This is a genomic window from Stenotrophomonas sp. YJH_SMC_6 (assembly GCF_059371335.1).
On the sequence record NZ_JCAFUM010000004.1, the window covers coordinates 113,539 to 328,378 of the forward strand.

General features: G+C 66.8%; 206 protein-coding genes, 2 tRNA genes, 1 pseudogene and 2 riboswitches (1 of these 211 cut by a window edge). Of the genes and pseudogenes, 93 read left to right on the plus strand and 116 right to left on the minus strand.

What is annotated here, in order from left to right; genetic code table 11:
* The 4 genes from AC5P9N_RS05525 to AC5P9N_RS05540 all read left to right on the plus strand — a co-directional run.
* On the plus strand, positions 1 to 1,720 hold the 3' portion of the coding sequence (locus AC5P9N_RS05525; RefSeq protein ID WP_005411198.1) for a DNA topoisomerase I. Its footprint begins 773 nt before the window's first position; 1,720 of the gene's 2,493 nt are visible here — the last part of the coding sequence; its start codon lies off the left edge, out of view; its stop codon occupies positions 1,718 to 1,720.
* A gap of 129 nt (positions 1,721 to 1,849) precedes the next feature.
* Entirely contained in the window at positions 1,850 to 2,440 is a 591-nt protein-coding gene (tsaC, locus tag AC5P9N_RS05530; RefSeq protein WP_005411199.1) for an L-threonylcarbamoyladenylate synthase type 1 TsaC, read from the plus strand.
* A 43-nt stretch (positions 2,441 to 2,483) separates the two neighbouring features.
* Positions 2,484 to 3,173, plus strand: a complete 690-nt coding sequence (locus AC5P9N_RS05535) for a DUF4124 domain-containing protein (RefSeq protein ID WP_049396406.1) — start codon at positions 2,484 to 2,486, stop codon at positions 3,171 to 3,173.
* Positions 3,174 to 3,195: 22 nt separating this feature from the next.
* A complete protein-coding gene (locus tag AC5P9N_RS05540; RefSeq protein WP_005411201.1) occupies positions 3,196 to 3,942 on the plus strand; it encodes a hypothetical protein in 747 nt (248 codons plus the stop codon).
* A gap of 94 nt (positions 3,943 to 4,036) precedes the next feature.
* On the opposite strand, the gene AC5P9N_RS05545 is transcribed toward AC5P9N_RS05540, so the two are convergent.
* Positions 4,037 to 4,813: an SDR family oxidoreductase gene (locus AC5P9N_RS05545; protein WP_005411202.1), complete on the minus strand. Its 777-nt coding sequence runs from the start codon at positions 4,811 to 4,813 to the stop codon at positions 4,037 to 4,039.
* A 111-nt stretch (positions 4,814 to 4,924) separates the two neighbouring features.
* Here AC5P9N_RS05545 and AC5P9N_RS05550 point away from each other — a divergent pair, with 111 nt between their 5' ends.
* A complete protein-coding gene (locus tag AC5P9N_RS05550; protein WP_208180466.1) occupies positions 4,925 to 5,137 on the plus strand; it encodes a hypothetical protein in 213 nt (70 codons plus the stop codon).
* Positions 5,138 to 5,235: 98 nt separating this feature from the next.
* Here AC5P9N_RS05550 and sppA read toward each other — a convergent pair whose 3' ends face one another.
* From sppA to AC5P9N_RS05570, 4 genes are all read right to left on the minus strand, one after another.
* Complete coding sequence (gene sppA / locus AC5P9N_RS05555; protein WP_099484469.1) at positions 5,236 to 7,158, minus strand: signal peptide peptidase SppA; 1,923 nt, start codon at positions 7,156 to 7,158, stop codon at positions 5,236 to 5,238.
* A gap of 115 nt (positions 7,159 to 7,273) precedes the next feature.
* Positions 7,274 to 8,638 (minus strand): MATE family efflux transporter, encoded by a 1,365-nt coding sequence (locus AC5P9N_RS05560; protein WP_005411205.1) that lies wholly within the window; start codon positions 8,636 to 8,638, stop codon positions 7,274 to 7,276.
* A gap of 236 nt (positions 8,639 to 8,874) precedes the next feature.
* Entirely contained in the window at positions 8,875 to 9,459 is a 585-nt protein-coding gene (locus AC5P9N_RS05565; protein ID WP_076739646.1) for a DUF3106 domain-containing protein, read from the minus strand.
* Positions 9,452 to 10,456 (minus strand): hypothetical protein, encoded by a 1,005-nt coding sequence (locus AC5P9N_RS05570; RefSeq protein ID WP_005411207.1) that lies wholly within the window; start codon positions 10,454 to 10,456, stop codon positions 9,452 to 9,454. The genes AC5P9N_RS05565 and AC5P9N_RS05570 overlap by 8 nt, the downstream gene beginning before the upstream one ends.
* A gap of 412 nt (positions 10,457 to 10,868) precedes the next feature.
* Between AC5P9N_RS05570 and AC5P9N_RS05575 the strand changes: the two genes are divergently transcribed.
* Entirely contained in the window at positions 10,869 to 13,046 is a 2,178-nt protein-coding gene (locus tag AC5P9N_RS05575; RefSeq protein ID WP_099484486.1) for a primosomal protein N', read from the plus strand.
* Positions 13,047 to 13,095: 49 nt separating this feature from the next.
* Here AC5P9N_RS05575 and AC5P9N_RS05580 read toward each other — a convergent pair whose 3' ends face one another.
* Both AC5P9N_RS05580 and AC5P9N_RS05585 read right to left on the minus strand, forming a co-directional pair.
* Positions 13,096 to 13,716, minus strand: a complete 621-nt coding sequence (locus tag AC5P9N_RS05580; RefSeq protein ID WP_005414615.1) for a glutathione S-transferase family protein — start codon at positions 13,714 to 13,716, stop codon at positions 13,096 to 13,098.
* Between the two features lie 143 nt (positions 13,717 to 13,859).
* Complete coding sequence (locus tag AC5P9N_RS05585) at positions 13,860 to 14,639, minus strand: NYN domain-containing protein (RefSeq protein WP_099484471.1); 780 nt, start codon at positions 14,637 to 14,639, stop codon at positions 13,860 to 13,862.
* Between the two features lie 123 nt (positions 14,640 to 14,762).
* On the opposite strand from AC5P9N_RS05585, the gene AC5P9N_RS05590 reads away from it, so the two are divergent.
* On the plus strand, positions 14,763 to 16,043 hold the full coding sequence (locus tag AC5P9N_RS05590; RefSeq protein WP_005411211.1) for an NAD(P)/FAD-dependent oxidoreductase: 1,281 nt from the start codon (positions 14,763 to 14,765) through the stop codon (positions 16,041 to 16,043).
* 91 nt (positions 16,044 to 16,134) lie between these two features.
* Here the strand turns inward: AC5P9N_RS05590 and AC5P9N_RS05595 are convergent, their stop codons facing one another.
* The 3 genes from AC5P9N_RS05595 to AC5P9N_RS05605 form a co-directional block, all read right to left on the minus strand.
* On the minus strand, positions 16,135 to 16,590 hold the full coding sequence (locus tag AC5P9N_RS05595; protein ID WP_032965972.1) for a hypothetical protein: 456 nt from the start codon (positions 16,588 to 16,590) through the stop codon (positions 16,135 to 16,137).
* A gap of 5 nt (positions 16,591 to 16,595) precedes the next feature.
* A complete protein-coding gene (locus AC5P9N_RS05600) occupies positions 16,596 to 17,027 on the minus strand; it encodes a nuclear transport factor 2 family protein (protein ID WP_059035568.1) in 432 nt (143 codons plus the stop codon).
* Positions 17,028 to 17,098: 71 nt separating this feature from the next.
* Positions 17,099 to 17,374, minus strand: a complete 276-nt coding sequence (locus tag AC5P9N_RS05605) for a GIY-YIG nuclease family protein (RefSeq protein ID WP_005411214.1) — start codon at positions 17,372 to 17,374, stop codon at positions 17,099 to 17,101.
* 40 nt (positions 17,375 to 17,414) lie between these two features.
* Positions 17,415 to 17,504: riboswitch (glycine riboswitch) on the plus strand.
* A 13-nt stretch (positions 17,505 to 17,517) separates the two neighbouring features.
* Positions 17,518 to 17,623: riboswitch (glycine riboswitch) on the plus strand.
* An 82-nt stretch (positions 17,624 to 17,705) separates the two neighbouring features.
* Between AC5P9N_RS05605 and AC5P9N_RS05610 the strand changes: the two genes are divergently transcribed.
* On the plus strand, positions 17,706 to 18,323 hold the full coding sequence (locus AC5P9N_RS05610; RefSeq protein ID WP_005411215.1) for a trimeric intracellular cation channel family protein: 618 nt from the start codon (positions 17,706 to 17,708) through the stop codon (positions 18,321 to 18,323).
* Between the two features lie 168 nt (positions 18,324 to 18,491).
* Here AC5P9N_RS05610 and AC5P9N_RS05615 read toward each other — a convergent pair whose 3' ends face one another.
* The 7 genes from AC5P9N_RS05615 to AC5P9N_RS05645 form a co-directional block, all read right to left on the minus strand.
* Positions 18,492 to 19,565: a 3-deoxy-7-phosphoheptulonate synthase gene (locus tag AC5P9N_RS05615; protein WP_005411216.1), complete on the minus strand. Its 1,074-nt coding sequence runs from the start codon at positions 19,563 to 19,565 to the stop codon at positions 18,492 to 18,494.
* A gap of 295 nt (positions 19,566 to 19,860) precedes the next feature.
* Positions 19,861 to 20,118 (minus strand): hypothetical protein, encoded by a 258-nt coding sequence (locus tag AC5P9N_RS05620; RefSeq protein WP_005411217.1) that lies wholly within the window; start codon positions 20,116 to 20,118, stop codon positions 19,861 to 19,863.
* A 112-nt stretch (positions 20,119 to 20,230) separates the two neighbouring features.
* A complete protein-coding gene (locus tag AC5P9N_RS05625; protein WP_005411218.1) occupies positions 20,231 to 20,569 on the minus strand; it encodes a DUF6616 family protein in 339 nt (112 codons plus the stop codon).
* 47 nt (positions 20,570 to 20,616) lie between these two features.
* Positions 20,617 to 21,357: a DNA alkylation repair protein gene (locus AC5P9N_RS05630; protein ID WP_099484473.1), complete on the minus strand. Its 741-nt coding sequence runs from the start codon at positions 21,355 to 21,357 to the stop codon at positions 20,617 to 20,619.
* The gene (locus tag AC5P9N_RS05635; RefSeq protein ID WP_049460248.1) at positions 21,354 to 21,854 is read right to left on the minus strand and encodes a MarR family winged helix-turn-helix transcriptional regulator; all 501 of its coding nucleotides are present in this window, start codon (positions 21,852 to 21,854) and stop codon (positions 21,354 to 21,356) included. Before AC5P9N_RS05635 ends, AC5P9N_RS05630 begins: the two co-directional genes overlap by 4 nt.
* A 72-nt stretch (positions 21,855 to 21,926) precedes the next feature.
* Positions 21,927 to 23,225, minus strand: coding sequence for a sensor histidine kinase (locus AC5P9N_RS05640; RefSeq protein WP_099484487.1), 1,299 nt, complete (start codon positions 23,223 to 23,225; stop codon positions 21,927 to 21,929).
* Positions 23,226 to 23,257: 32 nt separating this feature from the next.
* Positions 23,258 to 23,965: a response regulator transcription factor gene (locus AC5P9N_RS05645; protein ID WP_099484474.1), complete on the minus strand. Its 708-nt coding sequence runs from the start codon at positions 23,963 to 23,965 to the stop codon at positions 23,258 to 23,260.
* A 106-nt stretch (positions 23,966 to 24,071) separates the two neighbouring features.
* Between AC5P9N_RS05645 and AC5P9N_RS05650 the strand changes: the two genes are divergently transcribed.
* Positions 24,072 to 25,001, plus strand: coding sequence for an aspartyl protease family protein (locus AC5P9N_RS05650; RefSeq protein ID WP_099484475.1), 930 nt, complete (start codon positions 24,072 to 24,074; stop codon positions 24,999 to 25,001).
* Between the two features lie 67 nt (positions 25,002 to 25,068).
* On the plus strand, positions 25,069 to 26,232 hold the full coding sequence (locus AC5P9N_RS05655) for a serine hydrolase domain-containing protein (protein WP_049419067.1): 1,164 nt from the start codon (positions 25,069 to 25,071) through the stop codon (positions 26,230 to 26,232).
* Between the two features lie 28 nt (positions 26,233 to 26,260).
* Here the strand turns inward: AC5P9N_RS05655 and AC5P9N_RS05660 are convergent, their stop codons facing one another.
* From AC5P9N_RS05660 to AC5P9N_RS05670, 3 genes are all read right to left on the minus strand, one after another.
* A complete protein-coding gene (locus AC5P9N_RS05660; protein WP_005411225.1) occupies positions 26,261 to 26,872 on the minus strand; it encodes a DUF6445 family protein in 612 nt (203 codons plus the stop codon).
* Between the two features lie 134 nt (positions 26,873 to 27,006).
* A complete protein-coding gene (gene groL, locus AC5P9N_RS05665; protein ID WP_005411226.1) occupies positions 27,007 to 28,656 on the minus strand; it encodes a chaperonin GroEL in 1,650 nt (549 codons plus the stop codon).
* Between the two features lie 81 nt (positions 28,657 to 28,737).
* Positions 28,738 to 29,025: a co-chaperone GroES gene (locus tag AC5P9N_RS05670; protein WP_005411227.1), complete on the minus strand. Its 288-nt coding sequence runs from the start codon at positions 29,023 to 29,025 to the stop codon at positions 28,738 to 28,740.
* 312 nt (positions 29,026 to 29,337) lie between these two features.
* Between AC5P9N_RS05670 and AC5P9N_RS05675 the strand changes: the two genes are divergently transcribed.
* From AC5P9N_RS05675 to AC5P9N_RS05695, 5 genes are all read left to right on the plus strand, one after another.
* Positions 29,338 to 31,128 (plus strand): endonuclease, encoded by a 1,791-nt coding sequence (locus AC5P9N_RS05675; RefSeq protein ID WP_012481390.1) that lies wholly within the window; start codon positions 29,338 to 29,340, stop codon positions 31,126 to 31,128.
* A 68-nt stretch (positions 31,129 to 31,196) separates the two neighbouring features.
* Entirely contained in the window at positions 31,197 to 31,535 is a 339-nt protein-coding gene (cutA, locus tag AC5P9N_RS05680) for a divalent-cation tolerance protein CutA (protein ID WP_012481391.1), read from the plus strand.
* Positions 31,532 to 33,904 (plus strand): protein-disulfide reductase DsbD family protein, encoded by a 2,373-nt coding sequence (locus tag AC5P9N_RS05685; RefSeq protein ID WP_012481392.1) that lies wholly within the window; start codon positions 31,532 to 31,534, stop codon positions 33,902 to 33,904. The genes cutA and AC5P9N_RS05685 overlap by 4 nt, the downstream gene beginning before the upstream one ends.
* Positions 33,901 to 34,464, plus strand: coding sequence for a TlpA family protein disulfide reductase (locus tag AC5P9N_RS05690; RefSeq protein ID WP_005411231.1), 564 nt, complete (start codon positions 33,901 to 33,903; stop codon positions 34,462 to 34,464). The genes AC5P9N_RS05685 and AC5P9N_RS05690 overlap by 4 nt, the downstream gene beginning before the upstream one ends.
* A 706-nt stretch (positions 34,465 to 35,170) precedes the next feature.
* The gene (locus tag AC5P9N_RS05695) at positions 35,171 to 37,690 is read left to right on the plus strand and encodes a PepSY domain-containing protein (RefSeq protein WP_208180467.1); all 2,520 of its coding nucleotides are present in this window, start codon (positions 35,171 to 35,173) and stop codon (positions 37,688 to 37,690) included.
* Positions 37,691 to 37,766: 76 nt separating this feature from the next.
* Here AC5P9N_RS05695 and AC5P9N_RS05700 read toward each other — a convergent pair whose 3' ends face one another.
* The gene (locus AC5P9N_RS05700; RefSeq protein WP_044570947.1) at positions 37,767 to 40,304 is read right to left on the minus strand and encodes a methyl-accepting chemotaxis protein; all 2,538 of its coding nucleotides are present in this window, start codon (positions 40,302 to 40,304) and stop codon (positions 37,767 to 37,769) included.
* Positions 40,305 to 40,507: 203 nt separating this feature from the next.
* Between AC5P9N_RS05700 and AC5P9N_RS05705 the strand changes: the two genes are divergently transcribed.
* Positions 40,508 to 41,347, plus strand: a complete 840-nt coding sequence (locus AC5P9N_RS05705) for an arylamine N-acetyltransferase family protein (RefSeq protein WP_076739652.1) — start codon at positions 40,508 to 40,510, stop codon at positions 41,345 to 41,347.
* A 65-nt stretch (positions 41,348 to 41,412) separates the two neighbouring features.
* On the opposite strand, the gene AC5P9N_RS05710 is transcribed toward AC5P9N_RS05705, so the two are convergent.
* From AC5P9N_RS05710 to AC5P9N_RS05720, 3 genes are read right to left on the minus strand one after another with little or no spacing between them, the layout of a single operon-like run.
* The gene (locus AC5P9N_RS05710; protein ID WP_005411235.1) at positions 41,413 to 41,784 is read right to left on the minus strand and encodes a VOC family protein; all 372 of its coding nucleotides are present in this window, start codon (positions 41,782 to 41,784) and stop codon (positions 41,413 to 41,415) included.
* A gap of 22 nt (positions 41,785 to 41,806) precedes the next feature.
* Positions 41,807 to 42,445 (minus strand): response regulator transcription factor, encoded by a 639-nt coding sequence (locus AC5P9N_RS05715; protein WP_005411236.1) that lies wholly within the window; start codon positions 42,443 to 42,445, stop codon positions 41,807 to 41,809.
* A complete protein-coding gene (locus tag AC5P9N_RS05720) occupies positions 42,442 to 43,542 on the minus strand; it encodes a sensor histidine kinase (RefSeq protein ID WP_024958364.1) in 1,101 nt (366 codons plus the stop codon). The genes AC5P9N_RS05715 and AC5P9N_RS05720 overlap by 4 nt, the downstream gene beginning before the upstream one ends.
* A 156-nt stretch (positions 43,543 to 43,698) precedes the next feature.
* Here AC5P9N_RS05720 and AC5P9N_RS05725 point away from each other — a divergent pair, with 156 nt between their 5' ends.
* The 3 genes from AC5P9N_RS05725 to AC5P9N_RS05735 all read left to right on the plus strand — a co-directional run bounded on the left by AC5P9N_RS05725 (position 43,699) and on the right by AC5P9N_RS05735 (position 46,450).
* Positions 43,699 to 44,121 (plus strand): DUF2141 domain-containing protein, encoded by a 423-nt coding sequence (locus AC5P9N_RS05725; RefSeq protein WP_012481398.1) that lies wholly within the window; start codon positions 43,699 to 43,701, stop codon positions 44,119 to 44,121.
* A 26-nt stretch (positions 44,122 to 44,147) separates the two neighbouring features.
* Complete coding sequence (locus AC5P9N_RS05730) at positions 44,148 to 45,671, plus strand: carotenoid oxygenase family protein (protein ID WP_099485033.1); 1,524 nt, start codon at positions 44,148 to 44,150, stop codon at positions 45,669 to 45,671.
* A gap of 62 nt (positions 45,672 to 45,733) precedes the next feature.
* Positions 45,734 to 46,450: an ABC transporter substrate-binding protein gene (locus AC5P9N_RS05735; protein ID WP_005411240.1), complete on the plus strand. Its 717-nt coding sequence runs from the start codon at positions 45,734 to 45,736 to the stop codon at positions 46,448 to 46,450.
* A gap of 31 nt (positions 46,451 to 46,481) precedes the next feature.
* On the opposite strand, the gene AC5P9N_RS05740 is transcribed toward AC5P9N_RS05735, so the two are convergent.
* Positions 46,482 to 47,381, minus strand: a complete 900-nt coding sequence (locus AC5P9N_RS05740; RefSeq protein ID WP_005411241.1) for a LysR substrate-binding domain-containing protein — start codon at positions 47,379 to 47,381, stop codon at positions 46,482 to 46,484.
* Between the two features lie 98 nt (positions 47,382 to 47,479).
* Between AC5P9N_RS05740 and AC5P9N_RS05745 the strand changes: the two genes are divergently transcribed.
* Complete coding sequence (locus tag AC5P9N_RS05745; RefSeq protein ID WP_165931257.1) at positions 47,480 to 47,623, plus strand: hypothetical protein; 144 nt, start codon at positions 47,480 to 47,482, stop codon at positions 47,621 to 47,623.
* Between the two features lie 7 nt (positions 47,624 to 47,630).
* Here the strand turns inward: AC5P9N_RS05745 and AC5P9N_RS05750 are convergent, their stop codons facing one another.
* On the minus strand, positions 47,631 to 48,197 hold the full coding sequence (locus AC5P9N_RS05750) for a GIY-YIG nuclease family protein (protein WP_033834050.1): 567 nt from the start codon (positions 48,195 to 48,197) through the stop codon (positions 47,631 to 47,633).
* 42 nt (positions 48,198 to 48,239) lie between these two features.
* Positions 48,240 to 49,793, minus strand: coding sequence for an alkaline phosphatase (locus AC5P9N_RS05755; protein WP_049452103.1), 1,554 nt, complete (start codon positions 49,791 to 49,793; stop codon positions 48,240 to 48,242).
* A 121-nt stretch (positions 49,794 to 49,914) separates the two neighbouring features.
* Between AC5P9N_RS05755 and AC5P9N_RS05760 the strand changes: the two genes are divergently transcribed.
* Entirely contained in the window at positions 49,915 to 50,709 is a 795-nt protein-coding gene (locus tag AC5P9N_RS05760) for a D-alanyl-D-alanine carboxypeptidase family protein (RefSeq protein WP_076739655.1), read from the plus strand.
* 13 nt (positions 50,710 to 50,722) lie between these two features.
* Here AC5P9N_RS05760 and AC5P9N_RS05765 read toward each other — a convergent pair whose 3' ends face one another.
* Both AC5P9N_RS05765 and AC5P9N_RS05770 read right to left on the minus strand, forming a co-directional pair.
* Positions 50,723 to 51,316 (minus strand): TetR/AcrR family transcriptional regulator, encoded by a 594-nt coding sequence (locus tag AC5P9N_RS05765; protein ID WP_005411246.1) that lies wholly within the window; start codon positions 51,314 to 51,316, stop codon positions 50,723 to 50,725.
* A 16-nt stretch (positions 51,317 to 51,332) separates the two neighbouring features.
* A complete protein-coding gene (locus AC5P9N_RS05770) occupies positions 51,333 to 51,929 on the minus strand; it encodes an NAD(P)H-dependent oxidoreductase (RefSeq protein WP_005411247.1) in 597 nt (198 codons plus the stop codon).
* Between the two features lie 127 nt (positions 51,930 to 52,056).
* Between AC5P9N_RS05770 and AC5P9N_RS05775 the strand changes: the two genes are divergently transcribed.
* Positions 52,057 to 52,587, plus strand: a complete 531-nt coding sequence (locus AC5P9N_RS05775; protein ID WP_099485032.1) for a hypothetical protein — start codon at positions 52,057 to 52,059, stop codon at positions 52,585 to 52,587.
* A gap of 33 nt (positions 52,588 to 52,620) precedes the next feature.
* Here AC5P9N_RS05775 and AC5P9N_RS05780 read toward each other — a convergent pair whose 3' ends face one another.
* On the minus strand, positions 52,621 to 53,448 hold the full coding sequence (locus tag AC5P9N_RS05780) for an isocitrate lyase/PEP mutase family protein (protein ID WP_099485031.1): 828 nt from the start codon (positions 53,446 to 53,448) through the stop codon (positions 52,621 to 52,623).
* Between the two features lie 166 nt (positions 53,449 to 53,614).
* Between AC5P9N_RS05780 and AC5P9N_RS05785 the strand changes: the two genes are divergently transcribed.
* The 4 genes from AC5P9N_RS05785 to accC all read left to right on the plus strand — a co-directional run bounded on the left by AC5P9N_RS05785 (position 53,615) and on the right by accC (position 57,092).
* Positions 53,615 to 54,343 (plus strand): DOPA 4,5-dioxygenase family protein, encoded by a 729-nt coding sequence (locus tag AC5P9N_RS05785; protein ID WP_005411250.1) that lies wholly within the window; start codon positions 53,615 to 53,617, stop codon positions 54,341 to 54,343.
* A 388-nt stretch (positions 54,344 to 54,731) separates the two neighbouring features.
* Positions 54,732 to 55,175 carry a type II 3-dehydroquinate dehydratase gene (gene aroQ / locus AC5P9N_RS05790; protein ID WP_005411251.1) on the plus strand — a complete coding sequence of 148 codons (444 nt, stop codon included), beginning with the start codon at positions 54,732 to 54,734 and terminating at the stop codon, positions 55,173 to 55,175.
* Positions 55,176 to 55,234: 59 nt separating this feature from the next.
* Positions 55,235 to 55,714, plus strand: a complete 480-nt coding sequence (gene accB, locus AC5P9N_RS05795) for an acetyl-CoA carboxylase biotin carboxyl carrier protein (protein WP_005411252.1) — start codon at positions 55,235 to 55,237, stop codon at positions 55,712 to 55,714.
* A gap of 10 nt (positions 55,715 to 55,724) precedes the next feature.
* The gene (gene accC / locus AC5P9N_RS05800) at positions 55,725 to 57,092 is read left to right on the plus strand and encodes an acetyl-CoA carboxylase biotin carboxylase subunit (RefSeq protein ID WP_005411253.1); all 1,368 of its coding nucleotides are present in this window, start codon (positions 55,725 to 55,727) and stop codon (positions 57,090 to 57,092) included.
* 96 nt (positions 57,093 to 57,188) lie between these two features.
* Here accC and AC5P9N_RS05805 read toward each other — a convergent pair whose 3' ends face one another.
* Complete coding sequence (locus AC5P9N_RS05805; RefSeq protein WP_005411254.1) at positions 57,189 to 57,563, minus strand: hypothetical protein; 375 nt, start codon at positions 57,561 to 57,563, stop codon at positions 57,189 to 57,191.
* Positions 57,560 to 58,525, minus strand: coding sequence for a hypothetical protein (locus tag AC5P9N_RS05810; RefSeq protein ID WP_099485030.1), 966 nt, complete (start codon positions 58,523 to 58,525; stop codon positions 57,560 to 57,562). The genes AC5P9N_RS05805 and AC5P9N_RS05810 overlap by 4 nt, the downstream gene beginning before the upstream one ends.
* A 164-nt stretch (positions 58,526 to 58,689) precedes the next feature.
* On the opposite strand from AC5P9N_RS05810, the gene prmA reads away from it, so the two are divergent.
* The 3 genes from prmA (at position 58,690) to fis (ending at position 60,810) form a co-directional block, all read left to right on the plus strand.
* Complete coding sequence (gene prmA, locus AC5P9N_RS05815) at positions 58,690 to 59,610, plus strand: 50S ribosomal protein L11 methyltransferase (RefSeq protein WP_099485029.1); 921 nt, start codon at positions 58,690 to 58,692, stop codon at positions 59,608 to 59,610.
* Between the two features lie 42 nt (positions 59,611 to 59,652).
* Positions 59,653 to 60,420 carry a DUF3426 domain-containing protein gene (locus AC5P9N_RS05820; protein ID WP_033834058.1) on the plus strand — a complete coding sequence of 256 codons (768 nt, stop codon included), beginning with the start codon at positions 59,653 to 59,655 and terminating at the stop codon, positions 60,418 to 60,420.
* Positions 60,421 to 60,534: 114 nt separating this feature from the next.
* Complete coding sequence (fis, locus tag AC5P9N_RS05825; protein WP_005419706.1) at positions 60,535 to 60,810, plus strand: DNA-binding transcriptional regulator Fis; 276 nt, start codon at positions 60,535 to 60,537, stop codon at positions 60,808 to 60,810.
* 124 nt (positions 60,811 to 60,934) lie between these two features.
* On the opposite strand, the gene AC5P9N_RS05830 is transcribed toward fis, so the two are convergent.
* The 6 genes from AC5P9N_RS05830 to AC5P9N_RS05855 are packed head-to-tail and all read right to left on the minus strand — an operon-like array spanning position 60,935 to position 66,735.
* Positions 60,935 to 61,930: a phosphatidate cytidylyltransferase gene (locus AC5P9N_RS05830; protein WP_005414654.1), complete on the minus strand. Its 996-nt coding sequence runs from the start codon at positions 61,928 to 61,930 to the stop codon at positions 60,935 to 60,937.
* Entirely contained in the window at positions 61,927 to 62,556 is a 630-nt protein-coding gene (locus AC5P9N_RS05835) for a lysophospholipid acyltransferase family protein (protein ID WP_005411260.1), read from the minus strand. The genes AC5P9N_RS05830 and AC5P9N_RS05835 overlap by 4 nt, the downstream gene beginning before the upstream one ends.
* Before the next feature lie 13 nt (positions 62,557 to 62,569).
* Positions 62,570 to 63,007 (minus strand): hypothetical protein, encoded by a 438-nt coding sequence (locus AC5P9N_RS05840; protein ID WP_099485028.1) that lies wholly within the window; start codon positions 63,005 to 63,007, stop codon positions 62,570 to 62,572.
* Positions 63,004 to 64,332 (minus strand): phosphatase PAP2/dual specificity phosphatase family protein, encoded by a 1,329-nt coding sequence (locus AC5P9N_RS05845; RefSeq protein WP_099485027.1) that lies wholly within the window; start codon positions 64,330 to 64,332, stop codon positions 63,004 to 63,006. The genes AC5P9N_RS05840 and AC5P9N_RS05845 overlap by 4 nt, the downstream gene beginning before the upstream one ends.
* Positions 64,332 to 66,083 carry a bifunctional alpha/beta hydrolase/class I SAM-dependent methyltransferase gene (locus AC5P9N_RS05850; protein WP_099485026.1) on the minus strand — a complete coding sequence of 584 codons (1,752 nt, stop codon included), beginning with the start codon at positions 66,081 to 66,083 and terminating at the stop codon, positions 64,332 to 64,334. Before AC5P9N_RS05850 ends, AC5P9N_RS05845 begins: the two co-directional genes overlap by 1 nt.
* A gap of 34 nt (positions 66,084 to 66,117) precedes the next feature.
* A complete protein-coding gene (locus AC5P9N_RS05855; RefSeq protein ID WP_495223819.1) occupies positions 66,118 to 66,735 on the minus strand; it encodes a CDP-alcohol phosphatidyltransferase family protein in 618 nt (205 codons plus the stop codon).
* 223 nt (positions 66,736 to 66,958) lie between these two features.
* Here AC5P9N_RS05855 and purH point away from each other — a divergent pair, with 223 nt between their 5' ends.
* Genes purH through purD form a run of 3 tightly spaced genes read left to right on the plus strand, consistent with a single transcriptional unit; the run spans position 66,959 to position 70,779 of the window.
* On the plus strand, positions 66,959 to 68,542 hold the full coding sequence (gene purH, locus AC5P9N_RS05860; protein ID WP_164212686.1) for a bifunctional phosphoribosylaminoimidazolecarboxamide formyltransferase/IMP cyclohydrolase: 1,584 nt from the start codon (positions 66,959 to 66,961) through the stop codon (positions 68,540 to 68,542).
* A 16-nt stretch (positions 68,543 to 68,558) separates the two neighbouring features.
* Entirely contained in the window at positions 68,559 to 69,437 is an 879-nt protein-coding gene (locus AC5P9N_RS05865) for a hypothetical protein (RefSeq protein ID WP_099473488.1), read from the plus strand.
* A gap of 58 nt (positions 69,438 to 69,495) precedes the next feature.
* Positions 69,496 to 70,779: a phosphoribosylamine--glycine ligase gene (gene purD / locus AC5P9N_RS05870; RefSeq protein WP_099473490.1), complete on the plus strand. Its 1,284-nt coding sequence runs from the start codon at positions 69,496 to 69,498 to the stop codon at positions 70,777 to 70,779.
* 159 nt (positions 70,780 to 70,938) lie between these two features.
* Here purD and AC5P9N_RS05875 read toward each other — a convergent pair whose 3' ends face one another.
* The 8 genes from AC5P9N_RS05875 to rhlB all read right to left on the minus strand — a co-directional run bounded on the left by AC5P9N_RS05875 (position 70,939) and on the right by rhlB (position 78,045).
* Positions 70,939 to 71,271 (minus strand): helix-turn-helix domain-containing protein, encoded by a 333-nt coding sequence (locus tag AC5P9N_RS05875; RefSeq protein WP_099473492.1) that lies wholly within the window; start codon positions 71,269 to 71,271, stop codon positions 70,939 to 70,941.
* Positions 71,255 to 71,638, minus strand: coding sequence for a type II toxin-antitoxin system RelE/ParE family toxin (locus AC5P9N_RS05880; RefSeq protein WP_060381068.1), 384 nt, complete (start codon positions 71,636 to 71,638; stop codon positions 71,255 to 71,257). Before AC5P9N_RS05880 ends, AC5P9N_RS05875 begins: the two co-directional genes overlap by 17 nt.
* A gap of 176 nt (positions 71,639 to 71,814) precedes the next feature.
* Positions 71,815 to 72,690, minus strand: a complete 876-nt coding sequence (gene rpoH, locus AC5P9N_RS05885; protein WP_005411269.1) for an RNA polymerase sigma factor RpoH — start codon at positions 72,688 to 72,690, stop codon at positions 71,815 to 71,817.
* Positions 72,691 to 72,968: 278 nt separating this feature from the next.
* A complete protein-coding gene (ung, locus tag AC5P9N_RS05890) occupies positions 72,969 to 73,682 on the minus strand; it encodes a uracil-DNA glycosylase (RefSeq protein WP_005411270.1) in 714 nt (237 codons plus the stop codon).
* A gap of 9 nt (positions 73,683 to 73,691) precedes the next feature.
* Positions 73,692 to 74,534 carry a response regulator gene (locus tag AC5P9N_RS05895; protein WP_005411271.1) on the minus strand — a complete coding sequence of 281 codons (843 nt, stop codon included), beginning with the start codon at positions 74,532 to 74,534 and terminating at the stop codon, positions 73,692 to 73,694.
* Positions 74,535 to 74,541: 7 nt separating this feature from the next.
* Entirely contained in the window at positions 74,542 to 75,489 is a 948-nt protein-coding gene (gene ftsX / locus AC5P9N_RS05900; RefSeq protein ID WP_005414664.1) for a permease-like cell division protein FtsX, read from the minus strand.
* A 3-nt stretch (positions 75,490 to 75,492) separates the two neighbouring features.
* Positions 75,493 to 76,179 (minus strand): cell division ATP-binding protein FtsE, encoded by a 687-nt coding sequence (gene ftsE, locus AC5P9N_RS05905; protein WP_005411273.1) that lies wholly within the window; start codon positions 76,177 to 76,179, stop codon positions 75,493 to 75,495.
* 138 nt (positions 76,180 to 76,317) lie between these two features.
* Positions 76,318 to 78,045 carry an ATP-dependent RNA helicase RhlB gene (gene rhlB / locus AC5P9N_RS05910; protein WP_099485025.1) on the minus strand — a complete coding sequence of 576 codons (1,728 nt, stop codon included), beginning with the start codon at positions 78,043 to 78,045 and terminating at the stop codon, positions 76,318 to 76,320.
* 511 nt (positions 78,046 to 78,556) lie between these two features.
* On the opposite strand from rhlB, the gene trxA reads away from it, so the two are divergent.
* The 3 genes from trxA (at position 78,557) to AC5P9N_RS05925 (ending at position 82,647) form a co-directional block, all read left to right on the plus strand.
* A complete protein-coding gene (trxA, locus tag AC5P9N_RS05915) occupies positions 78,557 to 78,886 on the plus strand; it encodes a thioredoxin (protein WP_005411275.1) in 330 nt (109 codons plus the stop codon).
* A gap of 228 nt (positions 78,887 to 79,114) precedes the next feature.
* On the plus strand, positions 79,115 to 80,863 hold the full coding sequence (gene rho / locus AC5P9N_RS05920; RefSeq protein ID WP_049395351.1) for a transcription termination factor Rho: 1,749 nt from the start codon (positions 79,115 to 79,117) through the stop codon (positions 80,861 to 80,863).
* A gap of 209 nt (positions 80,864 to 81,072) precedes the next feature.
* Positions 81,073 to 82,647, plus strand: coding sequence for a sensor domain-containing diguanylate cyclase (locus AC5P9N_RS05925; RefSeq protein ID WP_099485024.1), 1,575 nt, complete (start codon positions 81,073 to 81,075; stop codon positions 82,645 to 82,647).
* A 34-nt stretch (positions 82,648 to 82,681) separates the two neighbouring features.
* Here AC5P9N_RS05925 and AC5P9N_RS05930 read toward each other — a convergent pair whose 3' ends face one another.
* From AC5P9N_RS05930 to AC5P9N_RS05980, 11 genes are all read right to left on the minus strand, one after another.
* Positions 82,682 to 83,569, minus strand: coding sequence for an energy transducer TonB (locus tag AC5P9N_RS05930; RefSeq protein WP_043034296.1), 888 nt, complete (start codon positions 83,567 to 83,569; stop codon positions 82,682 to 82,684).
* Positions 83,570 to 83,630: 61 nt separating this feature from the next.
* The gene (gene aceK / locus AC5P9N_RS05935; RefSeq protein ID WP_049395367.1) at positions 83,631 to 85,361 is read right to left on the minus strand and encodes a bifunctional isocitrate dehydrogenase kinase/phosphatase; all 1,731 of its coding nucleotides are present in this window, start codon (positions 85,359 to 85,361) and stop codon (positions 83,631 to 83,633) included.
* Positions 85,362 to 85,507: 146 nt separating this feature from the next.
* On the minus strand, positions 85,508 to 85,867 hold the full coding sequence (locus AC5P9N_RS05940; RefSeq protein WP_005411280.1) for a hypothetical protein: 360 nt from the start codon (positions 85,865 to 85,867) through the stop codon (positions 85,508 to 85,510).
* A 53-nt stretch (positions 85,868 to 85,920) separates the two neighbouring features.
* Entirely contained in the window at positions 85,921 to 86,337 is a 417-nt protein-coding gene (locus tag AC5P9N_RS05945; protein WP_099485023.1) for a roadblock/LC7 domain-containing protein, read from the minus strand.
* Entirely contained in the window at positions 86,330 to 86,878 is a 549-nt protein-coding gene (locus AC5P9N_RS05950) for a GTP-binding protein (RefSeq protein WP_049418054.1), read from the minus strand. Before AC5P9N_RS05950 ends, AC5P9N_RS05945 begins: the two co-directional genes overlap by 8 nt.
* Positions 86,871 to 87,833: a hypothetical protein gene (locus AC5P9N_RS05955; protein WP_005411283.1), complete on the minus strand. Its 963-nt coding sequence runs from the start codon at positions 87,831 to 87,833 to the stop codon at positions 86,871 to 86,873. Before AC5P9N_RS05955 ends, AC5P9N_RS05950 begins: the two co-directional genes overlap by 8 nt.
* A 314-nt stretch (positions 87,834 to 88,147) precedes the next feature.
* Positions 88,148 to 90,370 carry an NADP-dependent isocitrate dehydrogenase gene (locus tag AC5P9N_RS05960; RefSeq protein ID WP_099473504.1) on the minus strand — a complete coding sequence of 741 codons (2,223 nt, stop codon included), beginning with the start codon at positions 90,368 to 90,370 and terminating at the stop codon, positions 88,148 to 88,150.
* 342 nt (positions 90,371 to 90,712) lie between these two features.
* On the minus strand, positions 90,713 to 91,225 hold the full coding sequence (locus AC5P9N_RS05965; protein WP_005411286.1) for a hypothetical protein: 513 nt from the start codon (positions 91,223 to 91,225) through the stop codon (positions 90,713 to 90,715).
* Between the two features lie 45 nt (positions 91,226 to 91,270).
* Positions 91,271 to 91,564, minus strand: a complete 294-nt coding sequence (locus AC5P9N_RS05970; protein WP_005411287.1) for a LysM peptidoglycan-binding domain-containing protein — start codon at positions 91,562 to 91,564, stop codon at positions 91,271 to 91,273.
* A 285-nt stretch (positions 91,565 to 91,849) separates the two neighbouring features.
* Positions 91,850 to 92,668, minus strand: coding sequence for an NADPH-dependent 7-cyano-7-deazaguanine reductase QueF (gene queF, locus AC5P9N_RS05975; protein WP_033833570.1), 819 nt, complete (start codon positions 92,666 to 92,668; stop codon positions 91,850 to 91,852).
* Positions 92,669 to 93,189: 521 nt separating this feature from the next.
* The gene (locus AC5P9N_RS05980) at positions 93,190 to 94,509 is read right to left on the minus strand and encodes a M20 family metallopeptidase (protein WP_012481426.1); all 1,320 of its coding nucleotides are present in this window, start codon (positions 94,507 to 94,509) and stop codon (positions 93,190 to 93,192) included.
* A 188-nt stretch (positions 94,510 to 94,697) separates the two neighbouring features.
* Between AC5P9N_RS05980 and AC5P9N_RS05985 the strand changes: the two genes are divergently transcribed.
* The 9 genes from AC5P9N_RS05985 (at position 94,698) to AC5P9N_RS06025 (ending at position 108,941) form a co-directional block, all read left to right on the plus strand.
* Entirely contained in the window at positions 94,698 to 95,942 is a 1,245-nt protein-coding gene (locus AC5P9N_RS05985; RefSeq protein WP_043034293.1) for an efflux RND transporter periplasmic adaptor subunit, read from the plus strand.
* A 74-nt stretch (positions 95,943 to 96,016) separates the two neighbouring features.
* Positions 96,017 to 99,250 (plus strand): efflux RND transporter permease subunit, encoded by a 3,234-nt coding sequence (locus tag AC5P9N_RS05990; protein ID WP_062605518.1) that lies wholly within the window; start codon positions 96,017 to 96,019, stop codon positions 99,248 to 99,250.
* 31 nt (positions 99,251 to 99,281) lie between these two features.
* Positions 99,282 to 102,404 carry an efflux RND transporter permease subunit gene (locus AC5P9N_RS05995; protein WP_005414681.1) on the plus strand — a complete coding sequence of 1,041 codons (3,123 nt, stop codon included), beginning with the start codon at positions 99,282 to 99,284 and terminating at the stop codon, positions 102,402 to 102,404.
* Between the two features lie 168 nt (positions 102,405 to 102,572).
* Entirely contained in the window at positions 102,573 to 104,750 is a 2,178-nt protein-coding gene (gene yccS / locus AC5P9N_RS06000) for a YccS family putative transporter (RefSeq protein WP_099484736.1), read from the plus strand.
* A 156-nt stretch (positions 104,751 to 104,906) separates the two neighbouring features.
* Entirely contained in the window at positions 104,907 to 105,701 is a 795-nt protein-coding gene (locus tag AC5P9N_RS06005; RefSeq protein ID WP_012481431.1) for an SDR family NAD(P)-dependent oxidoreductase, read from the plus strand.
* A 98-nt stretch (positions 105,702 to 105,799) separates the two neighbouring features.
* Positions 105,800 to 107,689: an MFS transporter gene (locus tag AC5P9N_RS06010; protein WP_099484737.1), complete on the plus strand. Its 1,890-nt coding sequence runs from the start codon at positions 105,800 to 105,802 to the stop codon at positions 107,687 to 107,689.
* A 182-nt stretch (positions 107,690 to 107,871) separates the two neighbouring features.
* Entirely contained in the window at positions 107,872 to 108,159 is a 288-nt protein-coding gene (locus AC5P9N_RS06015; protein ID WP_005411297.1) for a CD225/dispanin family protein, read from the plus strand.
* Between the two features lie 34 nt (positions 108,160 to 108,193).
* Positions 108,194 to 108,472 carry a CD225/dispanin family protein gene (locus AC5P9N_RS06020; RefSeq protein WP_005411298.1) on the plus strand — a complete coding sequence of 93 codons (279 nt, stop codon included), beginning with the start codon at positions 108,194 to 108,196 and terminating at the stop codon, positions 108,470 to 108,472.
* A 43-nt stretch (positions 108,473 to 108,515) separates the two neighbouring features.
* Positions 108,516 to 108,941, plus strand: coding sequence for a DUF2752 domain-containing protein (locus tag AC5P9N_RS06025; RefSeq protein ID WP_099484738.1), 426 nt, complete (start codon positions 108,516 to 108,518; stop codon positions 108,939 to 108,941).
* Between the two features lie 559 nt (positions 108,942 to 109,500).
* Here the strand turns inward: AC5P9N_RS06025 and ampE are convergent.
* From ampE to AC5P9N_RS06050, 5 genes are all read right to left on the minus strand, one after another.
* Entirely contained in the window at positions 109,501 to 110,388 is an 888-nt protein-coding gene (gene ampE / locus AC5P9N_RS06030; protein WP_099484066.1) for a regulatory signaling modulator protein AmpE, read from the minus strand.
* Between the two features lie 134 nt (positions 110,389 to 110,522).
* Positions 110,523 to 111,428 carry an NAD(+) diphosphatase gene (gene nudC / locus AC5P9N_RS06035; protein WP_005414687.1) on the minus strand — a complete coding sequence of 302 codons (906 nt, stop codon included), beginning with the start codon at positions 111,426 to 111,428 and terminating at the stop codon, positions 110,523 to 110,525.
* 119 nt (positions 111,429 to 111,547) lie between these two features.
* Positions 111,548 to 111,940 (minus strand): iron-sulfur cluster insertion protein ErpA, encoded by a 393-nt coding sequence (gene erpA, locus AC5P9N_RS06040; protein ID WP_005411302.1) that lies wholly within the window; start codon positions 111,938 to 111,940, stop codon positions 111,548 to 111,550.
* A gap of 31 nt (positions 111,941 to 111,971) precedes the next feature.
* Positions 111,972 to 112,436, minus strand: coding sequence for a bactofilin family protein (locus AC5P9N_RS06045; protein WP_005411303.1), 465 nt, complete (start codon positions 112,434 to 112,436; stop codon positions 111,972 to 111,974).
* Positions 112,437 to 112,440: 4 nt separating this feature from the next.
* Entirely contained in the window at positions 112,441 to 113,184 is a 744-nt protein-coding gene (locus AC5P9N_RS06050) for a DUF6776 family protein (RefSeq protein WP_005411304.1), read from the minus strand.
* Between the two features lie 179 nt (positions 113,185 to 113,363).
* Between AC5P9N_RS06050 and AC5P9N_RS06055 the strand changes: the two genes are divergently transcribed.
* The 3 genes from AC5P9N_RS06055 to AC5P9N_RS06065 are packed head-to-tail and all read left to right on the plus strand — an operon-like array spanning position 113,364 to position 118,148.
* Positions 113,364 to 113,981, plus strand: a complete 618-nt coding sequence (locus tag AC5P9N_RS06055) for a DUF4126 domain-containing protein (protein ID WP_087802564.1) — start codon at positions 113,364 to 113,366, stop codon at positions 113,979 to 113,981.
* Between the two features lie 44 nt (positions 113,982 to 114,025).
* Positions 114,026 to 115,912, plus strand: a complete 1,887-nt coding sequence (locus tag AC5P9N_RS06060) for an EAL domain-containing protein (protein ID WP_005411306.1) — start codon at positions 114,026 to 114,028, stop codon at positions 115,910 to 115,912.
* 1 nt (position 115,913) lies between these two features.
* Positions 115,914 to 118,148 carry an ATP-binding protein gene (locus tag AC5P9N_RS06065; protein WP_062605515.1) on the plus strand — a complete coding sequence of 745 codons (2,235 nt, stop codon included), beginning with the start codon at positions 115,914 to 115,916 and terminating at the stop codon, positions 118,146 to 118,148.
* A gap of 1 nt (position 118,149) precedes the next feature.
* Here AC5P9N_RS06065 and bfr read toward each other — a convergent pair whose 3' ends face one another.
* From bfr to AC5P9N_RS06080, 3 genes are all read right to left on the minus strand, one after another.
* Positions 118,150 to 118,620, minus strand: a complete 471-nt coding sequence (gene bfr, locus AC5P9N_RS06070; RefSeq protein WP_099484065.1) for a bacterioferritin — start codon at positions 118,618 to 118,620, stop codon at positions 118,150 to 118,152.
* Between the two features lie 142 nt (positions 118,621 to 118,762).
* The gene (locus tag AC5P9N_RS06075) at positions 118,763 to 118,972 is read right to left on the minus strand and encodes a (2Fe-2S)-binding protein (RefSeq protein WP_005411309.1); all 210 of its coding nucleotides are present in this window, start codon (positions 118,970 to 118,972) and stop codon (positions 118,763 to 118,765) included.
* Between the two features lie 108 nt (positions 118,973 to 119,080).
* On the minus strand, positions 119,081 to 119,701 hold the full coding sequence (locus tag AC5P9N_RS06080; RefSeq protein ID WP_005411310.1) for an RNA pyrophosphohydrolase: 621 nt from the start codon (positions 119,699 to 119,701) through the stop codon (positions 119,081 to 119,083).
* A 120-nt stretch (positions 119,702 to 119,821) separates the two neighbouring features.
* Here AC5P9N_RS06080 and AC5P9N_RS06085 point away from each other — a divergent pair.
* Both AC5P9N_RS06085 and AC5P9N_RS06090 read left to right on the plus strand, forming a co-directional pair.
* Positions 119,822 to 119,898 (plus strand) — tRNA-Met (locus tag AC5P9N_RS06085).
* A gap of 55 nt (positions 119,899 to 119,953) precedes the next feature.
* A tRNA-Gln gene (locus AC5P9N_RS06090) sits at positions 119,954 to 120,028 on the plus strand.
* Between the two features lie 322 nt (positions 120,029 to 120,350).
* On the opposite strand, the gene rpsI is transcribed toward AC5P9N_RS06090, so the two are convergent.
* Entirely contained in the window at positions 120,351 to 120,743 is a 393-nt protein-coding gene (gene rpsI, locus AC5P9N_RS06095) for a 30S ribosomal protein S9 (RefSeq protein WP_005411311.1), read from the minus strand.
* Between the two features lie 2 nt (positions 120,744 to 120,745).
* Complete coding sequence (gene rplM / locus AC5P9N_RS06100) at positions 120,746 to 121,174, minus strand: 50S ribosomal protein L13 (protein WP_005414692.1); 429 nt, start codon at positions 121,172 to 121,174, stop codon at positions 120,746 to 120,748.
* A 198-nt stretch (positions 121,175 to 121,372) separates the two neighbouring features.
* Here rplM and coq7 point away from each other — a divergent pair, with 198 nt between their 5' ends.
* Positions 121,373 to 122,017 carry a 2-polyprenyl-3-methyl-6-methoxy-1,4-benzoquinone monooxygenase gene (coq7, locus tag AC5P9N_RS06105; protein WP_043034287.1) on the plus strand — a complete coding sequence of 215 codons (645 nt, stop codon included), beginning with the start codon at positions 121,373 to 121,375 and terminating at the stop codon, positions 122,015 to 122,017.
* A gap of 85 nt (positions 122,018 to 122,102) precedes the next feature.
* Here the strand turns inward: coq7 and AC5P9N_RS06110 are convergent, their stop codons facing one another.
* A complete protein-coding gene (locus AC5P9N_RS06110; RefSeq protein ID WP_005411314.1) occupies positions 122,103 to 122,423 on the minus strand; it encodes a DMT family transporter in 321 nt (106 codons plus the stop codon).
* 171 nt (positions 122,424 to 122,594) lie between these two features.
* Positions 122,595 to 123,389: an adenosylmethionine decarboxylase gene (gene speD / locus AC5P9N_RS06115; protein WP_005411315.1), complete on the minus strand. Its 795-nt coding sequence runs from the start codon at positions 123,387 to 123,389 to the stop codon at positions 122,595 to 122,597.
* A 149-nt stretch (positions 123,390 to 123,538) separates the two neighbouring features.
* Here speD and crp point away from each other — a divergent pair, with 149 nt between their 5' ends.
* Both crp and AC5P9N_RS06125 read left to right on the plus strand, forming a co-directional pair.
* Positions 123,539 to 124,228, plus strand: coding sequence for a cAMP-activated global transcriptional regulator CRP (crp, locus tag AC5P9N_RS06120; protein ID WP_012481435.1), 690 nt, complete (start codon positions 123,539 to 123,541; stop codon positions 124,226 to 124,228).
* A 62-nt stretch (positions 124,229 to 124,290) separates the two neighbouring features.
* Entirely contained in the window at positions 124,291 to 125,052 is a 762-nt protein-coding gene (locus AC5P9N_RS06125; RefSeq protein WP_005411317.1) for a sulfite exporter TauE/SafE family protein, read from the plus strand.
* Positions 125,053 to 125,168: 116 nt separating this feature from the next.
* Here AC5P9N_RS06125 and AC5P9N_RS06130 read toward each other — a convergent pair whose 3' ends face one another.
* The 10 genes from AC5P9N_RS06130 to AC5P9N_RS06175 all read right to left on the minus strand — a co-directional run bounded on the left by AC5P9N_RS06130 (position 125,169) and on the right by AC5P9N_RS06175 (position 133,822).
* Complete coding sequence (locus tag AC5P9N_RS06130) at positions 125,169 to 125,885, minus strand: haloacid dehalogenase-like hydrolase (protein WP_005411318.1); 717 nt, start codon at positions 125,883 to 125,885, stop codon at positions 125,169 to 125,171.
* Entirely contained in the window at positions 125,882 to 126,676 is a 795-nt protein-coding gene (gene trpC / locus AC5P9N_RS06135; protein ID WP_099484064.1) for an indole-3-glycerol phosphate synthase TrpC, read from the minus strand. Before trpC ends, AC5P9N_RS06130 begins: the two co-directional genes overlap by 4 nt.
* Before the next feature lie 76 nt (positions 126,677 to 126,752).
* Positions 126,753 to 127,784, minus strand: coding sequence for an anthranilate phosphoribosyltransferase (gene trpD / locus AC5P9N_RS06140; RefSeq protein ID WP_005411320.1), 1,032 nt, complete (start codon positions 127,782 to 127,784; stop codon positions 126,753 to 126,755).
* A 16-nt stretch (positions 127,785 to 127,800) separates the two neighbouring features.
* The gene (locus tag AC5P9N_RS06145) at positions 127,801 to 128,388 is read right to left on the minus strand and encodes an anthranilate synthase component II (protein ID WP_012481439.1); all 588 of its coding nucleotides are present in this window, start codon (positions 128,386 to 128,388) and stop codon (positions 127,801 to 127,803) included.
* A 2-nt stretch (positions 128,389 to 128,390) separates the two neighbouring features.
* Positions 128,391 to 129,170 (minus strand): SIMPL domain-containing protein, encoded by a 780-nt coding sequence (locus AC5P9N_RS06150; protein ID WP_099484063.1) that lies wholly within the window; start codon positions 129,168 to 129,170, stop codon positions 128,391 to 128,393.
* A 67-nt stretch (positions 129,171 to 129,237) separates the two neighbouring features.
* Complete coding sequence (gene trpE, locus AC5P9N_RS06155) at positions 129,238 to 130,713, minus strand: anthranilate synthase component I (protein ID WP_012481441.1); 1,476 nt, start codon at positions 130,711 to 130,713, stop codon at positions 129,238 to 129,240.
* 298 nt (positions 130,714 to 131,011) lie between these two features.
* On the minus strand, positions 131,012 to 131,941 hold the full coding sequence (yegS, locus tag AC5P9N_RS06160; RefSeq protein ID WP_099484062.1) for a lipid kinase YegS: 930 nt from the start codon (positions 131,939 to 131,941) through the stop codon (positions 131,012 to 131,014).
* A gap of 305 nt (positions 131,942 to 132,246) precedes the next feature.
* Positions 132,247 to 132,729 carry a GNAT family N-acetyltransferase gene (locus AC5P9N_RS06165; RefSeq protein WP_005411325.1) on the minus strand — a complete coding sequence of 161 codons (483 nt, stop codon included), beginning with the start codon at positions 132,727 to 132,729 and terminating at the stop codon, positions 132,247 to 132,249.
* Positions 132,730 to 132,788: 59 nt separating this feature from the next.
* Positions 132,789 to 133,463 (minus strand): ribulose-phosphate 3-epimerase, encoded by a 675-nt coding sequence (gene rpe, locus AC5P9N_RS06170; RefSeq protein ID WP_005411326.1) that lies wholly within the window; start codon positions 133,461 to 133,463, stop codon positions 132,789 to 132,791.
* 29 nt (positions 133,464 to 133,492) lie between these two features.
* On the minus strand, positions 133,493 to 133,822 hold the full coding sequence (locus tag AC5P9N_RS06175; protein WP_005411327.1) for a J domain-containing protein: 330 nt from the start codon (positions 133,820 to 133,822) through the stop codon (positions 133,493 to 133,495).
* A 144-nt stretch (positions 133,823 to 133,966) separates the two neighbouring features.
* On the opposite strand from AC5P9N_RS06175, the gene AC5P9N_RS06180 reads away from it, so the two are divergent.
* The 8 genes from AC5P9N_RS06180 (at position 133,967) to AC5P9N_RS06215 (ending at position 141,836) form a co-directional block, all read left to right on the plus strand.
* The gene (locus tag AC5P9N_RS06180; RefSeq protein WP_005414703.1) at positions 133,967 to 134,893 is read left to right on the plus strand and encodes a phosphoribosylaminoimidazolesuccinocarboxamide synthase; all 927 of its coding nucleotides are present in this window, start codon (positions 133,967 to 133,969) and stop codon (positions 134,891 to 134,893) included.
* A 201-nt stretch (positions 134,894 to 135,094) separates the two neighbouring features.
* On the plus strand, positions 135,095 to 135,580 hold the full coding sequence (locus AC5P9N_RS06185; protein WP_099484181.1) for an Mpo1 family 2-hydroxy fatty acid dioxygenase: 486 nt from the start codon (positions 135,095 to 135,097) through the stop codon (positions 135,578 to 135,580).
* Positions 135,581 to 135,913: 333 nt separating this feature from the next.
* Positions 135,914 to 138,742, plus strand: coding sequence for a monovalent cation/H+ antiporter subunit A (locus AC5P9N_RS06190; protein WP_099484180.1), 2,829 nt, complete (start codon positions 135,914 to 135,916; stop codon positions 138,740 to 138,742).
* Complete coding sequence (locus AC5P9N_RS06195) at positions 138,742 to 139,134, plus strand: Na+/H+ antiporter subunit C (protein ID WP_005414705.1); 393 nt, start codon at positions 138,742 to 138,744, stop codon at positions 139,132 to 139,134. The genes AC5P9N_RS06190 and AC5P9N_RS06195 overlap by 1 nt, the downstream gene beginning before the upstream one ends.
* Complete coding sequence (locus AC5P9N_RS06200) at positions 139,131 to 140,666, plus strand: monovalent cation/H+ antiporter subunit D (RefSeq protein ID WP_033833876.1); 1,536 nt, start codon at positions 139,131 to 139,133, stop codon at positions 140,664 to 140,666. The genes AC5P9N_RS06195 and AC5P9N_RS06200 overlap by 4 nt, the downstream gene beginning before the upstream one ends.
* Entirely contained in the window at positions 140,663 to 141,169 is a 507-nt protein-coding gene (locus AC5P9N_RS06205; protein WP_005411333.1) for a Na+/H+ antiporter subunit E, read from the plus strand. Before AC5P9N_RS06200 ends, AC5P9N_RS06205 begins: the two co-directional genes overlap by 4 nt.
* The gene (locus AC5P9N_RS06210; RefSeq protein WP_005411334.1) at positions 141,166 to 141,450 is read left to right on the plus strand and encodes a K+/H+ antiporter subunit F; all 285 of its coding nucleotides are present in this window, start codon (positions 141,166 to 141,168) and stop codon (positions 141,448 to 141,450) included. Before AC5P9N_RS06205 ends, AC5P9N_RS06210 begins: the two co-directional genes overlap by 4 nt.
* Complete coding sequence (locus AC5P9N_RS06215; protein ID WP_099484179.1) at positions 141,447 to 141,836, plus strand: Na+/H+ antiporter subunit G; 390 nt, start codon at positions 141,447 to 141,449, stop codon at positions 141,834 to 141,836. Before AC5P9N_RS06210 ends, AC5P9N_RS06215 begins: the two co-directional genes overlap by 4 nt.
* 74 nt (positions 141,837 to 141,910) lie before the next feature.
* Here AC5P9N_RS06215 and AC5P9N_RS06220 read toward each other — a convergent pair whose 3' ends face one another.
* Positions 141,911 to 142,870: a sodium:calcium antiporter gene (locus AC5P9N_RS06220; RefSeq protein ID WP_099484178.1), complete on the minus strand. Its 960-nt coding sequence runs from the start codon at positions 142,868 to 142,870 to the stop codon at positions 141,911 to 141,913.
* A 72-nt stretch (positions 142,871 to 142,942) separates the two neighbouring features.
* Positions 142,943 to 143,599, minus strand: a complete 657-nt coding sequence (locus AC5P9N_RS06225; protein WP_099484177.1) for a hypothetical protein — start codon at positions 143,597 to 143,599, stop codon at positions 142,943 to 142,945.
* 125 nt (positions 143,600 to 143,724) lie between these two features.
* Between AC5P9N_RS06225 and AC5P9N_RS06230 the strand changes: the two genes are divergently transcribed.
* Complete coding sequence (locus tag AC5P9N_RS06230; RefSeq protein ID WP_005411338.1) at positions 143,725 to 144,261, plus strand: hypothetical protein; 537 nt, start codon at positions 143,725 to 143,727, stop codon at positions 144,259 to 144,261.
* 84 nt (positions 144,262 to 144,345) lie between these two features.
* Here AC5P9N_RS06230 and hmgA read toward each other — a convergent pair whose 3' ends face one another.
* The gene (gene hmgA, locus AC5P9N_RS06235) at positions 144,346 to 145,644 is read right to left on the minus strand and encodes a homogentisate 1,2-dioxygenase (RefSeq protein WP_005411339.1); all 1,299 of its coding nucleotides are present in this window, start codon (positions 145,642 to 145,644) and stop codon (positions 144,346 to 144,348) included.
* Between the two features lie 85 nt (positions 145,645 to 145,729).
* Positions 145,730 to 146,842: a 4-hydroxyphenylpyruvate dioxygenase gene (gene hppD, locus AC5P9N_RS06240; RefSeq protein WP_005411340.1), complete on the minus strand. Its 1,113-nt coding sequence runs from the start codon at positions 146,840 to 146,842 to the stop codon at positions 145,730 to 145,732.
* Positions 146,843 to 146,971: 129 nt separating this feature from the next.
* Here hppD and AC5P9N_RS06245 point away from each other — a divergent pair, with 129 nt between their 5' ends.
* Both AC5P9N_RS06245 and AC5P9N_RS06250 read left to right on the plus strand, forming a co-directional pair.
* Complete coding sequence (locus AC5P9N_RS06245) at positions 146,972 to 147,466, plus strand: MarR family winged helix-turn-helix transcriptional regulator (protein ID WP_099484176.1); 495 nt, start codon at positions 146,972 to 146,974, stop codon at positions 147,464 to 147,466.
* Between the two features lie 372 nt (positions 147,467 to 147,838).
* On the plus strand, positions 147,839 to 148,894 hold the full coding sequence (locus AC5P9N_RS06250; protein ID WP_024957671.1) for a PDDEXK nuclease domain-containing protein: 1,056 nt from the start codon (positions 147,839 to 147,841) through the stop codon (positions 148,892 to 148,894).
* A 31-nt stretch (positions 148,895 to 148,925) separates the two neighbouring features.
* Here the strand turns inward: AC5P9N_RS06250 and AC5P9N_RS06255 are convergent, their stop codons facing one another.
* From AC5P9N_RS06255 to AC5P9N_RS06270, 4 genes are all read right to left on the minus strand, one after another.
* Positions 148,926 to 150,065, minus strand: a complete 1,140-nt coding sequence (locus AC5P9N_RS06255) for a hypothetical protein (protein WP_164212733.1) — start codon at positions 150,063 to 150,065, stop codon at positions 148,926 to 148,928.
* Between the two features lie 264 nt (positions 150,066 to 150,329).
* Positions 150,330 to 150,935 carry a thioredoxin family protein gene (locus AC5P9N_RS06260; protein ID WP_099484175.1) on the minus strand — a complete coding sequence of 202 codons (606 nt, stop codon included), beginning with the start codon at positions 150,933 to 150,935 and terminating at the stop codon, positions 150,330 to 150,332.
* Between the two features lie 19 nt (positions 150,936 to 150,954).
* On the minus strand, positions 150,955 to 152,454 hold the full coding sequence (locus tag AC5P9N_RS06265; protein ID WP_005411345.1) for a peptide MFS transporter: 1,500 nt from the start codon (positions 152,452 to 152,454) through the stop codon (positions 150,955 to 150,957).
* 181 nt (positions 152,455 to 152,635) lie between these two features.
* Entirely contained in the window at positions 152,636 to 153,511 is an 876-nt protein-coding gene (locus tag AC5P9N_RS06270) for a tryptophan 2,3-dioxygenase (RefSeq protein ID WP_005411346.1), read from the minus strand.
* A 335-nt stretch (positions 153,512 to 153,846) separates the two neighbouring features.
* Between AC5P9N_RS06270 and pdhA the strand changes: the two genes are divergently transcribed.
* The 4 genes from pdhA to AC5P9N_RS06290 are packed head-to-tail and all read left to right on the plus strand — an operon-like array spanning position 153,847 to position 157,738.
* Positions 153,847 to 154,929: a pyruvate dehydrogenase (acetyl-transferring) E1 component subunit alpha gene (pdhA, locus tag AC5P9N_RS06275; protein WP_049401686.1), complete on the plus strand. Its 1,083-nt coding sequence runs from the start codon at positions 153,847 to 153,849 to the stop codon at positions 154,927 to 154,929.
* The gene (locus AC5P9N_RS06280; RefSeq protein WP_005414714.1) at positions 154,922 to 155,989 is read left to right on the plus strand and encodes an alpha-ketoacid dehydrogenase subunit beta; all 1,068 of its coding nucleotides are present in this window, start codon (positions 154,922 to 154,924) and stop codon (positions 155,987 to 155,989) included. Before pdhA ends, AC5P9N_RS06280 begins: the two co-directional genes overlap by 8 nt.
* A gap of 1 nt (position 155,990) precedes the next feature.
* The gene (locus tag AC5P9N_RS06285) at positions 155,991 to 156,344 is read left to right on the plus strand and encodes an SH3 domain-containing protein (RefSeq protein ID WP_005411349.1); all 354 of its coding nucleotides are present in this window, start codon (positions 155,991 to 155,993) and stop codon (positions 156,342 to 156,344) included.
* Positions 156,341 to 157,738 carry a dihydrolipoamide acetyltransferase family protein gene (locus AC5P9N_RS06290; RefSeq protein ID WP_012481459.1) on the plus strand — a complete coding sequence of 466 codons (1,398 nt, stop codon included), beginning with the start codon at positions 156,341 to 156,343 and terminating at the stop codon, positions 157,736 to 157,738. Before AC5P9N_RS06285 ends, AC5P9N_RS06290 begins: the two co-directional genes overlap by 4 nt.
* A 138-nt stretch (positions 157,739 to 157,876) precedes the next feature.
* Here the strand turns inward: AC5P9N_RS06290 and AC5P9N_RS06295 are convergent, their stop codons facing one another.
* The 3 genes from AC5P9N_RS06295 to AC5P9N_RS06305 form a co-directional block, all read right to left on the minus strand.
* A complete protein-coding gene (locus AC5P9N_RS06295) occupies positions 157,877 to 158,263 on the minus strand; it encodes a VOC family protein (RefSeq protein ID WP_076739680.1) in 387 nt (128 codons plus the stop codon).
* A 242-nt stretch (positions 158,264 to 158,505) separates the two neighbouring features.
* Positions 158,506 to 159,213, minus strand: coding sequence for a helix-turn-helix transcriptional regulator (locus tag AC5P9N_RS06300; protein ID WP_099484174.1), 708 nt, complete (start codon positions 159,211 to 159,213; stop codon positions 158,506 to 158,508).
* Positions 159,213 to 159,848 carry a Rossmann-fold NAD(P)-binding domain-containing protein gene (locus AC5P9N_RS06305; RefSeq protein ID WP_032963976.1) on the minus strand — a complete coding sequence of 212 codons (636 nt, stop codon included), beginning with the start codon at positions 159,846 to 159,848 and terminating at the stop codon, positions 159,213 to 159,215. The genes AC5P9N_RS06300 and AC5P9N_RS06305 overlap by 1 nt, the downstream gene beginning before the upstream one ends.
* A 105-nt stretch (positions 159,849 to 159,953) precedes the next feature.
* Between AC5P9N_RS06305 and AC5P9N_RS06310 the strand changes: the two genes are divergently transcribed.
* Entirely contained in the window at positions 159,954 to 161,492 is a 1,539-nt protein-coding gene (locus tag AC5P9N_RS06310; RefSeq protein WP_099484173.1) for a GGDEF domain-containing protein, read from the plus strand.
* A 214-nt stretch (positions 161,493 to 161,706) separates the two neighbouring features.
* Here the strand turns inward: AC5P9N_RS06310 and AC5P9N_RS06315 are convergent, their stop codons facing one another.
* Positions 161,707 to 162,633 (minus strand): DUF808 domain-containing protein, encoded by a 927-nt coding sequence (locus AC5P9N_RS06315; RefSeq protein ID WP_005411357.1) that lies wholly within the window; start codon positions 162,631 to 162,633, stop codon positions 161,707 to 161,709.
* A 207-nt stretch (positions 162,634 to 162,840) separates the two neighbouring features.
* Between AC5P9N_RS06315 and AC5P9N_RS06320 the strand changes: the two are divergent.
* Positions 162,841 to 164,487 (plus strand): annotated as a pseudogene (locus AC5P9N_RS06320) (ABC1 kinase family protein); the annotation flags it as partial.
* A gap of 244 nt (positions 164,488 to 164,731) precedes the next feature.
* On the plus strand, positions 164,732 to 166,837 hold the full coding sequence (locus AC5P9N_RS06325) for a phosphoglycerol transferase I (protein WP_049395622.1): 2,106 nt from the start codon (positions 164,732 to 164,734) through the stop codon (positions 166,835 to 166,837).
* Between the two features lie 544 nt (positions 166,838 to 167,381).
* On the opposite strand, the gene AC5P9N_RS06330 is transcribed toward AC5P9N_RS06325, so the two are convergent.
* Positions 167,382 to 169,811 (minus strand): DUF3772 domain-containing protein, encoded by a 2,430-nt coding sequence (locus AC5P9N_RS06330; protein WP_099484171.1) that lies wholly within the window; start codon positions 169,809 to 169,811, stop codon positions 167,382 to 167,384.
* A gap of 348 nt (positions 169,812 to 170,159) precedes the next feature.
* Complete coding sequence (locus AC5P9N_RS06335; protein WP_005414723.1) at positions 170,160 to 170,408, minus strand: hypothetical protein; 249 nt, start codon at positions 170,406 to 170,408, stop codon at positions 170,160 to 170,162.
* Between the two features lie 181 nt (positions 170,409 to 170,589).
* Here AC5P9N_RS06335 and AC5P9N_RS06340 point away from each other — a divergent pair, with 181 nt between their 5' ends.
* The 3 genes from AC5P9N_RS06340 to AC5P9N_RS06350 all read left to right on the plus strand — a co-directional run bounded on the left by AC5P9N_RS06340 (position 170,590) and on the right by AC5P9N_RS06350 (position 172,915).
* The gene (locus tag AC5P9N_RS06340; RefSeq protein ID WP_049460278.1) at positions 170,590 to 171,084 is read left to right on the plus strand and encodes a lipocalin family protein; all 495 of its coding nucleotides are present in this window, start codon (positions 170,590 to 170,592) and stop codon (positions 171,082 to 171,084) included.
* Between the two features lie 13 nt (positions 171,085 to 171,097).
* A complete protein-coding gene (locus AC5P9N_RS06345; RefSeq protein ID WP_099484170.1) occupies positions 171,098 to 172,306 on the plus strand; it encodes an NAD(P)/FAD-dependent oxidoreductase in 1,209 nt (402 codons plus the stop codon).
* Positions 172,307 to 172,432: 126 nt separating this feature from the next.
* Positions 172,433 to 172,915 carry a hypothetical protein gene (locus AC5P9N_RS06350; protein WP_005411364.1) on the plus strand — a complete coding sequence of 161 codons (483 nt, stop codon included), beginning with the start codon at positions 172,433 to 172,435 and terminating at the stop codon, positions 172,913 to 172,915.
* Between the two features lie 129 nt (positions 172,916 to 173,044).
* Here AC5P9N_RS06350 and AC5P9N_RS06355 read toward each other — a convergent pair whose 3' ends face one another.
* Positions 173,045 to 173,479 (minus strand): PepSY domain-containing protein, encoded by a 435-nt coding sequence (locus AC5P9N_RS06355; protein ID WP_043034271.1) that lies wholly within the window; start codon positions 173,477 to 173,479, stop codon positions 173,045 to 173,047.
* 150 nt (positions 173,480 to 173,629) lie between these two features.
* On the opposite strand from AC5P9N_RS06355, the gene AC5P9N_RS06360 reads away from it, so the two are divergent.
* The 3 genes from AC5P9N_RS06360 to AC5P9N_RS06370 are packed head-to-tail and all read left to right on the plus strand — an operon-like array spanning position 173,630 to position 175,895.
* Complete coding sequence (locus tag AC5P9N_RS06360; protein ID WP_099484169.1) at positions 173,630 to 173,920, plus strand: PepSY domain-containing protein; 291 nt, start codon at positions 173,630 to 173,632, stop codon at positions 173,918 to 173,920.
* Positions 173,920 to 174,579, plus strand: coding sequence for a response regulator transcription factor (locus AC5P9N_RS06365; protein WP_099484168.1), 660 nt, complete (start codon positions 173,920 to 173,922; stop codon positions 174,577 to 174,579). The genes AC5P9N_RS06360 and AC5P9N_RS06365 overlap by 1 nt, the downstream gene beginning before the upstream one ends.
* Positions 174,576 to 175,895 (plus strand): sensor histidine kinase, encoded by a 1,320-nt coding sequence (locus AC5P9N_RS06370; protein WP_065183414.1) that lies wholly within the window; start codon positions 174,576 to 174,578, stop codon positions 175,893 to 175,895. The genes AC5P9N_RS06365 and AC5P9N_RS06370 overlap by 4 nt, the downstream gene beginning before the upstream one ends.
* 443 nt (positions 175,896 to 176,338) lie before the next feature.
* On the opposite strand, the gene AC5P9N_RS06375 is transcribed toward AC5P9N_RS06370, so the two are convergent.
* Together AC5P9N_RS06375 and speA are read right to left on the minus strand one after the other, a co-directional pair.
* Positions 176,339 to 176,659, minus strand: coding sequence for a DUF6122 family protein (locus tag AC5P9N_RS06375; RefSeq protein ID WP_005411369.1), 321 nt, complete (start codon positions 176,657 to 176,659; stop codon positions 176,339 to 176,341).
* 44 nt (positions 176,660 to 176,703) lie between these two features.
* Entirely contained in the window at positions 176,704 to 178,593 is a 1,890-nt protein-coding gene (gene speA / locus AC5P9N_RS06380) for an arginine decarboxylase (RefSeq protein WP_005411370.1), read from the minus strand.
* A 191-nt stretch (positions 178,594 to 178,784) separates the two neighbouring features.
* Between speA and speE the strand changes: the two genes are divergently transcribed.
* Entirely contained in the window at positions 178,785 to 179,636 is an 852-nt protein-coding gene (gene speE, locus AC5P9N_RS06385; RefSeq protein WP_032127130.1) for a polyamine aminopropyltransferase, read from the plus strand.
* A 119-nt stretch (positions 179,637 to 179,755) separates the two neighbouring features.
* Here the strand turns inward: speE and AC5P9N_RS06390 are convergent, their stop codons facing one another.
* Positions 179,756 to 180,661, minus strand: a complete 906-nt coding sequence (locus AC5P9N_RS06390) for an aspartyl/asparaginyl beta-hydroxylase domain-containing protein (RefSeq protein WP_024957655.1) — start codon at positions 180,659 to 180,661, stop codon at positions 179,756 to 179,758.
* Between the two features lie 434 nt (positions 180,662 to 181,095).
* Here AC5P9N_RS06390 and AC5P9N_RS06395 point away from each other — a divergent pair, with 434 nt between their 5' ends.
* The gene (locus tag AC5P9N_RS06395; protein ID WP_043034268.1) at positions 181,096 to 181,755 is read left to right on the plus strand and encodes an RIO1 family regulatory kinase/ATPase domain-containing protein; all 660 of its coding nucleotides are present in this window, start codon (positions 181,096 to 181,098) and stop codon (positions 181,753 to 181,755) included.
* Positions 181,756 to 182,034: 279 nt separating this feature from the next.
* On the opposite strand, the gene AC5P9N_RS06400 is transcribed toward AC5P9N_RS06395, so the two are convergent.
* A complete protein-coding gene (locus AC5P9N_RS06400; protein ID WP_005411374.1) occupies positions 182,035 to 182,373 on the minus strand; it encodes a P-II family nitrogen regulator in 339 nt (112 codons plus the stop codon).
* Between the two features lie 155 nt (positions 182,374 to 182,528).
* On the opposite strand from AC5P9N_RS06400, the gene ubiK reads away from it, so the two are divergent.
* Entirely contained in the window at positions 182,529 to 182,780 is a 252-nt protein-coding gene (gene ubiK / locus AC5P9N_RS06405; RefSeq protein WP_005419983.1) for a ubiquinone biosynthesis accessory factor UbiK, read from the plus strand.
* A gap of 126 nt (positions 182,781 to 182,906) precedes the next feature.
* Positions 182,907 to 183,341, plus strand: coding sequence for an NAD(+)--rifampin ADP-ribosyltransferase (arr, locus tag AC5P9N_RS06410; protein WP_043034266.1), 435 nt, complete (start codon positions 182,907 to 182,909; stop codon positions 183,339 to 183,341).
* On the opposite strand, the gene AC5P9N_RS06415 is transcribed toward arr, so the two are convergent.
* The 5 genes from AC5P9N_RS06415 to AC5P9N_RS06435 all read right to left on the minus strand — a co-directional run bounded on the left by AC5P9N_RS06415 (position 183,334) and on the right by AC5P9N_RS06435 (position 186,866).
* On the minus strand, positions 183,334 to 183,780 hold the full coding sequence (locus AC5P9N_RS06415) for a DUF4279 domain-containing protein (protein WP_012481476.1): 447 nt from the start codon (positions 183,778 to 183,780) through the stop codon (positions 183,334 to 183,336). The two genes, arr and AC5P9N_RS06415, sit on opposite strands and share 8 nt — an antisense overlap.
* Before the next feature lie 98 nt (positions 183,781 to 183,878).
* Positions 183,879 to 184,607, minus strand: coding sequence for a hypothetical protein (locus AC5P9N_RS06420; RefSeq protein WP_208180471.1), 729 nt, complete (start codon positions 184,605 to 184,607; stop codon positions 183,879 to 183,881).
* Between the two features lie 58 nt (positions 184,608 to 184,665).
* Positions 184,666 to 185,061, minus strand: coding sequence for a hypothetical protein (locus AC5P9N_RS06425; protein WP_143566062.1), 396 nt, complete (start codon positions 185,059 to 185,061; stop codon positions 184,666 to 184,668).
* Between the two features lie 634 nt (positions 185,062 to 185,695).
* Positions 185,696 to 186,025 (minus strand): hypothetical protein, encoded by a 330-nt coding sequence (locus tag AC5P9N_RS06430; protein WP_012481479.1) that lies wholly within the window; start codon positions 186,023 to 186,025, stop codon positions 185,696 to 185,698.
* 238 nt (positions 186,026 to 186,263) lie between these two features.
* A complete protein-coding gene (locus tag AC5P9N_RS06435) occupies positions 186,264 to 186,866 on the minus strand; it encodes a DUF998 domain-containing protein (protein ID WP_076739455.1) in 603 nt (200 codons plus the stop codon).
* Between the two features lie 630 nt (positions 186,867 to 187,496).
* Here AC5P9N_RS06435 and AC5P9N_RS06440 point away from each other — a divergent pair.
* The 4 genes from AC5P9N_RS06440 to AC5P9N_RS06455 all read left to right on the plus strand — a co-directional run bounded on the left by AC5P9N_RS06440 (position 187,497) and on the right by AC5P9N_RS06455 (position 191,997).
* The gene (locus AC5P9N_RS06440; RefSeq protein WP_024957929.1) at positions 187,497 to 187,853 is read left to right on the plus strand and encodes a hypothetical protein; all 357 of its coding nucleotides are present in this window, start codon (positions 187,497 to 187,499) and stop codon (positions 187,851 to 187,853) included.
* A 43-nt stretch (positions 187,854 to 187,896) separates the two neighbouring features.
* Complete coding sequence (locus AC5P9N_RS06445; RefSeq protein WP_024957930.1) at positions 187,897 to 188,493, plus strand: hypothetical protein; 597 nt, start codon at positions 187,897 to 187,899, stop codon at positions 188,491 to 188,493.
* A gap of 100 nt (positions 188,494 to 188,593) precedes the next feature.
* The gene (locus tag AC5P9N_RS06450; RefSeq protein WP_024957931.1) at positions 188,594 to 189,256 is read left to right on the plus strand and encodes an imm11 family protein; all 663 of its coding nucleotides are present in this window, start codon (positions 188,594 to 188,596) and stop codon (positions 189,254 to 189,256) included.
* A 41-nt stretch (positions 189,257 to 189,297) separates the two neighbouring features.
* Complete coding sequence (locus AC5P9N_RS06455; protein WP_099484214.1) at positions 189,298 to 191,997, plus strand: XVIPCD domain-containing protein; 2,700 nt, start codon at positions 189,298 to 189,300, stop codon at positions 191,995 to 191,997.
* Positions 191,998 to 192,096: 99 nt separating this feature from the next.
* Here the strand turns inward: AC5P9N_RS06455 and AC5P9N_RS06460 are convergent, their stop codons facing one another.
* Positions 192,097 to 192,855 (minus strand): carbon-nitrogen hydrolase family protein, encoded by a 759-nt coding sequence (locus AC5P9N_RS06460; protein WP_099484215.1) that lies wholly within the window; start codon positions 192,853 to 192,855, stop codon positions 192,097 to 192,099.
* Between the two features lie 262 nt (positions 192,856 to 193,117).
* On the opposite strand from AC5P9N_RS06460, the gene AC5P9N_RS06465 reads away from it, so the two are divergent.
* Positions 193,118 to 194,617 (plus strand): YifB family Mg chelatase-like AAA ATPase, encoded by a 1,500-nt coding sequence (locus tag AC5P9N_RS06465; RefSeq protein ID WP_099484216.1) that lies wholly within the window; start codon positions 193,118 to 193,120, stop codon positions 194,615 to 194,617.
* A 159-nt stretch (positions 194,618 to 194,776) separates the two neighbouring features.
* Here the strand turns inward: AC5P9N_RS06465 and AC5P9N_RS06470 are convergent, their stop codons facing one another.
* Together AC5P9N_RS06470 and AC5P9N_RS06475 are read right to left on the minus strand one after the other, a co-directional pair.
* A complete protein-coding gene (locus AC5P9N_RS06470) occupies positions 194,777 to 195,163 on the minus strand; it encodes a hypothetical protein (protein ID WP_099484217.1) in 387 nt (128 codons plus the stop codon).
* A 165-nt stretch (positions 195,164 to 195,328) separates the two neighbouring features.
* A complete protein-coding gene (locus AC5P9N_RS06475) occupies positions 195,329 to 197,647 on the minus strand; it encodes a TonB-dependent receptor (protein ID WP_099484218.1) in 2,319 nt (772 codons plus the stop codon).
* A gap of 302 nt (positions 197,648 to 197,949) precedes the next feature.
* On the opposite strand from AC5P9N_RS06475, the gene AC5P9N_RS06480 reads away from it, so the two are divergent.
* Positions 197,950 to 198,483: a hypothetical protein gene (locus AC5P9N_RS06480; protein WP_239498920.1), complete on the plus strand. Its 534-nt coding sequence runs from the start codon at positions 197,950 to 197,952 to the stop codon at positions 198,481 to 198,483.
* A gap of 15 nt (positions 198,484 to 198,498) precedes the next feature.
* Here AC5P9N_RS06480 and yidA read toward each other — a convergent pair whose 3' ends face one another.
* Positions 198,499 to 199,332, minus strand: a complete 834-nt coding sequence (yidA, locus tag AC5P9N_RS06485; protein WP_099484220.1) for a sugar-phosphatase — start codon at positions 199,330 to 199,332, stop codon at positions 198,499 to 198,501.
* Positions 199,333 to 199,481: 149 nt separating this feature from the next.
* Here yidA and AC5P9N_RS06490 point away from each other — a divergent pair, with 149 nt between their 5' ends.
* Positions 199,482 to 200,138, plus strand: a complete 657-nt coding sequence (locus AC5P9N_RS06490) for an exopolysaccharide biosynthesis protein (RefSeq protein WP_099484221.1) — start codon at positions 199,482 to 199,484, stop codon at positions 200,136 to 200,138.
* A 65-nt stretch (positions 200,139 to 200,203) separates the two neighbouring features.
* Here AC5P9N_RS06490 and AC5P9N_RS06495 read toward each other — a convergent pair whose 3' ends face one another.
* The 4 genes from AC5P9N_RS06495 to AC5P9N_RS06510 all read right to left on the minus strand — a co-directional run bounded on the left by AC5P9N_RS06495 (position 200,204) and on the right by AC5P9N_RS06510 (position 203,222).
* Entirely contained in the window at positions 200,204 to 200,884 is a 681-nt protein-coding gene (locus AC5P9N_RS06495) for a hypothetical protein (RefSeq protein ID WP_148239696.1), read from the minus strand.
* A gap of 75 nt (positions 200,885 to 200,959) precedes the next feature.
* Positions 200,960 to 202,270 (minus strand): PQQ-dependent sugar dehydrogenase, encoded by a 1,311-nt coding sequence (locus tag AC5P9N_RS06500; protein ID WP_099484224.1) that lies wholly within the window; start codon positions 202,268 to 202,270, stop codon positions 200,960 to 200,962.
* Positions 202,263 to 202,703, minus strand: a complete 441-nt coding sequence (locus tag AC5P9N_RS06505) for a DUF2231 domain-containing protein (protein ID WP_099484225.1) — start codon at positions 202,701 to 202,703, stop codon at positions 202,263 to 202,265. The genes AC5P9N_RS06500 and AC5P9N_RS06505 overlap by 8 nt, the downstream gene beginning before the upstream one ends.
* 108 nt (positions 202,704 to 202,811) lie before the next feature.
* Positions 202,812 to 203,222, minus strand: coding sequence for a hypothetical protein (locus AC5P9N_RS06510; protein WP_225792023.1), 411 nt, complete (start codon positions 203,220 to 203,222; stop codon positions 202,812 to 202,814).
* Between the two features lie 249 nt (positions 203,223 to 203,471).
* Between AC5P9N_RS06510 and AC5P9N_RS06515 the strand changes: the two genes are divergently transcribed.
* Both AC5P9N_RS06515 and AC5P9N_RS06520 read left to right on the plus strand, forming a co-directional pair.
* Entirely contained in the window at positions 203,472 to 205,238 is a 1,767-nt protein-coding gene (locus AC5P9N_RS06515; RefSeq protein WP_005411470.1) for a S8 family serine peptidase, read from the plus strand.
* The gene (locus AC5P9N_RS06520) at positions 205,238 to 205,816 is read left to right on the plus strand and encodes a DNA breaking-rejoining protein (RefSeq protein WP_099484226.1); all 579 of its coding nucleotides are present in this window, start codon (positions 205,238 to 205,240) and stop codon (positions 205,814 to 205,816) included. Before AC5P9N_RS06515 ends, AC5P9N_RS06520 begins: the two co-directional genes overlap by 1 nt.
* A gap of 107 nt (positions 205,817 to 205,923) precedes the next feature.
* Here the strand turns inward: AC5P9N_RS06520 and AC5P9N_RS06525 are convergent, their stop codons facing one another.
* From AC5P9N_RS06525 to cyoA, 5 genes are read right to left on the minus strand one after another with little or no spacing between them, the layout of a single operon-like run.
* On the minus strand, positions 205,924 to 206,604 hold the full coding sequence (locus AC5P9N_RS06525) for an SCO family protein (protein ID WP_099484227.1): 681 nt from the start codon (positions 206,602 to 206,604) through the stop codon (positions 205,924 to 205,926).
* Between the two features lie 11 nt (positions 206,605 to 206,615).
* On the minus strand, positions 206,616 to 206,948 hold the full coding sequence (gene cyoD, locus AC5P9N_RS06530) for a cytochrome o ubiquinol oxidase subunit IV (RefSeq protein ID WP_005411473.1): 333 nt from the start codon (positions 206,946 to 206,948) through the stop codon (positions 206,616 to 206,618).
* Between the two features lies 1 nt (position 206,949).
* Entirely contained in the window at positions 206,950 to 207,585 is a 636-nt protein-coding gene (gene cyoC / locus AC5P9N_RS06535) for a cytochrome o ubiquinol oxidase subunit III (protein WP_099484228.1), read from the minus strand.
* Positions 207,582 to 209,558 (minus strand): cytochrome o ubiquinol oxidase subunit I, encoded by a 1,977-nt coding sequence (gene cyoB / locus AC5P9N_RS06540; protein ID WP_006474876.1) that lies wholly within the window; start codon positions 209,556 to 209,558, stop codon positions 207,582 to 207,584. Before cyoB ends, cyoC begins: the two co-directional genes overlap by 4 nt.
* Positions 209,559 to 209,563: 5 nt before the next feature.
* Positions 209,564 to 210,466 carry a ubiquinol oxidase subunit II gene (gene cyoA, locus AC5P9N_RS06545; protein WP_099484229.1) on the minus strand — a complete coding sequence of 301 codons (903 nt, stop codon included), beginning with the start codon at positions 210,464 to 210,466 and terminating at the stop codon, positions 209,564 to 209,566.
* 183 nt (positions 210,467 to 210,649) lie between these two features.
* Between cyoA and AC5P9N_RS06550 the strand changes: the two genes are divergently transcribed.
* From AC5P9N_RS06550 to AC5P9N_RS06565, 4 genes are read left to right on the plus strand one after another with little or no spacing between them, the layout of a single operon-like run.
* A complete protein-coding gene (locus tag AC5P9N_RS06550) occupies positions 210,650 to 212,065 on the plus strand; it encodes an aminotransferase-like domain-containing protein (protein WP_099484230.1) in 1,416 nt (471 codons plus the stop codon).
* A 55-nt stretch (positions 212,066 to 212,120) separates the two neighbouring features.
* Positions 212,121 to 212,399 carry a hypothetical protein gene (locus tag AC5P9N_RS06555; RefSeq protein ID WP_005420041.1) on the plus strand — a complete coding sequence of 93 codons (279 nt, stop codon included), beginning with the start codon at positions 212,121 to 212,123 and terminating at the stop codon, positions 212,397 to 212,399.
* Positions 212,399 to 212,998, plus strand: a complete 600-nt coding sequence (locus AC5P9N_RS06560; RefSeq protein ID WP_049395335.1) for a DUF6436 domain-containing protein — start codon at positions 212,399 to 212,401, stop codon at positions 212,996 to 212,998. The genes AC5P9N_RS06555 and AC5P9N_RS06560 overlap by 1 nt, the downstream gene beginning before the upstream one ends.
* Before the next feature lie 9 nt (positions 212,999 to 213,007).
* A complete protein-coding gene (locus AC5P9N_RS06565) occupies positions 213,008 to 214,522 on the plus strand; it encodes an aminotransferase-like domain-containing protein (RefSeq protein ID WP_099484231.1) in 1,515 nt (504 codons plus the stop codon).
* The last annotated feature ends 318 nt before the right edge of the window (positions 214,523 to 214,840 follow it).

The following is a 214,840-nucleotide window of genomic DNA, read 5'->3' on the forward strand; positions in this document are numbered from 1 at the left end:
CCGCCCGGCGCCGCCGTTCACCACCTCCACCCTGCAGCAGGAAGCCTCGCGCAAGCTCGGCTTCACCACCCGCAAGACCATGCAGGTGGCGCAGAAGCTGTATGAAGGCGTGGCGATTGGTGACGAAGGCACCGTCGGCCTGATCTCGTACATGCGTACCGACTCGGTGAACCTGTCGCAGGATGCGCTGGCCGAGATCCGCGACGTGATCGCCCGTGATTACGGCATCGCCTCGCTGCCCGACCAGCCCAACACCTACCAGACCAAGTCGAAGAACGCCCAGGAAGCGCACGAAGCGGTACGCCCGACCTCGGCCCTGCGCACCCCGGCCCAGGTCGCACGCTTCCTCACCGACGACGAGCGCCGCCTGTACGAGCTGATCTGGAAGCGTGCAGTGGCCTGCCAGATGATTCCGGCCACGCTCAACACGGTCAGCGTCGACCTGTCGGCCGGCAGCGAACACGTGTTCCGCGCCAGCGGCACCACCGTGGTCGTGCCCGGCTTCCTGGCCGTGTACGAGGAAGGCAAGGACAACAAGAGTGCCGAGGACGAGGACGAAGGCCGCAAGCTGCCGGCGATGAAGCCCGGCGACCGCGTACCGCTGGAACGCATCCAGGCCGAACAGCATTTCACCCAGCCGCCACCGCGCTACACCGAAGCGGCGCTGGTGAAGGCGCTGGAAGAGTACGGCATCGGCCGTCCCTCGACCTACGCCTCGATCATCCAGACCCTGTTGTTCCGCAAGTACGTGGAAATGGAAGGCCGCAGCTTCCGCCCGTCCGATGTGGGCCGCGCGGTGTCCAAGTTCCTGTCCAGCCACTTCACCCAGTACGTGGATTACGACTTCACCGCCAAGCTTGAAGACGAGCTCGATGCCGTCTCGCGTGGCGAAGAAGACTGGATCCCGCTGATGTCGCGCTTCTGGGAACCGTTCAAGGAACTGGTCGAAGACAAGAAGGAATCGGTCGACCGCGCCGAGGCCAGTGGCGCGCGCGAGCTCGGCACCGACCCCAAGACCGGCAAGCCGGTCAGCGTGCGGTTGGGCCGTTTCGGGCCCTATGCCGCCATCGGCAGCACCGCCGAAGATGCCGAGGAGAAGCCGAAGTTCGCTTCGCTGCGCCCCGGCCAGTCGATGCACACCATTTCCCTGGAAGACGCGCTGGAACTGTTCCTGATGCCGCGCGCACTGGGCGAGGACAACGGCGAGCCGGTCAGCGTCGGCATCGGCCGCTTCGGCCCGTTCGCCAAGCGCGGCAGCACCTATGCCTCGCTGAAGAAGGAGGACGACCCGTACACCATCGACCTGGCGCGCGCCGTGTTCCTGATCGAAGAGAAGGAAGAGATCGCGCGCAACCGGATCATCAAGGAGTTCGAGGGCAGCGACATCCAGGTGTTGAACGGCCGCTTCGGCCCGTACATCAGCGACGGCAGGATGAACGGCAAGATCCCCAAGGATCGCGAACCTGCGTCGCTGACCCTGGCTGAAGTGCAGCAGTTGATGGAAGAAACCGGCAAGCCGGTGCGCAAGGGCTTCGGTGCCAAGAAGGCCGCTGCGAAGAAAGCCCCGGCCAAGAAGGCGGCAGTGAAGAAGGAAGCGGCGCCGAAGAAGGCCGCTGCAAAGAAAGCGCCTGCCAAGAAGGCCGCGGCCAAGAAAGCAGTAAAGAAGGCCGCCGCGAAGAAGGCCCCGGCGAAGAAGGCCGTCAAGAAGGCCGCGAAGTAACTCCACGCCATACGTGGATGAGGGGTAGTGCCGGCCGCTGGCCGGCAGCCCCAGAAGCATCAGATGCCGGCCAGCGGCCGGCACTACCGGGTGCCAGGGTCCACCCCTTCTGCACGCAGCAGGGGGATAATGAAGGCCCACGCCGGGCCGGTCGCCGCCATGAAAGAACTCACCCTGGACTCTGCTGTCGCCACGCTCCGTGCGGGCGGCGTGATCGCCTACCCGACCGAAGCGGTCTGGGGCCTGGGCTGTGACCCTTCGCACGAGGCGGCGGTGCACATGGTGCTGCGACTGAAACAACGCCCGATCGAAAAAGGCATGATTCTGGTCGCGGCCGATCTGGCGCAGCTGGAAGGCTGGGTGCGCCTGCAGGCCCTGCCGGACGCACGCCAGCGCGCGGTGCTGGCCAGCTGGCCCGGCGCCAACACCTGGATCCTGCCGGCCGGACCCCGTGCCCAGCCGTGGGTCACCGGGGAGCACAGCGGCATCGCCGTGCGCATCAGCGCCCACCCGCTGGTGGCCGAACTCTGCCGTGCCTGGGGAGGCCCGCTGGTCTCCACCAGCGCCAACCTGGCCGGCGAACCACCGGCGCGCCGCCGCGAAGAACTGGATCCACGCCTGCTGCGCCTGCTTGATGGCATCCTGGATGGCGAAACCGGCGGCCTGGCCCAGCCCACCCCGATCCGCGACGCGCTCAGCGGCAACGTGCTGCGCTCCTGAGCGGCCGATTGCGCTGCCCCGGACAATCGCGCACCCTGCCGTCATGAACCTGCTGCGCACCGCTTTGGGCCTGTGCCTGCTGCTGCCATCGACGGCACCGGCGGCCGAGGATGTGCGGGTCTACCGCTGCGTCGCCAGCAACGGCGCCGTGGCCCTGCAGGACAGGCCCTGCAGCAGCGGCCGCCAGGAAGTCCGCGACCTGCAGCGCCCGCGCGATCCAGCGCCGCGGGTGGTGCGCAGCGATGCGCCGCCCGCACCGCCGGACGAATCTCCGGTGATGCGTGACCGCGAGGTCCGCCACGTCTACATCCAGCCGCCCCAGCCGCTTTACGAATGCGTGCGCGACGATGGCCAGCGCTATACCAGCGACAGCAACGAGGGCAATCCGCGTTGGGTGCCGTTGTGGACCAGCGTCTGGCTGCCACACGGGCATCGGGGCCCATCGTACCCGGGTCCGCGCCCGGCCATCGGCACACCGATCGGTCCGCCCGTCGGCGAGGGTCCCGGTTATCGGCCGCCCGCCGTCGGCGTAGGCGTGCAGGTCCCGGCCGGCAGCGTGCTGGTGCGCGACAGCTGCCACGCGCTGCCGCCACAGCAGGTCTGTGCGCGCCTGCGCGACCGCCGCTGGGAACTGGACCGTCGCTACAACAGCGCATTGCAGAGCGAGCGCACCGCCATCAACAACGAACAGCGTGGCATCGACGCGCGCCTGTCACGCGACTGCCAGCGTTGAGCGCAGCCTGTACGCTGTGAGCATGAACAGACTGATCTGGTTGCTTCTGGCGCTGCTGCCCGGAAGCGCGTTGGCCGAAGAGGGCGTGATCTACCGCTGTACCTCCAGCAGTAGTGACGTCCCTACCCTGCAGCGCACGCCGTGCCCCACCGGCAGCAAGCAGCAGGTGCTGCGCGTGCCCGGCCCGGCCAACCCGCAGCCGGCTGCCGCTGCACCTGTGGCTGCGGAACCTGCACCCGCCCCCGTCGAAACACCCGCGCCGGTGCCGGCCGGACCGGCCGTTGCCCCTGCGGCCCCAGCGAAACCACGACGTGCGGACGAAGGACGCACCATCATGGAAGCGGGAATGGTTGAACGCGAAGGTGCCAACCAGATTCTCGACAGTGCGACCCTGCGCCGTGATGCCGATGCCCGTGCCGAAGCAGGCAACGGTCCACCGAAGCCGCCGCTTCCCCCGATCTTCCAGTGCACCGACGGACAGGGCGGTGGTTATCTGCACGAGTACGAGGCATCACCTGGTCGCTGCGAACCGATGACGGTGCAGGGCCTGGGCGGGGTCACGCCGATGAACGCGGCCGGCTGCGAAGTCGTGCGCGACCGCTGCGAGGAACTTCCCGAAGCACAGCGATGCGGCAGCTGGCAGCAGCGCTTCCGCGATGCCCGCGGCCGTGAACGCTTCGCCGCACCGGAAAACCGCGATACCGCGCGCGGTGAACGCGAGCGGCTGCAGGCGGTGTTGGAGGCCAGCAACTGCCCGGTACCGGGGTGACCGCCACCCGGTAGTGCCGGCCGCTGGCCGGCAACCACAGGATCTTCAGATGATTGCAGTTGCCGGCCAGCAGCCGGCACTACCCGCTGAAAGATCAGAACCCGTAGCGCAGGAAGCCGCCATCCACCGCGATGCACTCACCGGTGACATAGCTGGCTGCCGGCAGGCACAGGAAGCCCACCGCGGCGGCCACTTCCTCCGGCTCGCCGATACGACGCATCGGCGTGCGGTTGATCACTTCCTCGTAGTAATCCGGGTCCGACAACGGACCGGAGGTCCGCCGCGTGCGGATGTACCACGGCGCCACTGCATTGACCCGGATGCCATCCTCGGCCCACTCGACGGCCAGGTTGCGGGTCATCTGGTGCATCGCGGCCTTGCTCATGCCGTAGACCACGCCGCTGCGCACATGGGTCAGGCCGGACACGCTGCCGACGTTGACGATCGACGACGATGCGTGGCGAGCCAGCAGCGGATGCGCGTAGCGCGACAGCTCGAACGCCGAGAACAGGTTGGTCTCGAAGATCTTCCGCCATTCGTCCTCTGAATACTCCGTGGCCGCCTTGGTGACGTTGCCGCCAGCATTGTTGACCAGGATGTGCAGGCCATCACTGTGGTCTTCCACCCAGTCCAGGATCTGCCGGCGGTCCTCGTCGTCGGAGACATCGGCGGCCAGCGCGTGCACCTGCATCTGCGGATACACATCCAGCAGCTCGTCGCGCGCGGTCTCCAGCATGTCGATATCGCGCCCGACGATCATCAGGTCCGCGCCGAAGCCGGCCAGTTCGTGCGCGATGGCCAGGCCGATACCGGCGCTGGCACCGGTGATCAGGGCGGTCTGCCCGTCCAGGCGCCACCGTTGCTGGGTCATGTGTCCTCCGGGGCCGCGCCCGCTGCATTTCGATGCGGCAAGGATACGCGCTCACGGCGGCCCTCTGCCGAGAATGCGACACTGCGCGTACGCCCACTGCGGAGAGCCGCCATGCGCATCCTGACCCTGTTCTCGTCCCTGCTGGCCGGCGTGCTGCTGGTGGCCTGCCAGCGGCCGCCGACGCCGGACCCGGAGAAGCCACCGGTGCCCAAAGCGATGTCGCGTGCGATGCAGGAACCGCTGGACCGCGCCAAGGGCGCGCAGAAAGCGGTGGAAGAGGCCGACGCACGCGAACGCAAGGCCGAGGCCGACGCGACGCAGTGACCTGTGGGGTCAGAGCCCTTTGCGGGGCAAAGGGATCCGACCCCACCAACGAAAACGCCCGGCCAGGGCCGGGCGTTTTCATTTGTCACCGCTGCCGATCAGAACCCGCAGAAGCAGTAGGCCAGCGCCTTCACCGGCGTGCCGTTGCCCTTCTCGCGCGCCGCGTTCTCGACAAAGCGCAGCTGCGTATCCACTTCCGGCATCGTGCGCGCCAGCACCATCCGCGCCATGCCCGAGTCGGACAGCATCCAGGCGCCGGCACGGCTGCCGGCGAAACCGCTGACAAACTGCGCGAACGGCGTTGCCGCCTTCTCGATGTAGCGCACGCGATAGGCATCGGCCTTGCCCAGCTTGGCGCGGCTGGCGGCATCGGCCACGGCATCCTTCAGGCCACCGAAGGCATCGACCAGGCCACGTTCCTTGGCCTGCGCACCGCTCCACACGCGGCCACGCGCCACTTCGTCGACGGCCTCGACCGGCTTCTTGCGGGCGTCGGCGACGCGACCGGTGAAGTCGGCGTAACCCTTGTTGATCACCGACTGGATGACCTGGCCCACGGCCGGATCCATCGGGCGGGTGACATCGAACGCACCCGCGAAACGGGTGGTGCCGACACCATCGGTGTGCACGCCGATCTTGTCCAGCGCGCGGCTGAAGTTCGGCACCATGCCGAAGATGCCGATCGAACCGGTGATGGTCGACGGATCGGCATAGATGCGATCGGCATTCATGCTGATCCAGTAGCCACCGGAGGCGGCCAGGTCGCCCATCGACACCACCACCGGCTTGCCGGCGGCCTGCAGGGCCACCACTTCGCGGCGGATCTGCTCGGAGGCGAACACTTCACCGCCCGGCGAATCCACGCGCAGCACCACCGCCTTCACGTTCTCGTCGTCACGCGCGGCACGCAGCAGCGCCGAGGTCGATTCGCCACCGATGCGGCCGGCCGGGAGATCGCCGCCGCTGATTTCGCCGGCGGCCACAACCACCGCTACCTGCGGACGGCTGTCCACCGGGTTGCGGCGCGCATCGAGCTGGCCCAGGTAGGTGCCGAAGTCGACGTTGCGGAAACCACCGTCGGCATCGTCGTCGGCCACGCCGCGCTCGATCATCAGATCCTCGAACTCCTCGCGGGTCTTCAGCGCGGTCACCAGCTTCTGCTGCAGGGCGAACTTGGCCAGGTCGCCACCGGCGGCGGCGATGCCTTCCGGCAGCGTGTCGATGCCGGCGGCCAGCTGTGCCGGGTCCAGGCGACGCGCCTTGGCGATGTCCGCCAGATAGCGCTGCCACACGTCGTTCATCCAGAACAGGTCGGCTTCCTTGGAGGCCGGCGAGGCCGCATCGAGCACGTACGGCTCGGCCGCGGACTTGTACTCGCCCACCTTGAACAGGTGCACGTCCACGCCCAGCTTGTCCTGCAGGCCGGTGCGGAAGTACTGGCGGTAGCGGCCCAGGCCCTCGAGCACCACCGACCCCATCGGATCCAGGTAGACCTCGTCGGCCTGTGCGGCCAGCAGGTACTGCGACTGGCCCATGCTCTCGCTGTAGGCCACCAGCTGCTTGCCGGAGGCACGCAGGTCCTGCAGCGCGGTGGCCACTTCACGCAGCGAAGCGAAGCCGGACGGCTGCAGCTTGTCCAGCTCCAGCACCACGCGCTCGATCTTCTTGTCTTCCTTGGCCGACTCGATCACCCGCAGCAGGTCGCGCAGCTGGATCTCTTCGGCGCCGTTGTCGCCCACCGCCTTGGCCAGTGCGCGGCTGACCGGGTCGGCGCTGAACTGCTCGACCAGGCGGCCTTCCGGGGCGATCACCAGGGTGGTGCGGTCCTGCAGCGACTTGCTGGCACCGGCGCCCATGCCCGCCGCGATGACGAACATCACCAGCAGCAGGAACAGCAGGCCGAAGAACAGCAGGTTGAGGATCAACCGGCGGGTGAAGTTCATGACGTCCCACAGCCCGATGAAGAAACTGGCGACGGGGTTGCGACGCGCCGGGGGCAGCGGGGGCACGGGTTGATTCATGGAACGCTCCGGATGGCTTCTTGCCGTGGTACCAGCATAGCCGGTGCCGCGTGATGCGGCATCGGACACAAGTCAGGGGATCGCCCGCCATGGGTCGGCATGACGGGCGCAAAGGTCAGGACAACATCGACTGGCCGATGCGCAGGCTGCTGCGGCGCAGGCGCCAGCCCATCAGGATGGCAGCGGCGGTCAGGCCAACGATCAGGCCGATCCACATGCCCTGCGGGCCCATGCCCAGGCCCAGGCCGAGCCCGGCGCCGAGCGGCATGCCCAGGCCCCAGTACGCGAACATGGCGATGAACATCGGCACGCGGGTGTCTTTCAGGCCGCGCAGCGCGCCGGCCGACAGTACCTGGATGCCATCCGGGAACTGGAAGGTGGCCGCGTACAGCAGCAGCGTCGAGGCCAGGCCGGCCACCGCCAGGTCGTTGGTGTAGACACCGACGATGGCATCGTGGCCGAACAGCAGCACCGCCGCCGACAGCGTCTGCGTGCCCATGATGATCGCGTAGCCGGCCCAGGCCGCACGCCGTACGCCGAAGCCATCGCCACGGCCAACCGCATGGCCGACGCGCACGGTGGTGGCCTCGGCCACGCCCATCGGGATCATGAAGCACAGCTGCGCCACGTTGATCGCGATCTGGTGCGCGGCCGCTTCATTCGCACCCAGGCGGCCGATCAGCAGCGCGGTGACGATGAACAGGCCGCCTTCCATCAGCACGGTAATGCCGATCGGCAGGCCGGTGCGCAGCAGGTCCCAGATCGCCTTCCAGCGCGGTCCTTCGAAGTGCGAGAACAGCTGCAGGTGGGCGAAGCGCTTGGTGCGCCACAGGTAGAGGGCAAACGCCGTGGCCTGCAGCCACATCATCACCGCCGAAGCGATGCCCAGGCCTTCCGCACCCAGTTCCGGGAAACCGAGCTTGCCGTTGGCCAGCACGTAGCCCATCGGCGCCAGCACCAGCAGGCCGCCGAAGCCGAGCAGCATGGTCGGCAACGTCCAGTGCATGCCTTCGCTCAGGTAACGCATGCAGAAGTACAGGGTCAGTGCGGGCCCGCCCCAGCGCACCGCGTGCAGGAACGCGGTCGCCCCCGGCACGATGTCCGGCGCGATCCCGAACGCTGGCAGCAGCGGCGGCACCACCGTGAGGAAGGTGAACATGATCAGGCCCAGGCCCAGCGCCAGCCACAACGCCTGGCGGAACAGCGGGCCGATTTCGCGCTCGCGGCCGGCGCCGTGCAGCTGCGATACCGAGGCGGTGAGCGAGATCAGGGTGCCGATCGGGATCAGCATCGGCAGCCACAACAGCGCCGTGCCGATGGTCACCGCGGCCAGGGTCGCGGTGGCGTGGTGGCCGGCAATGACGTTGTCGACGAAGGAGATCAGACCGGTGGACACATGCCCGAGCACAAGCGGCAGGGCGAGCAGACCGGTGGCGCCGACTTCCTTGCTGAAGCGCGGCGTGGAGGTTGCAGTAGACATAAGGTGCTTGACGCGAACTACGGTTGCGCGCGAAGGGCACAGGCACCGGGTTGCGGCCGGTCATCTTACGCGCGCAGCGCGCGCATTCCCATGACATGGCGTGAATGCTGGGTTCCGGCAGGCCCCGGCATCACGCGTTGCGATCGCGTTACGAACAGAAAAAGGGGACGGAGGGGATTAAGTCGTTTCAAGCCCGACTGTGCCGAACACGACTTAATCCCCTCCGTCCCCTTTGTTTACTGGCCGGCCTGGCGCTTGAGCCAGGCGTCGCGCTCGGCGGCCGGCACGGCGAGGAACGCGCCTCGCACCGTGTCACGCTCCTGCGGTGGCGTGCGCTGCGCGACCAGGCTCAGTTGGGCCAGCTGCGCCGGGCTGAGCTGACGCAGCACGGCCAGCGCGGCCTCGCGCTGTTCCGGTGGCACGAAGCCGAACAGGCCGTGCAGCTTGGGGAACTCCAGTCCCAGCTGCGGGCCCAGCCGCCAGCCCTCGCGGAAGGCCTGGTCCTGCGCCTGGAACTGCTCGCGCAGGCGCTGCTGCTGGTCCGCCGGCAGCGCATTGAACCGCGCCGCAGCCTGCCGGATGCGCTCCCGCTCGCTCTCCGGCAGGGCGCGCCAGGCCGCGTAGTCGGCACGGCGCTGACGCTGCTGCTGGGCGTCGAGCTGGGTGAACGCAGCGGGCGTCGTGTTTGTGGTGGCCGGAGCGGGAGCCGCCGGTGAACTGCCCGGCACTGGCGGCGGCAGCGGCACGCTCAAGGTCTGCGGCGCGGCGGACAGCGACAACGGCAGGGCCAGCAGCAGGCTGGCGAACAGGGTCTTATTCATCGGCGGCAGCGGTTTCCAGCGTGGCGCTGGCCGGCTCGGGCCGGCTCGGCCTGGATTGCGATTCGTCCACCGGCAACGGGCCGCCGGCGGCGGTCCAGGCATACAGATCGGCATCGGCCACCAGCGGATAGTCGCGGTCGGCCAGCATCATGGCGTCGTCGGAAGCTTGGGCCGGGGTCGCATCCGGCGTGGCATTGACCTTGCTCGGCGGAAGCGCTTCCACCGTGACCGGGCCAGCTTCGCCCACTACCCCTTCCGGCAGTGGAGCGTCGCTACCGGATGAATGTCCTTGCCAGTAGCGCCAGCCCAGTGCCGCGGCCAACAGCACCGCCACCGTCACCAGCAGGATCACCGGGCCGCGCCAGCGCGGCCTGGCATTGGGACGCCGCCGCTTGCCCTGGGCGGCCGCACGATCATCGCGCTGCGGTGCGCGCCAGCTGGTCGCGGGAGCTTCATTGCTGGCGGCCGGCGCAGCCGGCTGCTGCAGCTGCTGCAGGCGCTTGGCCGGCAGGTCGCGGATGCGCAGCTGCACCTGTTCGGCCAGCTGGCGCCATGCCGACGCATCGGGCTGGCCGTGCGCATCACGGGGGCAGGCATCGGCCAGCAGGTGCTGGTAGCCCGCTTCGTCCTGGTCGAGCACGCGCATGGCGATACCCTCGTCCAGACTGCCGCCCACCCGCAGCAGGAGCGCCAAGCGCGGCAGCGGCCCCATTTCGCCCAGCGCGGCCAATGGCGGCAGCCACTGGCCGCCCACCGGCTCGCGCAGCGCCTGGCGCTGGCCCAGCAGGGTCCAGAAGCGGATCGGCCACTGCGCCATCGGCAGGTCGCTGGCGACCGCGGCGAAGGCGCGCATCACCGCCACCAGCGTCTGCTCGGCTCGCGCGGCATCGCCGCACTGCAGCTCAGCCACCACCAGGGCGCGGCGCTCGACGCCGCGCAGGAACGCCGACAGCGCGCCGGCCGCGGTCGAGGAAACAGGGGCGGGCACAGCCGTCATCGGTCACTCCAAAGGTCTGCCGGCATGATAGCGGCAGCCCATCGGCACCCGTAGGACTTGCGCGCGCAGGCACTTCGTGCTGCAGGTTGTGCACAGCACCACGCCCGCCTCGGGGAAAACTGCGGCATCCAGCTGAATTCACTCTGTTTCAGCAATGTTTCACACCCAAGTTGTTGATTTTGAATGACTTTGAAGTGTGGCGATTTTTTGACCAACCCAAGCGTGAGCTCGTCGCCATCGGCCTCCTGCGTTCCCGTCGACCGGTAACGCACAACGTTATCCACAGAACATGTGGATAAGACTGAATCTCCAATGGACACCGATATTTAGGTGACATTATGATTCGACGAGGGCTCCCCGGTTGTCTCTGGCCCCTGCCATCCGCGCGCGCATGGCCCGTTACACTGGCCCGATGCTTTCACCCATTCCGACCCTGCAGGTCGCCCTGCCCGTCCCGCTGCCGCGCCTGTTCGACTACCTGTCACCAGAGGGCGATGGCCCCACGGTCGCGGTCGGCTGCCGCCTGAAGGTGCCGTTCGGCAACCGCGAGCTGGTCGGCGTGGTGGTGGGGCACGGCCAGACCGATGACGGCCAGGGACTGCGCCAGGCCTTGGCCTGGTGCGACCCGCAACCGCTGCTCCAGGGCGAGCTGTGGCACAGCCTGCAGTGGCTGGCGCGCTACACCCATGCGCCACTGGGCGAGGTGCTGAGCACCGCCCTGCCGGGCCCGCTGCGCCATGGCGACGCCCTGCCCGACACCCATCACTGGGGCTGGCAGCTGACCGCCGAAGGCCGCGCCCAGCGCGAAAGACTGCGCGCCGGCAGCCGCCCCCGGCAGCTGGCCGAGCTGCTGGCCGACGCCATCGTCGATGAGGACGTGCTGGGCGAACGCATGGACGACTGGCGCACCGCCGCGCGCAGCCTGGCCAAGCGCGAGCTGGCCGAACGCGTGGCGCTGCGCGTCGCTCCGCAGCACGCGCAGCCACTGCCTGGCCCCACCCTCAACACGGAGCAGGCAGAGGCCGTGGCGGCGATCAACGCAGTCGAGGGCTTCCAACCGTTCCTGCTGGATGGCGTAACCGGCAGCGGCAAGACCGAGGTCTACCTGCAGGCCATCATCCACTGCCTTGCCCAAGGCAAGCAGGCGCTGGTGCTGGTGCCGGAAATCGGCCTCACCCCGCAGACCCTGGCACGCTTCCGCGGCCGCCTCGGCATCGCCGTGCATGCACTGCATTCGGGGTTGAACGACAACGAGCGCGCCCGGGTCTGGGCGGCGGCTTCGCGCGGCGAGGCACGGGTAATCGTCGGCACCCGCTCGGCGGTGTTCACGCCGCTGCCGCAGGCCGGCCTGCTGATCGTCGACGAGGAGCATGACGGCAGCTACAAGCAGCAGGATGGCATCCGCTACCACGCACGCGATTTCGCCCTGGTCCGGGGCAAGGCGCTGGGCGTTCCGGTGCTGCTGGGCAGCGCTACGCCTTCACTGGAGACGCTGCACAACGCCTATGCCGGGCGCTACACCCACCTGCGCCTGAAGCAGCGTGCCGGTGATGCGCGGCCACCGCGCGTGCGCATCCTTGATGTGCGCAAGCGACCATTGCATGACGGCCTCTCGGCCGACGTGCTGGCCGGCATTGGCGAGCACCTGCAGCGCGGCCAGCAGGTGCTGGTGTTCAAGAACCGCCGTGGCTATGCGCCGGTACTGCTGTGCCACGACTGCGGCTGGACCGCGCCATGCAACCGCTGCGATGCACCGATGACCGTGCATGGCGGCGGTCGTCGCCTGCAGTGCCATCACTGCGGTGCGCGGCAACCGGCGCCGCTGGCATGCCCCGCGTGCGGGAGTCTGGCGCTGCAACCGCAGGGCATCGGCACCGAGCGCCTGGAAGAACATCTCACCGCCGCCTTCGCCGACTTCCCGGTGGTGCGCATCGACCGCAGCACCACCTCGCGACGCGATGCACTGGAACAACAGCTGGCGAAACTGGGCGACCAGCCCGGCATCCTGGTCGGCACGCAGATCCTGGCCAAGGGCCACGACCTGCCCAAGCTGACCCTGGTGGTGGTGGTCGGCATCGACGAGGGCCTGTTCTCCGCCGACTTCCGCGCCAGCGAGAAACTGGCGCAGCAGCTGATCCAGGTCGCCGGTCGCGCCGGACGCGCGCGCGACCCGGGCGAAGTCTGGCTGCAGACGCATCACCCGGGGCACCCACTGCTGGAGACCCTGGTCAGCGGTGGCTACCACCCGTTCGCGCAGGCCGAGTTGAACCAGCGCCAGGCCGCAGGATTCCCGCCGTTCGCGCATCTGGCGCTGATGCGCGCCGAAGCGCAGCAGGTGGAGCATGCCAATGCATTCCTGCTGGCAGCGCGACAGCTGCTGGGCGAGCAGGACGTGGTGGAAGCCTATGGACCCATGCCGGCGCCGATGCCACGGCGCGCCGGTTACCAGCGCGCCCAGCTGCTGCTGTCTGCCGCGCAGCGGCCACCGCTGCACGGGGTGCTTTCGCAACTGGTACCGCAGCTGTATGCGCTGCCGGAAGCACGCAAGGTGCGCTGGTCGCTGGATGTGGATCCGACGGATCTTTATTGAGGGGTCAGAGCCTACCCGTCGGGTGGGATCCGACCCCGGACGCTTTCGCTTACGTCAGCGGCGACATCACGCCGCGCTGGTAGGCGGGGCGCTCGCGAAGACGGGCGTACCAGTCGGCCAGGTGCGGCAGTTCCGGACGCTGGATCGGCAGTTCGAACCAGGCATAGATCAGCGAGCCCAGCGGGATGTCACCCATCGCGAATGTCTCGCCGGACAGCCACGGCTGCTTGGCCAGGGTGGCATCGGCCATCGCCAGGTAGTCGCCGGCGCGCACGATGGCGGCATTGATCCGCGCTTCGTCGCGGTCGGCCGGGGCGGTGCGCATGATGCCCCAGATCAGGTCGGTATACAGCGGCGCCATGCGCGAGGTGCTCCAGTCCATCCACTTCTCGGCCTGGGCGCGTTCCATCGGGTCTTCGGCGTACAGCGTGCCCAGCGCGTAGCGCGCACTCAGGTAGCGCACGATGGCGTTCGATTCCCACAGCGGCAGGCCGTGGTCTTCGATCACCGGTACCAGGCCATTGGGATTCATCGCCTGGTATTCCGGCGTCTGCGTGCCGCCGTGGCTGCCACCGACCTCGATGGACTCGTACGGCAGGCCGATTTCCTCGGCACACCACAGCACCTTGCGGACGTTGCTGGAATTGCGACGGCCCCAGATCTTCAACATGCGGGTATTCCTTGCTGGCAATGCGAGCGGCAACGATACCCCTGATCGGGCGGGGTGTGTGCATGCCGGATGCGGGATCTGGCATCCGGGGATTGCCGGCCAGCGGCCGGCACTACCGGTTCCTTGCTGGCCAGCGGCCGGCATTACCGGTTCTTTTTCGGCAGCGCGCGCACGTAGGACGACTTGCCATCCTTCTTCAGTTCGAACAGGCCGATCGCTGCCAGCAGATCGCTGAGCTTGCCGTAGCCATAGTTGCGCGGGTCGAACGACGCTTGGTTGCCGATCTGGCTGCCGACCGGGCCGAGGTGCGACCAGCCATCCTCGCCCTCGGCCGCGGACACCGCGCGGCGCAGCATCTTCACCAGCCGCGTGTCGCTGCGCATTTCCGCACCGCTCTTGCGCGGGCGCGCATCGTCGTTGGCCAGCGGCTCGTTCGAGGCCTGTTCGCTGGATGCCTGTTCGGTATCCGGCACGCTGGCGTGGGTCTGGCCCAGTGCTTCCAGGTAGGTGAATTTCGAGCACGCGTTGACGAACGGCTCGGGTGTTTTCTTCTCGCCGAAACCGTACACCTTCACGCCATCGGTCAACAGGCGCATCACCATCGGGGTGAAGTCCGCATCGCTGGAGACAATGGCAAAGCCATCCAGGTTGCGCGCGTACAGCAGGTCCATGGCATCGATCACCATCGCCATGTCCGAGGCATTCTTGCCCTTGCTGTAGGCGAACTGCTGGATGGGACGGATCGCATACTCATGCAGCACCGCTTCCCACCCCTTCAGTCGCGGGCTCTTCCAGTTGCCATAGGCGCGGCGCACGTTGGCCACCCCATAGCGGGCCACTTCGGCCAACACCTCGTCGATCTTCGAGGCCGGCGCATTGTCGGCGTCGATCAACAGGGCGATGCGCTTTTCCGGTTCGCTCATGGACTCCTCGCGGGCGGTTGCCTGAACCCGAGTATCGCCGATCCACGCGGGCGCTGACGTGACAGGCAGTCGCCGTGCGAAGATGCCAGGCGCTTCCCCCAATGCCCCCACTGGAGTGAGTCGATGAGTCGCGAGCGCGTTCCCCACCTGGTTGTTGTCGGCGGCGGTTTTGCCGGTCTCTGGGCCACCCGTGCCCTGGCCCGCGAGCGCATACGCATCACCCTGGTCGACCGCCGCAACCATCATCTGTTCCAGCCGCTGCTGTACCAGGTGGCCACCGCCGGCCTGTCCGCGCCGGATATCGCTGCACCACTGCGCCATATCCTCGGCCACCAGCGCAACGTGGAAGTCCGCCTCGGCGAAGTGGTCGCCATCGACAAGCAGTCCCGGCAGATCCGCATGGCCGATGGCAGCACGCTGGACTACGACAGCCTGCTGCTGGCCACCGGCGCCACCCACGCCTACTTCGGCAACGACCAGTGGGCCGATGATGCGCCCGGCCTGAAGACGCTGGACGATGCGATCGCGCTGCGCCGCAAGCTGCTGCTGGCGTTCGAGCGTGCCGAAGCAGAACCGGACCCGGCGAAGAAGGCCGCATGGCTGAGCTTCGCGGTGGTCGGTGGCGGTCCCACCGGTGTTGAACTGGCCGGCACCCTGGCCGAGATCGCGCGGCATACGTTGCGCAACGAATTCCGCCACATCGACCCGGCCAGCGCCAAGGTGCGGCTGGTCGAGGCCGGCCCGCGCGTGCTGTCCTCGTTCCCGGAAGTACTTTCGCTGAAAGCACGCCGCCAGCTGGAAAAGCTGGGCGTGGAAGTGCTGACCGGTACCCCGGTGAGCGACATCGACAGCCAGGGCTTCACGCTCGGTGACCAGTTCGTACCGGCCCGCACCGTGGTCTGGGCCGCCGGCGTGGCCGCTTCACCGCTGGCGCGCACGCTGGACGTGCCGCTGGACCGCGCCGGCCGCGTGCCGGTGCAACCGGACCTGACCCTGCCCGATCACCCGGAGCTGTTCGTGGCCGGTGACCTGGCCGCACTGAGCCAGGCCGACGGCAAGCCGGTACCCGGCGTGGCACCCGCTGCCAAGCAGATGGGCAAATACGTGGCCGAGGTGATCCGCGCACGCCTGCACGGCAAGCCCGAGCCCGGCCCGTTCAAGTACGCCGACTACGGCAACCTGGCCACCATCGGTCGCATGGCCGCGATCGTGCACTTGGGCCGGCTGCAGCTGTCGGGCGTGCTGGCCTGGTGGTTCTGGCTGGCCGCGCACGTGTTCTTCCTGATCGGCTTCCGCAACCGCATCGTAGTGCTGCTGAACTGGGCCGTGGCGTACTGGAGCTACCAGCGCAGCGCGCGCATCATCTTCGGTGATGACCAGGAAGACCGGCGACCCCGACGGTAGTGCCGGCCGCTGGCCGGCTGCCGCGCGGTCCGTCCCCTCTCCGCAGGAAAGGGCTCTGACTCCGTCAACATCATCAATGCATGGCGTGGATCTACCGCTTCATCGGGCCGCCGGGCGCCCGCCGTTTCGACCATGCGCGGCAGAAGTCCTCCTTCCTTGCGGTGTCGGCAATCTGCGCGGCACTCCAGTTGCGGGTAATCCAGATCGTCAGTGCCGTGCTGCTCAGATGCCAGCGCAGCATGTCGTGCCGTGGCTGCCGCCAAAGATGGCGGCGGGCAATCCAGAACGCCTCCCGTTCCAACTCTGGCACCTTCTTCTTCATCGCGTCGTCGTCGAAGAACTGCGCGGCGAAACTCCAGGGATTCATCGGCTGAAATCCTGTTCGCGGTTCACTGCTGCACGCAGCCACACCACTGGGCGCACGGTCTGCTGGCTTCGGCCAACCGCCCACCAGGGCAAGCCCGAGCAGGTACAGCAGGCCAGGCAGCAGTGCGATGCCGGCGGCCAGTACGACGACGGAGACCCATGCCTTACCGGCGGCACGCATCGTGCTCACTTCGCCTTCGGTTTCGGGTACCACAACGCGTTGACGATGACCCAGCGCTGGTCGAAGCGCCCCATGTGGAAGTAATCGACGAACCACGGCGTTTCCAATCGCACCGAGGCGGCATTGCCGGTCACGTCCAGCACCGTGCAGCGGCGGTCCCATTGATCCTTCGGGGTTTTCAGCGCGCCCTGCTTCGTCAGCGCGACCAGTTCTTCCTTCGACATGCGGCGCAGGCCCAGCCGCTCGTCGGGCGTATCGCCGAGGACCGCGCGCTTGGCCAGGTCCGGGTGCAGGGAGCGGGCGACGCGCTGCGGGTCGGCCTCCAGCTGGCCGTCGACGTAGTCATGGCAGGTGGCTTCGATGGCCGCGAGGGTGGCCGGGTCGACAGCCGGACTGGTTGACGCGGAGAGAGCGAACAACAGGGCGACGGTGGACATCCGGGTCTCCAGCGCTGAGGGCTGGGCGATCATCGCATGGCGGCACAGAGGCATCCATGTATGCCATGGATCTACAGGGACCCAGCATCCACCGCCTGCAGCCAGGCCAGCTTGCGTTCCCGCGGCTGCTGCTTGAGCTGCCATTCGGCCCGCGAGGCGGCGGCCCGGTCCGGGTATTCGCGCACGGCCAGCACGCGCAGCGGTGGCCGGGCCCGGGTGTAGCGCGCGCCCTTGCCGGCCTGGTGGGCGGCGAAGCGCGCGTCCACGTCGGTGCTGATGCCGGCGTAATAGCTGCCATCGCGACATTCGAGCAGGTACAGGAACCACGGGCGGAGGGACGGGGCCATGCCCGGATTATGCCGTGCTGCACTGCAGCGGATATACTGGCGCCCGAATGCAGGAGAGAGGCGCCGCGCTGGCGCCCGCCGAAGGCGCAGGCTCCCATGATCGCTCAGGCCGGTGGGCTGGAATCCCACCAACCATGCATTCGACTCGCCGAGCTGGAGAGAGGTCACCGGGCATGCCCGGGACGATCCGCCGAAGGGGCACGCGGCCCATGCCGCTGAACTCTCAGGCAAAAGGACAGCGGGAGCGGCACCGGTCATCGTCATTCCGTCATTGCGCAGGCAATGGCGGCGTCCGCGCATGGCCGGCCCCACCGCGCCCGGAGCCTGCCCCATGTTGCTGTCCATCATCTACCTGATCGCCATTTCCGCCGAAGCCATGACCGGCGCGCTGTCCGCCGGCCGCCGCCGCATGGACCTGTTCGGCGTGGTCATGATCGCCTGCGTCACCGCACTCGGCGGTGGTTCACTGCGCGACATCCTGCTCGGCCACTACCCGCTGGGCTGGGTGAAGCATCCCGAGTACCTGGGCTTCACCGTGTGCGCGGCGCTGATCGCCACCTGGGTCGCACGCTGGATGCACCACTTCCGCCGCACCTTCCTGGTGCTCGATGGCCTGGGCCTGATCGCCTTCACCCTGATCGGCTGCTCGATTGCGCGCGAAGCCGGCCATGCGATGCCGATCGTGCTGATCGCCGGCATGCTGACCGGCGCGTTCGGCGGCGTGCTGCGCGACATCCTCTGCAACGAGGTGCCGCTGATCTTCCAGAAGGAGCTGTACGCGATCATCGCGCTGCTGACCGGCGCGGCCTACCTGTTGCTGCTGCACTGGGGCGTGGCCGACGCCACCGCGATCCTGTGCTGCCTCGGCGGCGGCTTCGCGCTGCGCCTGCTGGCGATCCACTACCGCTGGGAAATGCCGAAGTTCGTGTACCACGACGAAGTGCATTGAGGTTCGCGCGGCGGAATCCGCACCACCCCGGCGATGTACCTGGCGCTGTCGCTCATGCGCAGCGCCAGGCGCATCGCCGGTGCAGATGGGCCGGACTCCAACTCCGACCGGCCCTGATCGCGGCCGCACCCCCGCAGGCGCTGGCCGCCATCCACACACGTGCCGCACTCAAGCGGCTTCGGACACCTTCACGTCGCGACGGGCGCGCACGGCCGCGGCCAGTCGCTCCAGCACCGTCACGGTGGTGTCCCAGTCGATGCAGCCATCGGTGATGCTCTGCCCGTAGACCAGCGGTTGGCCTTCCACCAGTTCCTGGCGACCACCGACTAGATGGCTCTCGATCATCACACCGACGATGCGCTGTTCACCGTCTTCCAACTGAACGGCGATGTCCTCGATCACCTTCGGCTGGTTGTCCGGGTTCTTCAGGCTGTTGGCATGGCTGGCGTCGATCATCAGGCGCGTCGGCAGCTTGGCCTTGGCCAGCGCCTGGCAGGCCTCGGCGACACTGCCTGCATCGTAGTTCGGCTGCTTGCCGCCGCGCAGGATCACATGGCAATCCGGGTTGCCAGTGGTCGACACGATGGCGGTGCCGCCCTGCTTGGTGACCGACAGGAAGTGATGCGGATTGGAGGCCGCACCCACCGCGTCGGCGGCGATCTTCACGTTGCCATCGGTGCCGTTCTTGAAGCCGACCGGGCACGACAGCCCCGAGGCCAGTTCGCGGTGCACCTGGCTTTCGGTGGTGCGCGCACCAATGGCGCCCCAGGCCACCAGATCGGCGATGTATTGCGGCGAGATCACGTCAAGGAACTCGACGCCGGCCGGCAGGCCGAGCTTGTTGATGTCGCGCAGCAGGCCACGGGCAATGCGCAGGCCCTTGTCGATCCTGAAGCTGCCATCCAGGTCCGGGTCGTTGATCAGGCCCTTCCAGCCCACCGTGGTGCGCGGCTTCTCGAAGTACACGCGCATCACGATTTCAAGTTCCCCGGCCAGCGCGTCACGCAGCGGCTTCAGGCGCTGGGCGTACTCGATGGCGGCCTTCGGGTCGTGGATCGAGCATGGGCCAACCACCACTGCCAGGCGGTCGTCACGGCCATGCAGGATCTGGTGCAGGGCCGCGCGCGAGGCGCTGACGGTGTCGGAGGCTTCATCGTCACACGGCAGCATCGCCAGCAGCTGGGCAGGCGGTGTCAGCGGTTCGATGGTGCGGATACGCAGGTCGTCGGTGTGCGGGGGCATTGGGGGAGGTCTCCGGAACGTTGGGGGTCCCCAGCGTGGCGGCATGAAAAAAGCCGCCAGGTTCGCTGGCGGCTTTCGGGAATGCGTCTGAAGCTTTCTTCAGGGTGAGCGCAGTCCTTCCTCCGCCAATGGCTTCGGAAAGTAATACCAGTAAAAGCGGGTGGCGGCTGCGTTCATGGGTTGTATTGATAGCACAGCTTTTGCGCAGTGCAAAATGTTTCATCCGCAACTGGGGACGCGGTTCAGCGAGATGCGCGCCGGCCCTGCCCACGCGGCGGCAACCACGCAACGTCGCTCATTTGCCATGCACTTCCACATCCAGCAGCAGGCCCTCATGGATGTCGGCCCAGCGTTCCAGCACGCGATCCAGTTCCTGCCGGGCCTCGTCCAGCTGCTCGGGGTTGAGCAGGGAACGCGCGGTGTAGAGATCGGAAACCAAGCGCCGCAGGGCCGATTCCTGGATGGCCACCGACGGCCCCTCCAGCCCCGGCAACTGCAACGCCGGGCTGTCGCCAAGAGGGCCGAACAGCGTGACCTGGAGCGTGCTCTGCATGATCGACCTTCCTGCGGATGGACATGGGCAATGTCCTGTTTACCGCGTCTGGGTGACAGGCGCATGTGCCACCCATGCCCAGCACCGGGATCTGCCGGCGTCTGCCGCGCCGCTACAAGGCGGCCAGGTCGGCAAGGTGCTGGGCCATGCTGTCCATCGCGCCTACCGCCTGGGTGGTGGTGAAGTACTCATGCCAGCCGGTAGCGGCAATGCCGGCCATCAACGCATCGACCTCCTCGCGGCTTGCACAGCGCCAGACCGCATAGAACTGCTCATCGCTGCCGTGCGGTACGCCCGAGGCAATGCGGCCCATCGCCAGCGGCGTGATGCGGACCGGATCGAACTGCTGCATGCCGGCGCCGATACGGGCGAAGAAGGCGTTCCGCTGCTCGGGCGGAAGTGTGGTCCAGGCAGGGGTGGCGGTGTAGAGCTCGATGAAGGTGTGCGACATGGTGGTTCTTCCTTGAGGGTTCGGGGGGTGCCGGCCAGCGGCCGGCACTACCGGAGCGAGCGCAGCGCGCGTTTGCGGATGTAGGCGTTGGCGTCGCTGTGGCGCTCATGCTGCCAACGCGTACACAGCTGGCGCAGCCACTGCGGCTGGGTCTTGCCGGCATCGTTGAGCCAGTTTCCGACCGAATCCTGCACATAGCGTTCCGGATCGTCGGCCAGTGCTTCCAGCAGCGCGGATACATGTTCCGGGTGCTGCTTGAACAGTGCGATATGCGTGGCCCAGACACCGCGCGGACGCAGTGCTTCGCAGGCAAAGCGGCGCAGGTACGGCGATGTTTCCTGTGACCACGGTTGCAGGTGCTCCAGCGCCTGCAGTGGTGCGGCAACGATGTCCGTGCGTAGTGCCAGCCACGCCCATTCGCGCACACCGAAATGGGGGTCATCGGCCAGTGTGCGCATCTGCTGCAGTTTCCCTGCCAGCGTTGCGCGGGCATCGCTGCCGATCAGGTAGCAGGCCCAGCCACGCACGGTATCGGAGCTGTGATGCTGCCAAAGCGCAGGCGCCCCCTGCCCCGCCTCACGCAGCAGTTGCGCAGCCAGGGCCATGCGCAGCGTGATGCCCTTGCCTGAGGCGTCCCGCATGCGTTGCTGCGCCTCCGGTGCAAGCGCAGGCGCCACCACCTGCAGCAGCGCGGCAAAATCCACTGCCAGGCATTCTGCCAGATGGGTGGCGGGGACGCGGCCGGTGTTGAGTGCTTGCCGGCGTTCCGCAGGAATGGCCGTGCTCATGCTGCGGATTCCCGCCCGGCGTCCGTGTGCTGCCAGACCTTGTGCAGCAGCTGTGACAGCTGCTGCTGTTCATCAGCATCCAGGCCGTTGAACAGCCCACCGATCCATTGCGTGTGCTGCTCGAACAGCGATTCGGCCAAACGCTTTCCCGGTGTGGTCAACACGATCTGCAGGCGGCGGCCATCCCCGTCGTCGTTGCGACGCTGCAGCAGGCCTTCGCGCTGCAGGCCATCGAGCAGGCCGCTGATGGTGGCGCGGGTCACGCCGGCGCGCTCGGCCAGCACATGCGGCGGCAGTGCGCCACCGGCCCCGTGCAACAGGAACAGCACGATGAAGCGACCCTCGCTGAGCCCATGCGGTGCCAGCCGCGCGGCGCAGTCGCGATCGATCGACGAGGACAGCGAGAGCAGCTGGAAACACAGGCGCAGCGGCGCGATGTTGGCGTGACCGCGTCGCTGCGCTTCCTCGATCAGGGCATGGTGCTTGGCTTCGATCATCTCAAGTACGTGATATGGTTAGGCGCCTAATCATACAGCCGAACAGCCGCTGCCTGTAAACCACAGCCGATATCAGGTGAACTTTCCCAGCAGCAGGCACGCAATCAGCCCGCCGCCCTCCCGGTGCAGCAGCTGCAGTTCGCCCGCGTGCCGCCTCGCCACATTGGCGGCCACTGCCAGCCCAAGTCCCGCTCCACCGGTGGTGCGACTACGAGAACGCTCGCTGCGCTGGAACGGTTGCAGCAGGCGTACTCGGTCGCCCTCGGCGATACCTGGGCCCCGATCCATCACCTCCAGCTGGACCCCTCGCTCAACCACGGCAAGCCGCAGTTCCATCGCCCCGGCATAGCGATCGGCATTGTCGATAAGGTTGTCGAACGCGCGCCGAAGCAGCAGCGCGTCGCCGTGCCAGGGCAGACTGTCCGGCCCCTGGATGGAGATCTCGACACCGCGCAGCAACGCTGCCTGCACGCACTCCTCCAGCAGCGCGGCCAGATCCAGCGGGCGCATCTGCAACGGCTGCAATTCGCCGCGTGCGTAATCGAGCACCTGCTCGATCATCGTGTCCATGCGCTCGATGTCCGCCACCATCCGGGCCGCCTGTGGTGTGGGCGCGAACTCGGCGCGCAGTCGCAGGCCGGTCAATGGTGTGCGCAGGTCGTGCGCCACTGCAGCCAGCATATGGGTCATGTCCTGGGCCTGCGCACGCAGGCGCTCTCGACCGGTGCCGATCGCGGCGGCCAGCATCTGTACCTCGCGCGGGCCATCATCCGGCAGGGGCGTGTCGGCTTGCAGGTCCACACGTGCACTGGCATCGGCCAAGCGTCGTAGTGGACGCCCCAGCCGGATCGATGCCCACGCCGCCAGCGGCGCCAGCAACACGGCACCGCCCAGCAGCGCCAGTATCACCTGTCGCCGCCAAGCTGCCAGATCACTGTGATCGCTGCCGACCACCCGCCAGCGGCCATCGGCCTGGCGCACGCCCAGTTCAAACGGCGGCCATTGCATCGCGGTCAGCAGCGCGGCCTGCGCCTTCAGTACACCGACCCGCGCCGTGCCGTCGAGCACCTCGCCGCCTTCGATGACCTGCACATCAGGCGCCTTGCCCTGTCCGCTCCAGACCAGGCGCACCTCCTTCGCCGGCAAACCCATCTGCAGCGCCGCCAACTGGGTGAGCCAGTCACTGGCACTGCCCTGTGGTGGCGCATCCTGCGTCGCCAGATGCAGGCCCAGTGGTGCCGCGGCCTGCTCCCCCCGCAGCACCTGCACGGCCTGGTCCAACCGCATCGGTGGCGGCGCGGGCCGAGGCATCCAGCCAACCACGGCCACGCTGACCAGTGTCGCCAGCAGCAGGCTGGCCAGGGCCAGCATCGTGATCCAACGCGCGGTCGGCCACCGGCTGTTCACAGCACCTGTACCTCGGCGTGGAAGCGATAGCCTTCGCCACGCGATGTCTGCACCAGGGCTTCCGCACCGGGTGAGGCCTGCCCGAGCTTGCGGCGCAGGCGGCTGATCGCCAGGTCGACCGCGCGGTCGACGCTGTCACTCGGTTCGCCACGGCTCAGCTGCAGCAGCTGCTCGCGCCCCAGCACCCGCCCGGGGCGTTCGGCCAGCGCCAGCAACAGGCTGAATTCACCACGGCTGAGCACCAGCTCGTTCCCATCCGGCGCCAGCAGGCGACGTTGTTCCGGCAGCAACCGCCAACCAGAAAAGCGCAGTTCACTGGCTACCCGCGCGCGCAGCTTGTCCTGCCGGCGCAGCAGCGCGCGTACCCGCGCCAGCAGCTCGCGCGGGTCGAACGGCTTGGCCAGGTAGTCGTCCGCGCCCATCTCCAGGCCGATCACCCTGTCCGGTGCGCTGCCCATCGCCGACAGCATCAGGATCGGAATGGCCCGTGCCTGCAGCCGGCGGCAGACCGACAGGCCATCCTCACCGGGCATCATCCAGTCGAGGATGATCACGTCCGGGCGATCGACCTGCAGCAGCACGTCCAGCGCCGTCGCGTCCGCTGCCACCCGTACCCGGTAGCCATGCAGCAACAGGCAATCGGCGATGGCATCACGGATGCTGGCGTCGTCATCGACAACGATGACACGGGCGGGAGTTGTCATGCAGGCAGTATCAGGCAGGTCTGTATCAGGACGGTATCAACGCCGATATTCCCGCGATACGGCGCTGCGCGCCAATGGTCACCCATGATCACTGCGGAGACCTGCCTTGCGCCTCATTCCATTCGTCCTGCTTGCTGCCCCGCTGGCTGCGCTGGCGTCCGATTCCCCCGAACACATCCTGCCGATGTGGATGCAGGGCGGTCATCCGGCCGTGGCCGTGTCGCTGGACGGGCGTGCCGAACCGCTGCGCTTCGTGGTCGACAGCGCTGCAGGCGCCACGCTGGTCGATGACCGCGTCGTGCGGCGCTACGGTCTGGGAGATGCGGATGCGGAGGTATCACAGGCCCAAGGGGCAAGTGCAGCCTCCGCGCGGCTGCAGCGCATACGCAGAACGTCCTGGCAGCTGGGCAGTTGGCAGCTGCAGGCCCAAGCCATGAAGGTCGATCTGTCGTCGTTGCCGAAGGACGATGATCCAGCCATTGACGGCTTGATCGGCAACGATCTGACCGGACGCTGGGACACCCGTTGGGACTTCGGCCGCAATCAACTGGCGCTGTGGACACCCGGCGGATTGAACCTGGAAGGACCGGGTTGCCAGCCCAATGCGCTGCCCGGACGCACTGACGACCTGCGCCAGTTCGGCTTCATCATGCTTGCACTGGGCGCGCCCACGGTGGACGCCATCGCCGTGGTCGACACCGGTGCCGCGCAGACCGTCCTCAACGCCGAAGCAGCCCGCGCACTGGGGCTGCGCACCGACGGCAGCGACGCACGGGTGCGGGTGCGTGAAAAGGGCACCGAAGGCCTGGGCGGCGGAAAGCAGGCAACCTGGCTGTACACCCTGCCCGGCATGGCCGGCAACGGCTGGCAGCACCCCTCGATGGAGGTCCGCATCAGCGAACTGCCAGTGTTCAAGGCGATCGGCCTGGAGGGCCGGCCGGCGCTGATCCTTGGTGCGGATGCAATGCGCGGCGGCCAGGTGGACATTGGTGCCGGCGCGTCCCGGATCTGCCTGCGCCGGCCGCAGGCCAGCTGACATCCGGCAATGACGCCAGCGGCAGCCTGGCGTAGCATCGCCGTGCGCCCCACCAGGAGTTCCACGCATGTGCCGTGCTGCCCTGATGTTGCTGACGCTGTTCCCGCTGGCCGTGCTGGCTGCACCTCCCCCGGTACCCTCGCCGGCCCGCATCGACGCCGAAGCGCAGCGGTTGATGCAGGCCGCACAGGCGCGCGGCATGGCACTGGCGGTGATCGACGGCGGCAAGGTGGTGCACGTCGCCGCCTACGGCGAGCGCAATACCGCAGGCGAACCACTGCGCACCGATACGGTGATGTACGCCGCCTCGCTGACCAAGATGGCATTCGGCCATCTGGTCGCGCAGCTGGCGCAGGACCGCAGGATCGATCTGGATGCCAGCATCGCCACAGCGCTGGACAAGCCGTTGCCGGATTATCCGCCCGAAACGAAGAAGTACGCCGACTACCGCGTGCTGGCCGATGATGCGCGCTGGCGCCAGCTCACCCCTCGCCTGCTGCTCAACCATGCCAGTGGCTTTGCCAACTTCGGGTTTCTTGAACCGGACGGCCGGCTGAAGTTCCACTTCGATCCAGGCAGCCGCTACGGCTATTCCGGCGAAGGGCTGATCCTGCTGCAGTTCGTGATCGAACGCGGACGGCTGGGCGAGGATGTGGGTGCGTTGATGCAGCAGCGGGTATTCGACCGCTTCGGCATGACCCGCACCAGCATGATGTGGCGCGGGGACTTCGCCACCAACCTGGCCGACGGCTGGACCATGGAGGGCACCGCCGAGCCGCACGATGAGCGCAGCCGCGTGCGCGCGGCCGGTTCGATGGATACCACCATCGCCGACATGGCCCGTTTCGCCGCCGGCTACGTGCGCGGCGATGGGCTGTCAGCGACGATGCGCAAGGAGCTGGTGCGGCCGCAGCTGCCGATCACCACCGCCAGCCAGTTCCCCACCCTGCAGCCGGAGCTGCCGAAGGCGCTGCAGCGCAAGGACCTGGCGGCCGGCCTGGGAGTGGTGACGTTCCGTGGCCCGCAAGGCGCGGGCTTCTACAAGGGCGGCCACGATGATGCGGTCGGTAATACGCTGGTGTGCGTCGAGCAGCAGCAGCGCTGCGTGGTGATCCTGGGCAACGATGTGCGCGCCGAGGCGACCTTCCCGGCGCTGGTGGCCTTCGTGCTCGGCGACATCGGCGTACCGTGGCAGTGGGAGTACGGCGCAGCGAAGGCATTCGTGAAGTAGATCCACGCCATGCGTGGATGACCTCCCTTCAACGCGCCTGCTCGAAGAACATCAGGTAGACCAGCCGCCCATTCTCCGGCCGGTCGCCGAAGGCCGGGCCGGCGGTATGCCAGAACCACGGGCGCAGCAGCACCAGACGGTTGAAGCGCATCGGGATGCGCATGGTCATTTCCCACTGGCTGTCGTCGACGCTGTCGCGCTCGATGATGTCCCGATGCATGTCGCCGCCGTTGGCGTAGCCCAGCGCAGCCAGCTCGTGGGCGTTCAGCGCCATGCGCTCGGTGTTGGTGCGGCGATGGCGGAAGAACTCGGTACCCCCTTCGCAGTGCTCCGGGGCGCTGAGGTAGAGGATGCCGGACCAGTGCGAATGGTCGGTGTGCACCTTGGCGCGACCCACATCGCTGGCCAGGGTCAGCCGGAACTTGCCGTGCGACTGCAACGGATTGACCGGCCGCAGCGGCTCGTTGACCAACCGCGACGCGGCCTCGGACAGGCCGTCCAGCTCCAGCCGTTCGAGCGAATTACGCCCGGGGAATGCCCCCTCCTGCGCCGGGTAGGTCAGGCCCAGGCCGGCCTGGCGCAGGCCGTGTGCATCGGCTGGAGAAAGGAAGTCGTCGACGACGATGAACGAGGTAGGCATGGTCTGCGAGCGTAGCGACGCGGCGCCATGGCGGCAACCGGGCAACAAAAAAACCCCGCCTCGCGGCGGGGTTTTTCCTTGCATCGGGGAGACGCGCCGGCCAGGGCCGGCAACGTCCGACGCGGGCGTGGACCTTAGAAGTCCATGCCGCCCATGCCACCCATGCCGCCCATGCCACCGGCGCCGCCCATGGCCGGCTCGTCCTTCTTCGGAGCTTCGGCAACCATGGCTTCGGTGGTGATCATCAGGCCAGCGATCGAGGCCGCGTTCTGCAGCGCCGAACGGGTCACCTTGGTCGGGTCCAGGATGCCGAACTGCAGCATGTCGCCGAACTCGCCGGTGGCGGCGTTGTAGCCGAAGCTGCCGGTGCCTTCCTTGACCTTGTTGATGATGACCGACGGCTCGTCACCGGCGTTGGCAACGATCTCGCGCAGCGGGGCTTCCATCGCACGCAGGGCGATCTGGATGCCGTGGTTCTGGTCTTCGTTGGCGCCCTTCAGGCCGGCCAGCGCGGTGATCGCGCGGACCAGGGCAACGCCGCCGCCCGGAACCACGCCTTCTTCAACGGCCGCACGGGTGGCGTGCAGGGCGTCGTCGACGCGATCCTTCTTTTCCTTCATTTCGATTTCGGTCGAGGCGCCGACCTTGATCACGGCAACACCGCCGGCCAGCTTGGCCACGCGTTCCTGCAGCTTCTCGCGGTCGTAATCCGAGGAGGTGTCCTGGATCTGGGTCTTGATCTGCGCCACGCGTGCATCAACGTTGGCCTTGTCGCCGACGCCGTCGATGATGGTGGTGTTCTCCTTGGAGACCTGCACCTTCTTGGCGCGGCCCAGGTCCTTGATGGTGGCCTTCTCCAGCGACAGGCCGACTTCTTCGGAGATCACGGTGCCGCCGGTCAGCACGGCCATGTCTTCCAGCATCGCCTTGCGACGGTCGCCGAAGCCCGGAGCCTTGACGGCCACGACCTTGACGATGCCACGGATGGTGTTGACGACCAGGGTGGCCAGCGCTTCGCCTTCAACTTCCTCGGCCACGATCAGCAGCGGCTTGCCGGCCTTGGCGACGCCTTCCAGCACCGGCAGCAGGTCACGGACGTTGGAGATCTTCTTGTCGTGCAGCAGGATGAACGGGTCATCCAGGTCAGCGGTCTGCGACTGCTGGTTGTTGATGAAGTACGGCGACAGGTAGCCGCGGTCGAACTGCATGCCCTTGACCACGTCCAGCTCGTTGTCCAGGCCCGAGCCTTCTTCAACGGTGATGACGCCTTCCTTGCCGACTTCCTTCATCGCGTCAGCGATGATCTGGCCGATCGACTCGTCCGAGTTGGCCGAGATGGTACCGACCTGGGCGATCGCCTTGTCGTCGGCGGTCGGCTTGGAGATGTTCTTCAGCTCGGCGACGGCGGCCGAAACGGCCTTGTCGATACCGCGCTTGAGGTCCATCGGGTTCATGCCGGCGGCAACGGCCTTGGCGCCTTCGCGGATCAGGGCCTGGGCCAGCACGGTGGCGGTGGTGGTGCCGTCGCCGGCATCGTCGTTGGTGCGCGAAGCAACTTCCTTCACCATCTGCGCGCCCATGTTCTCGAACTTGTCAGCCAGTTCGATTTCCTTGGCGACGGAGACGCCGTCCTTGGTGATGGTCGGGGCGCCGAAGCTCTTTTCCAGCACGACGTTGCGGCCCTTCGGGCCCAGGGTGGCCTTGACGGCATTGGCGAGAACGTTGACGCCGCGCACCATGCGCGAACGGGCGTCTTCACCGAAACGAATATCCTTGGCAGCCATTGCATTTACCTCATTGGTAGCGCCGGACGATGCCCGGCGGCTGGGAGTTTGGGATCAGGTTGAAACAGGTCGCGCCGAGGCTCAGCCGATGACGGCGAGCACGTCGTCTTCGCGCAGGACCTTGTATTCGACGCCTTCGCTCTTGTACGAGCTGCCGGCGTACTGGCCATAGATGACCTTGTCGCCGACCTTCAGCGACGGCGCGCGCACGTTGCCGTTGTCCAGCGGCTTGCCCGGGCCGACGGCCACGACCTCACCCTTGGTGGACTTTTCCTTGGCCGAGTCGGGGATGACGATGCCACCGGCGGAGATTTCGTCGGCTTCGATCGGCTTGACCACAACGCGGTCGTGCAGCGGCTTGATGCTCATAGGAGACCTCTTAAGTGATTGATTGGTCTAAAAAAGTCCGGCGATGTTAGCACTCACCCCAGGCGAGTGCCAGAACCGCACGTGAAGAAACCCGACAACGTCGGGAGCAGGGCAGAGATGGAGCCCCGCCGCCCCCTTTCAAGGGCGGAATGAAAAAATTTTTTCCACCCGCGCGCCTCGGCCAAGGCGTTGGTCCTGGACAATTTCGGTGACAAGCGTCGCACTGTCAGATATCTGACGTTCATTTACGACAAAGTGTCACTGGATCGGCCTTAGGCTCGGTCACGCATTCCCAATCACAAGGAGTAGTCGATGCGATTGCTGTCCCCGCTTGCCGCCGCCTGCCTGCTGGCACTGGCCGCGGCGCCGGCCCAGGCCGAGGTCTTCATCAATGAACTGCACTACGACGACAGCACCGCCGCCGGTGACGTCGGCGAAGCCATCGAAGTGGTCGCTACCGCAGGTGAAGACCTGTCCGGCTACCGCCTCTACCTCTACAACGGCAGCAATCCTTCGGCCGCCACGGTCTACGCCAACAACCCGGTCCCGGCCGGCACCGCCGCCGGTTGCGGCAGCGCCAGCATCGCCGTGGTCAACTACCCGACCAACGGCATCCAGAACGGCCCGAACGACGGCATCGCCCTGGTCGACGCCAGCGGCAAGGTGGTCCAGTTCCTCAGCTACGAGGGCGCCATCACCGCCTCCGGTGGCCCTGCCGCCGGCCTGACCAGCCAGAACATTCCGGTGGCCGAGACCAACAGCACGGCCCCCGGCACCTCGCTGCAGCTTACCGGCAGCGGCAGCCAGTACGCCCACTTCACCTGGGCCGAGTCGGCCAGGCAGACCTTCGGCAGCTGCAACAACGGCCAGACCTTCAGCGGCGGCACCACCCCCGGCCCGAATACGCCGCCGTCGGTGTCCACCACCACCCCGGCGCAGGGCAGCAGCACCTTCCCGGCCGCGGCCGATCTGGAAGTGGTATTCAGCGAGACGGTGAACCTGGCCAGCGGCGCGTTCGCGCTGAGCTGCGGTACCTCCGGCAGCGTGCCGCTGACCTTCCCGGCCAGCGGACGCAGCGTGAAACTGTCCACCAACACCGCGCTGGTGGCCGGTGAAGCCTGCCGCTTCGACATCCGTGCCGCGCGCATCACCGACCTGCAGGGCGCGCATCCGGCCGCCGACAGCCGCATCGCGTTCACCGTGGCCAGCACCGGCGGCAATCCGGACCCGGGCAACCCGGGCGTGCCGGCCGGCTACTACTCCAAGGTGAACACCTCCAGCCCGAGCCAGCTGCGCTGCTCGCTGCACGCCACCATCAAGGGCCACACCGCCTACCCGTACAGCGGCTCGGGCACCAGCACCTGGACCATCCTGGAGATTGCCGACGAGGACCCGAACAACCCGAACCGCATCCTCGACGCGTATCGCAACCGCAGCTACGCCAAGGTGACCGATCGCGCCGGCAGCGGCAGTGGCCTGAAGTACAACCGCGAGCACACCTGGCCGAACTCGCTGGGTTTTGCCACCACCACGGGTGACAAGGGCCTGCCGTACGCGCCGTATACCGACACCCACATGCTGTACCTGACCGATGCACAGTGGAACGCCGACCGTGGCAACAAGCCGTTCGGCAAGTGCGACGCCAGCTGCGGCGAGCGCGCCACCGAGGCCAACAACGGCCAGGGTGGCGGCAGTGGTGGCTATCCGGGCAACTCCAACTGGGTGCGCACGCCGGACGGCAACACCGGCACGTTCGAGGTGTGGGGCAAGCGCAAGGGCGACATGGCGCGTGCGGTGATGTACATGGCGATCCGCTACGAGGGCGGCAAGGATGCAGCCACTGGCCAGTCCGAGCCGGACCTGGAGCTGACCGACGACCGCAGCAGGATCGTCAAGACCAGCAGCTCGCCGGCCTACATGGGCCTGCTGTCGACGCTGATCGACTGGCACCTGTCCGACCCGCCGGATGATGCCGAGCGTGCGCGCAATGACGTGATCTACAGCTTCCAGGGCAACCGCAACCCGTTCATCGACCACCCCGAGTGGGCGACCCCTGGCCTGTTCACCTCGGCCAAGCCGGCCACCTGCCAGCTGGCCAACTGACCGCGCAACGCAGCGGTCCACGGCCGCCGCCGGGTCCTGACCCGGCGGCGGCCCTATACTCGACGGCCATGTCGACCGTCGATCCCGTCCTGCTGCTGTTGACCACCTGCCCGGACCGGCCCAGTGCCGAGCGCATCGCGCACGCGCTGGTTGGCGAGCGCCTGGCCGCGTGCGTGACCCGCCTCGATGGCGCGCAGTCGACCTACCGCTGGCAGGGCGAGGTGACCACCGACGCCGAGCTGCAGCTGCTGGTGAAGACCACCGCGAGTCGCGTCAATGACGCAATCGCCCGGATCGTCGAACTGCATCCGTATGAACTCCCGGAGTGCATCGCGGTCGAAACCCGGGCCGGCCTGCCGGCGTATCTGGACTGGATCCGGGCACAGACCCGGGAGGACACTGATTGAAGACTCTGTTTGCGCGTGGCGCCGCCCTGTGCGCCCTGATGTGGCTCTCGCTGCCCGCCTTCGCCCTGGATGAGAAGGATCTGCTGCCGGTGGACCAGGCGTTCGCGCTGACCGCCAGTGCCCCCGAACGGGGCCAGGTGCAGCTGCAGTTCAAGATCGCGCCCGGCTATTACCTGTATCGCCACCGCACCAGCGTCAAGGCCGACCCGGCCTTCAATGCCGGCGCGCTGCAGATGCCCAAGGGCGACAAGCACCACGACGATTTCTTCGGCGAGGTCGAAACCTATCGCGAGCGCCTGCAGGCCACCCTGCCCGGCACGCCGACCGAGGCCGCCAGCACCATCAGCCTGGAAGTGCGTTACCAGGGCTGCGCAGATGCCGGTGTCTGTTACCCGCCGCAGAAGCGCGTGGTGCAGGTCACCCTGCCCGGCAGCGGTGCACAGGCCGCGGCCCCTGCCGCGCGCGCCGGTGCGGCCAGTCCGTTCAACAACCCGCTGGCCGGTGCCGGCAACAGCGGCGGCCTGCGCCTGCCAGGTGCGGCCAGCAACAGCCAGGCGCTGCCGCTGCCGTCGGAGCAGGCGTTCGGCTTCGATGCCATCGCCAGCGACGGCAACACCCTGCTGCTGCGCTTCAGTCCGGCACCGGGCTACTACCTGTATCGCGACCGCACCTCGCTGAAGCTGGAAGGCAGCACCGGCGTGCAGGCCGGCACGCCGCGCTGGCCGGCCGCGCAATCGCATCGCGACGAGCACTTCGGCGATGTCTCGGTGTACTTCAACCAGGTGGAAGTGCCGCTGCCGTTGCGGCGCACGGTTGCCGACGCGGTTGACGGCACCCTCGTGGTGACCTTCCAGGGCTGCCAGACCGATGGCATCTGCTACCCGCCAATGACCCGCCGGGTGAAGCTGTCGATCCCGGCCGGCAAGGTCAGCGCCAGCGCCGACCAGGCACCGCCGCGCAACGAGGTAATCAGCCCGTTGGCTGCGGCGCCACGCGAAGGCGCCAACGGCGCCCCCCTGCGCCTGCTGCCGACGGTGCCCAATACGGATGCCGCCCCCCCGGCCGTCGCAGGCACCGTGGACGGCAATGAATTCGCCGCCGATGCGCGCGGTGACAACGCGCTGCGTACGCGCCCGCCGGCGACCACACCGAACCCGGACCGTTCGTTCGTCTGGGTGCTGCTGCTGGCGCTGGCCGGCGGCCTGGTGTTGAACCTGATGCCCTGCGTGCTGCCGATCCTGTCGCTGAAGGTCCTGAGCCTGGCGCAGAGTGGCGAAAGCCCACAGCGCGCACGCAGCCACGCGCTCTGGTACACCTTGGGCGTGCTGGTCGCATTCGCGGTGATCGGTGCGTTGATGGTGGGCCTGCGCGCAATCGGCAACGCCGTCGGCATCGGCTTCCAGCTGCAGCACCCGGGCGTGGTGGCGGCGCTGGCCTACATCATGTTCGCGGTAGGCCTGAGCCTGTCCGGCGTGTTCACCCTGGGCGGCGGCATCGGCAACCTGGGCCAGTCGCTGGCCAGCCGCAGCGGCCCGGCCGGTGACTTCTTCACCGGTGCGCTGGCCTGCGTGGTCGGCAGTGCCTGCGTCGGCCCGTTCATGGGTGGCGCGATCGCCTACGCGTTCATTGCCCCGCCGCTGAAGGCGATGACCGTGTTCCTGTTCCTCGGCCTGGGCCTGGCGCTGCCGTTCCTGCTGATCGGCTTCGTGCCGGCGCTGGCGCGCCGCCTGCCCAAGCCCGGCCCGTGGATGGAAACGCTCAAGCACGTGCTGGCCTTCCCGATGTACGCCACTGCGCTGTGGCTGCTGTGGGTGCTGGGCAAGCAGCGCGGCGTGGACGGCATGGCGCTGGTGCTGGGTGGCCTGTTGCTGTTCGCCTTCGGCCTGTGGCTGTTCGAGCGCAACCGCTGGACCGGCTCGCGTGCAGTAACCCTGCTCGGCGTGCTGCTGGCGATCGGCGCATTGGTACCGGCCTGGGGCGTGACCCAGCTGGCAGCGCCGGCACGCGCCGCACAGGCCGCCAGCGACAACGTGGTGGAGTATTCGCCGCAGTTGCTGGACCGCCTGCGCGCCGACAACCGCGTGGTGTTCGTCAACATGACCGCCGACTGGTGCGTGAGCTGCAAGGCCAACGAGCGTGCCGTGCTGTCGCGGCCGGAGTTCAAGGACCTGCTCAAGCGCACCAACGCGGTGTACATGCGCGGTGACTACACCAACGTCGATCCGCAGATCACCACGTTCCTGGAAGAGCACAAGGCCGTCGGCGTACCGCTGTACGTGGTGTACGGCCCCGGCGCGCCGCCGACCGTGCTGCCGACCCTGCTGACCCAGGCGGTGGTGGAGGAAGCGCTGCTGCGCACCGCACGATGAAGTGGCAACGGCCAGCGCTGCTGTGGACAGCGGTGCTGGCCGCCGGCCTCGGCCTGTGGGCCGGGCATCGATTGGCTCCTGCGCCGGTTGCGCCTGAGGCCATGCCAGCGGCGCCTGCTGTGGCGGCTGCGGCACCTGCCCTGCAGGTCGGCGACAGCCTGCCCGCGCTGTCGCTGCCCGATCTTGAAGGCCGGCCGCTGGACCTGCGCCAGCACGCTGGCGGTCGCCCGCTGTTGATCAATGTCTGGGCCAGCTGGTGCGCGCCCTGCGTGGAAGAAATGCCCGAACTGGCGCGTTTCGCACATATCCAGGGCGAGCACGGTGTGCAGGTGCTGGGACTGGCGCTGGATACGCCGGAGGACGTGCGCGGTTTCCTGCAGCGGGTACCGGTGGATTATCCGATCGTGATCGAGACCCCGGGGCCGCGCGATGCCAGCGTGCAGCTGGGCAATACCCAGGGCCTGCTGCCCTACAGCGTGCTGTTCGATGCGCAGGGGCGGCTGGTGAAGGCAAAGCTGGGACCGTTCGCCCACGGCGAGATCGACAGCTGGGTGAAGTGAGGGTGTTTTTTGCAGGGCTTGCAGCCCTGCACCCTGCTCAATGCAACGGCAACAGCCAAAGCCAAAGCGGGCATTCCGTGGGATGGCGGGGCGGTGTCGGAGTGCGGGGACGCTGCAAGTACGTCCCTGTAAGCTTGGCAGCCGCATCCATGCGGCTGACACCCCGCACTCCGACACCGCCCCGCCTCTGACAGATCTTCGCGGCTGTTGGTAGGTGTCGACCTTGGTCGACACATCTGTCAGATATCGATATTCAGAACGGAATCAGACCCCGTGCCGACCAACGGTCGGCACCTACCAAAGCAGAACGCCGTTCCGACAGATCGCAGGAAACTGTCGAAGGCGGGGTGGGTCCGGTTGAGGGGGCGTGAGCCGCATGGATGCGGCGACCGAGCTTACATGGGTGAGGGCGCTTTGCTTGCGAAGCACTGCTTCGCAAGCGCCCGAACGCACAGCCGCCAGCGGCTGGGCCGGGCCCCGGAGGGGTACTTGCAGCGTCCCCCTCAACCGCACCCACCCCGCCAACCCACGGAAAGCCAGCTTTTGACGTTGACGTTGCTCCGGCTTGTAGCGGGTGCAGGGCTGCAAAGCCCTGCAACAAAACCCTCCTTGACCGTAGCCCGTCCGCCACGGAGAATTCCGCGACTAATTCTCATTTGCTGTTGCGCAGGATGCGGGCGGCAGCCTTCCGGGCCCTCCTCCTCCCATGTTCAAGAACGTCCTGTTCCAACTGCACTGGCTGCTGGGCATCACCGCCGGTGCCGTATTGGCCGTGATGGGCCTCAGCGGCGCCGTGCTGTCCTTCGAGGACGAACTGCTGCGGGCGGCCAATCCCGGCTTCGCCGAGATCGCCGAGCACCATGCCGATGGCCAGCTTCCACTTGCGCTCAGCGAACTGGTGCCGCTGCTGCAGGCCGGCGGTGATCGCCCCCTGCAGCGCCTGCGCGTGGACGCCACCGGGCAGCGGCCCTCGGTGGCACGCTTCGCTGGTGGCAAGGAACACTGGGTCTACTTCGACCCGTACAGCGGCGAGCGCTTCAGTGCCTTGCGTGGGCAGGCGTTCTTCGACTTCGTCGAGGACCTGCACCGCCACCTCGCCGCGGGCGAGCGCGGCAAGTGGATCACCGGCAGCTGTGCGATCGCGCTGCTGTTCTTCACCCTGTCCGGTCTTTACCTGCGCTGGCCGCGCCGCTGGTGGCACTGGCGCAGCTGGCTGGCGGTGGAATGGAAACGCAGCGGCCGTGGCTTCCTGTGGAGCCTGCACTCGGTGGTCGGCACCTGGGTGCTGCTGATCTACCTGATGAGTGCGCTGACCGGCCTGTGGTGGTCCTTCGACTGGTATCGCAGTGCCGCCAATACGCTGCTGGGCGTCGCACCGGCCGCCAAGCACAAGGTCGCCACCGGCGCCGCCCTGAACCTGGAGCGCATCGAAGCCACGCTGTATGCCCTGCCCGGCGTGCACACCGGCTACATCGACCTGCGCCTGCCGGAAAAGCCTGGCCAGGCGCTCAACGTACGGGTGATGGCTGGCGATCCGTCACAGCGCGGTGGCCACCATGACCGTGCACATGATCTGCTGCAGCTGGATCCGGCCAGCGGGGCAATCCTCGATTCGCGCCCCTACGCGCGCCAGGGCGCCGGCGCGCAGCTGGCCACCAGCGTGTTCGCATTGCACTCGGGCAGCTACTTCGGCATGCCCGGGCGTGTCGTGGTGATGCTCAGCAGTCTGGCCATGAGCCTGTTCTTCATCACCGGCTGGATGCTGTACCTGGACCGCCGCCGCAGCCAGCGTGCCGCGCGCGGGCTGCGCCGGTCGCTGCCGGTTGCCACCGATGATGGCCGCGCACCTTGGCTGGTCGTGCATGCCAGCCAGAGCGGGCTGGGCGAGCAGCTGGCCTGGCGTGCCGCCGCGCAGCTGCAGGCCGCTGGCCATGGCGTGCAGGTACTGCCATTGGCCCGGGTCGATGCCCCGCAGCTCGCGCGCACTGCGCAGGCATTGTTCGTGCTGAGCACCTTCGGCGATGGCGAGCCGCCGGATGCGGCACGGGGCGCTGCGCGGCGGCTGCTGGCACAAGCGCCCGATCTGTCGGGCCTGCAGTTCGGCCTGCTCGCCCTGGGTGACCGCCAGTACCCGCATTACTGCGGCTTTGGCCGCCAATTCGATGGCTGGCTGCTGGGCAACGGCGCACGTGCGCTGTTCGAGCGCATCGATGTCGATGCCGCCGCGATACCGGCGCTGCGCCAGTGGCAGCAACATCTCGGCGCGCTGACCGGCATCGCCACCGATGACAGCGTGTTGCCGACCGCGACGCAGATGCACGAGTGGCGCCTGCTCGGCCGTCACCGCCTCAATCCAGGCAGCGTGGGCGGCGCCATCTGGCGCATCCGTCTTGCGCCACCGGCCGATGTGCAGTGGCAGGCGGGCGACATCCTGCACATCGCGCCCCGCCACAACGCGCGGCACGCCGCTGCGGTGCTGAAGGCACATGGGCTGGATCCCCAGCAGCCGTTGCTGATTGACGGCCAGCCGCGCACGCTGTTGGCGCTGGCCAGCGAGCGCGAGCTGCCCGATGCCGATGCTGCGCTGGCGGTGCAGGATGCCTGCCTCTGGCTGGCAGGGCTGCCACTGCTGCCGGGGCGCGAGTACTCCATCGCATCCTGTACGGATGACGGTGCGGTCGAGCTGGTGGTACGGCTGGTCCATGACGAAACCGGACGCACCGGCCTGGGTTCGGGCTGGCTGTCGCTGCATGCGCCGGTCGGTGCCAGCATCGTGGCCCGCGTGCACCGCAACCCCGGTTTCCATCGCGTTGGCGGTGCGCCGATGGTGCTGATCGGCAATGGCACCGGCATCTCGGGCCTGCGCAGCCTGCTGCGCGAAGCCGCGCATGCAGGTGAGCACGGGCACTGGCTGCTGTTCGGCGAACGCCAGCGCGCGCACGACTTCCTGTTCGCCGATGAGATCGAAGCGTGGCAGGCCGATGGCCATCTCGCGCGGGTGGACCTGGCGTTCTCGCGCGATGGTGAGGGCGGCTATGTGCAGGATCGCCTGCGTGCAGCAGCCGATGCCCTGCGCGACTGGATGCAGCGTGGTGCGGTCATCCACGTCTGCGGTTCGCTGCTGGGCATGGCCGAAGGCGTGGACCAGGTGCTGCGCGAAGCACTGGGTGATGAAGAAGTGGAAACGCTGCTGGAAACCGGGCGCTACCGTCGCGACGTGTATTGAGCCACAAGGGTAGTACCGGCCGCCGGCCGGCATGATCAGGGGCGTGCCGGCCAGCGGCCGGCATACCGGAGCACGATCAGGCCGCAGCGCGCGCCTGTGGCATCGACTGCAACTGGAACGCGCCCACCGCTTCGGTCAGCGCGTGTACCTGCGCCTGCATCTGCGCGGTGGAGGCACCAGCCTCTTCCACCAGGCTGGCGTTGCGCTGGGTGCTGGCTTCCATCTGCACGATGGTCTGCTTCACCTGCGCGATGCCGGCATGCTGGTCCTGCGATGCACTGCGGATACCGGCCAGCAGCTCGGCCAGCTGCTGCACGCTGCCAACGATCTCGCCCATCGTGATGCCCGCCTGCTCGGCCTGCTGGTTGCCCTGGCCAACACGCGCCACCGAATCCTCGATCAGTCCTTTGATCTGCTTGGCCGCTTCGGCACTGCGCTGGGCCAGCAGGCGCACTTCCGCAGCCACCACGGCGAAGCTGCGGCCCTGCTCACCTGCACGCGCGGCTTCCACCGCGGCATTCAGCGCGAGGATGTTGGTCTGGAAAGCGATGCCATCGATCAGCTGGGTGATGTCGCCGATCCGCCGCGAGGCCTCGCTGATGCCATGCATGGTCGCGACCACCTGGCCGACGGCCTCGCCACCGCGCTGGGCCACCGCGGCCGCCCCCTGCACCAAGGCATCTGCGCGGCCCGCGGCATCGGCGTTGCGGCCAACGGTGTCGGTCAACTCGTGCATCGACGCTGCCGTCTCTTCCAGGTTGGCCGCCTGCTGTTCGGTACGCTGCGACAGATCATGGTGCCCGGCAACGATCTCACCAACGCCGGTGTCGAGGCTGGACGTCGCCTGCTGGATGCGGGTGACGATGCGGCCCAGTTGCGCGACCGTGGCGTTGGCATCGTCGCGCATGCGTGCGAACACGCCCTGCAGCTCACCTTCCATGCGCACGCTGAGGTCACCACGGGCCAGCGCCGCCAGAAGCGCCTGCAGATCGCCGAGGTTGGTCTCGAAGGTCGCCAGCAGGCGGTTGATGCTGGTCGACAACGTGCGCACGAAGCCCTGTTTTCCCTCCAGCGCGATGCGGCCGTGCAGGTCGCCATGTGCGGCGGCGTCGACCAGTGCTGCCACTTCGGTTTCCAGCAGCGTTTCCAGCGCGCGGCTGCGCCACTCCACTGCCACGCCGAGGAAATGCCCTTCGTCGGTGATGGCATTGGCGATCAACTGATAGCGGACGCCGGCATGACCGATCTCGCGCTCCTCACGCTGGCGCACGCCAGCCAGGCTGGCAAGTGCCGGATGCAGGCGTACCGCGTCGCTCCCCACCAGATCTTCAAGCCGGAGTGCAAGCTGCTCCAGCAGCGCCGGATTGGCGTACGCCACCAGGCCTTCGGCATCGATCACCATCAAGCCGGCCTGTGCGCTGTCCAATGCCTGGCGCACGCGGGTGTTGCCGCGGGCCACCGCACGCTCGGTCTCGATGCGCGCGCGCAGGCGCTGCTGCATGTCGACCAGGCGCTGGGCCAGCTGGCCGATTTCATCGTTGGCGTTGTAGACGCGCAGGGTGGTGTCGAGGCGGTCGTCGGCGATGTCGCTGGCGAAACGCAGGGTGTCCTGGATCGGCTGGCGCACCGCACGCAGCACCAGCACCAGGCTGGTGATCAGCACGCCGGCCACCAGCAGCAGGGTCAGTGCGAACACCACGCTCATGGTGCGCGCGCCGGCCTGCTGGCGTGCCTGCGCCCTGGCCAGCGCCGCCACCTGTGCCTGCTGGAATGCGGCCAACGCCGGCGCTACGCCCGTGGCGGTATCCAGCAGCGACTGCGCTTCCACATCCAGGCCGACGCGGGCAGCGGTATACCCCAGCAGTGCGGCCTGATACGCCTCCATCCCGGTGCGCAGGGTGTCCTGCACATCCGCAGGCAGGCCCGCCAGCGCGAGGTCGAACGGCAGCTTCTCCTCGCTGGCGCGGTCGGCGTGGGTGGAATCACCGTCGAGCAGCAGCAGTGCCTCCTGCCTTCGCATCTTCTGCAGGGACAGCGCCAGCGCGGGCCGCTGCTGCACATCCACCTGCGCCTGCAGGGTGTCGGCGGCCTGCTGCAGCTGCGCAGCGAGGCCGGCATCACCACGGCCCATCTCGTCGACCCGTTCGAACAGGGCGGCCACACCCTGCGAGAACGCGTCGGCGGCTTCGGTCAGCGCCTGCAGGGCCTTGCGCCTGCCCGCATCCATCGGCATCGCGCGCAGCGCCTGCAGATCGGTCTGCAACGCCTTCTGCGTGGCCAACAGCTGCGCGCGGTCGGCATCATCGAAACTGCGTGCATACTGGGTCTGCAGGCGACGCGCTTCGGCTACCCGCGTGGACAGGCTGGCAGCCAGATCGCTGCCGCGCTGGTAGCTGGCTTGGCTGCGCGCAGCCAGTGCGTTGGCATGGCCAGTCCAGGCGTAGACAGCAGCGATCGCCACCAGGCCCAGGCCGCAGATCCACAGTGTGGCCTTGAGCTTGTTGGCCACGCTGAGCCGATGTGGCTGCAGCCAGCGCAGCAGCCCGGGGGACGCCGAGTGCAACGCAGCAAGGCGCGTGCGCAGGGACCGGAGGTGGGGGACAACGGCCGACATGACAGACTCCAGGCGGAAAGACGCACATGTATCGGCCTGACTCAGGACAACTTTAGCGCTTTCTTCGTCTGCGTCCCCCCATCGCTGGTGGACGCGGCCTTTGTACCGGGTGCAGGCGACGGAGGCATGACACGGCCGCCGCGCTTGACCTCAACCCCGGTTGGGGGAGCACAGTGGACATCCCTCCCCCGCCCGCTGCCTCCATGACGACGCTCGATGTCCCCCGCTACCTGCAGCGCCTGCAGCTGGATGCGCCGCCACCGCGGACCCTGGCCGGCCTGACCCTGCTGCAGCAGCGCCACAACGCACTGCTGCCCTTCGAGACCCTGAGCTGCCTGCTGCGCGATGCGGTGCCGATCGACCTGGACAGCGTGCAGCGCAAGCTGCTCGACGAGCGCCGCGGTGGTTACTGCTTCGAACTCAATGGCGGGTTGCTGGCGCTGCTGCAGGCATTGGGCTTCGATGCGCAGCCATTGAGCGCGCGGGTACTGCTGGCCGCCCAGGACGGCGAACTGACCGCGCGTACCCACCTGCTGCTGCGCGTGAACGTAGACAGCGACGATTGGCTGGTGGATGCCGGTTTCGGCAGCCTGACCCCGACCGTGCCGCTGCGCCTGCATGATCCGCAGCCGCAGGCCACGCCGCACGAACGCTATCTGCTGCAGCGCCTGCACGACGAGGGTGATTTCGTGCTGTCGGCCGAGTCCAACGATGGTTGGCGGGCGATGTATCGGTTCGACCTGCAGGCGCCGGCACCGATCGACAACGTGGTTGGCAACTGGTACGTGTGCACCCATCCCGATTCCAGTTTCCCCGGGCAGCTGCGCGCGTCGCTGACCGGGCCGGACTGGCGCCGCACCATCGGCAGCGGCAACTACACCGAGTATCGCCCCGGGCAGGCACCGGACAAGCGCCCGCTGCATGATGTGGGTGATGTGCGTGCCGTGCTGCAACAGCGCTTCGGCATGCAGCTACCGGACGACCCGCGACTGGACCCGGCCATCAATGACTGGCTGCAGCGCTCGCGCGCCGCGACCTTGTAGGGCCGAGCCCATGCTCGGCTGAGCTGGAGCGGCTGGGCCAACAGCAGCCGAGCGTGGTCTCGGCTCTACAGAGCAGCGCGCGCCTGCAGCGCAATGCGGTTGCCTTCGCTGTCGCGGATCTCGGCCACGCGCCAGTCGCCCGCGTCGGCGGGTCCGAAGCACAGCTCGGCGCCCGCTTGCAGTGCTCGCTCCAGGCTCGCATCCAGGTCATCGACGCCGATGTAGACGCGCGCCCCCTGTTCGGAAGGCCGGTAGTCCGCGCCGAGCACCAGCGCAATGCTGGCACCGGCGGCCTCATCGGAGAACGGCAGGTAGGCCATCCGGCAGTCGTGCAGCACGACAGGTTCGTCCACCGCGACCTGCAGCCACCGCTGGTAGAACGTGATGGCACGGTCCAGGTCACTGGCCGGGATTTCCACATGCAGGATCGGGTTCACTGGCACTCCTTGCTCGGTCCACTCAGATGATGCGCAGGGTAATGGCCTTCAGCACCGCACGGGTGCGATCGCGGGTGCCCAGCTTGTCGAGTATGGCGGACACGTAGTTCTTCACCGTGCCCTCGGCCAGGAACAGGCTGCGCGCGATCTCCTTGTTGCTGTAGCCACCGGCCAGCAAGCGCAGGATCGCCACCTCGCGTTCCCCGAAGGTATCGGTGGGCGGTGCTTCATCGTGGAAGCGGTAGCGGGCGCGTACCGGCTCGGTGCTGACCGGCAGCAGCAGGGTTTCGCCAGCGGCGACGCGCTCGATCGCCTCGCGCAGGTCTGCGGGTGCGGCGTCCTTGAGCAGGAAGCCCTGTGCGCCGGCCTCGCTGGCACGCAGCAGCAGATCACTTTCATCAAAGGTCGTCAGCAGCAGCCACGGCGTGGCATCGCCGCGCGCGCGCAGCTGGCGCACTGCTTCGATGCCGTCCATCCCGGGCATGCGGATGTCACTGAGCACAACATCCACGCGCTGGGTGGACAGCGCGTCCAGCAACGCCTGGCCCTCCTCGGCCTCCAGCGCCACGTCCACGCCCAACCCCTGCAACAACGCACGCAGCCCGGCGCGGACCAGCGCCTGGTCGTCGGCGAGGGCAACACGGATCGCGCTGCCGTTCATGCCGGCACCCAGGCGGTCAGGTGCATGCCGCCCTGTGCGGTGCGGGCCAGTTCCAACTGGCCACGCACTGCGGCCAGGCGCTCACGCATGCCGGCGATGCCGTTGCCCTCGCGGATACGCTCGGCGCGCTGGCCGTCGTCACGGATGTCGATACGCAACCGGGAATCCTCCTCGTTGATCGTCAGCCATACGGTGTCTGCGTTGCCATGCCGGGCGGCATTGGTCAGCGCTTCCTGTACCAGGCGCAGCACGGTCTCGGCCATCAGCGGGTCAACCACGCGCACGCACTCGCCGATCTGCAGCTGCAGCTTCGGGCGCGGGAACGGCGCGGCCAGCGCGTGCAATGCGGTGGCCAGATCGAGGCCGCGATCATCGCGCATCGATTGCACCACCTGGCGGATGTCGGCCAGCAACTCGCCGGACAGCTGCTCGGCCAGCACCAATCCTTCGCGCTTGGCCAGCACAGGGTCGGCCGCAAGGGCACGCAGGTTCAAGCGCATCGCGGTGAGCTTGTGCCCGGCCACATCGTGCAGTTCGCGGGCCAGGCGCAGGCGCTCGGCGTCGCGTGCACTGTCGGCCAGCAGCGCGCGGGTAGCCAGCAGGTCGGCATTGACGCGGGCCAGGTCATCGCGGGCCAGCGCCGTGCTGCGGGCATAGTGTGCGGTCAGTGCGGCAAAGGCCTGGAAGCCGCCATAGAGCAGCACCACCAGCAGCGGCTGGCTGAAGCCGCTGTAGCGCAGCACGAGATACATGGCGAGGTTGGCCAGCAGTGCAACAGCCAGCACGAAGCGCGGTGGCCAATGCTCGGCCAGCTGCGCCACCAGCACCACCAGCAGTACCGGTGCGGTGCCGGTACGCGGCTGCAGCGCAACCAGCACGACCGCCAGCAACGCCTGCAACACCGCCGCGACAGCGCGCACGCGGGATGGCACCGACGCCCAGCCGTGCACCACGAACAGCAGCAGGAACACGGCAAGCAGCAGCAGGCTCAGCCCGGCACCGTTGCGCTGCACCGCGAATGACAGGCCCACCACCAGCACGGTGGCCAGGCCGGCGAGGCTGAGGGGACGCAACAGATGGCGGAACAGGCTGGGCATGGCCAGATGCTGACCGCCGCGCACGCCGGCGGCAATGGGTCCGGCGCAGAAAGTGACTTCTGGCACGTCGAATCGATGACCACTGGCCCTGAACCCGGTGCAGCGCCGCACGCAGACTGGCGCCACACCGCCACACACACTTCCGGAGCCACTGCCATGATCCGCACCGCCCTGCTCAGCACCGCCCTGACTGCCCTGGCCCTGGCCGGCAGTGCCCACGCCGCCGACCTGGCCGTGACCGTGCACGACGTCCGTGTGCAGACCGGCACCCTGCGCGTTGCGCTGGTCGACAGCGCCGCCGCCTGGGACGGCAAGGCCAGGCCCGTGCAGGCCCAGCAGGCGGCGCCCAGCGGCGACAGCGCCCACTTCACGTTCAAGGGTGTTCCGGCCGGCAGCTATGCCGTGCTGCTCACCCACGACGAGAACGACAACGGCAAGCTCGACACCAACCTGGTCGGCATGCCGGTGGAGGGCTACGGCTTCAGCAACAACCCGCAGGTGATGCGCAAGCCGACCTTCGACGAGGCGCGCGTCGACGTACCGGCCGCCGGCACCGCCATCGACATCACCCTGCGCTGATTCCTGCATCCAGACCCGAGGCCACCATGGACCGTCGCCGCTTCCTTCGTACCCTGCTCAGCAGCAGTGCCTGTCTGGCCCTGGGCACCACCGCGCTGCGCAGCGCTCCCGCCTTCGCCGGCGACCCGGCGCGGTTCGCGCAGGGCATGCAGGAACACCCGTGGCTGCTCGGCTGGCGCAGCGTCGGCAGCGAAAGCCTCGGCCCGGCCACCGTGCAGTTGCAGGGAAAGCTGCCGTCAGGCCTGGCTGGCACGCTGTACCGCAACGGTCCGGCGTGGACCGAGCGCGATGGCTTCCGCTACGACCACTGGTTCGACGGCGACGGCATGGTGCATGGCTGGCGCTTCAATGGTGATGGCAGCCTGACCCATCACGGGCGCATGGTCGCCACGCCGAAATTCACCCGTGAACAGAAGGCCGGCCGCTTCCAGTATCCGGCCGCCGGCACCAGCGTTCCCGGTGCGCTGGCGGTACGCAACAACGATGATGCCAACGTGGCCAACACCTCGGTGACGATGATCAATGGCCACCTGTTCGCCCTGTGCGAATCCGGTTCGGCGTTCGAAGTGGACCCGGATTCGCTGCAGACGCTTGGCCCTGTCACCTGGCGTCCGGACCTGGCGGCGCTGCCGTTCTCGGCGCACCCGCTGACCGACCACGACGGCAGCCTCTGGAACTTCGGCTCGATCAGCCTGATGGGGGGCCATGGCCTGCTGGTCTGGCACATCGGTGCGGACGGCCAGCTGCGCAGCGCCAATGTGATCGAAACACCCGAGCATGGCTACCTGCATGCCTTCGCGATGACCGACCAGCATCTGGTGTTCGTGATGATGCCGTTCGATTTCACCGGCGCAGGTGGCAGCTTCTTCGAGCGCATGCAGTTCGCACCGCAGCGTCCGGTGCGCATCGCGGTGGTCGCCAAGGATGCGCCGGACAAGGCGCAATGGTTCGAGGCCCCGTTCGCGGCGATCTACCACTTCGGCGACGCGTTCACCCGCGATGGCGGCATCGTGCTGCGCGCAGTGCGCCACGACGACATCAATGAGGCGCGCTCGCCGATGAAGGAAGCGATGGCCGGTGATGGCGCACACGCGGCCAACAGTGGCGCCAGCCTGGTCGAGCTGCATCTGGACCTGCGTCGTGGACAGGCCCGCTGGCAGACGTTGGGCATCAGCGCCGTGGAGTTCCCGTTGTTCGACCCGCGCTCGGCGAACACACGTGGCGCACGGCTGTATGCGCCGACCATCGACGGCACGGCCACTGCGCCGTACTTCAACGCGGCGGCCGCGTTCGAGATCGAGCACGGGCGCCGCCAGCTCTGGAACTACGGGGCGGACATCATGGCCGAAGAGCATGTGTTCGTACCGCGCCCGGGCAGCCGCAACGCCGATGACGGCTGGCTGATCGGCACCCTGCTCGATCCGGTGAACCAGCGCAGCGGCCTGGCCGTGCTGGATGCGCGCCATGTGGATGACGGTCCGCTGGCCCAGGCGTGGCTGCCGTATGCGGTGCCACTGGGCTTCCACGGCACCTTCGCCGCGCGCGGCTGAGTCCACGCCACGCGGACACCGTTGTTGGCATGCTGGGTCTCCCCTGCCCCGTGGAGTCCTGCATGTCCCTGGCCGACCACCGACGTACTCTGGCACCGCACGGTTTCCTGCGCGTGGCGATCAACCTGGGCAACCCGGTGCTGGCACAGGGCGATGCGCGCTCACCGCGCGGCCCCTCGCTGGAACTGGCTACCGCGTTGGCGCAACGGATGGGGGTGCAGGCACGCTTCACCTGCCACGATGCCGCAGCCTCGGTGGTCGCCGCAGCGGGCGAAGACGGCTGGGATCTGGCCTTCCTGGCGATCGATCCGGCGCGTGCCGACCGCATCGCCTTCAGCGCTCCGTATGTGGAGATCGAAGGCACTTACCTGGTGCGCGAAGACAGCCCGGCGCAGCAAGTGGCCGACCTCGACCGCGACGGACTGCGCATCGCGGTGGGGCGTGGCGCGGCCTATGACCTGTTCCTGAGCCGGGAACTGCGCCATGCCACGATCGAGCGGGCGGACACCTCGGCAGCGGCCATCGCCCTGTTCGACCAGCACCGCCTGGATGCCGCCGCCGGTGTACGCCAGCCGCTGGCGGCCTGGGCGAAGGCACATCCCGGCCATCGGGTGCTGGCCGATCGCTTCACCGCGATCCAGCAGGCAGTGGCGGCACCGGCCTCACGCCCCGCCGATGCGCTGCGGGCGCTGTTTGAGGAAGTGGAAGCGATCAAGGCGGGTCCGTTGCTGGAGGAAGCGTTCGCGCGTGCCGGGCAGGCGGTCACCCTGGTGCAGTGACTGTAGAGTCGAGATCGAGCACCGCGCGGCGTTACAGATGCGCGTCCGCCATGTGCTGCACATGCTCGGCGGCCTGCGCATGCAGCCAGTCGCGGAACGCGAGGAAGCCGCGATGGCTGGCCGAGCGCTGCGGGTACACCAGCCAATGCGGCCACGCCGTCTTCAGGCGCTGGCTGGACAGCGCGACCAGCTGGCCGGATTCCAGCAGCAGGCGTGCCCGGGTCACCCGGCCAAGGGCCACGCCTACGCCATCCAGTGCGGCGCGATGGTGCGCCTCCGAATCATCCAGCACCGCCACGAAGCGCGATGGCGGGCTCTGCCCGCTCAACGCGAACCAGGCGCCCCACGCGCCGTCGGGATCACCGAGCAGCGGCCACTGGGTCAGCGGTACACGGTCGATGCCCCCCATGCGCTCGATCAGCGCGGGGCTCGCCATCGGCACCAGCCACTCGTCGAACAGCGGTTCCACCACCAGGCCCGGCCATTGCCCGCTGCCCAGCCGCAGCGCGGCGTCGAACTGGCGCTGCCGCTCGAAATCAATCAGGCGCTCACTCGACTGCAGGTTGATCTCGATCTGCGGATGCTCAGCCACGAAGTGACCCAGGCGCGGCACCAGCCAGGCCGATGCCATCGATGGCACCGCACTGATCGTCAGCACGTGCTCGGCACGCGCGGCATAGGGCTGGAAGGCTTCGTTTATCGCATCCAGATGCGGCCCCACCTGCTCGAGCAGGCGCTGCCCCTCAAGGGTAAGGGTGATACCACGCGGCTGGCGGATCAGCAGCGGCTGCCCGAGCCGTTCTTCCAGCTGCCGCATCTGGTGGCTGAGCGCGCTGACGGTCAGGTTCATCGACGCCGCCGCGCGCGACAGGTTGCCAAGCCGGGCGGCAGCCACGAAGCCCTGGAGGGCATGGAGCGGAGGGCGGGACATAAGGCTTGAAATTCTCTCAAGTCATGCTTGCGGAAATGTCGCTTTTTGCCCGTCCATGCTGCCCGTATCGTGCAATCCACTCAAGTGGAGGCACGCTCATGAACATCTTCGGCGGCTTGTTGTTCCTGCAGGGCCACGTGGCCAGCGCCGAGCTGGCACGCCAGCTGGCCAGCCCATCCAGACCTGCCCCGCAGTGCGCGCGGCAACCGGCCGCGCCGGTTCAGCCGCCGCGAGCCCGTTGAACGCTCCTCAACCTGCATACCAGCGTTGGACGTGTTCAGGCAGCCATGGGATCGGATCGATGTCCAATGCCCGACAACCGTCGAGGGTGTCACGCAGCGCGCCCTCGCCGGGGCCACCGGGGATCCGCAGGCCTTCCTCTTCGGGAAGCTGCACCGCCGCCCAGTCGTGCAGCCGGTCCATGCGCAGGCGAAGCGCGGCTCGCAGCCATCCCTTCAGTGGATAACAGCGATAGCCCTGTTCGCCCAGGCCGGCAACCGCAAGCGACAAAGCGTGGTTGGCACCACGTACCCATTCGGTGCGGCCTCCAGCCTTGTCCTGGACCGTCATCGGCGCCGGAGCGCGGTGCGCCTTGAACGGCGAACGCAGCTGCAGCTCCAGATCCCGCGCATCGCGCTCGCTTTCCGCTTCCACCAGCGCACCGGCGTCGAGATCGAAGAACTCGAACCAACGCCGGTGCAATGCGCTGATGCGCCCAAGCGGATCACGTGAGAAACCAATCTTCGCGTAGTCTTCCCACGCACAGGGGAAGACGTAGGCGAAGACACGACCGTCGATGCGGATATCCGACTGCATGTACGCAGGCTGCCTCGACAACAGCCCGCGTGCAACCGGGCGTTACCGTGGACGCTGCAGCGCTTCCTGCACTGCGGCAGCCACGTCGGTATTGTCGATGTAGCTGCCGTCGTTCCAGCGCACGTGCTGACGGTAGCCGGCATCGACGCCCCGCACGCGCTTGCCCAGCAGCTCCGCGCCGGCGCCCCTGGCCCACAGCGGCACCAGCGCGTTGGAGTGGTTGCCGGTGGGGCGGAAGCTGATTCCGGGCATGCGGCCGCGACCGTTGTTGCGTACCGGCGCGAAAGCCACGTCCTGTGCATCCGGGCCCATCGGCATGCTGTTGTCGTGGTCGGTGGTGACGATCAACAGGTTGCGCTCCCAGCCACCGTTGCGCTCGATCCAGTCGACCACCGCCGCCACCGCGTCATTGAATTCCACGGTCTCTTCGATCAGCCGGCCATACTGCGGCTGATCGCTGCACTGGCCGTAATGCCATTCGGTGCCGCACGCACTGGTATGTGCGGCCCAGTCGGTGGCGCCGCCTTCCACCATCAGGTACAGCCCCTTGGACGAGCGCTGCTGCAGGAACTGCAGTGCGCCACGCGTCATGGTCGCCAGATCGGGCACGCTGTCGATCTTCCTCACTCCCGAAGGCGTGCCTGCATCCTTGCCCAGCACCTGCAGCTGGCGCGCCTGCTGCAGTGTGTTGGCCACGCGCGGTACACCGATCAGCGGCCGGTCGGCCGGCAACCGTCCCTGCGCCAGTGCGGCGAACGCTTCCTTGCTGCGGATCAGGCGCCACGGTCCCGCTGGATTGCCGCCGATGGTGCTGCCCGCTTCCAGCTGCTGCCAATCCTGCTGCGACACCCACTCCCATGGATTCGCACAGCCCTCCGCCTTCGCGGCGTCCGTACCTTCATGGCAGGCGCGGCCGTCGACGCTGTAGCCCGGGCCACCCGTGCCCATCACCAGGTCCATGTGGCCCTGCGCCAGCATCTGGTGTGCGATGGCGTGATAGTTGCTGCGCGATTCGTTCTGCGCCGCGAACGCGGCCGGCGTGGCATGCGCGAACGGCACCGAGGTGACCACGCCGGTGGCCATGCCCAGGCGCTTGGCGCGCAGCGTATTGAACTCGACCGGCTGGCCATCGTTGTTGAAGTTGATGGCGTTGTTGTAGGTCTTGATCCCCGAGGACAGCGCAGTGCCCGCCGCCGCACTGTCGGTAGCCACCGCGGCCAGGTACTGGTAGCCCGCAAAGGGCAGGTCCTGCGCAGGAACCGGCGCGTCATCCCAGGCCTTGCCCGGGTCGTAGCCAAGCGTCTGCGCGTTGTCACCGGTCGGCTGGCTGCTCGCGTTCAACGGAAAGGTGGTCACCGCCAGGCGCAGTGGGAAATCCGCATAGGGTGCGCCTTCACGGCTGCCGTACTGCCAGTAGGCGGCGGCGTCCCAGGTACCCCAGCCGGCACCGTCGTTGATCATCACGATCACATTGAGCGGACCGGCTTCGGCGCTGGAAACAGCCTCGGCGCGCAGGTTGGGCTGGCAGCCGCCAAGTGCGGCCAGCGCGAGCAGCAACGAAGAATGAAGCCAGCGGCGTGGAATGCGTGCAGTCATCGGATGTCCCGTCGGGCCATCGGCGGCCCAAAGTGACGATACGTTATATCGTTTCAATATTTCAGATTCGTGCAGTCGCCGCACACTATCCTCCTGGGTCCCCACTGCCATCGTCGCTTCCATGCCGTCTCCTGCTCCTGCGCGTGCACCGCTGTCGTCCATCACCCTCGATGCGGCAACTTTCGCGGTGATTCACCAGCACAACGCGGATATCGCCAGGCAGCCGGCCTCGCTGACCAAGCTGATGACCGCCTACGCGGCTTACGAATGTGTCGAGGAGCGCGGGCGCTCGTGGGGCGACGAAGTCACCATCGCCGCCGACGACGTGCATGCGGTCGCCGACGATGAAACGCGCATGGGCCTGGTGCCCGGCGAAACGGTCACGCTCGCGCGCCTGCTGGAAGGGTTGATGATCGTCTCCGGCAATGACGCGGCGCTGGCCATCGCGCGCCACCTGGACGGATCGCAGCCTGCGTTCCTGGAGCGCATGAACCGGCACGCACGCCAGCTCGGCCTGCGCAGCAGCTGGTTCGCCAGCGTCTCCGGCATCACCACGCCGCACCATGCGTCCAGCGCGCGCGACATGGCGGTGCTGGCCGCCTGCCTACTGAATGACCATCCGCAGATACTGGCAATCACCGCGCAGCGCGCGTTCGTGCATGGCAGCTTCAGCCGCAACAACCAGAATGCGCTGCTTGGCGATGACGGCGTGGATGGATTAAAGACCGGCTACACCCAGGCAGCAGGCTTCTGCCTGGCCGCCACCGCATGCCGGGCAGTGCCCGGGCGGGATCAGCCGGTACGCCTGATCACCGTGGTATTGGGTTCTGAAAGCCGCGACGCGCGCGACGCACGGGTGCGCGATCAGCTGGCGGCAGGATTCGCCACGCTGGCCAGCAGCACCGCCGGGGCCTGACGCCCGAAGCCGCTCAGCGCCGCTTGACCGTCGCCACGATCAGCCGCTGCAGCTCGGCCTCGGCGTTGGTCTTGTCCAGCGCACCTGCCGCCACGGCTTCGGACAGGGCTTCAGCCGCACCGAGAATCGCCCAGCGCCCAGCAAGTGGCACCGTGCCATCGGCGGCAAACGGACCCAGCCATGCGTCGCAGTTGTCGATGAAGTCCTGCTGGTAACGCCGTCGCACCTCGTGCAGTTCCGGCGCGCCCACCAGCGCGGCAAGGATGCCCTGCACTTCACTGCCCTGGCTGAGGATGCAGTCGATGTAGCCGGAGGCGATAGCCGCCGCACGGTCGGCCAGCTGCGCGCGGGCGCGGCCGATACGCTCGTGGAAGACCACCGTCTGCCGCCCGTCATAGTCATCGTAGAGCGCGGCCAGCAGGCCGTTGCGGGTCACGAAGTGATCGTAGGCCACCGGCTTGGTCACGCCCGCCGCCTCGGCCAGCCGTCCCAGCGTCAACGCGTCGGTGCCTTCTTCACCGACCAGCGCCCAGGCCACGTCCAGCAACTGGCGGGCGCGTTGCTCGCGGGTCAATCGGCGGCGCGTGGGAGCGGCGTTGGCGGGCATCGGCGGAACACGGCGATCAGCGCATCGGAGTGCCTATTTTACGGCCGATCGCCAGCGCGGTCTGCAGATGCGCTCCAGCCGCACCGGTATCGGCATCCAGCAGCAGGTCGGACGTCAGCACGCGTGCGCCACAGTAGTCGAAGATGCCCATGTCGATCTGCGTCTTCATCGCCGCATCGTAGCCGCGTCGTTCGACCATCGCTGCATCGGCACCGCCCAGCCCCACCAGATGCACGTTCAGGCGCTGCAACTTCTTCACCAGCTTGCCCTGCGCGTCCTGTGCGTAGGCCCATTCGTTGGTGAAGACACGGTCGATCCAGCCCTTCAGCAGTGCCGGGAACGACCACCAGTACAACGGGAACACCAGCACCAGTGTATCGGTGGCCTCCAGCCGTGCGTGCTCGGCGGCGATGTCGGCCGGTACCGCGCCAGTGCTGCGGAACAAGGCCTGGTCCTGGGCGTTGAAGCGCGGATCGAAGCCTTCGGCCATCAGATCGGCGTAGGCCACGGTGTTGCGGGCGTCGGCAGCAGTGATGGCATCGCCGATGCGATGCGCCATCGCATGGGTCAGCGAACCGGGTTCAGGGTGGGCGATGACAATGAGGCTGTGCATGGGGGGGGCTCCAGAAATCAATACCTACCAATAGTAAGTAGTGATTTACAGGATACCAGCGCCATCGATGGGACGCTGTTTTCGCATCCACCGTATAGTGCGGCGGTGCCCTGTGAGACACCCGAACATGGATCGACGCCTGCCCCTGACGATGCTGATGCTGCTGTCGCTGTTGCTGCCATCCGCCTTCGCAGGTGAACTCAGTCCCAGTGATGCGAAGGCACTGCGCGAAGATGTGCGCGCCATGATGACTGCATACGCCCGCGGCGATGCGGACTTCCTCATCGAACGCACCCATCCCAGCCTCAAGCGACTGGCCGGCGGCGATGACGCCTTCCAGGCGCTCACCCGTGATGCGTTGAAGAAGCAGCACAACGCCGGTGTAGTGGTCATCAGCGAAGATGTAGGTGTGCCGACCCGGACCTATGCTGCCGGAGAGGAAGAAGTCTGCTTCGTGCCACGCCAATCCCTGATACGGGTGCGTGAAACCCCAATGCGCAGCACCACGTTCATGGTGGCCGTGCGCCGCGTTGGTGGTTCCGGCTGGACGTATCTGGATGGCACCGGGCTGCAGGGCAATCCAAACCTGCTTCGCCAACTGCTGCCGGCGCTGGAACCCGACGTGACCTTACCCAAGCGGGAGATCGAGGCGCTGTAGTCGCCGGCCCCTCCCGCCTTGCACGGCGTGGATCTAGCGGAACAGCGCGTTCAAGGCAGCCCCGGAGGCCGCCTGCTGCAGCCCATCGAAGCGTCCGTCCTGCACGATCGGCTGGGTCGCCTGCATCAGCCCGCCCCACGCGGCACGGGCGAGTGCGCCGCCCAGGCTGATCCGGCGAATGCCGAGCGCGGCAATGTCCTGCAGGCGCAGCGGTGTCGGTCCACCGACCAGCAGGTTCACCGGCTTCGACCCGGCAGCGGCGACCACCGCGCTGATCTGCTCGCGCGTGCTGATGCCAGGTGCATACAGCACGTCGGCACCGGCCTCTGCGTAGGCACGCAGGCGCTGCAGGGTGTCCTGCAGATCCGGCACGCCAACGAAGAAGTTCTCGGCGCGGCCGACCAGCAGCACGTCGCCACCCGCGCGGTCGATGGCTGCACGGGCAGCGCGCAGGCGCTCGACCGCCTGGTCGATCGGACGCAGCGGTGCATCGGCCACGCCGCTGGCATCCTCGATCGACAATGCCGCAATGCCGGTGTCGATCGCCGCGGCCACCGCCTCCTGCACCGCCTGCGGCGTGACGCCGAAGCCATCACCGAAGTCGGCATTCAACGGCAATGGGGTCGCTGCCACCATCACGCGCAGATGCGCCAGCGTGGCCTGCAGCGAAACCGCTCCGTCCGGCCGTCCTTCGCTCCAGGCGCAGCCGGCACTGGTGGTGGCCAGTGCCTGGAAGCCCTGCCGCTGCAGGTAGCGGGCACTGCCCACATCCCATGGGTTGGGCAGCACGAAGCAACCCTGCGCGTGCAGCTGGCGGAAGAACGCGCGCTTTTGCTGTGTGTCGGCATCGGGCGAGATCATGGAAGGGCTCCGGGGCGGCAGACCTGCACCCTAGCCCGCCCAGCGGCCACGCTCAACGACAACGGGGCGCACCTGCATGAGGTGATGCCCCCTGCTTATTGGACGCTGTGGATGCGGGTGCCCGAGCGTGCTTGCCTGCCCACACGATGCCGCCACGGAGCCCTTCATGCACCCGGACCCGCAGACCCTCACCGACGCCGGCGATGATGACGCCCACTGGGCCGACCTGCTTTCGCCGGCACGGCGCCGCCTGATCGCTTCGGCGGGTCTGGCCGCTGGCGGCCTGGCCAGTGCCTCGACCGCCGCCGCAGCACCGCGCGGCAACGACGCGGTGAACACCACCGAGCCTGGCCGCCCCGGCTTCCGTGCCATCGTGCCGCCAGCACCGGAAGGGCACAGCCCCTGGGGCCAGGCCACGGCCAGCGAACCGACCCCGCGCCCGGCCAGCGTGCGTCCCGGCGAGGCCACCCTGCCCGTGACCCCACGCGCCTACACCGACATCAAGAGCTATCACGCGCACATCTACTTCGACGAGGACAGCTTCGAGAAGGCTGCGCTGCTGCGGCGCTGGACGGCCGAGCGCTTCCCGGTGGAGCTGGGCAACTGGAACCTGGAACCACGCGGGCCGCACGTCACCCCGTCGTTCTACTTCGGCTTCACCAACGACCTGCTGCCGGTGCTGGTGCCTTGGCTGCAGCTCAACAGCCTGGGCCTGACCATCCTGATCCACCCCAATACCGGTGATGGCCGCGCCGACCACCTGTATTACGCGTTGTGGGTAAACCGCGCGCAGCCGGTGAATGCCTACAACTGGCCGGCACCGAAGCCTGGAGAACGGGAACCGCTGGAAGAGGTGTTCCCGAACGTGGTGCCGACGGTGCCGCTGGAGACGTGAGCGGGGGCGTGGCGGGGGGCAGTGGGTGGCGTGCGGCGCACCTTGGGCTGCCCCTCGGTGGGTGCGTAGCGTGCTACGTACCGAACGTCCTCCATCCACGCATCGCGTGGATCTATTGAATGGTGGCCTCATCCGCGCGTGGCGTGGATCTACTGCAGCACCACCCATGACAGCATCAGCCCTGCCCATGCCTGCCGCCATCGTCGGCCTACGTGCATGCATCCCCGGCCTGCGAGCCATTCAGCGCGCCTTGATCCAGCGCCCGCCATACGGCCACAAGCGCTCCGGCAGATTTCAAACGTTCGATTGAAACGCTGCAAACTTCGCCGAACTGGACAGCATCCGCCGGTTCCGCCAGACTGCCGCCCTTTCCCGTCTTCCGGATCCCATGGCGAAGCTGCTGGTCCTGCACGGCCCCAACCTCAACCTGCTCGGCACACGCGAGCCGGAGGTCTACGGCCACACCACGCTGGCCGACATCGACCAGGCCCTGGCCAGCCAGGCATCGGCCGCCGGGCACGCGGTGGAGAGCCTGCAGTCCAATGCCGAGCACGTGCTGGTGGACCGCGTGCAGGCCGCACGCGACGACGGAACCGCTTTCATCCTGATCAACCCCGCCGCCTTCACCCATACCTCGGTCGCCCTGCGCGATGCGCTGGCCGCGGTGGCGGTGCCGTTCATCGAGATCCACCTGTCCAACCCGCATACCCGCGAACCGTTCCGCCAGCACAGCTACTTCAGTGACAAGGCGGTGGGCGTGGTGTGCGGCTTCGGTGCCGACAGCTACCGCTACGCGATGGACGCGGCGCTGCTGCGGGTATCCGCCACCTGATTGTCGACCCGGGCGCCCACGGCGCTCTCCTCACCTAGATAGAAACCAAAGAGGCCCTCATGGATCTGCGCAAAATCAAGAAGCTGATCGACCTGCTGGAAGAGTCGAACCTGGCTGAAATCGAAATCAAGGAAGGCGAAGAGTCGGTGCGCCTGTCGCGTGCCCCGGTGGCCGGCTATGCCGCCCCGGTCGCCGCCCCGGTGTACGCCGCTCCGGCCGCCCCGGCACCGCAGGCAATGCCGATGCAGTCGCCAACCGAAGCCTCCACCGGCGGTACCGCCAAGCCGGGCCCTGCACTGCCGGAAGGCCACGTGCTGCGCTCGCCGATGGTCGGCACCTTCTACGCGTCGTCCGCACCGGACAAGCCGGCCTTCGTCACCGTTGGGCAGCAGGTCAAGGAAGGCGAGACCCTGGCCATCATCGAAGCAATGAAGATGTTCAACCCGATCGAAGCCGACACGTCCGGCACCATCGTCGCCATCCTCGGCGAGAACGGCCAGCCGGTGGAATTCGACCAGCCGCTGTTCGTGATCGGCTGAGGGGCACGCCATGCTCGACAAAGTCGTCATCGCCAACCGAGGGGAGATCGCGCTGCGCATCCTGCGCGCGTGCCACACCCTCGGCATCCGCACGGTGGCCGTGCATTCCACGGTCGACCGCAACCTCAAGCATGTGGCCATGGCCGACGAGTCGGTCTGCATCGGCCCGGCGCCGTCGCCGCAGAGCTACCTCAACATTCCGGCGCTGATCGCCGCCGCTGAAGTCACCGACGCGCAGGCGATCCATCCCGGTTACGGCTTCCTGTCGGAGAACGCCGACTTCGCCGAGCGCGTGGAAGAATCCGGCTTCATCTTCATCGGCCCCAAGGCTGACACCATCCGCATGATGGGCGACAAGGTCGAAGCCATCCGCGCGATGAAGTCGGCCGGCGTGCCGTGCGTGCCCGGTTCGGGCGGCCCGCTGGGCGATGACATCGTCGCCAACACCAAGATCGCCCGTGAGATCGGCTACCCGGTCATCATCAAGGCGGCCGGTGGCGGTGGCGGTCGCGGCATGCGCGTGGTGCATGCCGAGGCCTCGTTGAAGACCTCGATCGAAACCACCAAGAGCGAGGCCAAGGCCGCGTTCGGCAATGGCGAGGTCTACATGGAGAAGTTCCTGGAGAACCCGCGCCACGTGGAAATCCAGGTGCTGGCCGACGGCCAGGGCAACGCCATCCACCTGGGTGAGCGCGACTGCTCGATGCAGCGCCGCCACCAGAAGGTGGTGGAAGAAGCACCGGCACCGGGCATCACCGCCGAACAGCGCGAGCAGATCGGCAAGGTCTGCACCGAAGCCTGCGTGCGCATCGGCTACCGCGGCGCCGGCACCTTCGAGTTCCTGTACGAAGACGGCCGCTTCTACTTCATCGAGATGAACACCCGCATCCAGGTGGAACATCCGGTCACCGAAATGGTCACCGGCATCGACCTGGTGGCCGAGCAGCTGAAGATCGCCGCCGGCCAGAAGCTGTCGATCAAGCAGAGCGACGTGGTGCTGACCGGCCACGCGATCGAGTGCCGCATCAACGCCGAAGACGCCGAAACCTTCGTGCCGAGCCCGGGCACCATCACCGGCTTCCATCCGCCGGGTGGCCCCGGCGTGCGCGTGGATACCCACATCTACAGTGGCTACCGCGTGCCGTCGAACTACGACTCGATGATCGGCAAGCTGATCGTGCACGGCCCGGACCGCGAAACCGCCATCGCCCGCATGCGGGTGGCGCTGAGCGAGATGGTGGTCGACGGCATCAAGACCAACATCGCCCTGCAGCAGCGGATCATGCGCGACAAGGGCTTCCAGGCCGGTGGCCAGAACATCCACTACCTGGAAAAGCGTCTTGCCGAGCGCAAGAACAAGCCGATCGCACTGACCTGATCGGCAGCAGGTACTGGACATGAAAAGGGCGGGGATATCCCCGCCCTTTTCCATTGCCGTGGAGCCGAGCGTGGGCTCGGCTCCACGGCAGGTGCATCAGCGCTTGTCGGCAGCTTCGGCCGGGATCTGCGAATTCGCCAGCGGGCGTACACCATTGGGCGAGCTCGGGTCGACGATCACCATCGTCTCGGTGGACCCATCGGGCCACACCACCTGGAAGGTACTGCCTGCCGGCAACGATGCGAACGGCATGCCGCTCTGCGCGCGATAGACCGCAGCGACCTGGCTGGCACCCACGCGGCGCACATCTTCCTGCGCCTTCACCGTGGTCAGTTCCACTTTCGACAGATGCCGGTAACGATCTTCATAGGTGTCGATCATCAACAGCCCGACCGCGCCGGCCGAATAGGCCACGAACAGCGCCACCCAGAACCAGAACTTGGCCCCATGCAGGAATCGACGGTAGTTCATTGCCCGCCCCTCTTGCCAACCAATCGCTTGATCCACTGCTTCATTTTCCCCGCACCTTGCCGCGAAACCGCAGCGTCATACACGAAATCCCGGAAATCCTGCGTCCCATCCTGCGAACAGATCCCTCCATTCGCGCAAAAACTGTTGACCAGCACGCTGTCTGCACCACACGGTAGACCGAGCTCGCAGGCCGCAACCCGCCACGCCAGTTCACTGAGCTGTTCTCCCGCCACCAGGCCAGTGAGCGCCTGGTCGCCCGCCGCGCGCACGCCCATGCCCGGTGCAATGGCCATGAAGGCCTCCGGATCGCGCGATGTGCGCACCCGCTCGACCAGGTCACGGCGGTACTCGGGGCTGTCATTCAGCGGCTCGCCTTCGGCAAACAGCGATGCTTCCGCTGCGAGGTTGCCCTGCGTGGCTGCCTTGCGGCGCTCGGCCAGCACCAGCGCGGACCCCAGCTTGTCGCCCGGCACGAAGCCGCCACAGCGCTGCGCCACGCGCTCGCGCGCCTGCACCATCGCCGGTGCAGCGGTCAGGCCCAGCCCGGCCAGCACATTGTTGTCCAACCGATAACCGCCTGGATCGATGGCGTACTGCGCGCAGTAGTCGTAGACCCGGCTGAGCATCCAGCGCGCCTCGTGATTGCCGTCGTCGGCCTGCACGCGCAGGCGCTGCGCATAGGCGTACAGATCGGTGGCACCCTCGATGTCCGCGCGCAGGTCCAGCGGCAGGCCCGAAGGCAGCGCGTTGCCGCGCTCGAACGCCGCCAGGCGACGCGCCAACGCTTCCGGCACGACCGGCAGGGGCGCCGCATCGTCCGCCGCAACCTGCGCCGTCGGCAGTTCGCCTGCGGTCACCGGTACCGACCCGGCATGGCCGCTGGCCCGATACCCGGCCACGCCCAGCACGGCCACCGCCGGCAGCACGAGCAACCAGGTTTTAAGGGTCGGAGCAAAGGCCATTGGCGGCAGTGAGCGTTCATGGCGCACAGGAAAGCAGCAAGTTTAGCAAGGCCCGCCAGGCCTGTCTGAATCGGTTCCGTTCATCTCCGAGCGGCATCTCAGGCAATACGGAGACGCTCCGATGGTCTAGCATGGCCCCCTTTCCCGCGATTGCCCCCACCGCCATGCCGTTCCTGGAACTGACCCTGCGTTGCACCGAAGCTACCCAGCCCCGCTATGAGAATGCGCTGGAGGATGTCGGCGCACTGGCCGTCACGCTGCTTGATGCCGAGGCCGATACCAGCAACGAACAGGCCATTCTCGAGCCGGGCGTGGGCGAGACCCCGCTATGGGACACCCTGGTGCTGAGCGCGCTGTTTCCCGCCGACAGCAACGCATTGCTGCTGCTGGCCGCGCTGGAGGCGTTCGACCCGGAACTGGACTGGAGCAGCGGCAGTTTCCGCGCGGTCGAGGACGAGGACTGGGAACGCGCCTGGCTGGACCAGTTCCAGCCGATGGCTTTCGGCAGCCGCACCTGGATCGTGCCGTGGAACCATGAACTGCCGGAGGCCGCACAGGCGGCCGACGCCGCCGTGGTGCGGCTGGACCCGGGCCTGGCGTTCGGCTCGGGCACCCACCCGACCACCGCGCTCTGCCTGCGCTGGCTGGACCAGCTGGCCGTGGATGGCCTGCTGCAGGGCCAGCGCGTGCTCGACTTCGGCTGCGGCTCCGGCATCCTTGCGCTTGCCGCGCTGAAGCTGGGCGCCGCTGAGGCCACCGGCGTGGACAACGATCCGCAGGCCCTGGTCGCCACCGCCGACAATGCCGAGCGCAACGGCGAACAGGCGCGCATGCACGTGTACCTGCCGCCGGACGAACCGGTCGCCACCTACCCGATCGTGGTCGCCAACATCCTCGCCTCGGCACTGGACGCGTTGGCCGAGCTGCTGGCCGCGCGCGTGGCTGCCGGCGGCCGTATTGCCCTGTCCGGCATCCTGCACGGCCAGGAAGGTGAACTGCTGCAGCGCTATGCCGAATGGTTCGACGACCTGCAGGCGACCCAGGATGGCGACTGGATGCGCATCACCGGCGTGCGCCGCGCCTGATCGTGGTTGAATGACTGCTGGATCCGAGCCCGCACCCTGAGCATGTCCGAGCCGAACCCACCGCGACGCCCTCTGGCAACCTTCCTGCGCACCGCCCCGGAAGGTTCGCCCGTGCCTGCGACCGATGCGCGCACGCAGGAACCAGAAGAACACGCGTCGCCTGCCATGCAGGTGCCAGCCGGGCCCGCCGAAGCGGCGCATGTGGCGGCGGAGATGCAGCACGACGATGCGCCTGTCATCGTTGATGACATTGCGGCCATCGCGTCGGCACCGGTTGCAGTGCCGGCGACGACGGCCGCCGTTGACGCGCCGAGTTTCCTTGGCAGTGCGCGCCCTCGCAGCCTGCCGGCACCGCGCTGGCACTGGCTGCTGGTTGCAGGGCTGGCGCTGCTGCTGGTGCTGCAGAGCGTGCTGGCCGACCGTGCGCGGCTGGCCGCCGACGCTGGCAACCGTGCTTGGCTGGGCACGCTCTGCGGCCTCCTGCGCTGCAGCCTGCCGGCCTGGCATGAACCCACCGCCTTCACCATGACCAGCCGCGAGATCCGGCCGCTGCCCGGGCAGGCCGGCGTGCTGCAGGTGCAGGCCAGCATCCGCAACGACGCACGCTGGGCACAGGCCTGGCCGGACCTGCGCCTGTCACTGTCCGATGCTGATGGCCGGGTGATCGGCAGCGGTGTGTTCACGCCTGCGCAGTACCTTGGCGAGAACCCCGGCGCCGCCCTGCTGGAACCGGGCCAGAGCGCGCGCGTCGCCTTCCGTGTGCAGGAGCCCGCCGCATCCACCGTCGCATTCACCTTCGACTTCCTCTGAACGTGAAAAGGCGACCGGCCGTGGCAGGCCGGGCACGCTCGCGCTAGACTGGCCGCCACCACCTCGTCCGGCCGCGCGCACCGCGCGCACGGGCCCACCGAATCGGGAACCCCCTTGAACGCTGTCCTCTCTCGTCCTGACAACAGTCGTGGCGCTCCCCGGCCACCGCTGCGTGAACATGTCGCCCAATCCGTGCGCCGTTACCTGCGTGACCTCGATGGCTGCGACGCGGACGATGTCTACGAGATCGTGCTGCGCGAGATGGAGATCCCGCTGTTCGTGGAAGTGCTCAACCACTGCGAAGGCAACCAGAGCCGCGCCGCCGCGATGCTGGGCATCCACCGTGCCACCCTGCGCAAGAAGCTGAAGGAATACGGCATCAGCGCGTAAACGCGCACGGGTAGTGCCGGCCGTGGCCGGCAACCCCACGAACGATGGCAGGATGTTGCAGTTGCCGGCCAGCGGCCGGCACTACCGGTAGAACCGCGCCATGCGTGGATGGAAGCCGGCAGAATCAACCGCCGCCGCCCGCCTTCCAGTAATACCGCACCACGTGGAAGAACACCGGCGCGGCGAAGCACACCGAATCCAGCCGGTCGAGCATGCCGCCATGGCCCTCGATCATGTGGCCCCAGTCCTTGATGCCCCGGTCACGCTTGATCGCCGACATCACCAGGCCGCCCCAGAACCCCATCAGGTTGATCAGCAGCGACAGGCCGAACGCCTGCAGCGGGGTGAACGGGGTGATCCACCACAGCGCCGCGCCCAGTGCGCTGGCACTCAGCACGCCGCCGACGAAGCCCTCCACCGTCTTCGACGGCGACAGCTTCGGCGCGATCAGGTGCTTGCCCAACAACTTGCCCCAGATGTACTGCAGCACGTCCGAGGACTGCACCACGATCACCAGGAAAGCAAACAGCAGCACGTTGCGCGAGGGGTCATGGCCCGGCACGTGCAGGTTCAGCAGCAGCGGCACGTGCGAGATGCAGAACACGCAGATCATCAGCCCCCACTGCACCTTCGCCGTGCGCTCCAGGTAGTGCGTGGTATCGCCGCCGATGGTCGACAGGATCGGCAGGAACAGGAACGCATAGACCGGAATCAGCAGCGTGTACATGCCGTACCAGTCGATCCACACCAGGTAGTACTGCCACGGCAGCACGATGTAGAACGCGGCCAGCAGCGCGTAGTAATCGCCTGAGCGGGTCGGCGCCAGGGTGATGAACTCGCGCAGTGCGAACAGCGAGATGATCGCGAACAGCACGATCACCCCGGCGCGGCCGAAGAACAGCGCCAGCCCGACCACGATCGCCATTACCCACCACGCGCGGATGCGCGACACCAGGTTGGCGATCACCGCGCTGGGCCGGCCGCGCTGGCGCCATCGCAGCGTTTCGGCCACCAGCGTGGCCAGTACCAGCACCGCACCGACGCCAGCGAACAGCAGGCCGGTCTGCTGGCCTACGCTCTGCGCTGCCAGGTCGCCGGACACATCGATCAGGAAACTCATGCGCGCCCCCCGTTCGGCGCCAAGTCCAGCAGCGCCTGCCGGCTGCGGGCCAGGAAGGCCGCCTTGTCCTCGTCGGCCTGCAGCCGCAGCGGCGTACCGAAGGTGGCCGTGCACAGCAGCGGCAGCGGCAGGAACCGGCCCTTGGGCATCACCCGCTTCAGGTTGTCGATCCACACCGGCACGAATTCCAGCTCCGGCCGTTGCCGTGCCAGGTGATAGATGCCGCTCTTGAACGGCAGCAGCGGCTCATCGCCCACGTTGCGGGTACCTTCCGGAAACAGGATCAGCGAGCAGTCTTCGTCCACCGCGTCACGCAGGGCCTGCAGCGGATCCTGCTGGCGATGGCCGGCCTCGCGCTCGACCAGCACGCCGTTGAACACCGCATCGATCAGGTAGCGACGCAGGCCGTCGCGCTGCCAGTATTCGGCCGCGGCAACTGGCCGCACCTGGCGCCGCAACGCAGGCGGCATCGACGACCAGATCAGCACGAAGTCGCCATGGCTGGCGTGGTTGCCGTAGTACACACGGCGCTCGCTGGACGGCGCGCAACCGATCCACAACGCGCGGGCACCGGTCACTACATGGATCGCACCACTGCAGGCGCGGGCAATCAGTTCGGCGAACATTGGTCCCTCCCGTTCACGTCTGCGGCCACAACACGGCCAGCACCAGCAGTGCGAACTGCACCGCTGTCAGCAGGTACTGGCGCAGCAGCAGGCGACGCATGCCGGCCCAGCGCGCGTCCCAGCCCCGCAGGGGCGCATCGGGCGACGCGCGGCGCAGGCCACTGTCGTGCAGCAGCTGATCAGTGCGGCGCGCGGCGGCATCGCCGTCCAGGCGCTCATCGCGCAGCAGCTGCAGCAGGCTGGCGTCCAGCGCAACCCGACACGCGTGGTACGTCTGGGCCACCCCTGCAGACATGCTGGCCAGCAGCAACCCTGCAGCGATCATCGCCAGGCCCGGCTCGGTGCCGAGCAGCAGCAATGCCACCAGCAGCAGCCCCAGCGACAGGCATGCCGGCCAACGCCCCTGCCGCAGCAGCAGCTGCATGGTCGCCAGATCGGGAACCGTGCTCATGCGCGCACTCCTGCCGCGTCGGTGATGGCACGCAGATGGGCCGTACCCAGCACGATGCCAGGGCGCGCAGCACGCACGATCGCCACCGCCGCGTCCGCATCGGCCGCACGACCACTGCGCAGCAGCCAGGTGGCCACGCTGGCGGCGCTGCGCGAATAGCCCAGCGCACAGCACACCAGCAACGGTCCGTGTGCATGCAGGCGCTCGATGGCCTCGGCCGCTTCGCGCAGCTGTTCCGGTGCAGGGACCACCAGGTCCAGCATCGGCACGCTGGCATACGCGGCGCCCTGCGCGCGACAGGACAGCTCGGCGCAGGCATCCACCACGCCCCCCAGTGGCGGCGGCAACGCGCCGTTGGGAATGCGGCCCAGCCACACGCCGTCCAGCACCGGCTCCGGCTGCGGCGCACGCCGCGTCCACAGCCGCGAGTTGATCCAGGCAGCGCCCAGGTACGGTGCCAGCAGCCATCGCGCGGCCATCGTCAGGCGGCCATCGGCGCGCTTCTGGAACACCGCTGTACCCAGCCCGGCATAGGCCAGCGCCACCAGCAGCAACGACGCCACCGGCCACAGCAGCCACAACGCGGCGCCACGCAGAAGCACCACCGGCACCAGCAATACAGCGGCCCCCAGCAGGTACAACGCTGCCAATCGCCAACGCCTCGCATCACGCGCGGTGTGCCAGGCCCGCAACGGTGGCGTGCCCTGCTCCGGCCACAGCCAGACGCACAGCCAACCGGCCAGCAGGCCGGTCGGGATATCGATGAAATGGTGCTGGAACGTGGTCAGCACCGAGACGCCGATCAGCAGTGCCCACACATGCAGTAGCCCGCGCCACACGCCATGCAGGTACTGCGCGAACTTCACCCACAGCACGATCAACAGCACGATGTGCAGCGACGGCGCCTGGTTGAACGGCTTGTCGAAGCCCAGCAGCACATCGAACAACCAACCGAACACGCCGCCGATCTCCGGCCGTTCGAAGCTGAAGCGCAGCGGCCACAGCAGAAAACAGGTGACCGCGATGACCTGCGCACTGAACAGCCGCAGCGCATGCCGGTCCAGTTCCAAGCGATGCCGGCACAGGAAGAACGAGATCGCGTAGAACAGATCGATCGACCAGTACGGCACGATCGTCCACGGCACGAACGGGATGCGTGTCTCCCACGCGAACGCCATCACCGGCAGGGTGGCATGGCGGCCGGCCATCCAGTTGGCGAAGCCGTAGCTGGCGAAGAAGAACGGACCCAGCAGGGCCAGCCACAGCAGGGCGCGCCGCCAGGGGCGCCCTTCCGCGGCCAGCGGGGTTGCGGCGAGCGTCGCCATCACGCGGTCCGGCGCGCCAGCGACACGGTGAAGATGCCGAAGTCGTCGATGCGCTGCGCCACCTTCTTGAAACCGGCCAGGCGCACCAGCTCATCCATCTCCTGCTGGGTACGGCGACGCATCACCCACGCCGCGCCACCGCGATGGCTGGTCAAGGCGCGCGCGATGAATTCCAGCTGCGGGTGCCAGGGTTGGCCGGTGTAGGCCAGGTAGCCTCCCGCCGGCACCGTTGCGGCGATACCCTGCAGCGAGCGCAGCACGGCGTCGTTGTCGGGGAACAGTTCGTACAGGCCCGAGACCACCGCCAGTGTCGGTGCTGGATCGACCTTGGCCAGTTGCGCCGGATCGAACGCATCGCCCTGCTCGAAGCGGGCGATGTCGGCCGCACCGAGGCGCTCGATCAACGCTTGGCCCTGGGTCACGTTCAGATCGCTGAAATCACGCAGCACGATACGGTCGGCGCGCTGTTCGCCCTGGCCCAGCGCTTCCAGCACATACCGGCCATGGCCGGCGGCCACGTCCAGCACACGCACCGGCGTGCCCTGCCCGCGCAGGCGCTGGGCAGCGTCGCGCAGCAGTTCCTGCAGGTGCTGGCCGCGCACGCGGATGCCACGCCAGCCGATTGCATCCAGGTAGTTGCGGTCGACCATCCGCCCCAATGGGCCCTTGCCGCGCGCCTCGTTCCGGTAGATGTAGTCCAGCGTGCTACCGGAATCGAAACCGGTCCGCAGGCCCAGCGCGATGCCTTCGGACAGCGTGCCGCCGAAGCGCAGGCCGCCACGCACCACGCGCCAGCGCAGGTCGGCCAGGCTGTTGCGCTCCGGTGGCCAGGCCAGGATCTCGGATTCTTCGAAGGTTGGCCCGTGACGGTGCGCGTCGCGCCGTGACAGCTCGCGCAGCGGCTCGGCAAAACGCGCCTGGATGAAGCTGCGGATGCGCGCCAGTGCTGGTGCACGATCGCGCTCGCCGAGCGTGTCGTGGAAGAAGCCCGGCAGATGCACACGCTCCTTGATCGGGCTGGACAGGCGCTCGTAGAAGCGGTCCTGCGGGCCGCGGTGCACGACGAAATCCGAGCCGGACACCAGCAGCTGCACCGGTACGCTGATTGCCTGCGCATCGGCCACGATGCGGTCGGCCGCCTCGTACAGGCCCAGCAGCACGCGCACCGAAATCGGCCGGGTGATCAGCGGGTCGGTGCGATAGCTTTCCACCCGCACCGGATCGTGGGTCAGCCACTGCGGCTTGACGTAGCTGTTGACGAAGAAGTTGCCACGCAGCTTCTGCATCAAGGCCAGGCCCGGCCGCGCGAACGGCACGTACAGCTTCACCTTGAACGCCGGCGAGGCCATGACCAGCGCGCGCAGGCGTGGCGCGTAGTCGTGCACCCAGGTCGCGGCGACCACCGCCCCTACGCTCTGCGCGATCACCACGATGTCTTCCACCGCAATGCCGTGCTCGGCGCCGATGTGGGCGATGAAACTGTCCAGATCACGCACCAGCGCCGGGAAGCCCGGTGCATCGCCCCGTGCGCCCGGCGAACGGCCATTGCCGCGCGCGTCCCAGGCGAAGAAGGCGGTGTCGGGCAGGTCCAGCTCATCGACCAGGTGGGTGACCCGGCCGGAGTGCTCATGGCCGCGGTGCAGCAGCACGATGGCCTTGGTGGCCGGCGTTGCGGTGGTGCCCGCCCAGTACCGGTAGAACAGCGGTACCTGGTCGAAGCTGTGGAATTCCCGTTCCTGCGCCTGACGCATGCAATCTCCTGATTGTCTTCTTGTATCTGCTTGATTAATTCGGCGAAACCGCTGCTTCCCGCAGTCCCCGACGGACGCGGTTGACCATCGTCAGCACGCACAGCACCGCCATGACCGCGGCCACGCCAGTGACCGTCATCGCGCCAACCCACTCAAACGCCAGCAGCAGGCCCAGCGCACCGATCACGAACGCGCGGTCGCTCTTGCCCATCGGGCCGTCGTAGCGGCGGCTGGCACCGACCATCAGCCCCAGCACCCCGGCGTACTCGCTCAGGGCCGCGGTCCAGGCCAGCAGCCACAGCGTCTCGGGGCGCACGCGCGGCACACTGAGCAGGCTCAGGTACAGCGCCGCATCGGCGATCACATCGCACAGCTCATTCAGATAGGCGCCCAGCCGCGACTGCTGGCCGAACTCGCGGGCCAGCATGCCGTCCACGGCGTTGAGCGCCATGCGCAGCAGCATCCACAGTGGCAGCAGCAGGTACAGCAGGGGCTGGGCCGGCGCGCAGCACCAGACGGCGGCGGCCACCAGCAGCGAGACCACGGCAGCGGCCACGGTCACCGTATTGGCAGTGATCCCCATGCGGTACAGGCCGCGTACGGCTGGACGCAACAGGTCCTGGAAACGTCCTTTCAATGCATAGATCGACATGATCCGTACCCGCTGATCCTTGGCAGTGCGGGCACAGCCTACCCCATCGTTGGCAGATTCCGACAACCCTGCTCTGGTCCGCAGGCCAGCCCCCGGATCGGGCCGGATCGGTGTGCCCGACCCGGCCTTGCGTCGATCGCCACGGCAAATTACCCCTTCCAGCGCCCGCCACCGGCCCCCACCGCCTACAATATCGGCCCCGCTCCGCTGCCGATTCTGTCCCATGACTGCTGATCTGTTGCCCGTCCGCCGGGCCCTCCTCTCCGTTTCCGACAAGACCGGTCTGGTCGAGCTGGCCACTGCGCTGGCGGCACGCGGCGTGGAGCTGCTGTCCACCGGCGGCACCGCCAAGGCGATCCGCGATGCGGGCCTGGCCGTGAAGGACGTGGCCGACGTCACCGGTTTCCCGGAAATGATGGACGGCCGGGTCAAGACCCTGCACCCGATGGTGCACGGCGGCCTGCTCGGCCGTTCGGGCCTGGATGATGCGGTAATGGCCGAACACGGCATCGGTGCCATCGACCTGCTGGTGCTGAACCTGTACCCGTTCGAATCGGTCACCGTCAAGGCCGACTGCACGCTGGCCGACGCGGTCGAGAACATCGACATCGGCGGCCCGGCCATGCTGCGTTCGGCAGCCAAGAACTTCGCCCGCGTGGCGGTGGCCACCGACCCGTCGCAGTACGCCGAACTGCTGGCCTCGCTGGACGCCAACGACGGCCAGCTGTCGGCCGCCACCCGCTTCGCGTTCTCGGTGGCCGCGTTCAACCGCGTTGCCCAGTACGACGCCGCGATCAGCAACTACCTGTCGGCGGTCACCGCCACCGACGCCGCCGTGCCGGCCCGCGCCGAGTACCCGGCGCAGATGAACTCCACCTTCGTGAAGGTGATGGACCTGCGCTACGGCGAGAACCCGCACCAGAGCGGCGCGTTCTACCGCGACCTGTACCCGGTGCCGGGCACGCTGGCCACCTTCCAGCAGCTCCAGGGCAAGGAGCTGAGCTACAACAACCTGGCCGACGCCGATGCGGCGTGGGAATGCGTGCGCCAGTTCGATGCGCCGGCCTGCGTCATCGTCAAGCACGCCAATCCGTGCGGCGTGGCGGTTGGCGCCGGCAACGGCGATGCCTACGAGCTGGCCTACGCCACCGACCCGACCAGCGCCTTCGGCGGCATCATCGCCTTCAACAAGCCGCTGGACGCCGCCACTGCCAAGGTGATCCTGGACCGCCAGTTCGTGGAAGTGCTGATTGCCCCGGATTACGAGCCGGCCGCGCTGGAATACGCACAGAAGAAGGCCAACGTGCGCGTGCTGCGCATCCCGCACGGTGATGGCCTGAACAACTTCGACAGCAAGCGCGTCGGCTCGGGCCTGCTGCTGCAGTCCTCGGACAACCGCGGCATGACCCGCGACGAACTGAAGGTGGTCAGCAAGCTGGCGCCGACCGACAAGCAGTTCACCGACCTGCTGTTCGCCTGGAAGGTGGCCAAGTTCGTGAAGTCCAACGCGATTGTGTACGCCAAGGACAACCGCACGATTGGCGTGGGCGCCGGCCAGATGAGCCGCGTGTACTCGGCGCGCATCGCCGGCATCAAGGCCGCCGATGCCAACCTGGTGGTCGAGGGTTCGGTGATGGCCTCCGATGCGTTCTTCCCGTTCCGCGACGGCATCGATGCCGCCGCCGCCGCCGGCATCAAGGCGGTGATCCAGCCGGGCGGTTCGATGCGCGATGCCGAAGTGATCGCCGCCGCCGACGAACATGGCCTGGCCATGGTGTTCACCGGCGTGCGCCACTTCCGCCACTGATACTGGAGCGACACGGATGTCCGCAGTCTCACTGAAATCGCTGGCCATGCTCGCCCTCGCGGGCGCGGCCGTGCTGGCCGGCTGCAAGCCTGCGGCCGCCCCGGTGCCTGCGTCGTCGCCACAGGCCGCCACGTCGGCCCCTGCCGAGCCGACGGCGCACGTGAGCCGCACCGCACGACTGCAGGCCTTCCTGGTCCAGCGCTACGGCAAGAACGCCAGGCTCTCCGGTGAATGGCACGGCAGCTGGAACGACGACGGCGAAACCCGCCCGATGGACTGGCACGTCTGCGCCGAGCAGCCGGTGGTGAGCGGTGACAGCTGGCAGCAGTTGCTGGCGGTCTGCGGCGCACTGTCCGAAGGCGCGCACATCGACGCGGGAACGATCGACTTCTTCGTGCTGCGCCCGAAGGGCGATGGCTTCGACGTGACCAGCGAACTGACCGGCGAACGCTTCGGCAGCGGTGGCCAGCCCGGCACGGTCAGCGTCATCCGCGCCGGTAGCGACTTCCATGGCTTCCGCGTCGAGGACGGCTGGTTCGGGCAGGGCTTCTCGCTGCTCTCGCAGTCGCTGATCCTGCCAGGCCCGAACGGCCTGGTGGCCAGCGGCAGCGTGCGCAGCCATATCGACAATGATGCCCAGTACGAGTGCGACAACCCAGGGGCCAGCAGCGACCCGGAGACCGTCGAGGACTGCCGTACCCGCCGCTTCAGCATCGATTTCGCACTGCGCTTCGACGACAGCGATCGCAGCGCGCGCATCTGGCCGCTGCTGATCGAGGAAACCGGAACCACCTGTGGTGGCAAGCAGGTCCGGCAGGAACACCGCTTTACCCTGGACCCGAAGACCTGGGCCTATTCCTTCCCCGAATCGCTGCGACGCGAAGGCTGCGAATGAAGCACCTGCGCCAACGGGGACATCGACCTTCCCTTCCCACGCAATCTGGAATCTCGTGATGAACGTACTTGTCATCGGCTCTGGCGGCCGCGAACACGCCCTGGCATGGAAGCTGGCCCAGTCCTCCCGTGTCACCGAAGTGATCGTGGCGCCCGGCAACGCCGGCACCGCCAGCGAAGACAAGTGCCGCAACGTGGCGGTGAAAGTGACCGACATCGACGGCCTGCTGGCGCTGGCCCAGGCCGAAGGCGTGGCGCTGACCGTGGTCGGCCCGGAAGTACCGCTGGTGGCCGGCGTGGTCGACCGCTTCCGCGCCGCCGGCCTGCGCATCTTCGGGCCGACCGCCGCCGCCGCGCAGCTGGAAGGCAGCAAGGCCTACGCCAAGGACTTCCTGGCCCGCCACAACATCCCCACCGCGTTCTACGCCGTGCACACCGAGGTGGATGCCGCGCTGGCCTATGTGCGCGAGAAGGGCGCCCCGATCGTGGTCAAGGCCGATGGCCTGGCCGCCGGCAAGGGCGTGATCGTGGCGATGACCCTGGCCGAAGCCGAAGACGCGGTGCGTGACATGCTGTCGGGCAACGCCTTCGGCGATGCCGGTGCGCGCGTGGTGATCGAAGAGTTCCTCGATGGCGAGGAAGCCAGCTTCATTTCGATGGTGGACGGCGTGCACGCGCTGCCGATGGCCACTTCGCAGGACCACAAGCGCGTCGGCGACGGCGACACCGGTCCGAACACCGGCGGCATGGGCGCGTATTCGCCGGCCCCGGTGGTCACGCCGGAAGTGCATGCCCGCGTGATGCGCGACGTGGTGAACCCGACCGTGCAAGGCATGATCGCCGACGGGATCCCGTTCACCGGCTTCCTCTATGCCGGCCTGATGATCGACGCCAGCGGCGCGCCGAAGGTGATCGAGTTCAACGTGCGCTTCGGCGATCCAGAAACCCAGCCGGTGATGCTGCGCCTGCAGTCGGATCTGGTCGAACTGGTGGAAGCGGCCATCGACGGCCGCCTGGACCAGATCGACGCACAGTGGGATCCGCGGCCGTCGCTGGGCGTGGTGCTGGCGGCGAAGCCGTACCCGGAAGCGCCGATCACCGGCGACGTGATTTCCGGCCTGGATGAAGTGCCGGCCACTGCCAAGGTATTCCACGCCGGTACGGCATTGGATGCACAGGGCCAGGTGCTCAGTGCCGGCGGCCGCGTGCTGTGCGTGGCTGCACTGGGTGACAGCGTGCGCGACGCGCAGGCGAACGCCTATGCCGGCGTGGCCAAGGTGACCTGGGCCAACGAATTCCACCGCAACGACATTGGCTGGCGCGCGATCGCACGCGAGGGGTGAGGCCCACGCGGGATCGGGGCATCCACGCATGGCGTGGATCTACCTGATCTTGCCGCATCCATGCATGGCGTCGATCATGCGAGGCTCGCGGTAGATCCACGCCATGCGTGGATTGAATACCACGGTAAAGCAAAGGCCCGGCATCGCCGGGCCTTTGCTTTACAGAACTGCTTCGAGGCCCTTCCGTTCAATCAGGTTAAGCAACTTCAGTGACGGTCCGCTGGGCTTCTTTTCGCCCTGCTCCCAGCTGCGTACGGTGGAAACGCTGGTATTGAGAACTCCCGCAAATACCGGCTGACTGAGCTGCAATGACGTACGCAGGGCACGGATCTGGGCACTGCTGTATTCAGGGACCGGCTCAAGGCAAAGCGCTTCGTAGCTGCTCAACCGACGCTTATCAATGAAGCCATGCGCGTGCAGATTCACAGCCGCATCATGCACCGCTTCAAGAAGCGCACTTTTCGCGCGCCGTCGCTCAGGGGGCTTCGTCATGGCCGATCTCCTGTAGATCCCCGTATTCCAAGGCACGATTCAGCTGCGCCGTACTCATTTTCAGGAACTCCGATGCGTACAACTGCAGCGCATCCCGTTCCGCATTCGTGATCGCAGTACGTTCATTCTTCTCGTAGCCGAAAAGGAAGAACCAATGCCCGCCTCGCTGCGTGGCGACGATGATTCGAACGCTCCCACGCTTTCCTCGCCCCGGCAACGCAACGCGCTTCTTGAAGATTCCGCCGCCAAGATCAGCATCCACCAGACCCGCTTCCATTTCACGTACCGACCGGTACAGCGCAGCGTCGGACAGGGTGGTCCTGCGCATGCTGCGATTGAAACTTCGTGTGCGGAAGATGCGTGGCATGATCATACCGTGCCACTGCGTGGTACGGCGTGAACATCAGCACCCAGCACATGACCCGGTCGGCGCAATCACCGCCCTGGCGTCAGAGTAGAGCCACGCCATGCGTGGCTAAGCCCCACAAATGAAAAAGGCCCGGCATTACCGGGCCTTTTCAGTACTTCAACGCCACCCGCGCCTTACGCGGTGAACAGCGCCTTCATCTTCTTCAGCGCGTTCGCCTCAACCTGGCGGATGCGCTCGGCCGACACGCCGTACTCGTCGGCCAGCTCCTGCAGCGTCACCTTGCTGTCGGCGTCCAGCCAGCGACGGCGGATGATGTCGCGCGAGCGGGCATCCAGTTCCGCCAGGCCTTCGCGCAGCAGCTGCATCTGGTTGTCTTCGCTGTCCTCGCGCTCGTAGGCCATCGACGGGTCTTCGTCATCGGCAACCAGGAACGCAGCCGGCGACGGCGGTGCGTGTTCGTTGTCCTCGTCGGTCGGCGCGTCGAAACCGATATCGCGGCCGGACAGGCGCGACTCCATTTCCATGACTTCGCGCTCGGACACGTTCAGGTCCTTGGCCACCGCGCTCACTTCCGCCGCGTTCATCCAGCCCAGGCGCGTCTTCGACTTGCGCAGGTTGAAGAACAGCTTGCGCTGCGCCTTGGTGGTGGCGACCTTCACGATGCGCCAGTTCTTCAGGATGAACTCGTGCATCTCTGCACGGATCCAGTGCACGGCGAAGGAGACCAGGCGCACGCCCATGTCCGGGTCGAAGCGCTTGACCGCCTTCATCAGGCCGATGTTGCCTTCCTGGATCAGATCGCCCAGGGCAAGGCCGTAGCCGTTGTAACCGCGGGCCACGTGCACCACGAAGCGCAGGTGCGAGTGCACCAGCTCGCGGGCGGCGTCCAGATCGTTGCCGTCGCGGAAGCGACGGGCCAGGTCCTGTTCGTCATCGACCGACAGCACCGGGATCTGGTGCACGGCACCGATGTAGGCGTCCAGCGAACCGAGCGCACTGGGAATCGGGAGATTGTTTGCCACAAGGGCAGTAGAGGTGTTCTGGCTCATAGGCACCCATCTTAGCAGTCCGGGATTTGGACTGCTAAAGGAGGAAAAAGTTCCAGCATCCTATTGATGCAACACTGGTCCCAAACAGAGCCCTACCGTAGCGCGATTTGATGACAGTGGCGAGCGCGCTTTTCGGGATTCACAATCCCTTGGAATTCAAGCAATTACCTGCCGGGAACCGGCCGATTCCGGTCAAGCGGAGCTGAACGGGCCGTTCTGGAGGCCCATTCAGGCCAGGGAACGTTGTCCGGCGTTCAGGCCCGGCCGCCAGCCGGCGCTCAGAGCACCGAGCGCGGCGGCAGCGACCAGTCGATCGGGGCCTGGCCGCGACGCTGCAGGTACTCGTTGGCCATCGAGAAATGGCGGCAGCCGAGGAAGCCACGATGGGCCGACAGCGGCGACGGATGCGGGGCCTTCAGAACGCGATGGCGACGGGTATCAATGACCTTGCCCTTCTGCTGCGCGTAGGCACCCCAGAGCATGAACACCAAGCCTTCGCGTTCGCGGTTGAGCACGTCCACCACGTGATCGGTGAAGCCTTCCCAGCCACGACCCTGGTGTGCGCCGGCCTTGCCCTCCTCCACCGTCAGCACGGCATTGAGCAGCAGCACGCCGCGTTGCGCCCACGGGATCAGGCAGCCGTGGTCCGGGCGCGGGATACCGAGATCGCTCTCGATCTCCTTGTAGATGTTCAGCAGCGACGGCGGCACCGGCACGCCCGGCGGCACCGAGAAACTCAGGCCATGCGCCTGGCCACGGCCGTGGTACGGGTCCTGGCCGAGGATCACCACCTTCACCTGCTCGAATGGCGTGGCGTCGAACGCGGCGAAGATCTGCGGGCCGGGCGGGAATACCGCCGCGCCACTGGCCTTGCGCTGGCGCAGGAAGCTGGACAGCTCGCGCATCTGCGGCTGCAGGAGGTAATCGCCGACATGCTGCTTCCAGCTCGGTTCCAGCTGGATCGTCGGGGTGTCCGCTACTTCATCAATCATTGCACCACTTCATCGAATCAGGGGTCCATCGTTCAACCGGGCCAGGCGCAGCTGGAACAGCACCTTGGTGACCAGCAGCCGTTCTTCGATCGGCTTGAGTACCAGGTCGTTGGCGCCGGACTGCAGCAGCCCGGTCTGGTTGTGCGGGTTGCCGTCGCCGGTCATCACCAGCACCGGCAGGCGGCGCTTGCCGTAGCCGAAGTCCACGCGCACGCGCTGCACCACGTCGCGGCCGCTCAGTTCGCCCTTCAGGGTGACGTCGGTCAGCACCAGGTCGATGCGATGACGGCTGCGGCCCAGCGACTCGGCGGTGAGCAGGGTGAACGCCTCTTCGGCGCTGACCACGTGCAGCACGTTCAACTGCTGGCGTTCGAGCATGCGCTTGGTGGCCTCGGCCACCACGCGGCTGTCCTCGATGTAGAGGATGGTCGCGCCGGGAATGGTCTGCGGCTGCACATAGCCGCGGATGAAGGTCGCCAGCGCCTCGTGGCCCAGCGCCTTGTCGAAATAGTCGGTGACGTACTCGGTGAAGCGACGCTGCTCCAGATGCTGTTGGGCATCGCCGGACACCACGATCACCGGCACGTAGGCCTGGCCGGCCGCTTCGCGGACCATCCGTGCCAGCGCCAGGCCGTCGCCATCACGCAGGGTCAGCGAGGTGGTCACCAGGTCCACCGGGCCCTGCGCCAGCGCCTGCTGCGCATCCTCGATGCTGTCGCAGCCGATCACCTCCACGCCCGGCAGGTCGCGCTGCAGGACGTCGGCGATCAGCTTGCGGACCAGCTTCGAGCCATCGACCACCATCACCCGCGTCGCGGGCCCTTCAAGGTGCTTCAGCGCTTGCGGTTGCATGCCGGTCTCAGGTGTCGGTCGGTCGGGTCTGGCGCAGGAAGTGGCCGGTGACCAGCCACGCACCCAGCCAGCCCAGCAGCAGCGTGCCGAGCAGGACCAGGCCACCGTGCAGCAGGTCCAGGCCGTGCAGCACGAACGGGCTGCCGTAGCTGCGCGAGAGTTCGGCCAGCGGCACGCGCAGCGCGGCACCGGCGGCGCCGATCAGGGCCAGCGCAACCGCGCCGGCGCCCAGGCCATACCACGCACCCAGGTACAGGAACGGGCGGCGGATGAAGCCATCACTGGCGCCGAGCAGCTGCAGCACGCCGATCTCTTCGCGGCGGGCCTGGATGTCCAGGCGCACGGTGTTGCCGACCACCAGCGCGGCACCGACGCCGAGCAGGACCGACAGCACCTGCACCAGCCGCGCGCCGAACGCCAACCAAGCATCCAGGCGCTGGCGCCACAGTGCATCGTGCTGCACCAGGTCGGCCTCGGGCAGGCTCTCCAGCGCGCGTGCCAGGCGCGCGTCGTCCTTGCCCTGGCCGGGGGTGATCACCAGCAGCGAGGGCAGCGGGTTGTCATTGAGTGCGTCGATCGCCTCGCCGAGGCCGGCGTCGCGCAGTTCCTGCAGGCCCTGCTCGGGCGTGCGCACGTTCACTTCGGCCACGTCGTCGCGGTCGCGCAGCTGGCCGGCCAGGCGCAGCGCACCGGGGCCATCGACGTTGCCCTTCAGGAACACATTGATGTCGCGCGACTGCTGCACGCTGCCGGCGAACTGCTTGAGGTTGTCCAGCGCGATCGACAGGCCCAGCGGCAGGGCCAGTGCCAGCGCCATGACCATCACCGTCAGCAGGGTCGCCCACGGCTTGCGGCAGGCACGGCCGAGGCTGAACACCACGCTGTGCGCGTGGTGCTGGAACCAGACGCCCACGCGCGAGGGGGCGGCGGCTTCGCTGTTTTCGTTCTTCGCCATGGGTTACTCCGCCAGATCCTGCGGCGAGATGTCATCCACCAGCCGGCCGTGGTCGAGGATCAGCACGCGCTTGCGCATGCGGCGCAGCAGCGGCAGGTCGTGGCTGACCACCAGCACGCTGGTGCCGCGCGCGGGCAGCTCGGCGAACAGAGCCATGATCTCCGCCGCCAGGGTCGGGTCGAGGTTGCCGGTCGGTTCATCGGCCACCAGCAGCTTGGGCTCACCGACGATGGCGCGGGCGATGCCAACGCGCTGCTGCTCACCGGCCGACAGCTGCGAGGGCAGCGCCTTCTCGCGGTGGCCCAGGCCCATCCGTTCCAGCACCGAGCGCACGCGCTTGCTGATGTCGCCACGGCGGGTGCCGCGCAGGATCAGCGGCAGCGCCACGTTCTCGGCGATCGAGCGGTCCATCAGCAGGCGGTGGTCCTGGTAGACCGCACCCACCGCGCGACGGTGGCGGGGCACATCGCCGCCACGCACCTTCAGCAGGTTGCGCTCGTCGAACACCACCGCGCCACGGCTGGGCCGCTCGTCCAGATGGATCAACTTGAGCAGGGTGCTTTTGCCCGCACCGGAATGGCCGGTGACGAACAGCATCTCGCCCGGCGCGACCTCGAAGCTGACATCGGTCAGTGCCTCGTGGCCACCGGCGTACTGTTTGCTGACATTGTCGAAGCGCAGGACACTCATGCCCCGATTATGCAGGACCGGCGCGACGTCGTGGAGACGGTCACACCATCGGTAGTGCCGGCCGCTGGCCGGCAGCTTCGTGGGTTGCCGGCCAGCGGCCGGCACTACCCTGCCCCATGGGGCACCACCATCGGCGGATCAGTTGCCCGACAGCATCCGGCGGATCTTGCGGCCGATGCGGGTCAGGAACGAATCGCCGGTATCAGCAGCCGTGCGCACCGGCTTGGCCACCACCTGCACCGGCGTGACCGGGCTGGCGCCATTGCCGGCGGCGTTCTGCACGCCCTCGGCACCCTCGACCGGACGACCGTGGCGACGGCGGCGGCGCTTGCGCGGCTTGTGCTCGCCGTCCACCGCAGCTTCCGGTGCGCCTTCGGCACGCGGGGGGCGCGGCGGACGCGGGGCCTGGGCAGCGGCGCCTTCGGCACCGGCGGCCGGCGCGGCAGCGCCCTGCTCGCCTTCCGCGCGTGGCTTGCGCGGGCCACGCGAACGGCGTTCGCCGCTGCGCTCACCGTCACGGCCACCACGGCCACCACCACCACCGCCGGAACGGCCGCCACTGCGGCCACCGCCCCGACGCTCTTCCTCGGCGGCACGGGCTTCGCGCGCTTCGCGGAAGATCTGGCCGACGCTTTCATTGTCCTCGCCTTCCTCGCCTGCAGCCGGAGCCGGGCGTTCCGGGCGCGGCAGCGGGGTCAACAGTTCCTTGGTGACCGGCTCGGACGGAATCTTCTGCTCGATGTAGGCCTCGATGTCCGGCAGGCCCATGGCATAGCGTTCGCAGGCGAAGCTGATCGCGTCGCCCTCTTCACCCAGGCGCGCGGTGCGGCCGATGCGATGCACGTAGTCTTCGGCGTCGAACGGCAGGTCGTAGTTGTAGACGTACTTGATGCCGTCGATGTGCAGGCCGCGCGCAGCCACGTCGGTGGCCACCAGGATTTCCAGCTGGCCCTTCTGGAAGCGGTTGAGCAGGCTCTCGCGCTTCTTCTGCGGCACGTCGCCGGACAGCACGCCGACACGGTAGCCGGCCTTTTCCAGCGAACGCGCCACGCGCTCGACGAACACCTTGGTGTTGACGAAGACCATGGTGCGCGCGCCTTCGCTGCGCGAAAGCAGGCCCAGCAGCAGCGGGATCTTCTCATCGTCGGCCGGGAAGTAGATGCGCTGGCGCACGCGCGCGGCGGTGATGGTCTCGGCTTCGACCACCAGCTTCTGCGGCTCGTTCATGTGCTCGTAGGCCAGCTCCAGCACGCGGTGGCTGAGGGTGGCACTGAACAGCAGGGTCTGGCGGGTGGTGCGCTCCGGCATGCGGCGCAGCAGGAAGCGGATGTCCTTGATGAAGCCCAGGTCGAACATGCGGTCGGCTTCGTCCAGCACGCAGATCTCGCAGGCGTGCAGCGACACCACCTTGTGCTGCTTGACGTAGTCGATCAGGCGGCCCGGGGTGGCGATGATCACGTCCACGCCCTGCTGCAGCAGCTCGCGCTGCTTGTCGTAATCCACGCCGCCATAGACCAGGGCGAAGCGCAGGCCCAGGTCGGAACCGAACTTCACCGCATCCTTGTGGATCTGGATGGCCAGCTCGCGGGTCGGGGCGAGGATCAGCGCGCGCGGATCTTCCGGCTTGCGATCGGCCAGCGCCGGACGCGTCAGCAGGCGGTTCACGACAGCGACCAGGAAGGCCAGGGTCTTGCCGGTGCCGGTCTGGGCCTGGCCGGCAACATCACCGCCGGGCAGCGCGACCGGCAGGGTCAGCGCCTGGATCGGGGTGCAGCGGGTGAATCCGGCTCCTTCAAGGCCGGCCTGCAGGGCCGGGTGCAGCTCGAAGGAGGAAAAGGTCAAATCGGTCAGCGGTTTGTCGCTCATGAGTCCGTCTTGGTATGGCCGCCGGCCCGTGGGGCGGCTGGCACTTCATCGTCTAGGGGCACCGTCGCAAACTGCGGCCCCTGCGGCGGGTTGGCAGGCTGGGACCACCCGGTCCGCGCGCCGCACAATGGCCCAGTTTAACGCACTCGGGCCGGCAAACCGGAATGCCCCGTCTCACCGGATGGAGAGACGGCGCGCCTTCATCCAGCCACACGGGACTTGAACGACCCCGCCGGTCCCGCTGGTGTCGCCCGCTGCCACCCCCATCTTCGGGAAGACAGTGAAATCCGACACATACCGGGCTTCGAAGCGATCACGATACGCTGGGTTCCAGCCGGCGCCTGTCCCCGCCCTGCGATAGGGGTACACTGCCGGCCGTGAGCGTCCAGGCATCCCGCCGAACGCACCGCGGCAGTGCGCCGCGAGGCAACGACGAGGGTCGCGCCACCGGGCATGGCCCAGTTCACCCACCTCCGGCATGGCCGGGTGCAATCCAAGACGAGAAACCAAGATGAGCGACAAGGTTGTACATGTCGGCGACGCCGACTTTGATAGCGCAGTGCTGAATTCCAAGGAACCGGTGCTGGTCGATTTCTGGGCCGAATGGTGTGGCCCGTGCAAGATGATCGCCCCGGCGCTGGACGAACTGGCCGATGCCTACCAGGGCCGCGCCAAGATCGCCAAGGTCAACGTCGACCACAATCGTGCGCTGGCCGCCAAGTACCACGTGCGTTCGATCCCGTACCTGGTCGTGTTCAAGGACGGCGAGAAGGTCGGCGAGCAGATCGGTGCGGTGGGCAAGGCCCAGCTGGCCGGCCTGCTGGACAAGGCCCTGGCCTGATCCTGCTGTTTTCCGGCAGCCGCCACCCGCGGCTGCCGGCGGACGCCCTGCGTCCATGATGAATGCTGTTCCCGGCAGCCCTTGCACGGCGCCGCAGGCCGATGATAGTGTCGGCACATCCGGCCGCGTTCGCGTGCCGCACCCTCTGGACGCAGTTTCTTCCAGACCCATTCCCAACGTTCGCCGCCCCAGCCGGGCGCTCGCACCTTCAAGCGAGGAATAACGCTCTTGTCCGATAACACTTCCGAAACCGGCAGCGCCGATGCGCCCGCCGAAAAGCGCGTGCGCAAGCCCCGCGTGAGCAAGGCCGCCGCCCCGGCAGCCGCCGAAACCAGCGCCGCTCCGGCGCAGCCGACCCTGCCGCTGGCCGCCGCGCCCGAGGCACCGGCCCCCGCCCCCGCACCGAGCGCGCCCGCCGCCGAGGCCCCTGCCAGCAGTGGCGGTGGCGAAGGTGGTGAGGGTCGCGAATCCGGCCAGCCGCGGCAGCAGAACCACCAGGGCGGTGGCCAGAACCAGGGCCAGAACCCGTACAACCAGAACGGCCAGCAGGGCCAGGGAGGCCAGGGCAACCGCCGTGACCGCTTCCGCAACCGCCGCGACCGTGACCGTGACCGCAACAACAACCGCTTCCGCGACGACGGCATGCCCAACGACGGCGGCGAGCAGCAGCCCTTCGTGCCGCGTCCGCACGCCAACGTACCGGAAGGCTTCCCGGTCTATTCGCTGAGCGACCTCAAGCGCATGCCGGCACAGAAGCTGTTGGAAATCGCCGAGCAGCTGCAGATCTCCGAAGGCGTGGCACGCGCCCGCAAGCAGGATGTGATCTTCGCCCTGCTGAAGGTACTGACCCGCCACGGTGACGGCGTCGCCGCCGACGGCGTGCTGGAAATCCTGCCGGACGGCTTCGGCTTCCTGCGCGCGGCCGAAGCCAGCTACCTGGCCGGCCCGGACGACACCTATATCTCGCCCAGCCAGATCCGCCGCTTCAACCTGCGCACCGGCGACCATATCTCCGGCCGCATCCGCTTCCCGAAGGACGGCGAGCGCTACTTCGCGCTGAACATCGTCGACACCATCAACGGCGAGCCGATCGAAGCGTCGAAGAACAAGGTGCTGTTCGAGAACCTGACCGCCCTGTTCCCGCGCCGCCGCTTCACCCTGGAGCGCGGCAACGGTTCGTCGGAAGACATCACCGGCCGCATCCTCGACCTGATGGCGCCGCAGGGCAAGGGCCAGCGCTCGCTCATCGTGTCGCAGCCGAAGGCCGGCAAGACCATGATGATGCAGCAGGTCGCCACCGCCATCACCACCAACCACCCGGACGTGCACCTGATCGTGCTGCTGATCGACGAGCGCCCGGAAGAAGTGACCGAAATGCAGCGCACCGTGCGCGGCGAGGTCATCAGCTCGACCTTCGACGAACCGGCCGCGCGCCACGTGCAGGTGGCCGAAATGGTCATCGAGCGCGCCAAGCGCCTGGTCGAGCACAAGAAGGACGTGGTGATCCTGCTCGACTCGATCACCCGCCTGGCCCGCGCCTACAACAACGTGGTGCCGAGCTCGGGCAAGGTGCTGACCGGTGGCGTGGACGCCAACGCCCTGCACCGCCCGAAGCGCTTCTTCGGTGCCGCGCGCAACGTGGAAGAAGGCGGCAGCCTGACCATCATCGCCACCGCGCTGGTCGACACCGGCTCGAAGATGGACGAGGTGATCTACGAAGAGTTCAAGGGCACCGGCAACAGCGAAGTGCACCTGAGCCGTCGTATCGCTGAAAAGCGCGTGTTCCCGGCCATCGACATCAACCGTTCGGGTACCCGCCGCGAAGACCTGCTGATCGAACCGGAACTGCTGCAGAAGATCTGGATCCTGCGCAAGCTGCTGCATCCGATGGATGAAATGGCGGCGATGGAGTTCCTGCTGGACAAGATGAAGAACACCAAGTCCAACGACGAGTTCTTCGGTTCGATGAAGCGCTGAGCCACGGCATTGCATCGAAAAGAACCTGCCGCTCGCTGCGGCAGGTTTTTTTTCACCTGCAGGGCGACCCACTTCACTTCACCGCCGCCCGGTTTTGGCGATAATCCGCCCGATGCCCTGCCCGGCCCCGAGGGCCTGGCCACCGATTCCCGCTGTCGCCCCTTCCGGAGAACCGGTCGGGTCCAGCCTCCTGCCGGATCCGTCGACGCATGCGAACGCTGTCTCCCCGCCTCAACCTGGGCAAGCTGATCCTCGCCCTGGCCCTGCTCAGCGCCATCATCGCGCTGGCCAACACCCTGCTGGCCAGCTACCGGGTGCAGCGCGACCAGCTGGTCGGCAACACCCTGGAGGCCAACCGCGTCTACGCCACCAAACTGGCCGAAACGACCCAGAACTTCCTGCTGGCTGCCCAGCAGGAACTGGCCTACGCCGCCACGCGGCTCGGCCAGGGCAACCTCGACCCGGCACAGGCCCAGGACGAAGCCAGCCGCCTGCAGCTGCAGACCAACAGCTTCAACTCTTCGCTGGTGGTGGATGCCGACGGCCTGGTGATCGCCACCTCGCCGCAGACCCTGCAGCTGCAGGGCGAAGTGCTGCACAGCGTCGGCAACAATGCCGCGCTGGCCGCGCGCCAGCCGATGATCAGCGACCCGTACCAGTCGGCCACCGGCAAGCTGCTGGTCTCGCTGTCGCACCCGATCTTCGATCGCCAGGGCCACTACCGTGGTTACGTCAGCGGCACCCTGTACCTGCGCCAGCGCAGCGCACTGCACACGCTGCTGGGCAAGCACTACTACCGTGATGGTTCCTACCTGTACGTGGTCGATCGCCATGGCCGCCTGCTGTACCACGCCGATGGCAAGCGGGTGGGCGACTACGTGGTCGGCAACCCCGCAGTAAAGGCCGTGGTGCGCGGCGAGCGTGGCGCGCAGCAGGTGCGCAACAACCTGGGCGTGTCGATGCTGGCCGGCTATGCGCCGGTGGCGGCCACCGGCTGGGGCATCATCGCCCAGCGCCCGACCGAGGCCACGCTGCAGCCGCTGTCGCGGTTGATGACTGCGGTAATCTGGAACGCAATCCCGCTGGGCCTGCTGTCGCTGCTGATCACCTGGTGGTTCGCCCGTCGCATATCGATGCCGCTGTGGCAGCTCGCACGCAACGTGCAGGGCGGCGAAGACACTGGCAATGCGATCAGCCACGTCAGCGGCATCCGCGCGTGGTACTTCGAGGTCGCCCAGCTCAAGCAGGCGGTACTGCACAGCTTCAATGCACTGCAGGACCGCATCGGCACGCTCAACCGCGCCAGCCGCACCGATCCGCTGACCAGTCTTCTCAACCGCCGCGGCCTGCAGCAGGCGCTGGATGCCCTGCAGGTACAGGGCATCCCGTTCGCGATCCTGGCGCTGGACATCGATCGCTTCAAATCGATCAATGACAACCACGGCCATGACGTCGGCGACGCTGCCATCGTCCACATCGCCAACCAGATGCGCCGCTACTCGCGCGACAGCGACATCCTCTGCCGCGCCGGCGGCGAGGAGTTCCTGCTGCTGTTGCCGGGCATCAGCGCCGAGTCAGCGCGACAGGCTGGCGAGCGTCTGCGCCAGCACATTGCCGACCATCCGTTTGAACCGGTCGGCACCATCACCGTCTCGCTGGGCGTGGCCCACTTCCCCAGCTTCCATGTCGATGCCGAGCAGGCGCTGCGGCAGGCCGACAAGGCGCTGTACCTGGCCAAGGAACAGGGCCGCAACCGAGTGGTGGTCTACCCCTACGCCGATTGACGCGAAGCCGGGCTGGCCGGCTCCGCAGTGATCGTCAGCCCTGCTCCAGCGGCGTCAGCAGGCGCAGGCCGCGCTTGGCGCCGTCGACCATGTAGATGCCGCCCTCGGGCAGCAGGTCGCTGCCGTTTTCCGCCGCGTCACCGGTCACCCACGGTGCGCGCTGCTTCGGTCCTGGAATGAAGGCGCGCCAGCGGCCATAGCGCTCGGCAGCGGCATTGCGATCATCCGAGAACGCATAGTTGACCGGCACGCGTACCGACCAGAATTCCCGTGTGACGTCCTTCCCGCTGCTTGGAGGAATGAAGGTCCACTTGCGGGCGGTATTGATGCTGGCCTTGGCCAGCACATCGCGCAGCTTGGCCATGGTCCGCTCCGGCCCCGCCACGGTCATGTTGACCTGCTCGGCGATGACGTCGGCCACCGTGCCATCACGGGCGACCTTGATGATCAGGATCACATCGCCCTGACCACCGATCCTCATTGCCTCGTCCGGATAGCGCGGCGGCGCCAGGCGCTCTGCGGTCACCGAATCGGTGGCCTTTGGATCGTACTCGCTGAAATCCACGCTGGTCATGCTGACTTCGTAGTCGCCCTTGCCCGTGGACTTGCCACGCAGACGCACCCGAAACGGTGCCTGTGCGGCGACGGCCTTGCCATCGACCCGCGTCGGCTCGAAACGCCAAGGGCGAATGGTGCGTTCAACAAACGCGGCAACACCCGGGCTGATGTTTGCCTTCTGATCGAGCACCAGAGCGCTGACTGCGCCTTCTGCCGTGACCTCGATCTTTCCGGTCAGTGTCATGCTCAATTCGGTGGTGGCACGCACCGCGCGCGTGGTCTGCGCGTTGGCATCGCCGGCTAACAGCGGAGCGCCGGCACCGACGGCCAACGCGAGAGCGAGGAACAATGGGGAACGCATCATTGCCGGATCCTTGGTGATGAAGGGCGAGAGTACCTCAGTCCCAACACCCATGACAGCTGGCTCACGCCAACCGGTGCGCGCCAGCATAGGGCGGCGTGTCCGGATAGTCACCTCGGGCGAAGCGTTCCTGCAGGCCCTGCCACCAGCCCGGGTCGAACAGGTGCCGGTAGTGCTCGCGCACCGCTGCCAGCTCTGCAGCGGGCAGGCCCATGAACGGGCCGAAGCGCTCGGGAAACACGTCGCGCGGACCGACATGGAACCATGGCTCGTCGGACATCGCTTCCTCCGGCGTACGCGGCTGCGGCCAGGCGCGGAAGACGCAGTCGCTGACCAGACACAGCTCGTCGTAGTCGTAGAACACGGCCCGGCCGTGCCGTGATACGCCGAAATTCTTCGGCAGCATGTCACCGGGGAAGATGTTGTTGCGCGCCATGTCGGTGATCGCCTGCGCATAGTCGAGCACCGCCGCCCGCACCGCCTCCGCGCCCTGCTCGCGCAGGTACAGATTCAAGGGACGAAAACGACGCTGCACATAGCACAGTGCGACTTCGACCTCATCGCCATCGATGCGTACGCTCTGCGCGCACTGCTGCAGCAGTTCATCCAGCAAGGCCGGCGCGAAGCGCTGGCGCGGGAAGCGCAGATGACGATAGGGCTGCGCATCGAGCAGGCGGCCGACACGATCGAGGTTGAACACCAGCGCGTACTTCTCTTCCACCTGCTGTCGCGACATCGCCTTGGGCCACGCGAAACGGTCGCGGATCAGCTTGAACACCAGCGGGTAACTGGGCAGGGTGAACACCGCCATGACCATGCCCGGCGTGCCCTCTGCATGCACCAGCCGCTCCTGCGGGTGCTCGTTGAAATGACGGAAGAAGGTGCGGTAGCGCTCGGTCTTGCCCTGCTTGGCGCGGCCCAGCACGGTGTATATCTCATCGATGGGCTTGCCCGGCAGCAGACTGCGCAGGAACACCACCGCATCACCGACCGTGGCCAGGTTGGCCTGGAAATAGCTGCGTGACACGCCGAACAGGTGGGCCACGTCCCGGCGCCGGGTCAGCACTGCATCGGCGCGCAGGCCACGCTCGTCGTTCACCAGGGCAATCACGCACGGCGAGAACCGGTGCTCGCCGAACACGCGGCCAACCAGGTAAGCGCGGCGCTCGCGGTAGAACACCGTGTCGAGCAGCTCGATGCTGCGTACCGGCGTATCGCCCCAGTGGGCCAGGTCATCCTGCAGGCGCACCGCGATGGCCGCGGCACAGCGCAGCTGGTGCGCATAGGGGATATCGAAGCGATAGTCGGCCAGCACCCGCTGCAGCGCCTCCACCGGCCGCGTCGGCGAAACCGCGTAGGTATGCCGCGCCACCGGGTGGGTGATGGCATCGGAGGGTTCGACATCGAAGGCGATGAACTCCAGCGCCGGGTCCACGCCCCGGGTGGCAAACAGGCGCCGCGACAACGTGTTGTAGAAGGTCTTGTACAGCTCGGCGTCGATCAGGCCCTGCAGCAGCGCGCTATAGCGGGCGTGCACCCGCAACCACAGCACGCGCTCGCCGATCGCGTCACCGGCAAGGCGGCGCAGCGCATCCATCTGCTCGGCGATGCACAGGTCGTACAGGGCGATGCGCTCGACCGCATCCTGTCGCGCACCGGCCCAGTTGCGCTGCTCGAAGCGCTGCCGCGCCCGCGCGGTGATCGCCGCAAAGCGGGCGTGGTACTGCTCGAAACCGTCGCGGATGGCTACCGCGATGCGCGGTGCCAGCTCGGCAGCGATGTCAGGCCTGGACATGCATGGCTCACCCGGAAGGACCGGCTTCACCATACGCTGGCGTGTGCGATGCCGTCGAGCGCGAAGGTAGTGCCGGCCGCTGGCCGGCAGCACCTGGACCGTCGATGGATCGATGCAGATGCCGGCCAGCAGCCGGCACTACTGGCTCAGATCGCCAGTTCGGCTTCCACGTCCTGCACCTTGCGCCGCGCCAATGCCAGGTTGGACCTGGTACGGTCCAGCACGATGTAGAAGAACAGGCCCTTCTTCTTCGCCACCGGGCGCATGATGTGGTACGCCTTGCCCAGCGAGATCAGGATGTCCTCGATGCTGTCGTTGAGGTTCAGCGATGCGGCGGTCTTCATCTTGGCACGGATCACTTCGGTGTTGCCGGCGGCGGCCACTTCCATGTCCATGCCGGCACCGGCTTCGCCCAGCAGCATGCCGCTTTCATAGTCGACCAGCGCCACTGCCTGCGCGCCGTCGATGCCCATCAGTGCGTTCAACGATTCATTCAGTCCAGCCACGTCGCACCCCTTGTCGATGTTGGTTCGAGCCCCTCGTTCCCCTGCGGCCGGGCTCACGATCCGCCGAGTTCGGCCAGGATCGCCTGGCCACATTCCCTGCTCTGCCACAGCACCTGGCCGATCACGCTGCGCTGGTCGCAGGCCGCCATCAGCAGCAACGGCACGCGCCCCTCGGCCTGGATCGCCTGCATCAGCACCTTGCCGCCCGCGGCCTCCAGCATCAGCGTCTGCAGATCCCCAAGCACAAGTTCGCGCCCGACCGCTGCAGCCAGCGCCAGCATCGCGCTGGTCATCGCTGCCAGGCGTTCACCGCGCCCTTCGGCACCGGCACTGACCAGGGCGAAGCCATCCACACTGGCCAGCACCACCGTGCGTATGCCTTCCACCCGCTGCTGCAGGTCTCGCAGCAAGGGCTGCAGGCGCTCACGCTGGCCGGCGTCGGGCAGTAGCGCCACCTGCCCGTCAGCCATGCGCGGCCACCAGTGCGTGCGCTTCCATCTCGCCCATCAATACATCCATCAGCAGCAATCCCTGTTCGCGGTCGCGGGTATCCACGGCCAGTAGCGGCAGCGGCTGGTCATCAAGGCAGGCAAGGGCGGCCCAGTCATCCAGCGCGGCGTGCGGTGCCTGGTCGAGATGGGTGACGGCCACCACCAGCGCCAATGACGATGCGAACGGCCGCAGCACCTGCAGATAATCCTCCAGTTCGGCAACCACGCCCGCGCGCCGCGCATCCAGCAGCAGCACGGCGCCGCGGGCGCCCTGCAGCAGGATCGGCCAGAGGAAATCGAAACGCTGCTGTCCCGGCGTGCCATACAGGCGCAGCCGCTCGCCATTGGGCAGGTCGATATCTGCATAGTCCAGGGCGACGGTGGTGGAGGCCTTGTCGGCACCGAGGCGGTCGCTGTTGGCCACGTCGGTGTCGACCACCGCGCCGGCCGCGATGCTGCGCACCAGGGTCGACTTGCCACTGCCCATGCCGCCCAGCACCACCACCTTGTGCTCACGCATTGCGCTCGCTCCCACGCAGGTGACGCCACAGGCGGGCGAGCAGGCCGTTGTCAGCGCCGGCAGCGCGTTCCGGCAGCGGTACCGCCGGCGCTGCCTGCAGCTGCGCGTAACCGCACAGGTAAGCGGCATGGATGAAATCGCGCACGGCCGCAGGCGGCAGATCAAGCAACATCGCGCACTCGTCCACCGTGCACGCGCGCTTGAGCAGCAGCGAGCACAGGCGGAAGCCATCATGGTCATGGCCCAGCACACGGAAGTCGGGCCAGCGCAGCAGCTTTACCGAAGCACCGCGCAGGCGTTCGTCCAGTGCCTGCCAATGGCGGCTGCGTTGCGCCCATTGCCACAGCAGCGGCCGCAGTGGCTGGCGTGGCCGCTCGCCGGCCAGGCCATGCAGGCGTGCGGGTGTCAGCGCATCCAGCTGCAGGCGTTCGAAGGCATCGGCCAAACGCTCCACCAGGGCCGTAGCCGGTTCCTGCAGCAGCACGGCCTGGTCATGCTCCAGGTCCATCAGCAGCAGAGGCTCGCCCGCATCACTCAACAGGGCCTGGCCCTGTCGCAGCGGCAGCCGCTCGCGCAGCAGACGGGTGATGGCATGCGCACCATCAGCCAGGCGGATCGGTGCGGGTGCGTGCATGGCCAAGGGCTCCACTGCCAACTGCATGCGACGCAGCGCGCGACCGATGGCACTGTCATCAAGCACGTCCTGGTGCCCGTCGCCATCACGCAGCTGGCCGCCGATGTCTTCGATCCAGCACTGCAGTCGCGGACGCTGCTGGCGCATGCGCTGGGCCGCGTTGCGCAGCGCCGGCGTATCGCGGATGACCAGCAGGTCGCAATCGTCCAGGTCCTGGCTGCGGCGGATCTGGCCGTCCGGCAGGGCCGATGCCACGCGCAGCCGCTGCAGCAGGGCCTGCTCGCCCTGGATGTCGGTTCCCACTACCAGCACGCGTGCCATCCGTGTTCCCCGTGCGGCCACCTCCCCGGTGGCCTCGCGTCGCCAAGGCTAGGGCATCGCCAGCGGCAGCCGTCGTGATCGACTGCTCAGATCGAGGGCGGTTGCAGACGGTGTCCGATCAGTTCTGCGACGGCCATCGCGGGCAAGTTTCATGCCTCGTTGACGACATTCCGACAGCCGACGGGAATCACGGTTCTGGACGCGGGTCGAATGGGGTCAGATCCCTTTTGCATGGCAAAATGGTTCTGACCCGGAGCCCAAAAGAAACCCGCGCCGAAGCGCGGGTTCCGGTGTCACGACCGAACGGCGATGGATCAGCCGCGGAGCTGCTCCAGCGCGGCGTTGAAGGTCGCGCTCGGGCGCATCGCCTTGCTCGCCTTGGCGACGTCCGGGCGGTAGTAGCCGCCGATGTCCACGGCCTTGCCCTGCACCGCGATCAACTCTTCGACGATCTTCTGCTCGTTGTCGGTCAGTGCCTTGGCCAGCGGTGCGAAGCGTGCCTTCAGTGCCGCATCTTCGTCCTGTGCGGCCAGCGCCTGCGCCCAGTACAGCGCGATGTAGAAGTGGCTGCCACGGTTGTCGATGCCACCCAGCTTGCGCGACGGCGACTTGTCGTTGTCCAGGAACTGGCCGTTGGCTTCGTCCAGCGCCTTGGCCAGCACGCGGGCGGCGGCGTTGTCGTAGCGGTTGCCCAGGTGTTCCAGCGACGCGGCCAGGGCCAGGAACTCACCCAGCGAATCCCAGCGCAGGTAGTCCTCTTCGACGAACTGCTGCACGTGCTTCGGGGCCGAACCACCGGCGCCGGTCTCGAACAGGCCGCCACCGGCCATCAGCGGCACGATCGACAGCATCTTGGCGCTGGTGCCCAGCTCCATGATCGGGAACAGGTCGGTCAGGTAGTCGCGCAGCACGTTGCCGGTCACCGAGATGGTGTCCTCGCCCTTGCGGATGCGGTCCAGCGAGAACGCGGTGGCTTCCACCGGCGGCAGGATGCGGATGTCCAGGCCGGTGGTGTCGTGGTCCTTCAGGTACTGCTCGACCTTGGCGATGACCTGCGCGTCGTGGGCGCGGGCGGCATCCAGCCAGAACACGGCAGGGGTGCTGCTCAGGCGGGCGCGTTCGACGGCCAGCTTGACCCAGTCCTGGATCGGCGCGTCCTTGGTCTGGCACATGCGCCAGATGTCACCGGCTTCCACGGCGTGTTCGAACACCACGTTGCCGGCATCGTCGGTGACCTTGACCACGCCGTCGGCGGCGATCTGGAAGGTCTTGTCGTGCGAACCGTACTCTTCGGCCTTCTGCGCCATCAGGCCGACGTTCGGCACCGAGCCCATGGTGGCCGGGTCGAAGGCGCCGTGCGCCTTGCAGTCGTCGATGACGGCCTGGTACACGCCGGCGTAGCAGCGGTCCGGGATGACCGCCTTGGTGTCCTGCAGCTTGCCTTCGGCATTCCACATCTTGCCGGAGTCGCGGATCATCGCCGGCATCGAGGCGTCGACGATCACGTCGCTCGGCACGTGCAGGTTGGTGATGCCCTTGTCCGAATTGACCATGGCCACGCCCGGACGCTGCGCGTACTCGGCGGCCAGGTCCGCTTCGATCGCGGCGCGGGTGGCTTCCGGCAGCGACGGCAGGCGCGCGGCCAGGTCACCGATGCCGTTGTTGGCATCGAAACCGGCCTGCTTGAGCACGTCGGCGTGCTTGGCCAGCACGTCCTTGTAGAACTCGTTGACCGCCACGCCGAACATGATCGGGTCGGAGACCTTCATCATGGTCGCCTTCAGGTGCAGCGAGAACAGCACGCCCTGGGCCTTGGCATCGGCGATCTGCTCACCGATGAACGCGGCCAGCGCCTTGCGGCTCATGACGGCGGCATCGACGATCTCGCCGGCCTTGACCGTGGTCTTTTCCTTCAGCACGACGGCGCTGCCGTCCTTGCCGTGGAAGGTGATCTTCAGCGCACCGGCGTTGGCCAGGGTGGCCGACTTCTCGCTGCCGTAGAAATCGCCGGCGGCCATGTGCGCGACGTGCGACTTCGAATCCGACGCCCAGGCGCCCATGCGGTGCGGGTGCTTGCGCGCGTAGTTCTTCACCGACAGCGGTGCACGGCGGTCGGAGTTGCCTTCGCGCAGAACCGGGTTCACCGCACTGCCCTTGACCTTGTCGTAGCGCGCCTTGTAGTCGCGCTGCTGGTCGTCGGCCGGGGTTTCCGGGTAATCCGGCAGCGGATAGCCCTGGTCCTGCAGTTCCTTGATGGCCGCCTTCAACTGCGGCACCGAGGCGGAGATGTTCGGCAGCTTGATGATGTTGGCGTCCGGGGTGGTCGCCAGCTGGCCCAGCTCGGCCAGGTCGTCGCTGACCTTCTGCGCGTCGGACAGCAGTTCCGGGAACTGCGACAGGATGCGGCCGGACAGCGAGATGTCACGGGTTTCCACCACGATGCCGGCAGTGGCGGTGTAGGCGTCGACGATCGGCAGCAGCGACTGGGTCGCCAGGAACGGTGCTTCGTCGGTCAGCGTGTAGAGGATCTTGGACATGGGGGACTTGGACTCTGTAGCAATGCTCAGGGGAAGGCCGGCGCCAGCGCCGGGCCACGTGCAACCGTGTCGCTTTCCCCCGTCGCCGTCAGGGTGGGCGCGCGGCGGGGAAACCCCTGCATTGTCGCGTTTTCAGCCGCGCGGGGCAAAGCCGCGCCATACGCGGCGGTACTGCACGGCGGCAACGCTGTGATCCATCCCCACACGGCGTGGGTCTGCGCGAACGCCGCCGTCAGTGGATCCACGCCATGCATGGATGAAGCCAGCCACCGGCCAATAAAAAAGGACGCAGCCTTGCGGCTGCGTCCATCGTGAGTCCTGCCGGGAGAGAGTCGGCAGGACTTACTTGACCTCGAACTCCTGCGGCGTTCCAGCCGCCTTGCCATCGACCGTGACCTCGGCGCGGTACTTGCCGGCCGGCCAGCCCTTTGCATTCTTGAACGTGACGTTGGTGGTCTCCGCGCCGCTGGCATTCAGGGTCGCGGTCTGTTCGCCGGCCACCTGGCCGTCCTGGAAGGTCAGCTTGGCACCGACATTGACGTTGTTGGCGGCGCCATCGGTCTTGACCGAGACGATGACATCATCCTTCGGCGAGAACAGTGCAGCCGGGGCGACCGATTTGTCGGCGGCAGCGGTCTTGCCCACGGTGACGGTGGAAACGCTGACCGCGGCAGCTTCCGCCATCGGCGGCGGTGCACCGGTCATCGGTGCCGGCGCTGCCGGCTCGGCCGGAGCCGTGGCGGCCGGAGCGGCGTTGGTGTCGGTCGACTCTTCCTTCTTCTTGCAACCGACCAAGGCAACGCTGCCCAACAGGGCGGCGATCAGGGCGGTCTGGAGCGGGGTGGTCTTGATCATTCGGGGTTCCTCCCAGGGATTGTCGGACGGCGTTTGATCGCCGGCTTACTTCGGCGGCAGTTTCAGGGTCTGGCCCGGGAAGATCTTGTCCGGGTCGTCAAGCACATCGCGATTGGCTTCGAAGATCTTCTTCCAGGCGTTGGCGTCGCCCAGATGCTGCTTGGCGATCTTCGACAGCGAGTCACCCTTCTGCACGGTATAGGTGCCGCCGCTGACGATCTCGGCGGTGCTGTCCACCGAAGCGCTCACGCCGGAGAAGTCCGCCTTCGGCACCTGCTCGGCGGTACTGTCGACGCTGGCGCTGACGCCGGAGAAATCGGCTTTCTTCTCGGTACTCATCCACAACTCCCGTCTGCATGACTACGTGGCTCGCACGGTGCCATGGCGGTTGTTAAATGGGGATGGTGCAGATGTGAAGCCGCCCCGGGGGGCGGCTGAACAATCGGGAGAGACGGTGCCCGGTAGTGCCGGCCGCTGGTCGGCTGTGCCAGGGGGATCCAGCCTTGGCCGATTGCCGGCCAGCGGCCGGCACTACCCGTAACCGCCTGCGAATCATGGTAGTGCCGGCCGCTGGCCGGTGTTCGCCGGGCATGGCCCGGCACAACGGGCAACCGCCTGCGGCGGTTACTGGCGCAGTTCGCGGTAGGTCGCGGCCGGGGCGGCAATGCCGGGACTGGCGCGCCACGGGTTGATGTCCAGGCCGCCACGGCGGGTATAGCGCGCCTCCACTTCCAGCCATTGCGGCTGGCAGCGCGCAGACACCTCGCTGAAGATCCGCTCAACGCACTGCTCGTGGAACTCGGCGTGCTCGCGGTAGCTCACCAGATAGCGCAGCAGGCCGGCACGATCGATCTTCGGCCCGCGGTAACGCAGGCTGACCGTCGCCCAGTCCGGCTGGCCGGTGACCGGGCAGTTGGACTTCAGCAGTGCCGAGACCAGGGTCTCCTCCACCACCTCACCGGCATTGGCCGAGAGAAAGTCCGCCTGCGGCGGGCCGTAGCAGTCGATCTCCAGCTCCAGCCCGTCGATGGATTCACCGAGCGGCGTCTCGCGCAGGCCCGGCAGCCCGAACTCGACCTGGACCGGCGCACCGGCACAATCCGACAGATCCGCCACGATGCGCGCGCGCAGTGCCTCGGCGCTGTCGATGCGGGTGCTGTTGAGGGAGTTGAGGTACAGCTTGAACGACTTCGATTCGATCAGCCGCGGCGACGTGCACGGCACCTGCACGGTGGCCACGGCCACCTGCGGCTTGCCACGCGGGTCGAGCCAGCTCAGCTCGAAGGCGTGCCAGCGGTCATGGCCGACGAACGGCAGCGCGGCCTCATCGAGGCCGATCTCGGCGCGGGCGCCGCTGCGGGGGATGGGAAACAGCAGGCCGGGATCGTACTGCGACGGGTAACTGACCTCGCGACCGAGGCTGGAATCCTGGGGGGTGTTCATGGGGGGCATTGTATCGCGCGGACGGCGGGCCTTCGGCCGGGCCGGCCAACGGCGGAGCCCCTCCGTGGTGGTTCAGGCACGATCTCGGGGTCGGGCGGGAGGGGGGGTTGGCTGGGGGCCGCTGCAAGTACGTCCATGTAGCTCGGTCGCCGCATCCATGCGGCTCACGCCCCCAGCCAACCCACCCTCCCGGCCATGGACAATTTCCCGCGCCACCACGGGAAAGATCAGAAAAATCAAGATCAAAAGCCGATCCTTCAGACGTTCATGACGTCCGCCGTGCCGACCAACGGTCGGCACCCACCAACAGCAGCGGGCACCAACAGCCCCGGGAAACTGTCGAAGGCGGGGTGGGTCCGGTTGAGGGGGTGTCCGCGGCATGGATGCCGCGGCCAAGCCCCCATGGACGGGTTTACGGCGTCCCCCTCAACCGGACCCACCCCGCCATCCCACGGAATGCCCGCTTTTGACGTTGACGTTGATTTAGGCGGGTGCAGGGCTGCAAGCCCTGCCGGAAACCCTCACCCCGCCGGAGTGCCGGCACCGTGCAGGTAATCCAGGCTCACCTGCAGCAGCGCGCGCAGTCCGACATCCAGCGCCTTCTCATCCAGCAGGAACTTCGGCGAATGATTGGCGGGCGCCGTCGCCGGGTCGATGCCCACGCTGGTGGAACCAACGAAGAAGAACATCCCCGGCACTTCCTTCGCGTACAGCGAGAAATCCTCCGCGCCCATCTGCAGCGGTGGCTCGTACACGTTGTCCTTGCCCACCACCGCCTGCAGGCTCGGCAGCATCTTCGCGGTCAGCGCCGGGTCGTTCACCGTGGCCGGGTTGCCTTCTGATTCGTAGATGTCGGTCACCGCCTTCGCACCGTGCGCGGCGGCGGTGTGTTCGGCCACGTTGCGCAGGTCGGCGAAGATCTGCTGGCGCATGCCCTCGTCGAAGGTGCGGATGGTGCCGACCATCTCCACCTCGTCCGGAATGATGTTGTAGCGGATGCCGCCGTTGATCGCACCGAAGGTCAGCACCGCCGGTTGCTTGGACAGGTTGGCGCGGCGGCTGACGATGGTCTGCGCGGTGCCGACCAGATCGGCCGTGGCCACGATCGGGTCGACACCGTTCCACGGTGCCGAGCCGTGCGTCTGGCGACCGATCACCTTGATGCCGAAGCGGTCCGAGGCTGCCATCAGCGGACCGCCACGCACGGCGATCTGACCGGCCTGCACGCTGGAGAACACATGCAGGCCAAACACCGCCTCCGGCTTGAAGTCGGCGAACAGGCCTTCCTTCAGCATCAGCGCGGCACCGCCCTCTTCCGGCGGCGGTGCGCCTTCCTCGGCCGGCTGGAAGATCAGCATCACCTGGCCCGGCAGGTCCTTCTTCATCGACACCAGCGCTTCGGCCACGCCCAGCAGGGTGGCGGTGTGCGCGTCATGGCCGCAGGCATGCATCACGCCCACGGTCTGGCCGCGGTACTGGTCGGTGGCCTTGGAGGCGAACGGCAGCCCGGTCTGTTCGGTTACCGGCAGCGCGTCCATGTCCGCACGCAGCGCGATCTTGGGGCCGGGCTTGCCGCCTTCGATGATCGCCACCACGCCGTGGTGGGCGATGCCGGTCTTCGGCTTCAAGCCCATCGCACGCAGGCGCTTGGCGACCTCGGCCGAGGTGCGCGCCTCGCGGTTGGACAGTTCCGGGTGCTGATGGAAGTCGCGGCGCCATTCAACCACCTTGGCCTGCAGGCGCTGGGCAGCGGCGGTCACTTCGGGGCGTTGCCCGTCCTGGGCGTGGGCAACGGCCGGCAGGGCCAGCAGCAGGGCGGACAGCAGCAGCGAACGGCGCATCGCAATCTCCACAGCAAGAGGGGTCCAGCTGAATGTAGGGCAACACCGCCGCCACGGGAACCTCCGCGGCCGGATCCGGTCTTAGCGCCCGTCCCATCCGTCATGCAGGAAACGTGATGTGGCACAGGTATGCTTTGCGCATTGCCAACCGGGGCCGCGCCCCGTCCAGCCCTCTTGGAGTCCTCGTAATGTCACGTGTTTGGAAGATCGTGCTGCTGGTCGTGGCGGTTCTGGTGCTGGCCGTGGTCGGCCTGCGCGTCATCGGCGGGGGCAAGGACAAGGCTGGAAAGCCGGCAGCGGGAGCGCGCCAGGGTGGCGAAGACCCGGATGCCGGCCCGGTGCCGGTGACCGTGGTCGAGGCCACGCACCAGGACGTACCGGTGTATGCCAGCGCACTGGGTACCGTGACGGCAATGAACACCGTCACCGTCAGCCCGCAGGTCGGTGGCCAGCTGATGAGCCTGAACTTCCGCGAAGGCCAGGAAGTGAAGAAGGGCGACGTGCTGGCAGTAATCGATCCACGCACCGCCCAGGCCAGCTACGACCAGGCCGCGGCAGCCAAGCGCCAGAACGAGGCGCTGCTGGCCACCGCGCGCTCCAACTACCAGCGCTCCAATGCGCCGGAGTACCGCCAGTTCGTCGCCAAGACCGATCTGGATACACAGCGAAACCAAGTGGCACAGTACGAAAGCGCAGTCGCGGCGAACGAAGCCAGCATGCGCTCGGCACAGGTGCAGCTGCAGTACACCAGGGTCACCGCACCGATCACCGGCATCGCCGGCATCCGCGCGGTCGACGCGGGCAACGTGGTCAACGCGGGCACCGCGCTGGTCACCCTGACCCAGATCCACCCGATCCACGTCCTGTTCAACCTGCCCGAACGCCAGCTCGGCGACGTGCGCCAGGCGCAGGCCGCCGGCGCGGTGCCGGTGGCGGCACTGGACCGCGCCGACTCGCACGTGCTGTCCGGCGACGGCAAGCTGGACGTGGTCGACAACCTGATCAGTGCCGACAGCGGCACCTTCAAGGCGCGCGCGCTGTTCGACAACACCGACAACGGCCTGTGGCCGGGCCAGTTCGTCAACGTGCGCATGCAGCTGCGCACGATTGCCGGCGGCGTGGTCATTCCGACCCAGGCCGTGCTGCGTGGGCCGGATGGCGAGTACGTCTACGTCGTGCAGGGCGACAACACGGTGAAGATGCAGACCGTGCGGAGCGGCGTGGAAGTGGGCGACAGCCAGGTGCAGATCGCCGAAGGCCTGAAGGGCGGCGAGCGGGTGGTCAGTGAAGGCCAGTTCCGCCTGAAGCCGGGCAGCAAGGTCACCGCGCTGAAGCCGGGCGAAACCCCGGCCGCACCGACCGAGGCCGAGCTGAAGGCGGCCGAACAGAAGAACGGTGGCGGCGGTGGCCGTCGCGGTGGCGGTCCGCGCTGAGCGCAGGCCACGGTTCTCCCTCGCGCCGGCGGACCCGCCGGCGCCGACATTGAAGTGCCAGCAAGGATCAGTCCGTGGGCTTTTCGACGATCTTTATCCGCCGCCCGATCGCTACCTCGCTGTTGATGGCGGGCCTGTTGCTGCTGGGCATCCTCGGTTACCGCAAGCTGCCGGTGTCGGCGCTGCCGGAAATCGATGCGCCCAGCCTGGTGGTCACCACCCAGTACCCCGGCGCAAACGCAACCACCATGGCCTCGCTGGTCACCACGCCACTGGAGCGCCAGTTCGGGCAGATCTCCGGGCTGGAGCTGATGACCTCCGACTCGTCGGCTGGCTTGTCCACGATCATCCTGCAGTTCTCGATGGACCGCGACATCGACATCGCCGCGCAGGACGTGCAGGCGGCGATCCGCCAGGCCACCCTGCCCTCGTCGCTGCCCTACCAGCCGGTCTACAACCGGGTGAACCCGGCCGACGCGGCCATCGTCACCCTGAAACTGACCTCTGACACGCGCCCGCTGCGCGACGTCAACAATTACGCCGACTCGATCCTGGCCCAGCGCCTGTCGCAGGTGCAGGGCGTCGGCCTGGTCTCGATTGCCGGCAACGTGCGCCCGGCCGTGCGCATCCAGGTCAATCCGGCGCAGCTGTCGAACATGGGCCTGACCCTGGAACAGCTGCGCAGCGCGCTCACCCAGGCCAACGTCAATGCGCCCAAAGGCTCGTTGAACGGCAAGACCCAGTCCTACAGCATCGGCACCAACGACCAGCTGGCCAGCGCCGCCGAGTACCGCGACACCATCATCAGCTACAAGAACGGCCGCCCGGTGCGGCTGTCCGACGTGGCCGAGGTGGTCGACGGCGTGGAGAACGACCAGCTGGCGGCCTGGGCCGATGGCAAGCCGGCGGTGCTGCTGGAAGTGCGCCGCCAGCCGGGCGCCAACATCGTGCAGACCGTCGAGCGCATCCGCGCGATCCTGCCGCAGCTGCAGGGCGTGCTGCCGGCCGACGTGCACCTGGAGATCTTCAACGACCGCACCGAGACCATCCGCGCCTCGGTGCACGAAGTGCAGTTCACCCTGATCCTCACCATCGGCCTGGTGGTGGCGGTGATCTTCGTATTCCTGCGCCGGCTGTGGGCCACGATCATTCCCTCGGTGGCGGTGCCGCTGTCGCTGGCCGGCACCTTCGCGGTGATGGCCTTTGCCGGCATGTCGCTGGACAACCTCTCGCTGATGGCGCTGGTGGTGGCCACCGGCTTCGTGGTCGACGATGCGATCGTGATGATCGAGAACATCGTCCGCTACATCGAACAGGGCAAGAGTGGCAAGGAAGCGGCCGAGATCGGCGCACGCCAGATCGGCTTCACCGTGCTGTCGCTGACGGTCTCGCTGGTGGCGGTGTTCCTGCCGCTGCTGCTGATGCCTGGCGTCACCGGCCGCCTGTTCCACGAGTTCGCCTGGGTGCTGAGCATCGCCGTGGTGCTGTCGATGCTGATCTCGCTGACGCTGACCCCGATGATGTGCGCCTACCTGCTCAAGCCCGACGCCCTGCCCGAGGGCGAGGATGCGCATGAGCGCGCAGCGGCGGCCGGCAAACAGAACCTGTGGACGCGCACCGTCGGCCTGTACGAGCACAGCCTGGACTGGGTGCTGGGCCACCAGCGCCTGACCCTGGCCGTGGCCGGTGGCGCGCTGGTACTCACCGTGCTGCTGTATGTGCTGATTCCCAAGGGGCTGCTGCCCGAGCAGGACACCGGCCTGATCACCGGCGTGGTGCAGGCGGACCAGAACATCGCCTTCCCGCAGATGGAACAGCGCACCCGGCAGGTCGCCGAAGCGCTGCGCCAGGATCCGGACGTGACCGGCGTGTCGGCATTCATCGGTGCCGGCAGCATGAACCCCACGCTCAACCAGGGCCAGCTGTCGATCGTGCTGAAGGAGCGCAGCCAGCGTGATGGCCTGGATGATATCCTGCCGCGCCTGCAGAAGGCGGTAGCCGGTATTCCGGGCGTGGCGCTGTACCTGAAGCCGGTGCAGGACGTGACCCTCGATACCCGCGTGGCCGCCACCGAATACCAGTACTCGCTGTCGGACGTGGACAGCGCCGAAGTGGCCACCCAGGCCACGCGCCTGACCGAAGCGCTGCGCAAGCGCCCGGAACTGGCCGACGTGGACAACAACCTGTCCAACCAGGGCCGCGCGCTTGAACTGAACATCGACCGCGACAAGGCCAGTGTGCTGGGCGTGCCGATGCAGACCATCGACGACACGCTCTACGATGCGTTCGGCCAGCGCCAGATCTCGACCATCTTCACCGAACTCAACCAGTATCGGGTTGTGCTGGAAGTGGCGCCGGAGTTCCGTACCAGCACCGCGCTGATGGAACAGCTGGCCGTGGCTTCCAACGGCGCCGGCGCGCTGACCGGCACCAATGCCACCAGCTTCGGCCAGGTCACCTCGTCCAACTCGTCCACCGCCACCGGCATCGGCGCGCAGAACACCGGCATCACGGTCGGCGCCGGCAACATCATCCCGCTGTCGGCGCTGGCCGAAGGCAAGGTCAGCAGTGCGCCGCTGGTGGTCAGCCACCAGCAACAGCTGCCGGCGGTGACGGTCTCGTTCAACGTGGCGCCGGGCTATTCGCTGTCCGAAGCGGTGCGTGCGATCCAGGAGACCAAGGACAGCCTGGACATGCCGGCACACCTGCATGCCGAGTTCATCGGCAAGGCCGCCGAATTCACCGGCAGCCAGACCGATGTGGTGTGGCTGCTGCTGGCCTCGCTGGTGGTGATCTACATCGTGCTCGGCGTGCTCTACGAGAGCTACATCCACCCGATCACGATCATCTCCACGCTGCCACCGGCCGGCGTCGGCGCGCTGCTGGCGCTGATGCTGTGCGGGCTGAGCCTGTCGGTGGACGGCATCGTCGGCATCGTGCTGCTGATCGGCATCGTCAAGAAGAACGGCATCATGATGGTGGACTTCGCGATCGAGGCGCGTCGCGCCGGTGCCAACGCGCATGAAGCGATCCGCCGCGCCTGCCTGCTGCGCTTCCGTCCGATCATGATGACCACCGCCGCGGCAATGCTCGGCGCACTGCCGCTGGCGCTGGGCACCGGCATCGGCTCGGAGCTGCGCCGCCCGCTGGGCATCGCCATCGTCGGCGGCCTGCTGCTGTCGCAGCTGGTCACGCTGTACACGACGCCGGTGATCTACCTGTACATGGAACGCTTCTCCGAATGGCTGGCGCGCCGCCGCGAGCAGCGCGCACTGCGCAACGGTTCGCTGCAGGAGCCGCAGGCATGATCCACGCCCCGCTGCTGCGGTGGGCCGCACGATGAACCTGTCCGGCCCCTTCATCCGCCGCCCGATCGGCACCGCGCTGCTGGCCATCGGCCTGTTCATGGTCGGCCTGATCTGCTACCTGCGCCTGGGCGTATCGGCACTGCCGAACATCGAGATCCCGGTGATCTTCGTGCACGCCAGCCAGTCCGGCGCGGATGCGGCGACCATGGCCTCGACAGTCACCGCGCCGCTGGAGCGCCACCTCGGCCAGCTGCCGGGCATCGACCGCATGCGCTCGTCGAGCTCGGAAGGCAGCTCGCTGGTGTTCATGATCTTCCAGAGCGGCCACAACATCGATTCGGCCGCGCTGGACGTGCAGACCGCGATCAACTCGGCGCAGGCCGACCTGCCTTCGGGCATGGGCTCGCCGATGTACCAGAAGGCGAATCCGAACGACGACCCGGTCATCGCCATCGCGCTGACCTCGCAGACGCAGTCGGCCGACGAGCTGTACAACGTCGCCGACTCGCTGCTGGCCCAGCGCATCCGCCAGATCAGCGGCGTTGCTTCGGTCGACATCGCTGGCGCTTCGACGCCGGCGGTGCGTGTGGACGTCAACCTGCGCCTGATGAACGCGCTCGGCCTGACCGCCGATGACCTGCGCAACGCCGTGCGCGCGGCCAACGTGACCTCGCCCACCGGCTTCCTCAGCGACGGCAACACCACTACCGCGATCATCGCCAACGACTCGGTGGCGCGTGCCGCCGACTTCGCCGACCTGGTGGTCAAGACCCAGGGCGATGGCCGGGTGATCCGCCTGAAGGACATCGCCAACGTCTACGACGGCCAGCAGGATGCCTACCAGGCCGCGTGGTTCGACCACAAACCGGCGGTGGTGATGTACGTGTTCACCCGTGCCGGCGCCAACATCGTGGAGACCGTGGACCGGGTCAAGGCGCAGATCCCGACCCTGCGCGATTACCTGCAGCCCGGCACCACGATGACGCCGTACTTCGACCGTACGCCGACCATCCGCTCGTCGCTGCATGAAGTGCAGATCACCCTGCTGATCAGCCTGGCGATGGTGGTGCTGACCATGGCGCTGTTCCTGCGCCGGCTGGCACCCACGCTGATCGCTGCGGTGACCGTGCCGCTGTCGCTGGCCGGTGCCGCGCTGGTGATGTACGTGATGGGCTTCACCCTGAACAACTTGAGCCTGCTGGCGCTGGTGATCGCCATCGGCTTCGTGGTCGACGATGCGATCGTGGTGATCGAGAACATCATGCGCCACCTCGACGAAGGCATGCCGCGGATGCAGGCGGCGCTCACCGGCGCGCGCGAGATCGGCTTTACCATCGTCTCGATCACCGCCTCGCTGGTGGCGGTGTTCATCCCGCTCCTGTTCGCCAGCGGCATGATGGGTGCGTTCTTCCGCGAATTCACCGTCACCCTGGTGGCGGCCATCGTGGTCTCGATGATCGTCTCGCTGACGCTGACTCCGGCGCTGTGCAGCCGGTTCCTCAGCGCGCACGACCACAGCGCGCCGCCGTCGCGCTTCGGCCGCTGGCTGGATGCCGGCCATGAGCGCATGCTTCGCGTCTACACCGTGTTCCTCGACTTCTCGCTGCGCCACGCGCTGCTGCTGTCGCTGACCCCGCTGATCCTGATCGGCGCCACCGTCTTCCTGTTCGGCGCGGTGAAAAAGGGCGCGTTCCCGCCGCAGGACACCGGCCTGATCTGGGGCCGCGCCAATTCCAGCGCCACGGTGTCCTTCGAGGACATGGTCGCCCGCCAGCGCCGCATCACCGACATGCTGATGGCCGACCCCGCGGTGAAGACCGTGGGCGTGCGCCTGGGCAGCGGCCGCCAGGGCTCCAGCGCACAGTTCAACATCGAGCTGAAGTCGCGCAGCGATGGCCGTCGCGAGACCACCGCGCACGCACTCGCACGGCTGAGTGCCAAGGCCGACCGCTACCCCGACCTGCAGCTGCGCCTGCGCGCGATCCAGGATCTGCCCAGCAACGATGGCGGCGGTTCCAGCCAGGGCGCGCAGTACCGCATCTCGCTGCAGGGCAACGACCTGGCATCGCTGCAGGAATGGCTGCCCAAGCTGCAGGCGGAGCTGAAGAAGAACCCCAAGCTGCGCGATGTCGGTACCGACGTGGACAACGCCGGCCTGCGCCAGAACATCCAGATCGACCGCGCCAAGGCCGCACGCCTGGGCATCACCGTGGGTGCCATCGACGGTGCGCTGTACGGTGCGTTCGGCCAGCGCCAGATCTCCACCATCTATTCGGACATCAACCAGTACAGCGTGGTGGTCAACGCCCTGCCCTCGCAGACCGCCACCCCCGCCGCGCTGGACGAGGTGTACGTACGTGCGCGCAATGGCGACATGGTGCCGATCACCGCGGTGGCCACGCAGATGCCCGGCCTGGCCCCGTCGCAGATCACCCACGAGAACCAGTACACGACGATGGACCTCAGCTACAACCTGGCTCCGAACGTGAGCATGGGTGAGGCCAAGGCGATCATCGACGCGACCGTGGCCGGCATGCGCATGCCTGGTGACATCCGCCTGGCCGATGATGCGGGCTTCGGCTTCAACTCCGACCCCAGCGACATGCTGATCCTGGTGTTCGCCGCGATCCTGACCGTGTACCTGGTGCTGGGCATGCTCTACGAGAGCCTGATCCATCCGGTCACCATCCTGTCCACGCTGCCGGCGGCGGGCGTGGGTGCACTGCTCGCGTTGTTCGGCACCAACACCGAGTTGTCGGTGATCTCGATGATCGCGCTGGTGCTGTTGATCGGCATCGTCAAGAAGAACGCGATCATGATGATCGACTTCGCGCTGGTGGCGCAGCGCGAGCATGGCCTGGCACCGCGCGATGCCGCGCGCGAGGCCAGCATCGTGCGCTTCCGCCCGATCATGATGACCACGATGGTGGCGATCCTGGCGGCGGTGCCGCTGGCGATCGGCCTGGGCGAAGGCTCCGAACTGCGCCGCCCGCTGGGCATCGCGATGATCGGCGGCCTGCTGTTCTCGCAGAGCCTGACCCTGCTCAGCACGCCGGCGCTGTACGTGATCTTCTCGTGCCTGGCCGAACGCTGGCGGGCACGTCGCGCACGCAAGCGCGAAGCGAAGCTGCTCAAGCGCGCGCAGCGTGCGTAGAACGGCCCATCCACGCATGGCGTGGATCTATGGGTAGAGCCGGCCGCTGGCCGGCTTTCTCGGTACGGAAAATCTGCCGGCCAGCGGCCGGCACTACCGCGGTGGTCCGCCCTCCATATTTCACGCGCACCCCGCAATAATGGTGGGAGATCCTTCCGCCGAGCCTGCATGCCCGCCCGCCAATCCCGCCTCAGCCGCCTGTGGGCCCACGAGAAGGCCAGTTACGGCCTGCGCGTGTTCATCGCCCTGACCGCAGCGCTTGCCGTGTGCTGGCAGCTGGATGCGCTGACCGCCCTGCCCGGCGTATTCCTGGGCATCATCGCCAGCGCCATCGCCGAGACCGACGACAACTGGTGGGGCCGGACCAAGGCGGTGGCGCTGTCGCTGCTGTGTTTCTGCATCGCTGCGGCGTCGGTGATCTGGCTGTTCCCCTGGCCGTGGATCTTCATCGGCGCGCTGGCACTGTCCACCTTCTGCCTGACCCTGCTGGGCGCGCTCGGCGAGCGCTACGCATCCATCGCCCAGGCCACGGTAACGCTGGCGATCTACACGATGATCGGGCTGGAGCAGCACGGTGCCAGCGACCTGCACACCGCGCTGCAAGCGGTCAGCCACCTGCTGGCGGGCGCCGTCTGGTACGGACTGCTGTCGATCCTGTGGACCGCACTGTTCGCCAACCGACCGGTGCGCGAGCGCGTGGCGCGGCTTTACATCGAGCTGGGCCGCTACCTGCAGCTGAAGGCCGCCCTGTTCGAACCGGTACGTGAGGCCGACCTGCAACGCCGCCAGCTCGACCTGGCCGAGCAGAACCGGCGCGTGGTCGGCGCGTTGAACGAGGCCAAGACCGCGATTCTCGCCCGCTTCGGCCGTTCCGGGCGGCCGGGCGTGAACTCCGGCCTGTACCTGCGCCTCTATTACATGGCACAGGATTTCCACGAGCGCGCCAGTTCCTCGCACTACCCGTACGGCGCCCTGGTCGATGCGTTCTTCCACAGCGACGTGCTGTACCGCTGCCAGCGCCTGCTCGATCTTCAGGGCCAGGCCTGCGCGCGCCTGGGCGAGGCGATCCGCCTGCGCCGCCCGTTCGTGTATGGCGAAACCAACCAGCAGGCCGGGCGCGACCTGGCCGATGCGCTGGCCTACCTGCGCGACCAGCAGCGCCCGCAGTGGCAGCGACTGCTGGGTTCGCTGGACCTGCTGGTGCACAACCTGCGCAGCATCGAACGCCGCCTGCTGGACGCCGAACGCTCCGAGGCCAGTCTCGACAATGTCGATACGCGCCTGCGCGACAGCAACCCGCATACCCTGCGCGAGATGGGCGTGCGCGTGCGCCAGCAGCTCACGCCCGGCTCGGTCCTGTTCCGCCACGGCCTGCGCATGGCATTGGCGCTGATCGCCGGTTTCGCCGCGATCCGTCTGTTCAATGCGCAGAACGGCTCGTGGGTGCTGCTGACCATCGTGTTCGTGTGCCGGCCCAACTTCGGTGCGACCCGGCAGCGCCTGGCGCAGCGCATCGTCGGCACCGTGGCCGGCCTCGTGCTCACGTGGGCACTGCTGCAGCTGTTCCCGCAGCTGCACGTGCAGCTGCTGATCGCGCTGCTGTCGGCGCTGCTGTTCTTCTTCACCCGCACCGACCGCTATCTGGTGGCATCGGCGGCGATCACGGTGATGGCCCTGACCTGCTTCAACCTGATCGGCGATGGCTTCGTGCTGATCGTGCCGCGCATGGTCGACACGCTGCTGGGCTGCGCGATTGCCGCTGCCGCCGCGTTCCTGATCCTGCCCGACTGGCAGGGCCGCCAGCTGCACCTTGTGCTGGCGCGGGTGCTGGATACCGCCGCGCGCTACCTGGATTCGGTGCTGGACCAGTACCGCAGCGGCATGCGCGATGACCTGGCCTATCGCATCGCCCGCCGCGACATGCACAACGCCGACGCCGCGCTGTCCACCGCGCTGTCGAACATGCTGCGCGAACCCGGTCATGTGCGTCGCAACCTGGATGCCGGCTTCCACTTCCTGGCGCTCTCGAACACGCTGCTTGGGCACTTGTCGGCGCTGGGTGCACACCGCGACCAGGTGGACAGCTACGCCGGCGATCCGCTGGCCTTGGCCGCCGGTGACCGCGTGCGGAAAGCGCTGCAGCAGCTGGCCTCGGCCCTGACCGCACGGCGGCCGGTCAGCGAGGACGACAACGACGCCGACCGCGCGGTGGCGGCCGAGCTGGAGCAGATCGACGAGGCGATGCCGGCGAAGCTGCAGTTGATCCGCACGCAGATGGCGCTGGTGCTGCGGATGCTGCCGAAGGTGCGGGCGGCGGCGAATGAGGCCGTGCGCACGCTCACCTGAAGGCCGGCGCCGGGCAGGGCCTGGCGCGACCCGCAGTCCATCCACGCATGGCGTGGATGGACTGCACCGCGTGCAACCGTGTGTTGCGCCTGGCGCTGCATCCCGATCACGTTCCTGCGCGGATACTGGGTGATCCCCTGCTCCTGGACTCCCCCCATGAAGATCGAACTCGCCGGCCGCACCGCACTCGTTACCGCTTCCACCGCCGGCATCGGCCTGGCGATCGCCCAGGGTCTTGCCGCGGCGGGTGCGCGGGTCATTCTCAACGGCCGCAGCACCGACAGTGTCGAACGCGCCCGCCAGCGCCTGCTCGCCGCCGTTCCGGGTGCCGAGGTGATCGGCGTCGCCGCCGACCTTTCCGATGCAGCCGGTGTCGATGTGCTGCTGGCCGGCCTGCCCAAGGTCGACATCCTGGTCAACAACGCCGGCATTTTCGGCCCCGAGGACTTCTTCGAGACCGAAGACGCCACCTGGGAGCGCTACTGGCAGACCAACGTGATGTCTGGCGTGCGTCTGTCGCGGGCACTGCTGCCGGCGATGGTCGACGCCGGCTGGGGCCGCGTGCTGTTCATCTCCTCCGAATCGGCACGCAACATTCCCGCCGACATGATCCATTACGGTGTCAGCAAGACCGCGCAGCTGTCGCTGTCGCGCGGCCTGGCCAAGCGCGTGGCCGGCAGTGGCGTCACCGTCAACGCGGTGCTGCCCGGCCCGACCCTGTCCGACGGTTTCGCGGCGATGTTCGAAGATGAACGCCAGCGCAGCGGCAAGCCGCTGGAGCAGATCGGCCGCGAGTTCGTGATGGCACACCGGCCGTCTTCGGTGATCCAGCGCACCGCCACGGTCGAGGAAGTAGCCAACATGGTGGTGTACCTGGCCTCGCCGCAGGCTTCGGCCACCTCCGGTGCAGCACTGCGCGTGGATGGCGGCGTGGTCGACGATATCGTCTGAGACCATCGACAGGTGTGCGGACCAACGGTCCGCACCCACAGGTCCGCACCCACAGCGGATAGGCAGGAATGCTAGGCTGCGCCGGTCAAGGAGGTTCCATGTCCGGTCACAACCAGTTCGCCCTGCTGCGCCAGCGCCGTTTCCTGCCGTTCTTCGTGGTCCAGGCGCTCGGTGCGTTCAACGACAACGTGTACCGGCAGGCGATCATCAGCATGTTGCTGTTCATGGCCGTGCCGGAGGAAGAATTGGGGCTGTACGCCACGCTGGCACCGGCCATCTTCATCCTGCCGTACTTCCTGTTCTCGGCACTGGCCGGGCAGATCGCCGACAAACTGGAGAAATCGCGACTGATCGTGATCACCACGACCATGGAGATCGTGATCATGTCGCTGGCGGCCACCGGCTTCCTCACCCAGAGCCTGCCGGTGCTGCTGGTCGCCTTGTTCTGCACCGGCATGCAGTCAACCCTGTTCGGCCCGGTGAAGTACTCGGTGCTGCCCTCGGTGCTCAAGCCCGAAGAGCTGACCGGCGGCAACGGTCTGGTCGAGATGGGCACCTCGATGTCGATCCTGTCCGGCATGATCGTCGGCGGCCTGGTGTTCACCGTGGCCGGCAGCCATGGCACGGTGGTGGCCGCGTGCGTGATCATCGCGCTGGCGATCTGCGGCAACATCGCCGCCCGCCTGATTCCCAAGGTCGATGCCGGCGACCCGGACCTGAAGATCAACTGGAACCCGCTGCCGGAATCACTGGCGGTGCTGCGCATGGCGCGCCAGCAGAAGGCGGTGCGCAATTCAATCCTGGGCGTGTCCTGGTTCTGGTTCGTCGGCACCGTGCTGACCTCGCAGCTGCCGGCCTATGCGGTGACCAACCTCGGCGGCGAACCAACCCTGTACATCTTTGCGCTGGCCCTGTTCTCGGTCGGCACCGGCGTCGGCTCGCTGCTGTGCGAAAAGCTGTCGGCACGCACGGTGGAAATCGGCCTGGTGCCGTTGGGCGCGTTCGGCATGACCGCGTTCCTGCTCGACCTGTACTTCGCGCGCAGCGGCGAGGCGACGGTGCACGGGTTGACCATCGGCACCTTCCTGCAGCAGCCGGGCAGCATCCGCATCGTCATCGACCTGATCGGCATCGGCCTGTTCACCGGTATCTTCGTGGTGCCATTGTTCGCGCTGATCCAGAGCCGCACGCCGAAGGCGCAGATGTCGCGCGTGTTCGCCGCACTGAACATCCAGAATTCCGGCTTCATCGTCGGCGCAGCCCTGTTGTCGCTGGCCGCGCACAAGCTGCTGCACTGGAGCATCCCGCAGCAGTTCCTGGCGCTGGCCATCGCCAACGCGCTGGTGGCGATCTACATCTTCACCATCGTCCCCGAATTCCTGATGCGCTTCCTCAGCTGGCTGATGGTGCGCACCCTGTACCGCCTGCGCCCGCACGGCATCGAAGCCAACGTGCCCGACGAAGGTGCCGCGCTGCTGGTCTGCAACCATGTCAGCTACATGGACGCACTGATCCTGTCGGCGACGATTCCGCGTCCGGTGCGCTTCGTCATGTACTACAGGATCTTCAACATCCCGGTGATGCGCTGGATCTTCCGTACCGCCAAGGCGATCCCGATCGCCGGTGCGCGCGAAGACCCGGCGCTGATGCAGCGCGCGTTCGATGACATCGACGCCGCGTTGGCCGAAGGCGAGCTGGTCTGCATCTTCCCGGAAGGCGCACTGACCAGGGATGGTGCAATCGCCCCGTTCAAGTCCGGCGTCGAGAAGATCCTCGAACGGCGGCCGGTGCCGGTGGTGCCGATGGCCCTGCGCGGCATGTGGTCGAGCATGTGGAGCCGGCGCGACAGCCGCCTCGGCCGCATGCGGGTGCCGCGCCGTTTCCGAGCCACCGTCGAGGTGGTGGCGGCACCGTCCATGGACGGCCACACCACCAACGCCCAGGCGCTGGAAGCCCAGGTGCGGGCCCTGCGCGGCGATCACGCCTGACAGAATCGGACTGACAGGCAGGCCCGGCAACCTCCCCCGCATACGCCACCGTCCAGTGGCGAACACGACATGCCGTGCGTGTAAACGCATACATGCAACGCCGGTTGCGGTAGATTACGCACCCACAGGGGGGAGGTTCGGCCGATTCACCAAGGCCGGCCACCAAGGAATGGAGTCTCGCTTTGAATCAACCACCACCGCTCAGCCGTCCGGTCTACATCCCCAACCATCTGGTCTGGGCGATCCTGACGACGCTGTTCTGCTGCCTGCCGTTGGGCGTGGTGTCGATCGTCTATGCCTCCCAGGTCGATGGCCGCCGCGCGGCTGGCGATCTGCCGGGGGCCTACAGCGCGTCGCGCAAGGCGGGCTGGTGGGCAGTGGCTTCGGCCGTGGCCCTGCCGGTCCTGTTGCTGTTGTGGCTCGGGCTGTTCGGCGGCTTGGCCGTACTGGGCGCTCTTTCCGACCAATGATTCACCACCACCACCCATCAAGGAGCTTGAACCCATGAATACCGCTACTCCGCAGGTCCCGAACAACCTGGTCTGGGCCATCCTGACCACCCTGTTCTGCTGCCTGCCGGCCGGCATCGTGTCGATCGTCTACGCCGCGCAGGTCAACGGCAAGCTGGCCGCTGGCGACATCGCCGGCGCCCAGGACTCCGCCGCCAAGGCCAAGAAGTGGGCCATCTGGTCGGCCATTGCCTGGGCCGTGCTGGTCGTGCTGTACGTGCTGTTCTTCGTCGTGCTCGGCGGCATGGGCGCGATGAGCAACAGCGGCTACTGATATGCCTGGACGGATCCGGCGCCTGCGCCGGATCCGTTGTTGCATGTCCGCGCTTCCCGCTCGTTCCCGACTCGCCCGCTGGGCGCCGCTGCTGGCTTCCGCCGGCCTGGCCGTGGGTGCCACGGTGGTGCTGCGCAACGTCAATCCCTACGTCCCCGGCAATCCACTGCCAAGCTGCCCGCTGTACGCCCTGACCGGCCTGTACTGCCCGGGCTGTGGCAGCACGCGCTGCCTGTATTCCCTGGTCCACTTCGACCTGCCCGGCGCGATGGCGATGAACCCGCTGCTGGTCATCAGCCTGCCGTTCCTGTTGCTGATGCTGCTGAACATCGCCGGCATCCGCCCACGCGTGCTCGACCCGCTGATGCGGGTGCTGGCCAATCCTGTGTTCTGGCTCTGGGTGCTGCCCGGGTATGCGCTGCTGCGCAACCTGCCTTGGGCACCGTTCACTGCACTGGCACCGATCTAGGTTTCCAGCCAACGGCGCAGCCCCTCGTGGTGGGCGGCGTTTGTCGGTCATGGGATAGGGCGGGGGGGTGGACTGCGCAGGGGTCGCTGCGAGTACTTCCATGTAAGCTCGGTCGCCGCATCCATGCGGCTCACGCCCCTGCGCAGCCCACCCGCCCGGCCACGGACAGTTTCCGTGCGCGTCCACCACGGAAAAGAAAGAAAAGATCAAAAGCAAAAGCGGATCGCTTCGCTGCGCTCGCTCGGAGCCGAGCATGGCTCGGCTCTGGAGAACGTCCGTGCGCGGAAAACTGTCGAAGGCGGGGTGGGTCGGATGGCGGGGGTGTGAGCCGCATGGGCCCGAGGCATGCCTCGGGCGGGTTGGGCAGGACGCCCAACCCGGGTCTTGCCGTGTGCGCAGGACAGCGCACACGAGCAAGCGGCGACCAAGCCTCCATGGATGGATTCACGGCGTCCCCCGCCATCCGACCCACCCCGCCAACCCGCAGCAATCCAGCTGTTGCTGTTGCTGTTGCTCTGTTGCCTCTGCAGGTGCAGGGCTGCAAGCCCTGCCAAAACACCTACGTCACCCAGCCTGCAATCACCAGCAGGGCGAGGATCGCCAGCCACAGCAGCAGCATCCGCCACACCAGGCTCATCGCATCACGCAGGTCCGGCAACCGCTGCCACACCGGCAACAGCCCCGCCTCGGTGTAGTCGTGCGCATCCTCGCGCAGTTCGGCGTTGACGCTGGCCCGCGCCACCGCACCCAGGAACCCGGTGTTGCCGGTCAGGCGCTCGCCATGGGCCTGGCGCCACGCCTTCCACGCCGTATCGAAGTTGCCCACCAGCGCCATCGAGAACGCCATCAGCTGTGCCACCGGCCACTCGATCCAGCCCAGCAGGCGCTGCGCCAGCGCCAGCGGCTCGACCGGCACGCGGGCACGCATCGGGCTTTCCGCCATCAGCGCCAGCAACCGGTAACCGAGCGCGCCAGCCGGGCCCAGCAACAGGAACCAGAACAGCACCGCGAACCAGCGCCGCAGTGCGTTGAGCACCGTCGCCTCGACCAGCGACGGAATGTCCTCGCGCAGGCTGCCGCCGGCCGACTGCAGGTTGCGCACTGCAGCCTGCCGCGTCGCCGCATCATCGGCATCGATGATGGCCTCGATATCGCGGTCCAGGTCACGCGGGCCCCAGCACCAGGCCAGCACCGCCACGCCCAGCAGCAGCGACGGCAGGCCGAACAGCACCCCGCGCAACAGCCACGCCAGCAGCGCCATCAGCAACAGCGGCGGCAGCAGGGCCAAGGCAATGCCGGCCGGTCCCTGCCAGGCCCTGCCACCACGCGCATCCAGCCAGCCCAGCCAACGCCGGAAACCGTCGAAACGGCGCAGCGAGGCAGCAGCGGCCGGAGCAACATGGCCCAGGGCCAGTGCCACCAGCACGGCGGCCAGAGTGGTGAACATGGCAGGTCTCCCTACGAAACAGAACGCTCGGCGCCGCTACCTTACCTGTCGCAGCGGCGCCCTCAGCGGTGAACCGGACTGTAACCCGTGCCGTGTTCAGGTGGCGGCAATGCAATCACCCCAGCCGGCCCGCCTCAGCCCTTCTGCTGGCGGTACCAGTGCTCGATCAGGCCGCGCGAAATCGAGATCGGCGGCGACAGGCGGATGCCCTGGCCATCGTCCTCCACATCGCGCGCCAGTGCCGCGCCGACCTCGTCGGCACTGAACCAGCGCGCGTCTTCCAGCTCGCCGTCCACGGTCGGCAGGTCATCCTGCGCCTGCGCCCGGAAGCCGACCATCAGTGCGCCCGGGAACGGCCACGGCTGCGAGCCCAGATACTGGCAAGCGGTCACCCGCACTTTGCTCTCTTCGTGGACTTCGCGTACCACGGTCTGCTCGAAGGTCTCGCCCGGTTCGACGAAGCCAGCCAGCACCGAGTAGCGACGTGGCGCCCAGTTCGACTGGCGGCCGAGCAGCAGGCGGCCCTGGTTTTCAACCGCCACGATCACAGCGGGGTCGACACGCGGATAGTGCTCGGTGGAACACTGCGCGCAACGCCCCACGAAGCCGCCACGGGCAAACGCCACGGCACCACCGCATACTCCACAGAAACGGGTGCGCGAGTGCCAGTAGGACATGCCACGTGCGTAGCTGAAAGCGGTCGCATCAGCCACCGACCACAGCAGGGCGGCCTGGCGCAGGTCGAGGCGACGTGGTGCGGTGACGGTGACGCTGGCGGCTTCAACCGAGAACCACGCTTGTTCCCCGCGCAGGCCGAGGAAGATCGCGGAGCCGGGACCGCCGCCGATGTCGGCGCCGGTCAGCGCCAGCGGCTGGTCGTCATCGCCGGTGAAGGCGCTGCCGTCCTGATCGAGCACCAGAATGTGCGCGCCCGGCCACAGGCGCGCCAGTGCATCGGCATCTTCGCGCAGGGCATCGGCGCGCTCCAGCGGTTCGCCCACGAAGGCGAAACCGGAAAGCGGCGAAGGAGTATTGGGCATCCTGCAAGCGTGCCGCCAATCGATGCGGGTGGCAAGCCGCGGGCTTTGCCGAAGCCGTCTGTGGGTGTGGAGCTTGCTCCACACACCTTGTCGCGCGGGACGCAGGCCCCGCGCCCCGCCTACATGCTGAAACTGCTGCCGCAGCCGCAGGTGGTCTTTGCGTTCGGGTTGCGGATCACGAACTGTGCACCGGTCAGGCTCTCGGTGTAGTCCACCTCGGCGCCCATCAGGTACTGCAGGCTCAACGGGTCGACCAGCAGGGTCACCCCGCTGGTCTGTACCGCCAGATCGTCCTCGGCACGGTTCTCGTCGAACTCGAACCCGTACTGGAAGCCCGAACAGCCACCACCTTCGATGTACACGCGCAGGGCCAGGTCGGGGTTGCCCTCTTCCTGGATCAGGGATTTGACCTTGGCGGCCGCCGACTCGGTGAAGTTCAGCGGGCGCTCCAGCGACTGGTAATCGGGCGCGGCGGCCGGGGTGGCGCCGGGCAGGGAGACTAGCGTGCTCATGGTGTCAGCATGGGGGTGCCGACGATGGCTTTCAAGCCATCGCCTCGGCCAGCTTGCGGCGCGCGGCGGTGTCACCCTTGCCGCCAGTGGCCTCATCAGCTTCCGGGGCCGGCAGGGCGGCCATCGGGGCGCTGGCGTGGATCAGGCGACCGTTCAGCTGGGCGCCCGCATTCATCTCCACCACCTGGTAATGGACGTTGCCGTTGACCCGCGCGCTCGGGGTCAGTTCGACTTTCTCGCTGGCGTGCACGTCGCCGTCCAGGCGGCCACTGATGACCACCACCTGGGCACGGATCTCGCCCTCGATCACGCCATGCTCGGCGACCGTCAGGGTCGCGCCACTGGCGCCTTCGGCGGCGATCACCTTGCCATGGATGCGGCCTTCCACGTACAGGCCACCACTGAATTCCACATCACCGCGGATCACCACCTGGTTGCCGATCAGGGCATCCACCACCAGCTGGCCTTCACGGTTGGATTTGCTGCTTCCGAACATCTGCCTACTCCCCTTTGCTGGCCGGCGCACCGGCCTGTTTCCAGTCGAATACCTGGGTGGTACCCCCCGTACCACTCCCCAATGTCACCCGCACGCGTTGCGGGGTGAAGTCAGCCGGCAGCATCACGCTGCCGGTGAGCTGCTGGAAGTACCGGAACGAGTAATCCTGTCCCGGTACCTTGCTGCGCTGGTGCAGATCATCCCAGCTGATCGTGGCCAGCTTGCCGTTCTTGACGCCTTCCACGGTGAAGCGCATCTGCCCCTGGCTGATGGCGCCGCGGTTGAGGTTCTGGGTCAGCACCGCGGTGTACTGCCAGGTGCCGGCCGCTTCCGGGCTGAACTCGATCGAATGGGTGTTCAGGCCCTTGCGCTGGCTGGTCGAACCCACCAGGCGCTCATAGAAGGCAACGTCGGCACGCAGGCCGGCGATTTCCTCATCGCGCTCGGCCAGCGAAGACTGCACCTCGGTGTTGGCGGCGCGGCTGATGCGGTCGGAGGCTTCCAGCGTGGCCTGCTTCTGGCGCAGTTCGGTCAGCTGCGCCTGCAGCGTCTCGGCACGCTTCTCGGCGGCCTGCAGGCGCTGGCCCTGCGCATCGCGCGGGGTGGCCATCCAGCAGCCGCCGAGCACCGCCAGCACCAGGCTGAGCAGCCAGATGCCGCCGATCACCAGCAGGCGGCGGCGGTCGGCCGGCGGTTGCGGCGCGCCGGGCAGGCGGACCTGCACGCGCATGGGAGGACGGTTGGTCATGGGTGGATTCCGGGGCATCGCGAGGGCGACACCGGTACGGCCCCTGTGGCAAACGACGGGCTAGTGTATGACAGGACGGGTGGGTTTCCTGCGCAGTGGCGAGCCACGGTCTGTGGCGTTCAGGCATGCCATCGTCGATAGTGTGGTCCCCTGCACAGTTCCGTCGCCGGAGCATCGCCATGACCGAAGCCCACCTGTTCGTGATCGGCATCCTGCTGGCCTGGCTGGCCGGCATCCGCGTCTACCTCACCGTGTTCGGTGTCGGCCTGGCCGGCCTGCTCGGTTGGGTCGACCTGCCACCGGCCCTGCAGGCCACTGAATCGTGGTGGGTGCTGGGCACCTCGGCGGCGCTGGCGGTGACCGAATTCTTCGCCGACAAGATTCCCGGCGTCGACTCGGCGTGGGATCTGGTGCAGACCCTGGCACGTGTACCCGCAGGTGCCTTCCTTGCCGCAGCCACGCTGTCGCCGGATGGGCAGCTGGGCACCGGCGCACTTGCTGCCGGTGCAGGTGTCGCGCTGGCCAGCCACGGCCTGAAGGCAGGCACCCGCGCCCTGCTCAATACCTCGCCCGAGCCTGCCAGCAACTGGGTGGCCTCCGCCGCCGAGGACACCGTGGTGGTCGGTGGCCTGGCCCTGGCCCTGGCACACCCGTGGATCGCGCTGATCGTGGTGCTGGCCTGCAGCCTGGCGGGCGCACTGCTGGTGTGGCTGGTCTGGCGCACCCTGTGGAGAGGCGTGCGCTGGCTGGCACGCAGTGCGTCGCCCGACAGCCCACGCCAGCCCGGCACCGGTTGATCGCCGGGCTTGTCGCATAATGGACGCGAACACCAGGAGCACCGATGGCCGCAAACGAATCCCCCGCGGGCGCCCGCCCGGGACGCGCTGAAACCCCTCCGGCCGATCATTGGCAACGCTGGACCGCTGAACCGGCGAGCGCCGTCGCCGCAGCGCCGGCAGCGGTTCCGCCGCTGGCCGCCTCCGACGCACCCGCATCGATCGGCAGCGCACCGCCGCCGCTGCCCGGCCCATCCCTGCTGGCCGAGGCCGGCGGCAATGACCCGGCACCGCTGCACTCCGATTCGCCCTACCGCGTGCTGATCGTCGAGGATGATCGCGCCCAGGCACTGTTCGCACAGAGCGTGCTGCATGGCGCCGGCATGCAGGCGATCGTGCACAGCGATGCCGACGGTGCGCTGCAGGCGATCAAGGAACATCGCCCCGACCTGATCCTGATGGACCTGCACCTGCCCGGTCTGGACGGCATGCGCCTGACCGCGCTGATCCGCCAGCAGCCCGGCCTGCAGCTGCTGCCCATCGTGTTCCTCAGCGGCGACCCGGACCCGGAACGCCAGTTCGAGGTGCTCGACAGTGGCGCCGACGACTACCTGAGCAAGCCGATCCGACCGCGCCACCTGATCGCCGCCGTGGCCAACCGCATCCGCCGCGCGCGGGCGCAGGCCGCAACCCTGCCCGGCGTATCCGGCACCCCGGCCACCAGCAATCCGGAAACCGGGCTGCCGACGCGGCATCACGTGCTGCAGCAGCTCAACGCCGCGCTCGCCCACCGTGACCAGGGCGGCGTGCTGTTCGTCGAGATATCCAGCGCACTGGGCCTGCGCGAGCGCTATGGCTATGCCGCCTTCGAGCGCCTGATGGTGCAGGCCGGGCAACGCCTGGCAGAAGCCGGCCACCCGCACCTGCTGGCGCGCCTGAACGACAACAGCTTCCTGCTGCTTGCGCGCAATGTCAGCGAGGACAGCCTGGAAGGCATTGCCGCTGCGCTGCGCGAGCAGTTGTCGGCGCGGGCCTTCGTGATCCGCGATGACGAATCGGTGCATCTGCGGGGCGTGGTCGGCTATGCACCGCTGTCGCCGGGCTTCGACGATGCCAACAGCGCGCTGGAGGCAGTCGAGCGCACCACCCTGCAGGCACGGCTGCTCAGCGCCGGCGTGGCCGGCCACGTGCACCGCGACGTGACCAGCGAGCAGGAACACCTGGCACTGCTGGAAGGCCAGCTTGAGCTGGCCTACCAGCCGATCGTCGCCGTCGCCGGCGGCAACACCGCGCAGTACCAGCTGCTGCTGCGCCTTCGCCAGGCCGACGGTACGCTGCTGGCGGCAGGCCAGGTGATTCCGGCCGCAGAGGCTGCCGGGCGCATCGCCGATCTCGACCAGCAGGTGATGGACCATGCACTGGGCCTTCTCGACCTTTACCGGCACGCGACGCAACCACTGAACCTGTTCGTTTCGCAGTCGCTGCGCACCCTGCAACGCGATGCGTTCGCGGATTGGCTGCTGGAATCGCTGCAGCAGCGCGACCTGCCCGGCAGCGCGCTGGTGATCGACGTCCGCCTGCCCGACGCGCTGATCCATACCGTGCCGCTACAGCAGTTCTGCCAGCGCATGGCCGGCGCCGGCGTGCGCTTCTGCCTGAGCCAGTTCGAACCCGGGGGCGAAGCCGATGCGCTGCTGACCCAGCTGCCGTTGTCGTTCGTGCGCATGGCCGCGCGCTTCTCCAGCAGTCATTCCAATCCGGCCACGCGCGAAGAGCTGCGCCGGGCAATCGAGCGGGCGCACGCCGCCGGGCAGCAGATCATCGGCCAGCAGATCGAAGATCCGCAGGCCGCCGCCGCGATGTGGGTGGGCGGTGTCGACTACATCCAGGGCAACATGGTGCAGTCGGCCGGCAGCGATCTGAACTTCGACTTCCACAACGCGGTGCTCTGACGTGCCGATGTGGGTCGCGCTGCTGGTTGCCCTTGCTGCGGCCTCCATCAGCGCGCTGCTGTTGGGCCTGCGGCTGCGCGCGCGCAACCGGGCACTGGCCCAGCTGCAACGCGAGCGCAGCCTGCTGGCCGCCGAACGTGACCAGCTGCGCCGCACCACCGAACGACAGGGGCAGCTGGAACAGCAGCTGCTGCAGGCCAAGCAGGCCGCCGAGGCGGCGGTGCTGGCCAAGGGTGAGTTCCTGGCCACGATGAGCCACGAGATCCGTACGCCGCTCAACGGCATCCTGCCGATGCTGGAGCTGATCGCACGCGGCCCGCTGGGCGAGGACCAGCGGCAGATGCTGGCCACCGCCTCGGCCAGCTCGCAGCAGCTGCTGCGCATCGTCGACGACATCCTCGACTACTCGCGGCTGGAAGCACAGGCGCTGGAACTGGAGATCACCAGCTTCAACCTGCGCGACCTGCTCGATGGCGTGGTGCAGCTGATGCAGCGCGCCGCCGACGCCAAGGGCCTGTCGCTGGGGCTGCAGCTGGACCCGTCGGTGCGCCTGCCGGTGCGTGGCGACCCGGTACGCCTGCGCCAGGTGTTGAGCAACCTGCTGGCCAACGCGATCAAGTTCACCGCGCGCGGCCAGGTACAGCTGCGCGTGCAGCGCCTGGGCGAAGGTCCCGCACAGCACCAGCTGCGCTTCGAGATCATCGACACCGGCATCGGCATCGACGAGGCACTGCAGGCGCGCCTGTTCCAGTCCTTCAGCCAGGCCGATGCCTCAACGACCCGCATCTACGGTGGCACCGGCCTGGGCCTGGCGATCTGCAAGCGCATCATCGACCTGATGCACGGGCGCATCGGCGTGCAGTCCACGCCCGGCCAGGGCGCCACGTTCTGGTTCGAGATCCCGTTGTTGAAGGTGCCCGGCGACCTGCCGGCCATGGCGCGCACGCCACACGCGCTGCTGCTGTTCAGTAGCGATGCCATCCTGCAAGCACGCATCGAGCGCATCGCGGCCCATCATGGACTGCTGGTGCACGCCCTGGCGCAGTTCGATGCCGTGGTCGAGCGCCTGCGCGCGGTGCCGAGGCCGGGGCAACCGGCACCGGCGTGGCTGCTGGTCGATGCACGTGCGCGCCGCATCGGTGAAGCGACGCTGCAACAGGCGTTGGCCGAACGTGGCGAAGACGACGGGCTGCAGGTGCTGTGGCTGCAGGACGATGCCCTTCCTCCACGCCCACGCCAGCGGCAGCTACCCTCGCATTTCGACGACGCTGGGCTGCATGCACTGCTGGCTGCACCGGTTGCGCATGCGCGCCCTGCCGCGCTGCTGGCCAACGCCGGACAGGGCCAGCCCACGCCCACGCTGCCGCCGCTGCACCTGCGCGTGCTGCTGGTGGAGGACAACACGGTCAACCGCATGGTGGCCGAGCAGCTGCTGCGCGTGTTCCAGTGCGAAGTGCGCAACGCCGCCGATGGCGAGCAGGCGTTGCTTGCCCTGCGCGAAGGCGACGTGGATGTGGTGCTGATGGATTGCCAGATGCCGGTGCTGGACGGCTATGCCGCCACCCGCCGCTGGCGCGCCGAGGAAGTGGAGAACGGACGCCCGCGCCTGCCGATCATCGCGATGACCGCCAATGCCATGGCCGGTGACCGCGAGCGCTGCCTGCAGGCCGGCATGGACGACTATCTGTCCAAGCCGATTGCACGCGCCACCCTGCATGCGCTGCTGCAGCGCTGGGGCGGCGGCAAAGCCGCATCACCTGCACGGCCTTCGATAGAGCCGAGCCATGCCCGGCTGACGGCCGATAGCCGTCGCGCTCCATCAGCCGAGCATGGCTCGGCTCTACAGGACGATGACAGCCGAGTCGGCTCCAAGCCGCAGCCGGTGCTGGACCGCGACGTGCTGGACGAACTGCATGCAGTGATCGGGGAGAGCGCCATCCAGATCGTCTCGGTGTTCCTGGAGGATGCGCCGGCAATGGTGCAGCAGCTGCAGCAGGCCGCGCAGAACGGCGACGAGCCTCGCCTGCAGGCCGTCGCGCACAGCCTCAAGTCATCCAGCGCGAACGTGGGCGCACTGTCGCTGTCGTCAGTCGCGCAGCGCATCGAGCACGAAGCCCGCAGCGGCAGCCTGCAGCGCCCCGCAGTAGCGGTGGCGCTGCTGGTTGCGGAATTCGCCCGAGCACGCGTGGCACTGACGGGCTACCTGGCACAGCATCGTGCCGGCCAGGCCGGCTGACTCACTCTTCCAGCTTGCTCAGCAGGTACTTCGGTTCGCCGATGCGCTCGATCAGGTCGAGCTGGGTTTCCAGCCAGTCGATGTGCTCTTCTTCCGAATCGAGGATCTTCACGAACAGCTGGCGGCTGACGTAGTCGCCGACCGAATCGGCATACGCCACGGCCTCGCGCAGGGTGACCACGCCATCGCGTTCCAGCAACAGGTCGCACTGCAGGATCTCGGTCGGGTTCTCACCAATGCGCAGCTTGCCCAGCGCCTGGAAGTTCGGCAGGCCTTCGAGGAACAGGATGCGGTCGGCGAGCATGTCGGCATGCTTCATCTCGTCGATCGATTCCTTGTACTCGTGTTCGGCCAGTTCCTTGATCCCCCAGTTCTTCAGCATCTTGGCATGCAGGAAGTACTGGTTGATCGCGGTCAGCTCGTTGTAGAGGACCTTGTTGAGGAATTCGATGACCTTGGTGTCGCCCTTCATGGGGATGCTCCTGCACGCTGAAAACGCAGGAACTTTAACGCCTTGCCTGCAGCCGTGAAGGAACGCGAATCGTGCGCATTGGCCTGTGCGGCCGCACGTGAGGAATGCGAAAGCGCGCCGTCAACGCGCCGCCAAGAGACGATCAGGCGACCTGGGCCAGACCCAATACCGGCAGCGGCAGATCGTGGGTGGCACGCGCCTTGGCCAGCAGATCGCCGGCCATGTCCAGGCAGGAACCGCAGGTAGCGCCACAGCCGGTACGCATGGTCAGTTCGGCCACCGTACTGACGCCATGGCTGGCGGCTTCGCGGATCTGGTGGTCGGTGACTCCGTTGCAGATGCAGACGTACACAGGCGTGAACCGGGCTGGCAGGCCAGAAGCGGCCTGTTGGCTATTCCAATGGAAACGAGAATGGTTGTCAATCAGAGACCTGAACCATTCTCGATACCGTTCAGCCCGTCAGCTGGCCGGGCCATCGCCCGTGGCCTTCTTCGGCCAGTAGCCGCGGGTCCGAGGGCGCTTGCGTGGGCGGTCGTGCCCGGCGGTATGGCCAGGCATCCAGGCTTCGGCGGCGCTCTTGGGCATGGCGGTAACCCCCTGCCCGGCCACCCCGCGGGCCAGCGGCGCCAGATGTCGCAACGCACGCGCATAGACGCCACGCTTGAACATCACCACATGCTCCACCGGGTACCAGAAGTCCACCCAGCGCCAGTGGTCGAACTCGGGCGAGTCGGTGTGGTCCAGCTTCACGTGGGATTCGTCGCCGGTCAGGCGCAGCAGGAACCAGACCTGCTTCTGGCCGATGCAGACCTGCCGCTCATTACGGCGGATGGCCCGCGCCGGCAGCTTGTAGCGCAGCCAGCCGGGCGTCGCCCCGAGCACTTCCACATGCTCGGGCAGCAGGCCGGTCTCTTCCTGCAGTTCACGATACATGGCCTCGACAGGCGTCTCGTCGGTGTTCATGCCACCCTGCGGGAACTGCCAGCCGTCCCGGCGCACGCGTCGTGCCCAGAACACCTGGCCGTCCTGCCGCATCAGCACGATGCCGACGTTCGGTCGATAGCCGTCCGGATCGATCACGATGCGGACTCCTAAGAAAATCTACTGGCCGGGACTATCCCATGCCCTCTGTCGGCCCACAAGCACGACACAAAGTGTTGACAGGGGCGGTACACATCCGCAGAATAGCGGGCTCACCAAGGCTATGTAGCTCAGCCGGTTAGAGCACAGCACTCATAATGCTGGGGTCGGTGGTTCGAGTCCACCCATAGCCACCACACTGAAAATCAAGTTGTTTTTCAGCGTGAAAAGTGAGAAAATAGTTGCACGTTTTGCCCCGTCGCCAAGCGGTAAGGCACCTGACTCTGACTCAGGCATTCGGTGGTTCGAATCCATCCGGGGCAGCCAAATTAAAAACAAAAGGCCAGATCGAAAGATCTGGCCTTTTGCTTTTAATCTGGTCGCGCATTCCACCTTGTCCCCGCGCCTGTCGGCACACCCCCTTGAACAACAAGGGGGCTCTTCTCCAGAAAGAACCCCAGGGTCGGATCCTTTTCCGCAGGGAAAGGCCCTGACCCCACCCTCCCGGCACGCGAGACCACGGGTAGTGCCGGCCGCTGGCCGGCAACCAGGAAATCCATGACCCCGGAACGACAAAAGCCCGGCCGAAGCCGGGCTTTTGCTTTTCCATCCAGCGGGCTCCCGAAGGAGCCCAACCAGGCGCGGTAAATCAGCGCTTGGAGAACTGGGTGGCGCGACGGGCCTTGTGCAGACCGACCTTCTTACGCTCGACTTCACGGGCGTCACGGGTCATGAAGCCAGCCTTGCGCAGCTCGGACTTCAGGGTTTCGTCGTACTCGACCAGAGCACGGGCGATGCCCAGACGGATCGCACCGGCCTGGCCGGTGGTGCCGCCGCCAGCGGCGGTGACCAGGATGTCGAAGCTTTCGGTGTTCTTGGTCAGCTCGAGCGGCTGGCGCACGATCATGCGCGCGGTCTCACGACCGAAGAACTCGTCCAGCGGACGGCCATTGACGGTGATGTTGCCCGAACCCTTGCGCAGGAACACGCGAGCGGTGGAGGACTTGCGGCGGCCAGTGCCGTAGTTTTGAGTGATAGCCATGATTAGATATCCAGAACCTGCGGCTGCTGTGCGGCGTGCGGATGCTCAGTGCCAGCGTAGACCTTGAGCTTGCGGTACATCTGGCGACCCAGCGGGCCCTTCGGCAGCATGCCCTTCACGGCGATCTCGATCACGCGCTCCGGGTGGCGCTCCAGCGCCTGTGCCAGGGATTCGGTCTTCAGGTTGCCGATGTAACCGGTGAAACGGTGATACATCTTGTCCTGCAGCTTCTTGCCGGTGACGGCAATCTTTTCTGCATTGATGACGACCAGGTAGTCGCCGGTATCAACGTGCGGGGTGTAGACCGGCTTGTGCTTGCCACGCAGACGGCGGGCCAGCTCGGTGGCGAGACGGCCCAGGGTCTTGCCCTCGGCGTCGACGAGGTACCAGTCGCGCTGGACGGTCTCGTTCTTGGCAGTGAAAGTGCTCATGAAGAACTCTAGGTTAGGTCGGGCTCATTGCGGCGAAAGGCTCGCCGGAACTCTGCCACGCGTTGTGAAAAGGTGAAGCGTAAGAGGCGGGATTGTACTCATCCTGCCGCGGGGGCGCAACCCGTCCCCTGGGCCGGGTTGGCAGGGGCGCGGGGCCGGGCGAGAATCGGGGGGTCTTCCGCCCCACCGCGTACTGCCATGACCGTGCTCCGCCAGACCACTCCGCTGGACCACCTGCTGACCGAGGCGCAGCGCGCCCTGGACACAGTGTTCGGCAATCCGCCGGCGGCCCGCCCCTACCCCGCCACGGACACCGGCGAGCCCGGCATGGACAGCGCCGAGCGGCGCCATGCCGCAGGCCTGATGCGGATCAACCACGTCGGCGAGGTCTGCGCGCAGGGCCTGTACTTCGGCCAGGCCGCCGTGGCGCGCGACCCGGCCACGCGGGAACACCTGCTGGAAGCGGCGCAGGAAGAAACCGACCACCTGGCCTGGTGCGCCACCCGGCTGGCCGAACTGGACAGCCGTCCGAGCCTGTTCAACCCGCTCTGGTACGCCGGCAGCTACACCATCGGCACCCTGGCCGGGCTGCGCGGCGACGGCTGGAACCTGGGCTTCGTGGTCGAGACCGAGCGCCAGGTGGAGGCCCACCTGGACGAGCACCTGGTCGACCTGCCGGCCGGCGACCTGCGCAGCCGCGCGGTCATCGCGGTGATGAAGGACGACGAGGCCCGCCATGCGGACCACGCCGAGCAGGCCGGCGCTCGCCGCCTGCCGTTCCCGATCCCGGGCGTGATGGCACTGGCCTCCAGGGTGATGAAGACCATCGCCTACCGCATTTGAAGGGTCGCCCGCACCAACGGTGCGGGCCTACCAGGAGATGCGGGGGGGGGCGACGGTGGGGCCCGACCGTTGGTCGGGCCATCAATCAGTTCGGCGAGACCAGCTTCAGGCCGATCACACCAGCCACGATCAGGCCCACGCAGGCCAGGCGGGCCGGCGATGCGCTGTCGTTGAACAGGTAGATGCCCAGCACCGCCACGCCCATGGCACCGATACCGGTCCAGATCGCGTAGGCCGTGCCGACCGGGATGCTCTTCATCGCCTGGCTCATCAGGTACAGGCTGATCAGCGCGGATACCACCGTGGCAGCGGTGGGCAGGGGTTTGCTGAAGCCTTCGGAGTACTTCATTCCGAGGGCGAAACCGATCTCGAACAGGCCGGCCAGCAGCAGGTAGATCCAGGGCATGGGTGGGGGCTCCTTACCTTTTTTGAAAAAAAAACGAAACGGCCCGGTGTTTTCACACCGGGCCGTGGGTCGGTACATCACCGTGGAACTGTAACGCGTGCGGGGGCACTGGTTCCACGGGGCGGGTCGTCCCGCCTGGGTGGCGATGCCTGCGGGCATCGCACATGGTGCTTACTCGGACAGGTTGCGGCCGTGGAACAGCTCTTCGATCTCGCGCTTGAGCAGCGCTTCGATCTTCATGCGTTCCTTGAACGACAGGTTCTTGGCCTTTTCCTCGAACAGGTACTGGTCCAGGTCGAAGTCCTTCAGGTGCATCTTCGTGTGGAAGATGTTTTCCTGGTAGACGTTGACGTCGAACATCTCGTAACGCGACTTGATGTTCTTGGCCAGGAAGTTCTGGATCGAGTTGATCTTGTGGTCGATGAAGTGCTTCTTGCCCTTCACATCGCGGGTGAAGCCACGGACGCGGTAGTCCATGATCACGATGTCCGACTCAAGGCTCTCGATCAGGTAGTTCAGGGCCTTCAGCGGGGAAATGACGCCACAGGTGGCCACGTCGATGTCCGCGCGGAACGTCGCGATACCTTCCTGCGGATGGGTTTCCGGGTAGGTGTGGACAGTGATGTGGCTCTTGTCCATGTGCGCGACCACGGCGTCGGAGATCAGCTCCTTGCCGGCCAGCTTCTTGTCGATCACCGGCTCTTCGGAGATCAGGATGGTCACCGAGGCACCCTGCGGGTCGTAGTCCTGGCGGGCCACGTTCAGGATGTTGGCGCCGATGATCTCGGCGACATCGGTCAAGATTTGAGTCAGCCTGTCGGCGTTGTACTCTTCATCGATGTATTCAATGTAACGCTGACGCTCCTCTTCGGTGCGCGCGTAACACACGTCATAGATGTTGAAGCTCAGCGCCTTGGTGAGGTTGTTGAAACCCTGCAGCCTCAGGCGAGGCAACGGCTTGACCACGGCGGTCGATTCCTGTGTAAGAAGGGAAAGGGGGAATTATGGGGCAAACTGCCCCCGGGGGGAACGTGAAGACGCAAGAGTTCTGGCACACTGTTTGCCCTTAACAATTGCGCTGGTTAAGCTCCGCTATCGACCCCGTGAATCCGTTCATGCGCAGAGGGAGCGCCCCTATCGTGTCAACCGTGCGCCTAGCTAGCAGTCCACTGGCCTTGGATATCGCCACCATCGATCGTTTCCTGGCGCACAGCCACCGGCGGCGATATCCCACCCGTACCGACGTCTTCCGACCCGGTGACCCGGCGGGAACCCTGTATTACGTTGTCAGCGGCTCGGTTTCAATCATGGCCGAGGAAGATGACGATCGAGAGCTTGTGCTGGGCTACTTCGGTGCCGGCGAGTTCGTTGGCGAAATGGGCCTGTTCGTCGAATCGGACCGCCGCGAGGTGATCCTGCGGACCCGTACCGCCTGCGAACTGGCCGAAATCAGCTACGAGCGCCTGCACCAGCTGTTCCTCGGCCCGCTGTCGGCCGACGCCCCGCGCCTGCTGTATGCGCTGGGCCAGCAGATTTCCAAGCGCCTGCTCGATACCAGCCGCAAGGCCAGTCGCCTGGCATTCCTGGATGTTACCGATCGGATCGTGCGCACACTGCACGATCTGGCGCAGGAACCAGAAGCGATGAGCCATCCGCAGGGCAGCCAGCTGCGCGTGTCACGCCAGGAACTGGCGCGCCTGGTCGGCTGCTCGCGCGAAATGGCCGGCCGCGTGCTGAAGAAGCTGCAGACCGACGGCCTGCTGCATGCCCGCGGCAAGACCGTGGTGCTGTACGGCACCCGTTGACGGTTGAGCACCCGGTGGGTGCGGACCTTGGTCCGCACTCCTTCGCGCGCTAGGCTCGGTGCATGGAACTGAGCAGCGAATTCTGGTGGTTCATCCTCATCGGCCTTGGCGCGCAGCTGGTTGACGGCGCACTGGGCATGGCCTTCGGCCTGGTGTCCTCGTCGGTGATGCTGAGCATGGGCCTGCCACCGGCGCAGGTCAGCGCCAGCATCCACACCGCTGAAGTGTTCACCACCGGCGCCTCGGGCGTGTCGCACCTCGCCGCCGGGAATGTCGATAAACGCCTGTTCCTGCGGCTGGCCCTGCCCGGTGCGGTGGGCGGCGCCCTGGGCGCGTACGTGCTCACCCAGATCCCCGGCGACATCATCCGCCCCCTCATCTATCTGTACCTGCTGGTGCTGGCGATCATCATCCTGGCGCGCGCCGCGGGGCGCTGGATGCCCAAGGGCGAGATCCGCCGGGTACCGGTACTGGGCTTCTTCGCGGGCCTGCTCGACGCCAGCGGCGGTGGCGGCTGGGGACCGATCGCCACGTCCACCCTGCTCGCCCGTGGCGGCCAGGCGCGCACCACCATCGGTACGGTCAACGCGGCGGAGTTCGTGGTCACGTTGACCGTGTCAGCGACCTTCCTGTTGTCGATGGGCGTGCAGCACTTGCAGATCGTCGCCGGCCTGCTGATCGGCGGCATGATGGCCGCGCCGGTGGCGGCGATCCTGGTCAAGCGGGTGAAGGAGCGCTGGGTGCTGGTGGCCGTTGGCGTGCTGGTGCTGGGGATCAGCCTGTTCCAGATCGGCCATGCGGTGTACGGGTACCTGGGGCATTGAGCGTTTGCCGGCCAGCGGCCGGCACTACCGGGACGGAGGAGGGTAGTGCCGGCCGCTGGCCGGCAGATCCGTCATCGTGCGATGGGGTCAGGCCCCGGACGGGATCCGGCCCCGGGCTACGCCTTGTCGCCGCCGCGGTCCACGCAGCCCCAGTTGAGGATGCGGGTGCCGGCCGGCAGCACGCGGCGGAAGAAGTCCACCCTGGATCGCTTCGGGTTCACCACCACCGGCGCCTTGGCGGCCAGCAGCAACGGCAGGTCGGCGGTGCTGTCGGAGTAGGCGATGTCGATATTGCCGTAGCCGCGCTCGCGCAGCATGCGCATCTTTTCTTCGTTGTGGCAGTGGCGGGTCGGGCCGACGCCGCCCAGTCGCGGGCCGACCTCGGTGCCGATCACCGGCACGTCCTGGTGGGCAACGAACGCCAGGATGGCGCGGGCCAGTTCCGGCGGCGCGCCGGTGGCGACCACTACACGGTCGCCCTTGGCACGGTGCGCGGCGAACACTTCCAGCGCCTGCGGCAGCAGCTTGGCGCGCATCTGCGCCTCGTTGCGCAGCACGTAGGCATCGATCACCTTGTTGAAATCGCGCGCACGGTGCAGGCCGAAGCTGCCGATCCACACGTAGACCGAAATACCCGTTCGGCGGGTCGGCAGCATCGCCACCAACGGCCCGGCGATCGGCGTGACCAGCAGCGCGGCCAGCATGCGCAGCGGGTTGCGCTTGATCAGCGAGGCGAACAGATGGGTGCCCGAATCGCCGTCGTAGAGGGTGTGGTCGAAATCGAAGACCACCAGCGGCGCATCGTCGCGCGGCGTCGGATAGTGCGTTGTCATGCCGCGAAGAATAGCTGACGCAGGCCCTCGCCCGGCTCTTCCACGCGCATGAAGGCCTCGCCGACCAGGAATGCATGGATGCCGGCATCGCGCATCAGCGCGACGTCCTGCGGGCCGAGGATGCCACTCTCGGTGACCAGCAGGCGGTCACGCGGCACCGCCTGCTGCATGTCCAGCGTGGTCTGCAGCGACACCTCGAAGGTGCGCAGGTTGCGGTTGTTGATGCCGATCATCGGCACCGGCACCTGCAGCGCGCGCTCCAGTTCGTCGATGTCATGCACTTCCACCAGCACGTCCATGCCCAGCGACAGCGCCAGCTCGGACAACGTGGCCAGCTGGGTATCGTCCAGCGCGGCGACGATCAGCAGGATGCAGTCGGCGCCCAGCACGCGCGCCTCGTACACCTGGTAAGCGTCGATGACGAAATCCTTGCGCAGCACCGGCAGCGTGCAGGCTTCGCGGGCCTGCTGCAGATAGGCGTCGGCGCCCTGGAAGAAGTCCACGTCGGTCAGCACCGACAGGCAGCTGGCGCCACCGAACTCGTAGCTGACGGCGATGTCGGCCGGGCGGAAATCCGGGCGGATCACGCCCTTGGAGGGGCTGGCCTTCTTCACCTCGGCAATCACCGCCGGGTCGCCATTGGCCACCGCCGCCTGCAGCGCGCGCACGAAGCCACGTACCGGCGGGGCGCTGGCCACGGCGGCCTGCAGCTCCTCGAGCGGGCGCTGGACGCGGCGCTGGGCCACTTCTTCGGCCTTGCGGGCCAGGATCGTCTGCAGGATGTCGCTCATCGTCTTCGGGTCGGTGCGGGGGGGCGGTGAGGACGGCCATTATCGGCCATCGAGAGGGTCAGGCTGAACCGCGCGCTCAGGCAACCAGCGCGCGGGTGGTCTCCACATACTGCTGCAGGCGCTGGCGGGCACTGCCGTTGGCGATGGCGGCACGGGCACGGGCCAGGCCGTCGCCGATGTCGCTGGCCACCCCGGCCACGTACAGCGCGGCGCCGGCATTCAGCGCCACGATGTCCAGCGCCGGGCCGGGCTCGTTGTCCAGCACGGCACGCAGCATCTGGATGGACTGCTCCGGTCCGTCCACGCGCAGGTTGCGGCTGGCCGACATGGCGATGCCGAAGTCTTCCGGGTGGATCTCGTACTCACGCACCTTGCCGTCGCGCAGTTCGCCGACCAGGGTGCCGGCGCCCAGCGAGATCTCGTCCATGTTGTCACGGCCCCAGACCACCATCGCGCGCTCGGTACCCAGTTCGCGCAGCACGCGCGCCTGGATGCCGACCAGATCGGGATGGAACACGCCCATCAGTACCGACGGTGCACTGGCCGGGTTGGTCAGCGGGCCGAGGATGTTGAAGATGGTGCGCACGCCCATCTCGCGGCGTACCGGCGCAACGACCTTCATCGACGGGTGATGGATCGGCGCGAACATGAAGCCGATGCCGGTCCGGTCGATGGCCGCGGCCACCTGGTCAGGCTGCAGCTCGATCACCGCGCCCAGCGCTTCCAGCGCATCGGCACTGCCGGACTTGGACGACACGCTGCGGTTGCCATGCTTGGCCACGCGCGCACCTGCAGCAGCAGCGACGAACATCGCGCAGGTGGAGATGTTGAAGGTGTGCGAGCCATCGCCACCGGTGCCAACGATGTCAACCAGGTTGGAGGTATCGGCCACCGGCACTGGCCGGGCGAATTCACGCATCACGGTGGCCGCCGCGGCGATTTCGTCCACGGTCTCCTTCTTCACGCGCAGCCCGGTGAGGATGGCGGCGGTCATCATCGGCGAGACATCGCCGCGCATGATCTGCCGCATCAGGTCGACCATTTCGTCGAAGAAGATTTCGCGGTGTTCGATGGTGCGATGCAGGGCTTCCTGGGGGGAGAAGCTCATGGGAATGCTCCTTGGATCAGGCCGCCGGGCGCTGCAGGAAATTACGCAGCAGGGCGTGGCCGTGTTCGGTGAGGATGGACTCGGGGTGGAACTGCACGCCTTCCACCGGGAACTGGCGGTGGCGCAGGCCCATGATCTCTTCGATCGAGCCGTCGTCGTTCTCGGTCCAGGCAGTCACTTCCAGGCAGTCCGGCAGACTGTTCTTGTCCACCACCAGCGAGTGGTAGCGGGTGGCCTGGTAGCGGTCCGGCAGGCCGGCGAACACGCCCTTGCCTTCATGGCGGATCGGCGAGGTCTTGCCGTGCATGATGTTGCCGGCACGGATGACCGTGCCGCCGTAGACCTGGCCGATGCCCTGGTGACCCAGGCACACGCCGAGGATCGGCGTGGTCGGGCCCAGGCGCTCGATCAGTTCCAGCGACACGCCCGCTTCGTTGGGCGTGCACGGGCCGGGCGAGATGACGATGCGCTCGGGCTTCTGCGCGGCGATCTCGTCCACGCTCATCGCATCGTTGCGCACCACCTTCACCTCGGCGCCCAGCGTCTGCAGGTACTGCACGAGGTTGTAGGTGAAGCTGTCGTAGTTGTCGATCATCCACAACATGGTCAGGTTCCGTCGCTTATCAGGAAAATGGCGTACACGTTTTCGGTGTAGGTGATGGGGCCGGCTTCGATGGATTCGCGTAGACGTGAGCCGGTGGTCTCGATCATGTCCATCTGCGCCGCAGGTGACGGCGGCGATGGCGGTGTCACCATGTCGTCGCTTCTGGGCCAATTGCCCGCCTGCACGCCATAGGCAAAGTTCGGCGCCACATCGGAGATGCTGTACAGGCCACGCACCTTCGTTCCATAGGCCTTGGCCAAGCCCTGCGCAGACTCGCGGGTCTGGGCCGCCGCCTCGCCCTTGAGTTCGCGGCGCAGCGCCACTTCGCCCGAGTACATCGGCGCCACGCTGCTGACCTGCAGGTTCTCGTTGGCCTTCAGCGCCCCCAGCACGTCCTGCATCTGCTGGACGCTGGCGAAGCTGGCGCGCAGTTGGCGTGACACGCGGGTGCCAATGAAAACCTGCCGATTCTGCTCATAGCGCGTCGCAGGACCGATCCGCAGGTTGTCCGCGCGCACGCTGCCTTCCACCGCCTTGTGCTGCTTGAACAGTGCCAGCACGCGGGCAACGTTGTCCTGCACGCGGCGGCGCGCGGCGTCGGCGTCCATGTCGGTCTCTTCAATGTTCAACTGCAGGCCGAACCGGTCCGGCATCACCGTGCGGCTGCCCTGCCCCTTCACCAGCAGGTGCGGCTGCGAGGGAATCGTGTTGGCCTGCGCCCACGCAGACGGGGCCATCGTGGCCAGCAGTGACGACCACAGCAATGCGCTCAGCAGCTTCATGCGGTACTCCTTGTCTTGAATGGGAACAGCGGAAGGTGCCGCGGCGCAGGCCACGGCACGGGGAGGATCACAGGCCCTTGGCGGCCTGGGCGACGGCGCGGAACAGCGCGCGGCCCTTGTTCATCGTCTCGTCCCATTCCTTGTCCGGGTCCGAGTCGTAGACGATGCCGGCACCGGCCTGCACGTACAGGCGGCCATCCTTGATCACCGCGGTGCGGATCGCGATCGCGGTATCGGCATCGCCATGCCAGCCGATGTAGCCGATGCTGCCGGCGTAGACATTGCGCTTGATCGGTTCCAGCTCGCGGATCACTTCCAGCGCGCGGATCTTCGGCGCGCCGCTGACCGTTCCGGCCGGGAAGGTGGCACGCAGCACGTCGGCATAGCTCAGGCCCGGCTGCAGCTGCCCGGTCACTTCGCTGACGATGTGCATCACGTGGCTGTAGCGTTCGATCACGAACTGCTCGCCCACCTCCACGGTACCTGCCTTCGAGACGCGGCCAGCATCGTTGCGGCCGAGGTCGATCAGCATCAGGTGCTCGGCGCGTTCCTTCGGATCTGCCAGCAGCTCGGCTTCCAGCGCCAGGTCCAGCTCGGGCGTGGCGCCACGCGGGCGGGTGCCGGCGATCGGGCGCACGGTGACTTCGCCATCCTGAAGGCGTACCAGGATTTCCGGCGATGAACCGACCACCTGCAGGTCGCCGACATCCAGGAAGTACATGTACGGCGACGGGTTCAGTGCACGCAGCGCGCGGTACACATCCACCGGGCGCGCCTTGAACGGCACGCTCAGGCGCTGGCTGAGCACCACCTGGAAGATGTCGCCGGCGCGGATGTATTCCTTGCTGCGCTGGACCGCATCGACGAACCCTTCGCGGGTGAAACCGGAGACGAAGTCGGACTCGTCCAGCACGTCGCTGTTGAGCGGCGCCGGATAGCCGGCACCCGGTGCACGCAGCTTGGCAGTCAGTGCATCCAGGCGCGCCTGCGCCTGTTCGAAGGCACCGTCGACGCGCGGGTCGGCGTGCACGATCAGGTACAGCCGGCCCTTGAGATTGTCGAACACCGCCAGCTCGTTGGAGTCCAGCAGCAGGATGTCCGGCGTGCCCAGCTCATCGCGGCCGGCCGGCGGGGCCAGGCGCGGCTCGATGTAGCCGATGCACTCGAAACCGAACCAGCCGACCAGGCCACCGGTGAAGCCCGGCAGGCCTTCCAGCTTCGGCACCGAGTGGGCGCTGCGCAGCGCCTCGACCTCGGCGAACGGGTCGGCCACTTCGCGGGTGTCCACCACCTGGCCGTCTTCGCGCACGGTCAGCGTGTGGCCATGGAAGGCGTACACGCGACGCGCCGGCAGGCCGATGATCGAGTAACGACCAAAGCGCTCGCCGCCTTCGACGGATTCAAACAGGTAGGTATTGGGGCCGTCGGCGAGCTTCAGATAGACCGAAAGCGGCGTGTCCAGGTCGGACAGCACTTCACGGACGACGGGAATATGGGTGTGGCCTTCAGCGGCCTGCTGCTGAAACTGAGCGTGCGAGTTCAAGACGACTTTCCTTCCGGGACACAGCGTTATGGGGGCGGACGACGGCAACGGGCCACCATCGCCACCAACGGCGTGCGGAAGAAAGGGTATGCGGGGTCGTCAGGCTGGACACCCCCTGACTGTATCGCAGCCGGGGCGGGAGGGGAACCCTGGGAAACTGAACCACCGGACGGCCGAGCCGGCCGCGGGGACCGGTGGCGCGGACCGGTAGAGTCGACTGTAAGTCGACTTGCGCGCGTAGCGCGGGGTTTTACGCCGTCGGAACGAAAAGCAGTCGACCAACAGTCGACTCTACCCCCTACCCAGCCAGCAACGGGCATCCGGTCGGCAGGTGCATCCGCACCCTGCCCGGCACGCACGCGATGCGGAACTGGCGGGCCTGGACTGGTTCGCCGTCCAGGTTGAGGGTCAACGGGCGCTCGGATGCGACCTCCAGCCACGGCAGCCGCGCGCGCGTGGCCAGCTGTTCGAGCGCCGCCTGGGTGCCGGACTTCAGCATCTGGCCGAGGGTGGCGGTGACCTCCCCTTCCAGCTCTGGCAGCACGGTGACATCCAGCAGCCCGTCGTCGATCAGGGCCTGCGGGCACAGCTGCTGGCCACCGCCGGCCTGGCGGCCATTGCCGATGCCGAGCGCGATGAAGTCGCCTTCCCACGCGAAATCCGGGCCGGACAGGCGCGCGGTGATCGGCTCGATGCGGCCCAGCTTGGCGATGCCGGTGATCACATAGGCCAGCCCGCCCAGCATCTTCTTCAAGCCCGCATCAGTCTCCACCGTCACCTGCGTGCCGAAGCCACCGCTGGCGAGATTGGCGCACCACCATTGGGTGCCATCGGCGTTCACGCGCAACAGGTCAATGGCGTGCGGCGTCGCCTGCCCGATCAAGGCGAAGGCCTCCTTCGGTTCGGTCGGTATGCCAGCCGCAGTCGCGAAATCGTTGGCGGTCCCCATCGGGATCAGCGCCAGCGAGGGCAGCGCATCTGCCAGCTCCTCACGATGCGCCAGTGTCTCGGCCACCGCACTGAGCGTGCCATCGCCACCGGCGGCCACGATCACATCCACGCCATGATCGATCGCCTCGGCGACATAGCGCTCGGCGTCACCGTCCTCCCAGGTCACCCGTACGTCCAGCTGCACGCCCTGTCCGCGCCAATGGCCGACGGCGTCGCGCAACTCATCATTGCCGGCGGATTTGCCGTTGAGGATCAGGCGCCAGCGCGGGGTGGTCATGCAGAGCTTCCAGGGATGCGGTGGCACAGGCTAGCAATGCGCTGTTTGCCTGCGGTGAATGTCACGCAGATGTCATTCAGCTACCGGAGAATGGGAGTCCATAGCAGGGACGACGGATGGAGGCAGGATCAGCCTCCCACGCATGCAGCGAGGCCACGCCAGTGATTGGCGTGGCTTTTTTTTGGGTGTGCAGGGAGTGCGAACCAAGGTTCGCTCCCCCCAGGTTGCGGTTCGCCCCCCCCCCCGGGTTGCGGTTTGCACCCACCCGGTTGGTAGATCCACGCCATGCGTGGATGCACTTCGCTTCAACCGTTGGCGAAATCGTGCAGCGCCTGGCCCTGCAGCCGGTACACGGTCCACTCGTCCTGCGGCTTCGCACCGGCAGCGGTGTAGAACTCGATGGCCGGGGTGTTCCAGTCCAGCACCGACCATTCGAAGCGACCGCAGCCCTCGGCTACGGCCTGGCGTGCGATGTACTTCAGCAGTGCCTTGCCGGCGCCCACGCCGCGCTTTTCCTGGCTGACGTAGAGGTCTTCCAGGTAGATGCCCTTGCGGCCCAGCCAGGTGGAGTAGTTGTAGAAGTACACCGCATAGCCGATGGCCTGGCCGTCGGCTTCGCAGATCAACGCGCGCGCCGTGGCATCGACACCGAACAGGCTCTCGGCGATGCCGATCTCATCGGTCTGTACCGAATGCTCGGCCTTCTCGTAGATGGCCAGTTCGCGGATGAAATGCAGGATCAGGCCAGCATCGGCCACGGTGGCCGGACGGATGTTCAACAGTGCCATGCGCAGATAACGGGGACGGAGGGAATTAAACGAGATTAATCCCCTCCGTCCCCTTTTTGTCAGCGGGCGGCGGCGACGTTCGCACGCATCTGCGCGATCACGTCCTGGTAGCTGGTCTTGGCGTTGAAGATGGCCGAGCCGGCGACAAAGGTGTCGGCACCGGCAGCCGCGATCTCGCCGATGTTGTCGGCCTTCACGCCGCCGTCGATCTCCAGGCGGATGTCCTTGCCGCTGGCATCGATCATCTTGCGCACCACCTTCAGCTTGTCCAGCGCCGAGGGGATGAAGGCCTGACCACCAAAGCCCGGGTTGACCGACATCAGCAGCACCAGGTCCAGGTCCTCCAGCACCCAGTCGAGGATGTCCACCGGCGTGGCCGGATTGAGCACGATGCCCGGCTTGCAGCCCAGCGAGCGGATCAGCTGGATGGTGCGGTGCACGTGGCGGCTCGCCTCCGGGTGGAAGCTGATGTAGGTGGCACCGGCCTCGGCGAAGTCCGGGATGATGCGGTCCACCGGCTCGACCATCAGGTGCACGTCGATCGGCGCGGTCACGCCGTGCTTGCGCAGCGCCTGGCAGACCATCGGGCCGATGGTCAGGTTCGGCACGTAGTGGTTGTCCATCACGTCGAAGTGGACCCAGTCCGCGCCAGCGGCGAGGACGTTGTCGACTTCCTCGCCGAGGCGGGCGAAGTTGGCGGACAGGATGGAGGGGGCGATGAGGCAGTGGGACATGGCCGGGCCTTGCAACGAGGGGAAAGGGGTCAGCGCTTGCGCAGGGTCTTGATGCGGTCGTAGGCGGCGTTGATGCGCCGCGACTTCTGCTCGGCCTGCTGCTGCAGCTCGGGGGCGGCGCCGCCGAGCTTGTCGGGGTGGTACTGCGAGATCAGCTTGCGGTAGGCGCGCTCGACCTCGGCATCGGTGGCCTCGGAGGTCAGCCCCAGCTCCCGGTACGGGTTCTCCTTGTTCAGGCGGAACCAGTCCGAATCGAAGGCATGGCCGATCAGCAGGCCGACCACCGCCCCGAACAGCGGATTGGGCCGGAACAGCAGGGCGCCGGCGATGAATCCGAGCAGTTTTCCGTACCAGCGCATGGCGCTCCGGGGTCGACCGACGAAATGGACGCTCATTTTACGTCACAGCGGGCCCGGACGGCTTTACACTAGGCCGCCCGCTGGTCAGCGGGCCCGCCGGGTCCGTTGGGCAGCAGCCGTATCGACAACGCCCCAGGAGTGCCCGTGCCAACCACGCTGTTGCAATCCGATCTCCCCGGCCTGCCCTTGCGCCATCGCGGCAAGGTGCGTGATGTGTTCGATATCCCGCGCGAGCGGCTGCCAGCCGGAACCCCGCCGGGCGAGTACCTGCTGATGGTGGCCACCGATCGCCTGTCGGCGTTCGACGTGGTCCTGCCCGACCCGATCCCGGGCAAGGGCGAGATGCTCTGCCAGGTCTCCAATTTCTGGTTCGCCAAGACCGCGCACCTGATGCCCAACCACCTGACCGGCATCGACGTGGCCAGCGTGCTGCCCGAAGGCGTGGACCCGGCCCTGTATGCCAAGCGCGCGGTGGTCACCCGCAAGCTGAAGCCGGTGCCGGTGGAAGCGATCGCCCGCGGCTACCTGATCGGCAGCGGCTGGAAGGATTACCAGCGCACCGGCAAGGTCAGCGGCATCGACCTGCCCGACGGCCTGCGCCAGGCCGAGCAGCTGCCCGAGCCGATCTTCACCCCCTCGACCAAGGCCGCTGTCGGCGACCATGACGAGAACATCGATTTCGATGCGATGGTGAAGCAGGTCGGTGCGGAACTGGCCGAGCGCGTGCGCGACGCCACCCTGCGCATCTACAAGTTCGCGGCCGATTACGCCCGCGAGCGCGGCATCATCCTGGCCGATACCAAGTTCGAGTTCGGTACCGACGCCGATGGCCGCCTGTACATCATGGACGAGATGCTGACGCCGGATTCCTCGCGCTACTGGCCGGCCGACGAGTACGAAGTGGGCACCAGCCCGCCGAGCTACGACAAGCAGTTCGTGCGCGATTACCTGGAGACGCTGGACTGGGGCAAGACCGCCCCGGGCCCGACCATCCCGGCCGAGATCATCGAGCGCACCCGCGCCAAGTATGCCGAGGCACTGCAGCGCCTGGCCGGGATCAGCGTCGACTGATGCGCCTGCGCCCCCGGCCGGAAAGGCGGGGGGCGCGTTCGGTAGTGCCGGCCGCTGGCCGGCAACCTCGCGAACACCTGCAGCCAGGCATGGCCTGGCTCTGGTAGTGCCGGCCGCTGGCCGGCAACCTCATGAACTCGGCTATGCTCTGGAGTGCCGGCCAGCGGCCGGCACTACCGTTGTCCGAGGAAGCAACGCAGCATGCAGACATCCACCGAGCTTGCGCGGCCGATCGACCGCTATTTCGCCAGCTACTCCGACGACCACCGCAATGTGATCAACCAGCGCATCCACGTGGTGGCGGTACCGGCGATCCTGTGGTCGGTGGTGGCCCTGCTCTGGTGCCTGCCGCCGCTGATCACCTGGTTCCAGTACGGCATCTGGTCGGCGTTCGCGATGTTCAGCGCCTGGTGCTTCTACAACAAGCTGTCGCGCCCGCTGGGCATCGGCATGCTCATCCAGTTCTTCGTGTTCGGCTGCCTGTGCCGCCTGCTGGAAGCAGAAATCGGCCTGCAGGCCCTGCGCTGGCTGGCGGTAGGTGTGTTCGTGGTGGCCTGGGTGGCGCAGTTCATCGGCCACAAGTTCGAGGGCCGCAAGCCCAGCTTCCTGACCGACCTGACCTACCTGCTGATCGGCCCGGCGTGGGTGATGGCCAAGCTCTACCGCAAGCTCGACTGGCGCTACTGACGTGCCGGCGGCCGGCAGCGGCCGTCGTTTCCTGAACGGGCAGATCCCGTCACCCGCACTCCACGGCGGCCCTGCCAGCCTGCCCCGGTGACCCGCTCCCCACCGCCCGCCCGTCGACGGCAGCCCCTGTGCGACAGGGCCTGCGGTCTCCCTGCGTGGGCGTAGGGTGTCTCCCGAGGGCAGCCGGCGAGGCGATGCAGGAACGCGATGTTGCGCCGCAGAAAAAATGAATCAGCGAACGTTACATGCAATTGATCGCTGTTCGATGGGTTTCGGCGACATTTCGCAGCCTGTTATCCTCCCTGACCTGCTCGTGAATCATGGATTCCCTGCATGCTCCCCAGCCTGCCCCTGCTGCTGGCCCTGCCGTTCCTGATGGCAGCGGCCGTTGCGGCCTTCCCCCGTAGTTCGCGCTCGACTGCTGCCTGGCTGGCGGCGCTGGCGCCGTTGGGCGGATTGGCCATCCTCGGCTGGCTGACGCCCACTGTATTTGATGGCCAGGTGGTCCGCACCCTGGTGACCTGGCTGCCGCAGATCGGGCTGGACTTCACCCTGCGCCTGGACGGGCTGGCCTGGATGTTCGCCGGGCTGGTGCTGGGCATCGGCGCGCTGGTGGTGCTGTATGCGCGCTACTACCTGAGCCAGCAGGACAACGCGCACCGCTTCTACTGCTACCTGCTGTTGTTCATGGGCGCCATGCTGGGCATGGTGCTGTCGGGCAACCTGCTGTTGCTGATGATCTTCTGGGAAATGACCAGCATCAGCTCGTTCCTGCTGATCGGTTTCTGGTCACATCGCCAGGACGCGCGCGAGGGCGCGCGGATGGCGCTGGTGATCACCGGCGGCGGCGGCCTTGCGCTGCTCGGTGGCGTACTGCTGATCGGGCGCATCGTCGGCAGCTTCGACCTGGACGTGGTGCTGGCCGCCGGCGAGCAGATCCGCGCCAGCGCGCTGTACCCGTACGCGCTGTTCCTGGTGCTGGCGGGCATCTTCACCAAGAGCGCGCAGTTCCCGTTCCATTTCTGGCTGCCGCACGCGATGGCCGCGCCCACTCCGGTCTCTGCCTACCTGCACTCGGCCACCATGGTGAAGGCCGGTGTGTTCCTGCTGGCGCGCCTGCATCCAGCGCTGGCCGGCAGCGACCTGTTCTTCTACACGGTCAGCGGCATCGGTGCGATCACGCTGTTGATCGGCGCCTGGAACGCGATCTTCCAGCACGATCTGAAAGGCCTGCTGGCTTATTCGACCATTTCCCATCTGGGCCTGATCACCCTGCTGTTCGGCCTGTCCACGCCGATGGCGGTGGTGGCCGGTGTGTTCCACATCCTCAACCACGCCACCTTCAAGGCCTCGCTGTTCATGGCCGCCGGCATCATCGACCATGAGACCGGCACCCGCGACATGCGCAAGCTGGGCGGCCTGCGCAGGCTGATGCCGTTCACCAGCGCGCTGGCGATCATCGCCTCGCTGGCGATGGCCGGCATCCCGCTGCTCAACGGCTTCCTGTCCAAGGAAATGCTGTTTGCCGAGGCGATCACGGCCGGAGGCCCGGGAATCATGCGCACGGCGGTGTCGATCGCCGCATTGCTGGCTGGCGTATTCGGGGTGGCCTACAGCCTGCGCTTCGTGCACGACACCTTCTTTGGCCCCGGCCCGCACGACCTGGATCGCGTGCCGCATGAGCCGCCGCGCTGGATGAAGGTACCGGTGGAACTGCTGGTGGTGATCTGCGTGGCAGTTGGCATCGCCCCGGCACTGACCGTGGCACCGGTGCTGCATGCCGCTGCGGCGTCGATCCTCGGCAGCGCCATGCCCGAGTACAGCCTGGCGGTATGGCACGGCTTCAACCTGCCGCTGGCAATGAGCGCGATCGGCGTGATCGGCGGCGTGGCGCTGTACTTCGGCCTGCGCAAGCTGATCAACCTGCATGCCGTGACCAACGTCAGCACTGGCCGCAATGTGTTCCATGCACAGCTGGATGCCGTGTCCGCACTGGCCATGCGCCTGACCAACGGCATCGCCAACGGCAGCCTGCAGCGCATGCTGCTGGGCTTGGTGCTGGTGGCGATCGCAGTTGCCGCTGCGCCATTCGTGGCAGATCCGGCGTCGCCAAACTGGACCGCGCCGCAGCCGATGCCGCTGCTGGGCTGGGCGTTGTGGCTGGTGATGATGGCCTGCGCGGTGGCCACCCTGCGCATCTACAAGCAGCGCCTGCTGGCGGTGCTGCTGGTCGGCGGCGTCGGCCTGATGGTGGCGCTGACCTTCGTGTTCCTGTCCGCACCCGACCTGGCCCTGACCCAGCTGCTCGTGGAGATGGTGACCCTGGTGCTGATGCTGCTGGGCATGAACTACCTGCCCGCGCAGTCCGGGCCGGAACGTCCGCGCTGGCGCAAGCGCCGCGATGCGGTGATCGCGATCATCGCCGGCGCCGGGCTGGGTGCGCTGGCCTATTCGGCGATGACCCTGCCGCCGAACACCATGGCCGGCGAACTGCTCGCCCGTGCGTTGCCCGAGGCCTACGGCCAGAACGTGGTCAACGTGATCCTGGTCGACTTCCGCGGCTTCGATACCTTCGGCGAGATCACCGTGTTCGGCATCGCCGCGCTGGTGGTGCACGCACTGCTGCGGCGCACGCGGATGGCACCGGAACAGATCATGCCCGGCCCGCCGATCAAGCTGCCGGTACCGGCCGACCTGGCGCAGATCATGTTCCCGCTGACGCTGACCGTGTCGATCTTCCTGTTCCTGCGCGGCCACAACGCGCCCGGTGGTGGCTTCATCGCCGGCCTGGTGCTGGCGGTGCCGCTGCTGATCCAGTACGTGATCCAGGGCACCGCGTCGGTGGAATCGCGCTTCGGCTTCGACTACATCCGCTGCATCGGCATGGGCCTGCTGATCGCCCTGCTCAGCGGCAGCGCCTCGATGCTGTTCGGCGTACCGTTCCTGACCAGTGGCCACCTCGACCTGCACCTGCCATTGATCGGCGACGTGCCGCTGGCCAGCGCGATCGGTTTTGACATCGGCGTCTATCTGGTGGTGTTCGGCGGCGCCATGCTGATGCTGTCGATGATGGGCACGATCAAGCCGTCGCGTACCCGCGCTGCCCGCAAGGGTGAGATCGACCTGCAACGCCGTTCGGCCCGCACCGGGGAGATGCACTGATGGAACTGGCCCTGGCTACCGCGATCGGCGTGCTGACCGCCATCGGCATCTACCTGCTGCTGCGTGCGCGCAGCTTCGACGTGATCCTCGGCATGACCTTCCTGTCCTACGCCACCAACCTGCTGATCTTCGCCGGTGGCCGCGTGGTGCTGGGCAAGGCGCCGGTGCTGCAGGAGGGCGTGGACAGCCACCTGGGCAACTACACCGACCCGCTGCCGCAGGCACTGGTGCTGACCGCGATCGTGATCGCCTTCGCGATGACCGCAGTGAGCATCGTGCTGGCCATGCGCAGCCGCAGCGACAACCACAGCGACCATGTGGACGCCCACGAGCCCGACGACGACCTGCAGGATGAGAGCGCCTCGCCGCGCCAGGGCGAGGACCGCGCATGAACCATCTGGTGATCCTGCCGATCCTGATTCCGCTGCTCGGCGCCGCGCTGTCGCTGTTCGTCGAACACCGCCGCTACGGCCCCAGGGTGCAGCGCGCGGTGGCCTGGACCGCACTGTCGGCGCTGGCGCTGGCGGTGGGCCTGCTGTTCGCGTCGACCGCGGGCGGTGATATCAACGTCTACCTGCTGGGCGACTGGCCGTCGCGGCTGGGCATCGCGCTGGTGGCCGACCGGCTGTCGGCATGGATGCTGCTGACCACCCTGCTGCTGGCCATTCCCTGCCTGCTGCACGCCTGCTCGGGTTGGGACCGCCGCGCACCGCACTTCCATGCACTGTTCCAGTTCCAGCTGGTCGGCCTCAACGGCGCGTTCCTGACCGGCGACATCTTCAACCTGTTCGTGTTCTTCGAGGTGATGCTGATCGCCTCCTACGGCCTGTTGCTCAGCGGTGGCCGCGGCCTGCGCATGCGCATCGGCCTGCACTACGTGGTGTTCAACGTCACCGCCTCGACCCTGTTTCTGATCGCGCTGGGCCTGCTGTACGCCACGTTGGGTTCGCTGAACATGGCCGAGCTGTCGCAGCGCATTGCCGCTGTGCCGCCGACGCAGCTGACCCTGGTGAAGGCCACGATGGGCCTGTTGCTGCTGGTGTTCTGCGCCAAGGCCGCGCTGATGCCGCTGTACCTGTGGCTGCCGGAAGCCTATTCGCGCGCGCCGGCCGCAGTGGCGGCGCTGTTCGCGATCATGACCAAGGTCGGCCTGTATTCGGTGCTGCGCATCCAGATGCTGTGGTTCGGCGACGATGCCGGCGCGATGGCCGGCTATGGCCGCGACTGGCTGCTGTGGGCCGGCGTGGCGACGCTGGTGCTGGGCGGGCTCGGCGCCCTGGCCGCGACCCGCCTGCGCGTACTGATTTCCTACCTGGTCATCGTGTCGGCAGCCACGCTGTTCATCGCCTTCTCGGTGGGCACGCCGCAGGTGCTGTCGGCCGGCCTGTACTACCTGCCGCACAGCAGCTTCGTGGCCGCTGCGCTGTTCCTGGTTGCCGACCTGATCCGCCGCCGCCGTGGTGGCGCCAGCGACCGCAAGGAGGTGGTGGCGCCGATGCCAGGCAAGGAAACGCCGGCGGTGCTGTTCCTGATCGGGGCAGTGTCGGTGGCCGGCCTGCCGCCTCTGTCCGGCTTCCTGGCCAAGGCCGCGCTGCTGGCCGGCATGCCGGCGCAGTACACCGGCCCGGTCTGGACCGCCGTGCTGGTCAGCAGCCTGCTGGTGATCATGGGCCTGACCCGCGGCGGCATCCGCCTGTTCTGGCGCGTGCCGCCGGTCGATCCCGATGCACCGAAGCCGCGCAAGGCTCCCCTGCGCCGGGTAGAACTCTACGCCGCCTGCCTGCTGCTGGCCTACGGCATCGGCATGACCGTGGCCGCGGCACCGTTGATGCGCTACACCGACGCCACCGCCGCACAGCTGCTGCAACCCAGCGAGTACGTGCAGCAACTGCGTGCGACCACGCCGGAGATCCGCCAGCCATGACCGCCCAGCGCTCCCTGTTCCGTCGCCTGATTCCCTCGCCGATGCTCAGCATCATGGTGGTGGCGTTCTGGCTGCTGATGTCCGACAGCTTCACCCTCGGCCAGATCGTGCTGGGGCTGCTGCTGGGCGTGGTGGTGCCGCTGTTCGCCGCGCGCCTGGACCGCGAGTTCGCCCGCATCGGCACCCTGCGGCCACTGCCCAGGCTGGTGTGCGTGACCCTGTGGGACATCCTGATGTCCAACATCCGCGTCGCCCTGCAGGTGCTGGGCCCGGAAAAGAACATCCACCCGGGTTTCATCTGGCTGCCGCTGGACATCGCCAACATCCACGGCATCGCCGCGCTGACCAGCATGATCACCCTGACCCCGGGCACGGTCTCGGCCGCGCTCAGCGACGACCGCAAGTTCCTGCTGGTGCATGTGCTGCACCTGGAGGACCCACAGGACCTGATCGATACGATCAAGCGCCGTTACGAGGCGCCGTTGATGGAGATCTTCCCATGACCGGTTTTGAAGTCATCCAGACCACCCTGGTGGTGTGCATGCACGTGGTCGGCCTGGCCATGCTGCTGGCCACCTGGCGCCTGCTGCGCGGGCCGACCGTGCCCGACCGCATCCTTGCGCTGGACACCCTGTCGGTGACCGCGATCGCCGAGCTGATGCTGTTCGGCATGTACCTCAATTCGCCGATCTACTTCGAGGCGGCGCTGATCATCGCCATGCTCGGCTTCGGCAGCACCGTGGTGCTGAGCAAGTTCGTGCTGCGCCGGGACATCGTCGAATGATCACCGCTATCCAGATCGGCCTGTCGGTCCTGCTGCTGTTCGGCTGCTTCTTCATCCTGGTCGGCGCACTGGGCCTGGTGAAGCTGTCCACCTTCTTCAAGCGCCTGCACGCGCCGACCAAGGCGAGCACGCTGGGCGTGGGCTGCGTGCTGGTGTGCTCGGTCTGCTACCACATCTTCCTCGGCCAGGACCCGCAGCCGCGCGAGCTGCTGATCACCGTATTCCTGTTCATCACCGCACCGATCAGCGCACACATGATGGCCAAGGCCGCGCTGTCACTGCTGATGGAAACCCGCCCCAGCCTGCCGGGCAACGAGCCGGCCGCTGAAGAACAGCTGCCGCCGCCAGAACCGGTGCGGGAAGAAGAAGCCACGCAGAACCGGTAGTGCCGGCCGCTGGCCGGCAGTCGCAAGGGTTCCGTCAGAGGCAATGAGGTTGCCGGCCAGCGGCCGGCACTACCTCATGCCGCGCCCACCAGCAGCATTTCCAGCACGAACCAGCCGACGAACGCGACCAGCAGGATCGCGCCTTCACCGCGGCTGACCTTCAGGTCGCCACGCAGCATCGGGTACAGCACCAGCGCGAACGCCAGCAGCGCAGGCAGCTCCAGGCGCACGAACGAGGCCGGCAACGCCAGCGGCTGCAGCACTGCCATCGCACCAATCACCAGCAGCAGATTCACCACGCTGGAACCCAGCACGTGGCCCAGCACCATGTCGCCATGCCCGCGACGCGCGGCGGCGATGGCGGTGGCCACCTCCGGCAGTGCGGTGCCGATCGCCACCGGCAGCAGGCCGACCAGCAGGGGCGTCCAGCCCAGGGCTACGCCGAAGTCAGCAGCGGCGCCCACGACCAGGCGCGCGCCCCAGTACAGCGTCAACGCGGCAATCAGCACGCGCAGCACGTTCAACGGCAGGCTGGTGCGGCTCAGTGCGGACTCGGCGATGGCCACCTGCACCTCCGCGCTCTCGCTGCGACCACGGCGCAGCAGCAGCACCTGCACCACGATGAAGCCGGCCAGCAGTATGCCGCCCTCCCAACGTGCGAGGCCGCCATCAAGCCCGAACAGGATCAGCAGCACACCCGCCGCCAGCAGCGACCACCACAGCACCGTCTGCAGGCGCGCGCGCAGCAGCAGGGGCGCAGCCATGGCCGCCACGGCGAGGGTCAGGCCCAGGTTGGCGATGCTGCTGCCCACCGCGTTGCCCAGTGCCAGCTCCGGTTGGCCCACCGCCAGCGCGCGCGCGTTGACTGCCAGTTCCGGCAACGAGGTGGTCACCCCGAGCAGCAACAGCCCGGCAGTGAACGGGCTGGCGCCGAAACGCTGGGCCAGGCCGGACACGGCCTTGACGATGGAGTCCCCGCCCAGTGCCAGCAGCAGCAGGCCGAGCAGGAACCAGGCAATGGCAATGGCGATCATCGAGCACTCCCCAGCAGTGGTGGCGCGATTCTACGCGTGGCCCGAGCGCATGGCTGGGCGGTGGATCAAGGATCAGCCACAGCCTTCCGCATAGTCGACCTGCGGAGTCTGCCCGACCCGCCAGGCACCCACCCGGCCATCGGCACCGAGCGCGAAGTCGATCACTGTCCCGCCCTCCTGCGCCGGACGCACGCGCAGGTGCTGGGCCTTGTCGTCGTACTTGTCGGGGCCGACGTCAGCGCGCTCGGGATACAGCACCTGCAGCTCACCCAGGGTCATGCCGACCTTGCCGCCGCCCGGTGCGGTGATGGCGGCGCTGCGCACGTCGTAGCGCACCAGCTTGCGGCCCTCGATCATCAGGCGCGGATCTTCGGCATCCTGCGGGCGCAGGAAGTAGCAGCCGTCGTTGCTGTCGTCAGCCGGTAGCGGCTTGCCGGCCGCATCGGTGCCCAGACCCTGCAGCGGCGTGCCGAAGCCGGCACGGACCTCGGCGATGCCGGCACCCAGCTTCGCCCCAGCGAAGCCATCCAGGCGCGCGGGACTGTCCTCGCGACGGTCATTGGCTGGACGGGCGGCCAGATCGGGATCCGTCGACTGCGCGGGTCCGGTCGCCGAGGCGGTTTCCGCCGGGGTGTCGCTGCCGCTGCCGGCCGCCCCCTGCTTGTCGGGGCCAGCACTGCAGGCGGTGAGCGAAAGGAGCAACAGACCAGCAAGCGGAAGGTGCTTCATCGGTGCGGTTCCCTGGCACAAGGATGGCTGCACGCTAGCCCATCCGGTGTGCAGGCGCTGCATTGTCATCGCGGTTTCATCGCCTTCGTTCAGGCTCGGCGAGCACCGACCTGGCCGTCCCTTCCATGCAACCGCGCAAGACCGATCTCGCCCGAACCGCGCTGCAGGCCCACCGCGCGCCGCTGGACATGCGCCAGCGCCGGCTGCTGATCCTGTGCGACGGCCAGCGTACCGTCGCCGACCTGACCGGTCTGCTCGGCCAGGAAGCACCGGCGATGGTCATCCAGCTCGTACAGGCGGGGTACCTGAGCACCGGCACAGGCGCCACGACCCCAGCACCGTCGACCGCAGCCGCGGTGGCGCCGGTGCCCACGCCGCCGGCAGCCACACCTGCTGCACCCGCGGTCGAACGCCGACGCTCGCTGGTGGCAGCGCGCATCTACGTGCTGGGCATCCTGGAAATGCAGCGGCATCCACAGGCGGCGGCGCTGTTCCGCGACCTGCAGCAAGCGCGTGCGGAGGACGAGGTGCTGCAGCGACTGCAGTCGGCAATGCAGCTGCTGCCCACGCTCACTTCGGATGGCTATTGCCAGCGCGTACGGCAGCGCCTGCTGGAGGCGTTGCCATTGGAGCATTGCGACGCGTTCGCCGAGGTCGCCTGAAGAAAAAGGGGACGGAGGGGATTAAGTCGTTTCAGGCACACGTGTGCTGATTGCGGCTTAATCCCCTCCGTCCCCTTTTTAGGGTCAGCGGAAGTTATTGCGCAGGCCGTTCCAGCACTGCTGATAATCGCCCTGGCGGTGGCCGGCGGCCAGCGCCTGTGCGGTCGGGCGGATCACTGCGCGGGTCTCGAACATGAAGGCCATCGTGTCCTTGATCACATCGGCCTTGGACAGATCGGCATTGGACGCCTTGTCGAAGGTCGGCGCGTCCGGGCCGTGACCACTCATGCAGTTGTGCAGCGAGGCGCCACCCGGGACGAAGCCTTCGGCCTTGGCATCGTAGGCGCCATGCACCAGGCCCATGAACTCGCTGGCGATGTTGCGGTGGAACCACGGCGGACGGAACGTGTTCTGCGCCACCAGCCAGCGCGGCGGGAAGATCGCAAAGTCCATGTTGCTGGTGCCCGGGGTGTCGCTGGGCGAATGCAGCACCAGGAAGATCGACGGATCCGGGTGGTCGTAGCTGATCGAACCGATGGTGTTGAAGCGACGCAGGTCGTAACGGTACGGCGCGTAGTTGCCGTGCCAGGCCACCACGTCCAGCGGCGAATGGTCGATCGGCGCACGCCACAGGCGGCCCTCGAACTTGGCGATCAGTTCGAAATCGCCATCCACATCCTCGAACGCCGCATGCGGGGTCTCGAAGTCGCGCGGATTGGCCAGGCCGTTGGAACCGATCGGGCCGAGGTCGGGCAGCTTCAGCAGCGCACCGTAGTTCTCGCAGATGTAGCCACGGCTCGGGCCATCGGGCAGTTCAACGCGGAAGCGCACGCCGCGCGGGATCACCGCGATCTGCTGCGGCTCGATCTCGATCACGCCCAGCTCGGTCAGCAGGCGCAGCGCGCCCAGCTGCGGCACGATCAGCAGCTCGCCGTCGGCGTCGTAGAAGTAGCGGCCGACCATGTCGCGGTTGGCAGCGTATAGGTGGATGCCCACGCCGGCATGCGCATCGGGCGAGCCGTTGCCACCCATCGTGTACAGGCCTTCGACAAAATCGGTCGGCAGCTCCGGCAGCGGCAGCGGGCTCCAGCGCAGCTGGTTCGGTGAAGCCGGCTGTGCGCCGAAATCACACTGCAGCTGCGACTGCGCGAACGGGGTGAACTCGCCATGGGTCACCGCCGGGCGGATCCGGTACAGCCAGCTGCGGCGGTTGCTGCCACGCGGCGCGGTGAAGGCGGTGCCGGTCAACTGTTCGGCGTACAGACCGTGGGCGACCTTCTGCGGTGAGTTCTGCCCGACCGGCAGCGCGCCGGCAACGGCCTCGGTGGCGAATTCGTTGCCGAAGCCGGACTGGTAGCCACGGGCGGTGATGGCGGGGGACATGGGAACTCCAGAGATTGCCGGCCAGCGGCCGGCACGACCATTCGGACAGGCAATGCCGGCGGGACGCCGGCATTGCCTGCAGACCTTACAGCACGCCGCGGCGGATCTGGTCGCGCTCGATGCTCTCGAACAGTGCGGTGAAGTTGCCTTCGCCGAAGCCTTCGTTGCCCTTGCGCTGGATGATCTCGAAGAAGATCGGGCCGATGCAGTTCTGGGTGAAGATCTGCAGCAGCTTGCGCTGGTGGGTTTCCGGATCGGCATCGATCAGGATCTTGTTCTTCGCCAGGCGCGGCACGTCTTCACCGTGGTTCGGCACGCGCTGGTCGATCACGTCGAAGTAGGTCTCCGGCGTATCGAGGAAGTCCACGCCCTGCGCGCGCATCGCTTCGACGGTCTCGTAGATGTTCTCGGTGAAGCAGGCGATGTGCTGGATGCCCTCGCCCTTGTACGCGTCCAGGTACTCGTTGATCTGGCTCTTCGGATCGGACGATTCGTTCAGCGGGATGCGCACGATGCCATCCGGCGCGGTCATCGCCTTGGACACCAGGCCGGTCTTCAGGCCCTTGATGTCGAAGTAGCGGATCTCGCGGAAGTTGAATAGGCGCTCGTAGTAGTCCGACCACTGCTGCATGTTGCCGAAGTACAGGTTGTGGGTCAGGTGGTCGATGAAGGTCAGGCCGAAACCCACCGGGTGCAGGTCGGCACCGGCGATCGGCTCGTAGTCGCCGTCATAGATGCTGCCGGCGCTGCCGTAGCGATCGACCAGGTACAGCATGCAGTCGCCGATGCCCTTGATGACCGGCGCGCTGACCGCCTTGCTGTCCGGCTTGAAGGCGATGGCTTCGGCGCCGTTGCCCAGCGCGGTCTGGTAGACCTCCTGGCCCGGCTTCTTGAAGCGGATGGCGAAGCCGCAGGCGCACGGACCGTGCTTCTCGGCGAAGTCGGCGGCGAACGAATCGGGGTCCTCGTTGACCAGGAAGTTGACGTCGCCCTGGCGATAGACGGTAATCGGACGCTGTTTGTGCTTGAGCACGGCGCTGAAGCCCATCTTCCGGAAGTACTCGTGCAGCTCCTGGCCACGGCCGGCCGGGGCGGCAAATTCGACGAACTCGAAGCCGTCGATGCCCATCGGGTTCTCGAAGGTGGTGACCTGCATGCCGGGGTTGGGATGCGAGGCGGTCGGGACTGCGGTATTCATGGCGTGGCTCCGAATCGGTACCGCATCGGTACAAACCAGGTGCGGGCAGGTAGGGACCCGGCGAGAATGCAGGGTCTGGACCTACCCCTTATAGTTACACTTGAAACCACCAGCAAGGTGCACCGCAACATGAGCCCCGCCGATCCCGTTTCGACCCGCCTGCGTTCCTCGCACGTCCTGCTCGACCTGGAACAGTTCCTGCCGTACCGGCTGAGCGTGCTGTCCAACCGGGTCAGCGGCAACATCGCCAAGCTATACGGCGATCGTTACGGTCTGGCGATTCCCGAATGGCGGGTGATCACCATCCTGGCGCTGTACCCGGGCTCCTCGGCCAGCGAGGTCTCCGACCGCACGGCGATGGACAAGGTGGCGGTCAGCCGTGCCGTGGCCCGCCTGCTGGAGCGCGGCTTCATCAAGCGCGAAACCCACGGCGACGACCGCCGCCGCTCGGTGCTGGCGCTGTCGGCAGCTGGCTTCGAGGTGTACGAGACCATCGCGCCGATGGTGATCGAAATCACCCGCAAGCTGATGTCGGTGCTGAGCGAAGAGGAAGAGCAGGTGCTGGAGAACCTGATCCTGCGTCTGGCCGGCGAAGGCCTGGAACGAATGGGCGAAGGGGTCTGAAAGAGAGGGGACGGAGGGGATTAAGTCGTTTTGGGCCCCAAGTCGCGGGTGCCGACCCCGGCCGGTAGCGGAACAGTGGCTGGGCGATTGTCGTCCACTCCCTTTGATCTGACGGGACCCGCTCTTTGGCGGACTGCGGACCGACCGCAAACGATGCCATCGGACGCATTCACCTTCCGCAGATCCCGCCCTGAAGTGTCGCCCTCGCCCAGCGGCATTTCCGCATTGGCCCGATACGGCCCGTTTCCGGCAGGCTGGTGTATCGAAACGGGCTGATCCAGTGAATTCTCCTATTGGACTGCTCACGTGTGCGGCCGGACGGTACACGTTCAACGGGTACAGCCCGGCCATCCACATCGAACGGGCTCCCTCATGGATGACTCGCGTTCAACGTCGCCGCATGGCCAGGAATTGCTGGCCGATCTCAGAGAGCTGATCTGCGCAGCGCGCAGCAGGATGCACAGGTCCATCAACGCCGAGTTGACGCTGCTGTACTGGCGAATCGGTCGTCGCATCCATGTTGACCAGATGGCGGGGCAGCGTGCGCGTTACGGCGAGGTTCTCTTCACCCGGATCGCCAAGGCGCTGTCTGCCGAGTTCGGCACATCCTTCGGTGAGAAGAGCCTGCGCCGGATGGTGCAGTTCTCCATCGCATTTGCAGACGAGCAGATTGTCGTATCGCTGATACGACAATTGAGCTGGACCCATTTCATCGCGCTGATCCCACTGGCGGACCCACTCAAGCGCGACTTCTATGCACAGATGGCCGCCACCGAGGGCTGGAGTGTACGTACGCTGCGCCAGCGCGTCGATTCGATGCTGTATGAGCGCACGGCACTCTCCAGTCAGCCAGAGCAGACCATCGCCGAAGAGTTGGCGGCACTGCGCGGCAACCAGCAGCTGTCTCCAGGGCTGGTACTGCGTGATCCCTACGTACTGGACTTTCTTGGCCTCAAGGACAGCTGGGACGAGCAGGACCTTGAAACCGCGATCCTTCGCGAGATGCAGGGCTTCCTGCTTGAACTTGGCACGGGCTTCAGTTTCGTCGCCCGCCAGAAGCGCATCCAGATCGACGGCGATGACTTCCACCTGGACCTGCTGTTCTACAACCGGCGCCTGCGCAGACTAATTGCCATCGAGTTGAAGATCGGCGAGTTCAAGCCGGCCTACAAGGGACAGATGGAACTCTATCTGCGCTGGCTGGACCGGTACGAACGTGAGGACGGCGAGCAGACGCCGTTGGGCATCATCCTCTGCACAGGGAAGAAGGCGGGCCAGATTGAATTGCTGGAGCTGGACCGCTCAGGCATCCATGTTGCGGAGTACCTGACCTCGCTGCCCTCCCGTGAGGTCCTCAAGCAAAGATTGCAGACTGCCATGGAGCGGGCGCGGCAGCAGCTGCAGACCGCGGCGCCCGGCCTCCCGTAGATCTACGCCACGCGCGGATGGCGTTCATGCTTCAGCTCAGATGCTTGCGCCGTGCATGGATCCACGGCACTGCGAGCGCCGCGATGGCACCACCGGCGAAGCCGAGGGAAGCCGCAACCGTGGCGGCTTCGACCGCCCCCGGCAGCGCCAGCGCTGCCGCCACCAGCAGCAGCGACGGCAGGCCGACGAAGGTACCCAGGAAGAAATGCCAACGCGGTGACCAGGTATTGAGCTGCAGCAGGCTGACCGGTTGCCAGGCTTCCGAGGCAGCGTCCTCGGCGATCTTCGCCACCGCCTTGGCCAGGTCCACTTCCGGCAGCGCGCGCCCCTGCCGTGCGGTCGCCAGCAGCTCGGCCACGGCCTCCACCGGCGGGAAACTGGACGGCCACGCGACCGGCGCCGGCACGCCATACGCGGTCAGCACCGGCACGCTCAGCCAAGGCGCCACCAGCGGGCGCATGCGACGGCGGCCATGCACGCACCAGATCTGTTGCTGCCCATGCGCGGTGACGCTGTACAGCGCCAGTTCGTTGGCCGGCGGGTAGCCGAGCATGGTCACCCGCGCGGCCAGGCTGTCCTGCCCCATCGCGCGCAGGAAGCCGGGGCGGCTGCGCCCTTCCTGCATCCACGCCAGTCCCAGCGCACCCACCAGATAGGCCTCGGCCACGTCCTTGCTGCCAGCGGTGGCGCGTTCGTCGCTGGCCAGGTACCAGGCCAGCGATTTCGGTTCGGCGACATCGTCCAGGCCCCAGCGGCTGTCGTCTCCCAGAACGTGGCGCACCGGCAGGCGCGCGGGCGCGGTTTCGCCACGTTCGCTAGGTTGCAGGAACGGCAGCACGCCCTGGATGAAGGTGGACAGCTCGATCGCACGCACGCCGTGCCCCTGCCACTCTGGTGGCAGCAGCCCGGCCAGCTGGCCGTCGGCGGCCAGCGCATCAAGCCGGGACTTCTGCTCGACCAGCTTCTGCACCGCCCCCTTCAGCACCACGTTGTCGGGCAGCGCGATCTGCGGCAGGCGATGGCGCGGCGGTGCCAGGTCGACGGTGGCCTCGCCGGTTCCGGTGTCATCCAGCAGCGCCTCCTGCGGCGGCAAGGTTACGCCCTCGCCTGCTCCACCCTCGGCCAACTCACTGGCGGGTTCGGGCAGTCGTTCGGCGTGGTCGCTGTGCATGGGCGTTCCGGAAGGTTGCATCGACGGGATGTCGACTGAGGTCCTTGCCGGTAACGGCGAGCGCGTTGCGATATTGAGATGCCGATTCCGGGAATGTGACCGCAACCACAGTAGATCCACGCCATGCATGGATGCACTTCTGTGCCGACCAACGGTCGGCACCCACCGGGGATGGCGGTCAGCGGTCGGCATCCACCGGGGGTGGCGGTCAGCGGTCGGCACCCACCCACCACCACCCCTGCCGGCCAGCGGCCGGCACTACCCCTATTCCGGTTTGTCAGGTGCCCATTGTTTCAGGAACGCGCTCACCCGTGCCGGCTGGAAGGCTTCGCCCCTGCGCAGTTCGCCGGTGGCCTGCGAGACCAGCAGGCTTCCATCGGCATCGAGTACCAGCAGGTATGGGTAGTCGCGCTCCATCACCGGGAACTGGGCGAAGAAGGCGGTGTTGGGCTGCTCGTCGCTGGCGTTGACCTTCACCCACACGTAGTGGGCATCGCGGAAGCGACGCAGGTCGCCGTTGCCTTCCACGACGTCGTCCAGCGCCCGGCAGCGCTCGCAGGCGGCGTTGCCGACCTCCAGCAGGATGCGCTTCTTGCCCCGCTGGGCTTCCACCTTGGCGGTGGCCAGATCATCGGCGGGGTTGCGGGCCGGGTCGAACTGCGCACCGAGCCCGGCGATGGCGGCGATGTCTGCCGCCACCGGGGTGTTGCCCGAGGCCACCGGTTCGCTGGGGTCAGCGACCGGTGGCTCGGTGGGTCGGGTATCCAGGGGCTGCGTGGGCTCGGCGGTGGCAGGCGGTTGCGGTTGGGAACAGGCGCCGATCAACGCCGCACAGACCACCACTACCGCAGTACCGAGCTTGCTACCCATGCCTTCTACCCTCCCATCATTACTTGACGCCGTGCATCAGCTTGTTGATCAGCGGGGCGATCAGGAACAGCACCACGCCGGAGCCGATCAGGGCCCAGAACCCGAAGGTATACCCCTTCAGGGCCGACTCGACCGTCATGCCGCCTTCACCACTGACCACGCCAGCGAAGATGCCCGACAGGTTGTTGCCGATGCCGGTGGACAGGAACCAGCCGCCCATGCCGAAGCCGACCAGGCGCACCGGGGCCAGCTTGGTCACCATCGACAGGCCGATCGGCGACAGGCACAGCTCACCCACCGACTGGATGACGTAGACCATGAACAGGGTCCAGAACGGGATCTTGCCGTCCACGACCATCTGCGACAGGGCGAACATCAGCAGCGCGAAGGCGGCGCCGTTGAACAGCAGGCCCAGGCCGAACTTGCGCGGGATGGACGGATTGGCGCGGCCCATGGCCACCCAGATCCAGGCGATCACCGGGGCCAGGGTGATGATCGCCACCGAGTTGACCGACTGGAACCACGCGGTCGGGAAGGTCCAGTCACCGAACTGGCGGTTGACGATGTTCTCGGCCAGGAAGGTGAACGAGCTGCCGGCCTGTTCGAAGAACATCCAGAACATCACGTTGAAGGCGAAGATGATCAGCATGGCGATCACGCGGTCGCGCTGCACCTTGCCTTCGCGGATGCCCTCGACCAGCAGCAGGACGGCCAGCGCGGTGAACATCGCACCCAGGATCCAGGCCAGCGCGGTGGCGCCGGTGGCCAGCAGGAAGTACGCGACCGGGATGGCGACCACGGCACCGGCCAGCACCATGATGATGCGGCCGAAACCTTCAGCGCCGGCCGGCGGTGCACCGATGCCCTTCAGGCCGGCACGACCGATGTAGAACCACACCAGCGAGATCAGCATGCCCACGCCCGAGGCGATGAACACGACCTTGTAGGACGGCATCGCGTCGGTACCGAACACCTTGCGGGCCAGGTACTCGGTCAGCACCGGGGCGATCATCGCGCCGATGTTGATGCCCATGTAGAAGATGGTGAAGCCCGAATCGCGGCGCTCGTCCTTCAGCCCGTACAGCTTGCCGACCATGGTCGAGATGTTGGGCTTGAACAGGCCGTTGCCGACGATGATCGTGGCCAGGCCGAGCTTGAAGATGTGCTCCTGCGGCAGCGAGATCATGAACAGGCCGGCGGCCATGATGATCGCGCCGGTCAGGATCGAGCGCTGGTAGCCCAGTACCCGGTCGGCCACGTAGCCGCCGAAGATCGCCGCGGCGTACACCAGGGCCAGGTAGGCGCCGTAGATGCGGCTGGCGTCGCCTTCACCGGCGGCGCTGCCGTTGTAGAACTGGGCGACGATGTACAGCACCAAGGCCCAGCGGATGCCGTAGAACGCAAAGCGTTCCCAGAACTCGGTCATGAACAGCATCCACAGCGGGCGCGGATGGCCCAGCGTGGTCTTGAAGTCCGGCAGCGCCGGCTCTGGGGTGTTCGCAGTGGCGTTTACGCTCATGCGGATTTCCTGGTTCGGTGGATGACGAGCACGTCCGCTGTGCAGTTGGAGAAACGCGCGAGGATCACCGACTTCTGGCGTTCACGTCAAATACACGCCGTTTGAGGCAGGTGCCAGCCTGCTCGCTGAACTTGCATCTGAAACGATCCAGCCGCCGGCCGGGATCCAAGCTGAATACGGATCAGGCCTGTGCTGCCGGGGGCGCGGCCTGCAGGCTGGTGCGCACCTGGAACAGCTCGGGGAAGAAGGTCAGCTCCAGTGCCTTGGCCAGGAAGCCCACGCCGGACGAGCCACCGGTGCCGCGCTTGAAGCCGATCACCCGCATCACCGTGCGCATGTGGCGGAAGCGCCACAGCTGGAAGGCGGTCTCCAGGTCCACCAGGTCCTCGCACAGCGCGTACTCGCGCCAGTAGCGGTCGGTGTCCTGGTAGATGCGTTCGAAGACCGGCTGCAGTGCGTCGTCGGCCACGTGCGGCTGGGTCCAGTCATGGGCCTCGTACACCGCCGGCACCGCATGGCCGAAGCGGGCCAGGTACTTCAGGAATTCCTCGTACAGGCTGGGCGCCTCCAGCACGGTGCGCAGCTGCGCCTGCCCGGCCGGGTCGTGCTCGAACACCTGCAGCATCTGCGCGTTCTTGTTGCCCAGCAGGAACTCGATGTAGCGGTACTGCAGCGACTGGAAGCCCGACGACGGGCCCAGCACGTCGCGGAAGCCCATGTATTCGGACGGGGTCAGGGTTTCCAGCACCGACCACTGCTCGGTCAGCTGGCGCAGCACCTGCTTGCTGCGCGCCAGCACCTTGCGGCACTGCCAGACTTCATCGCGCTGCAGGAAGCCGATTGCGGCACGCAGCTCATGGCCCAGCAGCTTCAGCCACAGCTCCGAGGTCTGGTGCTGGATGATGAAGAGCATCTCGTCATGGTGCGGCGGGCTGGACAGCGGCTGCTGCGCGCTGAGCAACTGGTCCAGCCGCAGGTAGCCGCCGTAGGTGAGGCGTCCCTGCAGGTCGGTGTGGATGCCGGCTTCGAGATCGCGTTGGTTGTTGTCGACGGACATGGGCGGGACCAGATCGGGGGCGGCAAGGGTAGCGCGTTGCCGCCGCGCTGGCAGCCGCCGGGTCCATACCGGAGCGTGCGGTTGGCCGTGGAGCATCGGCCGATCCCAGGCCTGCGCGTGGAACCGTCCAGGCCGTTGTACTGGCGGTCAGCCAGAGGCGTATTCTGATGCTTTGCAGCAACGACTGAATACGTTGTTGTTATTGGCCCCCCACCCGCCGGCAGGGGTAAAACGGGGAATCGCCGTGTTGCGGCGCAGGAAGGCTATTCCGTACGCGTTCCTTAACATGGCGATTCATATCATTTGTAACTTCTCTGTCGAAGGTGCAGTACGCAATGACGGTTGCCGCTGAATTCAAGATCGAATACCTGCAGTACCTGGATACGGACGGCACGCTCGTCCGCGATGACCTGCCTGCGTCGCTGCGCGACCCCAAGGTCCTGGTACCGCTGTTCAAGCAGATGCTGTTCGTACGTACGTTCGACAGCAAATCCATCGCACTGCAGCGCACCGGCAAGCTCGGCACCTATGCCGCCTGCCTGGGCCACGAAGCCGCGCACGTGGGTATCGGCGCGGCGATGCAGAAGGACGACGTGTTCGCGCCTTCGTACCGCGAGTATGGCGCGATGTTCATGCGTGGCGTGCGCCCGCACGACGTGCTGATGTACTGGGGCGGCGACGAACGCGGCAACGATTACGGCGGCAACGCGGCCAAGGACTTCCCGTTCTGCGTGCCGATTTCCACCCAGTGCCTGCATGCCGCAGGCGCGGCGCTGAAGTTCAAGCTCAACAAGGAACCGCAGATCGCGGTGGCCGTGTGCGGCGACGGCGGCAGCTCCAAGACCGACTTCTACGCAGCACTGAATTCGGCCGGCGCCTACAAGCTCCCGCTGATCCTGTGCATCGTCAACAACGGTTGGGCCATCTCGGTTCCGCGTTCGGCCCAGACCGGTGCCGAAACGCTGGCGCAGAAGGGCCTGGCGGGCGGCCTGCACTGCCTGCAGGTGGATGGCAACGACCTGATCGCGGTGCTGGCGGCCATGGAGCAGGCGCGCGAACGTGCGCTGGCCGGCGACGGCGGCACCGTGCTGGAACTGATGACCTACCGCCTGTCCGACCACACCACCGCCGATGACGCGCGCCGCTACCGCGACGACGCCGAAGTGAAGGATGCCTGGCAGCGCGAGCCGATGCTGCGCCTGCGCAAGTACCTGATCAACGCCGGTGTGTGGAGCGAAGAAGAGGAAACCGCCTGGGTCGCCGAGTGCGGCACGCGCGTGGACGAGGAAGTGAACCTGTACCTCAACACGCCGGTGCAGCCGGTCGAGGCGATGTTCGACTTCCTGTATGCCGATCCGCCGCCGGACCTGCTGGCCCAGCGTGCCCAGGCGATCGCCCTGGAGAAGCGCCATGGATGAGATCAAGAACGGCGCGCCCGGCGCGCACACCAACGCCGCCGACAGCGCTGCGGTCGCGCGCGGAGAAGAGAGCATGACCACCACCCCGATCACCCTCATCGAAGCCATCACCCAGGCGCTGGCCTGGGAGCTGGAACACGACCCGTCGGTGCTGGTTCTGGGCGAAGACGTGGGCGTCAACGGCGGCGTGTTCCGCGCCACTGCCGGTCTGCAGCAGCGCTTCGGCTCGGACCGCATCCTCGACACCCCGCTGGATGAAACCACCATCGCCGGCCTGACGATTGGTCTTGCCGCGCAGGGCATGAAGCCGGTGGCCGAAGCCCAGTTCGATGGCTTCATGTACCCGATGGTCGACCATATCGTCTGCCACGCCGCACGCCTGCGTTACCGCACGCGTGGCCGCCTGCACTGCCCGATGGTGCTGCGCGTGCCGTGGGGCGGTGGCATCCGCGCGCCGGAACACCACAGCGAAGCCAACGAGGCGATCTTCACCAACGTGCCGGGCCTGCGCGTGGTGCTGCCGTCGTCGCCGCAGCGCGCCTACGGCCTGCTGCTGGCCGCGATCCGCGAACCGGATCCGGTGATCTACATGGAGCCCAAGCGCATCTACCGCCAGTACAAGGAAGTGGTCGTCAACGACGGCGAAGCCTTGCCGCTGGACGTCTGCTTCGTGCTGCGCGACGGCACCGACGTGACCCTGGTGACCTGGGGCGCGCAGGTGAAGGAAGCGCTGGAAGCGGCCGACAAGCTGGCCGGCGAAGGCATCAGTGCCGAAGTCATCGACGTGGCCACGCTGCGTCCGCTGGACTTCGCCACCATCGCCGAATCGGTGGCCAAGACCGGCCGCTGCGTGATCGTGCAGGAGGCCCCGAAGACCGCGGGCTTCGGCGCCGAGATCGCCGCGCGCCTGGCCGAGGAATCGATCTACGACCTGCTGGCCCCGGTCGAGCGCGTCACTGGCTACGACACCCACATTCCGCTGTTCCGCCTGGAAATGAAGTACCTGCCGAGCGTTGAGCGGATCGTGGCTGCGGCCAAGCGCGCGGTGGCGGCCGGCTGACATGCGGGCCCGCCTTCTGGGGGCTTACCGCAGCCAGTATCCCAACCCGCTCCGGTTCCACACCGGCCAGATCGTCGAAGTAGGTGTCCGTGACGAGGAATGGCCGGCGTTTGCCTGGGTACGCACCAACGATGGGCGCGCTGGATGGGCGCCCATCGCCTGGTTGCAGCTGCTGGACGAGGGTCGCGCCGAAGCGCTGTGCGACTACGACGCCCGCGAGCTGGATGTGGAAAGCGGCGAGATGGTGAAGCTTCATCACGAACACGGCGGGTGGTGGTGGTCCGAGCGCGCCAATGGCGCGACGGGTTGGCTGCCGGCCCGCGAACTGGAACTGCTGGAAGAGAACTGCAAATGAGCCAGACCAAGAACTTCAACCTGCCCGACCTGGGCGAAGGCCTGCCGGACGCGACCATCGTCGAGTGGTTCGTCAAGGAAGGCGATGTGATCAAGCTGGACGAGCCGCTGGTGTCGATGGAGACCGCCAAGGCCGTGGTGGAAGTGCCCTCGCCGTTCTCCGGCAAGGTGCTGAAGCTGTCCGGCGGTGCCGGCGACATCATCCCGACCGGTTCGGTGCTGGCCAGCTTCGAACTGGACCCGAACCTGCCGCAGCGTGCCGATGGCCAGGACACCGGCCACAGCCATGGTCATGCCGCACCGGCCGCACCGGCTGCCGCACCGACCCCGCCGCCGCTTCCCGCTGCTGCCGCACCGGTGGCCGCAGAAGAAGCCAAGCCCGCCGCTGCCGAGCGTGATGACGCCGGTACCGTGGTCGGCGCCATGCAGAGCTCCAATGCCGTGCATGCCGAACAGGCGCTGGCCGTCGGTGGCGTCAAGGCCGTGCCGGCCGTGCGTGCGATGGCGCGCAAGCTGGGCGTGGACCTGAGCCGCGTGGCCGCTACCGGCACCGATGGCGCGGTCACCATGGCCGACGTCAAGCAGGCTGCCGCCAACGGCACCGCCAAGCTCGGCGCTGCTCCGGCACCGGTTGCCGCTGCTGCCTATGCCGCGCCGGCCCCGGCGCAGGTGTCTGCCCCGGTGCAGAGCGAAGCCCGCACCCCGCTGTCCGCCGCCGGCAAGCCGATGCGCACCCAGCCGCCGGGCGTGGTCGCCAAGGGCCAGCCGGAACCGCTGAAGGGCGTGCGCCGCAACATGGCCCGCGTGATGGCCGATGCGCACAGCAAGGTGGTGCCGACCACGCTGAACGACGACGCCGACATCCACGCCTGGCTGCCGGGCAACGACGTCACCGCGCGCTTGGTGCGTTCGATCGTGGTCGCCGCGCAGAAGGTGCCGGCGATGAACGCCTGGTTCGACGGTGAAGCGCTGACCCGCACCCTGCACGCACAGGTGGACATCGGCATCGCCGTGGACACCGACGACGGCCTGTTCGTGCCGGCCCTGCGCAATGCCGACATGCTGGATGCACGTGGCATCCGCGAAGGCGTCAACCGCCTGCGCGAGCAGGTGGAATCGCGTTCGATCGCCGCCTCGGAACTGAGCGGCTACACCATCTCGCTGTCCAACTTCGGCATGTTCGCCGGCCGCTACGCGACCCCGGTCGTGGTGCCGCCGTGCGTGGCCATCGTCGGTGCCGGCCGTGCCCGCCACCAGATGACCCCGGTGATGGGCGGCGTGGAAGCGCACAAGGTGATCCCGCTGTCGGTCACCTTCGACCACCGCGCGGCCACCGGCGGCGAAGCGGCGCGCTTCCTGCGCGCAATGATGGACGACCTGGCGCTGGCCAGCTGATCGGCCACCTGATCGGTGGGTGCCAACCGTTGGTTGGCACATGACTTGGAGAAAACGCCGGGCATTGCCCGGCGTTTTTTTGTGCCTGCTCCGTCGCGCTCCATCTAAGCATGGCGTGGATCTACACAATGCGGGCGATCAATCGCGCGCGACCAGGCCCTCGGCGCGGCTGTACACACGCAGGCGGTGGCCATCAGGATCTGCCCCGACAAAAGTATGGCCGAACTCCAGCGTCACCGGCGCCTGCAGGATCTCCACACCAAGAGCGCGCCACGCATCGTGCATCTGCTGCACGGCGTCGGGGTTGGCCACCACCATTGCCAGTTCGGCGGCGCCTGCTTGCGCGGACACCGGAGGCTGCACGTCGTCGCGTTGCCACAGGCCGAGTGCGGCGCCATCGCCGAGCAGGAACAGGGCGAAGCCGGGCGACTGCTCGACCGGCGGTTTGCCGAGAATGCCACTGTAGAAGGTGGCGCTGGCGGCGACGTCGCGCACGTACTGCAGCAGGGTGCTGGGCGTGAACATGGGGAAGCTCCGTTGTTGGGAGCGCTCATGGTGGTATGGCCGTGCTGACAGATTCTGTCAGTAGAGGGGACTGTTGGTAGAGTCGACTGTTGGTAGAGTCGACTGTTGGTAGAGTCGACTGTTGGTAGAGTCGACTGTTGGTCGACTGCTCTTTTCCTTCAGCCTGCTTAAAACCCCGCGCTGCGCGCGATAGTCGACTAACAGTCGACTCTACACGCCCCGGATCCCGGCTGTTGCTGTGGTTATGAGCGATCCAGCCAGTCCGGCGCGATGCCCTGCGCCTTCTGCCAGCGTCGCAGCAGGGTGGCGCGTGGCACGAGGTAGTGATCCTCCAGCACACGCGCCTGGCGGATGCGGTCCAGACGGAAATGGCGGAAATCCTCGCGGCGCTCGCACCACGCCGCCAGCATCGGCACCTCATCGAAGTAGCCCAGCGCGAACGGCCAGACGATGCGCTCGCTGCGCTGACCGTGCGCGTCCTCGTAGCCGAACTTCAGGCGCTGCTGTGAACCGACAGCCTCTCGCACGGCCTGCAAGCGCCCAGCCGGCACCTTGGCCGCGGCGCGCGAAGGGCCAACGCGCAGGCCGCTGTCACGCAAGGCCTCGCGTCGCGCTGCAGGCAACACATGCGCGATGCGCGCCAGTGCATCACGCGCCGCCTCGGCCAGCGCCGGCTCGGTGCGCGCGGCGACCCAGCGCAGGCCGAGCACCAGCGCATCGATCTCGGCCGGCGGCAGGGTCATCGGTGGCAGGGTGTCGCTCGGCGCCAGCTGGTAGCCAACGCCGGCCTCGCCACGCAGGTCAGCGCCCTGCTCACGCAGGGTCTCGATATCGCGGTACAGCGTGCGCAGGCTGATGCCCAGCGCTTCGGCCAGCGTCTGCCCGCCCACCGGCCGCCGATGGCGGCGCAGAAGCTGCAGCAACTGGGTCAGGCGCAGCGCACGCGACATCAGCCGACCAGTGCGCTCGATGCAACCACGTGCTCACCCGGCTGCGGGGCCAGCGCGGCCTCGACCAGTGCCTTGGCGATCTCGCTCGCCGGGTTGATCCGCCACGCCCGTGGCAACATCGGCCCCAAAGCACCGAGCACCGTCAGCGCCAGGCGCTCGCCACGACGCACCTCGTTGCGCTCGCCCCCGATCAGCCCTGGGCGGACCAGGGTCAACGAATGGAAGCCCAGCGCACGAAGGTCACGTTCCAATTCGCCCTTCACCCGGCTGTAGAAGATCGACGACTGTGGATTGGCGCCGGCCGCGGAATTCAGCACATAAGTCTGTGCACCCTGTGCCTGCGCCAGGCGGGCGAAGGCCAACGGGTAGTCATGATCGATGCGGTGGAAAGCCTCGCGGCTGCCGGCCTGGGCAATGGTGCTGCCGAGCGCGCAGATGACCGCGTCCACGCGCGCCCATGCTGGCGAAGTGGGCAACGCGTCGAAGGCCAGCACCGGGTTCTCCAGCTTCCCGTGGGTCATGCCCAACGGGCGGCGGGTGGGCGCCACCACGCCACTGCAGCGCGGGTCGTCCAGCAGGCGGGGCAGGGCCAGCCCGCCGACCAGGCCGGTCGCCCCCAGCAACATCACGCGCATCACCACCTCCACTGCGGCATCCTGTCGCCCATCCTAGCCGTTCAAGCCGTCGGCGGCCGCGCCGATATGCTGGAACCAGTCCCTGCCAGCCCCAGGATTCGCTCCATGACGGACCAGCCCGACCACCGCCCTGCCCCCGGTACCGCCCTTGGGCCGCCGGCACGCGTGCGCGCGGTGGTGGACGATGGGCTGGGCGACCGCGTGGTACTGCAGGGCGGTGGTGGCGTGGCACTGCAGCAACTGTTCGCCGGCGCCGACGCGCCGGAACCGCTGCTGGCCGCCTTCGCCAACGGCATGGCCACCCTGCCCGGCGAACTGGGTGACATGGGCGACCGCCTGCAGTCGGCGCAGGCCAGTGCCGATTGGCCGCGCTACGGGCGCGCGATGCGGCAGCTCATCGACAAGTACATCCGGACCATCGAACAGCATTCGCCGGACGGTCAGCCGGAAAGCCTGCGCCTGTCCGAGCAGCTGCGGCTGCTGCTGGGTGGCGCCGTGGTGGCCCTGCTGCAGCACGACCCGGATCTGCGCGAACAAGCGCAGGCGCTGGCCACGCGCCTGCGCCAGTGGCAGCCGGGTACCGCACTGGAGCCGATCGAACAGGGCGTGCGCGAACTCGGGCACCAGGTCGGCGTGCGTGCCGAGAGCTGGCAGGAGCAGCAGGCGCTGCTGCTGGAACTGTTCGCGCTGCTGTTGGAAAACGTGAGCGAGCTGCTGGACGACCGCAGTTGGCTGCAGGGCCAGATCGCGGCGGTGCGCCAGCTGCTGGACGGGCCGCTGGAAGCCGAGGCAGTCGATCGCACCCGTGCCGAACTGCGCGAAGTGATCTACAAGCAGGGCCTGCTGCGCCAGGGCATCGACGATTCAAAGGCAGCCATGCGCGGGTTGATGGGCGAGTTCATCGAGCGCATGGATGGCATGGCCACCAGCACCGGCGAGTACCACGACCGCATCGGCAGCTACGCACTGCAGCTGCGCGAGGCGCGTAGCATCGCCGACCTCAACCAGCTGCTGCAGGACGTGATGCGCGACACCGGCAAGGTGCAGCAACAGGCCGCGCAGGCCCGCGATCACCTGGCCAATGCGCGGCAGGAAGTGGAACGCGCCGAACAGCGCATTGCCGAGCTGGAGCAGGAACTGCGTGCCGCCGGTGATCTGGCGCGCATCGATCCGCTGACCCAGGCGCTGAACCGCCGCGGCCTGGACGAACTGCTGCAGCGTGAACTGGCGCGTGCTGCGCGCAACAACTCACCGCTGGGCGTGGCGGTGATCGACCTGGATGATTTCCACCTGACCAACGAGGCGCACGGCCACGCCGGTGGCGATGCGTTGCTGCAGCACCTGGTGGCCGTTTGCAGGCTGCTGCTGCGCGCCACTGACGGCATCGCACGGCTGGGTGGCGACGAGTTCGTGCTGGTGCTGCCGGAAACCCAGGGTGCCGACAGCATGGCCACCGTGCAGCGCCTGCAACGCTCACTGGCGCACCGCGCGCTGACCGTGCAGGACCGGCGCGTGCCGGTGCACTTCAGCGCCGGGCTGGCGCAATGGCAGCCGGGCGACGATACCGAGGCTTTGCTGCGCCGTGCGGATGACGCGTTGTATGCGGCCAAGCGACAGGGCAAGAACCGCGTGCAGGCGGGCTGACCGTCCGGCCCGTCGCGAACCGCTTTGGTAGGTGCCAACCTTGGTTGGCACACGCGGGAAACGAAGCGCCGACCAAGGTCGGCCTCTACCTGGGAACCCGCCGGCGACGATGCCGACCACCCTGAACCGCTTTGGTAGGTGCCAACCTTGGTTGGCACACGCAGGAAACAAAGCGCCGACCAAGGTTGGCCTCTACCGTGCGACCCGCCGGTGATTACTTGCCGCGCAGCTTCTGGAACCCGGTCACCGCCGCGAGCACGATGGCACCGGCGATGATGCCGACCACCATGTTACCCACCGCGCTGACCAGCCAGCCCCACTGCCCCTCGCCGCCCATCGCCTGTACTGCGTGGTGCAGCGCCGGCACGTTGTGCACCAGGATGCCTCCGCCCACCAGGAACATGGCAATGGTGCCGGCCACCGACAGGAACTTCATCAGCCACGGCGCCGAGGCCACCAGGCCGCGACCGAAGGCGGCCACGGCCCCACCCTTGCGCGACAGGTACAGGCCGACGTCATCCAGCTTCACGATGCCCGCCACCAGCCCATAGACGAAGACCGTCATCGCCAGTGCAACCACGGCCAGCGTGACCAGCTGGTTGGTGAACGATGCGGTGGCGACCACGCCCAGGGTCAGTACGATGATCTCGGCCGAGAGGATGAAGTCGGTGCGGATCGCGCCTTTCACCTTGTCCTTCTCCCACGCCACCATGTCCACCTGCGCGTCGGCCAGCGCCTTGCGCCGCTCGGCCTGATGCTCGGCGTCGTCCTCGGCTGAGTGCAGGAACCGATGCGCCAGCTTCTCAACGCCCTCAAAGCACAGGAACGCGCCGCCGATCATCATCAGCGGTACGATCAGCGGCACGTTCCAGCCGCGGCTGTGCAGCCAGGCCTCCAGCGCACTGATCGCCAATGCTGCAGGCACCAGGATCACCTTGTTGACCAGCGAGCCCTTGGCCACCGCCCACACCACCGGCAGTTCGCGGTTGGCGTTGACCCCGGTGACCTGCTGCGCGTTCAGCGCCAGGTCGTCGCCCAGCACGCCGGCGGTTTTCTTCGCCGCGACCTTGGTCAGGACCGAGACATCGTCGAGGAGGGTGGCGATATCGTCGAGCAGGGCGAACAGGCTGGCACCGGCCATGGGAAGTCCAGAGAGGGAATGAGCGGATTCTGACCGATCCGGTGTGGACTGCGGAAGACGTCGGATTCACCGCGTGCCCACCGCCCCCCGGCGACACTGCGGAATCCGGACATCGCCGGCCCGTGGCCGGCGCTACCTGTCTTCGTCGCATGGGAGTTCCGCTTGAGCAATCCGCCCACCGCCAATGGCAATCCTCCGCTGGTCAAAGGCATGAACCGGCGCAGCCAGATCCTGCGCCTGCTGATGCGCTATCGCCATTCAGGGGTGTTCTCGGGCATGAACCTGGATGCCGCAGGCAATCCAGCCGACGTTCCCGCGGACGGCAACCCGGAACAGTTCGTCAGCGACCTGGAAGCGCTGGGCCCGACCTTCGTCAAGCTGGGCCAGATGCTGTCCACGCGCCCGGACATGGTGCCGGTGGAGTTCGCCACAGCCCTGGAGCGCATGCAGGAAAAGGTGGCCGAGATTCCGGTCGAGCGCATCCATGCGATCGTCGAGCAGGAGCTGGGCGCACCGGTGAACAAGCTGTTCGCCTCATTCGATCCCGAACCGCTGGGCTGTGCCTCGATCGCGCAGGTGCATCGCGCGGTGCTGCACGACGGACGCCAGGTGGCAGTGAAGGTGCAGAAGCCTGAAGTGGCTGCACAACTTCGCTCGGACCTGGAGGCGCTACGCAGCTTCGCGCTGGCCGCCGACCACCTGACCCAGGTGGGCCGCCGCGTGCGCCTGCGCGACTGGCTCAACGAGTTCGCAAAGACCCTGATGCAGGAGCTGGACTACCACGCCGAGGCCGAGAACCTGGCCCGTTTCGGCCGACACCTGAAGCCGTTCCGCCGCCTGTGGATTCCGCAGCCGCTGTGGGACTACAGCAGCCAGCGCGTGCTGACCATGGAACTGGCCACCGGCGTGCGCGTGGATGCAATTCCCGATGTGCGCCGCACCGAACAATCGATGGACCCGCTGGCGGCGGCGCTGATCCGCGGCTACCTGGACCAGATCTTCGTGCACGGCGAGATCCATGCCGACCCGCACCCCGGCAACCTGCGGGTGATGCCCGATGGACGGCTGGCGATCTTCGACCTGGGCATGGTCGCGCACATGCCACCGCGCCTGCGCGAGCGGCTGCTGAAGATCCTGTTCGCCGCAGTCGATGGCCGTGGCGAGGAAGTAGCCGACGATCTGATCAGCATCAGCACGCGGCTGGAGGCCTTCGACGAAGAGCGCTACCTGCGCGAGACCGGCCAGCTGATCGCACGCTATGCGGCCAGCGGCAGTTTCTCCGAAGGCCGCGTGGTGCTGGACATGGTGCGCATCGCCACCGCCTGCGGCCTGCGCACACCGCCGGAACTGAGCCTGCTCGGCAAGGCGCTGCTCAACCTGGAAACCGTATGCCGGTTGCTGGCACCCGAACTGGAGACCCGCCGCATCGTCGAGCGCCAGCTTCAGCATGTGATGCGTGCGCGCCTGAAAAAATCACTGTCGGCAGCCAACATCGCCAGCGAGGCGATGGAGCTGCAGCAGCTGCTGCGCGATGGGCCGCGCAAGCTGTCGGACATCATGGCGCTGCTGGCCGAGAACCGTCTGCAGATGAAGGTGACGGGCCTGGAAGAATCGCGGCTTATGGAGAACCTGCAGAAGATCGCCAACCGCGTGGCGGCCGGCATCATCAGCGCGGCATTGATCATGGCCGCCGCGATGATGATGAAGATCGACACCGGCTGGCATCTGTTCGGCTACCCGCTCATCGCCCTGATTCTGTTGTTCATCGGCGTAGTGCTCGGCCTTGGCATCGTGACCAGTGCATTGCTGTTCGATCGTCGCGCGCGGGCACGCGAAGAGCGCGGGCATCGCTAGCGAATCTGCGAAAACACCCGTATTCATACGGTTTTTAATGCAATCCAACGGAGCCTTTCACGCTCGCTTTACCTTCTGAGCGCGATTTCGCGCGCGTCATTTCAACAAACAATTCAGTCAGGTTCGTGCATGCACTATCGGGTCATCGGCCTGTCACATGCATGTGCTTGCGGCAGCGCCGGTCGGATGGACACGCGTCGGTACGACGTCCATCACCACCACCCCGTCACTGCCGAAGCTGCCTATGCTCTGGATACTGCTGCTGTCGTTGTTGCTGCTGTGCTGGTTGTTCCTCGCGTCCGGCAAATGGGTGTGGTGGAAGGCCAGTGCGTTCTCGCTGCTGCTGCTCACGCTCAGCGCATGGTGGCTGATCGACAAGCTGTCCGGTGATGGGCTCAACGCCGCCACGCTGTACCACCTCGGCGCCGACATGGAAGGCGCCGGAGTCTCCGACTTCAAGGGCTACATCGCCGGCTTCATCGTGCTGGCGCTGGTCTCGCTGCTGCCGCTGTTCGCCACGCGGGTGAAGCGCTGGCGCCGGCCCGGCCACGGTGGCGCGCTGTTCGCGGGCTTCGCGGCCGTGTGGGTGGCCACGATCATGATCAGCCCGCTGGCCCGCGACGGCCAACGCCTGTACCAGCAGCTGCGCCCGGTCGACTTCGCCCGCATCGCCCCCGAATACCAGGTGCCGACGCAGCCGCTGCAGCGCCCGCGCAACATCGTCTGGATCTACGGCGAGAGCCTGGAGCGCACGTACCTGGACGAAAACGTATTCCCAGGCCTGATGCCCAATCTCAACCGGCTGGCGTCCGAGTCGCTGGACGTGCGCAACCTGGCCTCGGCCGAGGGCAGCGGCTGGACCATCGCCGGCCTGGTGTCGTCGATGTGCGGCGTGCCGCTGACCACTTCGCAGGGCGATGAGAACAGCATGGACCGGATGGGCAGCTTCCTGCCCAAGGCGGTGTGCCTGGGCGACTACCTGAAGCAGCAGGGCTATACCAACCATTACCTGGGCGGGGCCAACGGCCAGTTCGCCGGCAAGGGCCAGTTCCTCGCCAGCCACGGCTTTGACGAAGTGCATGACCTCGCCTGGTTCAAGCAGCAGAAAAAGATCGGGCGCATCCACTACTCCGCCTGGGGCGTGCACGACGACGTGCTGCTGGATACCGCCTACCAGCGCTTCGAACAGCTCTCGCGCGCCGGCTCGCCTTTCATGCTCACCACGCTGACCATGGACACCCACCACCCGGCGGGCCACCTGCCGGTGTCGTGCAAGGGCGAGCGCTACCAGAGCCAGTACGGCAACATCAACATGCTCAACGCGCTCAAGTGCAGTGACCGGTTGATCTCGCAGCTGGTCGAACGCATCCAGGCCAGCCCGTACGGCAAGGACACGCTGATCGTGATCGCCTCCGACCACCTGGCGATGCCCAACGATCTGACCCACATCCTGACCCGGCAGAAGCGCGAGAACCTGCTGCTGTTCCTCGGCGATGGCATTGCGCCGCAGCAGCTCAGCGCCGACGCCGGCACCACCCTGGATTCGGGTGCGACCCTGCTCAGCCTGCTGGACCCGAACCTGAAGACGATGGGCTTTGGCCGTTCACTGATCGATACCCAGCGCGCGCCCAGCGCCAGCGTGGCCACCCAGCGTGATGGCGGCCGAGATTACCCGCAGTACCTCGCCTTCGCCCGCTCGCTGTGGCTGGGTGAGCCGACCCGCGAACTGAAGATCGACGGCGACGACCAGGTGGTGGTCGGCCTGCAGCACGTGCAACCGCCGGTGCTGCTGGAATACGACAAGGACTGGGGATTGAAGTCGGTGTACCTGGAGAACACCTCGCGCCAGTTTGATGATGCCGACCCGGACAACACCCTGGCCTATGTCGACCGCTGCACCGCGTTCGAGGACGGCTCGGCCGATGGCGACTGGTGCGCCCTGCTGGTCAACCGCGACAACGGCATCAAGCTGTACCGCGACAACGACCTGCGTGGCGGCATTGCCGTGGACGCACCGCTGGACGCATTCCAGGGCCCGCGCCCGAGCGTGCGCCAGGCGCACATGATCACCCAGAAGGGTCGCCGCACCCGCGCCGGCCAGTACATGCTGCAGCTGGTGGCGAGCACGCGGCCGGATCGTGGCTTCTGGATCGAGGCGGTGTCCTCGCAGCGCAAGGTGGTGCTGGCCCAGCAGTGGGTGCAGCCCGATGCCAACGGCAAGATCAACGTGTCGTTCGGGCTGGACCACGAAGTGGATGATCTGGAGATCCGCGCGTGGTTGAACCATGCCGAGAAGCTGGCAGTGGATACGTTCGCACTGGTGCCCTCGCGCGGCCGACCGCGGGGGTAGGGTTCTTTGCAGGGCTGCGCCCTGCACCCGTGGTAGTGCCGGCCGCTGGCCGGCCACCTCAGAAGCAACAGCAACAGCGGGCATTCCGTGGTTGGGCGGGGCGGTGTCGGAGTGCGGGCACGCCGTAAATCCGTCCCTGGAGGCTTGGCAGCCGCATCCATGCGGCTGACACCCCGCACTCCGACACCGCCCCACCTCTGACAGATTCCTGCGGCTGTCAGTACGTGTCGACCTTGGTCGACACTTCTGTCAGATATCGAAATCAATCTGGGGTCAGATCCGTTTTCCTCCGGAAAACGGATCTGACCCCATCGGCATGCCCAACAGACCGCAGCAAACTGTCGAAGGCGGGGTGGGTCCGGTTGCGGGGGCGTGAGCCGCATGGATGCGGCGACCGAGCTTACATGGACGTACTTGCAGCGTCCCCCGCAACCGGACCCACCCCGCCAAACCACGGAATGCCCGCTGTTGCTGTTGCTTCTGAGGTGGCCGGCCAGCGGCCGGCACTACCACGGGTGCAGGGCGCAGCCCTGCAGAACACCCCCTACTCCTGCGGATCGCGGGTGATGTGGATATCGGTCGGGGTCGACAGCGGAATGTTCCGCTCCGCCAGTATCTGCAGCAGGCTGAAGTACAGATCGCTGCGGGTGGCGTAGACCTGCCGCGGGCTGGCCACGTACGCGAAGCTGTTGATGGTGATCTGGCCACCGGCAATGCTGTCGATGTAGACCGTCGGCGCCGGCTGCTTCAGCACGTTGGTATGCGCGGTGTACGCATCCAGCAACGCCTGCCGCAGGTTGCCGACATCGGTGCTGGGCGGCACCGCGAACTGGATCTGGATGCGGCCCTGGTTGTTGCCCATCGTCATGTTGCGCACGGTCTTGGTGACCAGCTCGGAGTTGGGCACGATCAGCGTCGACTTGTCGCCCACCTGGATCTCGGTCGAACGCAGGCTGATGCGGCGGATGTCGCCCTCCTGGTCGCCCAGCTTCACCCAGTCGCCGATCTTCACCGGGCGCTCGGCCAGCAGGATCAAGCCGGAGACGAAGTTCTGGGTGATCACCTGCAGGCCGAAACCGATACCCACTGACAGCGCACTGACCAGCAACGCCAGCTTGCTCAACTGCAGGCCCATGGCCGACAGCGCCCAGATCACCGCGATGATGATGCCCACGTAACGGGCAACGGTACTGACCGAGTTGCGTGCGCCCAGGTCCAGTTCGGTCTTGGGCAGGTAGGTGTCGGTCAACCAGCGCTGCACCAGCTGGGTGATCGCCAGGCCGGCCAGCAGCGCCAGTACCGCCAACACGATCCCCGCCGGTGCCAGCTTGGTGCCACCGATATCGAATCCGGTCGTGAACAGTGAAGTGAATCGCTCCACCACCGCGCCGATGTTGCCGAACGGCGCCACCAGGGCAAGCAGCGTGATCAACACAACCACGGTACGCAGCGCCGCCGACAGCAGCACACCGGCCTGCTCCAGCCGCGATACGCTCAGGCCGGTGCTGAGCAGGATGGTCTGGCCAACCTTGCTGTCGGCGTTGAGCATCCAGGTGCTCAGGTCATCGACGAACTTGAACAGCAGGGTCGCGGCCAGCACTACGATGCTGCCGCCGATCAGCTGCTGGTTCACGAACTTGGCGAAGTTCAGGTAGCCCAGCAATGTGGCGATGATGGCCGCCACCACCGCGATGTTGCCCGCTACCCGGGCCAGTACCAGCCAGCTGCTGCGACGCACCGGCGTGGCCGCGCCCACGCCATCGGCCTGTGCCTCCAGCTTGGCCTCGGCCTCGGCGGTCTGCCGGCGATGCAGGCGTGCCAGGGTCACCAGCATGGCCATGATCAGGCCGAGGTAGGTCAGCGCAATCAGGCCGTCCAGCGCCACCGTGGTGACGTCGCTGGTACGCGTGGCCTGATCGAGGGCGACCAGCACCGTGCTCAGCCAGGCCAGCGCCGCCGCGCCCCACGCGTACTTGCGCAGCTTGAGTGCGGCGGTGTCATCCAGATTCAGCAACCGCCACGACGGACGCTTGGGTACCAGCATGCACGCGCTGAGCGCCGCAATGAAGGCGGCGCGGAAGGTGGCCGTCTCCAGGCCGTCGGCCACCACCTGCAGGCGCGGCGCAATCGCATCGATCGCATCGAGCGCTGCCATCAGCACCACCACGGCATAGCCGGGCAGCAGCGTACCGACCAGCAGCAGCCACATGGCCAGGCCGGATCGCCGCAGGCGACCGTCCGGCGCACGCTCGGACGCCGCAAAGCGCCGCCCCAGCCTGCGCAGCCACAGCCGCAGCGGGAACATCATCACCAGCGCGGCCAGCAGGCCCAGCAACGGCGTGCCCCAGCCATTGGCCCGGACACCAGCAACAAACGTATCGCGCCCCTGCTCGGCCAACGGCGCAACGCGTGCGATATCGATCGGCAGGCGCTCGGCCACCTTGCTCCACAGCGCCGGAGACAACGGCGAGGCGACCTTCTTCCCCATGTCTTCGGCGCGTTGCGCAGTGCGCTGCTGGTCGATGTCGGCTGCCAGCTGCTGGGCACGCACGGCACTGGCCTTGGCCTGCGCTACCGACGCGGCCAGGCCGTCGCGCTGTTTGGTGATGGTGCGTCGTTGCGCGGCCAGTTCCGGCGGTTCGGTGGTGCCTTCCGCAGGCGTGCCCAGCTGCGCCAGCTGTTCGCTTATCCGATCCAGCTGCGGCTGCAACGCCTTCTCCAGCGCTTCGGCATCGCGCCGGGCCTGCGAGGCATTCTCGGACAGCATCGCCAGTGTCTCGATGGCCTCTGCATCGCCCCGCTTGCGCTCGACCTCCTTCAGCCTGGAATCGATGTCCGCCAGTTGCTGCTTCGGCGTGGGGTCCTCATCCTGGGCCAGCACCGGTGCGGACAGCAGGAAGGCAGTGCACAGCAGCAGGGCCAGCCAAGGCCCCCGTGCACGGATCGATCGCAGGAAAGAAGACACGCCAGCCACACCGTTTCGCGCGGACCACCGCGCCTGCGCGCGACTATACGGCACAGGCGGTAAAGGCCGGATGGTGGGGCAGAGGACCACAGCCACCGCGATGGGAGCTTCGACGGGGTGATGGCGCGGGGTGGTCACGACGGGGCGATAACGGCCTGGCGATAACGGCCTGGCGATTGCGGCGGGGTGATCGTGGCCGGGCGAATCGACGGGGTAGAGTCGACTGTTAGTCGACTATCGCGCGCAGCGCGGGCTTTGGCACAGCGTCCAGCGAAGAGCAGTCGACTAACAGTCGACTCTACCCCGTCGGTTCACCCCGCCTGCGTTTCCGCGCGCACGCGCGCCACGCCGGCGAAGTCAGTACTTCAGGCGCAGCTCTTCGACGGCCGGCTGCTGCAGCGCGTACCAGTCCTGGAACTCTTCCTCGGTGATCTCATCGGGCGCATACACCGCCACCGGGTGCCAGTCGTGGTCGGTCGGCAGTGGCTGGCGCGGGCCGGCACGCAGGCTGTAGCTGACGCCCTCGTAGTCGACCAGGTCATCAACCTGCGGCCACTGCTCGCGTGCGAACGCGGATTCACTCTTCAACAGGATCACCTGGTACATCGGCACCTCCACTTCGGTTGGATCAGGAAAACACGGCGCTGGCCGCAGCATACCGCCGCACCGGTGACAACGGGCACGCCGCAGCGGCGACGGAACGTTCTGGACACGGCCATCGCCCCGGCTTCACCCGCCCATGGCAAGGCCATCGGCATCGTGGAGGCCCCCCCTGCCACGACTGCCGATGACCGACCACCCGCCGCTGAAGACCGTCGCCGGCCTCAAGCTGCCCCGCTACCTGGGCACCTGGTACGAGATCGCACGCCTGCCGATGCGCCACGAGCCGGAGGGCTGCACCGACGTGTCGGCGCACTACACCCTGCTCGACAACGGCAACGTCGGCGTCACCAACCGCTGCCGCATGGACGGCGAGGTCGAGGAAGCCAGCGGCGAAGCCTGCGCCGTGGACAACGACAGCGCGCGGCTGGAGGTCAGCTTCCTGCCCAAGGGCCTGCGCTGGCTGCCGTTCGCCAAGGGCGACTACTGGGTGATCCAGGTCGCCCCGGACTACAGCGTCGCACTGGTCGGCAGTCCGGACCGCAAGTACCTCTGGCTACTGGCGCGCGAGCCGCGCCTGGACGCCACCGTGCAGGACCATTATCTGGCGACTGCCCGCCTGCAGGGCTTCGATCTGTCCGAACTGATCCACACCCCGCACACCGGTCGCCCGACAGCCTGAGCCGCGCACGCCCATGGACCTGAAGAGTGGCTACCCGTGGTGGGCGGTGCGCAACGGCCTGATCCACGCCTTCCCACCGCTGGAGCGGGATCTGCGCTGCGACGTGCTGGTGGTCGGCGGCGGCATCACCGGTGCGCTGATTGCCGACGAGTTGTCCGGGCATGGCCACGACGTGGCGGTGATCGAGCAGCGTGACATCGGCTGGGGCAGCACCGCTGCCAGCACCGCGCTGCTGCAGTACGAGATCGACACCCACCTGCTGGAACTGGCCCAGCGCTATGGCCAGGACGCCGCGGCGCTTGCCTACCGGGCGTGTGCGGAAGCAATCCCAGCGCTGGGCGACGTGGCACGCGGGTTGAAGGACGTGGATTTCCAGCGCATGGACAGCCTGTACCTGGCCAGCCGCCATCGCGACGTTCCGCGCTTGATGGCCGAAGGTGAGGCGCGGCGCAGCATCGGCCTGGATGCCCGCTGGCTGGGCCCGGAGGCACTGCAGGAACGCTTCGAGGTGGACGCCGGTGGTGCCCTGCTCACGCGCCAGGCGGCGCGGGTCGATCCGTATCGGCTGACCTATGCGCTGCTGCAGCGCCTGCGTCGGCGCGGCGGCCACGTGCATGACCGCACGGTGCTGCACAGCCTCGACGCCACTGCGCGCGGGGTGACCGCCCGTACCGAAGATGGTGCCACCATCCGCACACGCCACGTGGTGCTGGCCATGGGCTATGCCAACCAGCGCTGGCTCAAGCAACGGGTTGCACGCAACCGCAGCAGCTACGCCTTCATCACCGATCCCATCGATGCGGACGTGCTCGGCCGGCTGCGCACCACCATGGTGTGGGAGAGCGCCCGCCCCTACCTGTACCTGCGCGCCACCGGCGACCGTCGCCTGCTGGTGGGCGGGCTGGACGACGCCATCGACATCCCCGCCCGCCGCGACCGGCGCGTTGAGAGCAAGGCCGACAAGCTGATGAAGCAGCTGCTGCATTGGTTCCCACGGCTGGACCCGGTGCCGGCGTTTTCCTGGGCCGGCACCTTCGCCGAAACGGCGGACGGCCTGCCGTTCTTCGGCCCGCACGATCAGTGGGGGCCGCGGGTGCACTTCGCCATGGCCTACGGCGGCAACGGCATCACCTATTCGATGATCGGCGCGCAGCTGCTGCGGGCCGGGATCGAGCGGCGGGCGCATCCGCTGGCGGGGCTGTTCGGGTTCGGGCGGTTGTAGCCTGCAGCCAGGCATGGCCTGGCTCTACCGCGAGCGGGCGCTGACAGGCATCATTCAAGCAGCCCCTGCTAGCGTCGGCCTGTACCGCCGCGTGTTGCGTGGCCACCTGTCCGCTGGAGCGCCGTCATGATCCGCCCCCTGACCCTGCTGCTGTGCCTGGCCCTGCCGGGAACCGTGCTGGCCCAGTCCGCCGCCGGCGCCACCGCGCCGCAGGCTGCCGGCCTGGACCTGACGCTGCCGCAGGCGCCGATGCGCTACCTCAACGACCCGGCCCTGCAGCAGGATCCGCCGGGCACGTACTACGGTGACAAGAGCGGCCCGCGCGTACACGACGACGCGAAGATCGCCGACGTCACCGACGACAAGGTCAAGGTATCCGGCAGCTTCACCACCGGCATCGGCTATTCCAAGAACGGTGGCAACAGCCACTACAACGCCGCCACGCTGAACCTGAGCAAGAACTACACCACCGATGAGGGCAAGACCCACGGGGTCAACGTCAACATCCACGTGAGCGAGGGCAAGGGCCCGGGCTTCTTCGGCCCGTATGGTGGCTACTACGGCCGCGGGCCGGGCTACTGGGACTACCCGCCGCCGTTCGGCTGGTAAGGGCTGGCACCCGCGCCTGGGCCGACCAAGGTCGGCCACCACCGGTGCCTATGCCCGGTAGGTGTCGACCTTGGTCGACACGCTTCTTCCCCGTATGCCGACCAAGGTCGGCATCTACCGGATCTGGAATCAATCCAGCCAGCCATCGCGCTCGCTGTGCAGGATGCGGCCGTCATAACCGCTCAGGCGCACTTCCACCTTCTGGTTGCGGGCATTGCGCGCTTCCAGCGACCAGGTGGCACCATCGCGTTCCAGCGAATGGATCTCGCGCAGGCCATGTGCCTGTGCCCGTGCCAGCACCTGCTCGGTGGTCAGCAGCGCGCGCCCGTTGTGCTCGTCGAAGATCTCGCCGGTCTTCGGGTCCACGTAGACCTCGCTGAAGCGGCCATCGGCGCGGCTCACGTCCGCTTCCCACAGGCTGTCATCACGCTCGATCTCGTGGATCTGGGTGTAACCGGCCTTGCGCAGGGTCTGTTCAACCTGGGCCATGCCCAGCGGTGCGGCCTGAGCGGCCGGTACGATGGCCAGGGCGGCGACGGTGGCGAGGGCAAGCGACTTCAACATGGGGATTCTCCTGTTCGTGTTCATGGCCGGACCATCCCGGCAACGCCACGATGCACGGGGTGGTTAACAGCCCCTTAGCCGGCGCTGTTAGCCCGCTGTTAGTCGGCCGCTGCACACTCACGCCTGGTCCCCTTCCCTCACACGCCCGCGATGCTCGCCACCCTGCCCCTGCTGCTGGCCCTGGCCAACGCCCCGTCCGCCGCTGCGCCCGTGCAGGATCCGGCGCAGCAGGTCGCGCGTCGCGCTGTGCAGCAGGGCCGCTACGTGCCGCTGGAAAGCGTGGTGCGCGACGCGCTCAAGCGCTACCCGGGGCAGCTGCTGGAAGTGGAGCTGGACGACGGCGTCTACGAAGTGGAGATCCTGCGCGGCGATGGCGTGGTGGTCGAGCTGGACTATGATGCGCGCAGCGGAAAGCTGCTGAAGACGGAGCTGGACGACTGATGCGCATCCTGTTGGCCGAAGACGATGCCGCGCTGGCACAGCGCCTGGTGCCCCTGCTTGAGCAGGCCGGTTACGTGGTGCACCAGGTTGCCGACGGGCGCGAGGCCGAGGAAACCGGCCAGATCGAGGACCTGCAGGCGGCCATCGTTGACCTTGGCCTGCCCGGCCTGGACGGACTGAGCGTGATCGAACGCTGGCGCGGCAACGGCCGCGGCTTCCCGGTGCTGGTGCTGACCGCGCGCGGGCGCTGGCACGACAAGCTGGCCGGCTTCGATGCCGGTGCCGACGACTACCTGACCAAACCGTTCCAGGCCGACGAGCTGGTGCTGCGGCTGCGCGCCCTGATCCGCCGCAGCCACGGCCACGCCAGCCCGCGCCTGCACTGCGGCCCGCTGCAGCTGGACGTCAACGCCGGTCGCTTCGAACTGGACGGACAGCCGCTGGCGCTGAGCCCGCAGGAGTTCCGCCTGCTCAGTTACTTCATCCACCACAGCGGCCAGGTGATCGGCCGTGATCGACTCGGCGAACAGGTGTTCGAGGGCGGGCTGGATCCCGACTCCAACGCGCTGGATGTGCTGCTGGGGCGCGTGCGCCGCAAGCTCGGTACCGAACTGATCCAGACCGTGCGCGGCCAGGGTTGGCGGCTGGCGGCGCCGTGACGCGGCAGCCCTCGCTGCGGCGGCGCCTGCTGCTGGCCGGTGGCGTCGGCCTGCTGCTGGTCTCGTTGCTGGCCAGTGCGCTGCTGGGCGAACTGTTCAAGCGCAGCGCGCGTGATCGGCTGGACCACGAACTGCAGCAGGACATGCTGACCCTGGTCGCGCAGATGGAAGTCACCCCCGACAACCAGCTGCAGCTGCGCCAGGAACCGAACGATGCGCGCTTCCAGCGGGTGTTCTCCGGTGCGTACTGGCAGATCGCCGGTGCCGACGGCCGCGTGCTGCTGCAGTCACGCTCGTTGTGGGATGAAACCCTGCCGGCCATGGCCACAGGTGCGGCCACGCGCAATCTGGCTGGGCCACTCCAGCAGTCCCTGCGTGCACGCGTGCAACAGGTGCGCCTGCCGCGCGCCAGCGCACCGTTCGTGGCCGTGGTTGCCACCGACCGCAGCGCGCTGGATGCGGATGTAGCCGCGTTCCGCAAGCGCACCGCCATCGCGCTGGGCGTGCTGGTCGCGGCCTGGCTGGCGGTGCTGGCCAGCCAGGTGCACTTCGGATTGCGTCCGCTGCACCGCCTCGGTGCACAGCTGGAACGGGTTCGTCGCGGCGACGCGCAGCGCATCGAGACGCAGGGACTTGGGGCGGAGGTCGCGCCACTGGGCGAAGAACTCAACGCGCTGCTGGAGCACCAGCAACGCATGGTCGCACGCGCGCGTACCAGTGCACAGGATCTGGCGCACGCGCTGAAGACTCCACTGAGCGTGTTGGCCACCGAGGCCGACGGCGACGGTACGCACTGGCGTGCCACCGTGCGCGAGCAGAGTGCGCGCATGCAGGCCAGTGTCGACCGTTACCTGGCTGCAGGACTGGCTGCCGACCATCGCCAGCGCACCGACGTGGCGGCCGTCGCACAGGCGCTGTGCCGGCTGATGGCACGCGTGCATGGCGAACGCGGCGTTGCGTTCACAGCGGAAGGCATTGATCCGGCGTTGCAGTTTGCCGGTGCCAGTGCGGATCTGGAAGAGATGCTGGGTAATCTGTTGGACAACGCCGGGCGGTGGGCGCAACAGCAGGTCACTGTCGAAGCGGAAGCCCACGACGGGCAGTTACGCATCGAAGTGCGTGATGACGGCCCTGGCCTGGCGGCGGATGCGCTGTCCCAGGTCACACAGCGTGGTGTACGCCTGGATGAGCGCGAGGGCAGCAGTGGATTGGGGTTGGCCATCGTGGGCGATATCGCCGCCAGTTATGGCGGGCGCCTGGCGCTGGAGAATGCGCAGCCCGGCCTGCGCGCAACGTTGTGGTTGCCGGTGGCGTGAAGCGGCCAACCTAACGGTGGGTAGTGCCGGCCGCTGGCCGGCAACCACGTGGTCGCCGGGAACGCCTTGGGGAAGCCGGCCAGCGGCCGGCTCTACCAAGCGCCAATCCTACCGGTCGCCGTGCACCCGGTAGGTGTCCACATTGGCCAACCTCACGGTGGGTAGTGCCGGCCGCTGGCCGGCAACCACGTGGTCACCGGAAACGCCCTGCGGAAGCCGGCCAGCGGCCGGCTCTACCAAGCGCCAATCCGGCCGGTCGCCGTACGCCCGGTAGGCGTCGACATTGGCCAACCCAACGATGGGGAATGCCGGCCGCTGGCCGGCAACCGCGTGATCAGGGAACGCCCCGCGGAAGCCGGCCAGCGGCCGGCTCTACCAAGCGCCAATCCGACCGGTCGCCGTACACCCGGTAGGTGTCGACCTTGGTCGACACACATCAAACATCAACGGTGATGCATCCACCAGCAATCAATCGCGTCCAGCACGATGTGGATGATCAAACCGATGCCGAACAACCGCGTTTTCTTCGGCACGCACAGGCCTGCATACACGGCAATCGCCGGTGCGGTGTGCAGCGGATGGAAACCGATGCTGCAGCGGTTCGGTGCGTAGATCGGGTCGGCCAGCAGGTGGTCCAGGTCGATGATCCAGCCCAGCAGCATCAGCAGCCACGCCGAAGCAAAGCGCTTGCGCCAGAACAGCCATGCCAGCAGGGCTGGCACGGCGGCATGCAGGAACAGGTGGAAGATCGCGCGCGCGCTCATCGGGGCCGGTAGCGCCGGGCCTACGCCCGGCGTTCCCGTTTACATCAGACCAGCGGTTCGTCGGACAGGTAGGTGTAACCGGTCAGGCCGGCTTCCAGCGCCTCCGACAACTCCTGCGCGCGTTCCGGCGACAACTGGGCCTCGGCCACGCGCTGGGCATAGGTCGCGCGCAGTTCGTCCAGGCGGTAACCCACGTAGTCCAGCATCACGTCGGTGGTGTCGCCACGGCGCTGCTGGGTAATGGCATAGCCATCGGCATCGGCCAGCACTTCCACCGCGTCGGTATCACCGAACAGGTTGTGGATGTCGCCCAGGATTTCCTGGTAGGCGCCGACCATGAAGAAGCCGATGCGGTAGCTCTCGCCCGGCTTCATCTTGTGCAGCGGCAGCGAGCTGTCCAGGCTCTCGTTCTCGACATAGGTTTCCACCATGCCGTCCGAGTCGCAGGTCATGTCGGCGATGATGCCGCGGCGGTCGGGGGTTTCGTCCAGGCGCTCGATCGGCACGATCGGGAACACCTGGTCGATCGCCCACACGTCCGGGATCGACTCGAACACGCTGAAGTTGACGAAGTACTTGTCGACCAGGCGCTCGTTCAGTTCGTCCAGCACCGGGCGATGGCTCTTCTCGTCGTAGCTCAGGCGCGCACGCACGCCATGGGCGATGGCGTAGAACAGATCGTCGATGCGCGCACGCTGCGGCAGGTCGATCTGGCCCAGCGCGTAGCTGGCCAGGCCTTCGGCGTGGAAGTGCTGTGCCTCCTGGAACAGTTCCACCGCCGGACGCACGTCCAGTTCGTCGTGGATCTCGCGCAGGTGGCGGATCGCCGCCGGCTCGTCGTCGTGCTGGTCCGGCACGCGGCCTTCCTGCGCCTCTTCCACTTCCGAGACGTTGGCGATCAGCACCGCGTGGTGCGCGGTCATCGCGCGGCCGCACTCGGTGACGATGCGCGGCGGGGTCAGGCCGAACTCTTCGCAGGCATTGGCCAGCGGCTGCACGATGTTGCTGGCGTAGGAATGCAGGCCGTAGTTGATCGAGCAGAAGCTGCGCGAGCGCGTGCCTTCATAGTCCACGCCCAGGCCGCCGCCCACATCGACGTGGGTGATCTTCGCGCCCAGGCGCGACAGCTCCACGAAGTAGCGGGTGGCTTCGCGCATGCCGTTGGCGATGTCGCGCACGTTGGAGATCTGCGAGCCCATGTGGAAGTGCAGCAGGTTCAGGCAGTCGGCGTACTCGGTGTCACGCAGCGACTTCCACAGGTCCAGCAGCTGGCGCGGCGACAGGCCGAACTTGGCCTTGTCGCCACCGCTGTTCTGCCACTTGCCGGCGCCCAGCGAGGCCAGGCGCATGCGCACGCCCAGGCCCGGCTTCACGTCCAGCGCCTTGGACTCTTCCAGCACCAGCTTCAGCTCGGACGGCTTCTCGATGACGATGAAGGTCTGCAGGCCCAGCTTGCGGCCGATCAGGGCCAGGCGGATGTACTCGCGGTCCTTGTAACCGTTGCAGACGATCAGGCCACCCGGGCGCGACAGCGCCAGCACGGCCATCAGCTCGGGCTTGCTGCCCGCTTCCAGGCCGAAGCCTTCGCCGTGGTGGCTGGCCAGGGTGCCGGCCACGCCGCGGGTCTGGTTGACCTTGATCGGGTACACGGCGGTGTAGCCGCCGCTGTACTCCCAGTCCTGCTGGGCCTGGGCGAAGGCCGCCTGCAGCTTGCCCAGGCGCTGGCCGAGGATGTCCGGGAAGCGCACCAGCAGCGGCAGCTTGGCACCGGCCGCGCGCGCCGCATCGACCACCTTGGGCAGCGACACCACCGGGCCGTCCGCCCCGGTCGGTCTCACCACCATGTGCCCGGCCTGATCCACGTCGAAGTAACCGTCCGCCCAATGCGGGATCGAGTAGGTCTTGCGGGCTTGGTCGAGGGACCAATCGGTCATTTCAGTCGGCCTTGTTGGCAATAAAAGGGGGGGCATGATAACGCCTATATGCCCACAGGTTCGTTATCATGCGCGCCCGCGCCCGTGACAGGTTCCAACCTGAACGGGCCGATCCGTCCGGATGTGGCATCTGTGCCACGCGGCCCCGCCCGCCAGCCCGGCTCCACCCCTCCGAACAGGACTGTTTTCCAATGACTGACAGCAACAACTGGTACATCGAACACTTCGAGCGCACCGGCTCGGCCATCGGCTACCGCATCACCGGCAAGCTCGACGAGGTGCAGTCGCCGTTCCAGAAGATCGAGATCTTCCAGACCACCGACTGGGGCAACCTGATGACCATCGACGGGGCCATCATGCTGACCAGCAAGGACAACTTCTTCTACCACGAGATGATCAGCCACCCGGTGCTGTTCACCCACGCCGCGCCCAAGCGCGTGGTGATCATCGGCGGCGGCGACTGCGGCACCCTGCGCGAAGTGCTCAAGCACACCGGCGTGGAGAGCGTGACCCAGTGCGATATCGACGAGCAGGTCACGGTGATGGCGCGCAAGCACTTCCCGGAACTGTGCGACTCCAACGACGACGCCCGCGCCGAGCTGCTGTTCGACGACGGCGTGGCCTACATGGCCAACTGCCCGGCGGGCAGCGTGGACGTGGTGATCGTGGATTCGACCGACCCGGTCGGCCCGGGCGAAGGCCTGTTCAACAAAGCCTTCTACGAGAGCTGCTTCAAGGCCCTGAAGGACGACGGCATCCTGGTGCAGCAGTCCGAGTCGCCGCTGATGCAGTTGGACCTGATCAACGAAATGCGCACCGAGATGGGCAAGGCCGGCTTCGGTTCGTTCAAGACCCTGCCGTTCCCGCAGCCGTGCTACCCCACCGGCTGGTGGAGCGTGACCATGGCGCGCAAGGGCGACAGCAGCTTCGATTTCCGCCAGGCCGACTCGGCCGCCAAGACCTTCAACACCCTGTACTACACCGCCGCGCTGCACACCGGCGTGCTGGTGACCCCGCCGTTCGTGCAGGCGGCATTGAAGTAAGGCGTACCGACCAACGGTCGGCACCCACCCATGCAAAAGAAAAACCCGCGCTGGCGACAGCGCGGGTTTTTTTCATGTTCCGGTAGTACCGGCCGCTGGCCGGCAACCTCATGTAACGATCAGAGCGCCCAGATACCGGCAATCACCGCCACCACCAGGCCCCACTTGATCAGCTGGTAGGCCACCACGCTGCGCTCGCGCAGTGCCTTGGCCTTCAACCGCACCTTGTAGACGCTGCCGAACGCCTTGTTGACGCCACCGGTCGGGTCACCCGGCAGGTTCGGCGAGGCACCGCCGGCCAACAGCGTGGCCGCCACGGCGCGGTTGAACAGCCCCGGCAGGCCGAAGCGCAGCGGGCGGGCGATGTCGCAGAACAGGATCACGCGGTCATCGGGCGTCTCGTTGTGCGCGTGGTGGATGTAGGTCTCGTCGAACATCATCCACTCGCCATCGCGCCAGCTCTTCTTGATGCCGTCCACTTCGATGTAGCAGCCGTCGTTGTTCGGCGTGGCCAGGCCCAGGTGCAGGCGCAGCGAACCAGCGAACGGGTCGCGGTGCGGACGCAGCTCGCTGCCCGACGGCAGCTGCGCGAACATCGCCGCACGCACGTCCGGTAGGGACTCCAGCAACGCCGTGGTCTTGGGGCACATCGCCTTCGCCGACGGGTGCGACGGGCCGTACCACTTCAGGTAGAAGCGCTTCCAGCCACGGCGGAAGAACGAATTGAAGCCGGCATCATTGAACGTGCTGGACGCGGCGATCTTCTGCGCATCGCGCAGCGCCAGCGCTTCATCGCGGATCATCTGCCAGTTCTGGCGCAGCGGCTCCAGCTGCGGGAACTCCTTGGCCGGGTCCAGGAACGGCGTGGTCGGCACCTTCGAGAACATGTACATGACCACGTTGATCGGGGCCATGAAACTGGAGTGGTCCAGCAGCTGGCGCGACCAGCGCGCGCGGACCTTGCCACGGAAGTGGATGTACAGCACGCAGGCGACGAACAGCGCTGCAATGACGATTTTGATGATCAAAGCACTTTCCTCCAGCCGCGGCCGGAACGGGAATCGGGGTGGTGCACGGCCTGGCGGCCAGCACCGGTAAGGAACGCGGCAGGGAACGGGACGTGCCGAAGGGTGCGGCCGCCGATGTCGCGAATTAACAGCTTATGGTCGGCAGGCCGTGCGTCGGGGTCAAGCCGGACGTGCGCGACGTTCAGCGGGCCGCGGATGAACGAACCGATGCGACGCCCAACCTATTGATTCGGAAAGAACCGTCGACCAAGTGAGACATAATTGTCCGATTGAGCGCGACGAACTGTTCCAGCCACGCCCCTGACATTTCTCCGACAAATCGTGGAATAGCGAACTGGCGAGTACTAAAATTAACGAAAACTTAGTAACTCCCTGTAACACCGGTTCGCTTGACGCTTTGCGCCACCCACCGGGTCGTCCGAGACCCCGACATGTATCTTCCTGCTCTGCCCCCCTCCTCCTGCGGCGATGAGGCCGCCACCCCGCTGCTGCTCAAGCGCGGCGAACGCTTCCTGGCCCCTGACGTCTATCGCACCTGCCTGGACGGGCGCGAGGCAGTCATCAAGGACTATTCCCGCTACCGCGGCACGCCCGTTTCGCTAATCGCGCGACTGATGGTGCGCCGTGAAGCCCGCATGCTGCAGCGCCTGGGCGGCTGGAAGCATGCCCCCGCGCTGCTCGGCACCCTCGGTGGCCTGGCGCTGGGCATGGAATTCATCCCCGGCCAGACCCTGAGCACCGCGCAGGCCGTGGGCAATGACGTGTTCGAGCAGCTGCAGCACGCGCTCAGCCGCCTGCACGCCGCCGGCATCAGCCACAACGACCTGCATGGCACCAACGTGGTGGTCAGCGGCGGCGTACCGGTGCTGCTGGACTTCACCTCGGCCTGGCGCGCTCCACGCTGGCTGCGCCGCAACCCGCTGAGCCGGCAACTGAGCCGCAGCGACATGAAGAACTTGCTGAAGATCCGCCAGCGCGTGACCGGCCAGGCGCCAAGTGCCGCGCAGGCCGCACTGGTGGCCGACCCGGGCTGGGTCGCGGCCGTGCGGCAGGGCTGGAAGCGGTTCTATAAGTGGGCCAAGCGGCGGTAAGCGCCGCGTCTTTCGGGCGGCGATGGATCGCGAGATGAGATGGGACAGCGCCGGGGGGCTGCGTGCCCCGACGGGGACGATGCCTCGGGGGGGGCGTGCGCCGATGGGGACGACATCTCGGCGGCTGCGTGCGCCCTATCAGGTAGAGTCGACTGTTAGTCGACTGCTCTTCGTTCCGAAGCCGAAAAACCCCGCGCTGCGCGCGCAAGTCGACTAACAGTCGACTCTACCTCGTCCCATTCCGGCATCCCTGTCGTGTGCCGGCAGCCCGCGGCGCGCTTACAACGCGTCCGCGTCCAACTCACCGGTACGAATACGCACCACACTGCCCAGGTCGTACACGAACACCTTGCCGTCACCAATCTTGCCGGTGCCGGCGGCCTTCACGATGGCCTCAACCACGGCCTCCACCTGGTCATCGGTCACCGCCACTTCCAGCTTCACCTTCGGCAGGAAATCGACCACATACTCCGCGCCACGGTACAGCTCGGTGTGGCCCTTCTGGCGACCAAAGCCCTTCACTTCCGTCACCGTGATCCCAGTGACCCCACGCTCGGCCAGCGCTTCGCGCACGTCGTCGAGCTTGAACGGCTTGATCACCGCCATGACCATCTTCATCGTCTATCTCCTGTCTTCCGGCGTGGAGGATAGCGCCTGAACGCGGCCCGTGCGAAGCCGCTGCGGCCTGTCCGGGCAGTGGGTGCCAGCAGTATCCTTGTGCCCGAATGGCCTGCCCGCGCCGGATGCACGGCCCCCCCCCCACGGAGCACCCCATGATCGACCTGAATCAAATCGATGACCTCGCCCGTCGCCTCAGCGACCTGGTGCCGCCGGGCCTGCGCGAGTCGCGCGAGGAACTGCAGGCCACCTTCAAGAGCGCGCTGCAGGCCGGCCTGGCCAAGCTGGACCTGGTCACCCGCGAGGAGTTCGAAGTGCAGCGCGCCGTGCTGCTGAAGACCCGCCAGAAGCTGGATGCGCTGGAAACTGCCGTGCGCGAGCTGGAAGGGCGCGGCGCCGCAGAATGAAAAAAGGAGGCGCACCGCGCCTCCCGTTTACAGATTATTTCCCGGATGGGGCCTTGCAGCAAGGCCCACCGGGCGCCCTAGACTCGCCGGCCTGTCGATCCGGCAGGACACGCAGGGGCAGTGCCGATGGCGCAGGACACCGAATGGACACCCGTTTCGCATGACACCTGCGACCAGGTCGCCGGGCCGTTCTATCACGGCACCCGCGCTGATCTGGCGGTGGGCGAGCTGCTGAGCGCAGGCTTCCGCTCCAACTATCGCGACAGTGTGGTGATGAACCACATCTACTTCACCACCATTGCCAAGGGCGCCGGGCTGGCTGCGGAGATGGCCCGCGGTGAAGGGCGGCCGCGCGTGTATGTGGTGGAGCCGACCGGGCCGTTTGAAGACGACCCGAACGTGACCAACAAGAAGTTTCCCGGGAACCCGACGCGTTCGTATCGGAGTGCGCAGCCGTTGCGGGTGGTTGGGGAGATTACGGAGTGGGAGCTCTACGACGCGGAGTTTATTCGGCAGTTGAAGGCGTTCGTTGCTTCGGGGAGTGGAGAGATCATCAACTGATGGCCTGCTGGCGCTGGGCGTTGCGCACTTCTTCATCGGCTTCATAGATGTCCAGCCCGAGCTCAATGCCGCGCTCACCCAAGGCGAGCAGCGCGCGAGGCGAAAGCGAGACACCATCATTGCTGCTGCCCATGAAAAGGCCACAGAACAGATCAGGCCGGAAGCGTGCCAGAGCCTGCCATACGGCGAGATCGCCGGTGAGTTGATCGAGGATCTCGAAGATCTGCGCTTCCAGATCTTCAGGCTCACGACGCTCCGCATCAAGTCGCCAGCCCCCGGTCCTGGCGATACGCACGGTGCCTGATTGGTTGCCTCTGAGTTCCTGGCCCTTGTGATGCGATGCGGTTGGAGTCGCTCCGAGCAAGGCACTGACTTCTTCGGGCAGGAGGCCGTCTCCGAAGAATCGGAGGGTTACCAGGGAATGATCGAATGCTGACATGGGAATCCAGTTGTCCCTTCGGAATCTCTTCCAATCCACACGTCTCATCGACGTTAGATCAGTTACCCGCCATCGACCCTGAATGAATTATTCGACGACTAGCTAACGAAACCTTCAATGCCGCGATCAGAAAAGCGATCCAGCCCAAAGCAGTGCAGAGATATTTGCGCCGCCGATCGCGTGAGCTTATAGGTCAAATCAAACGGCTTCTCGTATATGTCCGACGCAATTTTCAACATATTTGCACCTGACTCACTGCCGCGCGACGGATTCTTTATCCCCATGATCATCAAACCGTTGGCCATGAATATATTCTTCTGCTGGGATGTAGCGAGTCCGCCCGGGTGCGGATCTGAGAGCAGCTCAATGTCTTTCAAATATACTTTCGATATGATATCTGCGAGACGAAGGTACTCATCGACGGCAATATCCCTTCTAGCACATGCATTGAATAGTTTGCCAACGAATTCTGGCTTTTTCTCTGAATCAAGTCTATCAATCAGGTCGAGGATAGCTGTTCCCGCCGCCTCGGTACCGCCCTTTTTTCGGGATATATCGTCAATGACGCGTTCCCGCTCCTCTTTTGATGTCTGTCCAATAACCTTAAGAAATTTGTATATCTTTGCAGCAAATATCCTGGCACTGATTGATGTAACCGCATCATTAGCCTTCATTATTAAGCCAAAGAAAGGGATGTCTTTGGCAAGCCCATCATCGAGAAGGGAGTCGATAGCGACCTCCCCAACCTCCAGGGTGAGGTCAATTAAAGACGGACTTTTCATTGACTCTACAACAGATGTTTCAATGGTCGCTGGAAGATTGGCCATAGCCTTCTAGAATTTTAGTTAAGCCGCGCCGCGAAGCGGCGTCGGCCTGGATGAATTGTTAGCCGATTTGCTCAATCCACATGTTCGCTTGCCGCTTGCCATTCAACCAATCCGCATAGGTAATCATCCTTTTCCAAGACTGATCATTATCCAACTGCTGGATGCGAGAACTCGACTCATGGGCATTGGAAACCTCAACGAATCTTCTGGCTTGATTGGTGAAACCACGCCGAATCTTCATTGGGCGCCCCATATAGCCGCCCCTCTGATCATCGTCAGCGACAAAAAGAATCCTATCTTCACCATCCGCATTAAAAGTAGGGTCACGAAAAACATCGCCCAGCTTGTGAACTACGTGGCGCTCAGCCTCAATGTAAGACTTGGGCAGGTACCAGATCTTGTACCCAAGCACCTTTTCGCCACCACGCCCTTCTATCAGCTTATCGACATTCATCTCGCAACATGACTGTCGACACCAAAGCTCGGGGATAACATCAACGAATATGGGCGCCCCCTTGCTGATTGACTTGCAAAAGTCTCGAACTTTCGCGTCTATTTGCCCCGGGGTTGTCAGCCCATCAAGCTCCATCAATTGCTCCTCTCGGCTAATTATCTAATAGACGACCCCAGGGTCCGGCTATACAGCTTATCCGCAAAACAGCGCATGGCGGCCTTTCACCTTAATGCAGTTCGATCCTAGACCGACCATGCGCAGCTGACAAGCCAGCGCGTACCCGGACCCGGCGGTGGGCTCATTGACCGAGCCAATGTCCTTTATGTTTCGCATGACGCCCTGTGGCCAGATGCGGACACTCGCAATATCTCAACCACGCCCAGCCACGAAGCGGTTTGGCCCTGAGAGAATGTTCGAGCCGGCCCCTACTTGAACATGTCCAAAAAGTCCTCGTCTTCATGCTGCTGCTTCCACGTGGAGAGTACGCAGAGACTCATCCCACTACGCATGGCAACCACCTGGAATCCTACGAGTTCATTCTTCGTGACACGCTACTGCAAGGCGATTACCGGCTAGCGGCTTTGGTCTCTGGAGCAGCTCCAAGCCGGAACTAGGCATCTACTTCAGCGATTCGTCATTCCCGCCTTTCCGCCTGGATATGGATAGACGAAACACCGGAAACCAAGGAATGATTGGACCAAGCATCCAGCTCTTCCGCAATTGAACCACTCAGGAGCCATCCGCGGCCGGTGCACTGTGCCGAAGCCAGGGCAAGAACCACAAACTCAGGCCACGATTGCGCAGCATGACGGGAGCAGGCACTCACCATGAAGCCGCCCTTGTGATATGGCTCGGCGTGGAGATTGCTGACTTCAAGACCTGCTTGCTCAAACATCCGCGCCGCGACCTTGAGAGCCGCCTGCTGCGATGTGCAACTGGTGAACAAGCGCCAGTACAACTCCATGAGCCCACAATCTTCCAAAAGGCCCTCTGGGCGCGGTCCCTACTTATAGCAGAAGGCGCGCACGACCTTTCCCCTCTTACCACCCGTGGTGCCAGCATCAAGGAACAGATGGTTGAAGAGCACCCACGGCTTGAACAGTGAGCACCCTGGCATGAATCCCGAGAAGATCACCTTGAGCTGGGGCCGGAGAATCGAGAAGCCCTTGTTCGGCCCTCTATGTTCCTGTCGCGCGCCGCCATCAATGCACAGGCTCCGCCTTCAGCGCGCTTGAATCCCTGCGCATCAGGTACAGCGCAACCAGGAACGGCCACAGCGAGTTGATCGACGAGAACAGCCGCTGGGTCAGCCCCCTGAAGCCCTCCGGATCCGCTCCCAACACGTTCAACCAGAGATAGACGATGCCCGCGATGCTCACCATAGCGGTCACGGCGTACGCCCTTCGGTTGGCCGACCACGCGCTCAATTCGATGTGCGACATCGCCGGTGCAATGATGTTGGCGATACCGATGGTGTAGAAGCCGTGCATCGGATGGCCCATGGGCCAGAGCCCGTTGGTCAGCATGGAAATGCCAAAGACCAACCAGCAGATTGCACCTACTGCAATTCGGCGACCGGACTCCCGCCATGTCCCGATGGCAAACGCCACGAAGCCTACGCCAGAGCCGATGGCGGCGATCCTGGCGCAAATGCTTGCAAGCATTGGCGCCTGCAGCAGCTCGCTGGCGTGCTGGGCAAGCGGGTTGTAACCCGGCGCGAACAGGGCAGCGACGCTGGTCCAGAACAGGAACCACGGAAGCGGGAGCAGACCCGCAGACAGAAGAAGTCGATTGCGGCGTAACACGTCCAGTGATCCTTGTAGCGGCCTGCGCCGGTGGGTGGAGTCCGTTCAAACGCCGCAGAACCTTCCTGCTGCGGGCAGGACAGTTCCTGGTGACTACAACGGTAGTCAGATTCTGCGTGACGCCCCACGGGGTCAATAGGCAGAAAGTCACTCATGCATGGAGGCGAATTACGCGGCATCCATCAGCGACCGTCAGACCAATGCTGTCGCATTTGCCGCGCCGTACATCTCTGACGGAAGGTTCTGACGACTCCGTTCCAGAAGTGCCGCTGCGCCTAGCACACCAAGGCTCTCGCCCCTTTCCACGCTATGCGACAATGCCAAAAGCGTCTCGGGTTTTGGCGGCATTGACCCCTACCCGTTGGCATTCCGAACAACAGCAGGTAATCGTTACTGCGCCACCGTGCATCGGTGGTCGGGACTCGAAAACCCGGATTGCTAGACGTAAGTTTGCGCTTGCCAGCCGGCACCACCGCACGTGGTGCCGGCTGGCAATCCGTCTGCCGGCTATGGCGGGCGGGGCGTGGGGGCCTCGTGCCCGCCGGCTTTGTCTAGCAACCGGTTTTCGAGCCACGCTCTGCCCGCCACCTTTATCGGTGGCGGCTTCTGCCTGCTTGCACGGAGCCCGCCATGACCACGCCGCACTCCCCTCCCCCGCGCCCGATCCAGGAAGCGCCCTCGGCCGCCCCGGCCCTGGATCCCAACAGCCTCATCGCCATCCTGCACGCCATCGGCGCGGGTGCTGCGGCCGACGGCCAGCCCTGGCCCGAGCGGCATCACCTGCGCAGCCGGCAGATGGCGTTGTCCGACGCCGACTGCGCACTCACTGGCCAGCGCATCGTGCAGGAGATCCTGCTGGCGGCCGAACGCACGCGCCAGAACGGTGAGCCTGAGCAGTACGTGGGCGACCGGGTGATGGAGGGGCTGGTGATGGCCGATCTGGCGCTTACTGCGTTCATCCACGAACGGGTACGGCCCAAGGACTGAGCGCTTGTGGCGCGTACGTTTCTGCCTGTGTCTGGGGTGACAAATGAAGAACCACAGCCTTGCCGCTGCGGCGGTGTGCGCCTCGATCATGGCGGCGGTGTGGATGGGGTGGCCCGAGCCTGCGGGCGATCAGGTGTGGGCCTACCAGAAGCTGCGGCCGGCCGATTACCGCCTGCTGCACAGTGATGCACTTGGCTTCGTGACCGCGAAGGCCCACGAGGGCTTTGAACTGCACGCGCGCCATGCCGGGGCGACGTCCTTCGAGATCCGGTGCAAGGGCGTGCTGGTGATGGACGTGGAGAACGCGCCCTCGCGCGTGCTGATCCGCATGCCCGCCGATGCACGCTGGCGGGCGCCAGACATCGAGCGTCTGCGCACCAGCTTCGAGCGTTGGCTGGATCTGCACCAGAGCCAGGGGCGGTTGCTGGTGGAAAGTGCGGGGCCTTCGTGGGTTGAGGCACGGCTTGGGCGCCTTGACAGGTCGGTGCCTGATGACCAGCGCTGCGTGTTCAGGGACCCAGGCCACCCTCGGCTGGAATCTCCCTCGTCATTCCGCCTATCCAGCAGACCATTGCAGGCAGTGAAAGGAATGGCAGCATCATCCTCGGCATTGCTCCGAAATTCCAAAAGAGCCGCGTGAACCACGTGCCCTCGGCACCGTTTCGGCGCAACTTGTGGCTGCGCAGAAGCCCCGCTAGCATCGGCTCAACGGTTTTTCCCGTTCTGCCCCCGCATCCATGATGGAAGCCCCCGTGACCGAATCGACCGCCACTGAAGTTTCAGCCGAAGCCGCATCTCACAAGGGCGAATTCTTCCTGATCGACGCAGGCTTGCTGAGCAACGGCGGGGTACCCGGTATAGAGATCGCCAACGAAGACAAGCTGATCGATCCGGGGATGAATGTCATCTCGCGTCCTGATGGAACGCCAGGCCAGTATCCGGAGCGCCCCCACCTGGTTCATGTGCCCGAGAAGGGCGCAATGCCACGCGATCTGGAAGAGCTCGCTGGCATCTGGATTGTGTCGGAACCGTTGAAGCAGCTGTTTGAGCAGATGGACCCCCAGGCGTTTGCCTTTGTGGCCTGCGACTTCAGCCTTGCCGACGGCAGCCCCGGGCCTCAGTACTACCTGGGCAATGTGCTGCGCAGGCTCGACGCTCTGGATGAAGCCTCGTCCCGCGTGAGAATCAAGCTCGACCACAATTATCAGACCGGCGAGGACGAGAAGCTTTACAGCCTCGTCGGCGGCGCCAGCCTGGTGTTCAAACAGGACGTTGTGGGCGATGCCCATATCTTCCGCCAGGATCGCATGGGCGCACCGCCCATCTGCGACCGCGCGATGTTTGATGCATTGAATGCCGCCAACTTCTCCGGCGTACGGCTGCGCGATGTAGCCGATCTCTAGGACGAGCGCCTTCAAACGGATTCTTGAATGAGGTGGTGCGCATGGCCGACACACCGGTTTTCCAGGGACACCATCTGATCGAACAGAATGCGTTCGAACAAAGCCAGCTGCTGAAGTCGCTTGCCAGGAGTGGTCATTTCACGCTCCACGGTTCCGACAACATCCTCAACCTGCCCGCAAACCCCGCGCTGGCAACCCGGTTGGGTATATCGCCGCACTCGGGCGGCCCGTTGAGTGCGTACTCGGATCAACTGAAGTTCGTTCTCGACGACCTCGCAGAAACCTACGACGGCCGAGCGCTGCTGGCGAAGGATTCTGCGCCGGATGTGCGCGCTGCCGCCGCCGAGCGTATGGCTGCCCGCATCCAGAACCTGGAGTTCACGCTTCGCGCCGGCATCCTCAACGGCGACCTGGTCACCAACACGCCGGAGAACATGACCCCGGCCGAAGCCAACGCCAGGATCCGCACCTTCTTCGCCGATCTGGACGGCTACCAGCGCACCCACGCCGCGCAGATTGCGGAACTGAAGACCCTCAACCCGACCGAGTTGCGCTGGCGCGGCGTCACCCACTCCGAAGCCAACGTGACGGCGGCGCTGGATGCCATCGACCAATCCGGCAACTCCACCCTGAGCGAGCGCTGGGGGGGCCGCGCATCGTTGGGCACCGCAATCCAGGAGGCCAACCAGGGCGGCCGCCTGCCGCTGAGCGAGCACACCGCGGCCCGCGTGCGTACGGCGTTCAACCCGGAGATGCCACTGACCATCATGCGCCCTGGCCCGGCAACCACGGCTCCGGAACTGGCAGGCTCTGCTGGGCGCGCTGGCGCTGCGGAAGGTGCCGCCGAAGCTGCCGCCGCGCGCGGACAGATTACCGGCGCGCGCGTACTCGGGGCCGCGGGTGTTGCCGCACTGGCCGTGGACTTCGCCATCACCGGCCACCGCGTGGCCGAGTTGCACAGCGCGGGCAACAACGCCGGCGCAAAATCTGCGGCCACCCACTTCGTGGGGCGCACTGCAGGCGGCTTCGGTGGCGGCTTCCTGTTGGGCGCGGGGTACGGATTGTTCACCGGATCGTGGACCGGGCCAGGTGCGCTGGCTACCGGGCTGCTGGGCGGCGTGGCCGGTGGCTTCGGCGGTGAGTACTGGGCGCAGTACCAGGACAAGAAAGCGGTTTACACCCAGGTGGACCGCAGCGGCAACGAATGGAGCCGCGATCCGGAAGATGCCAAGGGCACCTGGAGCCGCAGCGTGCGCACGCCGCAGCCCGACGGAAGCTACCGCGAGACCACCATGGTCGCCGGTGGCCGGCTGGCGGACGAGCTGAACTACAAGGCCGCCAACGACTCGTATTCACTGGGCATGGCCAACCTGCCCAGGCCGCAGAACCCCTTCAAGCTTGATGCAGGCGGCGAGAGCGCGCCGCCGCGCGAGCCGTTTGAAACCAACCGCCACTACGTGCGCAATCCGCACAACGGCGAATGGAACCTCTCCATCCACGCGATGATTGATGGACGCGTCCCTTTTGACTACAGCGTGCCTGTCAGCCCGGAAAAGTCGGGCCAACTGGAACGGGAATCGCAGCGCATCATTGCCCAGAACGCCTTGAACACGCCGGAGGCGCTTGCCGCCCGTTACCAGGTGGCGTTCAACCAGTACAACTGGCACGAGTTCGCCACCATTGAGCCGGTACCGGAGGTGATCACCAACGCGCTGACCCAGACGCAGCCCCTGCGCGCTTCCAACGGCGAGAAGTACACGCAGGATGCCAAAGGGCAGTGGCAAACGCCGGATTGGCTGTACGGCACCAACCCGGCCGAGGGCAGCATCGTCGAGGAGCTCAATCGTACGCGCCAGAGCCAGCAGGCCGGCGTACAGGAGCTGACGTCCATGGCCGACATCGCCCGGGCCAACCCCACGCCAACCGAATACGGCCTGCGCAGCCAGGTGGTGGACGCCTACCGTAGTGCCGGCATTGTGCGCAATGCTGAAGAGATTGATGACGCCGTAGCCGCCGTTGCCCAGGATCACGCACGCGCCGTGCCCGACTTCGGTACGTTCATGCTGCAGGTGCAAAAGGATGGCTCGCTGGCCACACTGGCCGGGAAAGATGACGAGCGCATGCAGATCGTCTGCGTCACCACGCCACAGGAGATTGCCCAGGCACACGTGCAGCGCTCGACTGCGGAGCAGCAGTCCGCGGATGCCCTGCCGCGCGCGCCAACTTCACCTGAGCCCGCACCGAGTGCATCGCCGCCACACACCTCCAGGCCTGCCACGCAGCACGACGCTGACGTAGACCGGCACCACGGCACGGCCCTTCGCCCAGATGGCAGCGGGCTGCTGGAACAGCTGCGCTCGTCGGTAGCCATGCTGGATGAGAAGAACAACAAGCCGTGGGACCAGAGCAGCGACCGCCTGCTGGCCAGCGCCTACCGGCTTGCAGCAGAAGCCGGGTTCAAGCCCGGCGACCAGGTAGACATGGCACTGAGTGAAGCCACCGAAACCCGTGCTGCGGGCGCCACGCTGTTCGTGACGCGCTCAGGACCGGGCGCGTCATCGGACCCCGCCGCCAACCGGGTGCAGATGCCAACACAGGACGCCCTGGCGGTCGCACCGGAGCAGCAGTATGCAGCGGCCAACCGGAGCCTCGGCGCTCAGGATCGGGAGCAGTCGCAGCAGCTGGCACAAGCGCAGGAACGGCAGCAGGAAGAGAGCCGGCAGGGGCCGCGGTTGGGTTGATGGCAACGTGACGCTTGGGTTCTTCATGAGAACGCCAGGGTTCCTGCCTGGACGGAATCAGGCGAATGCTCCCTCCGAACATCTCAAGCCTTCCGGAGGTTAGCCCGCACTCCCGAGCGTGCCCATTGCTGGGAGTGTCACGGCACTACCGCTCTGATCTGCGAGGTCATACACCACCAATGCCTCGTCTCCAGTTCCGGCGCGGCACTTCAGCGCCCCCCTGTTGTCCCAGGCGGCGGACCCTCCCGTCATCTCGAATCCATCGGCATGGCCCACGCCGTTGCATACCAACACGTTCATCCCAAGCTCCCGCGCGACTGTTGCGTAGTGGCGGTGAGCCCGCTCCATACCGATCATGTTCTTTGCAACGCTGGCAACGTAGACCGTCGCTCCCGCGTCCTTGGCCCGCAATGCACTTTCCATCTGTAGCGACTCGAAGCAGATGGCGGGGACAAGAATTTCCTCTCCAAGGGTTACTGACAGGGACGTGGTTCCTGCCTTGAAATAAGGCAGTTCGTCGGCATGCAGCATCTGCTTGGTGTAGACAGCCGGTGCCTGACCGCTGCGGAAGACGAACATGCCGATCTCCGGCCCATCCTTGCCGCGATACGGCCCGCCGACTGCGACCAGAATCTGGTGCTGATCGCTCAGAGACTGGAATACCTCCAGATGCGCGTCATCTGGGATCATTGCCAGCTGTTCGGCCAACCGTGGCTCATAGCCGGTCAGCGACATCTCCGGAAAGAAGACCGCCGCACCGCCACACGAGACGGCCCGTTCAATGAAGTGCACGTGCCGTTCGATATTGCCATCGATGTCGCCAGGGGCTGATCGCATCTGTGCTGCAACAATCTTCATTCCATCCTCTCTACTCAGACGCAGGCCGAAGCAAGAACCGCCTCGTACGCTGATTATGCAACCGCCGGTTGAGTGCATCCATCGGGGATCGAGGCGCGATCGGGTTGCTTCAGCGAGGCGACTCCTGATGCGCAGCGACATCTGTTCAGGGAAAGGGATCGCCCTTGACCGGAATCCCCTTAGCCGTTTCACCCGCAATGCCCGATGGCGCCGTGCCGAATGCCTGCCGCACCATCGAACATCCATCCGCAGGAATCCACACATGAGCCTGGCGCTGGTCCACAGCCGTGCCCGCGCCGGGGTCGATGCCCCGCTGGTGCGGGTAGAAGTGCATCTCTCTGGCGGCCTTCCTGTCACCCAGATCGTTGGCCTGGCCGAAACCAGCGTGCGCGAATCCCGCGAGCGTGTGCGGGCCGCCCTGCTCTGCGCTCGCTTCGACTTTCCACAGCGGCGCATCACCCTGAATCTGGCGCCCGCCGACCTGCCAAAGGAAGGCGGGCGCTACGACCTGGCGATTGCCTTGGGCATTCTTGCGGCCAGCGGCCAGGTCGATCCACAGTCGCTGCTTCAATACGAGTTTCTGGGCGAGCTGGGGCTGACCGGCGAGCTGCGGCCGGTGGCCGGTGCACTGCCGGCCGCGATTGCCGCCGCTGAAGCCGGTCGCATCCTGGTGGTACCGCCAGGGAATGCCGCAGAGGCAGCTTTGGCCGAGCACGCCGATGTGCGTGTAGCGCGTACGCTGCTGGAGTGCTGCGCCGGGTTGGGCAATCCGCGCCTGTTGCCGCCCGTGGAACGCGTGGACACGACACCGTTGCCACTACCCGATCTGGCCGACGTGCGCGGGCAGGCGCACGCCCGGCGCGCGTTGGAAGTGGCTGCCGCCGGTGGGCACCATCTGTTGTTGATCGGCAGTCCTGGCTGCGGCAAGACGCTGCTGGCCTCGCGCCTACCCAGCTTGTTGCCGGATACCGAAGAGACTGAGGCGCTGCAGCTGGCCGCGATTGCATCGGTGAGTGGCGAAGGGCTGGACCCAAGACGATGGCGGCAGCGGCCCTTTCGGGCACCGCATCACAGTGCCAGTGCGGCGGCGCTGGTAGGTGGGGGCAACCCGCCCTGCCCCGGTGAGATATCACTGGCCCACCATGGAGTCCTCTTCCTTGACGAGCTTCCAGAGTGGAACCGCAGCGCACTGGAAACCCTGCGCGAGCCACTGGAGTCCGGCCACATCCGCATCGCCCGCGCGGCACGCAGCGTGCAGTACCCCGCGCGGTTCCAACTGGTGGCCGCGATGAATCCCTGCCCGTGCGGCTGGGCCGGTGATCGCAGCAACCGCTGCCTGTGCAGCGATGAACGGATCAACCGCTATCGCGCACGGGTGTCCGGTCCGTTGCTGGACCGCATCGATCTGCATATCGGCGTGACGCGGATGGACGCGGTGGAGCTGCGGGAGAGCACGCCGCTGGGTGAGCCCAGTGCTGCGGTACGCGCACGGGTGGAAGCCGCCCACGCCCGGCAGCAGGCGCGTGGCGCGCTCAATGCGCATCTGCCGCCAGCGGCGCTGCGGGCGTGCACGAAGCTGAGCGAGGCCGATCAGGATCTGTTGGAGCAGGCCATCGAGCGTCTGCAGCTTTCGGCACGTGCGATGCGCCGGATTCTGCGGGTGGCGCGCACGATTGCTGATCTGGCGGGTTGCGAAGTGATCCAGACAGCGCATCTGGCTGAGGCTATTGGTTACCGGCAGTTGGACCGGGGAAAGCCCTAGAAGCACCGTCCCGAGTGGTCGTTGGTAGAGTCGACTGTTAGTCGACTCGCGCGCGAAGCGCGGTCTCCTGGTGGGCCGACGCGAAGAGCAGTCGACTAACAGTCGACTCTACCAGGAGCGGGTCATGGCCGCCTGGCGGCGCTAATGCCGCCCCCGCCATCACGCCGCGGAATCCACCCGCCCCCGCTTCGCCAGCAGCGCCACCCGACGGCTGACCAGCGCATGGAGCTCCGCCAGCTCCGACGCCCGGTCAGCCGTCATGTTCCCGCCAAACAGCACCCGCGACAACGCCGCCTCGTCGCTGTCCTCCGGGTGCTGCCACCGGTCCCGGTACACCTTCTGGCACACCAGCCAGGCCAGCCGCAGCCCCCCACCGGGCAACGGACGGACCACGCGCTCGTAGACGTGCCAGAACTGGTACTCGGTCTGCAGGTCGATCACAGGCGCCGCGGACAGCGCCTGCCGGGGCCGTCCTGGGCCCCGGATGCCGAACAGCAGGGTTCGCGGGTTGTGCTGTGCCATGCCAACAGGATGACCCAGCAACATTGTGGGAACCTTGCGTCGTTGCCGGAAAATCGCTGCCGGCCGCGCAAAGCTGGGTCTGGGGTCAGAGCCCTTTGCTGCGCAAAGGGATCTGACCCCGATCACGGGATGGCTGCGGGGTCGGATCCCTTTGCGCAGCAAAGGGCTCTGACCCCGGCCTTCGTTGCCTCAGAACGTCATCGAGGTACTGAACATCAGCTGCCGTAGCGCGCTGCGCTGCAGGGTCTGGTAATCCCCCGAGAACGACGAGCCGGCGATGGTGGCGGTGCCGATGTTGTGGCGGTTGAACAGGTTGCTCACGTCCAGCCGCAGCTCCAGGCCGGGCACGGCGCTGTCCGCACCGAAGCGGTAGGCGGCATAGGTGTTGACCTGCCAGAAGGTCGGCACGCGGATGTCGTTCTCGTAGGTGAAGGGCTGGCGCAGGTACGAGGTCCTGGTGGCACCAAAGCGCCAGTCACCAAAGTGCGCGGACAGGTCGCTGACCAGCGAGATCTGCGGGTAGCCCGGCTGGGCGTTGCCCTTGATCGGGTAGACCGTCTCGCCCACCACGAAATCGCTGTCGTAGTACGAACGGGCCACGGCCACGCCCTGGTAGAACTGCAGGTGTTCGCTCAGGTCGGCGGTGATGCCAAGGTCGGCGCCGATCACGTGCATCTTCGGCATCAGCCGCACGGTGTTGATCTGCGCAAACTGAGTGCCGATGGCCGCCGACAGCAGGCGATTGCGGATGTCGTTGTAGAACACGTCGCCGGTGATCGTCAGCCGGTCGAAGCGATGCGATGCGCCCACGGTGAGGTTCCAGTTCTTTTCCGGGCGCAGGGTGCCCGCCACGCGGTCGAACTCTTCCTGGTCGGTGATGGTCCACGCCGAGGCGGTGTAGCCGATGTTGCCGCGCTGGGCCACGCGGTAGCCGTTCATGGTGTTGGCCAGGTCGATGAAGGCATCGGTGGATTCAGTCGGGCTCCAGAACAGCGAGACATGCGGCAGGAAGTTGCTCTTCGCGCGCAGCGTGCGGTTCACCGGCCGGTCCTCGGCATCGCCGAGGCCGCCACCGCTGGTGCGGAAGTCCACGGCCTTGAAGCCGACACCCAGCTTCAGCGTGTCGTTCAGCACGATGTCGTCCTGCAGGTAGAACTGGCGCGAGCGGGTCACCCAGCTCGATGCGTTGTCGGTCTTGAACGCGGGGCCATACACATCGAACGGACCGGTGGCCTTCAGCGGCGGGCCCTCGCCCAGCAGCGGCTGCTGGTACCACTCGGTCTTGGCTGCGGCCTTGCTCTTCTCCTGCCAGAAGCCGGCGGTGAAGGTGTGCGCGCCCGCCTCGAACTGCAGGTTGAGCATGCCGCCCAGCCGGTTGAGGCGCGGCGTCTGCACCTGTTCGGAGAACGGCGCGCCGTTGGGCGACGGTACGGTCGGGTCGGTCAGCGTGGCCTGGGTGTGGCTGTTGGCGTTGTACAACTGCACGTTGCCGCTCAGCGCCGGACTGATCTGGAAACGATGGTTGATCGAAGACACCCGGTCACGGGTGATCTGGCCGGTGTCGTACGGAATCAGTTCGGACAGCTCACCGCAGGTGTAGGCGCCGCAGGAATTGCCCGCGTTCTCCGGCGAGGCCACGTAATACGCCCAAGCGTAGTCCGGGTAGAAGATGTCGGCCTTCCAGCCCAGCTTGCGGATCATGTCGAAGGAGATGTTGTTGTAGCCCCAGACCTTGGCCTTGCTGTCTGACAGGAACACGGTGAAATCGCCCCAGGCGACGTCCTGCTGGAGCTTCAGGTCGCCGCGCAGGAAGTTCTGCGTGCCCTCGCCCTGGTACTTGTCGGCGGACACACGCTGCAGGTCGACCAGCACTTTCGGGCCATGCTCGCCGAGCTGGCCGCTCTGCCCGGATACAGTGGTGACCAGCGTGCTGTTGCTGCCCACGCCCTGCTTCACGCGCAGGCTGGGCGTGTCCTGCAGCTCGCGCAGGCGGTATTCCAGGCTGCCGCCGTTGACGCTGCTGGAGAACACGCTGACCGGTGCGCCACCGGGGCTGACCGTGATCGCGCCGATGCCATCGGGCACGCCCACGTTCACCACGCTGGTGCCGGTGAGTGAGAGGAAGCCGTTGTCGTTCAGCGGCACGCCTTCGAAGGTGATGCCCATTTCGTTCATGCGGAAGCCGCGCACGAACAGGCTGGTGGCCGAGATATCCAGGCCCAGCCCGTCGGTGGCGGTATAGCTCGCGCCCGGCACCTGCTTCAGCATGGCCAGGCCGTTGTTGCCGGTGACTATCGCGTCGAGGTCTTCGGCCTTGATGATGTAGCGGTTGGGGCCGACCACCTGGGTCGGTGCCACGGCCGCACCGCGCGGCGTGGCGATCACCTGCAGGGCGTTGAGCGTGGTGGGCGAGTCGTGCGCGGCATCGTGCGTTTCTGCGGCGTACGCAGGTGCGGTGATGGCCGCGATGATGGCCAGGGCGAGGCGCGTCGTGGGTGGGGTGTTCATGGCAGTAAATCCGTGTGCAGGGAGAGAGCGGCGCAGGCGCACGCCCAGCGCGTTGCAGCACCGGTGTCGGCGCCCTGGCTGGCGATGCGGTTGCGTTGAAGGCGTGACGGCGCGGTGCGTGCCGGTCAGTGGCAGAGGAAGACGATCCTCTGCCTCAGAATTCGATGGGGTGATTTCGACGTGCGGAATTCTTGCATCGCACTGCCGCATTCGCTATTGCACGGTGGTACAGCGCGGCTATACGCAGGTATCGTCCTGTCCGGTATCTTCAGATACCCGATTCCAGATTGGCAGGAGCCTTGATGATCCGCTGGACCACCTGGAAAGCAATAGCCACCGTTGGCATGATGTTGCTTTCGTGCATGGAAACTGCGCTATCGCACGACAGAGTTGAAGTGCGTTCCCCAAAGCGTCTGGATGCCCTGATCGACGCGCTCATCACCACGTCGTCGCCGATCAGCCCGGCCCAGTTGCATGAGCTGGGCATCATCGCGCCGTTTTCATTTGAGAAGGATGCAGGACCGCGCATCTACCGGTCACAGCCGATGCTGACCGCCGATGGCTTTGCCATCGATAACGTGGAGTATCGCGTTATACGCGGCGAGGACGATGAAATCCGCCTTCTGTTCGTCACGTTCGTGGATACGCCATGCTTCCCACTGGAGCGGTTGGCTAAGCGTTACACCCTGCAGCCATTCATCTATCCACCCAGCCATGGTGCGCCATTGATCGCGCGGAACCACGAGCAGCACCATTCGCTCACCGTAGGAGCGCAGGAGATCATCGTCCGCAGCCAGCGCGATGCTCCGCACTGCGTGCTGGGCCTGAGGCGCTGAGCGCCGCTTGGCGCCTCAACGCAATACGTAGGTCTCAATGGCGCGCGCCACGCCGTCATCAGCATTGCTGCTGGTCTCAAACCGCGCCACCGCCTTCACCGCATCAATGGCATTGCCCATCGCCACGCTGGTACCGGCGTACTGCAGCATGGTCAGATCGTTTTCCTGGTCGCCGATGGCCATCACGTTGGCGCGGTCGATGCTCAGGTGCTCGGCCAGCTTCTGCAGGCTCGGGCCCTTGCCTGCGCGGTGGTCGAACACTTCCAGGAAGTACGGCGCGCTCTTCAATACCGCGAAGCGCTCGGTCAGTTCGCTGGGCAGGCGCGCGATGGCGGCATCCAGTACCTCGGGCTCGTCGATCATCATCAGCTTGATGAAGGACATCGACGGGTCCATGTCTTCCACGCGGCGATAGGACAGCGGCATCCGCGAAAGATGCGAGTCGGCCACGGTGTAGTAGCTGATGTCCTGGTTGGGCGTGTACATGCGCTGGCTGTCCAGCGCCTGGAAGTGCACGCCCACTTCGCGGGCTACCTGCTCGCAGAACAGGAAATCGTCGAAGCTGAGCGGATACTCGACCACGGTTTCGCGCGTGCCGACGCGCTGCACCAGCCCGCCATTGCAGGCGATGCAGTAGTCGTCGTTGCCGGTGATGCCGAGCTCGTGCAGGTACGGCGCCAGGCCCGGAACCGGGCGGCCACTGGTCAGCACGATGTGCACGCCCAGCGACCGCGCCTGCGCGATGGCCTTCCTGGCGCGTGGGGTGAGCTGGTGCGACGGGTCCAGCAGGGTGCCATCCATGTCGATGGCGACCAGTTCGATGGTCGATTGCCTGCGGCCCATGTCCATTGCGTTCAACTCGTGCGGGGCACGCCAGTTTACCCCCTCATGCCCGGTTCACCTCTTTGCCCACGTTGGCCGGGATACTGCGGGAGCCTGTGCGTCCCCCACCGCAGGACGGCCCGCTGACCGCCCTTCCCTGGAGAACCTTGCGACGCATGACCTACCGTGCCCCCGAAACCAACGACAGCGCGCCCCTGGCCCAGCAGATCGAGCAGATGATCGACGAGCTGCCCGGCGAACAGGTCAGCGTCGCCACCCTGCTCAGCGCGCTGGGCGATGAAGGCCTGCTGCTGATCGTGATCCTGCTGTCGGCCATCTTCATCATTCCCGTATCGATTCCCGGGCTGAGCACCGTGTTCGGCGCCTCGATCCTGCTGATCGGCCTGAGCCGGGTGCGCAACCGCCCGCTATGGGTGCCGCAGAAGCTGGCGCGCCGCGAGATCGCCACCGACAAGCTGAAGGCCAACCTGGGCCGTGCGCTGAAATGGGTGCACCGCATGGAGCGGCTGTCGCGGCCGATGCGGCTGGCGGTGATGGTGCGCTCGAAGAGGATGATGCGCCTGAACAACCTGGCGCTGGTCGTGGCCACCCTGCTGCTGATGGCGCCGGCCGGGCCGATTCCCTTCAGCAACACGCTGCCCGCACTGGCGCTGATGTCCTTCGCCATAGGCTTCATCCAGCGCGATGGCGCTGCGGTGGCGGCCGGTTATGGCTTCGTGGTGGCCACGGTGGTGTATTTCGGCGTACTGCTGGGCGGCGTCGGGTTTGCTGCCGAGTCCGTGTTCAACGGGGTGCGTGGCAACTCAATCTGATACTCGGCTGCGGGGTTGGGCATACGGGCAAGGCCGCGCCACGGTGGACGCGGACGCACGTCACGTCACATCACAAAGGTTCTACGCGGGCTGGGGCCGGGCGCGTTGTCGATCCAGAGCTTGAGTTCGGCGAGGTTTGCGAACTCCTTGGTGTACAGCTTACCGTCTACGACACAACACATCAGCAGTTCGACGTCGTTGGCATCGTCATTTTCGCCTTTATCGTCGGTGTCATCGTCCAGTGACAGCAGCCATCGCACGTAGTCCCTGAAATCCTGAAAGTCGACTCCGACCTTCTGCGACACCATCGCCTGTGCAAACTCCTGGACCGTCTCGCACTGGATGGAGACGGTGCTGCTGAAGGTGATATCAGCCTGAGGAAGTTGGATGATCGCGGGAGTACAGACATAGGTTCCGTAGCTCCTCACGGGAAACTCGATACTGGACCCCTGGCGCGATCGCCAGCCGATCAGATGGCAGCTTGCATGGATGTCAGACCACCCATCCAGGCGACGGCACAGCGTCTTCCTGCGCGGCTTTCTTGCTTCACTGGCTGCATCACGCTTCTCATCCTTGAACTCTATCAGCGAGAAGTTCCGGCCATCTGAGGCAAGCACGTCCGCACCCAGCCGAACATCCTGATGGTCGGTTGGCGCGATATAGGCACTATGCCCCAGGTTCTCCAGCTCGCGTTCCAGGTTCCTGCTGAACGCGGCCACGTTGGACGTTTCATGATTCAACTTCATACGATGCTCCCTATCGACGGGGAGCATCGTAACGAAATGACCAGCATCCGGTCATCCGGTGCCGGCCAGCGGCCTTCATCGTGCCGACACCCGCCACACCACGTCGCCCACGTCGTCGGCGACCAGCAGCGCGCCTTCGGCATCCATGGCCATGCCCACCGGCGCACCCATCAGCGTCTTCTCGTCCTTCGAGGCGAAGCCGCTGACCACGGTCTGCGGCCGCCCGGTCGGCTTGCCGTCCTTGAACGGTACGTAGACCACTTCGTAACCACTCAGCGGCGAGCGGTCCCAGCTGCCGTGTTCGCCGATGAAGGCACCGCCGTGGTATTGCGGCGGCAGCGCCTGGCCGGTGTAGAACAGCAGGCCCAGCGGCGCCACGTGCGAGCCGATGGCGTAATCCGGCACGATCGCTTTGGATACCAGGTCCGGCCGCTGCGGCTGCACGCGCTCGTCCACGTGCTGGCCGTAGTAGCTGTAGGGCCACCCGTAGAAGCCATCCTCCTTCACCGAGGTGAGGTAATCAGGCACCAGGTCGGCACCGATCTCGTCGCGCTCGTTGGCCACTGCCCACAGCTGGCCAGTGCTCGGCTCCCAGTCCAGCCCGGTCGGGTTGCGGATGCCCGACGCAAAGATGCGGCTGCCACGGGTGGCCACGTCCACTTCCAGCACCACCGCGCGGCGGTATTCGACGGCAAGACCATTTTCGGTGATGTTGCTGTTGGAGCCCACGCCCACGTACAGCTTGCGGCCATCGCGGCTGGCCAGCAGTTCCTTGGTCCAGTGGTGGTTGATGGTGCTGGGCAGGTCGGTGAACTCGCGGCCCTTGTCGGACATGCGGGTTTCACCAGGCACGTAGTGGTACTGCATGATGTTGCCGGTGTTGGCCACGTACAGCGTGTCGCCGATCAGCTGGATGCCGAACGGCGAATGCAGGCCTTCGATGTAGACATGCTGGGTCCAGGTGTTCGTCCCCGGCGTGCGGCGCAGCAGGGTGACCCGGTTGCCGCCCTTGCCGGCCTTGCCCGAGCGCGCCTTCACCTTGCCGGCGATCCACTGCTTGGGCGTGGTGACCGGTTCTTCGCCGGGGCCGTTGCCTTCCACCACCAGTACATCGCCGTTGGGCAGGGTCAGCAGCCGCCGCGGATGCTGCAGGTTGGCGGCGATGCGCTCGATCTTCAGGCCCTCGGCCACCGTGGGGGTCTGTCCATCAGCCCAGCCAACGCCCTTGGGCACCTGCATCGGCGGCATCAGGAAGTTGGCCGGCTTGGGCAGCGGCGGCTGCGGGCCCGACTGGTCGGCCGGATGGTACTCGGCCTTGCCGGCGCAGGCCGACAGGGCGGCGGCCAATGCCAAGGCGGCGACGGTGGGCAGGATGTGCTTAGCCATGACGACCTCCCTGCAGCACCGGCGGCTGCAGTGACAGCAGGATCAGGCCCAGCGCGATCAGGGCCACGGTCAGCGCCGACAGGATCGTGCCCGGCACTGCAACGGCATACGCATCGCGGCTGTGCACGAAGGCGTTCCAGATGGCCAGCACCACCGCGATCAGGTTGAGGAAGAAGTCGATGCGGTCGATACGGGTGGCCGTGCCGTTGCGGCGCCAGACCGCGAACAGGTTGATCAGGCGCGGAAGGATGGCGATCAGCAGGCCGAAGGTGATCAGCCAGGCGGCGGCCTTTCCCCACATCACCTCGGCGCTGTTGAGGTAGATCGCGTCGAAGATCAGTGCACCGACGAAGAAGCCGAAGGGTATCGGGTTCAACAGGCTGAACAGCGTGGTGCCGAGCCCGCGATGTGCCTGGGCGAGCGGATTGACCATCATCGTGCTCCGTGCGGAAGGGTACACGGACTGTAGTAGCACAGCGCGTTGTGAGGGCGCGCGATGATGCCCCGGCGGGGCTGCCACATCCGCCGGGAGGGCACCGCGCTACGCGGGTTCGTCCTCGCGCACCTCGTGGAAAGGCAGCATCGTCTCGAAGCCGAATTCGTGTTCCATGCTGGTGCGGACCAGGCCGCCGATGGCGTAGCGGCTGGTGTTGGCATGCACGTCTATGCCACCGAGCCGCCACTCGGTGCGCAGATGCAGCGTCTCTGCGCGGCGCATGACGATCCGTTCCTCCTGCAGCAGCGCGCGTCGGTGCCTCTTCATCAACAGCCGCAGCGGTTTCACCGTGGTGATGCCGAATGCGGCCAGCTCGGGCAGCAACTCGGCGATATCGGCATCGTCGCCATAGTCGTGGCTGCGCGTATGCACGGACAGCACCACCTTGCGGATGGCGGCAACCGAGAGCGGGGTCTGGTCTGCGCGCGCACGTGCACGCTGGCGTCCATTCTTCATGCGTGTCTTCATCTGCATGTGATTACCACGTTTCCGGCCCTCGAAGCAGACGCGCGAAGATGGCGTGAAGGCATTCGAATGCCCTGTCATAACCTGACGTACTAAGCGTTTGTGACGCAATCGGCACATCTGCACATTGCTTGTGTGAAGAGGTAGGGGGTTCTCCGTTGTGTCGCGTTTGGCTCGTTGCGATGGGGCAGTTCCGCCCCGCCGTCCTGCCATGCCGATTCACAACAGAAGGATTCGTGTATGAAGCGACACACGCAACGCTCCGCGCCACCGCGCTCTGCGCGCCTGGCCCTCGCCACTGCCCTGGTGCTGGGCAGCCTGGCCGCCACCGCCCAGGCCCAACAGGCTGATCCGCTGGCGGGTATCCAGTGGCACCTGCTCAACACCGGTCAGACGGTCCCGGCCGACACACTGCCGGTGGCCGGCAACGACCTGAACGTGGATGGCCTGTTCCGCAATGGCATCCGTGGCCAGGGCGTCACCATCGCCATCGTCGATGATGGCCTGCAGATCGCCCACCCGGACCTGGCGGCCAACGTGGCCGCGGTAGCCGGCAAGAACTTCACCAATGGCTCGAACAACCCCACCCCGACCAACCCGGATGTCGACAACCACGGCACCATGGTCGGTGGCATCGCCGGTGCGGTGGGCGCCAACAACCTGGGCGTGCGCGGTGTGGCCCCGGCGGCAACGCTGAAGGGCTTCAACCCGATTTCGCGCTCAGCCCTGGGCAACCAGCAGAGCAACATCGAGTACGCCTGGTGGGACGGCGCGGAGTCGGCCGACGTGCAGGTGTTCAACAACAGCTGGGGCGCCGGCCCGGGCAATCCGAACCTGCCGCTGGCGTACAGCGAAAACACGATTCGTTCGTACGAGCAGGCGCTGTCGGGCACGCGTGGTGGCCGCGGCGGCATCTACGTGAAGTCGGCCGGCAACAACTTCAACAATGCCTCGATCAGCCAGACCCAGGATGTCTGCACCACCGACACCAAGAACCGCAACACCGGCTGCGTGCCGGCTGGACGCGATCCGCGCAACAACCTGTTCAACGTGATCACCGTAGGCGCGGTGCGCGCCGATGGCGTGCGCTCGTCGTATTCCTCCACCGGCTCGGCGCTGTGGGTGTCGGCCTTTGGCGGCGAGTACGGCCTGCAGGCGCAGTACGCCCCGGGCCTGGTGGCGCGGGCCTACGACCCGGCCATCGTCACTACCGACGTGACCGGGTGCGCGCAGGGCAGCAACAAGAACACCAACCGCCAGAACACGCTGGACAGCAACCTGTCGGCCATCGACAGCACCTGCAACTACACCGCCAAGATGAACGGCACCTCGGCGTCAGCGCCGATGGTCTCGGGCGTGGCGGCACTGGTGCTGGAAGCCAATCCGAACCTGTCCTATCGCGATGTAAAGTACATCCTGGCCACCACCGCCACCCGCAACCACCCGAACCAGCCGGCGGTGACGCTGGCCGACGGGCGCACGCTGGTGCCGGGCTGGACGGTGAATGCTGCCGGACGTGCCTACAGCAACTGGTATGGCTTCGGCGTGGTCAACGCTGCACGCGCGGTGCAGGTGGCCGAGAACTTCCAGTCGCTCGGTGCGCTGGTCGACAGCGGCTGGCGCAACACCACGCGTACCGTGGCCATCGGCAACACCTCGGCTGCCGCCGCACGCCTGACCTTCCAGTTGGCCAACGGCGCGCGCAACATCGAAAGCGTGCAGCTGGGCTTCCGGGTCAACCACCGCAACACGCGCCAGCTGCAGTTCGTGCTGGTGTCGCCCAGCGGTACCCGCAGCGTGGTGCAGCCGGCGTTCACCGCGATCGGTTCGGGCACGGGTGGCGCGCAGAGCAACTTCACCAGCTGGGACCTGCTGTCCAGCAATGCCTTCCTGGATGAGAATGCCAGCGGCACCTGGACGCTGGAAGTGACCGACATGGGGCAGGCCGCGACCGCAGCTTCGCGCGGCAACCTCGAATTCTTCAAGATCCGCGTTCTGGGGCACTGATGATGAAGACCACCATTCTGTTGAGCACGCTCGCCTTCGCGGCGATGACCTCCCCTGCCTGGGCACAGAGCTCGGGGCAGACCCCTCCAGCCAGGACCCTGTCGACCGTGGATGCGCAGGAACTGAAGGCGTCCGCTACCGGCCGCTCGTTCGATGTGGGCGGCACGCGCTTCCAGCTGTCTCCCTCGACCACCGTGAAGCAGGCCAGCGGCGGTCAGTTCACGATCACCCCGCCGGCGGCGGCGACCACCAGTTCGCGTACCAAGCGTTCGCTGGATGGCGCAGCGGCCGCGCCTGCTGATGCCGGTGCCGGCAAGTTCGCGGCGGCGGTCTCCCGCGACGGAGCGCCGGTGGTGGCGACCTCGCGGGTCAAGGTGTTCTTCACCGATGCGGCATCGGCCCAGCGCGCGGCTACGGCCACCGGTGGCACCGTGGTGAAGGTGTCGAAGGCTTCGGGCCAGGCCATCGTGGAGTATCCGTCGGTGAACGCGGCACTGGATGCGACCACCAGGCTGCTGTCCATCGCCGGTATCCGCGCCACCGAGCCGGACGTGGTGCAGTGGGAAGAGACCAAGTAAGGCGTTGAGTGGTGCCCCCGGCCGGCTGGCTCTCCTGGCCGGCCGGGGGATTGGTGTGGGGGGGGCGTGCCGACCAACGGTCGGCACCCACCGCGGTAGAGGTGGCGTCAGCGGGCGGCGAGTGTGTCGCTGTGCTTGCGGCTGCAGCTGGCCAGTGCGTCGTTGCCGGCGGCGGGATGAGCGGGCTCCAGCAGCAGGCGCTGCACGTCGGAAAACAGCTTGTCCACCGGCATGCCATAGGGCGCGAACAGGCGCAGTCGCCCTTGGCGGTCGAACACGTAGCCACCGGCAATGTGGCTCATCGTGTAGGTATCCGGTACTTGACCGGGTTCCTTATCGTAGAACGCCTTGAAGTCGCTGGCCATCGCCGCCAGCTGCGCTTCGTTGCCGACCAGTGCGATTGCCTTGGGGTCGAACGCTTCCACGTAGGTCCGCGCAACCTCCGGGGTGTCGCGGGCCGGGTCAACGCTGACGAACACCACCTGCAGCTGGTCGGCATCCTTGCCCATCAGGTGCTTGACCTGGCTCAGCTCGACCATGGTGGTCGGGCACACGTCCGGGCAACTGGTGAAACCGAAGAACAGATAGGTCACCTGCCCCTGCAGGTCCTTCGGGCCGCGCACGGTGCCGTGGCTGTCGGGCATCGACCACTGCTGGCCGAGCTCTTCGCAGGCGATGTCCTTGGAGTAGAAGTCCATGCGCGACTGCGCACTGCAGCCGGCCAGCAGGCCGAGCAGCAGGCCTGCGGCCAGCCGCAGGCCACGTTGGGGGAACGCGATGCCTTTCACGGTTCGCAGGCTCAGTTGATCATCATGTGGTAGTGCATGCTCCAGATGATCCACACCGACAACGCGACGATGATGAACAGGATCACCAGGGTGAACACGAAGCTGGCCAGGTTCCAGCCACCTTCGGACTTGCGGTCCATGTGCAGGAAATAGACCAGCTGCACCAGGATCTGCGCCACCGCGAAGCCGACCAGCAGGAACAGCGTGAGCGGCCGCGACAGCACCGGGTTCATCACCAGTGCGAACGGCACCACGGTCAGCAGCGCGCACAGCACGAAGCCGATCAGGTAGGACTTGGTGGAGCCGTGCGCATTGCCGGCGCGCGAAGTTTCGACGTGGGCCATGTCAGAAGGCTCCGATCAGATAGACGAAGGTGAAGACGCAGATCCATACCAGGTCCAGGAAGTGCCAGAACAGGCTCAGGCACGACACACGGGTGATGTTGGTCGGAGTCAGGCCACGGCGGTAGACCTGGTGCATGACCACCGCCATCCAGATCAGGCCGCTGGCCACGTGCAGGCCGTGGGTGGCGACCAGCGCGAAGAACGCCGACAGGTAGGCACTGGTGCTGGGGCCTGCGCCTTCGTGGATCAGGTGCGAGAACTCGTAGATCTCCATGCCGATGAACGAGGCACCGAGCACGAAGGTCACGCCCAGCCAGCGCAGCACCGCCGAGGTGTCGTGGCGATGCATCGCCAGTACGGCCTGGCCGTAGGTGATGCTGGAGACCAGCAGCAGGAAGGTCTCGGCCATCACGAACGGCAGCGAGAACAAGTCCTTGCCGGTGGGGCCGCCTGCGTAGGCGGTGCTGAGCACCGCGTACGAGGCGAACAGCGAACCGAACAGCACCAGGTCGGACATGAGGTAGACCCACATGCCGAACACCTTCATGCCGCCCTGTTCGTGGCCTTGGTCGTGCTCGTGGTGGTCCTCGCGCGCCTGCGTGTCGCTGGCCAGTTCGGGGCGGGTCAACAGGTTCATGCGCGTACCTCCTTCAGCTTGGCAAGGTTGGCCGCTTCGGTGCGCGCCACCTCTTCGGAACTGACGTAGTAGTCCACGTCCTCGTCGTAGGACCGCACGATCAGGGTGACGATCATCGCGATGAAGCTGGCCGCGGCCATCCACCAGATGTGCCAGACCAGGGCGAAGCACAGCACCAGGATCCAGATGTTGAGGATCAGCGGCACGCCGGTGTTCTTCGGCATGTGGATCGGTGCGTACTTCTTCGGCGGCGGTGGCAGGCCGCGCTTCTTCGCTTCGTGGAAGGCGTCCAGCTCATCGGCCTTGGGCACCACGGCGAAGTTGTAGAACGGCGGCGGCGACGGCGTGGCCCATTCCAGCGTGCGTGCGTTCCACGGGTCGCCGGTCAGGTCCAGGTTGCGCTTGCGGTCGCGCACGCTCACGTAGATCTGCACCAGCATCAGGATGATGCCCGCGAACACGAACAGCGCGCCGATGAAGGCGGCGATCAGATACGGCGTCCACGCCGGGTTGTCGTACTGGTTCATGCGGCGGGTCATGCCCATGAAACCCAGCATGTACAGCGGCATGAAGGCCAGGTAGAAGCCGATCACCCAGCAGGCGAACGACCACTTGCCCAAGCGCTCGTTGAGGGTGAAGCCGAACACCTTCGGGAACCAGTAGGCGAAGCCGGCCAGGTAGCCGAACAGCGCGCCGCCGATGATGGTGTTGTGGAAGTGCGCGACCAGGAACAGGCTGTTGTGCAGCAGGAAGTCCGCGCCCGGAATGGCCAGCAGCACGCCGGTCATGCCACCGATGGTGAAGGTGACCAGGAAGGCGATGGTCCACAGCATCGGCACGCTGAACTCGACGCGGCCGCCGTACATGGTGAACAGCCAGGTGAAGATCTTCACGCCGGTGGGGATGGCGATGATCATCGTCATGATGCCGAAGAAGGCATTGACGCTGGCACCGGAGCCCATGGTGAAGAAGTGGTGCAGCCAGACGATGAACGACAGGATGCCGATCGCCAGCGTGGCACCGACCATCGACTTGTAGCCGAACAGCTTCTTGCGCGCGAAGGTGGCGGTCACTTCGGAGAAGATGCCGAACGCCGGCAGCACCAGGATGTACACCTCCGGATGGCCCCAGGCCCACACCAGGTTCACGTACATCATCGGGTTGCCACCCAATGTGTTGGTGTAGAAGTTGAAGTCCAGGTAGCGGTCCAGGGTGAGCGCACCCAGCGCCACGGTCAGGATCGGGAAGGCGGCGATGATGATCACGCTGGTGACCAGCACGGTCCAGGTGAACACCGGCATCTTCATCAGGGTCATGCCCGGCGCACGCATGCGCAGGATGGTGATGAACAGGTTGACGCCGGTCAGCAATGTGCCGATGCCCGAAGCCTGCAACGCCCAGATGTAGTAGTCGACACCGACCCCTGGACTGAACTCGATGCCCGACAGCGGCGGATAGGCGACCCAACCGGTCATGGCGAATTCGCCAACGCCCAGCGAGATCATCATCAACGCTGCGCCGACCACGAAGATCCAGAAGCTGAAGGCGTTGAGGAACGGGAACGCCATGTCGCGCGCACCGATCTGCAGCGGCACGATGATGTTCATCAGGCCGACCACGAACGGGGTGGCCACGAAGAAGATCATGATCACGCCGTGCGCGGTGAAGATCTGATCGTAGTGCTCCGGTGGCAGGAAGCCGTCACTGCCCGGCCCGGCCGCCGCCAGCTGCGCGCGCATCATCAGCGCATCGGCAAAGCCACGCACCAGCATGACCAGCGCCACCACCACGTACATGATGCCGATCTTCTTGTGGTCCACGGTGGTGAACCAGTCACGCCAGAGCGGACCCCAAAGCTTGAAGTACGTCACCGCGCCGAGCAGCGCAAGGCCACCCAGCACCATGGCCGCCAATGTGACCACGACGATCGGCTCGTGCAGTGGCACGGCCTCCCACGTCAATTTACCCAACATGTTCGTTACTCCTGGGAAACCTGGGCACCGCCGGCAGCGCCCGCCGGGGTAGCAGCGGTGTTCTCACCAACGCCGATGAACTGGTCGATGACCTTCTTGAACAGCAGCGGTTCAACACTGGAGAAGTGCTGCACCGGTGCGTTCTTCGACGGCGCGGCCAGCGCCTTGAACTGCGTGAAGCTGAGCGCGTCCGGCGCGCTGCGCACTTCGGCCAACCAGCGCTCGAAGTCTTCGTTGCTGCTGGCGGTGGCGATGAACTTCATGTTCGAGAAGCCATGCCCGCTGTAGTTGCCGGACATGCCACGGAACTGGCCGGGCTCGTTGGCGATCAGGTGCAGCTGCGTGCGCATGCCGGCCATCGCGTAGATCTGCCCACCCAGCTGCGGGATGAAGAAGGTATTCATCGTCGAGTTGGAGGTGATGTTGAACGCCAGCGGGCGGTTGGCCGGGAAGTTGAGCTGGTTGACGGTGGCGATGCCCAGGTCCGGGTACACGAACACCCATTTCCAGTCGGTGGCGATCACGTCCACGTGCAGCGGCTCACCGGCCACGTCCAGCGGCTTGTACGGGTCCAGCTCGTGGGTCGACTTCCACACGATCACCGCCAGCACCGCGATGATGATCAGCGGCACGCCCCAGACCACGATTTCCACCTTGGTGGAGTGCGACCAGTCCGGCGTGTATTTCGCTTTGGTGTTGCCGGCGCGGAAGCGCCACGCGAATACGAAGGTCAGCACGATGGCCGGTATCACCACGATCAGCATCAGGCCGATGCAGATCAGGATCAGGTCGCGCTGGGCGAGCCCGACCATGCCCTTCGAATCCAGCAGCACCCAGTCACAGCCCGACAGGCCGACGCAGGCCAGGGCGACCAGCGCCAGGCGGATGCGGTTCCAGCAGATATTCATTGGAGGTCAACCCTGTTGAAGAAGCGCGCTTGACCGGCTCGCCTGCGCGCAGCGCCCGGGCGTGGAGCGGCTACACTGTGGGTACGAGGTCGCCTACAAGCAGGCGAACCACTCCAATCAAGCCCATACAAGATACAGCATTGTATGGACTTGTGCATCTGTACGTATGGAAAAAACTGACCGATGACGCCACCTGCCGCCGGCCGCCGCCTGAAACACCCCAATCGCACCTGGGTTCGCCCCTTCCGCGAGGGCGCCGGCCCGCTGTACCTGCAGATTGCCCAGCAGGTGCGCGAGGCGGTGGATGACGGCGTGCTGCGCCCGGGCGACCGGCTGCCGCCACAGCGCGACCTGGCCCAGCAGGTGGGCGTGGACCTGACCACGGTCACCCGCGCCTTCGCCGAGCTGCGCCAGGCCGGCCTGCTCGACGCGCAGGGCGCCGGCGGCACCTTCATCGCGCTGTCGGCCGGCAACCGCAGCACCTCGGTGGACCTGAGCATGAACATCCCGCCGCTGCTGGGCAGCGCGCCGTTCGCACAGGGCATGGAGGCCGGCTTCCAGCACGTGGGCCAGCAGCTGGGCCAGGGCGAACTGATGAGCTATCACGTCAGCGCCGGCACCCGTGAGGACCGCGCCGCTGCGGTGCAGTGGCTGGCGCCAATGCTGGGCACGGTCGGTGCCGACCAGGTGGTGATTTGCCCGGGCGCGCAGACCGCGCTGTGCGCGCTGATCCTGGCCCGCACCCAGCCGGGCGAGCTGATCGCCGCTGAGCAGCTGACGTACCCGGGCCTGCTGGCCGCCGCGCGCGTGCTGCAGCGGGGCGTGGTGCCGGTGGCGATGGACGCCGAGGGCATGCTGCCGGACGCGCTGGAGGAGGCCTGCCAGCTACGCCGCCCGCGCCTGCTGTACCTGGTGCCGACCATCCAGAACCCGACCACGGCAACGATGTCGGCGCAGCGCCGGCAGGCCCTGCTGGCGGTGGCGGAGCGCCACGATCTGACCGTGATCGAAGACGATCCCTACTGGTTGCTGGCCGGTGACGCCGCGCCGCCGCTGGCCGCCCACCGCGACGCCGGCTGCCCGGTGTATTACATCTCCACCCTGTCCAAGTGCCTGGCCCCGGGCCTGCGCACCGCCTACCTGGTGGTGCCGGCCGGCGAGCCGATGGAACCGGTGCTGGATGCGCTGCGTGCGATCGCGCTGATGCCGACCCAGTCGATGGTGGCGGTGGCGTCGCAGTGGATCCGCAGCGGCCAGGCCCAGGACATGGTGCAGCGCTTCCAGCAGGAACTGCGCGAGCGCCAAGCGATTGCCGCGCAGTACCTGCCGTCCCGCGCCCAGGCGCATCCGGCCGGCCTGCATGTGTGGCTGCCGCTGCCGCCACGGCTGGACCAGTACCGGTTGATCCAGGCCGCACAGGAACAGGGCCTGGGCATCGCCAACTCGGATGCCTTCAGCGTGGAAGAGCCGCCGCCGGGCAACGCGATCCGCCTGTCGCTGGGCGGCGCGGTCGACCAGGGCGCGCTGGCCGGGGCGCTGGCCAAGCTGAACGAGATTCTGTCTGAAGCCCCCGAAGCCCGGCACAACGCCATCGTCTGAACCGGGTGCATGGCGCTTCATCCATACAAGATGATATTTTGTATGCAATGTATGGATGAAGGGACGTGCATCGATGCGCGCCGAGAAACTGAAGTTCCACCTGGTGATGGCCGGGTGCGGTGGCTTTGTGGTGCTGATGCTGGCCGCGCTGGCCTGGGTCTGCCTGCAGCCGCAGACCGTGGACGTGCAGGCCGCCGAGCGCCACGCCATCGAACAGTGCGTGCAGCGCAGCGAGGATCCCTCGCGTAGCGAGATCCAGCGCCGCGCGCAGGCCGATTCCTGCCGCGAGATGCGCAAGCAGTACGTGCACAAGTTCGGCGGGGACGCGTCCTGATGGGCGCAGCCGCGCCGCGTCGCCGCTGGCTGCTGCCGACGATGATCGCCCTCGCCTGCCTGTTCATGGCTGGCGTCGCGGCTGCGCTGTGGCAGTACTTCGGCTACAGCGCGCAGTCCACCTTCACCGAACAGGCCATCGTCTTCGACGATTCGCAGCTGCGCCTGCCGGCCGATCTGGCCGGTGATACCGGCCGCATCCGCGTGGTGCATTTCTGGGACCCGGCCTGCAGCGTGTGCAACCGCGAGACCGGTGCGCACCTGAGCTACCTGATCAGCATGTACCGCCGCGCCGGCATCGACTTCTATGCGATCCGCCGCCCCGGTACCCAGGGCGAGCTGCCCGAGCCGCTGCGCAACAAGGTGATCAACCTGCCGACCATTGATGGCATCGAACACATCCCGGCCAGCCCCGCCGTAGCCATCTGGGATCGCCAGGGCCACCTCGCCTATGCCGGGCCGTACAGCATCGGCATGGTCTGCAACTCGGCCAACAGCTTTGTCGAACCGCTGCTGGACAGACTGGTGCGCGGCGAGACCGTGCGCCCAAAGGGACTGCTTGCCGTGGGCTGCTACTGCCCCTGGCAGGCCAAGCGCTGAGGACGCGCAATGACATCACTGACGCTGGCCGGTGCGGCCGCCGCAAACAACAACGGCGGTCACCTGTCCGAACCGACCGATGGTTATGGACAGGCTCCCGCCGTTGGAAGCAACGATACGCCCCGACATGCTCCGTACATGCCGCGACCGGATGTCGCAGCGCGCGAATGGGTGCAGGACGTGCTCGCGCACAACGGGCCGATCTACCTGCGCATCGTCAATTCGCTGGAACGCACGGTGCGCCGTGGCGGCCTCGCACCCGGACAGCGCCTGCCCTCGCAGCGCGCGTTGGCGCAGCAGCTCGGCATCGACCTGACCACGGTCACCCGCGCCTTCGATGAAGCACGCAAGCGCGGCCTGATCGAAGCACGCGGGCCACAAGGCAGTTTCATCGCACCGCCCAAGGCCGGCTTCGACCAGGTGGTGGACCTGAGCATGAACGTGCCGCCGGTGCCCGACGCCGATGCGCTGGCCGAGACCCTGCGCCGCGGTGCCGCCGCCGTGCTTGCACGCAGCAACGCACCCAACCTGATGACCTATCACCTGGGCGGCGGCAACCCGACCGACCGCCACGCAGCGGCGCGCTGGCTGCAACCGATGCTGGGAAAGGTGGACGACGCCTGCCTGCTGCTGACCGAAGGCGCCCAGGTGGCGCTGGCCGCGATCCTGGTCAGCCAGGGCCGCGACGATGATGCGGTCCTCTGCGATGCGCTCGTCTATCCGGGCCTGCTGCAGGCCGCCGCTGCACTGGGCCGGCGGCTGCTGCCGGTGGACAGCGACGAACACGGCATGTGCCCCGATGCGCTGGCCCGGCTGGCACGCGAAAGCGGCGCGCGGTTGGTCTATCTCAACCCCACCTGCCAGAACCCGACCGCGCTGACCCTGCCGCTGCAGCGGCGCGAAGCGCTGGCACGCGTGCTGGAGCGCGAAGGCCTGCTGGCGATCGAAGACGATCCTTACTGGCACCTCGCCGAGGATGCACCGACACCGCTGGCGGCACTGGCACCGCGTCATGTGTTCTACGTGGCGACGCTGTCGAAGGTGATCAGCCCCGGCCTGCGCACTGCGTTCGTGCAGTGCCCAAGCGCTGCGCACGCTGAGGCGATGACGGCTGCATTGCGGGCGACGCGGCTGATGGGCCATCCGCTGGTCTCGGCGTTGGCCAGCCAGCTGCTGCTGGATGGTTCGGCGCAGTCACTGCTGGCCCAGGTGCGCACCGAGGCACGCGAGCGCATGCGCATGGCGCGCTACCTGCTGGCGCCATCGCTGCTGCAGCGCGCGGAAGGCCTGCATGCCTGGTGCCGGGTACCAGCGCCGTGGACCGACGCCACGCTGGTGCGTACCGCACAGCTGCAGGGGCTGGCGATTGCGCCATCTTCGGCGTTCTGTCCGCCAGGGGTTTCGCACCAGAGCGGCGTGCGTTTGTCACTGGGGCTGGCGGCGGACCGCCGACAGCTGGAGAGTGCGCTGCGACGGATTGATCGGTTGTTGTTGTCCGATGCGTTGCCGGCGATCGAGCGGTAGCCCTGGAATGGGATGTGCCGACCAACGGTCGGCACCCACCCGACCGGTAGTGCCGGCCGCTGGCCGGCGGAAGACTCCTCAGCACGGTTGGAATGTGCCAACCAAGGTTGGCACCCACCCGACCGGTAGCGCCGGCCGCTGGCCGGCGGAAGATTCCCCGGCACGGTTGGAATGTGCCAACCAAGGTTGGCACCCACCCGACCGGTAGCGCCGGCCGCTGGCCGGCGGAAGATTCCCCGGCACGGTTGGAATGTGCCAACCAAGGTTGGCACCCACCCGACCGGTAGTGCCGGCCGCTGGCCAGCGGAAGATTCCCCG

Bases quoted from the DNA above. Each gene is read 5' to 3' on its own strand.
- tsaC (WP_005411199.1), top strand. From the start codon at position 1,850: ATGAAGGCCCACGCCGGGCCGGTCGCCGCCATGAAAGAACTCACCCTG.
- AC5P9N_RS05535 (WP_049396406.1), top strand. From the start codon at position 2,484: ATGAACCTGCTGCGCACCGCTTTGGGCCTGTGCCTGCTGCTGCCATCG.
- AC5P9N_RS05540 (WP_005411201.1), top strand. From the start codon at position 3,196: ATGAACAGACTGATCTGGTTGCTTCTGGCGCTGCTGCCCGGAAGCGCG.
- AC5P9N_RS05545 (WP_005411202.1), bottom strand. From the start codon at position 4,813: ATGACCCAGCAACGGTGGCGCCTGGACGGGCAGACCGCCCTGATCACC.
- AC5P9N_RS05550 (WP_208180466.1), top strand. From the start codon at position 4,925: ATGCGCATCCTGACCCTGTTCTCGTCCCTGCTGGCCGGCGTGCTGCTG.
- sppA (WP_099484469.1), bottom strand. From the start codon at position 7,158: ATGAATCAACCCGTGCCCCCGCTGCCCCCGGCGCGTCGCAACCCCGTC.
- AC5P9N_RS05560 (WP_005411205.1), bottom strand. From the start codon at position 8,638: ATGTCTACTGCAACCTCCACGCCGCGCTTCAGCAAGGAAGTCGGCGCC.
- AC5P9N_RS05565 (WP_076739646.1), bottom strand. From the start codon at position 9,459: ATGAATAAGACCCTGTTCGCCAGCCTGCTGCTGGCCCTGCCGTTGTCG.
- AC5P9N_RS05570 (WP_005411207.1), bottom strand. From the start codon at position 10,456: ATGACGGCTGTGCCCGCCCCTGTTTCCTCGACCGCGGCCGGCGCGCTG.
- AC5P9N_RS05575 (WP_099484486.1), top strand. From the start codon at position 10,869: ATGCTTTCACCCATTCCGACCCTGCAGGTCGCCCTGCCCGTCCCGCTG.
- AC5P9N_RS05580 (WP_005414615.1), bottom strand. From the start codon at position 13,716: ATGTTGAAGATCTGGGGCCGTCGCAATTCCAGCAACGTCCGCAAGGTG.
- AC5P9N_RS05585 (WP_099484471.1), bottom strand. From the start codon at position 14,639: ATGAGCGAACCGGAAAAGCGCATCGCCCTGTTGATCGACGCCGACAAT.
- AC5P9N_RS05590 (WP_005411211.1), top strand. From the start codon at position 14,763: ATGAGTCGCGAGCGCGTTCCCCACCTGGTTGTTGTCGGCGGCGGTTTT.
- AC5P9N_RS05595 (WP_032965972.1), bottom strand. From the start codon at position 16,590: ATGCGTGCCGCCGGTAAGGCATGGGTCTCCGTCGTCGTACTGGCCGCC.
- AC5P9N_RS05600 (WP_059035568.1), bottom strand. From the start codon at position 17,027: ATGTCCACCGTCGCCCTGTTGTTCGCTCTCTCCGCGTCAACCAGTCCG.
- AC5P9N_RS05605 (WP_005411214.1), bottom strand. From the start codon at position 17,374: ATGGCCCCGTCCCTCCGCCCGTGGTTCCTGTACCTGCTCGAATGTCGC.
- AC5P9N_RS05610 (WP_005411215.1), top strand. From the start codon at position 17,706: ATGTTGCTGTCCATCATCTACCTGATCGCCATTTCCGCCGAAGCCATG.
- AC5P9N_RS05615 (WP_005411216.1), bottom strand. From the start codon at position 19,565: ATGCCCCCGCACACCGACGACCTGCGTATCCGCACCATCGAACCGCTG.
- AC5P9N_RS05620 (WP_005411217.1), bottom strand. From the start codon at position 20,118: ATGCAGAGCACGCTCCAGGTCACGCTGTTCGGCCCTCTTGGCGACAGC.
- AC5P9N_RS05625 (WP_005411218.1), bottom strand. From the start codon at position 20,569: ATGTCGCACACCTTCATCGAGCTCTACACCGCCACCCCTGCCTGGACC.
- AC5P9N_RS05630 (WP_099484473.1), bottom strand. From the start codon at position 21,357: ATGAGCACGGCCATTCCTGCGGAACGCCGGCAAGCACTCAACACCGGC.
- AC5P9N_RS05635 (WP_049460248.1), bottom strand. From the start codon at position 21,854: ATGATCGAAGCCAAGCACCATGCCCTGATCGAGGAAGCGCAGCGACGC.
- AC5P9N_RS05640 (WP_099484487.1), bottom strand. From the start codon at position 23,225: ATGCTGGCCCTGGCCAGCCTGCTGCTGGCGACACTGGTCAGCGTGGCC.
- AC5P9N_RS05645 (WP_099484474.1), bottom strand. From the start codon at position 23,965: ATGACAACTCCCGCCCGTGTCATCGTTGTCGATGACGACGCCAGCATC.
- AC5P9N_RS05655 (WP_049419067.1), top strand. From the start codon at position 25,069: ATGTGCCGTGCTGCCCTGATGTTGCTGACGCTGTTCCCGCTGGCCGTG.
- AC5P9N_RS05660 (WP_005411225.1), bottom strand. From the start codon at position 26,872: ATGCCTACCTCGTTCATCGTCGTCGACGACTTCCTTTCTCCAGCCGAT.
- groL (WP_005411226.1), bottom strand. From the start codon at position 28,656: ATGGCTGCCAAGGATATTCGTTTCGGTGAAGACGCCCGTTCGCGCATG.
- AC5P9N_RS05670 (WP_005411227.1), bottom strand. From the start codon at position 29,025: ATGAGCATCAAGCCGCTGCACGACCGCGTTGTGGTCAAGCCGATCGAA.
- AC5P9N_RS05675 (WP_012481390.1), top strand. From the start codon at position 29,338: ATGCGATTGCTGTCCCCGCTTGCCGCCGCCTGCCTGCTGGCACTGGCC.
- cutA (WP_012481391.1), top strand. From the start codon at position 31,197: ATGTCGACCGTCGATCCCGTCCTGCTGCTGTTGACCACCTGCCCGGAC.
- AC5P9N_RS05690 (WP_005411231.1), top strand. From the start codon at position 33,901: ATGAAGTGGCAACGGCCAGCGCTGCTGTGGACAGCGGTGCTGGCCGCC.
- AC5P9N_RS05695 (WP_208180467.1), top strand. From the start codon at position 35,171: ATGTTCAAGAACGTCCTGTTCCAACTGCACTGGCTGCTGGGCATCACC.
- AC5P9N_RS05700 (WP_044570947.1), bottom strand. From the start codon at position 40,304: ATGTCGGCCGTTGTCCCCCACCTCCGGTCCCTGCGCACGCGCCTTGCT.
- AC5P9N_RS05705 (WP_076739652.1), top strand. From the start codon at position 40,508: ATGACGACGCTCGATGTCCCCCGCTACCTGCAGCGCCTGCAGCTGGAT.
- AC5P9N_RS05715 (WP_005411236.1), bottom strand. From the start codon at position 42,445: ATGAACGGCAGCGCGATCCGTGTTGCCCTCGCCGACGACCAGGCGCTG.
- AC5P9N_RS05720 (WP_024958364.1), bottom strand. From the start codon at position 43,542: ATGCCCAGCCTGTTCCGCCATCTGTTGCGTCCCCTCAGCCTCGCCGGC.
- AC5P9N_RS05725 (WP_012481398.1), top strand. From the start codon at position 43,699: ATGATCCGCACCGCCCTGCTCAGCACCGCCCTGACTGCCCTGGCCCTG.
- AC5P9N_RS05730 (WP_099485033.1), top strand. From the start codon at position 44,148: ATGGACCGTCGCCGCTTCCTTCGTACCCTGCTCAGCAGCAGTGCCTGT.
- AC5P9N_RS05735 (WP_005411240.1), top strand. From the start codon at position 45,734: ATGTCCCTGGCCGACCACCGACGTACTCTGGCACCGCACGGTTTCCTG.
- AC5P9N_RS05740 (WP_005411241.1), bottom strand. From the start codon at position 47,381: ATGTCCCGCCCTCCGCTCCATGCCCTCCAGGGCTTCGTGGCTGCCGCC.
- AC5P9N_RS05745 (WP_165931257.1), top strand. From the start codon at position 47,480: ATGAACATCTTCGGCGGCTTGTTGTTCCTGCAGGGCCACGTGGCCAGC.
- AC5P9N_RS05750 (WP_033834050.1), bottom strand. From the start codon at position 48,197: ATGCAGTCGGATATCCGCATCGACGGTCGTGTCTTCGCCTACGTCTTC.
- AC5P9N_RS05755 (WP_049452103.1), bottom strand. From the start codon at position 49,793: ATGACTGCACGCATTCCACGCCGCTGGCTTCATTCTTCGTTGCTGCTC.
- AC5P9N_RS05760 (WP_076739655.1), top strand. From the start codon at position 49,915: ATGCCGTCTCCTGCTCCTGCGCGTGCACCGCTGTCGTCCATCACCCTC.
- AC5P9N_RS05765 (WP_005411246.1), bottom strand. From the start codon at position 51,316: ATGCCCGCCAACGCCGCTCCCACGCGCCGCCGATTGACCCGCGAGCAA.
- AC5P9N_RS05770 (WP_005411247.1), bottom strand. From the start codon at position 51,929: ATGCACAGCCTCATTGTCATCGCCCACCCTGAACCCGGTTCGCTGACC.
- AC5P9N_RS05775 (WP_099485032.1), top strand. From the start codon at position 52,057: ATGGATCGACGCCTGCCCCTGACGATGCTGATGCTGCTGTCGCTGTTG.
- AC5P9N_RS05780 (WP_099485031.1), bottom strand. From the start codon at position 53,448: ATGATCTCGCCCGATGCCGACACACAGCAAAAGCGCGCGTTCTTCCGC.
- AC5P9N_RS05785 (WP_005411250.1), top strand. From the start codon at position 53,615: ATGCACCCGGACCCGCAGACCCTCACCGACGCCGGCGATGATGACGCC.
- aroQ (WP_005411251.1), top strand. From the start codon at position 54,732: ATGGCGAAGCTGCTGGTCCTGCACGGCCCCAACCTCAACCTGCTCGGC.
- accB (WP_005411252.1), top strand. From the start codon at position 55,235: ATGGATCTGCGCAAAATCAAGAAGCTGATCGACCTGCTGGAAGAGTCG.
- accC (WP_005411253.1), top strand. From the start codon at position 55,725: ATGCTCGACAAAGTCGTCATCGCCAACCGAGGGGAGATCGCGCTGCGC.
- AC5P9N_RS05805 (WP_005411254.1), bottom strand. From the start codon at position 57,563: ATGAACTACCGTCGATTCCTGCATGGGGCCAAGTTCTGGTTCTGGGTG.
- AC5P9N_RS05810 (WP_099485030.1), bottom strand. From the start codon at position 58,525: ATGGCCTTTGCTCCGACCCTTAAAACCTGGTTGCTCGTGCTGCCGGCG.
- prmA (WP_099485029.1), top strand. From the start codon at position 58,690: ATGCCGTTCCTGGAACTGACCCTGCGTTGCACCGAAGCTACCCAGCCC.
- AC5P9N_RS05820 (WP_033834058.1), top strand. From the start codon at position 59,653: ATGTCCGAGCCGAACCCACCGCGACGCCCTCTGGCAACCTTCCTGCGC.
- AC5P9N_RS05830 (WP_005414654.1), bottom strand. From the start codon at position 61,930: ATGAGTTTCCTGATCGATGTGTCCGGCGACCTGGCAGCGCAGAGCGTA.
- AC5P9N_RS05835 (WP_005411260.1), bottom strand. From the start codon at position 62,556: ATGTTCGCCGAACTGATTGCCCGCGCCTGCAGTGGTGCGATCCATGTA.
- AC5P9N_RS05840 (WP_099485028.1), bottom strand. From the start codon at position 63,007: ATGAGCACGGTTCCCGATCTGGCGACCATGCAGCTGCTGCTGCGGCAG.
- AC5P9N_RS05845 (WP_099485027.1), bottom strand. From the start codon at position 64,332: ATGGCGACGCTCGCCGCAACCCCGCTGGCCGCGGAAGGGCGCCCCTGG.
- AC5P9N_RS05850 (WP_099485026.1), bottom strand. From the start codon at position 66,083: ATGCGTCAGGCGCAGGAACGGGAATTCCACAGCTTCGACCAGGTACCG.
- AC5P9N_RS05855 (WP_495223819.1), bottom strand. From the start codon at position 66,735: ATGTCGATCTATGCATTGAAAGGACGTTTCCAGGACCTGTTGCGTCCA.
- purH (WP_164212686.1), top strand. From the start codon at position 66,959: ATGACTGCTGATCTGTTGCCCGTCCGCCGGGCCCTCCTCTCCGTTTCC.
- AC5P9N_RS05865 (WP_099473488.1), top strand. From the start codon at position 68,559: ATGTCCGCAGTCTCACTGAAATCGCTGGCCATGCTCGCCCTCGCGGGC.
- purD (WP_099473490.1), top strand. From the start codon at position 69,496: ATGAACGTACTTGTCATCGGCTCTGGCGGCCGCGAACACGCCCTGGCA.
- AC5P9N_RS05875 (WP_099473492.1), bottom strand. From the start codon at position 71,271: ATGACGAAGCCCCCTGAGCGACGGCGCGCGAAAAGTGCGCTTCTTGAA.
- AC5P9N_RS05880 (WP_060381068.1), bottom strand. From the start codon at position 71,638: ATGCCACGCATCTTCCGCACACGAAGTTTCAATCGCAGCATGCGCAGG.
- rpoH (WP_005411269.1), bottom strand. From the start codon at position 72,690: ATGAGCCAGAACACCTCTACTGCCCTTGTGGCAAACAATCTCCCGATT.
- ung (WP_005411270.1), bottom strand. From the start codon at position 73,682: ATGATTGATGAAGTAGCGGACACCCCGACGATCCAGCTGGAACCGAGC.
- AC5P9N_RS05895 (WP_005411271.1), bottom strand. From the start codon at position 74,534: ATGCAACCGCAAGCGCTGAAGCACCTTGAAGGGCCCGCGACGCGGGTG.
- ftsX (WP_005414664.1), bottom strand. From the start codon at position 75,489: ATGGCGAAGAACGAAAACAGCGAAGCCGCCGCCCCCTCGCGCGTGGGC.
- ftsE (WP_005411273.1), bottom strand. From the start codon at position 76,179: ATGAGTGTCCTGCGCTTCGACAATGTCAGCAAACAGTACGCCGGTGGC.
- rhlB (WP_099485025.1), bottom strand. From the start codon at position 78,045: ATGAGCGACAAACCGCTGACCGATTTGACCTTTTCCTCCTTCGAGCTG.
- trxA (WP_005411275.1), top strand. From the start codon at position 78,557: ATGAGCGACAAGGTTGTACATGTCGGCGACGCCGACTTTGATAGCGCA.
- AC5P9N_RS05925 (WP_099485024.1), top strand. From the start codon at position 81,073: ATGCGAACGCTGTCTCCCCGCCTCAACCTGGGCAAGCTGATCCTCGCC.
- AC5P9N_RS05930 (WP_043034296.1), bottom strand. From the start codon at position 83,569: ATGATGCGTTCCCCATTGTTCCTCGCTCTCGCGTTGGCCGTCGGTGCC.
- aceK (WP_049395367.1), bottom strand. From the start codon at position 85,361: ATGTCCAGGCCTGACATCGCTGCCGAGCTGGCACCGCGCATCGCGGTA.
- AC5P9N_RS05945 (WP_099485023.1), bottom strand. From the start codon at position 86,337: ATGGCTGACGGGCAGGTGGCGCTACTGCCCGACGCCGGCCAGCGTGAG.
- AC5P9N_RS05950 (WP_049418054.1), bottom strand. From the start codon at position 86,878: ATGCGTGAGCACAAGGTGGTGGTGCTGGGCGGCATGGGCAGTGGCAAG.
- AC5P9N_RS05955 (WP_005411283.1), bottom strand. From the start codon at position 87,833: ATGGCACGCGTGCTGGTAGTGGGAACCGACATCCAGGGCGAGCAGGCC.
- AC5P9N_RS05960 (WP_099473504.1), bottom strand. From the start codon at position 90,370: ATGTCCAAGATCCTCTACACGCTGACCGACGAAGCACCGTTCCTGGCG.
- AC5P9N_RS05965 (WP_005411286.1), bottom strand. From the start codon at position 91,225: ATGATCAAGACCACCCCGCTCCAGACCGCCCTGATCGCCGCCCTGTTG.
- AC5P9N_RS05970 (WP_005411287.1), bottom strand. From the start codon at position 91,564: ATGAGTACCGAGAAGAAAGCCGATTTCTCCGGCGTCAGCGCCAGCGTC.
- queF (WP_033833570.1), bottom strand. From the start codon at position 92,668: ATGAACACCCCCCAGGATTCCAGCCTCGGTCGCGAGGTCAGTTACCCG.
- AC5P9N_RS05980 (WP_012481426.1), bottom strand. From the start codon at position 94,509: ATGCGCCGTTCGCTGCTGCTGTCCGCCCTGCTGCTGGCCCTGCCGGCC.
- AC5P9N_RS05985 (WP_043034293.1), top strand. From the start codon at position 94,698: ATGTCACGTGTTTGGAAGATCGTGCTGCTGGTCGTGGCGGTTCTGGTG.
- AC5P9N_RS05995 (WP_005414681.1), top strand. From the start codon at position 99,282: ATGAACCTGTCCGGCCCCTTCATCCGCCGCCCGATCGGCACCGCGCTG.
- yccS (WP_099484736.1), top strand. From the start codon at position 102,573: ATGCCCGCCCGCCAATCCCGCCTCAGCCGCCTGTGGGCCCACGAGAAG.
- AC5P9N_RS06005 (WP_012481431.1), top strand. From the start codon at position 104,907: ATGAAGATCGAACTCGCCGGCCGCACCGCACTCGTTACCGCTTCCACC.
- AC5P9N_RS06010 (WP_099484737.1), top strand. From the start codon at position 105,800: ATGTCCGGTCACAACCAGTTCGCCCTGCTGCGCCAGCGCCGTTTCCTG.
- AC5P9N_RS06020 (WP_005411298.1), top strand. From the start codon at position 108,194: ATGAATACCGCTACTCCGCAGGTCCCGAACAACCTGGTCTGGGCCATC.
- AC5P9N_RS06025 (WP_099484738.1), top strand. From the start codon at position 108,516: ATGTCCGCGCTTCCCGCTCGTTCCCGACTCGCCCGCTGGGCGCCGCTG.
- ampE (WP_099484066.1), bottom strand. From the start codon at position 110,388: ATGTTCACCACTCTGGCCGCCGTGCTGGTGGCACTGGCCCTGGGCCAT.
- nudC (WP_005414687.1), bottom strand. From the start codon at position 111,428: ATGCCCAATACTCCTTCGCCGCTTTCCGGTTTCGCCTTCGTGGGCGAA.
- erpA (WP_005411302.1), bottom strand. From the start codon at position 111,940: ATGAGCACGCTAGTCTCCCTGCCCGGCGCCACCCCGGCCGCCGCGCCC.
- AC5P9N_RS06045 (WP_005411303.1), bottom strand. From the start codon at position 112,436: ATGTTCGGAAGCAGCAAATCCAACCGTGAAGGCCAGCTGGTGGTGGAT.
- AC5P9N_RS06050 (WP_005411304.1), bottom strand. From the start codon at position 113,184: ATGACCAACCGTCCTCCCATGCGCGTGCAGGTCCGCCTGCCCGGCGCG.
- AC5P9N_RS06055 (WP_087802564.1), top strand. From the start codon at position 113,364: ATGACCGAAGCCCACCTGTTCGTGATCGGCATCCTGCTGGCCTGGCTG.
- AC5P9N_RS06060 (WP_005411306.1), top strand. From the start codon at position 114,026: ATGGCCGCAAACGAATCCCCCGCGGGCGCCCGCCCGGGACGCGCTGAA.
- bfr (WP_099484065.1), bottom strand. From the start codon at position 118,620: ATGAAGGGCGACACCAAGGTCATCGAATTCCTCAACAAGGTCCTCTAC.
- rpsI (WP_005411311.1), bottom strand. From the start codon at position 120,743: ATGGCTATCACTCAAAACTACGGCACTGGCCGCCGCAAGTCCTCCACC.
- rplM (WP_005414692.1), bottom strand. From the start codon at position 121,174: ATGAGCACTTTCACTGCCAAGAACGAGACCGTCCAGCGCGACTGGTAC.
- coq7 (WP_043034287.1), top strand. From the start codon at position 121,373: ATGACCGTGCTCCGCCAGACCACTCCGCTGGACCACCTGCTGACCGAG.
- AC5P9N_RS06110 (WP_005411314.1), bottom strand. From the start codon at position 122,423: ATGCCCTGGATCTACCTGCTGCTGGCCGGCCTGTTCGAGATCGGTTTC.
- crp (WP_012481435.1), top strand. From the start codon at position 123,539: ATGCGCAGAGGGAGCGCCCCTATCGTGTCAACCGTGCGCCTAGCTAGC.
- AC5P9N_RS06125 (WP_005411317.1), top strand. From the start codon at position 124,291: ATGGAACTGAGCAGCGAATTCTGGTGGTTCATCCTCATCGGCCTTGGC.
- AC5P9N_RS06130 (WP_005411318.1), bottom strand. From the start codon at position 125,885: ATGACAACGCACTATCCGACGCCGCGCGACGATGCGCCGCTGGTGGTC.
- trpC (WP_099484064.1), bottom strand. From the start codon at position 126,676: ATGAGCGACATCCTGCAGACGATCCTGGCCCGCAAGGCCGAAGAAGTG.
- trpD (WP_005411320.1), bottom strand. From the start codon at position 127,784: ATGAGCTTCTCCCCCCAGGAAGCCCTGCATCGCACCATCGAACACCGC.
- AC5P9N_RS06145 (WP_012481439.1), bottom strand. From the start codon at position 128,388: ATGTTGTGGATGATCGACAACTACGACAGCTTCACCTACAACCTCGTG.
- AC5P9N_RS06150 (WP_099484063.1), bottom strand. From the start codon at position 129,170: ATGAAGCTGCTGAGCGCATTGCTGTGGTCGTCACTGCTGGCCACGATG.
- yegS (WP_099484062.1), bottom strand. From the start codon at position 131,941: ATGACCACCCCGCGCTGGCGCCTGATCCTCAACGGCAAATCCGCCGGC.
- AC5P9N_RS06165 (WP_005411325.1), bottom strand. From the start codon at position 132,729: ATGGCACTGTTGAACATCCGTCCGGCCACCGTGGCCGATGCTGGCCTG.
- rpe (WP_005411326.1), bottom strand. From the start codon at position 133,463: ATGTCCCACTGCCTCATCGCCCCCTCCATCCTGTCCGCCAACTTCGCC.
- AC5P9N_RS06175 (WP_005411327.1), bottom strand. From the start codon at position 133,822: ATGCGCTGGTACGGAAAACTGCTCGGATTCATCGCCGGCGCCCTGCTG.
- AC5P9N_RS06185 (WP_099484181.1), top strand. From the start codon at position 135,095: ATGCAGACATCCACCGAGCTTGCGCGGCCGATCGACCGCTATTTCGCC.
- AC5P9N_RS06190 (WP_099484180.1), top strand. From the start codon at position 135,914: ATGCTCCCCAGCCTGCCCCTGCTGCTGGCCCTGCCGTTCCTGATGGCA.
- AC5P9N_RS06195 (WP_005414705.1), top strand. From the start codon at position 138,742: ATGGAACTGGCCCTGGCTACCGCGATCGGCGTGCTGACCGCCATCGGC.
- AC5P9N_RS06200 (WP_033833876.1), top strand. From the start codon at position 139,131: ATGAACCATCTGGTGATCCTGCCGATCCTGATTCCGCTGCTCGGCGCC.
- AC5P9N_RS06205 (WP_005411333.1), top strand. From the start codon at position 140,663: ATGACCGCCCAGCGCTCCCTGTTCCGTCGCCTGATTCCCTCGCCGATG.
- AC5P9N_RS06210 (WP_005411334.1), top strand. From the start codon at position 141,166: ATGACCGGTTTTGAAGTCATCCAGACCACCCTGGTGGTGTGCATGCAC.
- AC5P9N_RS06215 (WP_099484179.1), top strand. From the start codon at position 141,447: ATGATCACCGCTATCCAGATCGGCCTGTCGGTCCTGCTGCTGTTCGGC.
- AC5P9N_RS06220 (WP_099484178.1), bottom strand. From the start codon at position 142,870: ATGATCGCCATTGCCATTGCCTGGTTCCTGCTCGGCCTGCTGCTGCTG.
- AC5P9N_RS06225 (WP_099484177.1), bottom strand. From the start codon at position 143,599: ATGAAGCACCTTCCGCTTGCTGGTCTGTTGCTCCTTTCGCTCACCGCC.
- AC5P9N_RS06230 (WP_005411338.1), top strand. From the start codon at position 143,725: ATGCAACCGCGCAAGACCGATCTCGCCCGAACCGCGCTGCAGGCCCAC.
- hmgA (WP_005411339.1), bottom strand. From the start codon at position 145,644: ATGTCCCCCGCCATCACCGCCCGTGGCTACCAGTCCGGCTTCGGCAAC.
- hppD (WP_005411340.1), bottom strand. From the start codon at position 146,842: ATGAATACCGCAGTCCCGACCGCCTCGCATCCCAACCCCGGCATGCAG.
- AC5P9N_RS06245 (WP_099484176.1), top strand. From the start codon at position 146,972: ATGAGCCCCGCCGATCCCGTTTCGACCCGCCTGCGTTCCTCGCACGTC.
- AC5P9N_RS06250 (WP_024957671.1), top strand. From the start codon at position 147,839: ATGGATGACTCGCGTTCAACGTCGCCGCATGGCCAGGAATTGCTGGCC.
- AC5P9N_RS06255 (WP_164212733.1), bottom strand. From the start codon at position 150,065: ATGCACAGCGACCACGCCGAACGACTGCCCGAACCCGCCAGTGAGTTG.
- AC5P9N_RS06260 (WP_099484175.1), bottom strand. From the start codon at position 150,935: ATGGGTAGCAAGCTCGGTACTGCGGTAGTGGTGGTCTGTGCGGCGTTG.
- AC5P9N_RS06265 (WP_005411345.1), bottom strand. From the start codon at position 152,454: ATGAGCGTAAACGCCACTGCGAACACCCCAGAGCCGGCGCTGCCGGAC.
- AC5P9N_RS06270 (WP_005411346.1), bottom strand. From the start codon at position 153,511: ATGTCCGTCGACAACAACCAACGCGATCTCGAAGCCGGCATCCACACC.
- pdhA (WP_049401686.1), top strand. From the start codon at position 153,847: ATGACGGTTGCCGCTGAATTCAAGATCGAATACCTGCAGTACCTGGAT.
- AC5P9N_RS06280 (WP_005414714.1), top strand. From the start codon at position 154,922: ATGGATGAGATCAAGAACGGCGCGCCCGGCGCGCACACCAACGCCGCC.
- AC5P9N_RS06285 (WP_005411349.1), top strand. From the start codon at position 155,991: ATGCGGGCCCGCCTTCTGGGGGCTTACCGCAGCCAGTATCCCAACCCG.
- AC5P9N_RS06290 (WP_012481459.1), top strand. From the start codon at position 156,341: ATGAGCCAGACCAAGAACTTCAACCTGCCCGACCTGGGCGAAGGCCTG.
- AC5P9N_RS06295 (WP_076739680.1), bottom strand. From the start codon at position 158,263: ATGTTCACGCCCAGCACCCTGCTGCAGTACGTGCGCGACGTCGCCGCC.
- AC5P9N_RS06300 (WP_099484174.1), bottom strand. From the start codon at position 159,213: ATGTCGCGTGCGCTGCGCCTGACCCAGTTGCTGCAGCTTCTGCGCCGC.
- AC5P9N_RS06305 (WP_032963976.1), bottom strand. From the start codon at position 159,848: ATGCGCGTGATGTTGCTGGGGGCGACCGGCCTGGTCGGCGGGCTGGCC.
- AC5P9N_RS06310 (WP_099484173.1), top strand. From the start codon at position 159,954: ATGACGGACCAGCCCGACCACCGCCCTGCCCCCGGTACCGCCCTTGGG.
- AC5P9N_RS06315 (WP_005411357.1), bottom strand. From the start codon at position 162,633: ATGGCCGGTGCCAGCCTGTTCGCCCTGCTCGACGATATCGCCACCCTC.
- AC5P9N_RS06325 (WP_049395622.1), top strand. From the start codon at position 164,732: ATGCTCTGGATACTGCTGCTGTCGTTGTTGCTGCTGTGCTGGTTGTTC.
- AC5P9N_RS06335 (WP_005414723.1), bottom strand. From the start codon at position 170,408: ATGTACCAGGTGATCCTGTTGAAGAGTGAATCCGCGTTCGCACGCGAG.
- AC5P9N_RS06340 (WP_049460278.1), top strand. From the start codon at position 170,590: ATGACCGACCACCCGCCGCTGAAGACCGTCGCCGGCCTCAAGCTGCCC.
- AC5P9N_RS06345 (WP_099484170.1), top strand. From the start codon at position 171,098: ATGGACCTGAAGAGTGGCTACCCGTGGTGGGCGGTGCGCAACGGCCTG.
- AC5P9N_RS06350 (WP_005411364.1), top strand. From the start codon at position 172,433: ATGATCCGCCCCCTGACCCTGCTGCTGTGCCTGGCCCTGCCGGGAACC.
- AC5P9N_RS06355 (WP_043034271.1), bottom strand. From the start codon at position 173,479: ATGTTGAAGTCGCTTGCCCTCGCCACCGTCGCCGCCCTGGCCATCGTA.
- AC5P9N_RS06360 (WP_099484169.1), top strand. From the start codon at position 173,630: ATGCTCGCCACCCTGCCCCTGCTGCTGGCCCTGGCCAACGCCCCGTCC.
- AC5P9N_RS06365 (WP_099484168.1), top strand. From the start codon at position 173,920: ATGCGCATCCTGTTGGCCGAAGACGATGCCGCGCTGGCACAGCGCCTG.
- AC5P9N_RS06375 (WP_005411369.1), bottom strand. From the start codon at position 176,659: ATGAGCGCGCGCGCGATCTTCCACCTGTTCCTGCATGCCGCCGTGCCA.
- speA (WP_005411370.1), bottom strand. From the start codon at position 178,593: ATGACCGATTGGTCCCTCGACCAAGCCCGCAAGACCTACTCGATCCCG.
- speE (WP_032127130.1), top strand. From the start codon at position 178,785: ATGACTGACAGCAACAACTGGTACATCGAACACTTCGAGCGCACCGGC.
- AC5P9N_RS06395 (WP_043034268.1), top strand. From the start codon at position 181,096: ATGTATCTTCCTGCTCTGCCCCCCTCCTCCTGCGGCGATGAGGCCGCC.
- AC5P9N_RS06400 (WP_005411374.1), bottom strand. From the start codon at position 182,373: ATGAAGATGGTCATGGCGGTGATCAAGCCGTTCAAGCTCGACGACGTG.
- ubiK (WP_005419983.1), top strand. From the start codon at position 182,529: ATGATCGACCTGAATCAAATCGATGACCTCGCCCGTCGCCTCAGCGAC.
- arr (WP_043034266.1), top strand. From the start codon at position 182,907: ATGGCGCAGGACACCGAATGGACACCCGTTTCGCATGACACCTGCGAC.
- AC5P9N_RS06415 (WP_012481476.1), bottom strand. From the start codon at position 183,780: ATGTCAGCATTCGATCATTCCCTGGTAACCCTCCGATTCTTCGGAGAC.
- AC5P9N_RS06420 (WP_208180471.1), bottom strand. From the start codon at position 184,607: ATGGCCAATCTTCCAGCGACCATTGAAACATCTGTTGTAGAGTCAATG.
- AC5P9N_RS06425 (WP_143566062.1), bottom strand. From the start codon at position 185,061: ATGAATGTCGATAAGCTGATAGAAGGGCGTGGTGGCGAAAAGGTGCTT.
- AC5P9N_RS06430 (WP_012481479.1), bottom strand. From the start codon at position 186,025: ATGGAGTTGTACTGGCGCTTGTTCACCAGTTGCACATCGCAGCAGGCG.
- AC5P9N_RS06440 (WP_024957929.1), top strand. From the start codon at position 187,497: ATGACCACGCCGCACTCCCCTCCCCCGCGCCCGATCCAGGAAGCGCCC.
- AC5P9N_RS06445 (WP_024957930.1), top strand. From the start codon at position 187,897: ATGAAGAACCACAGCCTTGCCGCTGCGGCGGTGTGCGCCTCGATCATG.
- AC5P9N_RS06450 (WP_024957931.1), top strand. From the start codon at position 188,594: ATGGAAGCCCCCGTGACCGAATCGACCGCCACTGAAGTTTCAGCCGAA.
- AC5P9N_RS06455 (WP_099484214.1), top strand. From the start codon at position 189,298: ATGGCCGACACACCGGTTTTCCAGGGACACCATCTGATCGAACAGAAT.
- AC5P9N_RS06460 (WP_099484215.1), bottom strand. From the start codon at position 192,855: ATGAAGATTGTTGCAGCACAGATGCGATCAGCCCCTGGCGACATCGAT.
- AC5P9N_RS06465 (WP_099484216.1), top strand. From the start codon at position 193,118: ATGAGCCTGGCGCTGGTCCACAGCCGTGCCCGCGCCGGGGTCGATGCC.
- AC5P9N_RS06470 (WP_099484217.1), bottom strand. From the start codon at position 195,163: ATGTTGCTGGGTCATCCTGTTGGCATGGCACAGCACAACCCGCGAACC.
- AC5P9N_RS06475 (WP_099484218.1), bottom strand. From the start codon at position 197,647: ATGAACACCCCACCCACGACGCGCCTCGCCCTGGCCATCATCGCGGCC.
- AC5P9N_RS06480 (WP_239498920.1), top strand. From the start codon at position 197,950: ATGATCCGCTGGACCACCTGGAAAGCAATAGCCACCGTTGGCATGATG.
- yidA (WP_099484220.1), bottom strand. From the start codon at position 199,332: ATGGACATGGGCCGCAGGCAATCGACCATCGAACTGGTCGCCATCGAC.
- AC5P9N_RS06490 (WP_099484221.1), top strand. From the start codon at position 199,482: ATGACCTACCGTGCCCCCGAAACCAACGACAGCGCGCCCCTGGCCCAG.
- AC5P9N_RS06495 (WP_148239696.1), bottom strand. From the start codon at position 200,884: ATGAAGTTGAATCATGAAACGTCCAACGTGGCCGCGTTCAGCAGGAAC.
- AC5P9N_RS06500 (WP_099484224.1), bottom strand. From the start codon at position 202,270: ATGGCTAAGCACATCCTGCCCACCGTCGCCGCCTTGGCATTGGCCGCC.
- AC5P9N_RS06505 (WP_099484225.1), bottom strand. From the start codon at position 202,703: ATGGTCAATCCGCTCGCCCAGGCACATCGCGGGCTCGGCACCACGCTG.
- AC5P9N_RS06510 (WP_225792023.1), bottom strand. From the start codon at position 203,222: ATGAAGAATGGACGCCAGCGTGCACGTGCGCGCGCAGACCAGACCCCG.
- AC5P9N_RS06515 (WP_005411470.1), top strand. From the start codon at position 203,472: ATGAAGCGACACACGCAACGCTCCGCGCCACCGCGCTCTGCGCGCCTG.
- AC5P9N_RS06520 (WP_099484226.1), top strand. From the start codon at position 205,238: ATGATGAAGACCACCATTCTGTTGAGCACGCTCGCCTTCGCGGCGATG.
- cyoD (WP_005411473.1), bottom strand. From the start codon at position 206,948: ATGGCCCACGTCGAAACTTCGCGCGCCGGCAATGCGCACGGCTCCACC.
- cyoC (WP_099484228.1), bottom strand. From the start codon at position 207,585: ATGAACCTGTTGACCCGCCCCGAACTGGCCAGCGACACGCAGGCGCGC.
- cyoB (WP_006474876.1), bottom strand. From the start codon at position 209,558: ATGTTGGGTAAATTGACGTGGGAGGCCGTGCCACTGCACGAGCCGATC.
- cyoA (WP_099484229.1), bottom strand. From the start codon at position 210,466: ATGAATATCTGCTGGAACCGCATCCGCCTGGCGCTGGTCGCCCTGGCC.
- AC5P9N_RS06550 (WP_099484230.1), top strand. From the start codon at position 210,650: ATGACGCCACCTGCCGCCGGCCGCCGCCTGAAACACCCCAATCGCACC.
- AC5P9N_RS06555 (WP_005420041.1), top strand. From the start codon at position 212,121: ATGAAGGGACGTGCATCGATGCGCGCCGAGAAACTGAAGTTCCACCTG.
- AC5P9N_RS06560 (WP_049395335.1), top strand. From the start codon at position 212,399: ATGGGCGCAGCCGCGCCGCGTCGCCGCTGGCTGCTGCCGACGATGATC.
- AC5P9N_RS06565 (WP_099484231.1), top strand. From the start codon at position 213,008: ATGACATCACTGACGCTGGCCGGTGCGGCCGCCGCAAACAACAACGGC.